At 67.9% G+C, this 224,220-nt stretch carries 219 protein-coding genes, 1 tRNA gene, 1 rRNA gene and 6 pseudogenes (2 of these 227 cut by a window edge); 96 read left to right on the top strand and 131 right to left on the bottom strand.

The window, feature by feature from the left end; translation table 11 throughout:
- Positions 1-878, bottom strand: a 16S ribosomal RNA gene (locus tag CSW60_RS17595) (it extends 606 nt beyond the left edge of the window).
- 912 nt (positions 879-1,790) lie between these two features.
- On the opposite strand from CSW60_RS17595, the gene CSW60_RS17585 reads away from it, so the two are divergent.
- A complete protein-coding gene (locus tag CSW60_RS17585) occupies positions 1,791-2,222 on the top strand; it encodes an Rrf2 family transcriptional regulator (protein WP_099538487.1) in 432 nt (143 codons plus the stop codon).
- Positions 2,223-2,271: 49 nt separating this feature from the next.
- On the opposite strand, the gene CSW60_RS17580 is transcribed toward CSW60_RS17585, so the two are convergent.
- The 3 genes from CSW60_RS17580 to CSW60_RS17570 form a co-directional block, all read right to left on the bottom strand.
- Positions 2,272-2,703 (bottom strand): CBS domain-containing protein, encoded by a 432-nt coding sequence (locus CSW60_RS17580; protein ID WP_013078241.1) that lies wholly within the window; start codon positions 2,701-2,703, stop codon positions 2,272-2,274.
- A 55-nt stretch (positions 2,704-2,758) separates the two neighbouring features.
- Positions 2,759-3,412, bottom strand: coding sequence for a rhomboid family intramembrane serine protease (locus tag CSW60_RS17575; protein ID WP_099538486.1), 654 nt, complete (start codon positions 3,410-3,412; stop codon positions 2,759-2,761).
- Positions 3,413-3,515: 103 nt separating this feature from the next.
- Entirely contained in the window at positions 3,516-5,432 is a 1,917-nt protein-coding gene (locus CSW60_RS17570; RefSeq protein WP_161495658.1) for an ATP-binding protein, read from the bottom strand.
- Positions 5,433-5,631: 199 nt separating this feature from the next.
- Between CSW60_RS17570 and CSW60_RS17565 the strand changes: the two genes are divergently transcribed.
- The 8 genes from CSW60_RS17565 to CSW60_RS17530 all read left to right on the top strand — a co-directional run bounded on the left by CSW60_RS17565 (position 5,632) and on the right by CSW60_RS17530 (position 17,342).
- Positions 5,632-7,446, top strand: a complete 1,815-nt coding sequence (locus CSW60_RS17565) for an ABC-F family ATP-binding cassette domain-containing protein (protein ID WP_099538484.1) — start codon at positions 5,632-5,634, stop codon at positions 7,444-7,446.
- A 341-nt stretch (positions 7,447-7,787) separates the two neighbouring features.
- On the top strand, positions 7,788-9,851 hold the full coding sequence (locus CSW60_RS17560) for an MASE1 domain-containing protein (protein ID WP_099538483.1): 2,064 nt from the start codon (positions 7,788-7,790) through the stop codon (positions 9,849-9,851).
- A 75-nt stretch (positions 9,852-9,926) separates the two neighbouring features.
- The gene (locus tag CSW60_RS17555) at positions 9,927-10,925 is read left to right on the top strand and encodes an ABC transporter substrate-binding protein (RefSeq protein ID WP_099538482.1); all 999 of its coding nucleotides are present in this window, start codon (positions 9,927-9,929) and stop codon (positions 10,923-10,925) included.
- Positions 10,922-11,671, top strand: a complete 750-nt coding sequence (locus CSW60_RS17550; protein ID WP_099538481.1) for an ABC transporter ATP-binding protein — start codon at positions 10,922-10,924, stop codon at positions 11,669-11,671. Before CSW60_RS17555 ends, CSW60_RS17550 begins: the two co-directional genes overlap by 4 nt.
- On the top strand, positions 11,668-12,426 hold the full coding sequence (locus CSW60_RS17545; protein ID WP_099538480.1) for an ABC transporter permease: 759 nt from the start codon (positions 11,668-11,670) through the stop codon (positions 12,424-12,426). Before CSW60_RS17550 ends, CSW60_RS17545 begins: the two co-directional genes overlap by 4 nt.
- 130 nt (positions 12,427-12,556) lie before the next feature.
- Positions 12,557-13,645 (top strand): DUF2336 domain-containing protein, encoded by a 1,089-nt coding sequence (locus tag CSW60_RS17540; protein WP_099539171.1) that lies wholly within the window; start codon positions 12,557-12,559, stop codon positions 13,643-13,645.
- Between the two features lie 94 nt (positions 13,646-13,739).
- Positions 13,740-16,643, top strand: coding sequence for a pitrilysin family protein (locus CSW60_RS17535; RefSeq protein ID WP_099538479.1), 2,904 nt, complete (start codon positions 13,740-13,742; stop codon positions 16,641-16,643).
- Between the two features lie 153 nt (positions 16,644-16,796).
- Positions 16,797-17,342: a PAS domain-containing protein gene (locus CSW60_RS17530; protein WP_099538478.1), complete on the top strand. Its 546-nt coding sequence runs from the start codon at positions 16,797-16,799 to the stop codon at positions 17,340-17,342.
- Positions 17,343-17,402: 60 nt separating this feature from the next.
- On the opposite strand, the pseudogene CSW60_RS24445 reads toward CSW60_RS17530, so the two are convergent.
- The 3 genes and pseudogenes from CSW60_RS24445 to CSW60_RS17515 all read right to left on the bottom strand — a co-directional run.
- A pseudogene (locus CSW60_RS24445) lies at positions 17,403-17,540 on the bottom strand (hypothetical protein); the annotation flags it as partial.
- Between the two features lie 25 nt (positions 17,541-17,565).
- Positions 17,566-19,230 carry a choline dehydrogenase gene (locus CSW60_RS17520; protein ID WP_099538477.1) on the bottom strand — a complete coding sequence of 555 codons (1,665 nt, stop codon included), beginning with the start codon at positions 19,228-19,230 and terminating at the stop codon, positions 17,566-17,568.
- Positions 19,231-19,554: 324 nt separating this feature from the next.
- Positions 19,555-20,088, bottom strand: a complete 534-nt coding sequence (locus CSW60_RS17515; protein ID WP_099538476.1) for a gamma carbonic anhydrase family protein — start codon at positions 20,086-20,088, stop codon at positions 19,555-19,557.
- Positions 20,089-20,406: 318 nt separating this feature from the next.
- On the opposite strand from CSW60_RS17515, the gene CSW60_RS17510 reads away from it, so the two are divergent.
- The 3 genes from CSW60_RS17510 to CSW60_RS17500 all read left to right on the top strand — a co-directional run bounded on the left by CSW60_RS17510 (position 20,407) and on the right by CSW60_RS17500 (position 23,738).
- Positions 20,407-21,198, top strand: a complete 792-nt coding sequence (locus CSW60_RS17510; protein ID WP_099538475.1) for a PhoH family protein — start codon at positions 20,407-20,409, stop codon at positions 21,196-21,198.
- 121 nt (positions 21,199-21,319) lie between these two features.
- Positions 21,320-21,652, top strand: a complete 333-nt coding sequence (locus CSW60_RS17505; protein WP_099538474.1) for a hypothetical protein — start codon at positions 21,320-21,322, stop codon at positions 21,650-21,652.
- Positions 21,653-21,743: 91 nt separating this feature from the next.
- Positions 21,744-23,738, top strand: coding sequence for an OPT family oligopeptide transporter (locus tag CSW60_RS17500; protein WP_099538473.1), 1,995 nt, complete (start codon positions 21,744-21,746; stop codon positions 23,736-23,738).
- Between the two features lie 84 nt (positions 23,739-23,822).
- Here the strand turns inward: CSW60_RS17500 and CSW60_RS23225 are convergent.
- The 8 genes and pseudogenes from CSW60_RS23225 to CSW60_RS17465 form a co-directional block, all read right to left on the bottom strand.
- Positions 23,823-23,940 (bottom strand): annotated as a pseudogene (locus CSW60_RS23225) (hypothetical protein); the annotation flags it as partial.
- Between the two features lie 9 nt (positions 23,941-23,949).
- Positions 23,950-24,636, bottom strand: coding sequence for a GNAT family N-acetyltransferase (locus tag CSW60_RS17495; RefSeq protein WP_099538472.1), 687 nt, complete (start codon positions 24,634-24,636; stop codon positions 23,950-23,952).
- 77 nt (positions 24,637-24,713) lie between these two features.
- Positions 24,714-24,920, bottom strand: a complete 207-nt coding sequence (locus CSW60_RS17490) for a DUF3126 family protein (RefSeq protein ID WP_013078225.1) — start codon at positions 24,918-24,920, stop codon at positions 24,714-24,716.
- Positions 24,921-24,973: 53 nt separating this feature from the next.
- The gene (locus CSW60_RS17485; RefSeq protein ID WP_099538471.1) at positions 24,974-25,903 is read right to left on the bottom strand and encodes a LysR substrate-binding domain-containing protein; all 930 of its coding nucleotides are present in this window, start codon (positions 25,901-25,903) and stop codon (positions 24,974-24,976) included.
- 367 nt (positions 25,904-26,270) lie between these two features.
- The gene (locus CSW60_RS17480) at positions 26,271-27,047 is read right to left on the bottom strand and encodes a glutaminyl-peptide cyclotransferase (protein WP_369801032.1); all 777 of its coding nucleotides are present in this window, start codon (positions 27,045-27,047) and stop codon (positions 26,271-26,273) included.
- Between the two features lie 16 nt (positions 27,048-27,063).
- On the bottom strand, positions 27,064-27,900 hold the full coding sequence (cysE, locus tag CSW60_RS17475; protein WP_099538469.1) for a serine O-acetyltransferase: 837 nt from the start codon (positions 27,898-27,900) through the stop codon (positions 27,064-27,066).
- Positions 27,901-27,997: 97 nt separating this feature from the next.
- A complete protein-coding gene (locus CSW60_RS17470) occupies positions 27,998-28,798 on the bottom strand; it encodes a hypothetical protein (protein WP_099538468.1) in 801 nt (266 codons plus the stop codon).
- Positions 28,799-28,893: 95 nt separating this feature from the next.
- The gene (locus tag CSW60_RS17465; protein ID WP_099538467.1) at positions 28,894-29,499 is read right to left on the bottom strand and encodes an NUDIX hydrolase; all 606 of its coding nucleotides are present in this window, start codon (positions 29,497-29,499) and stop codon (positions 28,894-28,896) included.
- A gap of 97 nt (positions 29,500-29,596) precedes the next feature.
- Between CSW60_RS17465 and CSW60_RS17460 the strand changes: the two genes are divergently transcribed.
- Positions 29,597-30,214 (top strand): nitroreductase, encoded by a 618-nt coding sequence (locus CSW60_RS17460; protein WP_099538466.1) that lies wholly within the window; start codon positions 29,597-29,599, stop codon positions 30,212-30,214.
- Positions 30,215-30,253: 39 nt separating this feature from the next.
- Positions 30,254-30,544, top strand: coding sequence for a hypothetical protein (locus CSW60_RS17455; protein WP_099538465.1), 291 nt, complete (start codon positions 30,254-30,256; stop codon positions 30,542-30,544).
- 106 nt (positions 30,545-30,650) lie between these two features.
- Here the strand turns inward: CSW60_RS17455 and queF are convergent, their stop codons facing one another.
- Positions 30,651-31,106 carry a preQ(1) synthase gene (queF, locus tag CSW60_RS17450; protein ID WP_099538464.1) on the bottom strand — a complete coding sequence of 152 codons (456 nt, stop codon included), beginning with the start codon at positions 31,104-31,106 and terminating at the stop codon, positions 30,651-30,653.
- A gap of 122 nt (positions 31,107-31,228) precedes the next feature.
- On the opposite strand from queF, the gene CSW60_RS17445 reads away from it, so the two are divergent.
- Both CSW60_RS17445 and CSW60_RS17440 read left to right on the top strand, forming a co-directional pair.
- Positions 31,229-32,032 (top strand): SDR family NAD(P)-dependent oxidoreductase, encoded by an 804-nt coding sequence (locus CSW60_RS17445; RefSeq protein ID WP_099538463.1) that lies wholly within the window; start codon positions 31,229-31,231, stop codon positions 32,030-32,032.
- 275 nt (positions 32,033-32,307) lie between these two features.
- Positions 32,308-33,000 carry a TorF family putative porin gene (locus CSW60_RS17440; RefSeq protein ID WP_099538462.1) on the top strand — a complete coding sequence of 231 codons (693 nt, stop codon included), beginning with the start codon at positions 32,308-32,310 and terminating at the stop codon, positions 32,998-33,000.
- 67 nt (positions 33,001-33,067) lie between these two features.
- Here the strand turns inward: CSW60_RS17440 and CSW60_RS17435 are convergent, their stop codons facing one another.
- From CSW60_RS17435 to CSW60_RS17420, 4 genes are all read right to left on the bottom strand, one after another.
- Entirely contained in the window at positions 33,068-34,345 is a 1,278-nt protein-coding gene (locus CSW60_RS17435; protein WP_099538461.1) for a CynX/NimT family MFS transporter, read from the bottom strand.
- A 1-nt stretch (position 34,346) separates the two neighbouring features.
- Positions 34,347-36,731, bottom strand: a complete 2,385-nt coding sequence (locus CSW60_RS17430) for a TonB-dependent siderophore receptor (RefSeq protein WP_099538460.1) — start codon at positions 36,729-36,731, stop codon at positions 34,347-34,349.
- Between the two features lie 198 nt (positions 36,732-36,929).
- Positions 36,930-37,646: a GntR family transcriptional regulator gene (locus CSW60_RS17425; RefSeq protein WP_099538459.1), complete on the bottom strand. Its 717-nt coding sequence runs from the start codon at positions 37,644-37,646 to the stop codon at positions 36,930-36,932.
- A gap of 186 nt (positions 37,647-37,832) precedes the next feature.
- Positions 37,833-38,651 (bottom strand): MetQ/NlpA family ABC transporter substrate-binding protein, encoded by an 819-nt coding sequence (locus tag CSW60_RS17420; RefSeq protein WP_201723082.1) that lies wholly within the window; start codon positions 38,649-38,651, stop codon positions 37,833-37,835.
- Between the two features lie 137 nt (positions 38,652-38,788).
- Between CSW60_RS17420 and CSW60_RS17415 the strand changes: the two genes are divergently transcribed.
- Complete coding sequence (locus CSW60_RS17415) at positions 38,789-39,037, top strand: hypothetical protein (RefSeq protein WP_099538458.1); 249 nt, start codon at positions 38,789-38,791, stop codon at positions 39,035-39,037.
- On the opposite strand, the gene CSW60_RS17410 is transcribed toward CSW60_RS17415, so the two are convergent.
- The 7 genes from CSW60_RS17410 to CSW60_RS17380 all read right to left on the bottom strand — a co-directional run bounded on the left by CSW60_RS17410 (position 39,028) and on the right by CSW60_RS17380 (position 47,791).
- Complete coding sequence (locus CSW60_RS17410) at positions 39,028-39,378, bottom strand: hypothetical protein (RefSeq protein ID WP_099538457.1); 351 nt, start codon at positions 39,376-39,378, stop codon at positions 39,028-39,030. The two genes, CSW60_RS17415 and CSW60_RS17410, sit on opposite strands and share 10 nt — an antisense overlap.
- Positions 39,379-39,531: 153 nt before the next feature.
- Positions 39,532-40,206: a methionine ABC transporter permease gene (locus tag CSW60_RS17405; RefSeq protein WP_099538456.1), complete on the bottom strand. Its 675-nt coding sequence runs from the start codon at positions 40,204-40,206 to the stop codon at positions 39,532-39,534.
- Entirely contained in the window at positions 40,203-41,201 is a 999-nt protein-coding gene (locus CSW60_RS17400; RefSeq protein ID WP_099538455.1) for a methionine ABC transporter ATP-binding protein, read from the bottom strand. The genes CSW60_RS17405 and CSW60_RS17400 overlap by 4 nt, the downstream gene beginning before the upstream one ends.
- Positions 41,202-41,295: 94 nt before the next feature.
- On the bottom strand, positions 41,296-43,386 hold the full coding sequence (locus CSW60_RS17395) for an ATP-binding protein (RefSeq protein WP_099538454.1): 2,091 nt from the start codon (positions 43,384-43,386) through the stop codon (positions 41,296-41,298).
- Positions 43,387-43,521: 135 nt separating this feature from the next.
- A complete protein-coding gene (locus CSW60_RS17390; RefSeq protein ID WP_099538453.1) occupies positions 43,522-45,981 on the bottom strand; it encodes a prolyl oligopeptidase family serine peptidase in 2,460 nt (819 codons plus the stop codon).
- A gap of 197 nt (positions 45,982-46,178) precedes the next feature.
- Positions 46,179-47,462 (bottom strand): amidohydrolase family protein, encoded by a 1,284-nt coding sequence (locus tag CSW60_RS17385; protein ID WP_099538452.1) that lies wholly within the window; start codon positions 47,460-47,462, stop codon positions 46,179-46,181.
- A 62-nt stretch (positions 47,463-47,524) separates the two neighbouring features.
- Positions 47,525-47,791 carry a hypothetical protein gene (locus tag CSW60_RS17380; protein ID WP_099538451.1) on the bottom strand — a complete coding sequence of 89 codons (267 nt, stop codon included), beginning with the start codon at positions 47,789-47,791 and terminating at the stop codon, positions 47,525-47,527.
- Between the two features lie 245 nt (positions 47,792-48,036).
- Here CSW60_RS17380 and CSW60_RS17375 point away from each other — a divergent pair.
- Together CSW60_RS17375 and CSW60_RS17370 are read left to right on the top strand one after the other, a co-directional pair.
- A tRNA-Leu gene (locus tag CSW60_RS17375) sits at positions 48,037-48,121 on the top strand.
- 360 nt (positions 48,122-48,481) lie between these two features.
- Complete coding sequence (locus tag CSW60_RS17370) at positions 48,482-48,880, top strand: helix-turn-helix domain-containing protein (protein ID WP_099538450.1); 399 nt, start codon at positions 48,482-48,484, stop codon at positions 48,878-48,880.
- Between the two features lie 11 nt (positions 48,881-48,891).
- Here CSW60_RS17370 and CSW60_RS17365 read toward each other — a convergent pair whose 3' ends face one another.
- A complete protein-coding gene (locus CSW60_RS17365; protein ID WP_099538449.1) occupies positions 48,892-49,662 on the bottom strand; it encodes a competence/damage-inducible protein A in 771 nt (256 codons plus the stop codon).
- A gap of 53 nt (positions 49,663-49,715) precedes the next feature.
- Between CSW60_RS17365 and sfsA the strand changes: the two genes are divergently transcribed.
- From sfsA to CSW60_RS17320, 8 genes are all read left to right on the top strand, one after another.
- Entirely contained in the window at positions 49,716-50,468 is a 753-nt protein-coding gene (sfsA, locus tag CSW60_RS17360) for a DNA/RNA nuclease SfsA (RefSeq protein ID WP_099538448.1), read from the top strand.
- 82 nt (positions 50,469-50,550) lie between these two features.
- The gene (locus CSW60_RS17355; RefSeq protein ID WP_099538447.1) at positions 50,551-50,997 is read left to right on the top strand and encodes a DUF6641 family protein; all 447 of its coding nucleotides are present in this window, start codon (positions 50,551-50,553) and stop codon (positions 50,995-50,997) included.
- A gap of 53 nt (positions 50,998-51,050) precedes the next feature.
- Positions 51,051-51,455 carry a hypothetical protein gene (locus CSW60_RS23220; protein WP_143324203.1) on the top strand — a complete coding sequence of 135 codons (405 nt, stop codon included), beginning with the start codon at positions 51,051-51,053 and terminating at the stop codon, positions 51,453-51,455.
- Between the two features lie 25 nt (positions 51,456-51,480).
- On the top strand, positions 51,481-52,995 hold the full coding sequence (locus CSW60_RS17345; protein ID WP_099538445.1) for a DUF2779 domain-containing protein: 1,515 nt from the start codon (positions 51,481-51,483) through the stop codon (positions 52,993-52,995).
- 94 nt (positions 52,996-53,089) lie between these two features.
- Positions 53,090-53,527 (top strand): helix-turn-helix domain-containing protein, encoded by a 438-nt coding sequence (locus CSW60_RS17340; protein ID WP_099538444.1) that lies wholly within the window; start codon positions 53,090-53,092, stop codon positions 53,525-53,527.
- A gap of 144 nt (positions 53,528-53,671) precedes the next feature.
- Entirely contained in the window at positions 53,672-56,137 is a 2,466-nt protein-coding gene (locus CSW60_RS17330; RefSeq protein WP_236634308.1) for an AAA family ATPase, read from the top strand.
- Positions 56,134-57,432: an McrC family protein gene (locus tag CSW60_RS17325; RefSeq protein WP_099538441.1), complete on the top strand. Its 1,299-nt coding sequence runs from the start codon at positions 56,134-56,136 to the stop codon at positions 57,430-57,432. Before CSW60_RS17330 ends, CSW60_RS17325 begins: the two co-directional genes overlap by 4 nt.
- 269 nt (positions 57,433-57,701) lie before the next feature.
- On the top strand, positions 57,702-58,268 hold the full coding sequence (locus tag CSW60_RS17320; RefSeq protein ID WP_099539169.1) for a recombinase family protein: 567 nt from the start codon (positions 57,702-57,704) through the stop codon (positions 58,266-58,268).
- Here the strand turns inward: CSW60_RS17320 and CSW60_RS24440 are convergent.
- Complete coding sequence (locus CSW60_RS24440) at positions 58,258-59,523, bottom strand: flagellin (RefSeq protein ID WP_099538440.1); 1,266 nt, start codon at positions 59,521-59,523, stop codon at positions 58,258-58,260. The genes CSW60_RS17320 and CSW60_RS24440 overlap by 11 nt on opposite strands.
- Positions 59,524-59,691: 168 nt before the next feature.
- Between CSW60_RS24440 and CSW60_RS17310 the strand changes: the two genes are divergently transcribed.
- Positions 59,692-61,269, top strand: a complete 1,578-nt coding sequence (locus CSW60_RS17310; protein ID WP_099538439.1) for a HAMP domain-containing sensor histidine kinase — start codon at positions 59,692-59,694, stop codon at positions 61,267-61,269.
- A gap of 13 nt (positions 61,270-61,282) precedes the next feature.
- Positions 61,283-61,888 carry a response regulator transcription factor gene (locus CSW60_RS17305; RefSeq protein ID WP_255409020.1) on the top strand — a complete coding sequence of 202 codons (606 nt, stop codon included), beginning with the start codon at positions 61,283-61,285 and terminating at the stop codon, positions 61,886-61,888.
- A gap of 1,194 nt (positions 61,889-63,082) precedes the next feature.
- Here CSW60_RS17305 and CSW60_RS17300 read toward each other — a convergent pair.
- From CSW60_RS17300 to CSW60_RS17280, 5 genes are all read right to left on the bottom strand, one after another.
- Positions 63,083-64,366, bottom strand: a complete 1,284-nt coding sequence (locus CSW60_RS17300; RefSeq protein WP_099538438.1) for a hypothetical protein — start codon at positions 64,364-64,366, stop codon at positions 63,083-63,085.
- A 60-nt stretch (positions 64,367-64,426) separates the two neighbouring features.
- A complete protein-coding gene (locus CSW60_RS17295) occupies positions 64,427-66,124 on the bottom strand; it encodes a hypothetical protein (RefSeq protein ID WP_143324202.1) in 1,698 nt (565 codons plus the stop codon).
- 307 nt (positions 66,125-66,431) lie between these two features.
- Complete coding sequence (locus CSW60_RS17290) at positions 66,432-66,647, bottom strand: hypothetical protein (protein ID WP_143324201.1); 216 nt, start codon at positions 66,645-66,647, stop codon at positions 66,432-66,434.
- A gap of 329 nt (positions 66,648-66,976) precedes the next feature.
- Positions 66,977-68,530, bottom strand: a complete 1,554-nt coding sequence (locus CSW60_RS17285; protein WP_099538435.1) for a globin-coupled sensor protein — start codon at positions 68,528-68,530, stop codon at positions 66,977-66,979.
- A gap of 166 nt (positions 68,531-68,696) precedes the next feature.
- Positions 68,697-70,409 (bottom strand): recombinase family protein, encoded by a 1,713-nt coding sequence (locus tag CSW60_RS17280; protein ID WP_161495657.1) that lies wholly within the window; start codon positions 70,407-70,409, stop codon positions 68,697-68,699.
- Positions 70,410-70,452: 43 nt separating this feature from the next.
- On the opposite strand from CSW60_RS17280, the pseudogene CSW60_RS17275 reads away from it, so the two are divergent.
- The 5 genes and pseudogenes from CSW60_RS17275 to CSW60_RS17250 form a co-directional block, all read left to right on the top strand.
- Positions 70,453-70,785: pseudogene (locus CSW60_RS17275) on the top strand (DNA/RNA nuclease SfsA); the annotation flags it as partial.
- A gap of 71 nt (positions 70,786-70,856) precedes the next feature.
- The gene (locus CSW60_RS17270) at positions 70,857-71,243 is read left to right on the top strand and encodes a hypothetical protein (protein ID WP_099538433.1); all 387 of its coding nucleotides are present in this window, start codon (positions 70,857-70,859) and stop codon (positions 71,241-71,243) included.
- A gap of 203 nt (positions 71,244-71,446) precedes the next feature.
- Positions 71,447-72,277: a type I methionyl aminopeptidase gene (gene map, locus CSW60_RS17265; protein WP_099538432.1), complete on the top strand. Its 831-nt coding sequence runs from the start codon at positions 71,447-71,449 to the stop codon at positions 72,275-72,277.
- 192 nt (positions 72,278-72,469) lie between these two features.
- On the top strand, positions 72,470-73,129 hold the full coding sequence (locus CSW60_RS17255; RefSeq protein WP_099538431.1) for a RadC family protein: 660 nt from the start codon (positions 72,470-72,472) through the stop codon (positions 73,127-73,129).
- A 146-nt stretch (positions 73,130-73,275) separates the two neighbouring features.
- Positions 73,276-74,517, top strand: a complete 1,242-nt coding sequence (locus CSW60_RS17250) for a site-specific integrase (protein ID WP_062093984.1) — start codon at positions 73,276-73,278, stop codon at positions 74,515-74,517.
- Here CSW60_RS17250 and CSW60_RS17245 read toward each other — a convergent pair.
- From CSW60_RS17245 to CSW60_RS17185, 13 genes are read right to left on the bottom strand one after another with little or no spacing between them, the layout of a single operon-like run.
- Positions 74,500-74,880, bottom strand: coding sequence for a DUF736 family protein (locus tag CSW60_RS17245; RefSeq protein ID WP_062093985.1), 381 nt, complete (start codon positions 74,878-74,880; stop codon positions 74,500-74,502). The genes CSW60_RS17250 and CSW60_RS17245 overlap by 18 nt on opposite strands.
- The gene (locus CSW60_RS17240) at positions 74,877-75,155 is read right to left on the bottom strand and encodes a DUF2274 domain-containing protein (RefSeq protein WP_062093986.1); all 279 of its coding nucleotides are present in this window, start codon (positions 75,153-75,155) and stop codon (positions 74,877-74,879) included. The genes CSW60_RS17245 and CSW60_RS17240 overlap by 4 nt, the downstream gene beginning before the upstream one ends.
- A gap of 11 nt (positions 75,156-75,166) precedes the next feature.
- The gene (locus CSW60_RS17235) at positions 75,167-76,423 is read right to left on the bottom strand and encodes a TrbI/VirB10 family protein (protein ID WP_062093987.1); all 1,257 of its coding nucleotides are present in this window, start codon (positions 76,421-76,423) and stop codon (positions 75,167-75,169) included.
- A complete protein-coding gene (gene trbG / locus CSW60_RS17230) occupies positions 76,420-77,403 on the bottom strand; it encodes a P-type conjugative transfer protein TrbG (protein WP_062093988.1) in 984 nt (327 codons plus the stop codon). The genes CSW60_RS17235 and trbG overlap by 4 nt, the downstream gene beginning before the upstream one ends.
- On the bottom strand, positions 77,400-78,173 hold the full coding sequence (gene trbF / locus CSW60_RS17225; protein ID WP_062093989.1) for a conjugal transfer protein TrbF: 774 nt from the start codon (positions 78,171-78,173) through the stop codon (positions 77,400-77,402). The genes trbG and trbF overlap by 4 nt, the downstream gene beginning before the upstream one ends.
- 3 nt (positions 78,174-78,176) lie before the next feature.
- Positions 78,177-79,514, bottom strand: a complete 1,338-nt coding sequence (gene trbL / locus CSW60_RS17220) for a P-type conjugative transfer protein TrbL (RefSeq protein ID WP_255357738.1) — start codon at positions 79,512-79,514, stop codon at positions 78,177-78,179.
- Between the two features lie 58 nt (positions 79,515-79,572).
- The gene (trbJ, locus tag CSW60_RS17215; RefSeq protein ID WP_062093990.1) at positions 79,573-80,343 is read right to left on the bottom strand and encodes a P-type conjugative transfer protein TrbJ; all 771 of its coding nucleotides are present in this window, start codon (positions 80,341-80,343) and stop codon (positions 79,573-79,575) included.
- On the bottom strand, positions 80,340-82,781 hold the full coding sequence (trbE, locus tag CSW60_RS17210) for a conjugal transfer protein TrbE (protein WP_099538430.1): 2,442 nt from the start codon (positions 82,779-82,781) through the stop codon (positions 80,340-80,342). Before trbE ends, trbJ begins: the two co-directional genes overlap by 4 nt.
- Entirely contained in the window at positions 82,775-83,059 is a 285-nt protein-coding gene (locus tag CSW60_RS17205) for a VirB3 family type IV secretion system protein (RefSeq protein ID WP_062093390.1), read from the bottom strand. Before CSW60_RS17205 ends, trbE begins: the two co-directional genes overlap by 7 nt.
- A complete protein-coding gene (locus CSW60_RS17200; protein ID WP_062093391.1) occupies positions 83,056-83,403 on the bottom strand; it encodes a TrbC/VirB2 family protein in 348 nt (115 codons plus the stop codon). The genes CSW60_RS17205 and CSW60_RS17200 overlap by 4 nt, the downstream gene beginning before the upstream one ends.
- Positions 83,403-84,407, bottom strand: a complete 1,005-nt coding sequence (trbB, locus tag CSW60_RS17195; protein WP_171012843.1) for a P-type conjugative transfer ATPase TrbB — start codon at positions 84,405-84,407, stop codon at positions 83,403-83,405. Before trbB ends, CSW60_RS17200 begins: the two co-directional genes overlap by 1 nt.
- Positions 84,404-84,802 carry a CopG family transcriptional regulator gene (locus CSW60_RS17190; RefSeq protein ID WP_082749283.1) on the bottom strand — a complete coding sequence of 133 codons (399 nt, stop codon included), beginning with the start codon at positions 84,800-84,802 and terminating at the stop codon, positions 84,404-84,406. The genes trbB and CSW60_RS17190 overlap by 4 nt, the downstream gene beginning before the upstream one ends.
- Before the next feature lie 10 nt (positions 84,803-84,812).
- The gene (locus CSW60_RS17185; RefSeq protein WP_062093392.1) at positions 84,813-86,852 is read right to left on the bottom strand and encodes a conjugal transfer protein TraG; all 2,040 of its coding nucleotides are present in this window, start codon (positions 86,850-86,852) and stop codon (positions 84,813-84,815) included.
- A gap of 212 nt (positions 86,853-87,064) precedes the next feature.
- Here CSW60_RS17185 and CSW60_RS17180 point away from each other — a divergent pair, with 212 nt between their 5' ends.
- Both CSW60_RS17180 and CSW60_RS17175 read left to right on the top strand, forming a co-directional pair.
- Entirely contained in the window at positions 87,065-87,658 is a 594-nt protein-coding gene (locus CSW60_RS17180) for a DUF6088 family protein (protein ID WP_062093393.1), read from the top strand.
- Entirely contained in the window at positions 87,651-88,682 is a 1,032-nt protein-coding gene (locus CSW60_RS17175) for a nucleotidyl transferase AbiEii/AbiGii toxin family protein (RefSeq protein WP_062093394.1), read from the top strand. The genes CSW60_RS17180 and CSW60_RS17175 overlap by 8 nt, the downstream gene beginning before the upstream one ends.
- A 44-nt stretch (positions 88,683-88,726) precedes the next feature.
- Here the strand turns inward: CSW60_RS17175 and CSW60_RS17170 are convergent, their stop codons facing one another.
- The 3 genes from CSW60_RS17170 to rlxS form a co-directional block, all read right to left on the bottom strand.
- Positions 88,727-89,908, bottom strand: coding sequence for a reverse transcriptase family protein (locus tag CSW60_RS17170; RefSeq protein ID WP_062093395.1), 1,182 nt, complete (start codon positions 89,906-89,908; stop codon positions 88,727-88,729).
- Between the two features lie 179 nt (positions 89,909-90,087).
- Entirely contained in the window at positions 90,088-91,311 is a 1,224-nt protein-coding gene (locus CSW60_RS17165) for a hypothetical protein (protein WP_062093396.1), read from the bottom strand.
- 97 nt (positions 91,312-91,408) lie between these two features.
- Positions 91,409-93,400 carry a relaxase/mobilization nuclease RlxS gene (gene rlxS / locus CSW60_RS17160; protein WP_062093397.1) on the bottom strand — a complete coding sequence of 664 codons (1,992 nt, stop codon included), beginning with the start codon at positions 93,398-93,400 and terminating at the stop codon, positions 91,409-91,411.
- A gap of 302 nt (positions 93,401-93,702) precedes the next feature.
- Here rlxS and CSW60_RS17155 point away from each other — a divergent pair, with 302 nt between their 5' ends.
- The 3 genes from CSW60_RS17155 to CSW60_RS17145 all read left to right on the top strand — a co-directional run bounded on the left by CSW60_RS17155 (position 93,703) and on the right by CSW60_RS17145 (position 96,518).
- The gene (locus tag CSW60_RS17155) at positions 93,703-94,569 is read left to right on the top strand and encodes a transposase (RefSeq protein ID WP_062095314.1); all 867 of its coding nucleotides are present in this window, start codon (positions 93,703-93,705) and stop codon (positions 94,567-94,569) included.
- On the top strand, positions 94,566-94,919 hold the full coding sequence (tnpB, locus tag CSW60_RS17150; protein ID WP_062095312.1) for an IS66 family insertion sequence element accessory protein TnpB: 354 nt from the start codon (positions 94,566-94,568) through the stop codon (positions 94,917-94,919). The genes CSW60_RS17155 and tnpB overlap by 4 nt, the downstream gene beginning before the upstream one ends.
- A 72-nt stretch (positions 94,920-94,991) precedes the next feature.
- A complete protein-coding gene (locus tag CSW60_RS17145; protein ID WP_062095310.1) occupies positions 94,992-96,518 on the top strand; it encodes an IS66 family transposase in 1,527 nt (508 codons plus the stop codon).
- Positions 96,519-96,581: 63 nt separating this feature from the next.
- On the opposite strand, the gene CSW60_RS17140 is transcribed toward CSW60_RS17145, so the two are convergent.
- The 4 genes from CSW60_RS17140 to CSW60_RS17125 all read right to left on the bottom strand — a co-directional run bounded on the left by CSW60_RS17140 (position 96,582) and on the right by CSW60_RS17125 (position 98,442).
- Positions 96,582-97,181: a lytic transglycosylase domain-containing protein gene (locus CSW60_RS17140; protein ID WP_099538429.1), complete on the bottom strand. Its 600-nt coding sequence runs from the start codon at positions 97,179-97,181 to the stop codon at positions 96,582-96,584.
- Positions 97,169-97,690 (bottom strand): S26 family signal peptidase, encoded by a 522-nt coding sequence (locus CSW60_RS17135; protein WP_099538428.1) that lies wholly within the window; start codon positions 97,688-97,690, stop codon positions 97,169-97,171. Before CSW60_RS17135 ends, CSW60_RS17140 begins: the two co-directional genes overlap by 13 nt.
- Positions 97,683-97,934, bottom strand: coding sequence for a helix-turn-helix domain-containing protein (locus tag CSW60_RS17130; RefSeq protein WP_201723080.1), 252 nt, complete (start codon positions 97,932-97,934; stop codon positions 97,683-97,685). Before CSW60_RS17130 ends, CSW60_RS17135 begins: the two co-directional genes overlap by 8 nt.
- Positions 97,935-98,115: 181 nt before the next feature.
- The gene (locus CSW60_RS17125; RefSeq protein ID WP_099538427.1) at positions 98,116-98,442 is read right to left on the bottom strand and encodes a DUF736 family protein; all 327 of its coding nucleotides are present in this window, start codon (positions 98,440-98,442) and stop codon (positions 98,116-98,118) included.
- A gap of 298 nt (positions 98,443-98,740) precedes the next feature.
- Here CSW60_RS17125 and CSW60_RS17120 point away from each other — a divergent pair, with 298 nt between their 5' ends.
- The gene (locus CSW60_RS17120) at positions 98,741-98,980 is read left to right on the top strand and encodes a hypothetical protein (RefSeq protein WP_099538426.1); all 240 of its coding nucleotides are present in this window, start codon (positions 98,741-98,743) and stop codon (positions 98,978-98,980) included.
- 217 nt (positions 98,981-99,197) lie between these two features.
- Here CSW60_RS17120 and CSW60_RS17115 read toward each other — a convergent pair whose 3' ends face one another.
- The 3 genes from CSW60_RS17115 to CSW60_RS17105 all read right to left on the bottom strand — a co-directional run bounded on the left by CSW60_RS17115 (position 99,198) and on the right by CSW60_RS17105 (position 102,638).
- Positions 99,198-101,024, bottom strand: a complete 1,827-nt coding sequence (locus tag CSW60_RS17115; RefSeq protein ID WP_099538425.1) for a ParB N-terminal domain-containing protein — start codon at positions 101,022-101,024, stop codon at positions 99,198-99,200.
- A 137-nt stretch (positions 101,025-101,161) separates the two neighbouring features.
- Positions 101,162-102,148, bottom strand: coding sequence for an ArdC family protein (locus tag CSW60_RS17110; RefSeq protein ID WP_099538424.1), 987 nt, complete (start codon positions 102,146-102,148; stop codon positions 101,162-101,164).
- A gap of 253 nt (positions 102,149-102,401) precedes the next feature.
- Positions 102,402-102,638 carry a hypothetical protein gene (locus tag CSW60_RS17105; RefSeq protein WP_137803669.1) on the bottom strand — a complete coding sequence of 79 codons (237 nt, stop codon included), beginning with the start codon at positions 102,636-102,638 and terminating at the stop codon, positions 102,402-102,404.
- A gap of 98 nt (positions 102,639-102,736) precedes the next feature.
- Here CSW60_RS17105 and CSW60_RS17100 point away from each other — a divergent pair, with 98 nt between their 5' ends.
- From CSW60_RS17100 to CSW60_RS17060, 9 genes are all read left to right on the top strand, one after another.
- Complete coding sequence (locus CSW60_RS17100; protein ID WP_099538422.1) at positions 102,737-103,546, top strand: hypothetical protein; 810 nt, start codon at positions 102,737-102,739, stop codon at positions 103,544-103,546.
- Between the two features lie 74 nt (positions 103,547-103,620).
- Positions 103,621-103,995 carry a hypothetical protein gene (locus tag CSW60_RS23715; RefSeq protein ID WP_201723079.1) on the top strand — a complete coding sequence of 125 codons (375 nt, stop codon included), beginning with the start codon at positions 103,621-103,623 and terminating at the stop codon, positions 103,993-103,995.
- 125 nt (positions 103,996-104,120) lie between these two features.
- Positions 104,121-104,498 (top strand): hypothetical protein, encoded by a 378-nt coding sequence (locus tag CSW60_RS17090; protein WP_099538421.1) that lies wholly within the window; start codon positions 104,121-104,123, stop codon positions 104,496-104,498.
- A gap of 55 nt (positions 104,499-104,553) precedes the next feature.
- Positions 104,554-105,408, top strand: coding sequence for an HNH endonuclease (locus CSW60_RS17085; protein ID WP_099538420.1), 855 nt, complete (start codon positions 104,554-104,556; stop codon positions 105,406-105,408).
- Between the two features lie 8 nt (positions 105,409-105,416).
- The gene (locus CSW60_RS17080; protein ID WP_099538419.1) at positions 105,417-105,812 is read left to right on the top strand and encodes a thermonuclease family protein; all 396 of its coding nucleotides are present in this window, start codon (positions 105,417-105,419) and stop codon (positions 105,810-105,812) included.
- 99 nt (positions 105,813-105,911) lie between these two features.
- The gene (locus tag CSW60_RS17075; protein WP_099538418.1) at positions 105,912-106,232 is read left to right on the top strand and encodes a hypothetical protein; all 321 of its coding nucleotides are present in this window, start codon (positions 105,912-105,914) and stop codon (positions 106,230-106,232) included.
- 3 nt (positions 106,233-106,235) lie between these two features.
- Positions 106,236-106,529 carry a hypothetical protein gene (locus CSW60_RS17070; protein ID WP_099538417.1) on the top strand — a complete coding sequence of 98 codons (294 nt, stop codon included), beginning with the start codon at positions 106,236-106,238 and terminating at the stop codon, positions 106,527-106,529.
- Positions 106,522-106,908 carry a hypothetical protein gene (locus CSW60_RS17065; protein ID WP_099538416.1) on the top strand — a complete coding sequence of 129 codons (387 nt, stop codon included), beginning with the start codon at positions 106,522-106,524 and terminating at the stop codon, positions 106,906-106,908. The genes CSW60_RS17070 and CSW60_RS17065 overlap by 8 nt, the downstream gene beginning before the upstream one ends.
- Before the next feature lie 5 nt (positions 106,909-106,913).
- Complete coding sequence (locus tag CSW60_RS17060; RefSeq protein ID WP_171012841.1) at positions 106,914-107,495, top strand: alpha-ketoglutarate-dependent dioxygenase AlkB; 582 nt, start codon at positions 106,914-106,916, stop codon at positions 107,493-107,495.
- A 46-nt stretch (positions 107,496-107,541) separates the two neighbouring features.
- On the opposite strand, the gene CSW60_RS17055 is transcribed toward CSW60_RS17060, so the two are convergent.
- From CSW60_RS17055 to CSW60_RS17030, 6 genes are all read right to left on the bottom strand, one after another.
- Positions 107,542-108,135, bottom strand: a complete 594-nt coding sequence (locus CSW60_RS17055; protein WP_099538415.1) for a hypothetical protein — start codon at positions 108,133-108,135, stop codon at positions 107,542-107,544.
- 7 nt (positions 108,136-108,142) lie between these two features.
- Entirely contained in the window at positions 108,143-109,312 is a 1,170-nt protein-coding gene (locus tag CSW60_RS17050; RefSeq protein ID WP_066686011.1) for an XRE family transcriptional regulator, read from the bottom strand.
- Positions 109,309-110,685, bottom strand: a complete 1,377-nt coding sequence (locus tag CSW60_RS17045; protein WP_066686007.1) for a 7-cyano-7-deazaguanine synthase — start codon at positions 110,683-110,685, stop codon at positions 109,309-109,311. Before CSW60_RS17045 ends, CSW60_RS17050 begins: the two co-directional genes overlap by 4 nt.
- A complete protein-coding gene (locus CSW60_RS17040) occupies positions 110,682-111,248 on the bottom strand; it encodes a hypothetical protein (protein ID WP_066686005.1) in 567 nt (188 codons plus the stop codon). Before CSW60_RS17040 ends, CSW60_RS17045 begins: the two co-directional genes overlap by 4 nt.
- Before the next feature lie 298 nt (positions 111,249-111,546).
- On the bottom strand, positions 111,547-111,777 hold the full coding sequence (locus tag CSW60_RS17035; RefSeq protein WP_066686015.1) for a helix-turn-helix domain-containing protein: 231 nt from the start codon (positions 111,775-111,777) through the stop codon (positions 111,547-111,549).
- 77 nt (positions 111,778-111,854) lie between these two features.
- Positions 111,855-112,064, bottom strand: a complete 210-nt coding sequence (locus tag CSW60_RS17030) for a helix-turn-helix domain-containing protein (RefSeq protein WP_082769634.1) — start codon at positions 112,062-112,064, stop codon at positions 111,855-111,857.
- A 131-nt stretch (positions 112,065-112,195) separates the two neighbouring features.
- On the opposite strand from CSW60_RS17030, the gene CSW60_RS17025 reads away from it, so the two are divergent.
- The 4 genes from CSW60_RS17025 (at position 112,196) to CSW60_RS17010 (ending at position 119,547) form a co-directional block, all read left to right on the top strand.
- Positions 112,196-112,723 carry an RNA polymerase sigma factor gene (locus tag CSW60_RS17025; RefSeq protein WP_082769633.1) on the top strand — a complete coding sequence of 176 codons (528 nt, stop codon included), beginning with the start codon at positions 112,196-112,198 and terminating at the stop codon, positions 112,721-112,723.
- Positions 112,724-112,735: 12 nt separating this feature from the next.
- Positions 112,736-113,797: a FecR family protein gene (locus tag CSW60_RS17020; protein ID WP_066686001.1), complete on the top strand. Its 1,062-nt coding sequence runs from the start codon at positions 112,736-112,738 to the stop codon at positions 113,795-113,797.
- Positions 113,798-113,919: 122 nt separating this feature from the next.
- On the top strand, positions 113,920-117,009 hold the full coding sequence (locus CSW60_RS17015) for a TonB-dependent receptor (RefSeq protein WP_099538414.1): 3,090 nt from the start codon (positions 113,920-113,922) through the stop codon (positions 117,007-117,009).
- A gap of 48 nt (positions 117,010-117,057) precedes the next feature.
- On the top strand, positions 117,058-119,547 hold the full coding sequence (locus CSW60_RS17010; protein ID WP_099538413.1) for a prolyl oligopeptidase family serine peptidase: 2,490 nt from the start codon (positions 117,058-117,060) through the stop codon (positions 119,545-119,547).
- On the opposite strand, the gene CSW60_RS17005 is transcribed toward CSW60_RS17010, so the two are convergent.
- From CSW60_RS17005 to CSW60_RS16990, 5 genes are all read right to left on the bottom strand, one after another.
- The gene (locus CSW60_RS17005; RefSeq protein ID WP_066685995.1) at positions 119,534-121,291 is read right to left on the bottom strand and encodes a lasso peptide isopeptide bond-forming cyclase; all 1,758 of its coding nucleotides are present in this window, start codon (positions 121,289-121,291) and stop codon (positions 119,534-119,536) included. The two genes, CSW60_RS17010 and CSW60_RS17005, sit on opposite strands and share 14 nt — an antisense overlap.
- Positions 121,288-121,941, bottom strand: coding sequence for a lasso peptide biosynthesis B2 protein (locus CSW60_RS17000; RefSeq protein WP_201723078.1), 654 nt, complete (start codon positions 121,939-121,941; stop codon positions 121,288-121,290). The genes CSW60_RS17005 and CSW60_RS17000 overlap by 4 nt, the downstream gene beginning before the upstream one ends.
- Before the next feature lie 62 nt (positions 121,942-122,003).
- Positions 122,004-122,123: a hypothetical protein gene (locus CSW60_RS23215; RefSeq protein ID WP_137803582.1), complete on the bottom strand. Its 120-nt coding sequence runs from the start codon at positions 122,121-122,123 to the stop codon at positions 122,004-122,006.
- Between the two features lie 115 nt (positions 122,124-122,238).
- Positions 122,239-122,358, bottom strand: a complete 120-nt coding sequence (locus tag CSW60_RS16995) for a hypothetical protein (RefSeq protein ID WP_082769428.1) — start codon at positions 122,356-122,358, stop codon at positions 122,239-122,241.
- Positions 122,359-122,425: 67 nt separating this feature from the next.
- Positions 122,426-123,085, bottom strand: coding sequence for a GntR family transcriptional regulator (locus CSW60_RS16990; RefSeq protein ID WP_236634306.1), 660 nt, complete (start codon positions 123,083-123,085; stop codon positions 122,426-122,428).
- A gap of 348 nt (positions 123,086-123,433) precedes the next feature.
- Between CSW60_RS16990 and CSW60_RS16985 the strand changes: the two genes are divergently transcribed.
- The gene (locus CSW60_RS16985) at positions 123,434-123,913 is read left to right on the top strand and encodes a helix-turn-helix transcriptional regulator (protein WP_066685886.1); all 480 of its coding nucleotides are present in this window, start codon (positions 123,434-123,436) and stop codon (positions 123,911-123,913) included.
- On the opposite strand, the gene CSW60_RS24435 is transcribed toward CSW60_RS16985, so the two are convergent.
- Together CSW60_RS24435 and CSW60_RS16980 are read right to left on the bottom strand one after the other, a co-directional pair.
- Entirely contained in the window at positions 123,807-124,196 is a 390-nt protein-coding gene (locus CSW60_RS24435) for a transcriptional regulator domain-containing protein (protein WP_365874468.1), read from the bottom strand. The two genes, CSW60_RS16985 and CSW60_RS24435, sit on opposite strands and share 107 nt — an antisense overlap.
- Positions 124,197-124,333: 137 nt before the next feature.
- Positions 124,334-125,340 (bottom strand): annotated as a pseudogene (locus tag CSW60_RS16980) (DUF2285 domain-containing protein).
- 74 nt (positions 125,341-125,414) lie between these two features.
- On the opposite strand from CSW60_RS16980, the gene CSW60_RS16975 reads away from it, so the two are divergent.
- Positions 125,415-125,693: a DNA -binding domain-containing protein gene (locus CSW60_RS16975; protein ID WP_066685885.1), complete on the top strand. Its 279-nt coding sequence runs from the start codon at positions 125,415-125,417 to the stop codon at positions 125,691-125,693.
- A gap of 8 nt (positions 125,694-125,701) precedes the next feature.
- Here the strand turns inward: CSW60_RS16975 and CSW60_RS16970 are convergent, their stop codons facing one another.
- On the bottom strand, positions 125,702-126,013 hold the full coding sequence (locus CSW60_RS16970; protein ID WP_231732078.1) for an AlpA family transcriptional regulator: 312 nt from the start codon (positions 126,011-126,013) through the stop codon (positions 125,702-125,704).
- A gap of 234 nt (positions 126,014-126,247) precedes the next feature.
- On the opposite strand from CSW60_RS16970, the gene CSW60_RS16965 reads away from it, so the two are divergent.
- From CSW60_RS16965 to CSW60_RS16955, 3 genes are all read left to right on the top strand, one after another.
- Positions 126,248-126,499 carry an AlpA family transcriptional regulator gene (locus tag CSW60_RS16965; protein ID WP_066685884.1) on the top strand — a complete coding sequence of 84 codons (252 nt, stop codon included), beginning with the start codon at positions 126,248-126,250 and terminating at the stop codon, positions 126,497-126,499.
- 394 nt (positions 126,500-126,893) lie between these two features.
- A complete protein-coding gene (locus tag CSW60_RS16960) occupies positions 126,894-127,181 on the top strand; it encodes a hypothetical protein (protein WP_137803584.1) in 288 nt (95 codons plus the stop codon).
- Entirely contained in the window at positions 127,171-128,457 is a 1,287-nt protein-coding gene (locus CSW60_RS16955; RefSeq protein WP_066685881.1) for a hypothetical protein, read from the top strand. Before CSW60_RS16960 ends, CSW60_RS16955 begins: the two co-directional genes overlap by 11 nt.
- Here the strand turns inward: CSW60_RS16955 and CSW60_RS16950 are convergent.
- The 3 genes from CSW60_RS16950 to CSW60_RS16940 all read right to left on the bottom strand — a co-directional run bounded on the left by CSW60_RS16950 (position 128,454) and on the right by CSW60_RS16940 (position 129,758).
- The gene (locus CSW60_RS16950) at positions 128,454-128,675 is read right to left on the bottom strand and encodes a hypothetical protein (RefSeq protein WP_062098090.1); all 222 of its coding nucleotides are present in this window, start codon (positions 128,673-128,675) and stop codon (positions 128,454-128,456) included. The genes CSW60_RS16955 and CSW60_RS16950 overlap by 4 nt on opposite strands.
- A 285-nt stretch (positions 128,676-128,960) precedes the next feature.
- On the bottom strand, positions 128,961-129,431 hold the full coding sequence (locus CSW60_RS16945; protein ID WP_231732076.1) for an SRPBCC family protein: 471 nt from the start codon (positions 129,429-129,431) through the stop codon (positions 128,961-128,963).
- 45 nt (positions 129,432-129,476) lie between these two features.
- Positions 129,477-129,758, bottom strand: coding sequence for a hypothetical protein (locus tag CSW60_RS16940; RefSeq protein ID WP_062098094.1), 282 nt, complete (start codon positions 129,756-129,758; stop codon positions 129,477-129,479).
- Positions 129,759-129,880: 122 nt separating this feature from the next.
- On the opposite strand from CSW60_RS16940, the gene CSW60_RS16935 reads away from it, so the two are divergent.
- The 3 genes from CSW60_RS16935 to copD all read left to right on the top strand — a co-directional run bounded on the left by CSW60_RS16935 (position 129,881) and on the right by copD (position 131,506).
- Positions 129,881-130,150 (top strand): DUF2933 domain-containing protein, encoded by a 270-nt coding sequence (locus tag CSW60_RS16935; RefSeq protein ID WP_062098096.1) that lies wholly within the window; start codon positions 129,881-129,883, stop codon positions 130,148-130,150.
- A 63-nt stretch (positions 130,151-130,213) separates the two neighbouring features.
- The gene (gene copC, locus CSW60_RS16930) at positions 130,214-130,576 is read left to right on the top strand and encodes a copper homeostasis periplasmic binding protein CopC (RefSeq protein WP_062098099.1); all 363 of its coding nucleotides are present in this window, start codon (positions 130,214-130,216) and stop codon (positions 130,574-130,576) included.
- Positions 130,577-130,579: 3 nt separating this feature from the next.
- Positions 130,580-131,506 carry a copper homeostasis membrane protein CopD gene (copD, locus tag CSW60_RS16925; protein ID WP_062098101.1) on the top strand — a complete coding sequence of 309 codons (927 nt, stop codon included), beginning with the start codon at positions 130,580-130,582 and terminating at the stop codon, positions 131,504-131,506.
- 9 nt (positions 131,507-131,515) lie between these two features.
- Here the strand turns inward: copD and CSW60_RS16920 are convergent, their stop codons facing one another.
- From CSW60_RS16920 to CSW60_RS16890, 8 genes are all read right to left on the bottom strand, one after another.
- Positions 131,516-132,511, bottom strand: a complete 996-nt coding sequence (locus CSW60_RS16920; RefSeq protein WP_161495656.1) for an acyltransferase — start codon at positions 132,509-132,511, stop codon at positions 131,516-131,518.
- Between the two features lie 159 nt (positions 132,512-132,670).
- Positions 132,671-132,991 (bottom strand): copper-binding protein, encoded by a 321-nt coding sequence (locus CSW60_RS16915; protein ID WP_099538410.1) that lies wholly within the window; start codon positions 132,989-132,991, stop codon positions 132,671-132,673.
- A 23-nt stretch (positions 132,992-133,014) separates the two neighbouring features.
- Positions 133,015-134,055 (bottom strand): copper resistance protein B, encoded by a 1,041-nt coding sequence (locus tag CSW60_RS16910; protein WP_062098110.1) that lies wholly within the window; start codon positions 134,053-134,055, stop codon positions 133,015-133,017.
- Complete coding sequence (locus CSW60_RS16905; RefSeq protein WP_062098112.1) at positions 134,052-135,893, bottom strand: copper resistance system multicopper oxidase; 1,842 nt, start codon at positions 135,891-135,893, stop codon at positions 134,052-134,054. Before CSW60_RS16905 ends, CSW60_RS16910 begins: the two co-directional genes overlap by 4 nt.
- Positions 135,894-136,006: 113 nt before the next feature.
- On the bottom strand, positions 136,007-136,324 hold the full coding sequence (locus CSW60_RS24430) for a sigma-70 family RNA polymerase sigma factor (protein WP_349290483.1): 318 nt from the start codon (positions 136,322-136,324) through the stop codon (positions 136,007-136,009).
- Entirely contained in the window at positions 136,285-136,578 is a 294-nt protein-coding gene (locus CSW60_RS24425) for an RNA polymerase sigma factor (protein ID WP_349290484.1), read from the bottom strand. The genes CSW60_RS24430 and CSW60_RS24425 overlap by 40 nt, the downstream gene beginning before the upstream one ends.
- Positions 136,575-137,015 carry a periplasmic heavy metal sensor gene (locus tag CSW60_RS16895; RefSeq protein ID WP_062098114.1) on the bottom strand — a complete coding sequence of 147 codons (441 nt, stop codon included), beginning with the start codon at positions 137,013-137,015 and terminating at the stop codon, positions 136,575-136,577. The genes CSW60_RS24425 and CSW60_RS16895 overlap by 4 nt, the downstream gene beginning before the upstream one ends.
- Position 137,016: 1 nt before the next feature.
- Positions 137,017-137,304, bottom strand: coding sequence for a hypothetical protein (locus CSW60_RS16890; RefSeq protein ID WP_062098116.1), 288 nt, complete (start codon positions 137,302-137,304; stop codon positions 137,017-137,019).
- A gap of 454 nt (positions 137,305-137,758) precedes the next feature.
- Here CSW60_RS16890 and CSW60_RS16885 point away from each other — a divergent pair, with 454 nt between their 5' ends.
- From CSW60_RS16885 to CSW60_RS16815, 15 genes are all read left to right on the top strand, one after another.
- Complete coding sequence (locus tag CSW60_RS16885) at positions 137,759-138,112, top strand: hypothetical protein (protein WP_062098118.1); 354 nt, start codon at positions 137,759-137,761, stop codon at positions 138,110-138,112.
- Between the two features lie 116 nt (positions 138,113-138,228).
- Positions 138,229-138,678 (top strand): heavy metal-responsive transcriptional regulator, encoded by a 450-nt coding sequence (locus CSW60_RS16880; protein WP_062098120.1) that lies wholly within the window; start codon positions 138,229-138,231, stop codon positions 138,676-138,678.
- Between the two features lie 132 nt (positions 138,679-138,810).
- The gene (locus tag CSW60_RS16875) at positions 138,811-139,191 is read left to right on the top strand and encodes a hypothetical protein (protein WP_066730188.1); all 381 of its coding nucleotides are present in this window, start codon (positions 138,811-138,813) and stop codon (positions 139,189-139,191) included.
- Between the two features lie 17 nt (positions 139,192-139,208).
- Complete coding sequence (locus CSW60_RS16870) at positions 139,209-141,107, top strand: 2Fe-2S iron-sulfur cluster-binding protein (RefSeq protein ID WP_062100027.1); 1,899 nt, start codon at positions 139,209-139,211, stop codon at positions 141,105-141,107.
- Positions 141,108-141,142: 35 nt separating this feature from the next.
- Entirely contained in the window at positions 141,143-141,829 is a 687-nt protein-coding gene (locus tag CSW60_RS16865) for a hypothetical protein (protein ID WP_236634305.1), read from the top strand.
- The gene (locus tag CSW60_RS16860) at positions 141,829-142,542 is read left to right on the top strand and encodes a cytochrome C (RefSeq protein WP_231732075.1); all 714 of its coding nucleotides are present in this window, start codon (positions 141,829-141,831) and stop codon (positions 142,540-142,542) included. Before CSW60_RS16865 ends, CSW60_RS16860 begins: the two co-directional genes overlap by 1 nt.
- Positions 142,529-142,930 (top strand): DUF1622 domain-containing protein, encoded by a 402-nt coding sequence (locus CSW60_RS16855; RefSeq protein ID WP_062100024.1) that lies wholly within the window; start codon positions 142,529-142,531, stop codon positions 142,928-142,930. Before CSW60_RS16860 ends, CSW60_RS16855 begins: the two co-directional genes overlap by 14 nt.
- A 30-nt stretch (positions 142,931-142,960) precedes the next feature.
- A complete protein-coding gene (locus tag CSW60_RS16850; protein ID WP_062100023.1) occupies positions 142,961-143,407 on the top strand; it encodes a four-helix bundle copper-binding protein in 447 nt (148 codons plus the stop codon).
- A 118-nt stretch (positions 143,408-143,525) separates the two neighbouring features.
- On the top strand, positions 143,526-143,885 hold the full coding sequence (locus CSW60_RS23710; protein ID WP_062100022.1) for a hypothetical protein: 360 nt from the start codon (positions 143,526-143,528) through the stop codon (positions 143,883-143,885).
- A 154-nt stretch (positions 143,886-144,039) separates the two neighbouring features.
- On the top strand, positions 144,040-145,560 hold the full coding sequence (locus CSW60_RS16840; RefSeq protein ID WP_062100021.1) for an aldehyde dehydrogenase family protein: 1,521 nt from the start codon (positions 144,040-144,042) through the stop codon (positions 145,558-145,560).
- Between the two features lie 22 nt (positions 145,561-145,582).
- Positions 145,583-146,608: an alcohol dehydrogenase AdhP gene (gene adhP / locus CSW60_RS16835; RefSeq protein WP_062100020.1), complete on the top strand. Its 1,026-nt coding sequence runs from the start codon at positions 145,583-145,585 to the stop codon at positions 146,606-146,608.
- A gap of 28 nt (positions 146,609-146,636) precedes the next feature.
- The gene (locus tag CSW60_RS16830) at positions 146,637-148,325 is read left to right on the top strand and encodes a copper resistance system multicopper oxidase (protein WP_099538409.1); all 1,689 of its coding nucleotides are present in this window, start codon (positions 146,637-146,639) and stop codon (positions 148,323-148,325) included.
- Between the two features lie 179 nt (positions 148,326-148,504).
- Entirely contained in the window at positions 148,505-149,290 is a 786-nt protein-coding gene (locus CSW60_RS16825; RefSeq protein WP_156449520.1) for a copper resistance protein B, read from the top strand.
- On the top strand, positions 149,281-150,543 hold the full coding sequence (locus CSW60_RS16820; RefSeq protein WP_062099701.1) for an MFS transporter: 1,263 nt from the start codon (positions 149,281-149,283) through the stop codon (positions 150,541-150,543). Before CSW60_RS16825 ends, CSW60_RS16820 begins: the two co-directional genes overlap by 10 nt.
- Positions 150,544-150,607: 64 nt before the next feature.
- The gene (locus tag CSW60_RS16815; RefSeq protein WP_062099702.1) at positions 150,608-151,045 is read left to right on the top strand and encodes a DUF411 domain-containing protein; all 438 of its coding nucleotides are present in this window, start codon (positions 150,608-150,610) and stop codon (positions 151,043-151,045) included.
- Here CSW60_RS16815 and CSW60_RS16810 read toward each other — a convergent pair.
- The 3 genes from CSW60_RS16810 to CSW60_RS16800 form a co-directional block, all read right to left on the bottom strand.
- On the bottom strand, positions 151,039-151,488 hold the full coding sequence (locus CSW60_RS16810; RefSeq protein ID WP_062099703.1) for a response regulator: 450 nt from the start codon (positions 151,486-151,488) through the stop codon (positions 151,039-151,041). The two genes, CSW60_RS16815 and CSW60_RS16810, sit on opposite strands and share 7 nt — an antisense overlap.
- An 80-nt stretch (positions 151,489-151,568) precedes the next feature.
- Positions 151,569-152,192, bottom strand: coding sequence for a response regulator transcription factor (locus tag CSW60_RS16805; RefSeq protein ID WP_066681842.1), 624 nt, complete (start codon positions 152,190-152,192; stop codon positions 151,569-151,571).
- A complete protein-coding gene (locus CSW60_RS16800; protein ID WP_099538408.1) occupies positions 152,182-153,717 on the bottom strand; it encodes a PAS domain S-box protein in 1,536 nt (511 codons plus the stop codon). Before CSW60_RS16800 ends, CSW60_RS16805 begins: the two co-directional genes overlap by 11 nt.
- A 387-nt stretch (positions 153,718-154,104) precedes the next feature.
- Here CSW60_RS16800 and CSW60_RS16795 point away from each other — a divergent pair, with 387 nt between their 5' ends.
- Both CSW60_RS16795 and CSW60_RS16790 read left to right on the top strand, forming a co-directional pair.
- Positions 154,105-156,441, top strand: a complete 2,337-nt coding sequence (locus tag CSW60_RS16795; protein ID WP_062099706.1) for a heavy metal translocating P-type ATPase — start codon at positions 154,105-154,107, stop codon at positions 156,439-156,441.
- A 60-nt stretch (positions 156,442-156,501) separates the two neighbouring features.
- Positions 156,502-158,268: an oleate hydratase gene (locus CSW60_RS16790; protein ID WP_062099707.1), complete on the top strand. Its 1,767-nt coding sequence runs from the start codon at positions 156,502-156,504 to the stop codon at positions 158,266-158,268.
- A gap of 31 nt (positions 158,269-158,299) precedes the next feature.
- On the opposite strand, the gene CSW60_RS16785 is transcribed toward CSW60_RS16790, so the two are convergent.
- The 4 genes from CSW60_RS16785 to CSW60_RS16770 all read right to left on the bottom strand — a co-directional run bounded on the left by CSW60_RS16785 (position 158,300) and on the right by CSW60_RS16770 (position 162,955).
- Positions 158,300-158,926, bottom strand: coding sequence for a response regulator transcription factor (locus CSW60_RS16785; protein ID WP_062099708.1), 627 nt, complete (start codon positions 158,924-158,926; stop codon positions 158,300-158,302).
- Between the two features lie 152 nt (positions 158,927-159,078).
- Positions 159,079-159,963 carry a ribose-phosphate pyrophosphokinase gene (locus CSW60_RS16780; protein ID WP_062099709.1) on the bottom strand — a complete coding sequence of 295 codons (885 nt, stop codon included), beginning with the start codon at positions 159,961-159,963 and terminating at the stop codon, positions 159,079-159,081.
- Positions 159,960-161,498 (bottom strand): thymidine phosphorylase family protein, encoded by a 1,539-nt coding sequence (locus CSW60_RS16775; RefSeq protein WP_062099727.1) that lies wholly within the window; start codon positions 161,496-161,498, stop codon positions 159,960-159,962. The genes CSW60_RS16780 and CSW60_RS16775 overlap by 4 nt, the downstream gene beginning before the upstream one ends.
- A complete protein-coding gene (locus CSW60_RS16770) occupies positions 161,495-162,955 on the bottom strand; it encodes an MBL fold metallo-hydrolase RNA specificity domain-containing protein (protein ID WP_062099710.1) in 1,461 nt (486 codons plus the stop codon). The genes CSW60_RS16775 and CSW60_RS16770 overlap by 4 nt, the downstream gene beginning before the upstream one ends.
- A 205-nt stretch (positions 162,956-163,160) precedes the next feature.
- Between CSW60_RS16770 and CSW60_RS16765 the strand changes: the two genes are divergently transcribed.
- A complete protein-coding gene (locus CSW60_RS16765) occupies positions 163,161-163,430 on the top strand; it encodes a DUF2933 domain-containing protein (protein WP_062099711.1) in 270 nt (89 codons plus the stop codon).
- Positions 163,427-164,065, top strand: coding sequence for an isoprenylcysteine carboxylmethyltransferase family protein (locus tag CSW60_RS16760; RefSeq protein WP_062099712.1), 639 nt, complete (start codon positions 163,427-163,429; stop codon positions 164,063-164,065). The genes CSW60_RS16765 and CSW60_RS16760 overlap by 4 nt, the downstream gene beginning before the upstream one ends.
- A 35-nt stretch (positions 164,066-164,100) precedes the next feature.
- Here CSW60_RS16760 and CSW60_RS16755 read toward each other — a convergent pair whose 3' ends face one another.
- On the bottom strand, positions 164,101-164,580 hold the full coding sequence (locus CSW60_RS16755; protein ID WP_062099713.1) for a DUF305 domain-containing protein: 480 nt from the start codon (positions 164,578-164,580) through the stop codon (positions 164,101-164,103).
- A gap of 288 nt (positions 164,581-164,868) precedes the next feature.
- Here CSW60_RS16755 and CSW60_RS16750 point away from each other — a divergent pair, with 288 nt between their 5' ends.
- From CSW60_RS16750 to CSW60_RS16730, 6 genes are all read left to right on the top strand, one after another.
- The gene (locus CSW60_RS16750) at positions 164,869-165,231 is read left to right on the top strand and encodes a hypothetical protein (RefSeq protein WP_062099714.1); all 363 of its coding nucleotides are present in this window, start codon (positions 164,869-164,871) and stop codon (positions 165,229-165,231) included.
- Positions 165,232-165,346: 115 nt separating this feature from the next.
- Complete coding sequence (locus CSW60_RS24260; RefSeq protein ID WP_255357039.1) at positions 165,347-165,472, top strand: hypothetical protein; 126 nt, start codon at positions 165,347-165,349, stop codon at positions 165,470-165,472.
- A gap of 124 nt (positions 165,473-165,596) precedes the next feature.
- The gene (locus CSW60_RS16745) at positions 165,597-166,820 is read left to right on the top strand and encodes a TolC family protein (RefSeq protein ID WP_062099715.1); all 1,224 of its coding nucleotides are present in this window, start codon (positions 165,597-165,599) and stop codon (positions 166,818-166,820) included.
- A complete protein-coding gene (locus CSW60_RS16740; protein WP_062099716.1) occupies positions 166,817-168,331 on the top strand; it encodes an efflux RND transporter periplasmic adaptor subunit in 1,515 nt (504 codons plus the stop codon). The genes CSW60_RS16745 and CSW60_RS16740 overlap by 4 nt, the downstream gene beginning before the upstream one ends.
- Entirely contained in the window at positions 168,328-171,474 is a 3,147-nt protein-coding gene (locus CSW60_RS16735) for an efflux RND transporter permease subunit (RefSeq protein ID WP_062099717.1), read from the top strand. Before CSW60_RS16740 ends, CSW60_RS16735 begins: the two co-directional genes overlap by 4 nt.
- 12 nt (positions 171,475-171,486) lie before the next feature.
- On the top strand, positions 171,487-171,873 hold the full coding sequence (locus CSW60_RS16730; protein ID WP_062099718.1) for a copper-binding protein: 387 nt from the start codon (positions 171,487-171,489) through the stop codon (positions 171,871-171,873).
- Between the two features lie 60 nt (positions 171,874-171,933).
- On the opposite strand, the gene CSW60_RS16725 is transcribed toward CSW60_RS16730, so the two are convergent.
- Positions 171,934-172,386 (bottom strand): helix-turn-helix domain-containing protein, encoded by a 453-nt coding sequence (locus tag CSW60_RS16725; protein WP_062099719.1) that lies wholly within the window; start codon positions 172,384-172,386, stop codon positions 171,934-171,936.
- Between the two features lie 148 nt (positions 172,387-172,534).
- Between CSW60_RS16725 and CSW60_RS16720 the strand changes: the two genes are divergently transcribed.
- From CSW60_RS16720 to CSW60_RS16705, 4 genes are all read left to right on the top strand, one after another.
- On the top strand, positions 172,535-172,882 hold the full coding sequence (locus tag CSW60_RS16720; protein ID WP_231737590.1) for an MFS transporter permease: 348 nt from the start codon (positions 172,535-172,537) through the stop codon (positions 172,880-172,882).
- On the top strand, positions 172,879-173,100 hold the full coding sequence (locus tag CSW60_RS24325; RefSeq protein ID WP_082749784.1) for a GDCCVxC domain-containing (seleno)protein: 222 nt from the start codon (positions 172,879-172,881) through the stop codon (positions 173,098-173,100). The genes CSW60_RS16720 and CSW60_RS24325 overlap by 4 nt, the downstream gene beginning before the upstream one ends.
- Before the next feature lie 413 nt (positions 173,101-173,513).
- Entirely contained in the window at positions 173,514-173,918 is a 405-nt protein-coding gene (locus CSW60_RS16710; RefSeq protein ID WP_137803452.1) for a hypothetical protein, read from the top strand.
- Between the two features lie 203 nt (positions 173,919-174,121).
- The gene (locus tag CSW60_RS16705) at positions 174,122-174,559 is read left to right on the top strand and encodes a FimV family protein (protein WP_062099722.1); all 438 of its coding nucleotides are present in this window, start codon (positions 174,122-174,124) and stop codon (positions 174,557-174,559) included.
- A gap of 8 nt (positions 174,560-174,567) precedes the next feature.
- On the opposite strand, the gene CSW60_RS16700 is transcribed toward CSW60_RS16705, so the two are convergent.
- From CSW60_RS16700 to CSW60_RS16615, 20 genes are all read right to left on the bottom strand, one after another.
- Complete coding sequence (locus CSW60_RS16700; RefSeq protein ID WP_062099723.1) at positions 174,568-175,617, bottom strand: acyltransferase; 1,050 nt, start codon at positions 175,615-175,617, stop codon at positions 174,568-174,570.
- Between the two features lie 73 nt (positions 175,618-175,690).
- Complete coding sequence (locus tag CSW60_RS23505) at positions 175,691-175,867, bottom strand: hypothetical protein (protein ID WP_156447825.1); 177 nt, start codon at positions 175,865-175,867, stop codon at positions 175,691-175,693.
- Positions 175,868-175,920: 53 nt separating this feature from the next.
- Positions 175,921-176,271, bottom strand: coding sequence for a DUF190 domain-containing protein (locus tag CSW60_RS16695; RefSeq protein WP_062099724.1), 351 nt, complete (start codon positions 176,269-176,271; stop codon positions 175,921-175,923).
- Between the two features lie 73 nt (positions 176,272-176,344).
- On the bottom strand, positions 176,345-177,235 hold the full coding sequence (locus CSW60_RS16690) for a cation diffusion facilitator family transporter (protein ID WP_062099725.1): 891 nt from the start codon (positions 177,233-177,235) through the stop codon (positions 176,345-176,347).
- 102 nt (positions 177,236-177,337) lie between these two features.
- The gene (flgC, locus tag CSW60_RS16685; RefSeq protein ID WP_062099726.1) at positions 177,338-177,757 is read right to left on the bottom strand and encodes a flagellar basal body rod protein FlgC; all 420 of its coding nucleotides are present in this window, start codon (positions 177,755-177,757) and stop codon (positions 177,338-177,340) included.
- 71 nt (positions 177,758-177,828) lie between these two features.
- Positions 177,829-181,047 (bottom strand): efflux RND transporter permease subunit, encoded by a 3,219-nt coding sequence (locus tag CSW60_RS16680; protein ID WP_099538407.1) that lies wholly within the window; start codon positions 181,045-181,047, stop codon positions 177,829-177,831.
- Positions 181,044-181,463 carry a hypothetical protein gene (locus CSW60_RS16675; protein WP_062099738.1) on the bottom strand — a complete coding sequence of 140 codons (420 nt, stop codon included), beginning with the start codon at positions 181,461-181,463 and terminating at the stop codon, positions 181,044-181,046. Before CSW60_RS16675 ends, CSW60_RS16680 begins: the two co-directional genes overlap by 4 nt.
- Positions 181,453-182,631 carry an efflux RND transporter periplasmic adaptor subunit gene (locus CSW60_RS16670; RefSeq protein ID WP_062099737.1) on the bottom strand — a complete coding sequence of 393 codons (1,179 nt, stop codon included), beginning with the start codon at positions 182,629-182,631 and terminating at the stop codon, positions 181,453-181,455. The genes CSW60_RS16675 and CSW60_RS16670 overlap by 11 nt, the downstream gene beginning before the upstream one ends.
- A gap of 11 nt (positions 182,632-182,642) precedes the next feature.
- Positions 182,643-183,875 carry a TolC family protein gene (locus tag CSW60_RS16665; protein WP_066683571.1) on the bottom strand — a complete coding sequence of 411 codons (1,233 nt, stop codon included), beginning with the start codon at positions 183,873-183,875 and terminating at the stop codon, positions 182,643-182,645.
- Between the two features lie 59 nt (positions 183,876-183,934).
- The gene (locus tag CSW60_RS16660) at positions 183,935-184,300 is read right to left on the bottom strand and encodes a hypothetical protein (protein WP_062095847.1); all 366 of its coding nucleotides are present in this window, start codon (positions 184,298-184,300) and stop codon (positions 183,935-183,937) included.
- A gap of 84 nt (positions 184,301-184,384) precedes the next feature.
- Positions 184,385-184,849 (bottom strand): SRPBCC family protein, encoded by a 465-nt coding sequence (locus CSW60_RS16655; protein WP_062095849.1) that lies wholly within the window; start codon positions 184,847-184,849, stop codon positions 184,385-184,387.
- Positions 184,846-185,298, bottom strand: coding sequence for a hypothetical protein (locus CSW60_RS23210; protein ID WP_137803453.1), 453 nt, complete (start codon positions 185,296-185,298; stop codon positions 184,846-184,848). The genes CSW60_RS16655 and CSW60_RS23210 overlap by 4 nt, the downstream gene beginning before the upstream one ends.
- A 136-nt stretch (positions 185,299-185,434) precedes the next feature.
- On the bottom strand, positions 185,435-187,459 hold the full coding sequence (locus CSW60_RS16650) for a heavy metal translocating P-type ATPase (protein ID WP_062095850.1): 2,025 nt from the start codon (positions 187,457-187,459) through the stop codon (positions 185,435-185,437).
- An 11-nt stretch (positions 187,460-187,470) separates the two neighbouring features.
- Positions 187,471-187,821 carry a DUF190 domain-containing protein gene (locus CSW60_RS16645; protein ID WP_004616671.1) on the bottom strand — a complete coding sequence of 117 codons (351 nt, stop codon included), beginning with the start codon at positions 187,819-187,821 and terminating at the stop codon, positions 187,471-187,473.
- 111 nt (positions 187,822-187,932) lie between these two features.
- A complete protein-coding gene (locus tag CSW60_RS16640) occupies positions 187,933-191,178 on the bottom strand; it encodes an efflux RND transporter permease subunit (protein WP_062095852.1) in 3,246 nt (1,081 codons plus the stop codon).
- 32 nt (positions 191,179-191,210) lie between these two features.
- The gene (locus CSW60_RS16635) at positions 191,211-192,377 is read right to left on the bottom strand and encodes an efflux RND transporter periplasmic adaptor subunit (protein ID WP_099538406.1); all 1,167 of its coding nucleotides are present in this window, start codon (positions 192,375-192,377) and stop codon (positions 191,211-191,213) included.
- Positions 192,377-193,639: a TolC family protein gene (locus CSW60_RS16630; protein WP_062097155.1), complete on the bottom strand. Its 1,263-nt coding sequence runs from the start codon at positions 193,637-193,639 to the stop codon at positions 192,377-192,379. Before CSW60_RS16630 ends, CSW60_RS16635 begins: the two co-directional genes overlap by 1 nt.
- Before the next feature lie 61 nt (positions 193,640-193,700).
- A complete protein-coding gene (locus CSW60_RS16625; RefSeq protein ID WP_062093429.1) occupies positions 193,701-194,150 on the bottom strand; it encodes a hypothetical protein in 450 nt (149 codons plus the stop codon).
- Between the two features lie 214 nt (positions 194,151-194,364).
- Positions 194,365-196,320: an FTR1 family protein gene (locus CSW60_RS16620; protein WP_099538405.1), complete on the bottom strand. Its 1,956-nt coding sequence runs from the start codon at positions 196,318-196,320 to the stop codon at positions 194,365-194,367.
- A gap of 51 nt (positions 196,321-196,371) precedes the next feature.
- On the bottom strand, positions 196,372-197,028 hold the full coding sequence (locus CSW60_RS16615; RefSeq protein WP_062093427.1) for a cation transporter: 657 nt from the start codon (positions 197,026-197,028) through the stop codon (positions 196,372-196,374).
- A gap of 67 nt (positions 197,029-197,095) precedes the next feature.
- Here CSW60_RS16615 and CSW60_RS16610 point away from each other — a divergent pair, with 67 nt between their 5' ends.
- The 4 genes and pseudogenes from CSW60_RS16610 (at position 197,096) to CSW60_RS16595 (ending at position 199,588) form a co-directional block, all read left to right on the top strand.
- On the top strand, positions 197,096-197,488 hold the full coding sequence (locus CSW60_RS16610; RefSeq protein ID WP_062093426.1) for a helix-turn-helix domain-containing protein: 393 nt from the start codon (positions 197,096-197,098) through the stop codon (positions 197,486-197,488).
- A 190-nt stretch (positions 197,489-197,678) separates the two neighbouring features.
- Positions 197,679-197,843: pseudogene (locus CSW60_RS24420) on the top strand (JAB domain-containing protein); the annotation flags it as partial.
- 65 nt (positions 197,844-197,908) lie between these two features.
- Positions 197,909-198,292, top strand: coding sequence for a hypothetical protein (locus tag CSW60_RS16600; RefSeq protein WP_099538404.1), 384 nt, complete (start codon positions 197,909-197,911; stop codon positions 198,290-198,292).
- Between the two features lie 54 nt (positions 198,293-198,346).
- Positions 198,347-199,588, top strand: a complete 1,242-nt coding sequence (locus CSW60_RS16595) for a dipeptidase (protein WP_099538403.1) — start codon at positions 198,347-198,349, stop codon at positions 199,586-199,588.
- A 112-nt stretch (positions 199,589-199,700) separates the two neighbouring features.
- Here CSW60_RS16595 and msrQ read toward each other — a convergent pair whose 3' ends face one another.
- From msrQ to CSW60_RS16560, 6 genes are all read right to left on the bottom strand, one after another.
- Positions 199,701-200,327 (bottom strand): protein-methionine-sulfoxide reductase heme-binding subunit MsrQ, encoded by a 627-nt coding sequence (gene msrQ, locus CSW60_RS16585; RefSeq protein WP_099538402.1) that lies wholly within the window; start codon positions 200,325-200,327, stop codon positions 199,701-199,703.
- A complete protein-coding gene (gene msrP, locus CSW60_RS16580; RefSeq protein WP_099538401.1) occupies positions 200,327-201,247 on the bottom strand; it encodes a protein-methionine-sulfoxide reductase catalytic subunit MsrP in 921 nt (306 codons plus the stop codon). The genes msrQ and msrP overlap by 1 nt, the downstream gene beginning before the upstream one ends.
- 72 nt (positions 201,248-201,319) lie before the next feature.
- Positions 201,320-202,006: a periplasmic heavy metal sensor gene (locus CSW60_RS16575; RefSeq protein WP_099538400.1), complete on the bottom strand. Its 687-nt coding sequence runs from the start codon at positions 202,004-202,006 to the stop codon at positions 201,320-201,322.
- On the bottom strand, positions 202,003-202,449 hold the full coding sequence (locus tag CSW60_RS16570) for a hypothetical protein (RefSeq protein ID WP_099538399.1): 447 nt from the start codon (positions 202,447-202,449) through the stop codon (positions 202,003-202,005). The genes CSW60_RS16575 and CSW60_RS16570 overlap by 4 nt, the downstream gene beginning before the upstream one ends.
- A gap of 13 nt (positions 202,450-202,462) precedes the next feature.
- A complete protein-coding gene (locus CSW60_RS16565; RefSeq protein ID WP_099538398.1) occupies positions 202,463-203,023 on the bottom strand; it encodes an RNA polymerase sigma factor in 561 nt (186 codons plus the stop codon).
- A 26-nt stretch (positions 203,024-203,049) separates the two neighbouring features.
- A complete protein-coding gene (locus CSW60_RS16560; protein WP_099538397.1) occupies positions 203,050-203,472 on the bottom strand; it encodes an EF-hand domain-containing protein in 423 nt (140 codons plus the stop codon).
- 87 nt (positions 203,473-203,559) lie between these two features.
- Here CSW60_RS16560 and CSW60_RS24415 point away from each other — a divergent pair.
- A pseudogene (locus CSW60_RS24415) lies at positions 203,560-203,676 on the top strand (hypothetical protein).
- Between the two features lie 27 nt (positions 203,677-203,703).
- Here CSW60_RS24415 and CSW60_RS16555 read toward each other — a convergent pair.
- The gene (locus CSW60_RS16555; protein WP_099538396.1) at positions 203,704-206,580 is read right to left on the bottom strand and encodes a bifunctional [glutamine synthetase] adenylyltransferase/[glutamine synthetase]-adenylyl-L-tyrosine phosphorylase; all 2,877 of its coding nucleotides are present in this window, start codon (positions 206,578-206,580) and stop codon (positions 203,704-203,706) included.
- 106 nt (positions 206,581-206,686) lie between these two features.
- On the opposite strand from CSW60_RS16555, the gene CSW60_RS16550 reads away from it, so the two are divergent.
- Positions 206,687-207,577: a M56 family metallopeptidase gene (locus CSW60_RS16550; protein WP_099538395.1), complete on the top strand. Its 891-nt coding sequence runs from the start codon at positions 206,687-206,689 to the stop codon at positions 207,575-207,577.
- Between the two features lie 162 nt (positions 207,578-207,739).
- On the opposite strand, the gene uczS is transcribed toward CSW60_RS16550, so the two are convergent.
- From uczS to CSW60_RS16480, 13 genes are all read right to left on the bottom strand, one after another.
- Positions 207,740-209,146 (bottom strand): two-component system sensor histidine kinase UczS, encoded by a 1,407-nt coding sequence (gene uczS, locus CSW60_RS16545; protein WP_099538394.1) that lies wholly within the window; start codon positions 209,144-209,146, stop codon positions 207,740-207,742.
- A 33-nt stretch (positions 209,147-209,179) separates the two neighbouring features.
- Entirely contained in the window at positions 209,180-209,851 is a 672-nt protein-coding gene (gene uczR / locus CSW60_RS16540) for a two-component system response regulator UczR (protein ID WP_099539165.1), read from the bottom strand.
- A gap of 191 nt (positions 209,852-210,042) precedes the next feature.
- On the bottom strand, positions 210,043-211,620 hold the full coding sequence (locus CSW60_RS16535) for a Do family serine endopeptidase (RefSeq protein WP_099538393.1): 1,578 nt from the start codon (positions 211,618-211,620) through the stop codon (positions 210,043-210,045).
- Between the two features lie 172 nt (positions 211,621-211,792).
- Positions 211,793-212,239 (bottom strand): cytochrome c-type biogenesis protein, encoded by a 447-nt coding sequence (locus tag CSW60_RS16530; protein WP_099539164.1) that lies wholly within the window; start codon positions 212,237-212,239, stop codon positions 211,793-211,795.
- A gap of 134 nt (positions 212,240-212,373) precedes the next feature.
- A complete protein-coding gene (locus CSW60_RS16520; RefSeq protein ID WP_099538392.1) occupies positions 212,374-214,356 on the bottom strand; it encodes a heme lyase CcmF/NrfE family subunit in 1,983 nt (660 codons plus the stop codon).
- Complete coding sequence (ccmE, locus tag CSW60_RS16515) at positions 214,353-214,856, bottom strand: cytochrome c maturation protein CcmE (RefSeq protein ID WP_099538391.1); 504 nt, start codon at positions 214,854-214,856, stop codon at positions 214,353-214,355. The genes CSW60_RS16520 and ccmE overlap by 4 nt, the downstream gene beginning before the upstream one ends.
- Entirely contained in the window at positions 214,853-215,968 is a 1,116-nt protein-coding gene (ccmI, locus tag CSW60_RS16510; RefSeq protein ID WP_099538390.1) for a c-type cytochrome biogenesis protein CcmI, read from the bottom strand. The genes ccmE and ccmI overlap by 4 nt, the downstream gene beginning before the upstream one ends.
- A 76-nt stretch (positions 215,969-216,044) precedes the next feature.
- A complete protein-coding gene (locus CSW60_RS16505) occupies positions 216,045-217,376 on the bottom strand; it encodes a hypothetical protein (protein WP_201723077.1) in 1,332 nt (443 codons plus the stop codon).
- Positions 217,377-217,566: 190 nt separating this feature from the next.
- The gene (locus CSW60_RS16500) at positions 217,567-218,958 is read right to left on the bottom strand and encodes an ATP-binding protein (RefSeq protein WP_099538389.1); all 1,392 of its coding nucleotides are present in this window, start codon (positions 218,956-218,958) and stop codon (positions 217,567-217,569) included.
- 4 nt (positions 218,959-218,962) lie between these two features.
- Positions 218,963-219,640 carry a response regulator transcription factor gene (locus tag CSW60_RS16495; RefSeq protein WP_099538388.1) on the bottom strand — a complete coding sequence of 226 codons (678 nt, stop codon included), beginning with the start codon at positions 219,638-219,640 and terminating at the stop codon, positions 218,963-218,965.
- Between the two features lie 17 nt (positions 219,641-219,657).
- Entirely contained in the window at positions 219,658-219,978 is a 321-nt protein-coding gene (locus CSW60_RS16490; RefSeq protein WP_066680169.1) for a PepSY domain-containing protein, read from the bottom strand.
- A 108-nt stretch (positions 219,979-220,086) separates the two neighbouring features.
- Entirely contained in the window at positions 220,087-221,013 is a 927-nt protein-coding gene (locus CSW60_RS16485) for a DnaJ C-terminal domain-containing protein (protein ID WP_099538387.1), read from the bottom strand.
- Positions 221,014-221,102: 89 nt separating this feature from the next.
- Positions 221,103-224,220: the 3' portion of a glycoside hydrolase/phage tail family protein gene (locus tag CSW60_RS16480; protein WP_201723076.1), read on the bottom strand. Its footprint extends 593 nt past the window's final position; only the last 3,118 of its 3,711 coding nucleotides appear in the window; its start codon lies beyond the right edge, outside the window; its stop codon occupies positions 221,103-221,105.

Genomic DNA, 224,220 nt, shown 5'->3' with positions numbered 1-224,220 from the left:
GTGCGGGCCCCCGTCAATTCCTTTGAGTTTTAATCTTGCGACCGTACTCCCCAGGCGGAGTGCTTAATGCGTTAGCTGCGTCACCGACATGCATGCATGCCGACAACTAGCACTCATCGTTTACGGCGTGGACTACCAGGGTATCTAATCCTGTTTGCTCCCCACGCTTTCGAGCCTCAGCGTCAGTAACGGACCAGTATGTCGCCTTCGCCACTGGTGTTCTTCCGAATATCTACGAATTTCACCTCTACACTCGGAGTTCCACATACCTCTTCCGTACTCAAGACTGCCAGTATCAAAGGCAATTCCAAGGTTGAGCCCTGGGCTTTCACCTCTGACTAAACAGTCCGCCTACGCTCCCTTTACGCCCAGTAATTCCGAGCAACGCTAGCCCCCTTCGTATTACCGCGGCTGCTGGCACGAAGTTAGCCGGGGCTTCTTCTCCGGGTACCGTCATTATCGTCCCCGGTGAAAGAATTTTACAATCCTAAGACCTTCATCATTCACGCGGCATGGCTGCGTCAGGCTTTCGCCCATTGCGCAAGATTCCCCACTGCTGCCTCCCGTAGGAGTTTGGGCCGTGTCTCAGTCCCAATGTGGCTGATCATCCTCTCAGACCAGCTACTGATCGTCGCCTTGGTGGGCCTTTACCCCACCAACTAGCTAATCAGACGCGGGCCGCTCCAATGGCGATAAATCTTTCCCCCGAAGGGCACATCCGGTATTAGCTCAAGTTTCCCTGAGTTGTTCCGAACCAAAGGGCACGTTCCCACGTGTTACTCACCCGTCCGCCACTAATCCCGAAGGATCCGTTCGACTTGCATGTGTTAGGCCTGCCGCCAGCGTTCGCTCTGAGCCAGGATCAAACTCTCAGGTTGAGTTGACATTGACTCCAGTATTTAGACCGAGGGGAAAACCTCAGTCCGCGTTCTGGTTTGCATAGTATCTTGACGAGTTCCCATCACACTCCGACCAGCTCCGAAGAACCGACCGGCGTATAAATGGTGTCTTCAAGAGACCGCATTACGTCAGCGCCAAATGATCCACTCCGTAGAGTGAACCGCCAGAGCGCCGCCGCCTGCGTTTCTCTTTCCAAATCAACAATGTCAAAGACCCGAACCGCCTCAGCGGCCCCACCGTTTAGCGCCCGGTGTCGGCGGAGGCGGCTATCTATCCAACCTCGTTTTCCGTGTCAAATCGTTTCTGGAAGAAACTCTCCGACTTTTTCCGCCAGCCAGTCCGGAGGACTTTCGGCGGAGCCGGCAGCTTCTAAAGAAGTCACCGGAGCCAGTCAAGCATCTTTTTCAAAAGAAAGAGAAGCTCTTCTGGAGCGAAATACTTCAGCAACCTTGCGGAAGCCTTGGTATTTCAGGGAGTGCGGCTTCTAGCGAAACCGAATTCCCGGGTCAACCGCCTCTTTTTCTTTTTCTCTACTTGCGGCCGAAGCCACTTTAGAAAGCAAAAGCCACCCGAAGCGCGCCGTGAGGAGCGCCAAGACGTGGGAGAGATTCGATTGAGGCTGCGGAACTTAGCGATCTGCCTTCCGAAACGCAAGCCCCCGAAGGGCCAAGGTTTCGTCCGACGACCGCGGCCCCGAAGCGAGGGGCGGCTTCTAGAGGCGCCTCCCCGGCCCGGCAAGCCTGAAATCGCCATCTTATCCCCAGATCGGCCATTCCTCTGTGCATGAACGACGTCACGCGAGGCTTGCGTCGCGACGATGCGTCGCTCAGAAGGCTGAGCGCTCTCTAAGAGACGCGTGTCAGCGCGCTTGAACAAGGTCACCGGCGTCCATGTTGTCCCAGAAGGCGCGCTACGCCCTGCGCGCGATGATCGAACTGGCCCGCGAGAACGGGCAGGTCACGGCCGGCGAACTGGCCGAGCGCGCCGACGCGCCGCGCAAGTTCCTGGAAGCGATCCTGCTGTCGCTATCGCGCGAAGGCCTGGTGATCAGCCGACGCGGCAAGTTTGGCGGCTACATCCTGGGACGCGCGCCGGATCAGATCAGCTTCGCCGAGGTCATCCGCCTGGTCGACGGCCCCCTGGCCCTGACCCCCTGCGTCAGCCGCACGGCCTTCCGGCGCTGCGAAGACTGTCGCGACGTCGCCACCTGCGCCCTGCGCGAGGCTCTGCTGAAGGCGCGCGACGCCACGGCCGCCGTCCTCGAGGGCTATAGCCTGGCCGACGCCGCCCAGGGCGTCGGCGCGGAGATGATCGAGGGCTGAGGCTACAGCCCTCTCTCTTACTATAAGAACGCCTATAGAGCGCTCGGCGTCAGCCGGCGGCGATATAGGCCTTCAGACCGTCGGCCTCGGCCAGGGCCTCGTTGATCTTGTGCTTCACGAGGTCGCCGATCGAGATGATCCCCGCCAGGCGCCCGCCCTTGACCACCGGCAGGTGGCGGATCCGGCGGTCGGTCATCCGCTCCAGCAGGGCGTCGACCGTCTCGTGAGGTTCGGCGAAGATCACCTTGGCGCTCATGCAGCTGGAGATCGGCTTGGTCAGGGCAGCGGCCCCTTCCTTGGCGATCACCCGGACGATGTCGCGCTCCGACAGGATGCCGACCACCGCCTCGGTCTCGTCGACCACCACCATGGCGCCGACGCGCCGGGTATGCAGAAGGGCGGCCGCGGCGCCGACGGTCTCCTGCGGGGAGGCCGTGAACACCAAATCACCCTTGTCCTTGAGGATTTGAGAAATCAGCACTGAGCTACCTCCCTTGTTCTTTATGGAACGAGGGTCTCGCAAACAGGCTTCGGGATCAATGGGGATCGCGCGGCGCGGGATCGGCGGGCTCACCCCAGGCCGTGAAGGGACCGATCAGCACCACGCCGGCGGCGAAGCCGATCAGGTGGGCCTCCCAGGCGACGCCCGCCCCTCCCCCGGTCAGCAGGCCGCCCGCGACGGCCATGACGAGATTGACCACCAGCCAGCCCAGGCCCATCGACAGCACCTGCGGGCCGAACATCGGGCCAAGGCCCCCTCGGCCGTCCATCGTGCGGGCCGCGGCGCCCATCAGGCCCGACACCGCGCCCGAGGCGCCGACCACCGGCCCCGCGCCCTCCGGGTGCAACATCGCATAGCCCAGGCCCGAGACGATCCCGCAGGCCAGATAGAAGAGCCAGAAGACCGCCCCGCCCCGCGCGCCCGTTCCCAACAGGCGGGCCACCGGCGCGCCGAAGGCGATGGCGAAGGCCGAATTCATGAAGGCGTGAAGCCAGCCGCCATGCACGAACATCATGGTGACGACGCCCGTCCAATGGCCCGCCCAGAAGTCCTTGGGAACCAGGGCCAGCGACAGGATCGTCGGCTCGTCCGCCTTCATCAGGAACGCGGTCGGGACCAGGATCGAGGCGGCGGCCAGCAAGGCTGGCCAGGGCGCGTTGAAGATCGGTTCTGGACGTTCACGCGCCATCGCTACTCAAATCCTGGACCGGGCGACGGAATCGCGGCCCGCGTCCTCAAGACTTATCTAGTGAGCTCCGGCGCCGGCACAAAGCAAGGACGGCGCGGCTTGATCAGGTCTGACCACCGCCTAACCGTGATCGAACCTCGCCGGAGCGCCGCGCGCCCCAGCTCGCGACCTTCGCCAGCAGCGCGCGGGCGTCGATCGGCTTGCCGACATGATCGTCCATGCCGTTGGCCCGATAGAGGGCGATCTGATCGGGCAGGACGTTGGCGGTCAGGGCGATGATCGGCGTCGAGGCCGCCTCGCCCTCAAGACCGCGGATCGCGCGCGCGGCGGCCAGGCCGTCCATGCGGGGCATGTGCGCGTCCATCAGCACGAGATCGTAGACGCCGGCGCGCACCGCCTCGACCGCAGCGACGCCGTCGGCGACGGTCTCGACCTGATGGCCCATCGCGCGGACCAGTGTCCCGATCAGCTCGCGATTGGCCTCGTTGTCGTCGGCGACCAGCAGCAGAAGAGGACGCTCCGACGCCGACGTCGCCGCCTCCGGGACTATCGCGGGCGCCGCCGCCACGGGAAGGTCCACCACGCACCAGAAGCGCGCGCCCTCTCCCGCGACGCTATCGACGCCGATGCGGCCGCCCATCAGCGCGATGATCTCCTTGCTGATCGCCAGGCCCAGCCCCGTGCCGCCGAACCGGCGAGACACGTCGGGGCCAGCCTGGGCGAAGCGGTCGAAGACCTGGTCCAGCATCGCCGCCGGAATGCCGACGCCGGTGTCCGAAACCGAGAGCTCAAGCCGCTCGACGCCCGGCGCGGCCGTGGGCCGGCGCTCCACCGCCAGGGTGATCCCGCCGACCTGGGTGAACTTCACCGCGTTGCCGAGGAAGTTGACCAGCACATGGCGCAGCCGCTCGGGATCGCCCTCGAGCCACTGAGGGCAGTCGGGATCGATGCGGACCGTCAGGGCGAGCCCTTTGGCCAGGGCGGCAGCTTCGAACATGCCCGCCGCGCGCCTGGCCAGGTCCGGCAGATCGAACGGCTTGCGCTCCAGATCGACGCCGCCCGCCTCCAGCTTCGAGAAGTCGAGGATGGCGTTCAGCGTCTCGAGCAGCATGGCGCCGGCGTCGCGGATCCGGGACAGGTGGCGCTTCTGATCGTCATCCAGGCGCGTGTCCGCCATCAGATCGGCGAAGCCGAGAATACTGGTCAGCGGCGTCCGCAGCTCATGGCTCATATTGGCCAGGAAGGCTTGCCGCGCCGCGGCCGCCGCCTCGGCCCGCTCGCGCGCGTCGGCGAGGGCGGCTTGGGCCTCCACCTCCTCGGTAATGTCGGTCTCGTTGACCAGGACGCAGGGCTCGCCGGTCATCGGATCGGGCGTTCGGCGGATCGTGAGGCTGTGCCAGCGCGGGCCGCCGGCCGTGGTCACCTGGTAGCCGCCCTCGATCACGTCGGTGTCCAGGAGGGCCTTCCAGAGAATGTCGCCCGCCTCGGCGTCGGCGAAGATATCGGCGAAGCGCGCGTCGCGCGCCGGATAGGCGGCCAGGGCCGCGGGATTGCCAAACAGGCGGCGCCCTCCGGCGTCATAAAGCGTCACCAGCGCGCTGGTGTGGCGCAGGGCCTCGATCGCCCGCTGCTCCTCGGCCTCGGGCCGCAGCCGCACGCCTTCGCAAAGAATGGCCGCTCCGCCATCCGGCAGAACGATCCGCGAGATCATCGTATTGACGGTGACCGCGGCGCCATTGGGATAGAAGGTCCAGCGCTCTTCGACCGCGCCGCCGCTCTCAAGCCGCGCGGCCAGATCACTCATCCGAGCGCGAACAGCGGGGGATGAGGCGGAGAAATCGCGGGAGCGTAGGGCCTCGAGGGACGGCGCGCGCCACAGCTCCAGCGCCGCGCGGTTCGCATACAGGGTGCGCTTGCGGACGTCGTCGAAAACCCAGACGGGTCGATGCAAGGCGTCGAAGTCCAGGGCGAGTGACGCCTGAACTTCCGAAGCCACGATGCTTTCGACGCTAGACTTCAAGATAAGTCGTTCCGCTTCACCTACGTCAACTCTTAGCAAAACCCCGTTCCGCGTCCCATTAACGGGGGAATTTGTCGCACCTCGCGAGGAGGCCGCCGGTCCCGCCTGGCCGACGGGCCGCGATTTGTCGTTCCCTCCGGAGCGCGGCTGGGATAGGGCCTCGCGTTCGCGATCCTCCCGCTCCATATCCGTGACGACCATGGCTTCTCCGACCCGCGCGCCCGTACTCGCCCTCAAGGACGTCCGTCTCGCCGACGGCGCCAAGCCGCTGTTCGACGGCGTCGACCTGGCGCTGGAGCCGCGCGTGCGCGCCTGTCTCGTCGGCCGCAATGGCGCGGGCAAGTCGACCCTGCTGAAGATCCTGGCCGCCGAGGGCGTCGAGGCCGACAGCGGCGAGCGCTCGGTCCAGCCCGGCGCCAAGGTCGTCTATGTCGGCCAGGAGCCGGAGATCACCGGCGAGACCCTGCTGGACTACGCCACCGCCGGCGGCGCGCAGGATTACGAGGCCCAGGCCGCTCTGACGGACTTTGGTCTTGATCCGGACAAGTCGGCCAAGGGCCTGTCCGGCGGCGAGACCCGCCGCGCGGCGCTCGCCCGCGCCTTCGCCGAGCAGCCGGACGTGCTGCTGTTGGACGAGCCGACCAACCACCTCGACATCTTCGCGATCCAGACGCTGGAAGAGGAACTGGCCGCCTCGAAGTGCGCCGTGCTGATCGTCAGCCACGACCGCGCCTTCCTGAACCGCGTGACCGAGCGGTGCTTCTGGCTGGAGCACCGCAAGATCCGCCGCTTGGACAAGGGCTTCGCCGAGTTCGAAGCCTGGGCGGACAGCGTTATGGCGGCCGAGGCGGAAGAGGCCCGGCGGCTGGACAAGGTTCTGGAGCGCGAGAACGCCTGGCTGGCGCGCGGCGTCCAGGGCCGCCGGGCCCGCAACGAAGGCCGACGCCGCGCGCTGCTGGCTTTGCGCAATGAGAAGAAGGACCGCCAGAGCGACCAGCGCGGGACCATGACCATGGCCGTCGAGTCCGCCGGGATTTCGGGCAAGCGGGTGGTCGAGGCCAAGGGCGTCACCAAGCGCTTTGGCGAGCGGACCATCGTCGAGAACTTCTCGACCCGCATCCTTCGCGGCGACCGCGTGGCTCTGGTCGGGCCGAACGGCGCGGGCAAGACCACCCTGGTCAAGCTGCTGCTGGGCGAACTGCCCTTGGATGCGGGCTCGGTGCAGCTGGGCGCCAATCTGGAGGTCTCGTACATCGACCAGGCGCGCATGGCGTTGTCGGACAAGATCACTGTCTGGGACTTCCTGACGCCGGGCGGCGGCGACTCCATCGTGGTGCGCGGCCAGTCCAAGCACGTCGCGGGCTACGCCAAGGAGTTCCTGTTCACAGACGCCCAGCTTCGCCAGCCCGTGACCAGCCTGTCGGGCGGCGAGCGCAACCGCCTGCTGCTGGCCCGGGCCCTGGCCAATCCGACCAACCTGATGGTGCTCGATGAGCCCACCAACGACCTCGACATGGACACGCTGGACCTGCTGGAGGACCTGCTGGCCGATTTCGAGGGAACCCTCATCCTCGTCAGTCACGACCGCGACTTCATCGATCGTCTGGCGACCTCAACCATCGCGCTGGACGGCCGGGGCAAGATCGTCGAGACGCCCGGCGGCTGGACCGACCTGATGGACCAGAACCCCGGCTTCTTCAGCGCCGTCCGCAAACCGATTTCCACCCCCGCGCCCAAGGCCGCGCCCGCCGCGCCGCCCCCTCCGAAAAAGAGCGTGAAGCTTTCATACAAGGACCAGAGGCGTCTGGAGGAATGCGAAGCCCTGATCGCCAAGAGTCCGGCGATCATCGCCAAGCTTGAGGAGACGCTGGCGGACCCCAATCTCTACAGCCGTGATCCGGCGACATTCGATAAAACCATGAAGGCTCTCGACAAGGCGCGCGCCGATCTTGAACAAGCCGAGATGGACTGGCTGGAACTCGAAGAGAAAAAAGAGAGCCTGGCGGCAGGCTGATCCCGTATATTGCTGCGCGACGTCTTAACCACTCTCCCCCACGACCTGATACGACTATAGCCCTCTTGAATTGCGCCCTGCGGCATGCATTGTCGCCGGGACCCATTACACGGGCGGGACGGGGACGATATCGTCAGGAAGTGGCGGCCGCGGAGGCGTCCTGCGGCCAAACGACACATCCCTCGATAAGCAAGCAACCCCTCGTCCAGCAGGCGTATTGAATGGTCGCGTCGCCATCCCCTCGAACGGGGAGGACGGCGAACGTCGGGCTCGCGCGACGCGGGTTGGACGTGGTCGGACATTGCCGCCAAGTCGCGGCGGTTTTGGGGGACGAAACGCGTATGCCGCAAAGGCTGGCGCAGCATGAGCGGAGACGGCAGGCGGCTTTGCTGCAAGGCCTTTCCGTCGCCCTAGTCGGCGGTCTGTTCTTCAGCGAGTTCCTGACGCGGACGCTGTTGGGCGTCGCCGCCTTCTGGCCGGCCAACGCCCTGCTGGCGGCGGGGCTGGTGGTCCTGACACCCCGGCGCCGACTGACCTTGGGCGGCGTCTTCGTCACCTTCCACATGGCGGCCGACCTTCTCGTCGGCGACAGCCTGGCCCGGGCGCTGCTCTACACCACGATCGATACGCTGGAGGCGCTCGCGGTCTGGTGGGTCTGCGTTCGCTTCTGGGGACGCATGCCCAGGGTTCGGACCATGCGCGCCCTGGCCGCGCTGCCCGCCGTGACGACGCCGATCGCGGCGATCTCGGCCACGATCTGCGCGCCGATCCTGTCGCTGTTCTTCGCCGAGCCCCTGCTGAAGACCTGGATCGACTGGTTCCTGCGCGGGGCGCTGGGCCTGGCGGTCGTATTGCCGACGGCGTTGGTGCTGATCGACGCCCAACATCGACGGGCCTACCGCATCTCGCTGCGCGAGCAAGGCGTGCTGCTGTTCGCGGTCGCCGCCGTCACCCTGCTCTGCGCGCATCCGCTGTCCGGCGCGCCGCCCTTCCTGATCTTCCCCGTCGCCCTGGTGGCCGCCTATCGCCTCGGCGCGCGGGGCGCGGCCATGGCCTCGCTGATCGTGGCCCTGATCACCCTGCCGATCGCCATGTCGGGCGCTTCGCCGCGCTTCAACGCGATTCTGGGCCCGACGGCGCAGGCGCGGACGATCCAGATCTTCATCGCGGTGCTCTTCTACACTTGCATGGCCGCCAGCCTGGTCCTGGCGCAACAGGATCGCCTGAAGCGCATGCTGCAGCGACGCGAACAGCTGACCCGCGTCGCCCGCGCCCGCGCCCTGGCCGCCACCGAGGCCAAGACCGAGTTCCTGGCCACCATGAGCCACGAGATCCGCACGCCCTTGAACAGCGTGCTGGGCTTCGCCCAGCTACTGGCCAAGCGCGACGATCTCTCGCCCGACGCCCGCCGCCAGGTGAACCTGATCGACAGCGCCGGCGCCGCCCTGGTCACTGTGCTGGACGACATCCTGGATCTCTCCCGCGTCGAGACCGGCCATATCGAGCTACAGCTTCAGCCGACCTCGGCGGCCGATCTGGTGCGCGAAACCGCGGCGATGATGGCGCCCGAAATCCGCGCCAAGGGCCTGGAGCTTGATGTCGACATCATCGATCCGGACCACAAACGCCACGCTCTGGACGCCGACCGCCTGCGCCAGGTGCTGATCAACCTGCTCAACAACGCCGTCAGGTTCACCGATCATGGACGCATTTCGGTGCGGTTGATGATCGAACCCGTCGCCGCCGGCGACAGGCTTCGCTTCGAGATCATGGACACCGGTGTCGGCATCGCCCTGGAGAAGCAGGCCCTGCTGTTCCAGCGCGCTTCCGCGGACGTCGCCCTGGGCCGGATGCCCGCCGGCGCCGGTCTGGGCTTGGCGATCTGCCGCGCGCTGGTCGACGCCATGGGCGGCAAGATCGGCGTCGACAGCGTGCCGGGACGCGGCTCTTGCTTCTGGTTCGAACTGACGGCCAAGGCGATGGAGCGCGCTCCCTCGCCCGCCCCGACGCCAGCGGCGGAAGCCGCGGCGGGTCGAATCCTGGTCGTCGACGACCATCCGATCAATCTGGAGATCGCCGCCACCCTGATGAGCATGGCCGGCTACGACGTCGACCAGGCCGAGAGCGGCAGCCAGGCGGTCGAGCGCGCGCGCAAGACGCCCTATGACCTGATCCTGATGGACATGCACATGCCCGAGATGGACGGCCTGCAGGCGACGCGCGCGATCCGCGCCCTTCCCGGCCCCTTCGGCGCCGCGCCGATCATCGCCATGAGCGCCGACGCCCTGCCGACCCAGGTGGAGCGCTGCTACGCCGCCGGCATGGTCGACCATATCCCCAAGCCGGTCCAGCGCGAGGCGCTGTACGCCAAGGTCGAACGCTGGCGGCGCAAGCCCGCGGCCTGATCGCTTTCGCCTTCCCGCTTGGAAGTCGGCCGGCTCGCCCCTAACTTCACCGCGAACCGTTGGGAGAGCCGTTCGATGCGCCGTCGCGCCTTTGTCGTCCTGGGGGCCGCCTTGAGCCTCGCCGCCCTGACCGCCTGCTCTCCCGCGACCAACAAGGACGCCGCGCCGGCCGGCGTCACGAAGCTGAAGCTGGCGACCGACTGGCGCGCCGAGGCCGAGCTCGGCGGCTACTACCAGGCGCTGGCGACCGGCGAGTACAAGAAGCGCGGCCTGGACGTGACCCTGATCCAGGGCGGCCCCGCCGTGAACGTGCCCCAGCTCTTGGCCACCGGCGCGGTCGATGTCGGCGTCGGCTCCAACAGCTTCATCGTCATGAACCTGGCCAAGGAGGGCGCGCCGGTGAAGGCCGTCGCCGCCTTCATGCAGAAGGACCCGCAGGTCCTGATCGCCCACCCGGACCAGGGGATCCATTCGATCGCCGACATGAAGGGCCGCCCGATCCTGCTGGCCGACGCTTCGATCACCGCCTTCTGGGTGTGGTTGAAGGCCAAGTACGGCTTCGGCGACGACCAAGTGCGCAAGTACAACTATTCCAGCGCCCCGTTCCTGGCGGACAAGCGCGTGATCCAGCAGGGCTACGCGACCAGCGAGCCCTACCTGATCGAGAAGGAAGGCAAGATCAAACCGGCGGTCTTCCTGCTCGCCGACAGCGGCTATCCGGCGTACGCCTCGATGGCTCTGGTCCCCGACAGCCTGATCGCCAAGAACCCCGCGGCCGTCCAGGCCTTCGTCGAAGCAACCGCCGCGGGCTGGAGGTCGTATCTGTACGGCGATCCCAAGCCCGGCGACGCGGCGATCCTGAAGGACAATCCGGAGATGACCCAGGACGTGCTCGACCAAGCCCGCGAGAAGATGCGGTCGTACGGCATCGTGGGCAAGGACGGCGAGATCGGCCAGATGAGCGACGCGCGTTGGGCCGAGTTCTTCAAGGTCGCCTCGCAGCAGGGCGTCTATCCGGCGACCATGGACTACAAGAAGGCCTACACCCTGCAGTTCCTGCCCAAGGGCCAATGAGCGAGCCCATCGCCAGCCTGTCCGGCGTCGAGGTCGACTACGCCCGCGGCCGCGCCCTGGGTCCCGTCGACCTGACCCTCGCGCCCGGCGAGATCGTCGCCCTGGTCGGCCCATCCGGCTGCGGCAAGTCCACGGCCTTGCGCCTGCTGGCGGGCCTTGAAGCGCCGACGCGCGGCGACGTGACCCGCGCCGCCGGCAAGGGCGAGACCTCGGTCGTCTTCCAGTCGCCCACCCTGGCGCCGTGGCTGTCGGCGCGAGACAACGTCGCCCTGCCGCTGGAACTGGCCGGCGTCGCCAAGAAGGATGCTCTGGCGGCCGCCGACGAAGCCCTGCGCAAGGTCGGTCTGGACCAGGCGCTGTCCGCCCGCCCGGCCCAGCTTTCGGGCGGCATGGCGATGCGCGCCTCCCTGGCCCGCGCGCTGGTGACCCGCCCCCGCCTGCTGCTGCTCGACGAGCCCTTCGCCGCCCTGGACGAGATCACCCGCCGCGCCCTGGCCGACGACGTCCTGGCCCTGGCGGCCGAGCTCTCGCCGGCCGTCGTGTTCGTGACCCACAATGTCGAGGAAGCGGTCTACATGGCCCGCCGCGTCGTGGTGATGACGCCCGGTCCTGGCCGCATCGCCGGCGAGATCGCCATCGACGGACCGACCGTGCGTCCGCCCGGGTTCCGCACCACCGAGGCCTTCCGCGCCGCGGCGGAGGCCGTCTCGACCCTGTTGGCGCGCGCCACGGAGGCGGCGGCGTGAAGCGAATCCTCGCCCCCCTGATCCTGGTCGCCGTCCTGCTGGGCGGCTGGGAGATCGCCTGTCGCGCCCTGGCGGTCCCGCCCTATCTGCTGCCCGCGCCCAGCGCGATCGGCGCGGCGTTCCTGGAGTCCTGGCCGCTGCTGTTGAGCTCGGCCTGGGCGACGCTGTCCACGGCCCTGATCGCCCTGGTCATCGCCAGCCTCGTCGCCTGCGCCCTGGCCTTGGCCGTCAGCCTGAACAGCCTGCTCGAAGACGCCGTTCGGCCGATCGCCGTCACCTTGCAGGTCACGCCCCTGGTGGCGATCGCGCCGCTGGTGACCATCTGGGCCGGCATCGAGCATCCCGGGCGCGCGGTGACAGGCCTGGCCGCCGTCGTCGCCTTCTTCCCGATCTTCTCCGGCGCACTGACCGGGCTGAAGGCCGTCGATCCGGATCTGGCCCGCCTGTTCGATCTCTATGGCGCCACGCCGCTGCAGCGCCTGGTCCGCCTGCGCCTGCCCTCGGCCGTCCCCGCCCTGCTGGAAGGACACAAGGTGGCGGCGGGCCTGGCGGTGATCGGGGCCGTGGTGGCCGAGTTCGTGGCGGGGTCCGGCGGGGCCCAGGGCCTGGCCTGGCGCATCCTCGAAGCCTACAACCGCCTGCAGACCGCCAAGGTTTTCGCGGCCCTCGTGGCGCTGGCTGTTCTGGGCGTCTGCTTGAACGCCGCGATGGAGGTTGTCGAGCGTCGACTTCTCAACATTTGGCGCGGTCGTTAGGCCAAGATTAAGCGGCGCGCCCCTACCAAAGGACCCACGTTCTTTCGGTCCGGATGTTCATGCGCGTCGCCGCTTTCACCGCCGCTCTCGCCGATCGGAAAGCCTCTTTCGCGCGCGGCGAGGCGCGATGATGGAATCCCGCCTCCACGACCTGATCACCCTGGCCAACGAGCCTTCCAGCGAGAAGCGGCGCGAGTTGCTGCGCGGCGTCACCGACATGTTTTTCGCCGGCGACGGCCACAGCGCGCTGGAGATGGAGCTGTTCGACGACGTCCTGAGCCAACTGGCCGGGGACATGGAGGAAGCGGTCAAGGCCGAGCTGGCCCAGCGGCTGGGCGAGGCGCAGACCGCGCCGCGCGGCCTGTCCCGCGCCCTGGCCTCCGAGAGCATCGCCGTCGCCGCGCCGATCCTTCGGGGCTCCGGCGCGCTGACCGACGAGGACTTGCTGCACGTCGCCCGCACCCAGGGCCAGGATCACCTGCGGGCGATCTCTCAACGTCCCAGCGTCTCCAGCGTCGTGTCGGACGCCATCGTCGCGCGCGGCGATGACGACACTCTGGGCGTGCTGCTGCGTAACGAGGGCGCGGTGCTGTCGCGCGAGGCGCACGAGACCGTCGTCGACCGGGCGACGGCCAACCCCGCCCTGCACGAGGCGGTGATCGACCGCCAGAGCCTGCCCGTCGACCTGCTGAACGAGATGTATTTCGTCGCCGAGGCGCGGCTGCGCGATCGCATCCTGGAGCGCAACGCCGACGTTGATCCTGCCACCCTGGAGGCCGCGCTCGCGGCGGGCCGCAAGCGGATCGCGGCCAAGGACGGCGCCCTGCCGCCCGACCACGCCGAGGCCGAGAAGGAGTTCCGCGCCCTGCGCGCCAAGGGACCGATCTCGCCGCAGATCCTGGCCAACATGCTGCGGGCCAAGCGCACCACCCTGTTCCTGGTGGCCCTGGCCGATCTGGCCGACGTCGACTTCCACACCGCCCGCAAGATCCTGGAGCGGCGCGAGATGGACGCCCTGTCGGTGATCTGCAAGGCGGCCGACTTCGACCGCTCGCTGTTCCTGACCTTCGCCCTTTTGATCCTCGAACCGTCCGACGAGGTGATGGGCCGGGCCAAGGCCTATGGCGAACTCTACGCCGCCCTGCCCCGCGAGGCGGCGCTGCGCACCATCCGCTTCTGGCGCCTGCGCCGGCAGACCGGCGACGTCGCCGCCGCCTGACCGTGCACGGGCCAAAACCCGCCTTTGTCGCGCCTTGCGCGCGCCATTCGGGACGGCCAAGGTGCGGCTTCCTTTGCCCTGCCTTGGATTTTCGATGATCAGCGCTTCGCGCTTGGCGCTCGTCGCCGCCGCCGGCCTCTCGCTCGCCGCCTGCTCCCACGTTCCGAAGCCTTCGCTGCCGTCGCTGAAACGCGAGGCCATCGCCGAGGCCCCCGCGATGGCCGGGCCGCGCGCGAGCGACCTGAAGCCGGGCCAGTGGGCGCAATCCCTGTCGGACATCGCGCCCGACCCGGCCTGGCGCTTTGGCGTGCTGCCCAACGGCATGCGTTACGCGATCCGCAAGAACGCCACGCCGCCCGCCCAGGCCAGCTTGCGCCTTTGGTTCGACGCGGGCTCGCTGATGGAGGCCGACGACCAGCAGGGCCTGGCCCACTTCCTCGAGCACATGGCCTTCAACGGCTCCAAGAACGTGCCCGAAGGCGAGATGATCAAGATCCTGGAGCGCCACGGCCTGGCGTTCGGGGCCGACACCAACGCCCAGACCAGCTTTGACGAGACCACCTATCAGCTGGACCTGCCCAAGACCGACGACAGCACGGTCGATGACTCGCTGATGCTGCTGCGCGAGGCGGCGGGCGAGCTGACCATCGCCCAGGACGCGGTCGATCGCGAACGCGGCGTGGTGCTGTCCGAGGAGCGCGCGCGCGACACGCCTGGCTATCGCGTCGCCATCAAGACCCTCTCGGCCCAGATGGACGGCCAGCTGCCGCCCAAGCGCATCCCGATCGGCAAGACGGAAATCCTCAAGAACGCCTCGGCCCAGCGCATCCGCGACTTCTACGAGGCCTATTATCGTCCCGAACGGGCGGTGCTGGTGGCGGTTGGCGACTTCGACGTCGACGCCATGGAGGCCAAGATCAAGGCCAGGTTCGGCGACTGGACCGGCAAGGGTCAGCCCGGCAAGGATCCCGACGTCGGGCCGGTGGCCAAGCGCGGCCCGACAGCCAAGCTGATCGTCGAGTCCGGCGCGCCGTGGAGCGTCCAGATGACCTGGACCCGCAAGCCGGACGGTCTGGTCGAGACCAAGGCGCTGGACGAGCGCGACATGCTCGAAAACCTGGCCTTCGCCGTGCTGAACCGTCGCCTGCAGGCGCTGGGCCGCCTGGCCGAGCCGCCGTTCATCGCCGGCGGCGCCTTCAAGGGCGACCAGTACGGCGCGGTGCGGGTGACGACCCTGGGCGCGACGGCCCAGCCCGGGCAATGGCGGGAGGCGATGCGGGCCCTGGACGCCGAGCAGCGCCGGGCCATGCAATACGGCGTACGCCAGGACGAGCTTGATCGCGAGATCGCCAGCCTGCGCGCGGGGCTCGCCGCCGCGGTCGCGGGCGAAGCCACGCAGCGCACCCCGGTCCTGGCCAACCAACTGGTCGACACCCTCGGCGACGCCGAGGTCGTCACCTCGCCCAGCCAGAACCTCGCCGCCTTCGACGCCATGACCAAGGGTCTGACGGCCGAGCGGGTCAACGCGGTGCTGAAGTCGTCGTTCGCGGGCTCCGGACCGCTGCTCGTGATCGCCGCGCCGACCAATATCGAGGGCGGGGAGCCGGCGATCCTCAAGGCCTATGAGGAGCTCAAGGCCCAGCCCGTGACGCCGCCGGCCGCGCCGGGCGTGACCGTGTGGCCCTATTCCAGCTTCGGTCCCAGCGGCAAGGTGGTCGAGCAGAAGGAGGTCAGCGACCTCGACGCCGTCTTCGTGCGGTTCGAGAACGGCGTGCGCCTGACCGTGAAGCCGACCAAGTTCCGCGAGGGCCAGGTCGTGGTGAAGGTCCGCGCCGGTCACGGCCTGCTGGACCTGCCGTCCGACAAGCAGAGCCCGCTATGGTCTGGCTCGGCCTTCGTCGAAGGCGGCCTCAAGCAGATCTCCGCCCAGGACATGGAGCGGGTGCTGACCGGCAAGATCTGGAACGCCCAGCTGGGCGTCGAGGACGACGCCTTCACCCTGAGCGGCCGCACGCGTCCCGAGGACCTGTCGACCGAACTGCAGGTTCTGGCGGCCTTCGCCACCGAACCGGGCTGGCGTCCGGAGGCCTTCAACCGCGTCAAGACCAGCTACGGCACGCTGCACGACCAGCTGCAGAGCACCACCGGCGGCGTGCTGGGCCGCGACCTGGGCGGGCTGATGCACGGCGGCGACCAGCGCTGGACCTTCCCCTCCCGCGAGCAGATCGCCACGGCTTCGCTGGACGAGCTGAAGACCGCGGTCGCCAATCCGCTGACCAAGGACGACATCGAGGTGGTGATCGTCGGCGATACGACCGTCGACAAGGCCATCGCCGCCGTGGCCGACACGTTCGGCGCCCTGCCCGCGCGGACCGAACTGCCGGCCTCGGACGCCGCCCGCCAGGCGCCGTTCCCGGCGCCGTCGCCGACGCCCGTGATCCGCACGCACAAGGGCCGCGCCGACCAGGCCGCCCTGTTCATGGCCTGGCGCACGGACGACCTGTTCTCGAACCTGCAGCGCTCGCGCGATGTCTCGGTCCTGGGCCAGGTCATGCAGCTGCGCCTGATCGACGAACTGCGCGAGAAGCAGGGCGCGACCTACTCGCCCAACGCCTCCTCGACCGCCAGCGTGGTGTTCAAGAACTGGGGCTACCTCGCCGTCAGCCTGGAGGTCCCGCCCGAGAAGCTGGACGGCGTCGTCGCCTCGATCCGCAAGATCGCCGCCGACCTGCGCGACAAGCCGGTGACCGAGGACGAACTGGAACGCGCCAAGAAGCCTCGCATCGACCAGATCGAGAAGGCGCGCGTGACCAACGAGTACTGGGTCGGCGCCCTGTCCGGCGCCCAGACCGATCCGCGCCTGCTGGACGCCACGCGCTCGGTGCTGGCGGGCCTGGCCCGCGTGACTCCGGCCGATGTGCAGAAGGCGGCCAAGACCTATCTGGCCGACGACAAGTCCTGGCTGCTTCTGGTCAAGCCGGAGGCGGCGGCGAAGTAGACTTCACGGCAAAGGGCCTCGCCTCGGGCGGGGCCCTTTTCTTCTGAGGGCGCGTTTCTGTTCCAGATTGGCACAGTCCAGCGCCTGGCATGGATCCTCCAGCAAGCTCCATGCGGCCGACCAAGGCCGCGAAGGAGCCGCCGGGGGACAAGCATGTTCCATCCCAGCACGGAACGACTGATCGACTACTGGCGTGATCGCCGGGGCGACGCCGCCTTGCCGCGCCGCACCGACATCAATCCGGGCGACTTCCTGGAGCTGCTGCCGCAGGTCTTCGTCCTGGGCCGAGACGGCGGTCGTCTGCCCTTCCGCCTGGCCGGCGGCTTCGTCAGTGATTTGCACGCGCGCGACCTGCGCGGCCAGGACGCGCTGTCGCTTTGGGCTCTGGCGCATCGGCTTGAACTGAAAAGCGCGCTGGACGTCGCCCGGAAGCGTCGCACGCCGGTGGTCGCCCTCGCCGATATCCGCGCCCTGGGCGTCGCTTCCGTCGGCATGGAGGTGCTTTTCGCCCCCCTGCGCGGCGCCAGCGGCGAGACCGACCGGTTCCTGGGCCTCTATCAGCCGATCGGCGCGACGGCCCGCCTGATGGGCCGCCCCGCCTACGAGCTGGGTCTGCGCGAGGTCCGGCCGTTGGGCGACGACAATCGCGACATGCCCCGCCTGCGCCTGGCGACCCTGGACGGCCGCCGGATCGCCTAGGGCTTAGGCGGGCTGAAACCAGGCGCGCCGCGTTTGCTCCTCAAAGCTCACTCAAACAACCGTCATTCCCGCCCTTGTGGCGGGAACCCCTGGTTCAGCTGATACGTGAGACGCAAGCGGACCGCTGGCGGTCCGCCCCTTCTGCACGTGCGGCCGATAGAGAGGTTCCCGCCACAAGGGCGGGAATGACGGTGAGATTGAGTTGGTCGGCTGAGGGTTGCCGCTAGGCCGCCGCCGCCGTCTCGTCGCCGTAGACCGGGACGTCCAGCGGGGCCAGCGTCTGCTTACCTCGGATCAGATCCGACGCCCGCTCGGCGATCATGATTGTCGGCGCATTGGTGTTGCCGCCGATCAGGTTGGGCATCACCGAGGCGTCGATCACGCGCAGACCCGAAAGCCCCTGCACGCGCAGCTGGTCGTCGACAACCGCCAGAGGGTCGCCGGCCACGCCCATGCGGCAGGTGCCGACCGGGTGGTAGATCGTCTCGGCCTTGGCGCGGATCCAGGCGTCGAGGTCGGCGTCGCTGCGCACGTCGGCGCCCGGCGCGTATTCGGCGTCGCGATAGGGATCGAAGGCGGCCTGGGCCACGGTCTCGCGGGCGATGCGGACGCCTTCGCGGATGGCGCGGCGGTCCTCGTCGGTCGACAGGTAGTTGGCCAGGATGGTCGGGTCATCGAACGGATCGGCCGAGCGCAGGCCGACCTTGCCCCGGCTCTCGGGACGCAGCTGGCAGACGTGCAGGGTGAAGCCGTCCTTCTCGACCACGACCTTGCCATGGTCCTGCATGATGGCCAGCACGCCGTGGATCTGCAGGTCGGGGCGATCCAGGTCCGGCCGCGACTTCAGGAACGCGCCGCTCTCCAGGAACTGCTGGCGGCCGATGCCCTTGCCAAACAGCATGTAGTTGAGGCCAACGCCCAGCTTGTTGAGGCCCTTGTTGGCCGAATAGGCGGTCTTCAGGTTCTTGGCGGTCCACGAGACGCAGACGTCCAGGTGGTCCTGCAGGTTGGCGCCGACGCCCCTGGACTCATGGGCGACCGCGATGCCTTGGGCCTTGAGGTCGTCCGGCGCGCCGACGCCCGAGAGTTGCAGGATGTGCGGCGACTGCACCGCGCCGGCGCTCAGCAGCACCTCGGCGTCGGCATAGGCGATCTTGCGCTCCGCGCCCTTGCCCACGACGTACTCGACGCCGACGGCGCGACGCTTCTCGATCAGGATTCGGGTCGTGCGGGCCTCGGTGACGCAGGTCAGGTTCGGGCGCGACAAGGCTTGGCTGAGATAGGCCATGGCCGCGCTCCAGCGCTTGCCGTCGCGGATCGTCAGGTCGTAGGGGCCGAAGCCCTCCTGCTGGAAGCCGTTGAAGTCCTTCGTCGTCTTGTGACCGGCCTGGCGGCCCGCCTCGACCAGGGCGGTATAGAACGGGCTGTCGGACTCGCCCTTCGACACGTGCAGCGGCCCCTTGTCGCCGTGATAGGCGTCGCCGCCGGCGTGGTGGGTTTCCGAGCGCTTGAAGTACGGCAGGACCTCGGCATACGACCAGCCGGTCAGGCCCATCTGCCGCCACTGGTCGTAATCGCGGGCATGGCCGCGGATATAGATCATGCCATTGATCGCCGACGAGCCGCCCAGCCCCTTGCCGCGCGGCCACCAGAGCTTGCGATTGTCGAGATGGGGCTCGGCCTCGGTCCAGAAGCCCCAGTTCTGCTCGCCCTTGGCCTTGATCAGCTCGCCGACCCCAGCCGGCATCTTGACCAGCACCGAGGTGTTCTTGCCGCCGGCCTCCAGCAGCAGGACCTTGATGTTGGGATCCTCGGTCAGGCGCGCGGCCAGCACGCAGCCGGCCGAACCGGCGCCGATGACGACGTAATCATAGCGTTCACTGGCCATGGCCCGGACGCCCTCCCTCGAAGGTTATCGTTGTTAAGGCGAGAGTGATCCGGCTTTCAGCCCGGCGCAAGATGTGCCGCAACGGAACGCTTAGACCCGGAAAACGCGAGTCTCGCATTTTAACTCTACCCGGAACCTGCTATATACAATCCATGGATGAACGGAGCGCAGTACGGCGCACCGTCCTGCCTTGCGGAAGACGCCTCCAGCAGGGTGGGTCCCTTCCCGCGTTCGGCCCTTCCCACGCGGGAAGCGGGAGCGCCGCCTTGCGATCCCCCAAGCGGCAGGCGGCGCTCCCACGGCGTTCGTTCCTGGCTTTGATTGTTAAGCGTCGACCGGCTTCAGATCGCGGGCGTAGCGCTTCCAGTTCTCGACATAGTGCAGGGCCGAGGCCTGCAGGATCAGCGCGTGCTGTTCGCTGATCTCCCGCACCACCTTGCCCGGCGCGCCGACCACCATCGAGTTGTCGGGAATCTCCTTGCCCTCGGTGATCAGGGCGCCGGCGCCGATCAAGCAGTTCTTTCCGATTTTGGCGCCGTTCAGCACGATCGCCCCGATACCGATCAACGAGCCGTCACCGATCGAGCAGCCGTGCAACATCACCATGTGACCAATGGTCACGTTCGCGCCGATGGTCAGCGGCGAGCCAAGATCAGTGTGAAGAACCGAACCGTCTTGGATATTGCTGTTCTCGCCAATGGTGATCGGATCGTTGTCGCCGCGCGCCACTGCGCCCCACCATATACTGGCGTTTTTCTTAAGAATAATGTTCCCCATCACGCTCGCCGTCGGCGCAATCCAATATTCGTCTTTCTCGGGCAGCGTAGGCTTTAGCTCGCCCAGGGAATATACATTCATCCGTATGCCTCATTTCTTGCCGGCGATTTCGTTATTAACGATCCATAAACCCTATGACCGCCATTGTAGTCTGGCGATTCAGGAGGGAACATTCCCCCAGCGGGAATCATTTCCTGATCGTGACGAGCCTGGGCGGCGACGCCCTTGCTCGCCCGCTGACGAAGACGAGGTGTCGCACTTGGCGTTTCGGCGTACAGCACCGTCCCCCGCCCACGGGGAGAGCTCCTCCGAGCCGCCCGGCCGCGTTCGCGGCTTCGTTCAAATCCAGCTCACCGCCAAGGACGACGCCTTACGGCCTCGTCCTTTTTTCATGCCCGAATGGAGGCTTTGATGACCAAGCGAGCCCTGAAGCGGATGGCGCGCGAAGGCGCGTACGAGACCGGCCAATACGACGACGCCAAGGTGCGCCGCCTGCCTGTCGATCACCGCGGCGGCTGGTCGCCTCTGCCCGATGAGGGAGGCGCGAGGGGAGATAGTCGGGACCAGAGCTATCTTAAAACGATAAAACCCAAATCGCCCGGCCAGGCGCAGCTGATGGAAGCGATCGACGAGAAGAACCTCGTCATGGCCCTGGGCCCGGCCGGCACCGGCAAGACCTACATCGCCATCTCCAAGGCCGTGGAGGCCCTGGAAGCCGGCCGCGTCAGCCGCATCGTGCTCTCGCGCCCCGCGGTCGAGGCCGGCGAGTCGATCGGCTACCTGCCGGGCGACATGGAGGACAAACTGGCCCCGTACCTGCGTCCGCTCTATGACGCCCTGACCGACCGCCTGTCGGTCAAGCGCATGCGGGCCCTGATGGCCGAAGGCGCCATCGAGATCGCCCCGGTCGGCTTCATGCGCGGCCGCACGCTGAACAACGCCTTCGTGGTGATCGACGAGGCCCAGAACTGCACCTACATGCAGCTGAAGATGCTGCTGACCCGCCTGGGCTGGCACTCGACCATGGTCGTCACCGGCGACCCGAACCAGTCGGACCTGCTGCCCGGCATCTCGGGCCTGGCCGATGTCGCCGCGCGGTTCGAGGAAGTCTCCAACATCGCCGTCGTCCGCCTGGCCGACCGCGACATCGTCCGCCACCCGCTGGTCGCGGAGATGCTGGGCGTTCTCTAGACTCAACCCTGGGGGCCGCTTCGTCCGAGGACGGAGCGGCTCTTCGAGAGTGATTGCGCTTTACAGCAGTCTAGGGTTGAGAGACGGTGACCTTTCTTCTCGAGCTCAGAAAGGAACGGTCATGTGGAAGCGTTCGTTTTTCGCCGCCCTCGTTCTCGCCGGCTTCGCGAGCATGGCCGGCCGAGCGTCCGCGCAGGAGAACTTTGGGGCCAAGCCCGCGGCGACGATGGGCGCCATCTACAATCAAGACAATCAGCGGATGCTCTTGCGTCAGAGCATGGACGATGAGGCCAAGTCTAACGTCACGCCGGAGCAGCGGCGCCGAGCCCAGAAAGCGGCCGGGATGATCAAGGCCAACCAGTGCGAAGACGCCTACAAGATGGCCTTGGCGGAAGAGGATTACCGCCTGGCCGGCAATATCGCGGTCGCTTGCAAGGCGAACGTGCGCCAGTAGGCGGCTAGCCAATTAAGGCTCACTGAAATCGACGCTTGAGTTTTAGGCGGTCGGACGTGCAAGGTCCGGCCGCCTTTCTACTTTTTTGGACATGTTCATGGCCGACTCGACCGCGCCGCGCACGGAATTGACCCTCCGAGGGGTGCTCCTCGGCATCGCCATCACCCTCGTCTTCACCGCCGCGCAAGTCTATCTGGGCCTGAAGGTCGGCCTGACCTTCGCCACCTCGATCCCCGCCGCCGTCATCTCGATGGCCCTGCTGCGGGCGTTCAAGACCTCGACCATCCAGGAAAACAACATCGTCCAGACGATCGCGTCGGCCGCTGGCACGCTGTCGTCGGTGATCTTCGTCCTGCCGGGCCTGTTGATGATCGGCTGGTGGGCGAACGTGCCGTTCCTGCCCACCTTCGGCGCGTGCGCCGTCGGCGGCATCCTGGGCGTGATGTACACGATCCCGCTGCGCCGGGCGCTGGTGACCAACTCCAACCTCCCCTACCCCGAGGGCGTCGCCGCCGCCGAGGTGCTGAAGGTCGGCACCGGCTCGCGCGAAGGCGCCGCCGAGGGCAAGGCCGGCCTGGTCGCCGTCAGCCTGGGCGCGATCGCCTCGGCCCTGTTCGGCGCCCTGGGCGCGGCCAAGCTGTTCGCCGCCGAGGTCGCGGGCTACTTCAAGTTCAAGGCTGGCGCGGGCGCGAGCGGCCTGGGCGCCTCCAGCTCGCTGGCCCTGATGGGCGCGGGCCACCTGATGGGCATCACGGTCGGCATCGCCATGTTCGCCGGCCTGTTCATCGCCTGGGCGATCCTGGTGCCGATCCTGACTCTCGCCACGCCGATGCCGGACGCCGACGCGGCCACCCACGCCCTGTCGGTCTGGAAGACCCAGGTGCGCTTCCTGGGCGCGGGCGTCATCGGCGCCGCCGCCATCTGGACCCTGGCCAAGCTGATCGGCCCGATCATCGCCGGCCTGAAGTCGGCCCTGGAGGCCGCCAAGGCCCGCAAGAGCGGCGCCGGCGACCTGCCCCGCGTGGAGCAGGACATCCCGATCGGCATCGTCGGCCTCGTCTCGCTGCTGCTGCTGGCCCCGGCTGGTTGGTTCCTGGCCCACTTCCTGGCAGGCGGCCCGATCACCAGCCTGGCCGCGCCGCTGGTCGCCATCGGCATCGGCTACCTGATCTTCGCCGGCCTGCTGGCCGCCGCGGTTTGCGGCTATATGGCCGGCCTGATTGGCTCGTCGAACAGCCCGGTCTCGGGCATCGCGATCCTGACCGTGCTGGGCGCCTCGCTATTGGTCGGCGTCGTCGGCCGCGGCCTGGTCGGTCCCGACACCACCAAGGCCCTGGTCGCCTTCGCCCTCTATGTCACCACTTGCGTCCTGGCGGTGGCCGTGGTCGCCAACGACAACCTGCAGGACCTGAAGACCGGCCAGTTGGTCGACGCCACGCCGTGGAAGCAACAGGTCGGCCTGGTGATCGGCGTGCTGTCGGGCGCCGTGGTCATCCCGTTCGTGCTGGAGCTGCTGAACCGCTCGAACGGCTTCGCCGGCGCGCCGAACCTGCAAGCCATCTCGGACCAGCCGCTGGCCGCGCCGCAGGCCACCCTGATCTCGACCCTGGCCAAGGGCGTGCTGGGCGGCGATCTGGACTGGGGTCTCCTGGGCTACGGCGCCCTGATCGGCCTGGCGCTGGTGGCCGTCGACACCATCCTGCGCAAGACCAGCAAGGACCGCCTCAGCCTGCCGCCCCTGGGCGTGGGCCTGGCCATCTATCTGCCCAGCACCGTCACCGCGCCGGTCGTGGTCGGCGCGGTGGCCGGCTGGCTGTTCGAGAAGATCGTCGCCAAGGACCGCGCGGCCGAGCCGGCCAAGCGCCTGGGCGTGCTGATCGCCTCGGGCTTCATCGTCGGCGAGAGCCTGTTCAACGTCGCCCTGGCGCTGATGATCGTCTCGACCGGCAAGGGCGAGCCCCTGGCCGTCTCCTTCGCCCCGCCCGAGCACGTCGGCATGATCCTGTCGCTGATCGCCGCCGCGGTCGTGGTGGTCGGCCTCTACCGCTGGGCCCGCAAGGCCGGCGCGAAGGCGCTGGAGGCGTAGGGGCTTCCGCGATCGACTAGAGAGAACCCCGGAAGGTCCGCCTTCCGGGGTTTTTCCTTGGGCGGCGCGCCCCCTCCGTCTCGTCGCTTCGCGCCGATCCACCTCCCCCGCGAGCGGGGCAGGAGGGGAGCCACGTCCTCCTCACCCGTGCAACGGGGGAGGTGTCGCGATGCGGATACGCGTCGTGACGGAGGGGGCGCTGCTTAACGCCCTAGCCCGCCGCCTTCACCACCGTGAACACCACCTCCCGCCGCCCCCGATAGCCCAGCGACTCGTAGAGCCCGATCGCCGTCTTGTTGTCGGCGTAGCTGTGCAGGAAGGCCTTGTCGCCGCGCGCCAGGATCCCGGCGGTCACCTCGCGCAGCAGACGGGCGGCGTAGCCCTGGCCGCGATGGTCGGGATGGACGCAGACGCCGCTAGCCTCGGTATAGCCGTCGGGCCGCATCCGCTCGCCCGCCATGGCGACCAGCTGGCCATCGACGCGGACGCCGATGAAGGCGCCCAACTGGTGGGTGCGCGTGAAGAAAGGCCCCGGCTTGGTCAGGGTCGCCAGGGCCAGCATCTCGTCCGCGTCGGCGTCGCCCAGCGGCGGCATGTCGAAGGAGACTTTCCAGGCCGGGGCCACGGTCTCGGCGACCATCTGCAGGCAGACGGCGCTGGAGACGACTTCGGTCCCGGGAATCGGCGGCGGGGCGGCTGGCTCGACAAGTCCGACGGGGCCCATCTCGCGCACCAGGTCACCCAAGGCGGCGAGGCTTGCGGGATCATTGTCTGGCATGGCGGCGAAGAGCCCGTAGTCGGGCTGCATCCGGATCGCGGGGCCGTGTCGGACGGCGAGGTGGGCCTGGCGGCCGTTTAGCGTGGCCCAGACCGGACGATCGAGGATGTGAGCGCTCATGTCCCCATTGAACAGGGACGACGGACGGGGATCAACGCAAGAGCGCGCCCCGTCCGGTCAGGATCAGACCGAAAAGATCAGTCCAGGTCTTCGGCCAGGATCGCCATTTCGAACATGAACGAGCCGTCCTCGTCCTCGTCCTGGAAGATGACGCCGATGAACTCGCCGGCGACTTCCACCTCGGCCGAGTCCTTCTGCTTGGGGCGCGGCTTCAGCTGGATGTGCGGGTTCCCGAAGGTCCGCTTCAGGTGCTTTTCGATCTTGGCGATGGTGTTGGCGTCCACGGGGGATCCTTATTCTTGGCTAGAAGCGCCCGGGGCGCGTCCTCGCCGCGAAACTAGCGTCCGGGGCGCGGGTGGCAAGCGGCTTCCGGTGGAACAGGTGTGGACGCTCCCTCAGCCCGCAGCCAATCGCGAAACAGAAGCGCCCGCTCAGACGCGCCCCGGCGCGGCGTCAGCGCCACGATCCAGGTCTGACCGGGCGCGAATCCCAGCGGCGCCACCAAGCGTCCGCTGGCGAGGTCTCGCTGCACGAAGGCCCATGGACCGATCGCCACGCCCAGGCCAGCCGCCGCGGCCTCCAACATATAGAAATAGTGGTCGAACTCCTGCTCGCTGGCGGCGACCGGCAGCGCCTCGGCGCCAATGTCGCGGATCCAATCGCTCCAGCTCTGAGCGTAGGTGCGGGTCAGCAGGCGCGGCGCCGCGCAAACGCGGTCAAAGTCCGCCAGGCCCGCCGCCAGTTCGGGCGCGACCACCGGCCCGTGATAGTGGCGCATGAAGGGATCGGCCGCGGAATCCGGATAATCTGGCTCTCCGGTCCGGCGGATCCGGATCGCGAGGTCGATTTGATCTTCCCGAAAATCGAACGGCCCGTTCGACTCCGCCACCCGCACTGGAATATCGGGATGCGCCGCCTGGAAGCGCGGCAGGCGCGGGATCAGCCACTTCATGGCGAAGGTCGGCAGGCAGGACACCACCAGCGGCCTGGGTCCGGCCTCCGCCGAGCGCGGCGTCGCCGCCTCGATCTGGTCGAAGGCCGGCGACAGGGCCTGGGCCAGCTTCAGCCCCGCCTCGGTCATGCGCAGGCGCGTGCGCGGCCCCTCGGTCAGGGCGACGCCCAGATGCTCTTCCAGCTGGCGAATCTGCCGGCTGACCGCGCCGTGGGTCACGCAGAGTTCGTCGGCGGCCAGCGTCATGCGGCCGTGACGTCCGAACGCCTCGAAGGCGCGCAGGGCGTTCAGCGGCGGCAGAGTGCGGCGGGCCATGTGAAAAAACCTCACAGAAGCCTGACGGATAAGTCGTTATCCGAGCGCGCGCAATCGCGGGATAAGGCGGACATGCCTCCCGTCGCTCCCTCCCGCATCACCCTGCCTCAGGTCCTGACGCTGCTGGTCATCTGGACGGCGGTCATCGTGAGTTTGGTGAAGCCTGCGAGCCATGAGGCGCGGACTATGGCCGCGAAAACGCCGCCGACGGTGTCGTGCGCCAAGGCGTTGAGAGAAGGCTAGACCCCAGACAGGGTTGAGCCCCGGCGGCGTAACGCGCGGCCGGGGCTCAGGTCCGCCCACTAGGTCGGGGGGGCGTAGGGGGGCGGACGATAGGTAAACGCCGTCCCCCGAACGCGGTTCCGTCTCAACGCGATGGCGCGGTCAGTTTGATCTCGAAAAGTTTCGGCCACAGCTTGCCGGTGACAAACAGCCGGTCGCCCGTAGCGTCATAGGCGATGCCGTTCAGAACATCGTCGCGCTGGCCGGTGACGCCGGCTTCCTTCAAGAGGCCGGCCAGCTCGATCCAGCCCAGCACCTTGCCCGTCTTGACGTCGATGCGGGCGATGCGGGTCGTCTGCCAGACATTGGCCAAGAGCTCGCCCTTCACCCATTCCAGCTCATTGAGGTTCCGGACCGGCACGCCGTCGTCGGTGACCTCGATCCGGCCGGTCTCCTTCAGGGTCTCCGGATCCAGGAAGCGGATGAACGAGGTGCCGTCGCTCATCATCAGCCGCTTGTCGTCGCGGGTCAGGGCCCAGCCCTCGCCCGGATAGCGGAACTCGCCGACCGCCTCGAAGCTGTCGATGTCGTAGATGAAGCCCAGCTCGTTGGTCCAGGTCAGCTCGTAGAGCTTGTTCTTCCAGTCGACGATGCCCTCGCCGAAGTAGCGGCTGTCGATCAGGCGCTCCTGCTCGACCGCGCCGGTCTCGAGGCTCCATTTGCGGATGAAGGAGCGGCCGGCCAGGCCCGTGCTCTCGAAGATGAAGCCGTCGTGGTAGAACAGGCCCTCGGTGAAGGCGGCCGTATCGTGGGCGAAGGCGCGCACGACCTGATAGCCGCCGACCGGCGCCGGCGCGGCCGCCGCCGGCGCGACAAGGCCAAGACACAGCGCCGCGCTCAGCAGCAGACCGGCGAGACGCATACGCGGAACCTTCAGCTTAGATGTCGTAGTCGCCGGAATAGACCATCTCGGCCAGGGTGTGGTCCATGGTCTTGGCCGGCTCTTCGCAGGTCGGGCAGTTGACCAGGCGCGCGGGCACGCCCGCGGCGGTGCAGTGCGGCGGCACGGGGCGCAGCACCACCGAGCCCGAGGCGATCTTGGCGTAGTCGCCGACCGTGATGTTACCGAGCACCTTGGCGCCGGCGCCCAAGAGGACGCCCTTGCCGATCTTGGGGTGACGGTCGCCGCGCTCGGCGCCGGTGCCGCCCAGGGTCACGCCGTGCAGCATCGAGACGTCATCGCCGACCACCGCCGTCTCGCCGATGACGATGCCGGTGCCGTGGTCGATGAACACGCCCTTGCCGATCCTGGCGGCCGGATTGACGTCGACCTGGAAGACCTCGCTGGAGCGGCTCTGCAGGTAGAAGGCCAGGGTCTCGCGGCCCTCGTTCCACAGCCAGTGCGAGACGCGATGGGTCTGCAGCGCCAGGAAGCCCTTGAAGAAAAGGAAGGGCTGGACATAGCCCTTGCAGGCCGGGTCGCGCTCGAACACCGCCTTCAGGTCGGCCTCGGCCGCCTCGACGATCGAGGGATCGCTGCGGAAGGCGTCGGCGGCGAACTCGCGCGCCGTCATCGCCCGCATCTCCTGGTCGCCCAGCTTGCGCGCCAACTGGAAGGTCAGGGCGTCGGCCAAATTATCGTGGCTCAGGATCACCGCGTTGAGCAGCGAAGCCAGGGCCGGCTCGGCCTTGGCGGCGTGTTCGGCCTGGTTGCGCAGGGCGACCCAGACGGGGGTTTCCGTCTCGGGGGTCACCACTTCCAAGTGCTTGGCCATCGGGCTCTCCCTCCCCAGCAGGCTGGGCGCGTGCGGCATCTATAGCCTAAATGCCCCACAAAACCCGAACGGAACGTTCGAGCGCGCCCCGCTCAGATCAGGGCAAAAGCGCTGGCGTCAAGGTCTCGATGAAGAAAGACACGATGTCGCCGGTCCGTTCCAAGGGGTTTAGACCCTCGTTTCCGCCCGCCAGCATGGCCGAAAGCGTGCTGCTGGACTCGGCCTCGGGGCCCGTCGGGACGACGTCGGAGATCACCCCGCACTGGATCGCCCGCATCCGGCGGCGGGACGAATTGATCTGCGACGCCGCGTAGAGATGGGCGCAGTCCAGATTGACGATGTCGCAGCCCTCCAGCCGATAGGCGTCCAGCATCGGGTCGAACTCGCGATAGATCGCATCGCCCGTGGCCACGCGGACCGGCTTCAGCGGCGCCGGACCGGACCAGAGCTCCAAGGCGGCGTCTATCAGGGCTTGGTCGGCGCGCAGGATGCGGGCGCCGGTGTAGTGAGGGGTCGTGCCGTCGGCGGCCAGGGTGTCCTCGGCGAGATAGAAATCCCCCATGCCCAGGTCGCCGGTTCCGAGACCGCCCGCCAGGCCATAGGCCAAAACCAGCTCGATCCCGTAATAGGCCAGCTCCTCGGCCGTCGAGCTGGACACCGGTCCGCCATAGACGTGGGCCAGCGACAGGAACTTTCGGCCGCCGTGCTGAAGCACCCGCACGCTGTCGGGCGACACATGGATGAAGTGCTGCCCCTCCACGCGCTCGGGCTGGTAGCGCTCAAGCGCCGACGGCGGGGGGCAATAGCCGACCAGAGCGACCTTGATGTCGCCGAAGATGTCGGGCGGAAACCGGCGACCGACCAGGCTTTGCGGGGTGAGATGGGGCGATAGCGTCATGACGATCCTGGCGACTCCGCGGGTGGGCGGGCAGGTTCTGGACCGGAACGCGATCGCGCGACACGATCAGGATCAATTCGGCGGTCGCGGGCCCGCTAGAGGATCAACGCCGCCAATTTCGCGGGCAGTTCTCCCCGCACCGCCATCAGATGCGTCCGCAGCAACAGCGCCACGGTGATGGCGTCCGGCATATGGCCGGCGATCGCCGCGTCCAGGGCCTCGCGGAACGGCACGCGGACCACGGCCAGGTCCTCGGTCTCGTCCGGCGCCGTCGCGGTCGGCGAGAGGTCCATGGCCAGAAAGCCGTAGGCGATCTCGTCGGTGACCGAGTTCGACAGCTCCATCCGCAGGATCGGCCGCCAGTCACGGGCCTCCAGCCCCACCTCCTCGGCCAGTTCGCGCTTGGCGCCGTCCAGCGGGTCCTCGCCGTGCGGCGCGCCGCCCTCGGGCAGCTCCCAGCTATAGTTGGCCAGCGAGAAGCGGTTCTGGCCGACCAGGGTCACGGTGCCGTCCTCGTGCAGCGGCACGATGCCCGTCGCCTGGCTCTTGAAGCCGATCTTGCCATACAGCGCCGGCCGGCCGGTCGGAGCGATCGCCTGGTATTCGGTGACCCTGATCCACGGGTTGTCGTAGACCACCTTGCTGGAGGCCACGCTCCACGGCTTTCCGTGCGGCTTCAGCCAGGCGGGCTTGTCGGACATGGACGCTCCAGATTTTTCAGGCCGCGCGGTTCCATCGCGACCGGGCAAGGCCTAACTGAACGGCCTACAACGCCGCAACGCCCATGAGGAGGCCGTCTTGGCCGGTTCCGTCCCCCCTGCTCCCGAATTCGGCGAAACCCTGCCGGTCGAAGCCTCGCCGGCGACCATCGCCTTTCTGGCGCGCCGTCGCTCGGCCAGCGCCATGACCCTGACGGCGCCGGGACCGGACAAGGCTCAACTGGCGGACCTGCTGCGCCTGGCCGTTCGCGTGCCCGACCACGGCAAGCTGGCCCCCTGGCGGTTCATCGTGCTGGAGGGCGAGGCCAAGGCCGTCTTCGCCGAGCGCATCACCGCCCTCGCCCCCAGCCAGGCCAACCCGACCAAGGCGACGGCGGCCCTGCGCAAGCTGACCCGTCCGCCCGTATGCGTCGCCGTGATCTCGCGCCACCTGCCCGGCGAGATCCCCGAGTGGGAGCAGCGCCAGAGCGCCGCCGCCGTCTGCCACCAGATCCTGCTGGCCGCCTCGGCCCTGGGCTGGGGCGCCAACTGGATCACCGACTGGTACAGCTACGACCCGCGCGCTTTGGAGATCCTGGGCCTCGGTCCAGACGAGAAGGTCGCGGGCTACCTCTATCTCGGCACGACGACGGAACAGCCGCAGGAGCGGCAGCGCCCCGACGCCACGGCGCTGACCAGCTACTGGAGCCCGAACTAGCCCCCAGGCGTTGAAGCGACGGCACGGAAGGACGCTCTCATGGCCCGACGCAAAGACCCCTGGACGACCCTGGCCTTCGACAGCTGGGCGCTGGGCATGGAGGCTTCGGCCGTCATCGGCTTGCGCATGATGAAACTGGCCGCCGGCGGCGCGGCGGCCCAGGCCGAGGCCCAGCTAATGGTCAGCGAGAAGGTCGCCGCCGGCTTGACGCTGCCAATGCTGGCCGCGACCGGGAAACTGGGCGCGACGGGGCCGGCCATCGCGTCCGGCTCCCTGGCCCACCTGCGCCGCAAGGTGCGGGCCAACCGGCGCAGGCTATCGAAGGGCTAGGCGGATCGGCTTCAGAGCAGAAATCAGTTCCTGCCTTCCTGGGCCTTGCGCCCAGGAAGGCGAACTCTTGGTTTGCGGATCGAGTTGAAGACCTATCCGTCCTAGATCAGCCGCGGCCGCGATAGGGCGCGACGCCCTGGTCGGGGACCCACAGGCCTTCCGGCGCCGGACCGGTCTGCCAGAACACGTCGATCGGAATGCCGCCGCGCGGATACCAGTAACCGCCGATGCGCAGCCAGCGCGGCTGGGCGATCTCGACGATCTTGCGCGCCACCTTGACCGTGCAGTCCTCGTGGAACGAGCCGTGGTTGCGGAAGCTGGTCAGGTAGAGCTTCAGCGACTTGCTCTCGATCAGCCACTCGCCCGGGGCGTAGTCGATCACGAGATGGGCGAAGTCCGGCTGGCCCGTGACCGGGCACAGCGAGGTGAACTCCGGCGCGACGAAGCGGGCCAGATACAGCACGTCGCTCTGCGGATTGGGCACGCGCTCGAGGACGGCGGCTTCGGGGCTGTCAGGCGCGTCGACGACGCGGCCCAGCTGGGTGACGTTGAGATCGGTCATCGGCGCGATTTAGGCCTCCCCCCCTCTCAAGACAAGACTTGGGCGAGGAGACCGCGGCCGCGAGACAAGCCGCGCGCCTCTCGCTACAAATCCACCAAACAAGCGTTTGGGGAGAACAAGCGATGCTGGGACGGGACTTCGACGGCTTCACCGTGGTGATCACGGGCGCCTCCACGGGCTTGGGACGGGCGATCGCGGTCGAGACCGCGCGGCGCGGCGCCGGCCTCGTGGTCGTCAACTACGCCCGCAGCGCCGAGGAAGCCGAAGAAACCGCTCGCCTGGTGGAGGCCGAAGGCGCCAAGGCCGCGCTGGTCCAGGGCGACGTCGCCCAGGACGAGGACTGTCGCAAGATCGCCGAGGCGGCCGCCGCGACGGGCCGCATCGACGCCCTGTTCAACAACGCCGGCGTGACCAAGTTCGCGCCGAACCACGCCGACCTCGACGCGGTGAACGCCGAGGACTTCCTGCGGCTCTATTCGGTCAATGTGGTCGGCGCCTTCCAGATGGTGCGCGCCGCCCGTTCCCTGCTGGAAGCCGCGCCCGCGCCAGGCGCCGTGGTCAACACCGCCTCGATCGCCGGCGTCGTCGGCAATGGCTCCTCGGTGCCCTACGCCGCCTCGAAGGGCGCGATGACGACCATGACCCTGTCCCTGGCCCGCGCCCTCGCGCCGCGCATCCGCGTCAACGCCATCTGCCCCGGCTTCATCGACACGCCCTGGTTCGGCAAGGCCATGGACGCCGAACGGGTCGATCGCCTGCGCGCCGGCGCGGCGGCGGCCACGCCGCTGAAGGTGGCCTCGACCGCCGAGGACATCGCCGGCGCGGCGGTCTTCCTGGCCTCGCCCGCTTCCCGCCACGTCACCGGGGAGACCCTGCTGGTGGACGCCGGCCTGCACCTGGGCGGCGCCAGCCTGTCGATGCGGTAAGCGACTCGCGTTCTCCGGACGGCGCCTGCGCCACACGACAAGCCCGATTCACCTTTCCGTCGCCTGTTGCGGATCGGCGTACGTTCTGAAGCAAAATCGTCACACTGCGCCCAAACTTTAGGCGCGAGGCGCCCTTCTCTCTGGCGCTTCGCTCGCCTCGATTGCAACTAAAGGCGCCTGCACCGCTAATCGGCGGGGGACGCACATGCGCTCGCAGGCGCGTCGGGGTCTCGGGATCCAACCCGGGAAACGACACACAAGAAGGGGATAACATAATGAAAGCCATGAAGATCGCGCTGGCCGCCGCCGCCGCCACGGTCGCCCTGAGCGGCGCCGCGATGGCCGATGAGCTGAAGCTCTCGTACAACGTCGGCGTGTTCAGCGACTACGTGTTCCGCGGTGTCAGCCAGACCCAGGAAGATCCGGCGGTTCAAGGCGGCGTCGACGCGACCTACGGCATCGGCTACGCGGGCGTCTGGGCCTCGAACGTCGACTTCGGCGCGGATGACCCGTCGGCCGAGATCGACTTCTACGCAGGCCTGCGTCCGACCGTCGGCGACACCTCGCTCGACTTCGGCGTCCTGTACTACAGCTACACCAAGGACAAAGGCCTGACGCCGGGCGCCTACAGCTATGTCGAACTCAAGGCCGCCGCCTCGCGCACCTTCGGTCCGGCCACCCTGGGCGCGGCCGTCTACTACTCGCCGGAATATCCGGGCAAGGGTGGCGGCGCGACCTACTTCGAAGCCAACGCCGCCGTGCCGGTCGCCGAGAAGCTCACCCTGAGCGGCGCCGTCGGCCAGCAGACGATCAAGAACTACAAGGACTACAGCACCTGGAACGTCGGTCTCGCCTACGCCCTGACCAGCAACCTGTCGGCGGACCTGCGCTATCACGACACGTCCGAACATGACCTGGGCAAGATCTACGACAGCCGCGTCGTGGTCAGCCTGAAGGCCGCCTTCTAAGGCTGGTCTTCCAAGGGTAGACAGGGAAGCCGCCCCGGTTCGCCGGGGCGGCTTTTCTTTTGGAAGATCAGGTCGCCGGCGCCTTGGGCGGACGCATCGCCAGCACGGCCACGAACACCACCGCCGTCACGGCCGCGAACAGCTCGAAGGTCGGGGCGAAGCCGCCCAGACGATCGCGCATCGCGCCGGCGATAAACGGCCCCGCCGCCGAAACCGCGCCGACCAGGCAGGTCAGCGAGAAGAGCTCCAGATTGCTCTGCCGGCCGTAGTAGTTCAGCAGCAGCACGGTGACGGCCAGGACGGTCAGACCGAAGCCGACGCCCGTGCCGATCGCGTAGACCAGCATCAGGGCCGGGGTGGCGGCCTTGGCCAGGGCCAGCAGGCCGACGACCAGCATCCCTTGCGCGAAGACCAGCAGCCAGCGTGGGTCGACCCGGTCGCCCAGCGCCCCGCCGCCCAGCCGGGCCAGCGTCTGCATCAGCGACTCCAGGCTCAGCATCTTGGCCGCCAAGGCGCCTGCCGCGACCGCGCCGACGCCGGCGGCGACGCCAAGCTCCGTCAGGTGGGTGACCGAGACGCTTGCCACCGTCACCCCGACCAGCAGGTGACTGAAATAGGCCGCCACCAGCACGTAGAACTGCGGCGTGCGCAGGGCCTGGGGCACGGTCCACTCATGGGACGTGCGATAGACGCTCGCGGTGGCGGGGGCCTCGCGGGCCTCCTGCTCGACCTCGAGATCGACCTCATGCGCCGCCGCCGTCAGCCACTTGGAGCCGCCGACCATCAGAGCGCAGACCAGCCCCACCGCCGCCGCCAGCGCCGCCTGGACGACCCAATAGAGCCGCCAGTCGCCGCCGCTGTCGGCCATCAGGGTCAAGGCCATCCATGGCCCGGCCGCGCCGCCCAGCGAGCCAAAGGTGAAATAGATCCCGAACGGCAGGGCGCGCTTCGTGAACAGCGACGACAGCACGTGCGTCCCTGGGATCAGCGCCGCCATCTGGAAGCCCACGCCGCACGCGGCGGCTCCGGCGTAGTAGCTGAGCAGGCTCCCGGCGTTGGCGATGCCGATGAAGCCCCCGGCCAGCACGACGGCGCCGGCGAGCAGCGTTCCGCGCACGCCGAACCGCCGGATCAGGATGGCCGGCAGCCAGGACGAGGCGCCCGTGAACACGCCAAGCACCGTGAAACCCGCGAAGGCTTCGGTAAAATTCCACTTCAGCTCGCCAATCATCGCCGGCAGGACCACGCCCAGCGAGCCGTAGGTCGAGGCGGTGATCAGGAACAGCAGCAGGCTGAACGCCGCCAGCAGAAGCCACGGGCGGAAGCGGTCATCGGTTTGGGTCAAATCAGAACGTCCGCTTCAGGGTGGCCCGCCACTCGCGCCCCTTGCCGGGCAAGGCGCCGAGATTGGCGTAGGTGTCGGCGTCAGGTGTCACATAGAACTTGTCGAACAGGTTATCGACATTGACCGACAAGGTATAAGGCCCGCGCGCGATGAACGCCGACGCATTGACCAGGTCATAGCTCGGATAATGCACCGCGTTCTGGACCGTGCCGGCGGTGCGGCCCACATGGCTGACGCCGAGCGTCGCGCCCGCCTGACCCCAGTCATAGCCCTTGCTGGTATAGGTCCCGTACAGGCTGAGCACCGATTTCGGCGTCAGGGTGTAGGCGTAGTCGCCGCTCCGGCCCGGCAGGCTGGCGAAACTCCAGACCACGTACGAGCCGCCATAGGCTTGCGCGCCCGCAACGCCCGCCGTGTAGGCCGGGATGTACTGGAACGAGGTGTCTGGTCCCCTCACCGTCGTGCGCTGGTTATTGCCGGCGAAGGTGAAGGACAGGCGTTCCGAGGCCAGCCAGCGGACCTCCAGCTCGACACCCTTGGACCGCAGCCCCTGCACGGTCGGCGGCGAGATCGCGCCGGCGATCTGGGTGCGGGTCTGGCGATAGGCGGCCAGCGAGCCGATCAGCGTCCCGCGCAGCAGCTGGAACTTCACGCCCGCCTCGGAGAGCGCCGAGCTCGACAGCCATGAGCCGTCGGCGACCAGGCCCGGCGCGATGTCGCCCGCCTGGCTCATCTCCAGGGCCGAGGCCTTGGCGTAGCTGGCGTAGGGCATCAGCCCGACCGGCAGCTTGTAGGTCAAGCTGGCGTTCCAGGTCGCCTTGTTCCGGTCGGCCGACTGGCGTCCGGCGACCGTGTAGCTGAGGTAGCCCGTGTCCTGGCTCTCCACCGAATAGTGGTCCCAGCGCCCGCCCAGCACGAGGTTCCAGCGGCCCGCGACGATGTCGGAGGTGACGAAGGCGCCGGTTTCCTTCCAGGTCGAGCGGTTGTCGTTCTCCCAGCGCACGCCGCCGGGCTCGTCGTCGAACGGGCTGTCGATCGTGTCGGTCGCCGTGGCGCCGAAGCTGATGTCGCGGCGGTCCAGGGCGATCAGGCCGCTGTTGTAGCTCTCGCGCCGCCGCCCCTCGAACCACCGGTGCGAGACGCCGGTCAGGGTCCTGGCGCGCACGGGGCCAAGCTCGGTCGGGAAAGCGTAGGTCAACCGAACCTCGCTGACCTTGGCGTCGATCGCCGAAGGGTAGCCGTACGAGACGAAGCGCTTGTTGTCCTGGCGGTCGTGGAACAGCTGCAAGGTCAGCGACCGCTCGCCGCCCAGGTCCTTGGCCAGGTCGAAATAGAGGGTCTGGGTGTTGGTCTTCGAGAAGTCGGCGGGGCTGATATAGACCGTGCGGCGATCGAGCTTGGTCGTCCCGACGCCGACGTCCAGCGTGTGAACCGCGTCCGTGGCGGGAAAGCCGTAGTACGGCAGGTAGAGCGCGCTGGCGTATGGGTAGGCGCCGATCTCATTTGGCGTGAGCTTGCCGTTTCCATCCACGTCGCGCAGCGTCGTATCGCGGCCGGTGATGTAGGTCCGGTGGTCGATCAGGTCCTGGGTCAGGCGGTTCCAGCCGGGCGTCTGCACGTCGCCGTCGCTGTGGAAGACCATGCCGCCGAAGGCCGTGCTCCAGCCGTTTCCGAAATCAAAGTCGGCGGAGGCCTCCAGCGTCTGGTGACGCGGATAGATCCCACGGTAATAGCTGTGGCTGTCCTCGGCCTCGCCATAGACCCACACCCCGCCCTCGGCCGGACCCAGCGTCACGGGCGCGCCGAACTGGCCTGTGACCAGCTTCCTGTTATAGCTGCCGAAGGTGGCGGTGATCTCGCCCTCCGGCTCGGCCAGGAAGCGGCCCTCGTCGCGCGCCGACTTGGGGATGAAGTTGACCAGCCCACCGACCTTGCCGGCGCCATAGACCGGCGTTGGCGGCCCGCGCAGGATCTCCAGACGCGCCGCGCCGCCGATCGGCGTCGAATAGGTTCCTCGGTTCTCCACCCGCTTGAAGCCGCGGAAATAGTTCTCGGCCAGGGCCCCGCGAATGTTCAGCGATCCCGGCACGCCGTAGAAGCTGGCCGTATGGGTCCCGGGCGCGACCTTGGTCGCCCCGTCCAGCGACTGGACGCCGTAGCGCTCAAGGGTGAGATCGCTGACCAGGCTAGCCGAGCGCGGCGTTTCGATCAGCGGCTTGTCGATGCCGAACACCGTGTGGCTGGGCGCTTTCTCCAGCAGGCCGGCCTTGTCGCGGGCCACGATGACCACCGTATCGACCTGGTCGGCGACCTGGGTCTCGGCGCGCGCGGTTCCGGCGGCCAGGGCCAGCAGGCTTACGGATAGCAGCAGGGTTCGAAACGGCATCGCATCAGGTCCTCACGCCGAAGCTCGGCGGTCGCGGACCCGATATCTGGTGATCGCTTGATCTTCGTCAAAATGCCTTCTGACATTTCAGATGAGATTGCGAAGAGGGTGTGGCGGCGAAGTCGCAGGTCACGTTGGGGAAGTCGCGACGCAAGCGCGCACCCTTGAGCCGCCCGAGCTCCAGACGCGTATCGGGCCTCAGGCCCTGCCCTGCGCCTCGGGCTGGACGTTCAGAATCTTCAGCATCGCCGCGCGCGAGGCCTCGGCGTCGCCGCCGGCGATCACGCGGGCCACTTCGCGATGCTCCTCGATCTCGTCGATCAGCTCCTGCTCGGTCGCGCCATTGAACGAGAACACCCAGAACCGCGCGGCCTTGTGCTGCAGGGGGATCAGGATGCGGGCCAGGGCCAGGTTGCCAGAGCCCCGCGCGACCAGGGCGTGGAAGCGCAGGTCCATGGCCACCAGGGCGGGCAGGTCGCAAACGCGGGCGGCCTCTTCTCCTTCCGCGAAAACGTCGAACATCGCCTGGGCGTCGGCCTTGGAGGCGTTGCGGGCGGCCAGGGCGGCGCAATGCGGTTCGATCAGCACCCGGGCCTCGTAGCCCTGGCGCAGTTCGACCAGGTCCAGCGGCGCGACGGTGGTGCCTGATCGCGCGCGGCGGACGACCAGGCCCTCCAGAGCCAAGCGACCCAGGGCCTCGCGCACGCCGGCCAAGCCGGTGTCGTAATGCGCGGCCAGGAACTGCTCATCCAGCCGCGAGCCGGCCGCCAGTTCGCCCAGGATCAGGTCCAGCAGGATGCGCTCATAGACCTTGGTCTTCTGCAGGTCGGGCGACCAGTCCTCCAGGCCCGAGGAATTGGCGACATCCAGCACCAGCCGACGGCCGGCGAGCGGTTTCAGCGTTGGCGAGGCCATGGAGACTCCGAGGCGTGCGGACGCTGATAGGTAGGGTGAAATGTTAGAGAGCGCTACAAAATCCTCCCCCTCGTGGGGGAGGTGCCGGCTCGACGAGACGACGGAGGGGGAAGAGGCAAGGTCAGTAGAACTTCCCCCTCCGGTCCTTCGGACCACCTCCCCCGCTGGGGGGAGGATTTCGCTTCCTCAGAACGCCGGCACGACCGCGCCGGAGTACTTCTTCTCGATGAACGCCTTCACCTCCGGCGAGGTGAGCGCGGCCGCCAGCTTTTTGACGCGCGGGTCGTCCTTGTTGTCCGGGCGGCCGACCAGGTAGTTCACGTACGGGCTGGTCTTGTCCTCGATGATCAGGGCGTCCTTGCTAGGGTTCAGCTTGGCGTCGAGCGCGTAGTTGGTGTTGATCACCGCCAGGTCGACCTGGTTCAGGACGCGCGGCAGCGACGGCGCCTCAAGCTCCTTGAACTTCAGGTCCTTGGGATTGCTGGTGATGTCCTTCAGGCTCGACAGGGCGTTGGTCGGGTCCTTGAGGCCGATGACGCCGTTCTTGGCCAGCAGGATCAGGGCCCGGCCCTCGGTGCTGGCGTCGTTGGGGATGGCGATCGTGGCGCCGGTCGGGACCTCGGCGAGCGACTTCCACTTGGCCGAATAGGTCCCGATCGGCTCGACGTGCACGCCCTGGATCGGGATCAGGTTCGTGCCCTTGTCGCGGTTGAAAGTCTCCAGATACGGCAGGGTCTCGAAGTAGCTGACGTCGATCCGCTTCTCGGCCACCTGGACGTTGGGCTGGACGTAGTCGTTGAAGACCTTGATCTCGAGATTCAGCCCCTCGGCCGCCAGCTTCGGCTTGATGAACTCCAGCACCTCGGCGTGCGGGATGGCGGTGGCGGCGATGGTCAGGGTGTTGGGGTCGCCGGCCTTGGGCGTCTTCGGCCCGCAGGCGGCAAGACTCATGGCGGCGAGACCGAGAACAAGAACAGCGCGGCGGGCGACCATGAACGGCTCCATAAGGCGATCTTAGTGGTAGGCTTTTGCCCTGATACGGCGGGGCGAGGAAATCAGATTTCCTGAGCGCCCGTCGAGTTCCGTGAAGCCTTGGCGAACCATCGCTTGACCGCGCCGCCGAACAAGCCGCTTGGATATGGATGGCCAAGGAAACCGTCCACATCGTGCAAGCCTATGTCGCCGGGCGCAGCAAGGGCCTGAAGGCCGAGCAGCAGATCGGCTGCAAGACGGCGGAAGAGGCCCGCCGCAAGGCCGAACGACTGGCGCCGCTGCGCGAGGGGGTCGTCGCCTTTTCGGCCAGCGCGGACGTCGAACTCGGCGACTACGACGAGAACCCCGACATCCTGTTCAAGGCCGGCCGGCTGCCGTTCCCGTTCGATCAGGCCTGATCGATCTCGTCGTCGAGGTCGTTGGCGACCTCCGGCGGCCCGTGGATGATCCAGCTGGCCACGAAGTCGGGCTTGTCGCCCGCCAGGCTGATGACGCCCGCCTCGGCCGCCTTGATCGCCGAGGTCTGCGGCGGCAGCGTGTAGGTGTCGCCGTCGTGCTCGCCCAGGAGGTCGAGGACGATCCCCTCCCCCTCGTCGGCGTCGATCACCACGCCGAAGAACTGCTGGCGCTCCAGAACCTCGCCGTCGTCGTCGAGGAAGGTCAGGTTCATCAGCAGGGTCTTGCCGATCAGGGTCGCGGCGAAGTCGGCGTCCCAGTGGAGGTCGGTGGTCTCAGTCATGTCGCGTTCTTGGCCCCAAACCTCCTCACCCGCAAGGCGGGGGAGGTGGCGCGCCGCGAATACGCGGCGTGACGGAGGGGGCGCTTATCAGCGATTTGCGCCCCCTCCGTCGGCTACGCCGACACCTCCCCCGTTTCACGGGGGAGGAAGACATCATCTATGCGAAACGCGGCGCACCACCGCGTCGCCGACCATCTGCAGCACTTGAACCAGCACCAGCATCAGCACCACGGTCACGACCATCACGTCGGTCTGGAAACGCTGATAGCCGAACCGCACAGCGAGGTCCCCCAGCCCCCCGGCGCCCACGACGCCGGCCATGGCCGTGTAGCCGACCAGGGCGATGGCGGTGACGGTCGCCGCGGCGATCAGGCCCGGCAGGGCCTCGGGCAGCAGCGCGCCCAGCACCACCTGCCGGCGCTTGGCGCCCATGGCGAAGCTGGCCTCGACCACGCCCTTGTCGACCTCGCGCAGAGCCGTCTCGACCAGGCGGGCGAAGAAGGGCGCGGCGCCCGCGACCAGCGGCGGGATCGCGCCGGCCACGCCCAGCGAGGTGCCGACCAGGGCCACGGTCAGCGGGATCATCACGATCAGCAGGATCACGAACGGCACCGAGCGCAGGATGTTGACCAGCAGCGACAGCGCGCCGTTGGCCAGCCGGTTCTCCAGCATCTGGCCCTTGCCGGTCAGGAACAGGATCACGCCCAACGGAAGGCCGAGCGCGATGGTCAGCGCCATCGAGCCGCCCAGCATGGCCAGGGTGTCCAGCGTCGCCTGACCGATCTCGCTCCAGTCGACATTGGCGAACTCGAAGGTTCCGGCGCTCATCGGGCGGCCTCCCCGGTCAGGTCATCGACGCGGACGCCGGACGCCTCGAAGGTCTTGATCGCCGCGGCGACGTCGCCGCCGGTCAGGGCCAGGGTCAGCTGGCCGTACGGCGTCTCGCGCAGGCGATGGATGCGGCCGCCCAGGATCGAATAGTCGACGCCGGTGGCGCGGGCGACCTCGCCCAGCACCGGCTTGTAGGTCGCCTCGCCCTTGAAGGTCAGGCGCACCAGCCGGCCGCCGACGCCCGGAGCGGTCGTGACCTCGCCGTCGGCCTCGCGCACGAAGCGGCGGGCGGTGTCGCTGGCCGGGTGCAGGAAGACGTCCTCGACCGCGCCCTCTTCCACCACGCGGCCGGCCTCCAGCACGGCGACGCGGTCGCAGACGCGGCGGACCACGTCCATCTCGTGGGTGATCAGCACGATGGTCAGGCCAAGCTCGCGGTTGAGGCCCGAGATCAGGTCCAGGATCTGCTCGGTGGTCTCAGGATCCAGCGCGCTGGTGGCCTCGTCGCACAGCAGCACCTTGGGCCCGGTCGCCAGCGCCCGGGCGATGCCGACCCGCTGCTTCTGGCCGCCCGACAGCTGGGCCGGATATTTGTCGGCGTGGGCGGTGAGGCCGACGCGCTCCAGGAGCTCGGCCGTGCGCGCCTTGACCTCGGCGGCGGGACGGCCGGCCAGCTTCAGCGGGAAGGCGACGTTCTGGGCGACCGTCTTGCCCGACAGCAGGTTGAAGTGCTGGAAGATCATCCCGACCCGACGGCGCAGGGCCCGGAGGCCCTCGACGCCCAGGGCCGCGACATCGTCGCCGTCGACGATCACCCGGCCGCCGGTCGGCGTCTCCAGGCCGTTGATCAGGCGGATCAGGGTCGACTTGCCCGCGCCCGAGGCGCCGATCACGCCGAACACCTCGCCGGCGGCGACGGACAGGGACACGGCGCTGAGCGCGGCGTGCCCGCCCTGGGCATAGGTTTTCGAGACGTCCTGGAAGGTGATCACGCGGCCAAGTCCAAACGAGTTTTTCGAGCGGCCAGGGCCGCAGGCCGCCCGATTTAGGCGTTTGGCCGGCAAAGGTGAAGGGAAACCGCCGTCGTCAGCTGGCGCAGCGCGTATCGGTCGCGAGAACCTGCCCGATTCCGTCCAGCAGGGCCGCGATCGTGACGGGCTTGGCGACATGCAGGTCCGCGCCGGCGGCCAGGGCGTCCTGCCGGTGGCCGGCCATGGCGTTGGCGCTGAGCATGATGATCGGCGTGCGCCGCCCGCCCGCCTCCTGAGCCCGGATCGCGCGGGTCGCCGCCAAGCCGTCCATGACCGGCATCTGCATGTCCATCAGCACCACGTCGTAGCGCCGGGCGGCCACGGCCTCGACCGCCTGGGCGCCGTTTTCCACCACCGTGACAGTGGCTCCGCAGGGCTCGAGCATCAACTGCACGACGCGCTGATTGATCGGATGGTCCTCGGCCAGCAGGATCTTCAGCCCATCGGCCTGGACGCACGACAGGAGCGGGTCGGCTTCGGCGCCAGGCCCGGACTCCGTCCGAGGCGCCGGCAGGGCCACCCGGAACAGGCTGCCCGCGCCCGGGCTGGACCGCGCGGTGATCTCGCCGCCCATCATCTCGACCAGGGTCTTGCTGATCGACAGGCCCAGGCCCGACCCGCCGAACCGGCGCGTGATCGTGCTGTCGGCCTGACTGAAGCGCTGGAAGATCATATCGACCTTCGTCGCATCGAAGCCCACGCCGGTGTCCTCGACCTCGACGCACAGACGCGAGGCCTGGCCCTCGCTCGGATCCTCGACATCGACGCGCACCGTGACCTCGCCGCGATCGGTGAATTTGACGGCGTTGGACAGCAGGTTGCTCAACACCTGGCCGATCCGCACGCTGTCGCCCAGGAATCCGCCGCGCGCCCCGGCGCCGCGCTCGACGCGGAACCCGATCCCCTTCTCCTTGGCTCGAAGGCGGGTGACGTCCAGCAGGCCGTCCAGCACCGCGCCCAAATCGAAGGCCTGCGTCTGGATCGTCATCTGGCCGGCCTCGATCTTCGAGACGTCCAGGATGTCCGAGACCAGCCGCTCCAGGGTCTCGCCGGACCGCCGGATCAGCTCGACCATCTCGGCCTGCTTTGGCGTGAGATCCGTCTCGCCCAGCGCCGCGGCGACGCCCAGGACGCCGTTCAGAGGCGTGCGGATTTCATGGCTCATATTGGCCAGGAAGTCGTTCTTGGCCTTGTTGGCCGCCTCGGCGGCGTGGCGGGCTTCGGCCATCTCGGCCTCGATCCGCAGACGCTCGGTGACGTCGCGCGCCACGCCGAACACCAGCTCTCCTCGCCGCCGCGCGCGCCATTCCAGCTGGCAATAGGACCCGTCGGCGCGGCGATAGCGATTGACGAAGCCGTTGACGTCGCCGTCTTTCTCGGCGCGGTTCATGTTGGCGCGGGTGGCCGGCAAGTCGTCTGGATGCAACAGCGACAGCAGGGACGCGCCCTCCAGCGTCTCGACCGGATAGCCGAGCACCGCCTGCCAGGCGCGATTGACCTTCACGAAGCGCCCCTCCATGTCGCGGATGCACATCAGGTCGGCCGAGACGTCGAAGAAACTCGACAGGTTCTGCGCGGTCTCCAGGGCCTGCTGGGCCGCCAGTCGCGCCCGGATCTCGCTGGCCGCCAACACCTCCTCGGCGCGGCGCCGGTCGATCGCGATCGCCGCCAGCTCGGCGGCGGCCTCGATGAACGCGATATCCTCCTCGTCCGGCGCGCTGACCTGACGCTGGTAGATCGCGAAGGTGCCGACCACCGAGCCGTCCGGCGCCTTGATCGGCTGCGACCAGCACGCGGCCAGTCCCGCCTGCGCCGCCAGATCCTTGAAGTCCGCCCACAGCGGATCGGACTGGATGTCCTCGACCACCACGCGACGGCCAAGATAGGCCGCCGTGCCGCAAGATCCGACGGCGGGGCCGATCTCAACGCCTTCGATGGCCTTGTTGTAGAAATCCGGCAAGCTGGGCGCCGCGCCCAACGTCAGGCGCCGGCGCTCGGCGTCGAGCAGCAGAATGCTGCAAAGAATGGAGGAATCCTCGGCCTCGACCTCGTGGACGATAGCCGCCAGCGCCATCGCCAGGGATTTGCCCCCCGCGATCAGGTTCATCGTCCGCCGGAATGCGCGGTGGGCGCTTGTACGACTCATCTTGATGTCTCCGGCGGGCGAGCTTGCCACCGGAGGCTGTCGACTTTGACACACTAAGTGGCTGAATAGGCGCGGCATATTGGCGCGGAGCCGTCCCCGGGGATCACCATCCCCGGGGACGGCCAGCGATCCGCCCTACTTGGCGTCGCGTTTAGGAGCGTTCTTCACGTACTTGTTCATCCACTCGACCATTTCCCAAAGGGTGTGCTTGGTCGACTCCATCGCCCGGTAGCCGTGCGGCTCGTTGGGCAAGGTCACGTAGCGCACGGTCGCGCCCGCGCCCTTAAGCGCCGCGTAGAAGCGCTCGCTCTGGATTGGGAAGGTGCCCTGGTTGTCGTCCGCCTCGCCGTGGATCAGCAGGATCGGGTCCTTGATGTTCGGCGCGTAGGTGAACGGGCTCATCTTCGTATAGGTGTCGGTCGCCTCCCAGTAGGTGCGCTGCTCGGCCTGGAAGCCGAACGGCGTCAGGGTGCGGTTGTAGGCGCCCGAGCGGGCGATGCCGGCCCGGAAGAGGCGCGTGTGGGCCAGCAGGTTGGCGGTCATGAACGCGCCGTAGCTGTGGCCGCCCACGGCGATCCGGTCCCGATCGGCCACGCCCATGGCGACCACGGCGTCGACCGCGGCCTGGGCGTCGGCGACCAGCTGCTCGACATAGGTGTCGTTCGGCTCGGCGCCGTTGCGGCCGATGATCGGGAAGGCCGGATTGTCGAGGATCGCGTAGCCCTGGGTCAGCAGGAACAGGTGGCTGATACCGCCCGGTCGGGTGAAGCGGTTGCCCTCGTCCACCGTCTGGCTGGCGACGGCCGCGTCGGTGAACTCGGCCGGATAGGCCCACATCAAGAGCGGCAGCGGACCGTCCTTGGCCTTGTCGTAGCCGGCCGGCAGGTACAGCACGCCCGACAGGGTCACGCCGTCGGCGCGCTTGTAGGTGATGGTCTGCTTGCTGACGCCCGCGAACTGGGGCGCGCGGTCGGGGAAGCTGGTCAGGGCCTTGGCCTTGGCGCCCTTGGCGACCGCGTGGATGAAGTAGTTCGGCGCGTCCTTGGCGCTTTCGCGGCGGGTGATCACCGTCTTGCCAGCCTCGTCGGCCAGGGCGACAGGGGCTTCGTAGTACGGCGCCTGGGCTTCCCACAGCTTGGTGGCCTTGCCGTCGGCGAGCGCCATGCGGCCGACGAACGGGAACTCGCCCTTGGCCGAGGCGCCGTCGCCGAACAGGAACACCGCCTTGCCGTCCGGCGTGAAGTGCAGCAGATCCTCGCCGCGCGCGTCACGGCGGGTCACCGGACGACCTGGATCGTTGTAGCGGTCCTGATAGTTGCGCTCGACCAGCACGCGGCCGGCGCCCGGCTTGCTGGGATCGATGGCGATGCGCTTTTCCTTGCGGGTCTGCCACCAGCGGCTGTTCAGCAGGGCAAAGTCGCTCTTGCCCCAGGTGATCCCGCGATAGCGCTGGTCGAGGTCGATCAGCTTGGTCGGCGCGGCCGAGAATGGCGCGGCCAGCATGAAGACGCTGTCGTGCACCGCGACCTTCTTGCGCGGATCGCCGCCGTCCTGGGCCTCGGCCCAGACGAGGGTCGCCGGGGCGTCGGCGCGCCACTCGACCGAGCGCGGACCAGGCGAGGTCGCGTCGAACGCCGGCGGCAGGGTGTCGGCCAGCGGACGGTCGGCCAGGGTCTTCACCGGCTGGCCGTCGATCGTGGAGACCGCGATCTCGGTCGGGAACAGGTTGGCCGGGACCAGGTAGCTGTAGGGACGCTTCAGGCGCGTGGTCAGCAGGTACTGGCCGTCGGGCGAGATCGACGCGCCGGCGATGATCCCGGGCTGGCCCACCGGCGTGGTCTTGCCGTCGGCCAGGCTGACGCGGGTCAGTTGCGAGGTGAAGTAGTAGTCGAACAGCGCCTCGTCATGGGCGTTCGACAGCAAGTCCTGATAGGTGCGGATCGCCGAGGAGCGGCCCTTGGACTCCTGGATGGTCGGGCCGGTGGGCGTCTCGTCGGCGACGGGCGGCGCGCCGCGGCCGGCGATGATCGTCTGGACCATCAGGCCCGAGCCGTCCGGCAACCAGTCGTAGCCCCCGCCGAACACGGCGTTGACCACCGGCTCGGTCACCTTGCGGGCGGTGGCGGTCTTCACGTCGGCGACCCACAGCTCAAGGCCCGTCTTGGCGTCCAGCACGAAGGCCACCTTGGAGCCGTCGGGCGACCAGCTGGGCGCGATGAAGCGCGCGCCGGCCGGCAGGCTCACGGGGCGGACCTTGGCCGTCGCGACGTCCTCGAACGCCAGGCTGTTCAGCCAGTTGGCGCGAGCCTCGATCGGACCGTTGGTGCGCGGATTGATGCGATAGCCGCCCAGGCGCAGGATCGGCTCGGACACCGCCGCGATCGAGGGCAGGTTCTCGCGGCCCAGCTGGACCAGGACCTTGCGGTCGGGGCTGACGGAGACGCTGGGCGTCTGGGGCGAGTCGAGGATCTGCGCGATCGGGGCCGGCGGAGTCTGATAGACATCGGCCGCCAGGGCCGCGCCCGCCGACAAGGCCATGAACGCCGCCGAAGCGGCCAACGCGATCGCCCGCCGCCGGAACGAAGTGTGCAACATCGAGAGCCCCTCACCTGGATCGCGCCGCCCAACCCGGCGCTTTTTCAGAAAGGCACGATTATGCACAACTCGGCGGGAGAAGAACCCATTTTCACCGCAATCACCCCCTAATTGAGGGTAAGGGCGCATTTATCTTCGAAAAAATCGCTGAATTTGATTTCCAGCGCGAAACTTAGTTTCGCGCTGGAAATCTTTTCTCAAGGCCGCCGGTAGACCGCGCCGCCCTTCATCACGAAGACCGGCTTTTCCAGCACCGTGACATCCGTGAGCGGATCACCCGACACCGCGATGATGTCGCCATAGCGGCCCGTGGCGACCTGGCCGACATCCTTGCTCTGGCCCAGGGCCTCGGCGGCGGTGATCGTCGCCGACTGGATCGCCTGCAGGGGCGTGGCGCCATAACGGACCATGATCGCGAACTGCTTGGCGTTGCCGCCGTGCGGATAGACGCCCGCGTCGGTGCCGTAGACCATCTTCACCCCGGCCTTCAGGGCCTTCTTGAAGTTCTGCCGCTGGATCTCGCCGATGTCGCGATCCTTGCGCAGGTTGTCCTCCAGCACGCCGTTCTTCTTGCCCTCGGCCTGGGTGTAGTCGGTGTTGTAGATGTCCATCGAGAAGTAGGTCCCGTGCTGGACCGCCAGTTTGATTCCCTCATCGTCGACCAGGCTGGCGTGCTCGATGGTGTCGATGCCGGCCTTGATCGCCTCGCGGATGCCCGCCGCGCCGTGGGCGTGGGCGGCGACCTTCAGGCCCGCCATGTGCGCCTCGTCGGCCACGGCGTGCATCTCGTCATAGGTCAGCTGCTGCTGGCCCGGCTCGTCGCCGCGCGAGAAGACCCCGCCCGTGGCGCAGATCTTGATCACCTGGGCGCCGTACTTCTTCAGCGTCCGGACAGCCTTCCGCGCCTCGTCGGGGCTGTCGATATTGTAGGGGCCCTTCTCGTCCATCGACGGCGGGAAGAAGGTCGAGTCGCAGTGGCCGCCCGTTGCGCCGATCGCCCACGAGGCCGTCACCACGCGCGGCCCCGGCACGTAGCCGGCGTCGATCGCCTCGCGCAGGCCCACGTCGTCGAAGTCGGCCGAGCCGACATTGCGCACGGTGGTGAAGCCGGCCTCCAGCGTCTTCTTGGCGTTGGCCGTCTGGACCACGCTCCAGAAGCGGTCGCTGTACTGCAGGCTGTTGTAACCGCCGACCTCGGCCAAACTATCGAGGTGCACGTGCATGTCGATCAGGCCCGGCAGCAGGGTCGCGTTCGGCAGGTCGACCACCTTGGCGCCCTTGGGAACGGCGTCGCCCTTCTTGCCCACGGCGGTGATCCGGCCGTCGGTGACGACGACCAGCGGGTTGTCGACATATTTGCCCGAGGCCACGTCCAGCAGGCGCGCGGCGCTGACCGCCGTCACCTCGGCCGCGCTGGCCGCGCCGCCGGCCAACAGCCCCATGGCGGCCGCCAGAACCGCGACCTCATTCATTCCACGCATCTTCGAACGTCCCCTCCGATAACTGGAAGGGACGCTAGCACGCCAAACCCTGACGTCGAGACTCAGTTGGGAATGGTCGGCGACGGCGCCTGCATCGTCTCCTGGGCGCGCTGGGCGACGCCGCTCTGCGCCTTGCGTTGCTCAGCCGTCGTACAGACCTTCACCGGGAAATGGCTGCCCGTGGGAGTCTCGTCGCGGCAGACGCGCTTTTCCTTCTTCTTCTCGACCGTCGGCGTGGCGGGCGAAGCCGACGAATCCGGCGCGGTCTGCGCGAAAGCGGCCGTCGCGACGACCAAGGACAACCCGATCATGGAAACGAAAAGACGCATTTACATCCCCTGGCGCGCCGCCAGCCCCACGCGGGCGGCCCTTATCCAACGCAAGCCTGGAAGCTTAGGCGCTAGCGAAACTGGAGATTGAACAAGCCGACCGACGCCACCAAGGCAAGTTACATCCTGGTCATGACCGAAGACCTTGTTCGGGGCGGAACAGAAATCCGCGCCCGCCGGACCGCCCCTTCTCGCCGCCCCCTTCTCGACCCCGAAGCCGCGATGGCTTAAGGGGTCGGGAAGACGGGGACGTGGCGGAATCGGTAGACGCGCCGGACTTAAAATCCGTTGGAGCAATCCGTGTGGGTTCGAGTCCCACCGTCCCTACCAACCGCGGCGAATGCAAGTCTCCGCAAGCAAACGATTTCCCTTCGCAAAAGCAGCTACCCACGGCAGAGTGGGCAACCCGACTTCCCGTGTCGGCTGAATCGACGACCTAGACTGTAATAGTCATTTCTAGATCGCTCGACTCTCGTCAGAATTGCGCCGGTTTCTAGGAGAGCCTGCGGCGCACGCGGCGATCGGTCGGCCGGAGCCCTTTTCGATCTGATGGCGTCCATCGGATCGGACAAAAGTGGCTAGCTCGGTTCGGTCGCGTATGCCCTTAAGCACTCCTGGCGCGACGAGCGGCTTGCCCGATCGTCGGGTGCGACTATCGTCCGTCCTCTGTTGCGTTCGAGTGCTTGACCCATGGCTGATGACAAGACCCCCGATCCCGTCGATGTCCACGTCGGGCGCCGGCTGCGAATGCGGCGCAAGGATCTGGGTTACTCCCAGCAAGCGCTGGCCGACGCCTTGGGACTGACGTTCCAGCAGGTGCAGAAGTACGAGGGCGGCGCCAACCGCATCAGCGCCAGCAAGCTGCACGCCACGGCCATGTTCCTGAAGACGCCGATCGGCTTCTTCTTCGAAGGCCTGGACGACCCGGAAGGCGCCGACACCACCGCCGCCGACCTCGCCAACGAGATGGCCGAGTTCTGGTCGACGCCCGGCGGCCCCGAACTGGCCCGCGCCTATGTCGGCATCCGCTCGACCGGCATGCGCCGCCACCTGGCCGACCTGGCCAAGGCCATCGCCGACGACGAATAGCCTCCTTCGCCCTAGGACGGGTTGGCCACGCGCTCGATATTCTTGGCGCCGGCCTCTTCCAGGGCCGCGATCAGCTCGGCCTCGGCCGCGTCCAGCTCGGTCGCGTCACGGCCACGCAGCACCAGGTTCGCGCCATAGACGTCGGGCGGGCTGAAGAACGGATAGCTGCCCAGCGACATCTCCGGGTGCGCCTTGGCGACCGCCTCCAGCGGCGCGGCGATGACGCCCTCGCCCGTGCCGGTAACCCGCACCGTCTTGCTCAGCACCACCGCCCCGGTCCGCAGGCGCGGGCCGACGTCTTCCAGCATGCCGCGCATGATCGCCGGCACGCCGGCCAGGACGAAGACGTTCTCCTTCTGGAAGCCGGGCGGGCCTTGGACGGGGTTCTTCACCAGGCTGCCGCCTTCCGGCACATGCGCCATGCGACGGCGGGCGGCGTTCGGCTCGCCCCAGCGCTCGCGCAGCATGGCCATGATCTCGGGATGCTCGGGCGCGGTCACGCCGAAGGCCTTGGCGATCGAGTCGGCGGTGATGTCGTCGTGGGTCGGGCCGATGCCGCCCGTGGTGATCACATAGTCGTACTTGGTGCGCAGGGCGTTGACCGCGTCGATGATCTCCTGCTCGACGTCCGGCACCACGCGCGCTTCGCAGAGATCCACGCCATAGGTCGCCAGATACTTGGCGATGGCCGCGAGGTTGGTGTCCTGGGTGCGCCCGGACAGGATCTCGTCGCCGATGATCATCACCGCCGCCGTCACGCGCTCGGATTGGGTGGCCGTCATCGTCGCTATCCCCTACATCGCCGTTTGCTTTTCAGGATCGACTTAGGCTTCGCATGCTGCTCCCGCAACCGCTCGTTCGCGGCCGATTGGTGTCGCGCTACAAGCGCTTCTTCGCCGACCTCGTCCTGGACGACGGGCAAGAGGTCACGGCCCACTGCCCCAACCCCGGCGCCATGCTGGGCGTGCGCGAGCCGGGCCTGGTCGCCTGGGCCTCGTGGTCGCCCGATCCCAAGCGCAAGCTCGCCTACACCCTGCAGATGGTCGAGCAGGGAAACGCCCTGGTCGGGATCAACACCCTCTTGCCCAACAAGCTGGTCGCCGAGGCCCTGGCGGCCGGCGCGATCCCAGAACTGACCGGCTACGACACGGTGCGCCCCGAGGTGAAGTACGGCGAGGCCAGCCGGGTGGACTTCCTGCTGACCGGCGAGGGCCGCGCGCCGTGCTGGCTGGAGGTCAACACATGTGTTGAGCATTCACAACCTAGCGGGAGACTTTGGCTCGAAGTGAAAAATTGCCACTTTTCAATGACTAACGGCCTCGCCGAATTTCCGGATTGCAAGGCTGAACGCTCTACCCGACACCTCGCCGATCTGGCAGCGCAAGTAGCCCAAGGCGATCGAGCGGCGGTCCTATTCGTCGTCCAGCGCGAGGACTGCGACACCTTCAGCGCCTGCGCTGACCATGACCCAGCCTTCGCTCTGGCCTTGACTAGGGCGGCAGATGCTGGCGTCGACTTACTGGTCTATGCCTGCGCGATGGGGACGGAGGCGATAACGCTCAGCCGTCGGATCGAGTGGCTACGGTAGGCGCAACCGCTGAACCTTTTGGTCGCTCTTCTGGAACACGGCATTAGAGCCGCGACACCGCAACCCCGTAAAGGAGTTCCCGATGTCGATGCTCAAGACGCTCAAGCTGGTGGCCGCCAAGCCTACTCCGGCGGATGCCAAGACCCGCAACCGCGAAAAGCTGGTCCGCTACCTGACCGACCAGAAGGCTCTCGTGACCGAGAAGCTGGGTGGTCCAGCATACAACCCGACGCGCATGGTCACGCGCAAGGACGGAGCCGGCAATAGCCACCGCGTTGAGGCCCCGCGCAAAGTCCGTCGCGGCTGGTTCACCGACGCCAGCGGCAACCTGGCCTTCACTGTGCGCTACGGCGCTAAGCCCCTGGAACTGGCCAAGGGCATGACGGCGATTTCGGTCGACAACCTGGAAGCGCTGCCCGCCGTGATCGACACGCTGACCCAAGCTGTCGAGGCCGGTGAACTCGACGCCGTGGCGGCCGCTGCGGCCGTCGAGCGGCAGCGCAACTTCAAGAGCAAGGCCAAGGCCTAGAAACAGAAGGACATAGAGCGACCATGGGCGCTCTATGTCCTCTGCGTTCCCCGATGCGCCCTCGCACCTTTACGCCCGCCACTATCCGCAAGGCGGTGTCGCTGCTGAAGATCAGTGTCCGACCGACAGCGGGCAACCCATTCCACTATCGCCTGTTCGTGCTGTCTCCATCGGAATACGAGCCTTTGGATCAGCACGACTTGTCCTCACCGCATCCGCCTACAGGCATGTCGGTTACCGATTATGACTGGATGAAACCGGTCAGCCGGGTGATGCGGGAAGCTCGGAAACGACACCTGCTGTTCCGCACTCTAGGCATCTCCCCCCGGCTACAGGATCGCCTGCGCGCCCGACTAGGCCGGATGCCGACCGATGTCGAAATCGCCGAGGATTACCGATCTTTTCTGCTGAATGACCTCCTGGCGCTCCAGGGGACCAGCGAACCCATTTCCAGCTAGGCTGTCGCGGTCGCACGGAGATCCCATGCAAGCTCTCTCCAAGTCCAAACTGCTCGCCCTGGGACACTGCCGTCGGCGGCTATGGCTCGACGTTCACAAGCCCGCAGCCCGCAGCCCCTCCGACGGCAGTGCCGCGTTGATCGAAGCAGGACACCGCGTTGGCGAAATCGCGCGCGCGCTCTTCGACCCGGAACGTCGAGGCGTGCTTGTGGATCGCAGCGAAGGGCAAGAGCCTGCCTTCGCCAGAACCGCCGAACTTCTCGCTGCCGACAATCCGATCTTCGAGGCGGGCTTCTCAGCGGGCGGGACGCTGATCTTCGCCGATATCCTCGCCCCGGCTTCTCCTGCCTCCACCGGCGAACGCGCTTGGCGTCTTATCGAGGTCAAATCGTCGGGCGGCGTCAAAGACCATTATCTCGATGACGTCGCGGTTCAGGTGTTCGTCGCCGACGCCGCAGGCGTGAAGATTGATGAAGTGTCGGTCGCCCATATCGACACGTCATGGGTCTATCCCGGTGACGGCGAATATCGGGGCTTGCTCATCGAGCGCGATGTCACGGTCCAAGCTCAAGAGGGCGCAGCGCGCGTATCGGCCTGGATCGAGCAGGCGAACGTGGTGTTGGCTGGCGACATGCCGGATGTCCGTCGAGGACGCCATTGCAAGGCCCCCGTGGAATGCGGCTTCGCGCAATTCTGCGCCCAACTCGACCCCGATCCGCAATTTCCTTCCGCATGGTTGCCGCGTGTCACCTCGGGCGCGCTGAAGGCGCTGATCGAGGAACAGGGCGTGCGGGACCTAACCCAGGTACCCGACAATCTGCTCAATCCCATCCAACTCCGCGTGAAGCAGCACACGCTTTCCAACGCGGTCTATTTCAACGCCGTCGCTGCTGCGGCGGCGCTCAAGCCCTACGGTTTTCCGGCCTATTTCCTTGACTTCGAGACCATCCAGTTCGCCGTTCCCATTTGGGCGGGCACCAAACCCTTTCAGCAAATCCCCTTCCAGTTCAGCCTGCATGTCATGCCCGCCGAAGACACTTTCGAGCACGTGGACTTCTTGGACCTGACGGGTGACAACCCGTCCGAGCGCCTGGCCCATGCGCTGATCCACGCCTGCGGGAGCCAGGGCGTAATCTTCGCCTACAACGCTGCTTTCGAGCGCGGGGTTATCCTGGCGCTCGCAGAGCAGTTCCCTACCCTTGCAGCGGCTCTCAGGGGCATCGCGGGGCGCTTGGTGGACTTGTTGCCCCTGGCACGCGAGCATTTCTACCATCCCAGCCAGAAGGGCAGTTGGAGCATCAAGGCCGTGCTGCCAGCCATCGCCCCCGACCTGCGTTATCAAGATTTGGAAGGCGTCCAGCACGGCGGGATGGCGCAGGAGGCCTATCTCGAAGCGATCCGACCCGAGACCGCGCCGGAGCGGCGGGCCGTGCTGCGGCGGCAGCTAGAGCGCTACTGCGAACTGGACACCTGGGCGATGGTGCGGCTGTGGCAGTTCTTCACCGGCCGGATGTACACAGCCAGTTCTGATCAAAAATAATTCTTCCACCACAACCATAGATTTTGCCCTAGATCGCATCCAAAGGCGATGCGTGTTAGGCGTGCAAAAGCACGAACTGTACTAGGTCAAGAGAATGGGCAAACAGCCTTGCGTAGAGGCTCACGCTGTCGATGCATATGTAGGCCTGAGATTGCGGATGCGCCGTCGATCACTCGGGCTAAGCCAAACTGAACTCGCAGTCGGCCTTGGCCTCACTTTCCAACAAATCCAGAAGTATGAGCTTGGCGCAAACCGGGTCAGCGCGAGCAAGCTCTATGAGGCAGCCGTCTTTCTCCGAGTCCCCATCACCTACTTCTTCGAGGGCATGGACGATGAGCAGGGTCATGTCGATGAGGCGAGGGCGCGGACCTTGAACGCCTTCATGGTGACCAACGAAGGATTGGAACTCGCCCAATCGTTTTGCCGCATCGCCGAACACCGCGTTCGGCGCGAGATATTGACCCTAGCCCGCGCGCTCGCGGATGCCGAGAACGATGGAGCTGTAGGGGCCGGAGGCGTTGCAAGTCCTTAGCCTCGGCCCACGCAACCGGATTTGTCGTAGCCGGTGGACATAACGAGAGTAGACAAATCTTTTCCCATTGCTGAGCCGGGACTTCCCTCGCATCGCAAGGGATGCAATCGGCTACATGCGGGAGAGGATACGGGGGGCAATTGTGTGAGAGATGTCGAGTTCAAGAAGTGGCTCGAAGACCGAGGCGCCAATACCGAGGCAGGGCGAAACACGCGTACGTATGCGGTTCGTTCGATCCAGAACAAGCTCAGTGAGCTAGGCTCTCCTCATGCCGATCTTGAAGCGGCTTGGGCCGATGATCGCTTCGCGCAGCTGCGCGCTCGCTTGAAGAGGATGCGTGAAGACTTCACTGCGGGCGGAGAGGATTTCCGCATTCTCATGCCTCGATCGGAGAGGCCGCATAACCGGTTGTCGAGCTGGGGATCTTGGCTCGCGCAATATGGTCAGTTTCTTGATGGTGAGCCCCACGGCGACACGGACGCCGATCGTATTCGCCACTATGTACTTGAGCACTACATAGAACCTGGTCGGGAGCGTGGCGACGGTAAGGTTGATGTCCTTGTGCGCAACGTCAATGAAGCGCTGAAGCTCAACCAAGCGTGGCCCAACATCTGCCAGACGCTCATCGGCCGCAAATTTCTCGAAATGGCGGATCTAAGCCCACCGGAAAGGATCGGTGCGCACCAAAGTTCGGCGACAGTATTCCGTTTCAACCTCGATCCAGTTGACGAGGTGCAGAAGCCATCACGGCCATTCACGCTCTTCGACAAGTCGGGCCAGGGCTATCAGCCGACCCGCACTTCTCATGGATCGGGCATATCGACCTATGACATTCAGCGGCCCGGAACATCGAACCGAGCAAACGACGCCGAGCGCGTAGAAACCATCGCAGAAGTCGCGCGCGCCATGTTGGTCGAGGGGCGGCTCGCACGGGTCAAGCGGATCGATAATAAGGGGCCGACCAATTATGTGGGCTACGGCAAACAGAAGCTTGTCCGCTACCAGCTCGATCCGGCGATCGCTGCGGAATTGGGTGTGCCGGCGAGCGGCAGTGTTGCCGAACCTGTGTCATGGCTTGCTGAAAGGAAAGTGGTGCCCATGACTGCTGAGCCCACCAATCTCATCCTGTTCGGCCCTCCTGGAACAGGTAAAACCTACGCTACGGCCTCCGAAGCCGTGCGCCTTTGCGGTGAACCCGTCCCGGCCGACCGCGAGGAGTTGATGACGGCTTATCATCGCCTTGCGGATACCGGGCGGATCGAGTTCGTCACTTTCCATCAATCCACCGCCTATGAGGATTTTGTCGAAGGGCTGCGTCCTACCCAGGTCACCGATGGCGGGGCGGCCGGCTTCGAGCTAAAGCCAGAGCTGGGCATCTTCCGTCGCATAGCGCGCCGGGCGGAAACCAGCACCGGAACAGGTAGCGTCAGCTTTTCGGTCGCCGACCGAAAAATCTTTAAGATGTCGATCGGTGAGGTCGCCAATTCGGACGATTCATATCTGTTCGAAGAAGCAATCGACGGCGGCTACGCATTGCTGGGGTTCGAAGACATCGACTGGTCGAACCCTCGCTTCGGGGATCGCGAAGCGATTATCGACGCCCTCCGCACAGCAGGTGCTAACGATGGCGAACCCAACGCCCTGAGCGGGCGCGTGCAGATGCCCTTTATCTTCCGCAACGAGGTGAAGCGCGGCGATATAATCGTCGTCTCGAAGGGTAACCGCCTGTTCCGGGCGATTGGCGAGGTGACGGGTGACTATCAGTTTGAGCCGCGAAAGGGCGGCGGCTACGCTCATCGACGAGCCGTCCGCTGGCTATGGGTCGATCGAACCGGTGCGGCTACTAGCGAGATATACGCCCGCAGCTTCACTCAGAAGTCGATTTATGCGCTTACCAAAGCCGACCTGAACATTCCGGCGCTTGAACGCTATATTTCGAGCCAGCAAGACACAGGTTCGGGTGCCCCAGAACCGTTCGTGCTGGTTATCGATGAGATCAATCGGGCCAACATCTCCAAGGTCTTCGGCGAACTTATTACTCTGCTTGAGGTCGACAAGCGCCTCGGACAGCCGAACGCGCTCAAGGTGCGCTTACCCTATTCTGGCGACGTGTTCGGCGTCCCCGCCAACCTACATATCATCGGCACCATGAATACAGCCGATCGTTCGATCGCGCTGCTCGATACCGCGCTGCGCCGCCGGTTCGAATTTCGCGAGTTGATGCCTGATGCCTCATTGTTGGGAACAGTTGACGGCATCGACGTTGCGGCCCTGCTGGCTATTATCAATGAGCGGGTCGAGTATCTCTTTGACCGGGAGCATCAGATCGGTCACGCTTATTTCATTGGTTGCAAGACGCGCGATGATTTGGATGCGGTCATGCGGCACAAAGTGATCCCTCTGCTCGCTGAATATTTCTATGAGGATTGGGCGAAGGTCGCCGCCGTGTTGGGCGACGGTGATGACGGCGAAGGCGATCGCCAGGGCCGCTTCATCAACCGCCGCAGATTGAAGGCACCCCATGGCTTGGGTGGCAATGAAGATGTGGCCCCGCGCTATCGCTGGAGTGTTCGCGATACATTCTCCTATGATGGATTCGCCTCGGCGTGATCCGCCGAACGCTTCTTGAATGGGAGAGCATCCGCTACGGCGATGCGGCGGACGAGATTCCGGTGCTTGCCGCAGAGCGGATCGCGGCGGTTGCGTCCGCATCGCCGCTCGCCTCTCGTCGCGGCGGCATCCTTGAGCATGGCCGCAAGGCAATTCGCGCTCGCGGCGTCGTCGGCGTCATTGCCGCCAGCGGCTGTACCCTAGAGATCTTGCCCAAGATCGACGTACCCGGCGAGGAAGGCGGCCGGGCTACGGGCAACATCCGTCGCCGTCTCGTCCATATGCTCGCGGTTGCGCTCGACCTGAAGATTGAAGCGGGGCAGATCACCGCGCTCGACTGGCAGCGCGAGACAATGCTGGAGATACTGGTCCGGCTATTCTCAGAAAAGTTGGTCGATGCGGTGCGACAAGGAATACCGCGTCGCTACGTCGAACATGCCGACGATCTGCCGGTGTTACGTGGGCGACTGAATGTCACGCGCCAGTTCACGACACTGGCGGTCGCCCCGTCGCGGCTCGCATGCCGCTACGATGCGCTGACGCCGGACATCGCGCTCAATCGCATCATGAAGGCGGCGATCACGCGGCTTTCCCGCATCGCACGCACCCCTGACAATCAGCACCGCCTGCGCGAACTGGCATTTGCCTATGCAGATATTGCGCCTGTCCCCGTGCCAGCTCTGCGCTGGCGCGATGTGGTGCTGGACCGCACAAATGAGCGCTGGCGCGAACTGCTGAACCTCGCGCGTCTACTGCTAGGTGAACGCTTTCAAACTACCTCGGGCGGCGGTAGCGAAGGCTTCTCGCTGATGTTTGAGATGAATACGCTGTTTGAGGAGTATGTCGCGCGCATGCTCAGGAGTGCGCTGTCCCACACAGACCTTCGCGTAGTCAGCCAAGGCGGTCGGCTTTATTGCCTCGAAGACGAGGACCGACGCCAGATCTTTCAGACCCGCCCGGATATCCTCATTAAGCGCGGCGACGCCGTGCTGCAGGTGATCGACACCAAATGGAAGCGGATCACGGGGCGGATCGACGATCCAAAACGCGGCGTGTCTCAAGCCGACGTCTACCAGATGATGGCCTATGGCCGCCTCTATCAGTGCGGCAAGCTCACCCTTCTCTATCCGCATCATCGCGAAACTGGATGCGAAGAAGGGTTGATCGGAAATTACGCCGTCAACTCCAGCTCTGATCGCTTGGAGCTGTTCTCCATCGACCTGTCGCATAGTGACCGGCTCAAGGCACGCCTGGCCGCCGCCTGCCTGCCGCGCGGCGCTGAGCCGGAGAATTAATGTCGAATGGCTCATTCCCGCTGCTTGTAAGCCTGCGGTGCGGGCCACCTTATCGTTGTGGCGGCCTTCCCGCGCCTCGAACTTGGCGCGATTCGCTCAACATAGTCGATATAGCCGCCATCCTCACCTTGTATGCAGATGCGGGGCGTGTCGCATTAGACTACACCCATACGCGACGCCTGCCGACGCCCTGCTAGGCGTCTTAATTAGGTTGATTTCCGCCCTATAAGACACAATCGCGAATGGCCTTAGACCCAAAGGAGAAGGCCATGCTCGTCGGTTACGCCCGCGTCAGCACCACCGAACAATCTCTTGAAGTTCAGCTGGATCAACTCGCCCAAGCCGGGGTCGAGAAGGTCTTCAGCGAACAGCGCAGCGGCAAGAGGGCGGCCAATCGGCCCGAGCTGCAACGCGCCCTGGATTTTTGCCGCGAGGGCGACACGTTCGTGGTCACGCGCCTCGACCGCTTCGCCCGGAGCGCCGCCGACCTTCACCGCACCGTCGAGCAACTGACCGCCAAGGGTGTTGGCTTCCGATGCCTCCAACAGGGCGGGATCGACACCACGACCACCCACGGCAAACTGATGCTCGGCATCTTGGCTGCCGTCGCTGAGTTCGAGCTGGACATTCGCCAGGAACGGCAACGGGAGGGCATCGAGAACGCCAAAGCAAAGGGTGTCTATCGCGGACGGAAGGCTTCCATTGATAGGAACGCGGTGAAGCGCATGAGCTTGGACGGGATGTCGGCGCGGTCGATCGCGGAGCGCCTTGGCTGTTCGCCGGCCAGCATCTATCGGTTAGCTGGAAAGCCTGCTGGTAACGCGCTCAACCTTTGAAAAGGGACAGTATCCATTGAGGCGCCGCGTTCGCGATCGCGAGCGCTTTCGTCGCGACGCTTTCCTTGATCTGCCCAGCTTGAAGCTTCGCACTTTCTCGGCCCAAATCGGCGTCAACGAGGTTTCCGACACCGGTCTCTAAAGCGTCGGCGAGGCGTCCGTTTTGTTCGATAAGGCGATCGAACGAACTCGCGCGCTCGCCGTAGTAGGTTGCGGCTTCCACGGCCTGTCCGAGGGCAGCGTCGAGACTGCTGAACAGTTGGGCGGGCTCATTCCAGTCGATCGCGTCGAGCTTCAAGGCGTTCAGCGTCATGGGGCGCGCAGCGACGCCTTCGAGGTCGCCGATCGAAGACCTGACGAACTCATAGTTGGTCGCGACCGATGCCAGAACCGATGTGGTGGTGGTCGTCGTGGTCGGCGTGGGGAGTGGATCGGTCGGTGTCAGAACGACGTTATTAATCTGCCACCCGGAACCGCCGAAATTCTCGTTAAAGCGAAATTCTAACGACTGTCCGTTGGCAGGGTCATAATCGAAGCTGAGAACATTTTGATAGGTAACTGGAGCCCCAGGCCCGACCGCCGCCCCGCCAGACACATAGGGCTGGCCTGTCGCGGCTACGCGTTGCGCCCCTTGCCATACCTCGACGACATCCAGGGCGCTGTAAGTATCAATATCAAGGTCGATCCGACCTGCCGCTGCGCCGCCGTTCACTGCGAATGTCCGACTGCCAGAGCCAGACGTGTAACCGACGAGGTTAGACATTGCAGGCGGGGTATAGGGTGAAGTCACCGTCGTGTAGGTGGTGGTCGTTTGCGTCACCGTGGTCGGCGTCAGGGTATCCGCCAACGGCTTCTTGCCATCGAACTCCGTTCGCAGCGCCGTGCGGTCGATCTGGCGTAGCAGAGCCTCGATGTCCGCGCGTATCGCTGCCTTTGCTTGTGTGCTTAGCGATGTGTCGCGATACGCAACCGCTTTCTCTCGCGCCTTCCGCAAGAGATCCGAGACAGCGTCTAAACCCGCCGAAGCCGTCGCGATGAGGGACTGACCCCGCGCCAGGCTGTCGTTGGCGACGGTCCAGCCACTCCGCTCCGCCGTCATCATGGTGGCGATCGAGTGGATCGCGCCATTGTCCTTCGCCGAGCCGATAGCCTTGCCGGTGGCGATCCGGGTGCGGCTCGTCGCCAGTTCCTTTTGCGCGGCAGCGAGCGCCTGTCGTGCTTGGTTCGCGGCGGCGTTGGTATTGATAGACGCCATCTAAAAACTCGACCGCTCGCAGCGGCTAAGCGAGGCGCAGCCCGCCGATGGGCAAGCGCGCGTCGTGAGGGAAAACACATCCCATGGCTAAACAGCGCCGCACAACCTTTGCTATCCGGGCTAAACCCGGATAGCGCCCTAGTTGGCCGCCCTACAGTAAAGCTGGATATGGATTTGGACCGCGCTCAGCCCCCGAAGACCTACGTCCTATCTCCGTTCGGCCTGGGCCTGATCGCGACCTACGCCTTTCTGTTCGCGGTCTTGCATTCCCTGGCGAGGGCCTGGGGCATCACGATCTACAGCCTCTGGTATCCGATCGCTGGCGTTCGCTTCGCGTTTCTCTGGCGGTATGGGGCGAAGTTTGCATGGCCGTTCGCGCTCGCCGAACTGCTGGTTCAGGCCCTCTGGGGGCGACTGGACAAGCCGCCAATCGAAGCACTGGTGTTCGGCTTGAGCGTAGTGTTGCCGCCGCTGGGTTACGGCCTTGGCATCCGTGTGGTTCGGGCGGCCCTCAAGGAAAAGCCCGAGAAGGAAACAGCCTTGTCCATGGCGATCGCCATGGCGGTTGCTCCGGCGGTGGCGGCGAGTTTCAGTCTGCCTTGGGCCTTTCTCGATCAGCGCGCGTCGTTGATATCGCACGTCGTGGATCGGCTGGCGGCCATTCTCACGTTCCTGATCGGCGACGTGCTGGGCGTTCTTCTGCTCGCGCCGCCGTTGCTCTGGGCGTTGGCGCTGCGAAGCGCGAAAAGCCGTCATGCGCCAAAGCGCCTGACGACGCCTCGGGTGTTCGAGGGCGCGGCGGCGGTCGTGCTGGCCTTCCTGGTCTCATGGGTGGCCTACAGCGCCGAGTTGGGTGTGCGCCTGGAGCCCTTTGTTCTGGCGACCGTGTGGATTGGTCTCCGTCTTGGCCCCTGGGCCGCCTGGAGCGTGGCAGCGTCCACAGCGCTTTACGTGCTGTTTGGTCTTCCCACCGCGACGCCGACCGCTGATCGGGTGGAGCTGCACCTATTGGCCGCCTGTATCGCTGTCGCGGGCTACCTGGCGGGCGGCTACTCCGACGCTGAAATCCGTCACGCCGCGGAGATCGCCCAGCGTGATCGGCTGCTTTTTCAGGCCGAACGGCTGAAGACCCTGCGTGCCATGTCCGTGGCGATCATCCACGAGATCAGCCAGCCGCTATCTACGCTGGCTGTCGAGGCCAAGCATCTGCGGGAAGCGAGCCAAGCCGGGTCCATCGAGGAAGAGGATTTCAAGTTCACGGCGCAGCTCATCGAGCGCAAGAGCAGCAGCCTTGCCGAACTGGTGCGGACGCTACGGCGCTTTGGTGCGCGGACGACCGAACCCGCGACGTTGATCGCGCTTTCGGACGTGGTCAACGAAGCGGTGTTGGTTGTTCAATCGGAAGCCAAGGCTCTGAAGGTCAGACTGGAGATCGACGGCGCATCTCGCGAGCAGATTGTCGGCAACGCATTGGAGCTACAGCAGGCCCTGGTCAACTTGCTGCGCAACGCGATGTCCGCCTCGCCCGGAACGAGCGTGATGGTCCGTTTGGGCTCTACGCCCGCGAGAGCTTTTTTCGCCGTAGAGAACACTCCGACCGTCACCCCGGCTGATGGCATGGGCGTGGGGCTCATCATCGCGCGAACCATTGTCGAGGCGTCAGGCGGCGAGCTGAGACGAAGCGAAATCGGCTCACGCGTAATCTACCGCGCCGATTTTCCGATTAAGGCGTTCGAGCATGGGTGACGCCATCTAGGTTATCGACGATGACCTTGACCTGGCGCAGAGCCTCGCGCGCCTGTTTGGGCGTCACGGATTAGAAGCGCACGCTTTCGCGGATCGGGCAGGCCTCCCTAGTGTGCATAGGGGCGGTGATGGCGGGCTCTGCATCGTCACGGACATCATGCTCTGCGACGACAACGGCTTTGATGTCGCCCAAAGCATACGCGCCTGGGCTCCGGGCGCGGCGGTCCTATTCATGACTGCCTGGCCCCACACCGCCGACGCGGTGGACGCGATCCGCCGGCATGGGGGCATCGACTATCTTGAGAAGCCGATCGACGAGGAGAGGCTTTTGCGGTCGGTTTCCGAAGGTCTGACTTGGAGCCGGGAGCGCATCCGTGCGGCTCAGGTTGTCGAGAAGCTTTCGCCCCGAGAGCGTGAGGTGCTGAGGCTGGTCGCCGACGGCAAGAGCAGCAAGGCCATCGCCAATGACCTTGGCCTCTCACTGAAGACGGTGGAGGATCACCGCGCGGCGATCAGATCCAAGACTGGCGTTCACCTCCTTGAGGATTACGTTCGGCTCGGCAAGGCCCTGCAGGGCCGGCCTGGGCACGTTTCGCTGCCTCTCTCGCGAGAGCTTTGACCCTGATCTTTGCCTTGGTCTCCTTGGACATGTCCCCGCGCTTTATTCCGCGTTGCTTTTCCGCACGACGTTCGACGTGTTGCCGGGTCTGCTCCTTGCCACGCTTGGCCGCCCCGATCCGCGCCCGCGCGCCGTCGGAATGCGTGTCACCCTTTCGTTTGCGGAACATTTGCCGGCTGTTCCTGTAGTTGAGGATTTTGGCGGTCGAGCTGTCCATAACACCGGCAGCGTGGGCTTCCGGCGACACCCAGCTAAGCACGTAGCCGACGCGCTGTGGGGTAGCTGCGGTGCCCTCCATTTGTTCGAGACGGCTGGTAATCACCGCCCGCTGATAATTCGAAACCAGGCCACAGAACTCGTCGAAATTCAGGTTGAAGGCTCGCCCGCACCTCAGCTGATAGCGGCGGCTGCGGTTATACCAGACCACGAGATATTCATCGTATGTCATCACGTTGATACTCCTAAGAAGAAAGGCCCCACCACGCGGGGGCGACGCGCAGCAAGGCCTGGCATTTCTTCTTCAAGGAAAGCGATCAGGAACTTTCTGCCGAAGCGGCAGACTTCGCCCCTGCTGCTTCGCCTATATTTATGACCTGACATTTTTCGGGGACCGCTTGAGCGGAATTTCCGCCGACCAGTAACTTAAGACCATCATAATAAGTGGAAATCCTGTGCGGACTTCCTGGCGGCGAAGCAGTAACTTAAGACCATCTATCGAAGATAAATGATGCCTTCAGGCACTCCCTCACCACCACGAACTCCACACAAGAAAGCCAGACCGGCGTGGATTACGCCTTCGCTCCGCGCGTTTCACGCGCTTGCTCGGCAATCCACTTGGTCAACGGCTTTCGCCTCCACTCGTTGGATGCCTTCGGCCGTCGCTGTCGCTCCACTCGGTCGCCTTCGGCTCCGTCCTGCGGACAGCCACCTGTCTGCGACGCCAGTCGAGGAAATAATGGCGCGGCGGCGAGCCCGGCGTTGGCCTATCTCCCGGGAACACCCACGCCTCCGCCCTGCAAGGGCTCAAGCAGGGGCGAAAGGGTGGTAGACAACACGCGGTAGCGACCAAGCCGCCGTGACCCTGCAAGAGCCCCTCAGGAGAAGGTTCACGATGAGAATGACCAACCGGGGCCCGGCACCCCAATAGCCCCCTGGCAGAACCAGGGGGCTCGGTCGATGCGGAGGGTCATAAAGTCAGCGGTCGGGGTCGTCGAACTCGACCTCGTCCACACCGACCGTCCAGCCGGTCAGGTGGGTTCCCCGCCTGGCGAACTCGGCGACGGGATCGGAGGCTGAGAGGATTTGCGTTACGGTCGTCAGATCGGCCGACAGGCTTGCAGGCATGTAGTCCGCCCTGATCCCGCCCTTGCCGATCAGGGAATAGCTGCCGGGAGCAAGTTCGGCGAGCCGGTTGGCCTGTTCAAAGGCAGTCAACATCCGGTCGATGGAGTGGTTGACCATCATCGCGCCGGATAGGGTGTCCCAGGCCGTTCCGGCCGAATAGCTCCCCTCGACGCAGAGATCGCCAAGGGTGATGCGTTTGCCTATCGCGCTCTCGGCGAATGGGAAGGGCTTCGTAGAGCCGATATAGACGCCGTTACAGGGTGCGACATGCGACGAGACGACAAGACCCTGTGGTGACGCTCTGAGGGGGCCTGCGACTTTATTATAGGACATCAGGTGCGACGGCGTGGCGGTGTCGAAGGTGATCCGTAGCTCGGACAAGCCCGGTCGCGCCCGCAGCGCATTCTGAACCGCCGTCAGCAGCACCGCGGCCTTGGCGGTGGAGGTGCCGAGGACGTGGATATGTCGCTGTCGGTCGTTCAGCTTGCCGTCACGCAGGAGCCAGCCGATTACCTCGACAAGCCTGGCCAGCTGGCGGGTAGCACCGCCGAATGCCCAGCCTTCAAATGGCTCATTCTTGACCGCGTCATACCAGGCCCTGATCTCCTTGCGGTCGCGACCCTGAAGGGTGGTGAGGTAAGGGACTGCCCCGCCACGGTTGGCGGCAAAGAACCTGTTGTTGTCCAACGAAGTCGCTAGGGCGTCGGCAAAGGTCGGAAACTGGCCCGTCGCGCGGCCCTTTGCGTAAGGCCCGATAGCTCGGGTCGGGATATCGAGGGTGATCCCGATATCGGCGTGGGCTTCCAGCCATTCAAGGCTTTCACGGCAGCTAGCCTCGTAGCTGAACGGCTTGGTGATGAACTGGAAGCCGCCGCTGTCGCCGATGACGGTCGAATAGCCATCGGGGCGGTCCTTGAGCCAGGAGGGCGTGTTGCTGCGGCCAAGATACTGACCGCCGCTGACCAAGACGTAGGGCGCATGGACGAGGGCGCTGGGATCAAGTGGGTTGAGGTCGGACGGCGCAAGGCCGTGCGGCATGGCGCGGGAGGCCGGTTTCCCCACGATGTCGAGGAAGGCATGCTGAAGGGCGGGCGCATATTGGGCGCGGTCCAGCCCGAGGGGTTGGTTGGTCATGATCGAATTTCCAGGAAGGGGCGACCCTTCCCCACTATTTCGGGGAAGGGTCTTTGCCGGTCAGGCGGTGAAGTCGTCGCGCGTCACACGGCGGAACCGTCCGCTGTGGTTGGCGACCCAGACCTTGTCGGTCTGGACGGCCTTGGGCAGGAACACCCGATAGGCGTTGGCCTCGGTCGTGAAGCTGATCTCCAACGCGCCCCCCTGGTCGATGTGGAAGGTCAGGTCCTCGGGTTTCATGTCCAGCACAACCCGAAGCGTATCCACCAGGGATCGCGCCAGCACTGCCAGCTTGGCCGTCGCCGAGCCCTTGCCCTCGATGGTGAAGGCCGTTCCCGCGCCCACGGAAAGCGACAAGCTGTCGGCGGTGACCGATACGTCCGCATGCCTGCCCGCGCCCTTGGCCGCATTCTTGGTCACGAAGGACTTGGCCAGTTCCGGCAACACGGTCACGGGAACGTCGAACGAGGCGGTGGGCTTGAACACCTTTTCGTCCAGCAGCCACATCCACATTTCGCGACGCCCCTGACCGAACTCGGACGCGACCTGAAGGCTCAGGTTCATGTCCTTGACCCGGACGTTCTCGCGCGCACGGAAGACCAGGGAGGTCACGCCGGTCGCCGAGACGTCCTGGCTGACCCGGTCCCACAGTTCGCGCCGGTCCAGCGGCATGATCTGTCCTTCCAGTCGCCCACGCTGGGAGGCGTTCACGAAGAACGAGCCCTTGGGGAGCGGAAGGCCAGGCCCGACCGGCTTGGCCATCATCAGGAGCGTGGGATTGGCGTCACGGGCCAGTGCGGAGGTCCATTCACCGTCGATGAGGAAGTGCTGACGCGTCGTCGGCAGCCGTTTCGTCCCCGGCGCGGCCGGATCATCGCCTTCCTCCTTCGGCAAATCGGACAAGCCGACCGGCAGCAGCAGCGCCGACGACGCAAAAAGCTCCATGGCCTGTTTGATCGGCAGCGCGGCCTTGGACCCGTCAGGCTTGCTCAATCCAGCGCTGACGGCGGCGAGATCCTGACGGGGTGAAAGCCGGAAGCGAACCATTCCATCATCGCCGATGATGGCCAGGACTTCCGAGACCCGGTTGAGGGCCAGGCCGGGCGGAAGGTCGTTGACGTCCATGGTCGCGAGCGTTTCGGTGCTGGCTACTGTGTGGATGATGCCCGTGGCAATCTCATCGCTCGTGACAACGGCTTCGGGTTCGTCACCGGCGCAGCGACGCTTCCAGGCGTCGGTCAGGCCGATGAGGTTTTTCCGCCCGCTCACGGGGTCTTCGTAGTCCTCGATGAACTTGGCGACGTCGGCAATGGTCTCGCCGTCATCAAGCCGCGCGACGACTTCAGAGCACGGATCGGCCAGTTTTTCGCCGGAGCGGTTCTTGATCCATTGCTTGACCAGCTTGCCGCCGCCACGGGCGCTCTCGACCATTTTCTCGCCTGGATAGCCCGTCGCGAGGGTGCAGAAGGAAGCGATGGGGCGGTCGCCCGTTCGCGGGCCTAGGAGGCCGCGCGTCTCGAACACTGGGTCGATGTGGGGGAAGTTCGCCGGATCACCGAACTCGCGGACGAGATGGACAATGCCGGAGGCCATGTCCCAAGTGGCTTTCCACTTCTTCCCTTCGTAGGCCTCCTTGGTCGCTTTGAACGCCGCCGCTGCGGCGACGTAGTCGACGCTCTGCTTGCGAATGTCGCTGGCCTTCTTGTCGAAGTCAGCGGCCATCGCAGCCTGCTCAATAGGGGTAAGGATGGAAGTCATGCAGTTGATCTCCCAACCCTGAACTTGGGGAGATCCACCGACACTAGCCCACTGCGAGGTCTAGTTCGGGACGGCGAGAATAGCCCCGCCGAAGTAGTTCAAGGTCGGTGACCTGAAAGGGGATCGAACCCTTTACGCAGAGCGGCTAACCAGCCCAGATCAAGTCGCCGGGAAGCCCCTCGGCGATCGGCCATGCATATAGAAGAGCTGAAACTCCAAGGCAAGGACCATTTTCAGCTTAACCATGTATATTTGCGCGTCTTGCGAAATGAGGCGCGGCTCTGATCTAAATCAATATTTCGCAAGGTTAATGGATCGTCGGCTCATCCAACCCCTGAAGGAAACGCAGAATGTCGGCGGCAGCATTGTTCCAATGCTGCGCCGCTTCCTGTTCGGTCTCCGCCCCCTCCATATTGAGCGTCGCGATCTCGACCCTCGCCGACAGTTCCGCGTAGTCCCGACGCGCCCGCTCATCAATGCGACCATGGTCATAGTCGTCAAAGAACTGAAGGAGACGGGCCAAGATCGGCCCAGCCCTTATCATCAGTACGTTCCCCAGAACGTAACGACGATCGCAAGAAGGAGCAGGCATACAGCCACGACGATGGCGCTCCACCCCAAGCCTGTCAGACTGCGAAAAAGTCTTGCCCCAAGACGCCTCATGCCCCACCCCACAAGCAGCGCTAGGTCAATATCAAATTTTGACGTGCGCATCGAGACTTACTCTCGGTAAAGCCGAGCAGTCACAACCACATTTGCGACTCGCCTCGCCGCGATCAACTTACCGAGTTTGAGCAATCTCATTCTCCATCGCTCCCTGCGCACCTGTTGACTGGCAAGGAGTGTGGATAGCTAGAATCCCTCACGCGCCTTCACGGCAAGCGCGGTGGCACCGCGAATGCGGTTGGCATGAACAGCTCCGGCAGACGCAGCGGCGACCGCGATTTGATCGCCACTGGAACTGCGGAAGGTATCGACTTGCCTGACCAGTTCAGCGGTCTGCTTCTTAAGGGCCTGCGTGGCGGCATTGGTTTGCTCCACCATGGCGGCATTTTGCTGCGTGACCTGGTCCATCTGATTAACGGCTGCGTTCACTTCATGAAGAGCCCGCGCCTGCTCTTGAGCCGAGGCAGAAATCTCACCAATCAAGGCATCAATGTCGGCGACCTTACCGACGATACCCCGCAACGCATCACCAGTCTGCCCGACCAGCCCAACCCCAACCTCGACGTGGCGCGTCGAAGCATTGATCAAGGCCTTGATCTCCTTGGCTGCGTCAGCTGAACGCTGCGCTAATGCCCGAACTTCCTGCGCGACAACAGCAAAGCCCCTCCCCGCTTCCCCTGCGCGCGCAGCTTCCACGCCAGCATTTAACGCCAGTAGATTGGTCTGGAAGGCAATCTCATCAATCACCCCGATAATGTTGCCGATCTGGCGAGAGCTGACCTCGATCTCGCCCATAGCCGTAACAGCTTGGTCAACTACGCTACCCGAACGTTCAGCATCGGCCCTTGCACAAGCCACTACATCCTGGGCCTGTCGGGCTCCCGCCGCTGAACGGCGAACTGTTGCGGTGATCTCGTCAAGCGCAGCTGCCGTCTCCTCAAGACTGGCAGCCTGCTGCTCTGTGCGAGTGGATAGATCGTCAGCGGCGACCCCGATCTCGTCCGTGCCAATGCGGATCCCTTCGGCTGCGCCAGAAACCCGGCCTATCGCCTGCTCAAGAACCGCCACGGCGCTGTTAAAATCGTCCTTCAACTTCCGGAATTCGGGCGCTACTTCGGCGTCAAGACGACCAACCAGATCACCCTCGGCTAGCCGTTCAAGCGCTTCGCCTAGCGCTTGAACAACCGCCTTCTGGCGAACTTCGCCAGCCAAGCGCTCAGCCTCAAGTCGCTGACGCTCGGCCTCGATAGTCTCCAGGTAGATAGATATGGCGAAATCCAAATCCAGCATCGCGGCCTTTACAAGCGTCGAAACCGCATCGCCGGCCCTTTCAGGATCCCCCTTCACCATAAAGCCCGTAGGCCACAACTCTTTGATCGTCGCCCGGATCAGATGCTCGCTAACCAACGCGTAGCCGCCGATATACCAGCGCGGCTCCAAACCAATACGCGCGTGAGTTTGGCCAATCGCCCGAACGGCTTGGACGTAGGCCTGATCAAATGCCCCCTCAGCGATGAGACCCCAATGCGATTGCTGCCGACGAGAGGCAGATTGCACATGCTTCTCATCGTTGAAAAATTTGCTCGTCTCAGGTGTAGATCGAACCTTGGCATAGAAAGTATCAAGTGCCGGACCGATGTTTTTTTGAATGATCGGCCGCAAGTCGCGCAAGGCAGAGCGAGCCTTCTCATCCATACCAATGAACGCGGTTCGCTCATAAACGTCGTGATCTTGGCCCATTGCCGCCTCTGATTTGGGAACGGAACATCATGGGCAACAAAACCTTAATGTATTGTGATCTCAAAAAGGAGATCACGCCCTACACCATGCGACATTGAGGCGCACAGCTGTCTTGCGGCGCTTTGCGACGAAAGCAGACTCTTGGCGGGATCGCGAGCAGCAGCGTTTAGTCGGCGGCAATGACACGCCGCAGACGCTCTTCTGCTCTCGCCTCTCCACCTGTTAGCCCAGCACGTAAAACCATGGCCAATTCGTTTTGCTCAGTCGAGAGTTGACGGGACATGTCGACCGCCCGCACGAACTCACCGTCTCGAAAACGATACGCCCTCACCCCACCGGCAAGAATAACATCCACGTCGCCGCCGGGATGGAACCTCATCTGGTCAACTACCGCTTGTAGGTTTTCACAGATCGAGGCCCGAACCTCGTAAAGTTCACGCCCCTGCAGACTGTCTAATTCTGAAAGTAGTTTCGCCAAATTCCGATGATAGTTAACTGCCGGAACCAGAACCTCGCCCTGGTCCAATTGATCGCGAAGCGCTCTGATCTCCGCCTCCTTGACCTCCAACTCGGCGATCCGCTGACTGTAGCGAGCCCTCATCCGCGCATCGCCGTTTTCCAACATGTCGAGCAAGGCTTCGACCTTTTGATTTAGGTCGTCGCGTTCCGCGAGGGCTAAAGCGAGCGCCGCTGTTGGCCGAGCGACCATCGGCTGGTCGGTTGGAAGGTCAAACTCCTTGACGTGCTGAAGCACGGCCCTTTCCAATTTCGGATAGTTATAGCGCCTGGTGTTCAGACATGGCCGGTCAGGCGTGATCGGCCCCGGCGCACTTCTTCCAGCATTCCCGCATCGCAATGCGGATGAGCGATTATGCCCTTTTGTAGCGGTATGATAGCCGACCGTTCCGCCACAAACTCCGCACTTGGCGATCCCGAAGAAGAGGTTATTGAACGCCTTAGCGTTCACTCGCCGCCCTTTGTTGTTGTTCGTTCGATCTCTGATAATTCGTTGTACGCGGTGGAATTGTGCGGTGTCGATGACTTGCGGGTAGTAGCCGGGAATTGGATCGCCATCGTTTGGGCGAAGCGAACCCCGCATTCCAGCAGGCGCGAATTTCGGTTGATACTCGCCCAAAACGGTCCGACTTTTTGCGATCCCAAGCACAGCAGAATGTTGCCAGGACACGCCGTGCCTGAAGGTTGGCACCTTGTCGACATTTAGGGATTGGGCGATAGCCGTTGTACCCATTCCACGCTCAACGCTATCGTAGATGCGCTGAACGACCGCCACCCGGTTATGGATCGGGACGAACTGAATCACACGATCTGGACCCGCGCCGGTCACAATGGCCTCCAACCATGCTGGGCCGGTCTTATGCCAACGGTGCCCCTCTTCCCTCGCACGCGCCTTATTGCGCTCGCGCGCCTCTCTTACCTTGCGCCCCTTTTCCTTGCTCTCGGCGTTTGATCGAGCCGCGTGGATCAGCACGCGCATGTAGTCGTAAACTTCAGCGTTCTCGTCGAGAACGTGGTTCTCGGAGAGGTTCACAACCTTGATCCCTGCGCGGGTTAAACCGGTTAGGAGGTGGAGGACTTCAGTTTCGCTCTCGCGGCTGAGCCGGTCCATACTGTCGACAAGTAGGTAGCTACCGCGCTCGATCTGACCGTTTTGGACCCGTTTAATGAACGAGCCCAAGGCCCCCTTAACTCTGTTTGCGCCAGTGTAGGCACTTACAGCAGGGTCTCGGACGCTGAGATCCAATTCAAGGCCCTCGCGTTCCGCAAACGCAGTCGCCGACCTGAGCTGTCGCAGCAGGCTATCGCCGGTAGCCTGCGCGGCAGAGGAGTAACGGGAATATGCGTAAGCCTTGGCGCGCAAGGGATTTTCCTCTTCCGACACACCCTAGCTCTGTAGTTGTGAATGCTCGGTGCATATGAAGAACTGCCACTTCTCGCGCACGCCGGGCCTGGCCGAGTTCCCCGACTGCAAGGCCGAGCGCTCGACCCGGCACCTCGCCGAACTCGCCGCCCGCGTGGCGGTGGGCGAGCGGGCCGTCGTGCTGTTCGTGGTGCAGCGCGAGGACTGCGAGACGTTCCAGGCCTGCGCCGACCTCGATCCAGCGTTCGCCCGCGGGCTGGAGGCGGCGGCGGAGGCGGGCGTGGAGGTGCTGGTCTATGCGTGCGCGATGGGGACGGAGACCATTGGGATCACGCGGCCGATGCTGTGGACCAACGCTCACCTAACAGCGATTTAAGCTGCATTCCCCGCAGGTTGCATTACCCCTTCACACGCTCGCGCGAGAGGGGCGCGGCTGTGGGGGAGCGTATGAAGAGGACCGTCCTGGCTCTGGCCGTCCTGGCCGTGGCGCTGTCGGGCTGCGAACGCCCCGATCCGAACAGGCCCGAGGGCAAGATGATGACGGGCCTGCGGATCCTCTTCGCGTTCAAGGCCTGCACCGGCGAGCTCCGCGAACGCTTCGATCTGAAAGAGATCGAGGGCGTCAATTCCGACGACATGGACCCGCGCCCGACAGGCCGACCGGGCGAGTGGGACGTCAAGTTCACCGCCGACGTGACCGAAAGGGGCTCGCGCCGCGTGACGCGCTACGAGGGCGTCTGCCACGTGCGACGGGACCGGCCGACCTGGCTGGACGCGCGCTTCGTCAAGGAGATCCACGCGGGGGACGGCGTGGTGCGTCGCGTGGCGCCGTAGAGCCCTGGCGCTGCGGTCCATACGGATGAGATCGGGGCGGAAGCTTAAAGCAGGCCTCAACTTCTTGCCTTCCTGGGCCATTCTGCCGACACGCCCCCGTGACACTCTTGTCCGCCAAAGGCTTGAAATCCGTGCTAGGATGTCGAGATACGCCTTTCCCAGACAGGATCGCCGCCATGCGCGGCGGTGACGCCGAGTAGAGCATGACCTTGGACAACACCCTCGAGATCGAAGCCGAAACCCGCACCGGCCAGATCAAGATCCACAAGCCGGAAGACTTCGAGGGCATGCGCCGCGCCGGCAAGCTGGCGGCCGAGTGCCTGGACATGCTGATCCCGCACGTCCAGCCGGGCGTCTCGTCCGATCACCTCGACACCCTGGCCCGCGAGTTCATCCTGGACCACAAGGCCCTGCCCGCCTGCCTCTACTATCGCGGCTATCCCAAGACGGTCTGCATCTCGCGCAACCACGTGGTCTGCCACGGCATTCCGGGCGACTGGAACCTGAAGGAAGGCGACATCGTCAATATCGACGTGACCGTGATCGTCGACGGCTGGCACGGGGACACCTCGCGCATGTACGGCGTCGGCGAGGTCGGCCCGCGCGCGCGCCGCCTGGTCGAGATCACCTATGAAGGCATGAAGCGCGGCCTGGAGGCCGTGAAGCCGGGCGCCACGCTGGGCGACATCGGCCACGCCATCCAGTCGTATGTCGAGGCCCAGCGCTGCAGCGTCGTGCGCGACTTCTGTGGCCACGGCCTGGGCAAGGTGTTCCACGACGCCCCGAACATCCTGCACTTCGGCCGCCCCGGCCAGGGCGCGGTGCTGAAGCCCGGCATGTTCTTCACCGTCGAGCCGATGGTGAACCTGGGCAAGCCGGCCGTGAAGGTGCTGCAGGACGGCTGGACGGCCGTCACCCGCGACAAGTCGCTTTCGGCCCAGTGCGAGCACTCCATCGGCGTGACCGAAGACGGCTACGAGATCTTCACCGCCTCTCCGGCCGGGCTGTTCCAGCCGGCGATCCTGGGCGGGTAGGCCCTCGCAAGTTCCTCCCCCGCAGCGCGGGGGAGGTGGCCCAGCGGGCCGGAGGGGGCTAACGCGGCGTTCGCCCAGCTCGCCCCCTCAGTCACTCCGTGACAGCTCCCCCCGCAACGCGGGGGAGCATCTAAAACAGCTAGACAACCCTAGATCGATCACGCCTACTACTCGCCCAGAGTCGAGGACGGCATGGTCAGCGTTTCATCCCTGACGATCTCCGACGGCGCGCCGGACGAAGCGCCGCCGCCCGTCTCGGCCAAGCCCGCCCGCAAGTCCGCCCCCACCCACCACCTCGGCCACCGCGACCGCCTGCGCCAGCGCGCCAAGGCCGGCGGCTTCGTCGCCCTGCCCGACTACGAGTTGCTGGAGCTCTATCTCTTCCGCACCTATCCGCGCGGCGACGTGAAGCCTCTGGCGAAGGCGCTGCTGACCCGGTTCGGCTCGTTCGGCGGCGTGCTGGGCGCGACGGTCGAGGAGCTCGCCACCGTGCCCGGCGTCGGCGAGACGGCGGCGATGGACATCAAGCTGCTGCACGAAGCGACCTTGCGCGCCGGCCGCGACAAGATCGTCAAGCGGCCGGTCATCTCGTCGTGGAGCGCCCTGCTCGGCTATGTCCGCGTCGCCCTGGCTAACGAGTCGCGCGAGCAGTTCCGGGTGCTGTTCCTCGACAAGAAGAACCAACTGATCGCCGACGAGGTGATGAACCGCGGCACGGTCGACCACGCCCCAGTCTATCCGCGCGAGGTCATGCGCCGGGCGCTGGAGCTTTCGAGCAGCAACATCATCATCGTGCACAACCATCCCACTCGCGATTTTTCGGTCACGCGCACCCCCATACAACCACGTTGATTTTGCTACATATTTTGCTTTTCAGAGCCGTCAGAATTCGGCATGCTGAGGCCGTTAAGAAGGGTTGATCCAGTCGCTTACGCCACCAATTACCGACCCCAGTAAGTGGCGACGACACCCGACTTACCAGCCATCGGGAGAGTCTCATGCCGAGCCTCACAGACGGCGCGCTCCGTCGCGCGCTCAAGGAAGTTGAACAGTCCCAGAAGGCGGTCGCGCTGGCTGATGGAGAGGGGCGTGGCACCGGCCGGTTGATCATCATGATTAGGCCGATGCCAACTCGCGTCACCGCCGATTGGATGGCGCAACAGTGGCGCGATGGCAGGCGTACTCGGCGAAAGATCGGCACTTATCCGTCGATGTCTCTGCGCGAAGCCAGGGAGGTCTACGAGCGTGACTTTGCCGACAGCATCCAAAAAGGACGCAGCATCAAAGTGGTGGGCGACACGCGCGCCGGCACCGTCGCTGACCTCTTCGAGGCCTATACGGGCCACCTTAAGTCATCGGGGAAGGCATCTTGGAAGGAGACGGAAAAGGGATTGAACAAGATTGCTGACACGCTGGGCCGCCATCGCCCCGCGCGCGACATCACGCCGGTCGAGATCGTCGATGTCATCCGTCCGATATATGATCGTGGGGCCCGTTCGATGGCCGACCACGTCAGAGGATATATCCGGTCGGCGTTCAGTTGGGGCCTCAAGTCAGAACACGACTACCGAAGCACAACGCCGCGGCGCTTCGGTCTAGTGCATAATCCTGCCGCCAGCATTCCAACTGAGCCTTATGTTCCCAGCAACCGATGGCTCGACGAAGAGGAGTTCCGTCGCCTCTATCGTTGGCTGGAATGCCCGGACACGCCGGTGCACCCGCCGTACACGCGTGCAGTTCGCCTGATCATGTTGACAGGTCAGCGCGTCGACGAGATCGCGCGCCTACACGTCGACCAATGGGACGCCAAGGAAAGGATCCTCGATTGGTCGAAGACCAAGAATGGCAAGCCACACGCTATTCCCGTACCCAATGTTGCGGCTGAACTCTTGGACGCGATTAAGCCGAACAGTTACGGCTGGCTCTTTCCCTCGGCGATGGACCCTAGCCGACCTGTCAGCCACCAGACGCTCTACAGCTTCATCTGGCGCCAGCGGGAGCGCGAGGTCATCCCCATAGTGACCAATCGGGACCTACGGCGGACCTGGAAGACGCTTGCCGGGAAAGCGGGTTTATCAAAGGAAATCCGCGATCGCATTCAGAACCACACGCTCCAGGATGTGAGTTCGAAAGCGTACGATCGGTGGAGCTACATGCCTGAGAAACGTGCCGCGATGAAGCAATGGGACAACTTCGTCCGCGGTATTATCAACCCTAAGCGTTCAAAACTGGTCGTGTGACGGGGGCTCGGTCGTGCGCGGGGCCTGGTCCTTGTCTTCGCCCTTCGGCGGCCTCGTCCATACCAACTGTGCGCTGACGCCGTCCTCATCCGGGAACAGCGCGGCCGACACGGGCGCGGGCAAGAACGGGTCGTCCAGACTCACCCTGAAGAAGCTGCGCGCGCGATCGGTGCCCCAGCGGGCTTCCCAGGCGTCGCCGACTCGGGAGCTTCCCACCATGACGCGAAACGCGGGGGCGTTGGGGCTGGCTCGATCGTCATTCGGAACGAACCGCACCTTGGCGTTGGCGACTAGCGTCCGGACTTCTCCTTCCCAGCCACCGCCGCGCGATGGTTTGAAGTTGCCGATGACCAGCTTGATCATGACTTCGCCTCCGGCGCCTTTGCACCGGCCGGTCTTGGGTCGAGCCCTTGGCGCTCGGCTAGCAAGGTCTTTCGGGCGGCGACGAACTCTCGATCGTTCAGCAGGAAGTGCTCGATCATCGAAGCGCCGAGATCCGCCGGGCTGGCCTCGACGCCGTTGCGGGTATTGTAGATGGTCGCGTAGTCCCCCAGAGCGTCTTCGACGTCCGGCATGATGCTGAGCGTGAGCTTGACCGGAGTGCGGTTGGGCAACTTGCCTAGCTTCAGATCGGCCATGATGAACTCCTCTACAAAGCCCGCCAGGGGCGCAGGATCAGGTCCTTGTGGACGATGACGCGTAACGGCCAGCCGGGCCGGATGCGCAGGGTGGGTTGAACGTCGAGCTGTTTGCCGACGATCTGTTGGCCGGCTTGAGAGGCGCTTTGCTGGGTCGACTGCCGGATGGCGCGAACCAGATCGCTCTCGCCGTCACCAAGGTTCAGTTCCGTGCCGACGCCGAGCAAGGTCGAGAGCGCGACGCCCTTGAGAAGCTGCCAGGTGTGGAAATCCACTTGGTCGGCGAGCCCGGCATAACCCGCGGCATCCGTGGCCGGCAGGTTGTCCAGCTGGATCGAGGCGCCGTCGGGCAGAATGATCCTTTGCCAGACGAGCAAGGCGCGCCTCTGGCCGAAAGCGACCACGCTGTCGTAGCTGCCGATCAACCGCGCGCCCTGGGGGATCAGCAAGAAACGGCCCGTGGCGCTGTCGAACACGTTCTCTGTGACCTGCGCGATCACCAAGCCTGGTAGGTCGGAATTGAGACCCGTGATCAGGCTGGCGGCTATGACGCCGCCGGCCATCAGCTGATAGGGCGAGCGCGACGTCTCCAGTTGGTGTGGATTGTAGACGTCGCCGGCGCGCGGAGTGGCCTCCATGAACGCCGCCTTCTGGTCTTGGCCGTTGGGATCTCGGATCGCGGCCGCCGACGGGACCGGCACCGTCGGCACGGCGGAGGGGCCGACGAGATCGCCGGGCGCGATCGCCGCGTCGGTGCGACTGGCGACCTGCACCATGACGCCCGCCTCGCGAGCTTGACGGGCTTGACCAGCCCGTCGCTGACGCTCGGCTTCGACGGCTTGCTGAGCGGCGGTTGGCCGAGCCGATGAAGCGTTCGCGCGATCGCTGCTAACTACAAAACTGTCACGGCGCTGCTGGTCGATCACGGCCCGCCCCAGATCGCCGGGCAATGGCGGCCCCAGGCGAGGCGCCGCGCCAGATTGGGCATAGTCGCTCGGAAGCTGGCGGACGACCTCTGCCGGCGTCCCCCGATCCGCGGCCTGCGGCTCGTCGGCCGCTTTGGTCATCTGAAAGGTGCGCGGGCTAAGAGCGAACCACGCCAGACCCGACAGACCGATCGCGCCGATGGCCGCAGCTCCGATCATCAGCCCGCGCCGAAAGCGAACCACGCGTGGCGGCCGCGCGCGCAAACTCAGGGTGTCGGTCGCCACCTTAGACGGCGACATCGCTTCCGGCGACCCGCCGGGCGAGTCAGGATCCTGGGTCATCGCGCGCCTCCCCGGGACTGGCCGTCTGTCCGGGTAACCCGGACGACTTGCTGAGGCGCCTCGCCCATCCGCAGTTCGGCGGCGGCGAAAAGCCGATCGACGATGTAGCGGTTACCTCGGACGCGATAGTTGACCAGTTGGCTGTCGCCGAGCGGGCCCACGACGAAAAGCGGCGGGGCCTCGCCCTGGTCGAGACGATCGGGGAACTCGATGTAGACCTTCGAGCCATCGTCCCAGGCGCGCAGGGGTCGCCATGCTGGGCTGTCGCCGCTGATCGCATACCGGAAGTGCAGCGAGTCGATCGCGACGTGGTCCGCGACAGGTTCCGCTGCTGAGGCTTCCGCGTTTAGGCGTCGCAAGGCTAGGAGTCGGTCCTGGGGGTAGATCCAGGAAATCGCCGCCATGGCCGTGGCGTCGGTGCTTTCCAGCGCCAGGTGATAGGCGCGACGGTCGGTCGTGACGACCATGTTCGTGGAAAGCCCCGAGGCGAAGGGCTTGATCAGCACGTGCACCCGCTTGGACTGCCCGTCCCCGCTGGTCGTGTCTCCGATCACCCAGCGCACCGTGTCGCCGGCCGACACGGCGGTCAGTTGCTCGCCAGGTTCCAAGACGACATCGCTGACGCGTTCTGGAGCGGTGTAGAGGCGATAGAGCGCGCCCTCGGTCCAGGGATAGACCTGAACGGCGTTGATATAGCCGGCTGCGCTGGGCTCGCGCGTCGCGGCGCGATTGGCGGCCTCGACCCGCGCGCGCGGCGGCTGGGCCTCCGGCCGCGTGCTGGGCGCCGGCAGCAGCTGACCCGGAAGGGGCAGCGGCTTGGGGATCTCAACGATCTCGACAGGCTTCGGCGGTTCGGCCGCGACCTGGGCCGGTTTGAAGTCGGCGGCGTCGAAGGCGATGGTCGGCGGCGGGGTCTTGCCATTGGCGCAGCCGGCGAGCGTGGCGGCGCAGGCCAGCAGGATGGGGGTCCGGACATTCATGGCTGAAGGTCTCCTTGAACGGGTCCAACGATGGGCGGGGAAGGCATCGAAGGCGCAGCGGTCGGCGCCGGCGCCGCGGCCGGACGGGTCTCGGCCTCCTGCGCCCAATCGACGGCGTCGACGAACAGGCCGAGGGGGTTGCGCTCGAGTTCGGCGCGGGTCTTGGGCTTTTGCCGAACCAGGGTCAGGATCGCTGTCCAGCGCTCCGACTTGGCCAAGCTCCCGCGCTCGAATGTCCTCTCTTCCCATTTCACCTGGAACGACGTGGGCGAGGCGCGGACCACGCTGATCACCTGAACCGACACGCTGCGCGATCCGATCTGGGTGAAGGGGTCATTGGCGCGCGCGTGGGCGTCCAAGAAGGCGTCGCCGCGCCCAGACGCCAGGTCGTAGGCCTCAAGCCAGCGCTGGCGCACAATGACCGGATCCGTCGATAAGGACCGGACATCGGTGATGAACCGGCGCAGCTGGCCGGCCAAGACGGTGTCGTCCGGCCGATAGTCTTGCTCAGCCGGACCGACGGCCCTTGCTTGGCCGAGGCGATCGACTTCGACCACATAGGGTTCGATACGGCTTTGAGCCGACTGCCAGATCGCGCCGCCGGCCAGGATCGACGCCAGAGCGAGACTGCCGAAGAACGCCAGGCGCCAGCTGTGCGCCTGGGCGCGGGCCGAGCCGATGCGCTCGTCCCAGAGCTGGCCGGCCTTCTGGTAGGGCGTCACGGGATCCGGCGTCTGGCCGTAGCGCTGAGGCGTGCGAGTAAAGCGCATGGCTTAATCCTCCTTACTGCTGAGATCGGGGTTGGCCGAGCCGCCGGGCCGATCGCCGTCCTTGATGGTCTGCAACACGGCGTGGCGGCGGACATGAGCGGACTGGGCCGATTGCAGCTGGCGCGCCCACGCCGGCGGCGCGGTGCCCTGCCCGCCGGTGGCCTCGGCGCCCGAGGCGGCCGGCGACGGCGCACCCGCCACGGGACTCGAGCCGCCCGTGGCCCGCCAGGCGCCGGCGCGGCCGCGCTGCGCGCTGTCGGAAAGCGAGCTGGCGGCGCGGCCAGCCATGTCTCGGAACGGCTGACTCGCGGCGCCGGCGGCCGCGCGCGCCACGCCGCTCAGGCCTGACGCGACGCCCGCCGCGCTGCTGGCGCCCGATGTGGCCTGACGCAGCTGGTAGGCGGCGCTGGCCGCCGAACCCATCGCGGTCCCGGCGCGAACCGCCGCGAGACCGCCGGCTCCCGCCGCGCCCAGAGCCCGAGCGCCCAACATCGCGCCGCCGCCCACGAGCATGGCCGCGCCGGCCGCCGTTCCCACCGCCGCGCCGGCGCCCAGTTGTGGAGCGCCGGACACCAGGCCTGAAGCGATGCCGGGACCGAAGATCGAAAGGCCGGCCAGCGTCAGGGCGCCGAGCACTAGGGTCATGGCGTCGCCGAGATCCGGATCCGGACCGAGCGTGGCGACGAAGGCGTCGAAGAAGCCCGCGCCGATGCCGACGATCACCGCCAACACCATCACCTTCACGCCGCTGGAAATGACATTGCCCAGCACGCGCTCGGCCAGGAAGCTGGTCTTGTTCCAGAAGGCGAACGGGACAAGCACGAAGCCCGCCAGGCTGGTCAGCTTGAACTCCAGCACCGTGACGAAAAGCTGAATGGCCATCACGAAGAACGCCAGGACCACCAGCACCCAGGACAGGGCGAGCAGCGCGATGGTCACCGCGTTGGCGACGACTTCGGGCCAGCCGGTCAGTTCGCTGGCCTTGGCGATCAAGGGGTGGGCGGCGGTGAAGCCGATGCTGGCCAGCTTGCCCGGCCGCAGTAAATCCTCGGCGCTGACCCCGCCTCCTCCGGCGGTCAGGCCAAGGCCCGCGAACGACCGGAAGATGATCTCGCTGAGCGTCTTGAAGTTGCCGAGGATGAACGCGAAGGCGCCGACATAGAGCACCTTCTTGATCAGCCGGCCCAGGACGTTGTCGTCGCCTTCCAGCGCCCACCATAGCCCCGCCAGCGTGACGTCGATGGCGATCAGGGTCGTGGTCAGGAACCCGACATCGGGACCCAGCAGGCCAAAGCCGCTGTCGATGTAGGCGCTGAAGGCCGCCATGAAGCGGTCGATGATGTTGAGGTCCGGTGCGGGGTCCACGGGCGTGGCCTTTCGCTGCCTGGTCGCTGGGCGATCAGGGCCGAGGGGTATAGGCGGAGGCCTCGCCGATGAACCGGCGGGCGGCGAGCTTACCGGCCTCCAGGACCTGGGCCTGACGCGCGCTTTCCAGCGCCTGCGCCCGATACTGAGCGGCCATCAGGCTCTGGATTTGCTGGTCCTGCTTGATGGCCAGGGCCTGGAGCTGGTTGGCGGCTTGCTGGGCCTCCAGGGCGCCGGCCGCGCCCTGGCTGCGCTGGACGAGCTGGTCGATCAGGCTGGCGTCGGCCTGGACGTTCTCGACGACCTTGGCCTGCACCTTCAGGGTCTGGCGGTAGCCGTCCATCGCCGCCCTGGCTTGAGCGCGGGCGCGGTCGAGCAGTTGGCTGGTCGTGGCGTTGGGATCCAGGGTCGTCGGATAGGAGTCGGCAAGCACCGCCTCGGTCGAGGCCAGGGTGAAGGCCATGCCCTTGGCCTGCGCCATTAGGGCGTCGAGCTGTTGCAGCGCGTCCCTGATCGGCGCCAGGGCCGTGTAGTCGAGCGACTTCAGGTTCCGGGCCATGTTCTGCAACATGGTCAGCTCGTTCTGCAGCGAGCTGATTTGGTTGTTGACCTGCTGCAGCGACCGGGCGGCCGTCAGCAGGTTCTGAGCGTAGTTCGTCGGGTCGAACACGGTGAACTGCGCGGCGGCGGGCGTGACGAGGCCCGGCAACGGCGCCAGCACTAGCGAGGCGGCGGCGAGGCTGGCGATAACCAGACGCGCGTGGTGGGAGGTGCGTAGGCGCAGGGATTTGAGACGCGGGGTCATGGCGTGGCGTCCTTCTCGATGGGGGTGGATGCGAAATTCGCGGCCAGGGGAGCGGCCCAATCGAGACCGCGGGCGGTGAGGAAGGCGGCCGCGAAACCGGCCTCGCCGTGTTCCGCCAAGACCTTGTCGATCAGGGCCTGGGTCACCGGATCGGAGGCCCCGCACAGCGCCATGGCGACGGGCCCCAGACCAAGCTCGAACAGTCGGTTGCCCAGCCGAGATTGCAGGTAATAGTGGCGCTTGGGCGTGGCCCGGGCGATCAGCTCGATCTGGCGGTCGTTAAGGCCGAACCCTTGGTAGACCTTGCGCGATAGCGGCTCGGCGGCGCGGTCGTTGGCCAGGAAGATGCGCTGGGCGCAGCCGTCGATGATTGCCGGGGCGATCGTGCTGTCGGCGATGTCCGATAGCGACTGGGTGGCGAACACCACGCTGACGTTGCGCTTGCGCAGTTCCTTCAGCCATTCGCGGATGCGCGCCGCGAAGAGCGGGTTGTCGAGAAACTTCCAGGCCTCGTCGAGCACGAGTAGGGTCGGCCGCCCGTCGAACCGCGCTTCCAGCCGGTGGAAGAGATAGGTCAGGACCGGCGCGACGACAGACGGCGTCGAGGCCAGCGCTTCGGTCTCGAAACACAGCACATCGCCGACCGACAACCCGTCCTCGGCCGCGTCCAGCAGACGGCCGAACGGCCCATCCAGCGTGTAGGGCGCCAACGCCGCCTTCAGCGGGTTGGACTGGAGCAGCATCGAAAGCCCGGTCAGCGTCCGTTCGGCTGGCGGCGCGCCCGAAAGGCTGACCAGCGCCGACCACAGCGCGTCCTTGATTTCTGGGGTGACCGGGACGCGCTCGTTGGCCAACAGGTCCGCCAGCCATTCGCTGGCCCAGGCCCGCGCGCCGGGACGGTCGATGTCACGCAAGGGCTGGAACGCCAGGCCGCTGTCGCTGGCCAGACCGTAGTGCCTGCCGCCCATCGCCAGGGTGACAGCTCGCGCCGAGAACCGCTTGTCGAAAACATAGACCTGGGTGCCGGGATAGCGGCGAAACTGCAGGGCCAGGAAGGCCAAGGCCACCGACTTGCCCGCGCCGGTGGGGCCGACCAGGAGCATATGGCCGACATCGTCGACATGGGTCGAGAAGCGGAAAGGCGTCGCGCCACTGGTCAGGGCGTGGAAGGTCGGCGGTCCGGCGAGATGCCGGTTGGCTTCCTGGCCCGCCCAGACCGAGGATAGCGGCATCAGGTGCGCCAAGTTGAGGCTATGGACCAGCGGCTGGCGAACGTTGGCGTAGACCTGACCCGGCAATGAGCCAAGCCAGGCCTCGACGGCGTTGACCTGCTCACGGATGCAGGTGAACCCCAGGCCGTTGACGATGCGCTCGACCAGCCGGACCTTCTCGTCGGCCGCCAAGGCATCGCTGTCCGAGACGGTGATGGTGGTGGTCAGATAGCCGAAGCTGACGTGATCGCCGCCCAAGGTCTGGAGCGCCAGATCGGCGTCCGCGAGCTTGTTGTCGGCGTCGCTGTCGGTCAGGGGGACCGGCTCGTTGCTGATCACCTCGCGCAGGATCTGCACGACCGACTTGCGCTTGTTGAACCACTGCCTGCGGATGCGGGCCAGCGCCTTGGTGGCGTCGGCCTTGTCCAGGCAGATGAACCGGGTCGTCCAGCGATAGCTGAACGCCTGGTGATTGAGGGCGTCGAGGATCCCAGGGCGCGTCGCATTGGGAAAACCCAGCACAGTGAGGGTGCGCAGATGCTGGTCGCCCAGGCGCGGCTCGATGCCGCCGGTGAGCGGCGTGTCGACCAGCAGGCCATCGAGATACATCGGGATCTCGGGGACGGCGACGGGGTGGCGGCGCGCCGAGATCGTCGCGTGCAGGTAGGTCAGGGTCTGGCCGTCATCGAGCGCGCGGACCTGCGGCATGAAGCCAGCCAGCAGGTCGAGGATGCGGTCTGTGGTGGCGACGAAGGCCGCCAGTTCCTGGCGCCAGTCGCGGCCGTGGGCGGGCCCATCACGAGCGATCAAGGCCCGCTCGGCGCGGCTCACTTGATCGACCGGCGGCAGGAAGTAGAGCGTCAGGTGGCAGAGGCTCTCGAAGTGCTCGCCCTTCTGACCATCGAAGTCGGCCCTCCGTTCTTCGTCGACCAGCCAGGAGGCCGCGTCGGGGAAGGCCCCGTCCGGATAGCCCAGGGCCGGGACGCGCTCGGCGTCGAAGAACAGCGCCCAGCCCGATCCGAGCCGGCGCAGGACGTTGTTGGCGCGGGCGCAGACCGAGACCAGGCCCGCGTCCGTGGTGCTTTCCAGATCCGGACCGCGGAAGCTCAAAGTCCGCTGGAAGCCGCCGTCCTTGTTCAGGACCACGCCCGGCGCGACCAAAGCCGCCCAGGGCAGATGGTCGGCCAGCCGGTCGGCGCGGCTCCTGTACTCGCGCAGGTTCAGCATGCCAGCCACCCCTTCTGACGCAGATGGCGTGTGACGACGGCGGCGAAGGCGGGGTCGCGCTTGGCGGCGAACACCGCAAGGCTGTGGCCGACGAGCCAGATCACCAGACCCGCGATCCACTGCTGCAAGCCCAAGCCCAGCGCCGCGGCGAGCGTGCCGTTGAGGATGGCGATGGACCGGGGCGCGCCGCCCAGGAGGATCGGCGCGGTCAGCGAGCGGTGGAGCGGGACTTCGAAACCCTCGACATCACCGCTGGAAGGGATGGCTGGCCCGCTCATGCGATCAACGCGCCTCCGCCGAACGAAAAGAAGGTCAGGAAGAAGCTGGAGGCGGCGAAGGCGATCGACAGGCCGAAGACGATCTGGATCAGCTTGCGAAAGCCACCGCTGGTCTCGCCGAAGGCCAAGGCCAGGCCGGTGGTGATGATCACAAGGACCGCGACGATCTTGGCGACGGGCCCTTCGACCGACTCCAGCACCTGCTGCAGCGGCTCTTCCCAGGGCATGCCCGAACCGGCGGCCTGGGCCTGGGCGGACCAGAGCAGGATCAGGATCGAAGTCAGGGCTGTGAGGTGGAGCGGGCGCGGGTCGGCGACCGCGCGCGCCTTGGCGACGTACGACATCAGGGTTCTCCCTGTCTGAGGGCTTTCAGCTGTGGAGGGTCGAGATCGACGACGACGTAGTCGCCGGAAGAATCGAGACCGGTGACCCGGGCGAGGGTTTCGACGCGGCGGCCGGTTCCCCGGCCCCGGATGAAGACGACCAGATCGACCGCCTCGGCGATCAGTCGTCGCGGCACGGTGACCACGCTCTCCTGGACCAGCTGCTCGAGCCGGTAGAGGGCCGAACGGGCGGAGTTGGCGTGGACGGTGGAAAGGCCGCCGGGATGGCCGGTGTTCCAGGCCTTCAGCAGGTCCAGGGCCTCGCCGCCGCGCACCTCACCAACGACGATGCGGTCGGGCCGCAAGCGCAGCGTCGAGCGCACCAGGTCGGTTAGACTGACGACGCCGGGTCGGGTGCGCAGGGCCACGCAATCGGGCGCGGCGCATTGCAGCTCCGGGGTGTCCTGCAGCAGGATGACCCGCTCGTCTGACCTGGCCACCTCGGCCAGGAGCGCGTTAGCCAGGGTGGTCTTGCCCGCCGACGTCGCGCCGGCGATCAGGATGTTGAGATGCTCGTCGATCGCCTGGCGCAGGATCTCTGCTTGCACCGGCGCCATGACCCCGGCCTCGACGTAGTCGTCCAGTGTGTGGATGCGGCTGGCCGGCTTGCGGATCGAAAAGCAGGGGCTCGCCGAGATCGGCGGCAGCACGCCTTCGAACCGCTCGCCCGACAGCGCCTCGCCGCGTGGCGGCAGGTCGGCGCTGACGATCGGCGCGCCGGCGTGGACCTCGGTGCGGACATGGCTGGCAACCAGCCTGATGATCCGCTCGACTTCGGCCGCCGCCAGGCTGACGCCCGTATCGACACGCCCTTCGCCGAGGCGGTCGAGGCGCAGAACCCCGTCGGGATTGACCATCACCTCGACCACCGCCGGATCGGCAAGTGCGACGGCGATGTCGGGTCCCATCGCCGTGCGCAACATCGCCGCGCGCCGGTCCAAGGTTTCCATGCCAGCCACGCTCATGACGCCGCTTCCCCGGTCTGATCCAGGGTCGCGCGGCCACTGGCGACCTGACGGCCAACCTGGTCGACGAAGCGGGCGAAACGCTCGCGGCCGACGGCCTGGGCGGCCTTGTCGGATTCCGGCAGCGGTGCGGTGACGGTCAGCTGGTAGCGGACAAACAGCGCCAGGCTTTCGAGCAGGATCTTCTGGTCGCGCTCGATCCGGCCGAGCTGGCGGCTCATCCGGTCGAGCCGGACCTTGAAGAGGTCGTCGATCTCGCCGGCCGCACGGCGGCCCAGATAAGCCCGCAGGGCGTCGGCGACGATGGCCGACTTGGAGGTCCCCGGCTTGTTTCCCAGCCGATCGAGTTCGGCGGTCAGCGCGTCGTCGAGATAGAGGTGATGGCGGGGCTTCACGATCGCCCCCTCAGAAAGACGGGAGCAGGTCGTCGTCGCCACGACCGGCCCCTTCGTTCATGGCGTGGGCGCGGGCGAGCGGCGCGGTGGCTTGGGCGCGGGCCATGGCCGCGCGGTCGGCGGCGACGTCGCCGTCGTCCTCGCCCAAACCCAGACCAAGCTCGACATCCTCGCCGCTCGGCCGGACCGTGGCGTCCTCTGAGAGGCCAGGATGGCGTTGCTGCTGGAGACCGCCCTCCTCATCCAGCAGGGCCTCGGCGTCGACCACGCCGGCCAGTTCGGCGTGAGGGCCACGCACCTGTCCGCCCCAATCGTCGCCACGCGGCGGCGGACGATCGACATAGCCGCCATCACCCAGCGTCGGAGGCCCGGCGACACGGCGCGCGAAATTGTCGTCCTCGTAGTAGCGGAGCTTCTTGGCGCGGATCGGCGCCAGACCCGAGACCAGGACCAGCGCGTCGTCCGGCGGCAGCTGCATGACCTCGCCGGGCGTCAGCAACGGCCGAGCGGTCTCCTGACGGCTGACCATGACATGGCTGAGCCAGGGCGAGAGCCGGTGGCCGGCATAGTTGCGCTGGGCGCGCAGCTCTGTCGCCGTACCCAGAGCGTCCGAGATGCGCTTGGCGGTGCGCTCGTCGTTCGAGGAGAACGCAATCCGGACGTGGCAGTTGTCCAGAATGGCGTTGTTCTCGCCATAGGCCTTGGAGATCTGGTTCAGGCTCTGGGCGATCAGGTAGGCGCGGATGCCGTAGCCGGCCATGAACGCCAAGGCGGTCTCGAAGAAGTCCAGGCGCCCCAGAGCGGGGAACTCGTCGAGCATCATCAGGAGCTGGTGCTTGCGGCTCTTGGCCGGGTCGCCTTCGAGGCGCTCGGTCAGGCGACGGCCGATCTGGTTGAGCACCAGCCGCACCAGCGGTTTGGTCCGGGAGATGTCAGATGGCGGGATGACCAGGTAGAGGGTCACCGGGACTGGGGCGTCGACGAGGTCGGCGATCCGCCAGTCGCAGGCGCTGGTGGTCAGGGCGACGGTCGGATCGCGATAGAGGCCCAGGAACGACATCGCCGTGGAGAGGACCCCGCTGCGCTCGTTCTCGGACTTATTGAGGACCTCGCGCGCCGCGCTGGCGACGACGGGGTGAACCTTGGGCGCGTCCGGCGTGCCCAGATGGTTGGTGGCCATCATCCGCCGCAGGGTGTGGGCGAACGAGCGCTGAGGATCGGAGAGGAAGGTGGCGACCCGAGCGAGGGTCTTTTCCTCTTCGGCGTAGAGGACGTGAAGGATGGCCCCGACCAGCAGGCTGTGGCTGGTTTTTTCCCAATGCGACCGGCGCTCCAAAGCGCCTTCCGGGTCGACGAGCACGTCGGCGATATTCTGAACGTCGCGGACTTCGTCGGGTCCTTTGCGGACCTCCAGCAGCGGATTGTAGCGAGCCGACCGCGCGTCGGTCGGGTTGAACAGCAGGCAGTGCGAGAACGTCGAGCGCCAGCCGGCGGTCAGGGTCCAGTTCTCACCCTTGATGTCGTGGACGACGGCGCTGCCGGTCCACGACAGCAGGGTCGGGACGACCAGGCCCACGCCCTTGCCCGATCGGGTCGGGGCGAAGGCCATCACATGCTCGGGGCCGGCATGGCGCAGGTAGCGGCCAGCCAACTGGCCGAGGAACACACCTTTCGACCGGAACAATCCGGCGGCCGTCACTTCACGGCGGCTGGCCCAGCGCGAAGATCCGTAGGTGGTGACCTGGCCGGTCTGACGCGCCCGCCACAGCGAGCCGGCGATCGCGCAGGCGCAGCCGAGAAATCCGCTGGCGCCGGCCAGCAGGCCGGCCTTGTTGAAGACCGACGGCGCATAGGCCTCGTAGTGGAACCACCAGTCGAAGAGCTGCCAGGGGCGATAGAGCGGCTGGCCGAACGGCGTCGCCCAGGGCGCGCCCAATTGGACCTGGTAGTCGAGCATCGCCGCTGCCCACTGGGTCGCGGTCCAGACGCCCAGCATCATGATCGCGAAGACCGCGAGAATCTGGCCGATGAGGAGCTTGGTGGGCGTCATGCGCCGGGTCCCGAGCCCTGCGCCGCGGCATGCGGATCAGGGCCAGGAGAGGCTCAGGCGGCGCCCCGGAATCGCTTATGGCGGTTAGGCCCGCGCTAGGACGCGCTAGGCGCCGTCTTGTCCGGCGGGTTCAGTCTGGGCGGATCTTCGCGGGGCGCGCCAGTCTTGCGCTTGTCAGAAAATATGTGATACTTTCTGACAAGGAGACTGTCATGTCCGCGCTCGCAGATCATATCCTCGCCCACGCCGAAGCCGCGCCCGAAGGGACGACGCTTCGCGCCAAGGAGTTGCTGCATCTGGGATCGCGCGCCGCCGTCGATCAGGCGCTCGTGCGTCTGTCGCGTTCGGGCGCGCTGAGCCGCATCGGTCGGGGCCTCTACCTTCGTCCTCGGCAGGGTAAATACGGCCCCCGCACGCCCTCCGCCGCCACGGTGGTGCAGGCGATTTCCAGCACCACCGGCGAGGTCATCGCAAGCCATGGCGCGGCGGCCGCCAACGCCCTGGGCCTGACCACCCAGACACCGATGAAGGCGATCTATCTCACTTCGGGCAAAAGCCGGGGACTGAAGATCGGGGGCCAACAGCTCGAACTTCGCCACGCCCGGGACTGGGAGTTGCTGTTGCCCGGCCAGCCGGCCGGCGACGCCGTCCGTGCACTCGCCTGGGCTGGCCCTGAACGCGCCGCCGAAACGCTCAAGGCTCTCAAGCGCCGACTACCGGCCGAGACCGTGCAGACCCTCCTGAACCTGCGAGGTCGTCTGCCCACATGGCTGGCTCAGGAAGTTTCGAGCCTGGCGCGTGGCTGACCGGTTCCTGAACCTCTCCCGGGATGATCGTCGCGAGGTGCTCGAGGCCGCGCCCGGGCGTGGCCTCGAACGTGCGTCCTATCTGCTCGAAAAGGATGTCTGGGTCGTCTGGACACTCGAGGCGCTCTTCGCCGCGCCGTTCGCCGACGGCCTGGTGTTCAAGGGCGGCACGTCGCTATCCAAGGCCTACGATATCATCGACCGGTTTTCCGAAGACGTCGACCTGACCTACGACATCGGCAAGCTGACGGGCGACCCACGCTTTGGCGACCCGGCCCAATTGACGCCTGAAGAGGCCAAGAGCGTTTCGCGACGCGTGCGCGAACGTCTCTTGCCACGCTTCATCCGCGATACGGTCGCACCATACCTTGCCGAACGCCTGGCGGCTGACGGCCTTCCCGCTCACGTCGAACAGGACGGTCAGGACCTGCTCGTGGTTTACGAGACCGCGGCCGACTACCCCGGCTATGTGCGCCCCCGAGTGAAGCTGGAATTTGGCGCCCGCGCCACCGGGCAGCCCGCCTCACCGCGTCCGGTCGACTGCTATCTGGCTAAGGCCTTCGAAGAGCTGGAGTTTCCTGCGGCCACGCCCTGCGTGATGACCGCCGAACGAACCTTCTGGGAGAAGGCCACGGCGGTTCACGTCTTCTGCGTTCAAGGCCGCTTCAAGGGCGGGGCGGGCTTTGCCCGACACTGCTACGACCTAGCGCGGCTGGATCTGGCCGGCGTCGCCGATGTCGCCATCGCGGATCCGGAGTTGGCCAAGGCCGTGGCTGACCACAAGTCCAAGTTCTTCATCGAAGCCGATCCTGCCGGGGAAGTCATCGACTACGGGGCGGCCGTTGCAGGCGGCCTGCGGTTGGTCCCGGAGGGCGAGGCTCGCGCCGTGCTCGAAGCCGACTACCAAGCCATGATCGAGGCCGGCTATCTGGACGGCGTCGCCGAGCCCTTCGACGCGCTGATGGCGCGATGCCAGAGCCTGCAGGACAAGGCCAACGCGGCCAGATCCAGCGCCACGCCGTAGGCTGCCAATCGACAGAAAGCTCTCGTGGATCACGACCGCCTGGCCTAAGCCAACTCGTCCCAGTCGATGGCGTTGATCGGCGATCGAATGTCGATCGGCGGCCAAGCCACGGCCTCGAACTGCGCCAGACACTTGGCCCCAAACTTCGGCTCCACCCGCATCGCCCAGCCGATCAGGCCGCGGACCCTATGATAGAGGGTCGACACGGAGAGCTTTTGCCGTTCCGCATGTCGCGATGGACCAAAATCCTCGCTGGCCAGGTAGTGCAGATGCTGGCGCAGATCATCCTTGAATTCGCGCGACAGCCGGGGCTCGGGTCCGTCGACCAGCATGCCAAGGACGATCCGGCGCGCGCCTGGTCCGCGGATGGCCGTCTTGCGCAGGTTCGGCCTATAGCCGGCCTCCGACAGTTCGCGCAGAACCTTGCGCTTGAAGGCCGCCACCGTGGCGCGCGTGTGCGGCTTTCGGGCCGAGAACGCCAGGTCGTCGGCATAGCGCGTGTATTTCATGTTCGCCGCAGCGGCCATCGCCGCGAACCGATCGTCCAGATGGCGCATGACCAGATTGGAGAGCATCGGACTGGTCGGTGCGCCTTGAGGTAGGAAACCTTCCGCAGCGTGCTGATAGGCCTTGATAGTTGGCCAGCGCACGGCCGGGTCAACGCTGGGGCTCTTGCCGCCGGACGCCACGACAGTTGTCAGTCTGGCCAACTCGAAGGCGATCAGGTCCGGATAGCCAAGACCTTCAAAGACCTCGCAGATCTTACCTTCTGTCACCCGGGTGAAGAAGTCTTCGATATCGACCTTAAGGAGGAAATCACAGCCGCAATGCATCCTCGCGGCGAACTCAGGTCGCGAACCGGGGTGGTAGGCGTAGCTCGCAGGATGGGCGCGGGTGTGTTGGAGGATGTTGCGGACGATCCAGTCCTGCGTCGTCTTAAGCTCCCGATTGGGCGTGCAGATCAGGCGAACGCGTGTGCGTCCGGGGATCGCCTTCTTCAAGGTGAAGACCTTGTAGGGGTGCGTCCGACGCGCGACGACGCTGCGCAACAGGCCGTAGCGCGTGCCCGTCATTTCGCTGAGGTGGCGCAGGGTGAAGACGGGCGTCATCCGCGGATCGACGCGCCGGATCCGCTCCATGATCGCGAGCGCGGAGTCGATCACCGCGCCGGGCACGCCCTGGCGCTCGCCATCGAAACGATAGTGCTGAGGGTTCCAGGACGACACTTACTTCGACCCACTCCGGTGGGTAATACTGCAAGGCGCACCCAAGACACCGCCAGGAAAGGCTTGCAGTATTGCGCAGCATGAAAAGAGAGCTACGCGAGACGAGCGCCGAGAATCCGACGCCCTAGGCTTCCGCGAAGAAGCCCATCGCCGCTTTCGCGGCGCATTCCTAATTGCCCTCAAGGAACCCTCAGCTGACTGGGATAGTAGAAGGGACTGTCCTTGCTGGGAAGCACCGGTCGCCGCCGACCTCGCCGACGCAGGCGCGCAAGCTCCTTTCGCCCCAGCGGCGTCATGGTGAGCTTGTCGGTCAGCCATCGCGCGACCTGCGCGAAGCGCAGTATCGACTCCGTCTCGGCAACGCCCAGACTCGAGCGCCCCGAAACCGCCTTGGCATCTCTGGCGCCGTCCTCGCAGGCGGCTAGCACCATCATCGTCGAGACCCACAATTTCGTGGTCGGCGCCGAGAGGGCTTCCTGGGCGCTGCGCACCCCGAGCAGACGTTGGGCCCGCTCGTCCAACGCCTGGGTCTCGCTAACAGGAAAGGCTTCCACCGTCGCGGCCGTGCTGCGGCCATGAAACAGTGGTCTCCAGCCGTCGGCCCGGCTCCAGAGCATGGCGGGCGCGTTGTTCGGACAGCCGTGGGCGAAGGCGATCAGGGCCCCGCCGCCTCGGAAGCCGAACGGGTTGTTTCGCCTGGGCGGATAGCGGCGGCACAGATCGACCATCTTGACCGAAGCCGATCGGCCGAACCCGCCAAACAAGGTCGGACATCCGACGGCCAGGCGGACCTGAGGCTTCAACTTCTGGTTCTCGAGGATGTAGAGGCCTTCGGTCAAAGCCGAATAGGCCACGACCGTGAACTTCAGGCGCCCGCCCGACCGCCAGCTGCGCAAGGTCGCCACGTACCGGAACGCCTCCAACATGTCGTGGACGCGTTTGCCCGATCCGATGAAGTCGGTGACAATCACGATATGGCCGACGCGATCGGCCCTCAGTTTATCCGGGCCGGGATGGGACAGCGCCACCTCGGGGTTCTGTCGGCAGTAGTCGGTAATCAGCTGGGCGACCACGCCCTCGCTGCCGATCTCCTGATCGCGAGGATCGGCTCGAACGGGCTGCACGCCGGGGCCCGTCGCCTTGCCGTGACGCGAGTCAGGAAAGAACGCGGGAATCTTGCCGAACACCTTTTTGACCGGTCGCTCGGCATAGAGGGCGATCTTTCCATCCGCCGATGGCCTAGACGCGACGACCTCGTCCAGCAGCCGCCGCATTCCGCGCTGAAACGCCTCTCCACTGACCAGCAGGATCTCGTCGATGAGAGAGGCTGCGGCTTCCCGGTCGGACTCGTCGAATTGCAGGAGCCATTCGGCCGATCGGGATATGCCTGACAGGAAGGTCATGGCGCTAAACTTTGGATGGAGCACACGCATCGCCTCGACGCGCGAGATCGAGCTTTGCTGAAAGTGCCCGGTTGAGTTGCGGGACGCAACCCACCGCCTAGTCGATTGCGGGGCCGCCCCGCCCGCGTCCAATGGTCCAGCTGACGCCGGCCTCGCGCAGCACGCCGGACACGGCGCGGCCCTCCTGGCCGTCCAGCGCTGGACGCCACGGCACGAGCGTGAAGTCGCGGCTGCGCTCGATCATCGCAAAGCGTCCGCTGGCCAGGTCGACCGCGCGCCGATAGACGCCCTCGACCCGCTGCCCCGGCCGCGCCTCGGAGAAGGCCAGCCCGGTCTCGCGGGCCAGGCCTTCGGCCGCCGCGATCAGGTCGCGCCGTTGCAGACGCGTCAGGAGGCCGGCGCGATAGATCACCCGGTCCTGCTCCTGCTGGGCCAGGCCCTGCTCGATCAACCATTGGCGACGCTGGGCCAACGCCTGGCGCACGTCGCGCCCGAACCCGGCGTCGCGCAGCGGTTCGGGCGCCTCGGCGATCAGTTCGCGATCAAGCCAGGTGGCGCCGACCGCGCCGACCTGCTGGTCGAGCCGCTGGGCCGACAGGGTGCGGACCACGACGGGCGCGTCCTGGGCCTGCTTCTTCTCGTAGGCGCCGGCCCGCTCGACGTGGTCGGCGGCGATGATCCAGGTCCCGTCGTCCTGGCGCTCGACCCCGGCGCGTCCCCGACGTAGGGCCTCGAGCCTTCGGACATGGGTCTGCGCGAAGGCGGCCGAGGCGGTCGGATCGGTGGCCAGGTGCAGGTCGAGGCTGTAGCGCCCGTCGTTGACGGCGGCGATCCTGGCCACGGTATGATCGACGGCCCGGGGCTCGACCGGACGCGGCGCGATCGCCACCACCGCGCCCTCCGGGATCGGCTCGACCGCCAGGCCCCGGCCGATCTCGACATAGTGGGCGCGACCATCGACGCCGTCGACGACCAGATAATGGCGATCCTTCAACTCGTCCGACAGGCCGCGCGCGACCAGGCGGCCGACCAATGGTCGGGCACCCGGCCCCCCTGGCTGGTAGATGACCTGATCGGCCGGGGCGCGCGCGACGCCGCCCGCCTCCAGCGAACGGTACAGCGTCTTCTGGATGTCGCCGCGCTCACCCATGCGGCGCAGGGTGTCTTCCAGACCGTCGGCCAGGCGCCAGCGGGTCGGCGCGCGCTCCTGCGCCAAGCCCAGGCGCGCGAGGGTCTGCAGCCGCCCGGCCCGGACGGAATAGAGCAGCGGATCGACATGGCGCGGCGAGAACAGGCCCGCTTCGTCGACGTCGCGCAGCAGGCCGCGGTCCAGGCTCGTCAGTCGCTCCTGATCGACCTCGCGCCGCAACCGCCCTTCGATCTCGTGGTCGGCGCGCGGTCCCAGGTCCAGCGACACCAGCTCGGCGGCGCGCTCGCGCAAGCCCTGGGTCAGGTAGTCCTTGGCGATGACCAGCTCGCGGCCCTGGTCATCGCGACCGCGCACGATGATGTGGGTGTGGGGGTGGCCGGTGTTGTGGTGATCGACGGCCACCCAATCGAGCTTGGTGTCGAGGTCGGCTTCCATCCGCGCCATCAGGCGGCGGGTCAGGGGCTTGAGGTCCTCGTACTCGGCACCGTCCTCGGGCGAGACGATGAACCGAAATTGCCGGGCGTCGCCGCCGGCCTCGGCCCGGTCGATGAAGGCGCGGCCGTCGGCCTTGTCGGAGGCGGCGTCATAGAGCTGGCCGGGCGCGCCCTCGCGGGTGACGCCGTCGCGCTGGACATAGCGCATGTGGGCGCGGGCCGCGTCCAGGCCCTTGCCGGCAAGCTTCGGAATCGAGAACTTCACGATCACCCGGCGGGCGCGGTAGGCGGCGAACCGGTCGCGTGAGGACAGCACCCGGGCGACGCCCGCGCCCTTGCCGATCCGCGCGCCGGTGAACTTGAGCTTGCGCGGCGCCTTGCCGAAGACCCCGCCGCTGGCCAGCATGGCCGAGCGCAGCACCCGCGACAGGTAGCTCTTGCCCTGCCTGGAGCCCAGCGCCCGAGGCTTGCCCAGGCGTGGCTCGAAATCGTCGTTCTGGACCATGGCAACTCTCCCGCCAGTCCTATGACCGATCGCGCCGATCACCGAAATTGGCGCTATGAATTGTCGTTTCACGTCAGGCGCTTAGGTCTTGCATGGCGCCAACTCCGTCTGCATGGCGCCATGCCGCAATCTAAGAAAACGATGTGCAGACAAGGCCTTGAGGCGACAGGACCGCAGGGATGGCACCGGTGCTTTATCTTGCCTTACCCGCGCTTCCTTCGTTTGCGTTCGGTTGTTGCACTCTTGTTCTCCTTCCATGAGACGAACCATGTCGGGCTCCTGATGATCGAGGGAGGTCGGCCGTGGCGTCGAAGCGCTACCAAAACCGAGGACTGCGGACCTACTGGGCGGTCCACATCGAGGCCTGGCGGCTGAGCGGTCTGTCGCGCGCGGCGTACTGCGGCGAGCACCAGCTCAAACCCGGCGTCTTCAGCAGTTGGCTGAAGAAGATCGGTGACGCCGACGCCTTGCAGCACAAGCCTTCGAGCAAGCGAAAGCCTCCGCCGCGACGCTCCGCCAGCGAGGTCCGCAACAGGGCCGTGCAGGCGTTCTGGGCCATGCACGTCGAGGCCCAACTGTGGAGCGGACTGAGCGCCGCAGAGTACGCCAGCGCCCATCGACTGACACCGTCGTCGCTGCGTCAGTGGCGTCAACGCCTGGACGAAGACCCCCTTGGGATCGATTGGCGAGAGCTCGTTCATCCCAGCGCCCGCCCGTATGTGGGCCCCAGACGAAGCACTAGTGCTAAGGCCCGGACGCCGGAATCCGGCTTGACGGGCGCGACCAGGACCGTCCGCGACGGTGATGGTCGGAGTAGCCGCCGGACGTTCAACGACGAGCAAAGGCGCGCCATCGTCGCCGAGACACAGGCGCCCGGCGCCACGGTCAGCGCGGTGGCCAGGAAGCACGGCGTGGTCACCAGCATGGTGTTCCGGTGGCGCGCCCAGATGGGCCTTGGCCAGGACCAGCGCGCCCGGCTGGCTCGCGTTCGCCTGGTTGGCGAAGGCCTCAAGGCAGCGGGCCAGGCGCCCACGGCGGGCATCCCCTTGCCCATTCCCGAAGGCGCGGTGGCGGTCGATCTTGGCGACGGACGCCGGGTCTTCGCGCCGCCCGGGAGCGATCCGGACGAGGTCCGACGGTACGTGGCCCAGCGGGAGGCGGCGCGATGATGATCATCCCCTCCGGCGTGAAGGTGCATCTGGCGCTGGGTCAAACCGATATGCGCAAGGGCTTCGACGGCCTGTCGATGCTGGTGCAAGACCTGCTGAAGGAAGACCCGTTCTCGGGCCACTTGTTCGCCTTCCGGGGACGAAAGGCCGACACCATCAAGCTGCTCTACTGGGACGGAACGGGGCTGTGCCTGTTCACCAAGCGACTGCAACGCGGGCGCTTCATCTGGCCCCATATCACCACGCCAGGCGGCTGCGTCGTGCTCACGCCCGCACAACTGGCCATGCTGATCGAAGGCATCGACTGGCGGTTCCCAGAGCGCACCTGGAGGCCCGCCATCGCCGGCTGAAACCACGCCAAAACCCCTGTCAAATAAGGGGAAAGTGCTTGGTCGCGGACTCCGAAAATAGTAGAATCGGGCATGCGGCTGGATCTCGAAAACCTGCCTACCGACACGGCCTTGCTGCATCAGTTGGTGCGCGAAATGGCTGGCTTCGTCGGTGAGCGGGACGGCGAGATCGAGCGGCTCAAAGCCATCATCAAGCAGCTCCAGCGCGCCCAGTTTGGCCGCCGGTCCGAGCGCCTGGACGCCGATCAACTGGCGCTGGCCCTGGAGGATGTCGAGACCGATCTGGCCGCCGCCGAAGCGCGCCGGCCCGACATCCTGCCGGCGCCCGCGAGGGCTCAGCCCAAGCGCAAATCGCTCCCCGACCACCTGCCGCGCGAAGACCGGTTGATCGATATCGCCAGCCCGGTCTGCGCCTGCGGTGGCGCGCTGCACAGCATCGGCGAGAGCGTCAGCGAGATGCTGGACTGGGTCCCCGCGCAGATGCGGGTGATCCGGATCGTGCGCCCCAAGTATGCCTGCCGGGCCTGCGCCACGGTGGTCCAGGCGCCGGCGCCGGAGCGACCGATCGACGGCGGCCTGGCCACGCCAGCGTTGCTGGCCCAGGTGCTGGTCAGCAAATACTGCGACCACACCCCGCTCTATCGGCAGTCCAAGATCTTTGCTCGGCATGGCGTGGATCTGGAACGCTCGACACTGGCCGGCTGGGTCGGCGGAGCCTGTTGGTGGCTGCAAGCCCTGCACGACAGGCTGGCCGAAAACCTGTTCGCCAGCGGCCATCTGTTCGCCGACGATACGCCGATCCCGGTGCTGGATCCTGGCCGGGGCCGGACCAAAACCGGGCGCCTCTGGGCCTACACCCGTGATGATCGACCCTGGGGCGGACCCGAGCCGCCGGGCACGGTCTATGTCTATGCGCCGGACCGAAAGGGCGAGCGCCCGGCCGCCCATCTGGGCCGGTTCAAGGGCGTTCTCCAGGTCGATGGCTATGCCGGCTTCGAACCGCTGACGGCGTCCGGGGACGTCAAGCTGGCGGCCTGTTGGGCGCACACTCGGCGCAAGTTCTATGAGATCGCCGAGTCCACCAAGGCGCCCGTGGCCGTCGAGGCGTTGCGCCGGATCGGCGAGCTCTACGCCATCGAAGCCCAGGTGCGCGGCCAGTCGGCGGCGCTGCGACGGGCGGCGCGTCAGGAGTCTTCCCGTCCGTTGGTCGATGCCCTGCACGCCTGGTTCGAACGTCAGCTCACCCGCGTGCCGCCGCGCGGCGCCCTGGCCGAGGCCATTCGCTACGCCCTGGGCCGCTGGGACGCCCTCAGCCTGTTCCTCACCGATGGCCGCATCGACCTCGACAACAACCCCGTCGAGCGCGCGATCCGGCCTATCGCCCTGGGCCGCAAGAACCACCTGTTCGCCGGCTCGGACGGCGGCGGCGACCGCTGGGCCGTGGTCGGATCGCTGATCGAGACCGCCAAGATGAACGGCGTCGAGCCCTTCGCCTACCTGCGCGATGTGCTCGAGCGCATGGTCGACGGCCACCCCGTCAACCGCCTCGACGAGCTGCTGCCCTGGGCCTGGAAGAGCGGAAATCACGTCAACACCTGACCGACGTGCAGCGGCCGGACGCTTACCTTCCTTCCCCCTCCCGTCCCTGCAACCCGACCGCCATCACGGCGTCTCCCGGCCCCGCGCCGACCGGGGGACAAACAGCCCGGCCGACGGCGCGGGCGTGGCGTCCGGTCCAGCCGCTTGCAGCAGGAAGAACAATCGCGTCCCCGACAGCACGGCGGGCGGCAAGGCCGTCTCGCCGGGGATCTGGGCGAGGGTTTCGATGTAGCGGCGGGTCTCGGCCGGAAGCGGCGCGCCGGTCTCCAGGTGGGCGGCGTAGCGGGCCGGTCCGGCGTTGTAGGCGGCCAGCAGACCGGGGTAGCCGAACCGCGCGCGCATGGCCGAAAGATAGGCCGCGCCCGCCAGGATGTTGTCGCGCGGATCGTAAGGATCAGGCCCCAGACCGTGGACCCTGGCCAGCTCCCGATAGGTCCCGGGCATCAGCTGCATGAGCCCCATCGCCCCGGCCCGCGAGGTGATCGGCACGCCGTCGAGGTGGGTTCGCCCGCCGCTTTCGGCGCGTATCACCGCCACGATCCAGGCCTGTGGAATGTCGAAACGCTGGGCCGCTTCGGCGATCCAGGGACGCCATTGTTCGATACGTTCGGGCGTCGCCGGGCTTGCCGCGACGACCGCCGCCAGGACGATCAGGGCAGCCATAGCGGGGTCGCCCGGCCGATGACCGCGCCCTTGCCCACCGGCCCGAAATAGCGCCCGTCGAACGAGTCCGGCGCGGGATTGAGCAGCAAGACCGCACCGCCCGACAGCCGCTGGCACCCCGACCACCACGGCAGCTTACGCCCCCGGCGGTCGGCCGCGCGGCGCATGGCGAAGGGCCGGCCGTTGACCGTGATCGAGGTCCCGACCGCGCAGACCTCGTCGCCCGAGACGGCGGCCACGGCCTTGATCATCGGCACATTGGCGGGGAGATAGCGGCGCTGGGCGGCCAGGCGCCGCGCGGCGGGCGGCGGCTCGGCCAGCACGTGATCGCCGACGCGGACCGGCGCGCCCGGCCTGATCCGCCAGAGACCGACGGGCGCGCTGGCGCTGGCGTTCCAGACCAGGCGCGGGGCGGGATCGAAGACCAGCGGCGCGGCCAGGGCGACCAGCGCGCCGGCGGAAAGACCGGCCAGGACCTGGCCGCGCGGGGTGAGCCAGCGGCTAAACATGGCGGTCCTCGCGCTCGGCGTCGCGGCGCGAACCGTTGCGCCGCGACCAGGCGTCCAGGTCGTCGATGTGGTAGCGGATGAACCGCCCGTGGCGCCGGAAGGCCGGGCCTTGGCCCTGGCCGCGCATGGTCTCCAGCGTGCGTTCGGCCAGCCCGATATAGTGCGCGGCCTGGGCGGTGTTGAGGAACGGGCTGCCCTTGCGCGCGCGGGCGGCCCGGTTGATCGCGTCGTCTTCGTCCATCATCGCCGCGCTCCCTTTTCCTGTTGGGGCGCGGCGGTGGCGGGATGGGGTTGGGCCGCGCTGGGGCGAGCAGACCGCGCCCAGCGCGCGGGCGGGACGTACGCAAACGCGCCTTTGAAATTCGTTCCCCCTCTCCTGGGGCGGGCGGTGGCCCCCGCGCCTGGCGGCGCGAGGGCGGGGCCGGTCAGTCCTCGGGGTTCCAGATCAGGGCGAAGACGTCGTCGTCGTCCTGGCCGGCCGCGCGACCGAGTTTGACCTTGTAGGTGCGCGGGCCGATGTCGGGATGGGCCAGGGTCAGGCCGACATATTCCTGGCCCTTGACCTGACCGACGTTGTTCCAGCCGGCGCCGATCTCGATCCCGGACGCCACGACCCGGTAGTCGGGATAGGCGGGCGAGGGCTTGTCGCGGACGGGCACGATCTCGATGTCGGCGCGGATGTTGAGCGTGCGGAGCTGGCCCTTGAAAGCGCCGGTTTCCGAGCGGGTGACGTGGCCGAGGGTGGCGGTCATGGCGGGGGTCCTTTCAGCGATCCGCCGGGGCCGATCCCCGGCGACAGGCGCCCGTCATGGGCGGCCCGGCCCGCCTTGACCCGCAGGACCCTTGAGGTCCGGAGGGCCGCAGCGCAGCGCAGGACCCGAGCGACGGGCTTTTTTGCAGCGAAGCGGGCGCGAGGAGCCGCGCCCTCTTGTCTTGGGCGCGGCGGGGAAAAAAGTTCGGCGCGACGGTTCGAGGCGGGACGGGACGCCCATAGGGTCCAAGCCATCGTCGTGGGTTCGTGTCCGGCGGTTTGCTGCAAGGCCCCCCGCCATGATCGCCCGCTCGGCCACGCCGCCCGCGCGGGAAGCCGGCGCCTTCAAGGGCCGGCGCTGTCACCCTCACGGCCTGGCCGCCATCGAGATCGCCCGGCCGCGACAAGTCCTCGCCCGTCTATCGCCGCGCACGGGACGGGCTTGCGGGATCGAGATCGGCGCCGGCTGGCGCGGCGGCGGCCGGGTCAAGGGCCAGGGTTATGTCGGTCTGACCCTGGCCCATCCCGACATCGGCTAGCCCGCCTCCAAGGTCGGGCTTCGGCCACGCCGCCGGCCAGGACGGCGACGACGTCTTCGCCCTGATCTGGAACCTTCGAGGCCTGACCGGCCCCGCCTTCGCGCCGCCAAGCGCGGGGGCCATCGCCCGCCCAACGTCATAGGAAAAACCCCGCGTCGCCGGACGCGGGGCTCAAGGTCTGGAGGGATCGGGGCGAGCCGCCGCCCGCCCCGCCGGCTCATTCGGCCGCGAGGATGGCCGGGTTGGGATCGCTGACCAGGACCACGGCCGGGGCCGGGACCTCGCCCGCGCCGGGGACCTTGACCCGACGCAGCAGGGGCGCGACCGCCTTGCTCCGCTCGGCGGTGGCGAAGCGCCGCTTGGTGTAGGCGCCAGCCGGGAAGGTCAGCCAGCGCGGCGTCCAGCGCGCGACCTTGGGACGGTCGTTCGTCCCGTCGAGGAAGTCGCGCAGGATGGCCTTCTGGGTCTTGACCTTCTCGGCCAGATTGCCGTCGGCGACCTTCTTGCCGCCGACCTCCTTGAGCATGGCGTTGACCGCCTCGCGGTCGCGGATCAGCTCGAAGAAGGCCGCGTCCGGGCTCCAGAACGCGGCCATGTCGACCTTCATGTGCAGGCCCGCCGCCTCGACCTCGGCGCTCCCGGCGGCCAGCGCTTCGCCCATGACCACGGCGGCGACCGCCAGGACGTCGGCGTCGGGCAAGGACAGGAGCTTGGCGAAGACGCCCGCCGCGCCGCCGTCGCCTTTCCGTCCGACCAGATCGCCATCGGCTTCGACGCCGAGTAGGGCGGCGGCGCCCGCCTGCTTGGCTCGAAACCGCGCCTCGGCCGGGCTGGCCTCAACGCTGGCCGACACCGCCTCATGGCCCGCCCGCCGAGGATCGGCCTCGACGCGCCACAGCGCCGACCCGGCCACGGCGTGGGCCACCAGCAGCCGCAAGGCCACGCCCGCATGGTCGGCCAGGACCGCGCGCACGGCGGCATGGCGGTGCAGGTCGATATAGGTCTGCTGGGCGCTGGTGACTTCGGCGCGGTCGGTCTTCGGACCGTCGCCATCGCCCTCGCCGCGCGCGGCCTTCGCGGCGGCGGCTTCGGCGCGCCGGGCCTCCTTGGCGCTCAGCCAGCCTTCATGCGTCGTCACCTCGCCGCGCGAACTGATGGCCAGGAAGACCTTGCCGCCCTTGGCCTTGGAGACCCGTTCGTGCTTCCAGGACTCGAACGAACGACCGGTCTCCAGCACCTCCACCGCGTTCCAGCCGTCGGCCAACAGGGCCTCGCGCTTGGCCGCCAGGGCCTGGTTCTGGCAGGTCCAGAAGAGGTTGGGATCGGTGAAATAGCTGTCGTCGCCGAACAGGTCGGCGATGATCTGGCCGGGGTAGTCGTCGAGGCGGAACAGGGCGTTCTTGGCCGGGATCGAGGCGCCGCCGAACAGCCAGGTCTTGAGCTGGGCGCCGGTCGGGGCGCGGCGCTCGGGATCGTCCAGCATGGCCAGCCACTCCTTCTGCTGGCTCTTGGTGGCCAGGGTCAGGGAGCGGACGGTGGCCACGTCGATGGCCTCGCGGCGATAGAGGCCCCGGATGCGCGGCAAGAGGTTGCCCAGCGCCAGGGTGCGCCGGACCACCGCGTCGGTCATGTGGAAGGTGGCGGCGATCTGTTCGGGCGCGCGGCCCTTGCGGATCAGCTTGGCGAAGGTCTCCCAGCAGGTGACCTCGTCGGCCGGGAGGCGCGCGAGGTTTTCGATCAGCGAGGCCTCGATGGCGGCGGCGTCGTCGCCGGGCGCCAGGATGCCGATGGGCACCGGATCGATCTCGACGCCCTGGGCGATGGCGGCCATGGCCGCGAACCACCGCCGCCGCCCGGCGACGATCTCGAAGTGACCGGGGACGACGGCCCCGTCCTGGGTCTTTTCCTGCACCAGCATGGTCAGGAGAACCCCGCGCTGACGGATCGACGGGGCGATGTCGGCGATGTCCGGATCAGGCCGCCCGTAGTTCATGTTGAGCGGCGAGACGGTCATGTTGCGGGGGTCGGCGAAAGCGAGTTTCATGACGGTTGCTCCTGTTTCTCAGGGGTGGAACCGGCCCCGTCCGTGTTGCTGTCCAGGCTGCGGGCGGGGCCGGGGATGCGCCGGGATTGGCGCGGTCGACCGGCGCCGGGCTTGATCCCGGCGCGCGGAAGGCGGGATCAGGCGGCCATGGCGCATTGCGCCGCCGCGCTAGGCTCGGGCGACGGCGCGGTCTGGAAGGCCAGCAGGAAGTCGGCGGCCTTGGAGGCCTGGGAGGCGGCGCGGAAGATGGCGCGGTTGTCCTCGCGCAGGACTTCAAGCCACGCGCCGATGTAGTCGGCATGGCGGACGGTGGGGACGATGCCGAGGGTGGCGCAGACGAAGGCCGCGCCCATTTCGGCGACCAGCTCCTCGCGCGCATAGGCCTTGCCGCCCCGGTGTCCCGACTGGTCGCGGTCCAGCCGCGAGCCGTGGCCGGTCCAGTGCGACAGCTCGTGGAAGGCGGTGCGGTAGTAGTTGATCTGGTCGGTGAAGGCCGGTTGCGGCGGGACCTGCACGTAGTCGAACAGAGGATCATAGAAGGCGCGCGGCCCGCCGACGCGGAAGTCCGCGCCGGTGGCGGCGATCAGCGCCTCGGCGTGGGGGACGGCTTGGCGCTCGGGCAGCGGCGCGGGTTCGGGATCGACGCCCGACAAGCCTTCGCATTGGGCGAGATTGAAGACGGTGAACCGCTTGAGGAAAGCGACCTTGCCGGGCTCGTCGCCGTCACGCGCGGCGCGTTCCTGCTCGGCCTTGGGCGTGAAGCGGTCGGCATAGACCACGCTCGTGCCGCGTTCACCGCGCCGCACACAGCCCCCGGCGGCCAGGGCCTGCTTGAAGGTCAGCCAGCCCTGGGACGGATAGCCGTGCTCGATGACCGCGCCCCACAGCAGGAGGATGTTGACGCCCGAATAGCGCCGCCCGGTGATCCCGTTGCGCGGCAGGGACAGGGCCGCGCGCCCGGCCGTTCCCCACGGCTGGACCCAGGGCAGGCGCCCGGCCTCCAGCTGGTCGATGATCCGGTGGGTGACCTCGTCATAGAGGCTGGCTTCAGCTTGTCGGGACGGCTCCCGCCGGGAGGGCGAGGCCTTGGCGGCGGACTTGCGGCCTTGACCGGTCGGGCGCATGAGCGGGCTCCTTCCCCGCCCAAAACCCCGCATCCTTTCGCCGGAAAGGGGGGTGGGCGGCGAAGAGCGGCCGAAGAGGCCCGTCGCCGGACGGCGGCACCCGAAGGGCCGAAACGCAGTGGAGGAGCCGGCCCTGGCCGGCTTGCCGCCGACCAAGGCGGGCCTAGAAGGGCGCGCCGCCCACCCCCGTTTCAGGGGAAAGGAAAACCAGGAAAGTCATCGCGCGCAGCGCGATGGCCGTATCGGACACTGTTCAGGCTTCTGGCGCGTGCTCGTCCGACGAGATCGTGCTCGAGAGCATGCGAGCCCCGTCGCGTTCGATCACCGCCAGCACCGCGTCGTCCCGCCAGACTTCCACCGATACGGCGCTGGCATGCTCGCGAAGCAAACCCCACGCGTGAGCGACATAGGCATCGGGTGAGAGCGCCTGAACGTCGACCGCCGTGGCGACCTGGTTATCGGCCAAGCAAACGAAGGTGTAGGTGTCCATCGCATGACCCAGAATATTCGCTGCCTGTATGGTCATCAACTGCCGAACAATAGGCCCTCGCCCTCTTGATCACCTGCCGCCGAGGAGAAGAAGCCCTCATGACTGAGCCCTCCGACGATCCGCTCGCCCAACATCTGGCCGAGATCGTGCAAACGCGGCAGGCCGCGATGGACGCCCACGCGGCGCTGCGCCAGTCGCAGCCGTTCCTGAACGCCTGCCGCAGGACCGAAACCCTGGTCGGCGACTATGGGCTGGCGCTCAACGCCATCAGCCTGATGTCGACCCGATCACCGACCTTCGAAGCGGCCAGGCTCAGCATCCGAATCGCCGATCTGCTGATTGAATCGGCCGTGGCCACCATGGCCCACATTCGCGAAGGCCTGCTGAACCCGGCCCACCGCGAAATGCGCTTCCTGCTGGAAGCCAGCATCAAGGCCTGGTGGTGCGACAGCGTCGAGCCCGAAGGCGAGGTCGAACGAAAGCTCGACTTCCTCGACGACCTCGGCGCCGCGCGCTTCCGTGACATCGTGGACGGCCTGCGGCCTCGGCTGATCGCCGCCGAAGAGGCGGCCGGCCTGGTCCACAAGGTCACCAATCTCTACAAGAAACTGTCGACGCGGGTCCACGCCTCGACCGGCGGCGTCGGGGTCGACCTTCGACGGTTCGAGCGCGGCCAGTATGTCGGCTTCGAGGGCGTGGGCGATCTCAACAAGGCCAACGCGCAGTTCGCCGAGGTGCTCGACATCAGCCTGGCCTGCGCGTTCGAGGCGTTCGACGGCGGCCTGCTGGGCGACATCTTCGTCCAGGTGCTCGACGATCATCCCAAATGGGCGTTCCACAAGACCCCGCTGGTGCGCAGCATCTCCAGCCACTTCGATTACAAAGCCGAGCGCCAACCGCCACGATAGCCTGAAGGCGCCCCACGGCCGCGCATCTCGACTTGCGCGCTAGTCGTGGTTAACCTCCCGGAAAAGGGCGCTCCATGACTAAGAAGACCGGCAAGAAAGCCGCCAGCGACGCGGCCAAGGTGCTTTCGGATCCGAAGTCGACGTCCGCGGAAAAAAGCGCGGCCGGCGCGGCCCTGACCCAGCGCGCCGGCCCCAAATCGTCGGCCGCCAACGAAACCACGAGCCCCGCCGCCGCCAAGAAGGCCAGCAAGGTCCTGTCGAATCCGAAGTCGACGGCCGCCGAGAAGACGGCGGCGGCCTCGGCGCTGGCCCAGGCCGCCCCAAAAGCCAAGCCCGCCAAACCGCCGGCCCCGGCCAAGCCCGCGCCGAAGCCGGCGGCAAAGCCGGCCGCGGCCAAGCCGGCGCCGAAACCGCCAGCAGCCAAGCCGAGCGCGCCGAAACGCAAATAAGCAGGCGTCCGGCCTTGGCCATGAAAGCCATCACCCGGGCGTCAGGGTTTCGTCGGCGAGATGGCTCCGGCCGGCTGCCCCGCGTGGCGTTGATGATCGTGACGACGCGATAGGAGTCCTGGACGATGGCCATCGTGGTGATGATCCTGGCCGTCATAGCCTGGCTCTTCGTGCAGGCTGCGCTGGCCGACGCCGGCCAGGGCCCACGTTCGCGCGGCTCCCTGCGCTACCAGCGTCGCAAGGCCGCCAAGCTGGGACTGGACCCCGCCGACGTCGAGGTCCGTCCGCGCGGCGCAGGTCCTGACTCGATCGAACCGGTCGGCCGCTCGGTCGTGGGCGACTTAGCGTTCGGCCTGGGCTTTGGCCTCCTGGCCATCGTGCTGATGTTCGGCGGCGCCTTCGTGCTGATGGCGATGAAATTCCCGCCCGACGCCGTATGGGTCTGGTTCGGCGTCGTGATCCTAGCCACCTTCGTCCTGAACAAGATCCGCCGGAGCGGCTGAGCCGCCGCCTCGGTGGGACACCCGCCGCTAAGATGGGATCGGAGATCAAGTGTCCATGCGCTGCCTGTTCTGCAAGGCCGACTCCTCGCGATCGCGCAGCGTCGAGCACGCCATTCCCGAGGCCTTGGGCAATCGCAGCTTCGTGCTGCCGGCCGGCGTCGTCTGCGACGGCTGCAACAACTACTTCGCCGTGAAGGTCGAAGGCCCCTTGCTCAAGACCGGCTCGCTGCGGCAGCTGCGCGCCAGGCAGGGCGTGCCCACCAAGCGGGGGCGCCTCATGCCGGTGCTTGGCCGCTTCGAGGACATCGACGCGGACCTGGCCGCCTTTCGCATCAACGCCGGCGAGGTGGTGCTGGCCGTCACCGAGATGAGCGCTGCGCCCATGGTCTCGGCCGCCCTGAGCAATGGCCTCGGTGGGCTCTTTATCCATGAAGAGCCCCCACGCCTGGATCAGCGGTTGTTTTCCAGGTTGATCGCCAAGATCGCCCTGGAGCTGATCGCCCTGCGGGTCTGCCATGTTCCAGGCTGGGAGGAATTCGGCATCGACCACCCGCAGTTCGACCCGATCCGCGCCTATGCGCGTTTCGGCCAGGGCCCGACCTGGCCCGTCCTGAGTCGACGCATCTATGACGAGGAGGCCACGACCCTGCCAGCCTCGGGCGACCCGCAGCAGACGATCTACGAGACCGACTTCTTGCTGACGCCCAGCGGCGAGGGCTACGCGGTGATCTGCCTGTTCGGCGTCGAACACACGATCAATCTGGTGACGCCCTCGGTCGAGGGTTACCGGACCTGGATGAAGGACAACGCCGGACGCAGCCCGCTCTATCCCGACGGGAAATACCCCCAGCGGCGGGGATGGACGAACGACGACGAGGCCGACTTCCGTGACGGCGCCGAACGCGACTAGAAGCGGGCATGATCATCGCCGCCGCGCTCACCGCCATCATCGCCTGCAACGCCCCCGACGTTCACGACGGCGACACCCTGCGCTGTGGTTCCGAGCGCGTGCGCCTGTTCGGCGTCGACGCGCCGGAAGTTAGGCGCGGCAAAACTCCGGCCGAGCCGCTGGCCTATGAAGCGCGGGATGAGCTGATCCGCCTGACGCGCGGTCGCGTCGGCTGTCGCTTTGTCGAGCGCGATCGCTATGGCCGGTTCGTCGGCCGGTGTTGGTCGGACGCCACCCCTGACATTAACGCGGCCCTGATCCGGTCGGGACTGGCGACCGAATACCGGCGCTACAGCAAGGGCGCCTATGCGGCGGCGGAAGATGAGGCGCGGCGCGCCAACCGCGGCGCCTGGCACCGCCCGTAGTCATCCACACGCGACCCACAGGTGCGACGCCAGCGCGCGATGAGTCCGATTGACTCTCTCGGCCTCAAGGGGAACATATAAGGAACATCGGAGCTCCCTATGCCATCCCAACCCGCGATTTCGCGTGCGACGCCGCACGCCTGCGCCTCAGTTCACGTTCCCTTCGAGGCCGACATCGAGACCCTGGCCGAGTGCGTCGCGCCCGACCGTCATCTGCGGACGATCTGCGGCTGCGGCGAGATGGCCGAGTTTGACGCGACAGCCTGGCTCGAGCGCCGGCTGGGCGACTTCTCAATCGTCAATTTCACCGATCGGCTGCGCTGTCCCTGCGGTCGACGCCAGGGCCGCTTCGAGGTCTGGCCTGGACCGGCCGGCTGCTCGGGCCTGAAGACCCGTTTCGCCGCCTCGCTCTACGACTGAGCCATGTCGATCCGGCCCCCTTCTCAGTACGTCGCGCCGGCGGTGTCGCGCAGCGACCGCCGCGTGATGAAGCTGACCCGCGTGCGGGTCGACACCACGGACAAGACCTCCAGGACCCTGCACTTCCTGCATCCCGACGGTACGGGCCGCGGCAATTCGCGGGTCGGCTTCGTCTCGCCTGAGCACGTGCCGGAATTCGAAGGCGAGGAAGGCTGGTTCGAGATGGAGCGCGTCAGGGCCAAGCCCTGGTCGTACTGGCGCGCCATCCGGCGTCTTGACCCGCCGCCCCATGCCTGAGCCGAGCGATGCCGATCGCCGCAAGGCCGCGCGGCTCGATCCGGCCTTCGCCGGCGCGCGGTTGATCGACGCGCTGGAGCGTGGCTGGGAGATCGGCTTTCGCTGTCAGTACTGTGGCGCGGGCAAGACCTGGCGCCGGGACACGATGCTGGGTCGGGCGCGGCGTTATCTCAACTGCACCATGGCCGAGATCCAGGCCCGTCTGCCCTGTCCGCGATGCCCCGGCCGCATGCCGATCATGACGATGTCCGGGGTGATCGATCCGGGCGACGCGGAGGCTCGCCGGTGGGCGACCGTGTCCCTCCTGCTCGACGTCGGCCTGAACCCCACCGACTACGGTTACGGCTGGGCTCCGCCTGGCCGGCAAGCTGGTGGATGAACGCCATGGACCTGCAACCCAGTCTCTTCGACCTGCCGCTGGCCCCGCGCCGACCGATGCCCGACGGCTTCCGCTACCAGCCAGACCTGATCACTCCCGAGGAGGAGCGCGCCCTGGTCCGCCAGTTCGCGGGCCTCGACTTCAAGCCCTATGAGCATCTGGGCTACCTGGGCAACCGGCGCATCGCCGCGTTCGGTTGGCGACGCGGCGACGACGGCGCCATGGTCGAGACCGGCGAAGGCGTTCCGGATTTCCTCACGCCGCTGCTCACCAAGGTCGCGGCGTTCACCGGCCTGTCCGTCGAAAGCTTCCGCCACGCCCTGGTCACCGAATACGCGCCCGGAGCCGGCATCGGCTGGCATCGCGACCGGCCGCCGGCCGTGGCCATCGCCGGGGTCTCGCTACTGTCGCCCTGCACGTTCCGCCTGCGCCGCAAGGTCGCCGACATATGGGACCGCGCCTCGATCATCGCCGCGCCGCGCTCGGCCTACCTGATGAGCGGCCCGGCGCGCAGCGACTGGCAGCACAGCATCCCGGAGGTCGACGTCCTGCGCTACTCGGTGACCTTCCGCACAGTTCGAACTTAGAACGCCATCCGCCACCCACCGACCGCATGCTCGTAGGTCAGCTACATCAGGTGGCAGCCGCTTTGAGCGCCCGCCTCACACTTGCCGGGAGGCTAGAGCAGGATTCCGCGCGCTCACGACCCACACATGCAACCACTTCCGGCGCATGATGCGCCGCGACCCGCATCTTAGCGTCTATCAAAGCGCCATACAGGGCATCGCCAAGAACCGCTTCGCCGAGCCCGCCGCGCACGGCGGGCTCAAAAAGGAGATCTACCGTCGAAGCGACTAAAAGACCCGGAAAGCGAACAGCCGCTAGCGAGGTCGCTTTGCGCTCATCGATGAAGGCTGTGGTGCTAACCCGGTGGGCATGGACGAGTGTCGCCGCCTCGCCGTCGTCGAGGGTTTGGGCAGCATCGCCGGCCACCAGGCTCAGGAACAGATCTGCATCCTGAGGATCGAGGTCGACGACATGCATCAGTCCAAGGTGCAGAAGGGTCGCAACTTCGTCTGCGGCTTGCCTCCCCTTGGCCCGCCCCCGCTCCAACTCAGCAAGCGCTGTTTGGGTGATCTCCAGGGGCCCGCCATAGAGTTTAAGAATCTTGTCCGCGCAGCCGGTGGCAGCGAGATTGATCCACACGCTTGCATCCGCGACGGCCATGCGGGCCTCAGATCAGCGGACGAGAGGGCGCGTCATCGACCTCCTCGTCCTCGAAGGCGTCGATCAGCTCGCGGATCTCGACGCGATCGAGCTGCAGCAAACCGGCTAGCTGACCTTCGCTGAGGAGGTTCTGTCTCCAGGCCTCACGCGCCAACATGCCCAGACGCAACGACACCGGCCGGGCAGCATCGGCCTGGCGCGCGTCGGCACCCCAGGCTTCGCCGAGAACCTGGCGCGCCTGATCGTTGGTGATCCCGCCGTTGTGCTCGAACCAGTCCCAAGTCCCGACTTTGGTTAAGCTTAGTTCTTCCAAGCGACGGACCATGGCTTCGCGAGCTACGCCGAACGCGTGGGCCAAGACAATCACGTGGCGTCGGGTCAACTGAGAACTTCCGGCGGTAACGTCCCGGAACATCGCCATGACTGCGCGGGCGGGAGTCAGGAAGGCTCGGGCGAATGCGTTCGCGTATCGCTCCTCGCGACTCGTTTCGGGCGATCCGTCATAGAGAGCATCGGGTGCTCGTCGAGTAGAGACGAGGTGACCCAGTTCGTGAGCCCCGGTCTGCGCTCGGCGTTCGCGTGGATGGGCCCCGTTTAGGAGAACGCAAGGCCCGGCCGCCTCGTCATAGGCATAGAGGCCCGACACTTTGGCGGGAAGGCGTCGGACGAAAACCCTGACGCCAAGCTGAAGTTCCAGCAAGGAGACGATGTCGTAGACCGGCGCTTGGCCGATCCCCAGCCACTGACGCAGCTCTGCTGCGTCATGCTCGGCTTGCAGGACCACATCACCCGGCATCAACGGTCGCTCCGGCGGATCGTTTCGCGGCCGGCGCACGCCCAAAAGATCTTCAAGTTCCAGTTCAGCCTGCACCAAGGTGGTTAGGAGTGCGACCGCACCCTCTACGCCGTCATCCTGCTCCCCCATTCGGCGAAAGCGCGGTTTGAGGTCGACTTGGACAGCCTCCCGCCTCAGCAGGGCGTTCACTGAAATCCCATAGAGCGAGGCCAGGCGTTGTAGCTCATCCAGCTTGGCGCGACGTTGGCCCTGCTCGATCGCGACCACGGTGGTGCGCGCCACTTCCAGCGCGGCCGCAGCGGCAGCCTGGGTGACCTTCGCCGCCTCCCGAGCGATCCGTAAGCGTTCGCCGACCTCTATTGGGGAAAGTGCTTCGGTCATGCCGGGACGACCGACAGGTCCCGCACGAAGGACTCCGGCGCCAGAGAGTCCAAGAACCGGCGCCATTCGGCGGCGTGACGGGTAAGGAGTGAGCGCAAGCGCCCTTCGATCTCGACTGGATCCTGGTTCAGGACCTCGGCTGTCTCGCGAGCAACGCGACGTACGGCGCGCACCGCGCTCGGCGCGATAGCGAGGTCCGCCATGTGATCCATGTGTAGGATGCCTGCAATAGCGTGCTCCCGCATGGAGTCGGTGATCCCGATGAAGCCCTCCACAGCACCCGCCTCAAAGGTCGAGGCCGACAGGTTTTCCCAGATGTAGGCACCGGCCGGCTCTGCCAATCCGGCGGCGAACATGCTCATGCGCCGAAGCATACACGCCGCGCAGATGCCGCACTGACGACGACGTCCATCGATGGACGCGTGGCGCGACTGTTGCCAGCAGGAGCGAGTATCTGACCAGGACGGTGGGTGGGGCAGCGCCGCCGCTTCCGCCAGGGTCTCGCCCTTAGTGGACCATAGCCGCGGATATTCATAGTGGGCGGTCGAGCCAACCAGTGCTTCGAACAGGCGCTCGACCCTGGTGGTGAATAGCGGGTGGACACGGTAGTCGGGATAGATCTGGCCGCTAACGGCCATCATCGGACCGAAGGAGCCCTGCCCACTCTCGGTAACGATGATCCGGTCCACACCGGCGATCTGCGCCGCCACACCGGTCACCACGGCGAACTTGAAGCCACGAGACCGAGCTGACGATTCCTTACGCTGCGGAACCTGGACCTTGTAGGGCACGAGGGTAAACGCCGCACGGCGGCGCTCACGCTGGGGGTCGTCGACCCCCACCGAGCCCAGACGTACACGAACCAGATCGGCGCGGCCGACAGCCTGAGCGGTGATCGCGTGGACAGCCCGAGAATCTAGACCGTCGCTGTATGGCATGATGGCCTTAGCCTCAGCCGGCAGTTCGAGGCTCGCCTGGCGGATGCCCTGAGCGCTCTGCCGGCGCGCCACGAAACTAAAGGTCCAGGTATCGCCAGTGAGGAAGGTCAGCGCGCCTTCCAATGCCGATTTGACTGCTGTTGACGACCACAGCTGTACATCGTGCACAGCAACGCGGACATCGAAGGTCCGGGACCATGATACAGTCGAGCGCGCCTTGGCGGCGTCACAGTATTCCGCCGCCGCTGCGACGACGAGAAGATCAAAGAGCTCGGGACGCCACTTGGAAAAAAAGTAGGTTTCCAGCCCCTCAGTCGACAGGCGGATAGCGTCGCCTAGCGCGGCGAGTTCGGCCTCGTCACGCACCCGGACTCCCTCGTCGACGACGTCGACGAACATGGTCTCGTCGACCAGGCGGATGGCGAGGGCGGTCAAAAGCTTACTCCTTCATCAAGACCGGACCTGTCAGTTGGGACGGTCAAGTCACGGGCGGAAACTCCCGCGGCCAGGGCAGTCGCGAGGCCCTTCAGGTCCGTCGCCTGAACCGACTCGGTTAGGCGCCCGCGGATGTCCGCCGCCTTACCCTGGGAGGCTTCGCGACGGTAGTGTTCCTCGACTTGCCGCAAGCCGCGATCAGCGCGCTCCGCGATAGTCGCGGCAGCCGCCTCCTCGAACGCAGCTGCACCCCGGTAGCCGTCGCGCAAGACGTCCATCGCATTGTCCGCGAGTAGGGCTTCCATCGGATTTGTCGCCTGGACCCGCAAGCGGGCCACCTCGTGCTTTGCGATCTCGGAAATAAGTACGCCGCGATCGTCGTCCCCGAGAGCGGCGCGCATTTGACGTAGGAATGGTTGCCCGATCTCCCGCCAATCGGCCGCCAACGCGGCCGGCATGGCCTCAGCCACCTCTGCTGCACTATGTGCGGCGTTGCCGGCAACCTTCGCTAGCGCTCGCCATTTCGCGCTCATTTTCAAAGTCTTGTAAGGGCCGTCGCTCATGCAGGCATCCTCCAATGTCAGGATGAATGCTCGATTCTTCCGACAATGTCAAATGAACCGCGTTCGACGCCTGACATTGTCAGACCCATCAACCGGCTGATGGCCTGCTGCGCCTAACGATCGAAGACGAGCCAGACCGGCTGTAATTACCTCCAACAGCTCGGACCTCCGCGTCAGCGATCGTCACCCGAACGGGCCGAGACCGCGAAGCGGGCTCGGCGGCGGCCAGCGCGGCATGCCGCGTCTGGTGCCGTAGAGCGCGATCGCGCGCATTGCGCGCGAGACGCCCTACTTCTCGCTACCGGTCCTTCCGGCGAACAAGCTCTGCTTCGGTCACAGCCAAGGCGGCCGCCAACCGCTCAAGGACACGCAGGCTGATGTTGCGCTTCCCGTTCTCTATGCCGGACAAATAGGTCTGATGGATCTCGGCGACATGGGCGAGTTCGTCCTGCGGGACGCCACGCGCCTCCCGCAAGGCGCGAATATTCGCCCCTACGACCACTCGGAGATCCATGCTCCGACGGCGCATCATCCCGCCGCGATGCGGAATAGACTATAAGTAAAGTGACCACAAAAGCGTCTCGGCCCTTCGCGACCGGGCGTCCGTCAGCGCCGAATTACAAGATCGGTTTCAGGAACCCGAAGGGCTGACGCCAAGCGCTCAAGCACCTTCATGCTAAGATTTCTTTTTCCCGTCTCGACGCCTGAGAGATAGGTGGGGTGGATACCGGCCAAGTGTGCGAGTTCGTCCTGCGGAAGGCCTCTCGCCTCCCGCAGGGTGCGAACGTTCGCTCCCACCACGGCCAGAAAATCCATGGTCGGAAGGCGCACGCTCGGCGCTGGACTGTGAATAGACTATGAGTAAAGTGGAGGAATATCGTCGTGCGTTCGCGACGCTCACGCGGGCACGGCTCGATCCGGATTCCGCCCGCATCATTCGGCTTGGAATGCGGTTTATGTCTCCGCTCGATGGTCAAATCACCGCCCCTGACACCCAGCCCTCGGAAGGCGGGACGCCGCCGCTCGCCGACGCCTATCTGCGCCATCGCGACTGGCTGACGGCGCTCCTGGCGCGCCGCTATCCGCAAGACGCCGACGACATCGCCCAGGACACCTGGCTGCGGGTCCACGACTACCGGCCGCCCCGGCCCGTCCGCAGTCCCAAGTCGCTGCTGGCCCGCATCGCCCTGAACCTGGCGGCCAGCCGCTTCCGCCGGAGCGCGCGCGAGGTCCCCACCGATCCCGACCACAAGACCCTGGCCGACCAGACGATCGACGCCAGCCAGGAGCAGGCGATCCTTTTCGAACAGATGTTGCTCGCCTTACCGCCCAAGTTGCGCGATGTTTTCGCCCTGAACCATGTCAGGGGCCTCACCTATCGGGAAATCGCGCAGCTGCGCGGCATCTCGGTCAAGGCGGTGGAAAAGCGAATGACCCAGGCTATCGCCCGATGCGCCGACATGATCCGGAGCTAGGCGGATCACGTCATGATCGATGACAAGACCCAGGCCAGAAGCGCCCAGCCGGGCGGCGGGGAGCCCCGCAGCGCCGACGACAAGCGCGCGCGCGACGAGGCGGCCGCCTGGTACGCCAAGCTCAGCGCCCAACGGGTCAGCAACGCCGACCTGACGACCTTCTTCGCCTGGCGCGAAGACAGCCTCAATGACGCCGCCTACACCCGCATCGAAGCCCTGACGACGGGCGTGCGGGCCCTGGCCGACGATCCGAGACTCCAGGCCATCGCCGAGACGGCCGCGCGCCGGCCGCGCGGGATCGGCGCGCGGCTGCGAGGCCTCGGCCAAGGCCGCGGCGTCCGGACCCTCGGCGTCGGCGCGGCCCTGGCCGCGGCCGCGGTGATCGGAGCGGTGCTGCTTGGCCAGGCCGGCCAGCAGACCTATCGGACCGAGATCGGCGAGCGGCGGGCCATCAGCCTGGCCGATGGCTCGACGGTCGAACTCAACACCAACAGCCAGGTGCGCGTGCGGCTGTCCAAGGCCCAGCGCAGCCTGATCCTCGACAAGGGCCAGGCGATGTTCGTCGTCGCCCATGACGCGGGGCGTCCCTTCGTCGTCACGGCCGGCGACACGGCGGTGCGGGCCATCGGCACGCGGTTCGAGGTCTATCGGGCCGACGGTGCGGTGCGGGTGACCCTGGCCGAGGGCCGCGTCCAGGTCAGCCAGGCCGGCGCGCAAAACACGGCGCGGCCCGCGCCGGTGATCCTGTCGGCGGGACAGCGGGTCGATGTCGTCCGCGCCGCGCCGGTCAAACCGGTCGCCGTCGACGTGGCGGCGGCCACCGGCTGGACCAGCGGCCGCCTGACCTTCAAGGACGTGCCCCTGGCCGAGGCGGTGGCGGAGGTCAATCGCTACAGCCGTCGCCAGGTGGTGCTGGGTCCCGGGGCGCCGGCGGACCAGCGGGTCAATGGCGAGTTCGACGCCGGCGACACCGAGACCTTCGCCCGGGGGATGGCCGCCTTGCTGGACCTCAAGAGCGTCCCGCGCCCGGACGGCGGCGTCGAACTGACCGCCGAACGCTCCGGCCCCGCTTGACGTCATAAATCTTTCGCATCCCGGTAGGGTGTGACGCCCTCCCAGGAGTCTTACCCCCGCCGCGCCCCGGCGAGAGACCGCCATCGTGGCGGCCCCGTGCGCGCGGCGGGGGGATGTGAACGATGCGCGCTTATCGTCAAAGCCTGTTGGGGCTCAGTTGCCTGACGCTGGCCACCGGGTGGGTCGGACAAGCCCTGGCGGCCCCAAACGCCTCGGGAATGGAGGATGTCCAGGCCAACGCGCCCGCCCGGTCGAGCAAGGCCAGTCAGGCCGCCGATCCCGTGGTCGAGGTGCGCCTGGCCAAGGGACCGCTGGGCGCGGCGCTGTTCGCGCTGGGCCGCCAGACGGGAACCCAGATCCTGTTCACCAGCGAGATGGTGGCCGGCCGCAGCGGGCCGGCGGTCAGCGGACGGATGACGGCCGCGCAGGCCCTGGACCGGCTGCTGGTCGGGGTCGATCTCGAGGTCCAGCGGATGACCGGCAAGGTGTTCGTGTTGCGGGCCCGCGCCCAGCTGATCTCGACGGCCGGACCGGCGCGCGCGCAGGACACCGACGCCGACGCGCCGCCCGTCCCGCCGCTGGTCCAGGCCGCGCCGGAGGACCCGACCCTGCTGTCGGAGATCGTGGTCGGGAGCCATATCCGGGGCGCCAAGGACAGCGCCTCGCCGGTGATCATCCTGGATCGCGAGAGCCTGGACCGGGCCGGCCGCACCAGCGTGGCCGACGCGCTTTCGGCCTTGCCCCAGGCGTTCGGGGGCCTGGGCAACGAGGACGCCAGCTCGACCGGCGCCGACCCGACCGGGACCAATTCCAACAAGGCCACCGGGGTGAACCTGCGGGGCCTGGGCACCGACGCCACCCTGGTGCTGGTCAATGGCCGCCGCCTGGCCGGAACAGGCCTGCGCGGCGACTTCGCCGACGTCTCGTCGATCCCGATGGCGGCGGTCGAGCGCATCGAAGTGCTGCTCGACGGGGCCTCGGCTCTCTACGGCTCGGACGCGGTCGGCGGCGTCGTCAACATCGTGCTGCGCAAGCGCTTCGAAGGCGCCGAGACCCGGGCCCTGGTCGGCGGAACGACCCAGGGCGGAGCCAGCCAGTGGTCGTTTGGCCAGACGGTCGGCCACGACTGGGACAGCGGCAATCTGGTGGTCAGCTACGAGCACAGCGCCCGTGACCGGCTCAAGGGGCGCGACCGGGACTATACCGGCCAGGCCGACCTGCGCGCCCTCGGCGGCACGGACCATCGCCGCTATTACGGCATGCCGGGCACCATCCTGCGCGCCAACGCCGCCGGGGTGCTGGTCCCGGCCTATGCGATCCCCGCCGGTCAGAACGGCACGGGGCTGACGCCGGCCAGCTTCCAGGCCGGCACGGTCAATCTGGAAAACCAGCTGGGCGCCTATGACGTGCTGCCGCGCCAACGCCTCGACAGCCTCTATGTCGCCTTGGCTCAGGATTTGACGGCCGGCGTGTCGCTGTCGGCCGACGCGCGGGCCACGCGCCGCCGGTTCACCAACCGCAGCGTCGCCTCCAGCCCCACCCTGACGGTCAACCGCAACAACCCCTATTTCGTGTCGCCGACCGGCCAGACCTCCGAGCGCATCGCCTATTCGTTCCTCAATGAACTGGGCGGCCAGCGGGTCAACGGCGTGGCCGACACCCTGGGCCTCAGCTTCGGCGGCCAGGAACGTCTGCCGGGGACCTGGCGGCTGGACGCCTACGGCGCCTATGGCCTGGAGCAGGGCCGCTCGCGCACCGACAATCTCGTCAACACCAGCTACCTGTCCGAGGCCCTGGGGACCACCGCCAACAACGCCGCCACCCCGTTCAGCACGGCGGCCAACGGCTTCTTCAACCCGTTCATCGGCCAGGGCTCCAACCCCAGGACGGTCCTCGACTTCATCAGCGGCGGCTATCTGACGCGCAAGACGCGCGGCGAGACGGCGTCAGTCAATCTCAAGCTCGACGGCGAACTCTTCACCCTGCCGGCCGGGGCGGTCGGCCTGGCGGTCGGCGGCCAGATCCGTCGCGAGGCCCTGAAGACCGGCGGCGTCAGCCTGACCTCGGGCTTTGTCCCGACCGAGGTGGCGCGGCGCGACGTCCACCGCACGATCGATGCTGCGTTCGCCGAAGTGCGTGTGCCGATCTTCGGCGGCGGCTTCGTGCGGCCCGGGCTGCAACGGCTGGAGCTGTCGGCGGCCGTGCGGCGCGAGGACTATGGCGAGATCGCCAGCACCGACCCGAAGGTCGGGGTGATCTGGTCGCCGGCCGCGGGCCTGACGGTCAAGGCCAGCTACGGAACCTCCTTCCGGGCCCCGGCCCTGATCGAGCTGAACGAGCCGCAGATCTATGCGCCGACCACCCTGACCCGGAACGGCCAGGACACCATCGTGATGATCCTCTACGGCGGCAATCTGGACCTGCGCCCCGAGACCGCGACGTCCAAGACCCTGACCCTTGAACTGGCGCCGGCGCGCTGGCCCCGGTTCAAGGCGTCGGTCACGGGCTTCGACACCCGCTTCACCGACCGCATCGGCCAGCCCGGCTTGGACAATCTCTCCACGGTGCTGACCGCGCCGGAATTCGCCCCGTTCGTCAGCCTGGTCTCGCCGGGCAGCAACCCCGCCGATCTCGCCCGCATCCAGGCCCTGATCGACGATCCGCGCTCCCTGGCGCAAGGCATCTTCCCGGCCCAGTCCTACGCGGCGATCATCGATGGGCGCTGGGTCAACACCGGCCAGCTGCGGGTGCGCGGCTTCGACATCTCGGCGCGCTACGCCGCCCAGCTCGGCAAGGATCCGCTGGCGCTCACCGCCGACGTCACCTGGCTCGTCGACTACCAGCGCAAGATCACGCCGCAGGCCCGCGCCGTGCAGCAAGCGGGGGTCGCCGGCCAGCCCGCGGACCTGCGCCTGCGGGCCGCCGCCAGCTGGACCCACGGCGCCCTGACCACCACGGCGGCGCTCAGCCATGTCGGTGATCTGCGCACCGAGACCGGCGGCCGGATCAAGCCGTGGACCACCGCCGATCTCAACCTGACCTACGGCTTCAAGACCGGGCCGATGCGAGGCCTCTCGCTGGCCTTGAACGTCCAGAACCTGCTGGACGACGATCCGCCGTTCTACGACTCCAACCTTGGCGTCGGCTACGACCCGGCCAACGCCGATCCCCTCGGCCGCACGGTGACCCTGCAGCTGACCAAGACCTGGTAGCGGCGCGCCCGCGCCCCTGATCCCAACCCCGTCATCCGGAGTTTTCCCATGCGCCGCCTCGCGCCGCGCCTGCTCGCCTGCGCCCTTTTCGGGACCGGCGCGGCGCAGGCCACGCCGTTCACCGTCGACCAGTTGCTGAACCAGCAGCGGCTGGGAACGGTGAGCATCGACCCCTCCCAGCGCTGGCTGGTCGTCCCGACCACCGCCCCGTACCGGTCGGCGACCTCGTGGGCGCTGGAGTTCGACACGCCGATGACCATCACGCGGTTGTCGGTGGTCGACCTGCGGACCGATGGTCCGCCCCGCCCGTTGCTGGGCGAGGCCGACGGAGGCGCGGGCGATCGCCTCGGCGCCTATGGTTATACGCCGGGGCCCTTCGCGCCGTCGGGGGCGCGGATGGCGGTGATCCGGGCGCGCGGCGCCAGCCTCGAAGTCGGGATCGTCACCCTGGCGACGGGGGCGGTCATGTGGACGGGGCTTTTCCCGACTTCCGACGTCTGGGGTCGCTCCATGCAGTGGGCGGGCGAGGACCGGCTCGTCGTCCTGGCCAAGGACCCGGACGCCCCGGCGATGGGCGCGCTCACCGGCGCCCAGACGCAAGACCGCCTGATCGACAAATGGCGGGAAACGCAAAACGGCCGCCCCGGCGTGACCCTGCTCGGGGCCGGCCGCTATCTTGAGCGCACGCCCTCGGCCGCGCCGGGACGGTTGGTGGCGGTCGACGCGACCACCGGCCAGGGCCGCGTTCTGGCGCAAGGGGCGTTCATCGACCTGGAGGTAGCGCCGGGCGGGCGACGGGCGGCCATGCTCGTCGAGGCCGAGACCCTGCATCCGGATCCCTCGCGCCCGGCCTACACCACCGATCCTTACCGGCGCCGGCGGGTCGTGGTGGTCGATCTGACCAGCGGCGCGACCTGGTCGCCGTGCCCGACCTGCGAGGTCGCCACCGATCTCCTGGCCTGGTCGCCGAGCGGCCTGCAACTGCTCGTCTTCGCCAAGCCCGACGCGAGCGACTGGACGGCGGCGCGCTACTGGCGCCTGAACGCCGCGGCCCAGCGCGCGCAGCCCCTGGAGAATCCGGCCGCCCAGACCAGCGCCGCGACCACGCGCTACGGCTCTCGCGTGCCGCGCGCCGACTGGATGGGCGAGGATCCGCTGATCCTGGCGCGGGCGCCGGGCGCGTCGGCGGGACAGACCGACTGGCTGCGCTGGACGGCGGAGGGCCCCCGTCCCCTGACCCTGGGCCTGCCGCCGGGTCCGCGCACGCTGGAAGCGACGTCCTCGAACGCCATCATCGTCTCCCAGGCCGGCAAGCTCTGGCGGATCGACGGTCAGGGCCGGGCCAAGCTGCTGGGAAGCGGCGCCAGCATTCCTGGTCCCGGCGCGACGGGGGGCGAGCGCCTGGCGTTCAACAACCGCCCCGCCGTCGAGGCCCTGGCCTTGGCTTTGCCGGCCCCGGACGGCCAGGACCTCGGCCAAGTGCGCGACCATCGCCTGCGGCGCCTGGGTCTGACCACCGCGCCAGGCGAGAGCGTGCTGGCCGCGGCCGGACAGGCCGGCGCGGTGGCGAGCCTCGGCCGTGACGCGCATGGCGTCGAACGCGTGGTCCTGCGCCGCCGCGATCGTTCGCCCCAGACCGTGGCCACCTTGAACGTCCAGTTGGCGCAGGTGGATTTCGCGCGGCCGCTGGCGATCAGGCACCAGGGTCCGCGCGGCCAGGCCCTGACCAGCTGGCTCTATCTGCCGCCCGATCTGCCGACCGGCCGCAAGGCGCCGCTGGTGACGATCCCGTATCTGGGCCGCGACTATCCCGGCCCGCCGGCCAGCCAGAGCGCCCCGGCCCGGCAGGTGTTCCTCAACGCCCAGATCCTGGCGGGCGCCGGTTACGCGGTTCTGCTGCCCAGCCTGCCGATCGATCCGGATCGTGAGCCGGCCCAGGGCCTGGCCGACCAAATCCTGAACGTCGTCGATGCGGCGGCGGCCCAGGAACCGGCGATCGACGCCGGCCGCCTGGCCCTGATGGGCCACAGCTACGGGGGCTACACCGTGCTGACCGCCGCGACCCAGAGCCCGCGCTTCAAGGCCGTGGTCGCCAGCGCCTTCTCCGCCGACCTGATCGGCCACTACACCCGCAAGAGCTTGTCGGCGACGGTGCTGCCCGAGGCCGGGGTGAGCCTGATGGGCGACGCCGGCTGGGCCGAGCTGGGCCAGGGACGGATGGGCGCGCCGCCCTGGCGCGATCCGCAACGCTACCTGCGCAATAGCCCCGTCCTCTTCGCCGACAAGATCACCGCGCCGGTCATGTTGATCATGGGCGACCTCGACGGCGATCCGGCCCAGGCCCTGACCATGTTCGGGGCGCTCTTCCGGCAGGACAAGGATGCGATGCTGCTGACCTATCATGGCGAAGGCCACGTCGTGCTGACGCCCGGCAACATCGCCGACGAGTATCGCCGCGTGCTCGACTTCCTGAACGAACGGATCGGCGACGGCGCGACCAGTCCGAACGCCGGCGGCGCACCGGCTAGACCGTCGTGATCTTCCGTTCCCACGCCCGGACCCAGGCTTCGACCGTCGCGGCCAGCATCACCTCGCCCACGCAATCGCGCCAGATCATCGGCTCGCGATGCAGCAGGGGTTCGAGCCGGTCGCTGTCGATCAGGCCCTTGGCCGCCAGCCGCCCGTCGAGCAGGAACGGCCGCAGGGCAGGCAGGCTGGCGGCCAGGCTCTTGGAGAAGAACACCGTGACGTCGCCCTTGGAGCGGCGCTTCAGGCTCTCGGGCGGCAGGCGATCGGCGAAGGCCGCTCGGGCGAACGGCCGGTCGACCGCGCCGAGCGCCAGGATCGGCGCGGGGATGGAAAGGCACGCCTCGATGATCGGCTGGGCCATCAGGGGATGGATCAGGTCGGCGGCCCGGCCTCGCAGACTGTCGCCGTAGGCGGTTTGGATGTTGGTCAGGCCGCGGATCTGGATGCGCTTGGCCGGACTGACGCCGCGATGGTCAGCCACCCAGGGATGCGGCGGCGGCAAGGCCACGCCGTCGGCCAGGAAGCTCGGCGGCGGGATCCCCGGGGACAAGCGCGCCAAGGGCTGCATCGCGCGCGCCATCAATGACCACACCGTGGTGCGGGTGCGCCGGGCCAGCATGGCCAGGGACGCCGCGCGACCAGCCGGCGTGGGGCGTCCCTGGAGGATGTCGGCCGCCAGGGCCGGATGTCCCATCTGGTAGAAGACGCCGTCCCCGCCCTGTCCCGTGAACAACGCCTGCGCCCCGACCTTGCGCAACTGCTCGGCCAGGTCACGATCGAGGTCGGGGTCCTGGGCGTTGAGGCCCGGCCGACCGGCGCCGGCGGTCTGATCCAGCACGGCCCCGTCCACCGCCATCAGGCCCCGCAAACTGGTCACCAACGGAAAGCCGAAGCGATCGGCGATGCGCTGGGCCCAGGCCCGCTCGTCGCCTTCGCGCTGCGGCCAGTAGGCGTTGATCGCCGCGACCACCGGCGCGCCGCAGCGGGTGAGGCTGGCGGCGACGATCGCCGAATCCAGGCCGCCGGAGATTTCCAGCAGGATGGAGGAACGATCCTTGGCCAGGGCCGCCACGCAGGCGTCGACCAGATCGGCCAGGCCCTTGGGATCGAGCCAGGTTCGAGATGGCCGCGCGTGATCGGCCGGTCGCCACAGCCGGGTCGCCTGGCTCGCGTCCCAGCCCGCCCGCATCGTGCCGGGGCCGATGGCGACCACGCCCGCCAAGGGGCAGATCTCGCTCCAGAGATTGCCGCGGGCCAGGAGGTCGCCGACCTTGGTCCAGTCGACCGCCAGCCCCTCGGGCGCGCACGGGCCCTGAGCGGGCGGGATCGAGGCGATGAACGTCACCTCGTCGCGAACCCAGGTCAGGCAGTCCAGCGCCCCGGTCGGATCGCGCAACAGCGTGGGCGGCGCATCGCCCGCCTTGAGGATCGCCACGTAGCGCCCCCAGGCATGGCGGATCAGGAGCCGCGCGGCGTCGGCAGGCGCCACGCCGACCATCAGGTGAAGCGGGAAATCCTGCGCGCGGCCCTCGCGGGTCGCGGCGGTGTCGAAGAGGTCGCCGATCACGGCCCCGCCCTGGTTTGGCACGGCCCGGACGACCGGCGGGCGGGCGCCGCGGACGTAGACGGCGATCTCGTGGGCGCGATGGGCCAGGGTCCAGTCCCCCTCGGCCTCGATCGCGGCGCGCTTGGCCTCGGCCGCCTGGCTCGGCACGCCTCGGGGCCAGACCATGGCGAGATACTCGCCCATCAGACCGCCAGGATCGGGGTGTAGGCGATGAGGCGTTCGACATCGTCGTCCAGCGCCACCGGCCCGGACTGCAGCCAGCAGTGAGCCATGAACGGCCAGGTCCGCACGCCAATCACCCAGTCGGCGTCGAGCCCGAGGCGCCGCAGATAGCCCAGGAGCTGATAACTGCGCTTGAGGCAGGCGCCGCCGACCGGCGACCAGGGCCGCAGGACCGCGAAGACGGCGGCGGCGTCCAGCACGGCTTCATGGTGGGCGGCGTCGTGCGACGTCGCGCCGGGCTGGCGGCCGCGCCGCGCGCGCTCCAGGATCCGCGCGAAGTCGAGGCGACGGAAATCGCGCGCCGCCGCGCCGCTGGCGAGCAGGCCGGCGGCGATTTCGCGCGGGCGTGGACGGCGGGCGGCGCCGCGCAGATCGAGGGTGGGTTTGAGCGGGATCGCCCGGACCGCCAGCCTGGGCGTGTGCGTCACCAGGCCCGCCTCGATCAAGGTCTGGGCGGACGTCTCGTCGCGCGGGCTCACCGCGCCGCCGTCGTCCAACGCCACCAGCAAGCTGGCCTGGACGAGGCAGAGGTAGGCGTCGGCGGCGACATCGAGAAAGACGATGTCCTCGTCGATCGCCGCAGCATGAACATCGCGGGCCAACCACAGCGCCATCGCGGCCTCCCAGCCGATTGCCCTGTCGCGCGGCGCGGCGGCCGCGCGGCAGGACCGATCGCTCAGAACCAAGCGAGCTGGGGTTGCATCGGCTCGCGCAGGCCCTCGTCGTCGACCGAGCGGGTCAGATCGAGCGCGCCGCCGAGGCGGATCACCCGAAGGGTCGTGGTGGAGTTGGACATGGTTTTGACTTTCGCTGTGGGGCCGCATCAAAGACGCGGCGGCGTTACGGATCTCGCCGGCAGGAACGCCGACGAGGCGATGGGCGGCGCGACCGGGCGCGTCGCCGCGGCCGGGTCAGACGAAGTAGTACTGGCTGCTGCCGGCTTCCTTGATCGTGCCCTCCTCGATGGACAGGGTCAGGGCCTTGGCGGCGCCCAGGCGCAGCAGGATGAGACGGGGGGTAATGGAGGTCATGGCAGGCTCCTTTTTCGAAACGCCGCCGATCGCGGCCTCTCAAGCCAGCGCCCCGCCTGTTTGATATTCAAACGATATCCGGTCGATATTTTCCGCCCCCAGCCAGGCGGGCGATGGCGTGGGCGGCGCCCATCCGCCGACGGTGGTGTGAGCGCACCGCACTCCTCAGCGCCGCCCCGTTACCGGTCTCGAAAGCCGACACGACGCCCAGGGCCTCGGCCGACAGATCGGCGAACAGTTGGGCCTCGATCGGCTGGAATGGCGCCAGCCGTTCGGCGGTGCGCTGATAGGCCTGGGCGAGCATCAGGTCGTCTGCCCCCAGCACAATTTCGAGGAACAGCGCCTCGAGGATCGCGGCGGGGTCATGGGCGGGCTCGGCGAGATCGGCGGCGAAGCGAAAGGGCGCGCGGGGCGGCCATTGACGATGCTTGGCGCGCCGCTCGGCGTCCGGCGCCAGGGCCGCGGCCAGATAGAGCAGGCGCAGGTGGTAGAGTTCGGCCAAGGCCGGGCCGTCGAGGTGGGGCCGGGTGTAGGCCGGTCCCCGTTTCTCGACGAGATCTTCGCCCGCCAATCGCGATAGCGCCTCGCGCACCGGTGTCGAGGACAGGCGCAGCTCCGCCGCGATCAGGTTGATGGGCAGGGCCGCGCCGGGCGCGTCCACGCCCAGGCGAAGACGACGTCGCAAAGCGGCCAGCGCCAGGCCGAAGGAGTCGCGCGATGGAGGCAAGGTCTTGGTCCGCGATGCCGCCTCGCCAGTTTCAACTCTGACGGCGACGGGTCGACCCTTCGACGCGGGCGAACACGTCGGCGAGCGCATTTCTCGGCGACTTCCAGCGTTTGACGCCGTTTTTCGACGTCGGGCCGCCCTCTGGTTCGCCGCCGAACCGCCAGTCTGCATGAACCGTGCAGGAATCCGGTACGGCCTTCCGGAAAATTCGCACGGACACGGATGAACACGCTTGGTGGTCGGCCAGGCGACATTAAATGTGGCCCAACAGCCCGGAATACGTAGGGTTGTGCTTTGACCATGGGTTCGCGTGAGGACTCATGTCTGTAGCCAGTGTCGAGTACAGCTTTGGTCAAACGCGCATCCGAGGACCTGGAGCGTCAGCGCCAGCTCCTGTCAAAGACCCTGAAACTGATCCGCGGCTTGCGCCACATGAGCGCCCGCGCGGTCGCCGACGCCATGGGCATGCCGCTGCGCAGCTATTACAGCTTCGAAGCTGGCCAGGGTCCGCTGGACATCGCCAAGATCTGGCGGTTCGGCGAGGCCACCGACAGCGATCCGGCCGGCATCATGGACACGCTGATGCTCGGCTCGCCTGACCACGCCCTGCGCAGCATGGACAATAAGATCGTCTCCATTCAATTGGCCTCGTTCCGTCGGTTCAGCGACAAGGTCGGAGACCGGATGACCCACATCGGCCCGGCCATCCTGATCGAGGCGTTCAAGCGCCCGTTCGACAGTCTCGAGGATCATCTGGACAAGCGGGACGAGAACACCGAGCGCTGGTTGGCGGAGAATCTGCCAAGGATGCTGCCACCGGACGAATAGTCCTGGCCCGCCGCTGGCGGGGAACGTCGAGGATTGGTGGGCCGCGCCAGATCGCATCGACGGCGATGTCGACCGCGTCCGGATCGACCGGCGCCCGCAAGCCCCAGTGCCCGGGCAGGGTCTCCATCGCGCCAGCTCGCAGGCGCGCATAGTCCGCGCGGTAGCGAGGATTTCGTCGCAGGAACTCCCAGGCCAGACGCGCCAGGCACAGGGCGACGCCGGCTGGTTCCACGGATTCCGGGACGAGCGGGGGCGGGACGGCGGCGACGAGGGGCTTGGCCATGGCTTTATTGAAGCGCCTGATCCGCTCGCCCCGGAATCACCGGCGCCGCGAGGCTCGGCGGTCGCGCCGGAAAATTGGCGCCGTCGTGCGGTCCGCGCCGAATTCCCGTCCACGCCTACCGGTTTCCTGCACGACGTCTACCAAAGCCGGCACAGGCCGTGCAGATCTCCCGTCAGCGCACACGATGTCCCCAGGAAAGATCCGGACAGCAGCAGCATGACCGCGCTCCCGCCTCTCCAGCCGGCGGAGCGCCAGACCTCGACGGTCTTGGGCGGATCGGTGCGGGCCGGCCGCAGGCCGCAGAGCGCGCGGTAGCCGCCCGCGACGAGATCCTCGGCGGCGCGCAGCAAGCGCTGGACGCGCATGCGCATATAGTCGGATCGGCCGCCCCAATCCTCGTGAACCCGGGCCTCCCCGAACAGCAGCATGGCGATGTCGCGCTGGCTGGCCCCCGCGCGCCGGGCGTCGTGCGCCCGAAGCATTTGAACCCAGCGCGTGGCCTTCGAGCGCGAACCTCGTCCAACCGATGACAGTCGTCCGGTGTCGCGCAACGCGATCAGCGAACGCAGGCCGTCCATCGACGCCACGCCGACGCTATAGGCGGGCAGATGGAACCGGCAACGCACGGGTCCGGCCAGGACGTCGCCGTCGGCCACGGCGAAGCGAAGACGCCGCGCGCCGTCGCTGACCATCACGTGTTGATGGCCATCCTGCGTGCGCACCACGATGACGGCCAAGTCGAGCCCGCGCAGATCGAGGGCGTCTGGATCCTCGACCATCGCCGGTGTCAGGCTCAGCACCGGCACCGAACTGTCGGCTTGCCAGCGCCAAAGCACCGTAGGAACCGGGTCGGCGCCTGGGCCTTCGCCCACGAAACAGAGACCCGGGACGACGCCGGCCAGATCCTGCGCCTCGGCCACGGCCTGTCGTCGCCCAAATTCCCAGGCCCACACCGACGGGTCGGCCGCGAGCAGGGGGCGATAGGCCTCTTGGGACCTCCAGGGCGGCAATGGCGTCCGATCCGCCGACATGGCGACCCGCTCATCATGGCGCAGGACTAAAAGTCTGGCCAAAGGTCCAAGGGCTGTCGAGGGGCGGCCGGCGTCGGCGCCGGTTGCGCCTGGGCGGAAGCCGGGTCATTCATCGCCGGGTTGGACGGCCCCGACACGCTGTGGCGGGACCGTCCAGACGAAGACGAAGACCAGACGGAGGACGCGCATGGCGCCCGTGCTCGATCCTGAGATCGCCGACCTGGCGCCCTGGTCCGAGAGCCTGACGGACTACGACCTACAGCATCTGGTCGTCTACCTGCGCCTGCTCGACGCCCGCCGGGACGAGGCTGACTGGCGCGAAGTCGCGCTCTTGGTGCTGCACCGCGACGCCGCCCAGGATGAGGCCTCGGCCCGCGCCTGCTGGGAGACGCACTTGAAGCGGGCCGAGTGGATGACGACGACCGGCTACAAGGACCTCCTCACGGCCAAGACGGGCCAAGCCTAGTGGAGGCGCTAGGCGCCGCCCTCTGTTCGGAAGCGCGCCTTGGCCGGATAAACGACCCCCACGCCGACGTCGCTGGTTGAGGTCCGGGCGCCGAGCGCGACCCATGTCTGCAGATCCGCGATGCGGTAAACGACCCTGCCGCCGAGCTTCGAATAGGCTGGCCCCGTTCGGTAGGAGCGATGCTTTTCCATGGTCCTTGGCGAGAGGCTGACGAAGCGCGCCGCCTCCTTCGTGTAGAGCAGCCGGGGTGGCGGGAGCAGTTCATAGTGCGTGTGGGACTCGTGACTGGCGAACCGGAAGCGGCTCGTCTTGCAAGACATCTGGCGACGGCCGTTACCCTACCGGCCGCCCGCCACGATCTGACTCCGCCCGCCCTCGTATCGCCAACTCCGCTTTTCGTACGCGCTGGGCGCTATCGACATCGCCTGGTCCCGGTCTTGCCCCGGGCCGGGTTGCTTGAACGCCCCGCCGCGCCAAGGTGAAGGCCCATGAGCCCACGTGAATGGACGGCCCCGATCCGGTGGGCGCCGGCGCGGGCGCCGGGAGCCGACCTCATGGCCGACGAGAAGTTCCTGACCACCGAGGAGGTCGCCGAGCGCTATCGCGGCGAGGTCTCGATCGGCACCCTCGAAAATTGGCGCGCCCAACGCATCGGCCCTCCCTTTGTCAAAATCGGCAAGGCCGTGCTCTATCCGATCGAGGAATTGGACGCCTGGGACCGGCGGAATCTCGTCAGCTGCGACGACGCCAAGGTCGTGGGACGCCGCCGCCTGCGATCCGATGGCGAACCCCTCCCATTTCGCTAGCATCGGGACCACCGGCCTTGAGGCGGGCCGTTCGACGAGGCTGACGGGCGGCGGCGGACGTGGTCAACGACGGCGCGTCCGCGCGCGCGGTTGATGTGGATCATTGTCTTTGCGGCGGACGGCGCTGAAGATGGTGTTTCAGATGCAGCGCTCTGGGCTTCCTGGAGCTGACACCGATCGGTCCAGAGATGCAGAACCGCGGGACGTCACTTGATCATCCGACTTCGCGCCGCGGTCTGCGAGGCTGCGCGGTCGCCTTGATCGGCCTGTGTGGGGCCTATCAGGTCTGGCTCGGGACCTATTTCAAAGGCCGCCGGTCCTTGCGGAGGACCTGCGCTTCTTCGGCGTCGGACACGACGCGCTCAGGGCCGCCCAGCCCCGCCTCGAACCATGGTTGCACCTGGTGTTCACGGTGCTCGGCGGACAGATGGCGGCCGTCGGCGTGCTCGTGATCGGCGCGAGCGTTCGGCTCGGCCACCGGAAAGCCAGCCGCAGCGAGCTTGCCCTGTTGGCCGTGGCCGGCACCCTGTCGGTCGGAACGATGGCCGCGGTGAATTTCGCCTTGGGATCGGACTTTCGCTGGCTGCTGATCATGCCGGCCGGACTGTGGCTTCTTAGTCTTGTGCTGGCGCTGGGCGGCCCGCCAGGGCCTGCATGGGCGGAGGACCGTCATGCCCGATGACAGCGGCGCCAGAGGCGATCTTGACGCGGTGCTGAACAGGGATTGCTTTTGCATCACATTGGATGGCGCCGGCCTGCGGGCGGCGATCGAGGCGCAAACGCGCGACGCGGACCTTCTCGCCGCGCTGCTGTCGGCCAGGCCCCACCTTTTCTCCCAAGGCCCGGTGTTCCTCTCCAGCCGCGACCTGTCGGCCATGGCCGATGTTGTCGCCGCCATCGAGGCGGCCGCGCAGAGCCCGGCCTATCAGGCGACGGTTCTGGAGTGGGCTCCCGACATCGCCCGTGCGGATTTGGGTCCGCGCGGCGTCTTCATGGGCTACGACTTTCACCTGGGCCCAGATGGCCCCAGGCTCATCGAGGTCAACACCAACGCCGGCGGCGCCTTCCTCAACGCCTTCCTCGCGCGGGCGCAGACCGCCTGCTGCCGTGAAGCCGAGGCGGCGTTGGGCGCGCCCCTGCTCGCCCAATTCGAGCCCGCGGTCTGGCGCATGTTCCTCACCGAATGGCGCCTGCAAGGGCGGCTAAGCCCGCCGCGGACCATCGCCCTGGTCGATGATGGCCCCCAGGACCAGTACCTCTACCCCGAGTTTCTCATCGCCCAGCGTTTCTTTGAACGGCAAGGCTTGAAGGCCTGGATCCTCGACCCGGCCCAACTGCGCTTCGCCGAGGGCGGGTTGCGGCACGAAGGGGAGACGATCGACATCGTTTATAATCGCCTGGTCGATTTCTCGCTCGAGGCCGCCGAGCATAGGGCCCTGCGGGAGGCTTATCTGGCCGGGGCGGTCGTGGTCACGCCCAATCCGCGCAACCACGCCCTGTTCGCCGACAAGCGCAACCTGGCCCTGTTGTCCGATCCGTCAGCCGCCGCGCGTTGGGGACTATCGCCGGATCAACAGAACAGCCTTACGGCCGTTCCGCCGACCACCCTGGTCACCGCCCAGAACGCCGAAGGGCTGTGGACCAGGCGCAAGGGGCTGTTCTTCAAGCCCGCCGGCGGTCATGGCGGCAAGGCGGTCTATCGCGGCGACAAGCTGACCCAGCGCGTCTGGTCGCAGATCCAGCAGGGCGGCTACATCGCCCAGGGGCTGGCCCCGCCCAGCGAGCGCCGGATCCGGATTGACGGCGAGATTCAGAGCCTGAAGCTCGACGTGCGCCTCTACACCTATCGCGGCGCGCCGCTGCTGCTCGCCGCCCGCGTCTATCAGGGCCAGACGACCAATTTTCGGACCCCCGGCGGGGGCTTCGCGCCGGTCTTCGTCCTCGATGCCTTGGACTAGCGCATCTTGGGACGCGCCGCCGCGACACTCGCCGGGCGGTCGGCTGGCGCCGAAAAGTGCTCGGCGGCGTCGCGCGCCATCCGGCCCACGCACCAGCGCGCATAGGCGGGGGCCGTCAGGAGCCCAAGCAGGCGGCCGGCTTGGCCCTTGGGAAGCGCGTAGCGGATCCAGACTCGCAGCTTCGAACCGTTGGGCGTGGGCGAGCGATCAAGGCCCATCTTGTCGGCTTAAAGGATGAGCAGGCGGGTGGCGCCGGTGGTTCGCCAGGCCTTGGGACGGTGCGGATCGCGTTTGGTCACGACCTCGTCGACCGCCAGAGAAAGGCCGATCTTAGCAATTCATGAAATCGCAAAATCCAACTATTATTCTCTATACGGGATACCAATAGCTAATTCTCAGAAAAATATCGCAACATCAATAATGCTCAGTATTGAATAACAATCTGACGGACTTTATAAGATATTTGTTGGCTTTCATGCAAAATACGAACCTGGCTAGCGCAATCACTTTCCGCCACGCTTGCCTTTAAAGTATTTCACAGCGTCAGCCGTCGTGCCGCCAAGGCACCAACGCCCGTAGAACCTCCCCAATAGCAAGCCGAGCCATCGGCGCGGCCCGGTTGGAAGATCGTAGTCGATCCAAACCGTGAGGCGAGAGCCCAAGGCTGTGGGCGTTATGTCGAACCCCATGCGATAGCCCGATAGAATGACGAGCTGTGAAGCGCCCGCCGTTTCCCACTGTTTTGAATGGGGTCGGTCCCGGGCCGTGACCACCTCGTCGACAAACAAGCGCAATCCCAAAGCCGAGCCGTCCATTCGAATATGGGAGCCCACGACCTGGCCGCGCCCTTCGTCGAAGTCGTACGACATCCGGCCGCCGGCCATCATCATGGACGACTTGGTCATATGGGCGGCCAGACGGGTCTGATCGTCGAGGTGGTCAAACACCTCGTCGGGCGTGGCGGTCAGGTCCACCGTCTGGCTTAATTGGCTGCCCATACGACCCAAGCCTTCTGCGTCCTACTTCTTCTCGCCCGCCATCTTCGCGGCGCAGGTCTTATGCATCTGCTCCATTTCGGCCTTGGTCAGGGCCTTGCCGTTTGGCCAGGTCGGAGCGCCGGTCTTGTCGCGCCCATGATCATGCGGCGCCGTGCGGTCCATGGCCTTGCCCATGACCGACTTGCACATTTCGTGCGTCGGCGCGTCGGCGGCAGCTGGACGGGTCGCGGTCTGTTGCTGCTGGGCAAAAGCCGTTCCCGAGACGGTCAGGACGAGTATCGAGGCGATAGCGAGCGCGCGCATGGCGTTCCTCCGTTGCAAGTGTGTTCCATGATGCGCGCCGCCCCGACCATCGCCTTGATCCGGATCAATGCCCAAATCCCCGCCTTGCCTAGTCTGGACGGAAAATCGGTGGAGCACGGCCGATGCCGTTGAACCTTACAAACCGCGCCCTCGCCTTGGCCGCGCTGTCGTCCGGCCTTGTTCTGTCCTTCTTCGTCCTGCGCGAACACTGGGCTCACGCCCTGGGCCTGGCGCCCTATCTGCTCCTGCTGGCCTGTCCCCTGATGCACCTGTTCCATCACGGTCATGGCGGTCATCGCCACGGCCGCGACGGACCTGCCCAGGCGCCGCCCCCAAAGCCGACGCCTGAGGGCCGCGTGGCATTGGGCGATGAACGGCTTGAGGCGTTTTGAGGGATCGGGCCGCGTCCCGCGTAGACACGTAGGACAAAGTCGCCCTTCAACAGGACCCGCCCCATGACCTATCGCGCTTTCCTCGCCACCGCCGTTCTGTCGGCCTCGATCCTGGCCGGCGGCCAGGCCAGCGCCCACGCCAAGCTGGTGGCCTCCGATCCGGCGGCAAACGCCACGGTCGCCGCGCCCAAGACCATCCGCCTGACCTTCAATGAAAAGCTCGCCCCGGCCTTCTCGAGCTTCGAGCTGGCCATGGCCGACGGCATGAAGGCGCCGGTCAAGACCAGCGTCTCGGCCGATCGCAAGACCATCACCGGCGCGCCCAAGGGCCGGCTGATGGCGGGCGCCTACAAGCTCACCTGGCACGCGGCTGCGGCCGACGACGGCCACCGCATGGACGGGACCTTGACCTTCACGGTGAAATAGACGGTGGAGACCGCGGTCGTCCTTGTTCGCTGGGTGCAATATGTGACGAGCTTCGCCCTGGCGGGCGGCGCGCTCTTCGCGCTCTACGCTCTGCCGGCCGCCGGCCCGTCCAGCGCCGCGGCGCTAGGTTGGCCGCGCCGGCTCCTGGCGGGCTGCGCCGCCCTGCTGGTCCTGGCCAGCCTTCTGGGTCTCGTGCTGCAAACCGCCGTGGTCGCCGGGTCGCTTACCGCGGCGCTGGATCCCTCGACCTTGGCCTCGGTGGTCAGCGAGATGGCGATGGGCGCGGCCTCGCTCGCGCGGGCCATGGCCGCGGTCGTGGCGCTGGCTGTGCTTATGCTCGCGCGGCCCGGCCGGGCCGCCTGGATCGCCGCGTCAGCGCTCGGCGCCGTCGCAGCGGCGAGCATGGCCTGGATGGGCCATGGCGCGGCCACCGAGGGTCCGGGCGGGGGCCTGCACCTGGCGGCCGACATCGCCCACCTGGCGGCGGCCGCCGTGTGGGTCGGCGCCCTGGTGTTCTTTCTGGGGCTGGCCGGGGTCAGTCGGCGTGACGCGCGACAGGCGCCGACCTTCCATGCCGCCCTGGCGGGTTTCTCGGGCATCGGCTCGGGCGTCGTCGCCGTGCTGGTCGCCAGCGGCCTGATCAACAGCTGGTTCCTCGTCGGGCCCATGGGCGTTGCGGCCCTGGTCCGCACGCCCTACGGGCTTCTTCTGCTTCTCAAGCTCGTTCTCTTCGGCGCCATGGTCGTGCTGGCCGCCGCCAACCGGTTTCGCCTGACCCCGGCCCTGCGCGAAGCCCTGGTCGAGCCGGCGCCGCCCAGCACGGCGGTCAAGGCGCTGCGCCGCAGTCTCGTGCTGGAACTGAGCGCGGCGATGGCGCTCGTCGCCGTGGTCGCCTGGCTAGGGCGTCTCGCGCCGATCAGCGCGCAATAGCCGCAACGTTCAGAGCACCGGTTCGTGCGCCGGCTCGGGCGTGGGGCGCCGCGCGAAGGGATCGCGCGCCCGCAACCAGTTACGCGCAGGCCGTTCGACAAGATGGTAGGCGACCATCGCGGCCAGCTGACAGGCCACGAACGCTCCTGCCCAGGCCAAGGCGATCCCGGCGCCGGACAGGTCTGGCGCCAGCCTTTCCAGAGCGTGGAAATAGACGATGTCGGCCGGAAGGTGGACCATGTAGAGGCTGTAGGAGACCTCGCCGAGATAGACGAGCGCCGGCGCCGACATCGCGCCTGGCTTCGCGGCCTTGGACGTCTCGGCCAGGCAGAAGATCAGCATAGCCAGACCCGGCCAGATATAGAGATCGCTCAGTCGCAGGTTGGCGGCGATCGCCACCCAGACCGTCGCGGCGAGCGCGCCGAATCCGGCCATGCCGGCCGGCAGGCTCAGGCTCGATCCCAAGCGATGCAGGGCCGCGCCCATCAGGAAGGCCGGGATGATCCGCAAGGCGCCGATCTGGGCGCTCATGTCGGTGAACAGCACCCCGCGCCCCTGGGCCGTCAGGAACATGGCGACGAACAGGGCGAGCACGGCGAGGACGAAGAGGCGTGGCCAACGCCTCAGCGACACCGAGGCGATGGCCGCGACCGGAAAGCCGAGGTAGGCGAACCACTCAGCCGAGATCGACCAGGAGGGGAAGTTCCATTGCACGGTGGGCGTCGTGCCCCAGGCATGCACTAGCAACAGGTGCTGGGGGAGCATGCGCGGGTCGAACGCCTGGGGATCGAAGCGGACGCCCAGCTTCAAGGCCGCGAGCCAGATGGCGATCGTCGCGGCCAGGGTGACCAGATGGACGGGATAGACGCGCCAGGCGCGCCCAAAGGAAGGAGCCGTAGTTGAACCGTCGCTCGGCCCAGGCCCGCGTATAGACGTGGCTGAGGATGAAACCCGACAGGATGAAGAAGAGGTCGACGCCGAGGTAGCCCTTGGCGGCCAGGCCAAAGCGCTCGAGACCAAGGTCCAGGTGGTTGCGGAAATGATAGACGAGCACCCACAGCGCCGCGCAGATGCGCAACGACGTGAGCGGACGGATGTCCGACGGATACATGGCCCCTCCCCCGAGGCAATGGTTGGAGCCGGCGAGCGCCGGCCCGATGGGCGCTAGAGCGCGGTCAGGCCGACGATGGTCTGGCCCCGCAGCTTGAAGCGCACCTTGGTCCCGACGCTCAGGCCCTTCAGGAGGGTCGGATCAGCGACCTTGAAGGCCATGGTCATCGGCGGCCACTTCAGCGCCGGGATCGCTTCATGGGCCAGAGTGATCTTGGCGGCCTTGGCGTCGATGGCGCGCACGACGCCGACCGCCTCGACCGGCGCGCTCGCCTCAACCGCATGCGCCGCAGGGTCCATAGCGCTCATCTGGGCGGCCGCCGGCTGGGCCAGCAGGGTCAGGGCGTTCGCAAGAGCGATGGACAGCATCTTCATGGAAGCCTCGCTAGGATCGATGGTCAAAACCAGGCCCTCAGGCCGAGCACGAAACTGGTCTCGGTGACCTCGTCGCCGCGCAGCCGGGCGAAGTCCGCGGCGCGCCCGAACCGCTTGGATAGGGCGACGCCGACATATGGCGCGAATTGGCGCCGAACCTCATAGCGAAGGCGCAATCCGAGCTCGCCGCTCGAGAGCCCCGAACCGATCGCCGCTTCGGGGATGTCTTGGGCGGCGAAGTTGAGTTCGGTGCGCGGCTGCAGGATCAGGCGCTGGGTGAGGCGCCAGTCGATCGCCCCTTCGGCGCGCGCGAGGACATCGCCCTTGCTGGAAACGAACACCGCTCCGCCCGCCTCGATCCAGTAGGGCAACAGGGTTTCGAACCCGACGGCGGCATAGGTGCGCGACTTGGGCTCGACATCCTGGCGCAAGCCCACCTGCAAGTCGGTATAGAGCGCCACGGGCCTGGAATAGAGCGCCTGCACCTCGCTGGCCTGAACGCCGTGACGGCCGCCCTCGCCCTCGGATTTGATCACCAGGCGATTGAGGTCGCCGCCGAACCAAGCCTCGCCGTCCCAGTGATAGCCGTTGCCCCCGGCCTGGGCGCGGTATTCCAGGAGGTTGGCCATCACCTGCGAGACCTGGGCGCCGCCATGCTCCTGCCGGAGCACGGCGCGAGCCCGGTCCATGGCGGCCGGATCGAAGACCCTGTCGGCCAGATGGTCGGTGGGCGGCGCCGGCGGAGCTGTTTCGTGATCGGGCAAGGGCGGCGGTCCCATCGCTTCGGCCGGGCGTTCCGATTGACCGGAGACAGCCAGGCCGGGCATGGCGCCCATGTCGTGGCCGGCGTGGGGGTCGGTCGCCGGCGCGACCTGCGTCTGAGGCATGGCCATGGCCGGCATGGCGCCCATGTCGTGTCCGGCATGGGGGTCGGCGGCTGGAGGCGGGGCCGCCGGCGCAGGCTTGGAACTGGGCGCGGCTGGCGCGCCGGCGTGGCCGGCGTGCTGGGCCAGGGCCGGCGCGGCCCACAGGACCGGCAAGAGGGCGATCAGCGAGGCCTTCATCGCGCGCCCTCCGCGGGGGTGTCGCGCACGCTGAAGACCTGAAACATCCCCGCGTGCATGTGATAGAGCATGTGGCAGTGGAAGGCCCAGTCGCCGGTCTCGGCGGTGAAGTCGAAGCTGACGCGGCCGCCGGGCAGGACGATGACGGTGTGCTTGCGCGGCATGTGGCCCGCCGGTCCGAAGGCCAGTTCGAAGAAGTGGCCGTGCAGGTGGATGGGGTGGGCCATCATGGTGTCGTTGACCAGGGTGACCCGGACCCGCTCGCCGTGGCGGAAGGCGTAGGGCGGCGGCCTATCGCTGAACTTGCGCCCGTCAAACCCCCACATGAACCGCTCCATGTTGCCGGTCAGGTGAATCTCGAGGGATCGCTCCGGGGCGCGCGGGTCGGGATTCGGCTCGAGGGCCACCAGGTCGCGATAGACCAAGACCCGGTGGCCGACGCTTTCGAGGCCCTGGCCAGGCTCGCCGGTGCGATCCATCGGCATCGGCGCGATCGACTGCACGCCCGGACCGAGCCTGACCTGAGGCGCGTTGTCCGGATTGCGCATGGACATGTCCATGCCGCCCTTGTCCATCTTGCCCATAACGTCGCTTCCGCGCTGGCGCGGCGGCGCCATGCCGGGCGCGGGGGTCGCGGCCTTGGCGCCCATGGCCGCGTGATCCATGCCGGACATGTCCGTGGAGCCATGGTCCATGCCCCCCATGTCCATTCCCTCCATATCCATGCCCATGTCGCGCATGGTGGTCAGCGGCCGCTCGCGCGGCGGCGGGACCTCGGCGCTCATGCCCAGCCGCGGCGCCAGGGTGGCGCGGCCCAACCCAGAGCGGTCGACCGACTCCGACACGATCGTGAAGGCCTTGTCTTCGGCGGGCTGGACGATCACGTCATAGGTCTCGGCGTTGCCGATCTGGAACTCGTCGACCTCGACGGGCCGCACGTGCTGGCCGTCGGCGGCGACCACGGTCATGCGCAGCCCCGGGATGCGGACGTTGAAGACCGACTGGGCCGCGGCGTTGATGAACCGCAGGCGCACGCGCTCGCCGGGCGCGAACAGCGCCGTCCAGTTGTCCGCGGGGCCATGGCCATTGACCAGGAAGGTGTAGGCCGCGCCGGTGACGTCGGAGATGTCGGTCGGGTCCATCAGCATCTTGGCCCAGTCCAGGCGCTCGGCCAGGGTCTGGTCCTTGCCGGCCAGAAGCCCAGCGAGGGTCTGGCGCTGGTAGTTGAATGCGCCGCTCTGCTGCTTGAGCTTCTTGAAGATCTGGTGCGGGTGCAGGCGGCTGAAGTCCGACAGCACCACGACGTGCTCGCGGTCGAAGGCCACCGGATCAGGACCGACCGGATCGATGATAATGGGCCCATAGTGGCCCATCTGCTCCTGCAGGCCCGAATGGCTGTGGTACCAATAGGTGCCCGCCTGGCGGACCTGGAATTCGTAGGTGAAGGTCTCGCCGGGCTTGACGCCCGGGAAGCTGACGCCGGGCACGCCGTCCATCTGGAAGGGCACGAGCAGGCCGTGCCAGTGGATCGAGGTGTCCTCGTCGAGCGTGTTGGTCACCGACAGGCGGACATGCTGGCCTTCCTTCAGCCGGATCAGCGGGCCAGGAACCGTGCCGTTGATCGTCACGGCGTGGCCGGCCTTGCCGTCGACCGTGATCGGCGTGTGGCCGATGGTCAGCTTGATGTCCTCGCCCGAAAGGGCGGCCGGCGCGCGGCCGGGATCGCCCGCCGCGCGCGCCCAGGACGGCAGCAGGCTCGCCAGGGTGGCGCCGCCGCCGAGGACGGCGAGCGATTGGAGAAAACGACGGCGATCGAAAGCCGCGCTGGATCGAAGTATGACAGCCCTTTGACGATGACGCGCCGGCGGCAGGCCGTGAGGGACGGCCGCGACGCGATCTATAGGTGGCTACGCGCCAAACCGTCGCCCCCCTCGCCGGCGGGCGAAAAAAGTCAGGGATCGACCAGCCAGTCGGCCAGCCGCTTGCGGGCGCGATAGGCGCGCATCTCGATGGTCTTGACGCTGACGCCCAGGACCGCCGCGGCGTCCTGTTGTGAATAGCCTTCCAGATAGGTGAGGATCAGCGGCTCCTTGAGCTGGTCGGGCAGGCGCGCGATCGCCGCCTCCAGGCGCGACAGTTGTTCGGCGCGCAGACTCGCCGCCTCGGGGCCCGGCGCGGGGTCGGCGGGATCGGGCGCGCCTGGCGCGTCGATCGACCGCTCGCCCAGGATCAGCCGCCGAACCAGCAGGCGACGCCCCGGTCGCGGCACTTGTTCAGGACGATGGCCCGCATCCAGGCGCCGAACGGCCGGGTCGGATCATAGCGATCCAGCGCCTTCCAGGCGGCCACGAAGCTTTCCTGCACCACCTCGTGGGCGGCTTCGGAGTCGCCGACATGGCGCCGGGCGAAGGCGTGCAAGGCGCCCTTGTGACGCCGCATCAGCGTGCTGAAGGCGCGCTCGTCGCCGCGCGCCGCGCGCCTGGCCAGCGCGCCGTCCTCGTCCTCGCCAAGGCCGGCGGTCACGGCGTCTCGTTCGTGAGCGCCTCGCTGACGCGGCGGTCGAATTTGGCCGCCTGCTCGGGGGTCAGCACCTTACGCATCGCCAGGACGTGCTGGACCGTCTCCAGCTGCAGCGCCCCCATGGCGACATGGAAACGCTCGACCGCGGCCTCGACCTCGGGCCCGTATTCGTGGCGCGCCTGGATGGCGGCGGCCAGTTGGGCGTTGGCCGCGCGCAGCTCGGCCTCCCGGGCGCGGCGACGCACGGCGAAATCCTGTTCGAGCGCCTCGAGCCGGCGATCCTGATCCGGGCTGAGCTTCAGCTCGTGGTGAACCATCTCGTGCAGCGACTGGGCGTGATGCATCGGCAAGAACCGGCCCGAGCCGAGCCAGCCGCCGGCGATCCCGGCCAGCAGCGCCAGGACGACGGTCAGGGCCGCCCCGCGCGAGATCCGGCGCATGTCAGCGCCCGCCGAGCAGGGTCGACGGCGCCAGGTGCGCGTCGACCGAAAACGCCGAGATCTCGGAGGGGGCGCGCGCGGCGGCGTTGGCCGCGAGACTGCCGCCGACCATGCCCAGGCCCAGGGCCGCCACCACCGAGGCCGCGCGCAGCGGCACGAGCGCGTTCGCCGCGCGCCGGCCGTCGCGCCAGCTGTCGATCCTGGCCCACACCTGGCCTTCCAGGCCGGGCAGCTGGGCGTGCGGCTGGCCCCGCAACGCCTCGAAAAGTTCGTCGAGCTGGTCGCTCATCGTCGATCCCCTGACTCTGCACGCCTACATACGCGGCCCGCGGTCCAACCCCTCACCTCAGGCGCGACGCGCCCCCGGGCCGGCCGTGCGTCCGGCGCACGACGCGGAGAAAAACCATATGCTGAAAACGTCCGCACGGATCCACAGGTGTTGGGCCGCTGGCGACGCTCGGGTGCGGGTGAAAGCCACGCACGCCCCGGCCCCGCATGGCGATCGCCCCCCGGGGGGACGCGCCCGCGCCCAGGACGGCCGAGGTTCGGAGCGGCGCGATCGCCGCCGCGGCCTGGCGCCCCGTCGCGCGAGACGAGGGCCAAAACCTGCGCTTCGGAATCTACGTATTCCGACCCGGGACGTAGGACCCTAGTCCTGGACTCGAAGAACAACTTCTTCCCGTCGAAGATCAAACGGCGGCGCATCTACTCATCTTCAAACCTATTCATCTAAGGAGTCAAAGATGATCAAGACGTCCGTCATCGCCGGCTTGGCCGGCATCGCGATGCTCGTTGCAACGCCGGTTCTGGCGCAAGGGAGCGGCCACACCTTCTTCATGAAGGGCTCGATCGTCGCGAACGACAGCAACGGCACCGTGATCTGCATCGGCAAGGCGGACGGCGCCGAGGTCGGCCAGACCCTGGAAGTCTACCGCGTCAAGCAGCTGCCGGGGCCCAACAAGGCCCCGCCGTCCTATCGGCGCGACCTCGTCGGGCACGTGAAGATCGACCACGTCTTCGACGACCACTTCGCCCATGTCACGGTCGCCGACGGTACGCCGGCCAAGCACGACATCGTCGAGCTGCGCAAGAACTGAGCGGGCGATCGGTTCGCCAGCGGCGGGATGGCCCACGCCGTCTCGCCGGAGCGACCGGCGCGCGCGCCCCTCCGCTGACCTTGGGCTTTCGTCCAACGAGCGAGGCGACGAGTATCATGACGACCTTCAAGATCGGCGCGTTCGCCGCAGCCGCCGGCGTGCGGCGCGATACGATCCGGTACTACGAGCGCACCGGCCTGCTGCGCGATCCGGGCAGGACCGGCGCCGGCTACCGTGTCTATGAGGACGCCGACCTCCTGCGGCTCCATTTCATCCGGGCCGCGCAGGAGCTCGGCTTCACGCTCGCCGAAACCGCCGACCTGCTCGCGCTTCAAGCCTCCGACACCGCCAAGGCGTCGGCGGTGCTGGAGATCACCCGCGAGAAGATCCGCGACGCCGAACGCCGCATTCAGCGGCTGTCGGATATCCGTGACGTGCTCAGCGCGCTGGCCGACGATTGCCCGATGGACGTGGCGGCCTCGGACTGTCCGATCCTGGCCTTCCTCGCCGAAAGACGGGTCCGGCGGTCGGACGCCCGCGGCGACGCACCGCGGGAGGCGCTCTGACCCGCCCGGGCGCGCGGCGACACGTCAATCCTTGGCCGGCGACCTCGCCGGCTCCACCGCTCGCCCCTGGCGCGCCCGTCCGCGGCGAAGGCCATCGGTGTCGAGCCCATGATCTCCAGGGAGGAACTTGCCATGATCGACATCCGCCACACACTTCGCGCGCCCATCCAGGCGCTTGTGATCGGCGCCGCGGCGCTCGCCCTCACCGCCTGCGGCGACAAGGGCGCTGAGCCCCCGCCGCCCGCGGCCTCGGTCCAGGCCCCGGCCCCGTCGCCCGCCGCGGCCCCGGTCCCCAGCGCCGCCGATCCGGATCCCGGCGTCGGCGGCTCGACGGCGCCTTCGAACAACGCCGCCGGGCAACATGACGCCGATCACGACGCGGCGACGATGGAACGCCATCATCGTCAGGAGATGGATCACCACGCCATGCGCCAGGGCGGCGCGGCCACGGGGACGACGCCCCAACCCGACGCCGCGCCGATGAGCCCATCGGCTCCGATGAAGGACATGTGAAGACGAGGGCAAGCCCGATGCGCGGGACGACCAGCCGACAGGGATGGAGCTTGGGTCTGGCCGCCGCCTGCCTTCTGCTTTCGACGGCGGCCATCGCCCAGGAAGGCGACGAGCACGCGGCCCACCATCCGGGCGCGCAAGGCGGCGCGATGGCGGACGCCGGCGTCATGGGCGCCGCGCCGAGCCCCGCGGCAGCCGGCATGAGCGGAATGATGGACGAGATGATGGAGGGCGAAGGCGAGCATGGCGCCCGGCGCACGCCCTTCGTCTCACAACTGCTCGCCGCCCCGTCGCTCAGCGCCGAGGGGCGCAACCGGTTGATGGGCGAGGCCCAAGCGCGCGTGGAGCGCGGACTGGCCATGGCCGCCGAGGCCTCCGCCGCCGCGCGGTCCGAAGATCCGGCCGCCCGGGCGAGCGCGGCGCGGCGCCTGCGTGAAGCAAGCGACCTCTTCGCGAGCGGATCGGCCGCGCTCGCCGCCCTCGACCGCGGCGCGTCCCCGCAGCCGGCGGCAATCAGCTGGTTTCGGGATCAGATGAGCCTGGGCGCGCCGCCGCACGCGGCGCCGATCCGGTGGCTCGGCGTCTCGCCGCCCCATTTCATGCTGATGTTCGTCCTGGCGACGGTCAGCGCGATGCTGCTGGGCCTGCAGGTCGCGCGCCTGCGGCGGGTCCGCAAGATCGTCGACGCCGGCGGGTCGACGGCCCCCGCGCCCGCCCCGGCGACCGCGACGGCCTCGCCACGCCAGGCGGCGGCCGTTGAGCCGGGCGCTGAAACGCTCACGCCGAGCAACGCCGCGCCGCCCGCCGGGGCGTCGCTGCGCAAGCCCAGGAGCTGGTCTGGCCCGTTGCGGGTGGTCCAGATCGTGCGGGAGACGCCGACGATTCAGACCTTCCGGCTGGCCGACCCGGCCGCCGATCGGCTGCCCTTCGATTTTCTGCCCGGCCAGTTTCTCCAGGTCGAGGTGGAGCCGGTGGATGGCAAGCCCTCGCGGCGATCCTACACCATCGCCTCCTCGCCGACGCAGCGCGCCTATGTCGAGCTAACGGTCAAGCGCGAGGAGCAGGGCGTCGTGTCGTGCTTTCTGCACGACAAGGTCGCCGTCGGCGACCTGCTGAAGACGACGGGCCCCTTCGGCGCGTTCACCTTCACCGGAACCGACGCCGACAGCATCGTGCTGATCGCCGGCGGGGTCGGCATCACCCCCATGATGTCGGTCCTGCGCTACCTGACCGACACGGCTTGGTCGGGCGAGATCTTCTTCCTGTACGGCGCCCGTTCGACCGACGAATTCGTCTTCCGCGAGGAGCTCGAGCGGCTCGAGCGGCGGTTCTCCAATCTGCACGTGATGGCGGCCATGCGACGCTCGGCCGGCACGGTCTGGCTGGGGCCGCAAGGCCCGCTCACCCGCCAGATGCTGCTCGACGCGGTCCCAGACATCGCCCGCCGCCGCATTCACATGTGCGGGCCGCCGGGCATGATGGCCGCGATGCGCCGGGAGCTGGCCGCTCTGGGCGTCCCGGACGCTCAACTTCACACCGAAGCCTTCGGGCCCGCGTCGCTGCCCGCCGACGCGGCCGAGCTCGAGGTCAAGGCGCCGCCCCCCGCGCCGTCATCCCCGAGCGTCGTCGCGCCCCCCACGCCGGCGGTCGCCGCGGCCACCATCACCTTTTCCGTGGCGGGCGTGTCGGCCCCGCTCCCCGCCGGCCAGACCGTCCTGGAAGCCGCGGAGGGCGCGGGGGTGGAAATCCCCTATGCCTGCCGCTCGGGTGAATGCGGCGTCTGCGTCACCCGGCTGATTTCGGGCGAGGTCACCATGGCGGTGGAGACCGGCCTGGATCCCGCCGACAAGGCCAAGGGCTACATCCTGGCCTGCCAGGCCAAGAGCACGGGCCAGCCGCTCGTGGTGGAGGCCTGATGCGCGAGCGCGGCGACATGGCCGTCGGCCTGCTTGTGGCCTTCCTGCTGCTCTTTCCGCTGGGCTACGTCCTGCACGTCGCGCCGCGCTTTCCCGGCAGCCTGGTCGGCGGCGTCATCGGCGTCGTCGCCGCCGTCCTCATGCTGCTGACCCTGCCCTATGTGGTGGTCAAGCACGTCAAGGCGGCGGAACGGTGGACAGGCCGGTTCGTCAGCAAGCCGACGCTGCTGGCCCTGCATGTGTATGCGGGCGTGCTGGCTCCGATCCTGGGGTTGGTTCATGCCGCCCACAAGTTCGGCAGCCCCGTCGGCCTAACGCTGACCGGCCTTGTGCTGCTGACGGTCCTCAGCGGCTTCGTCGGCCGCTACCTGCTGGCGCAGACGGCGCGGGCCCTGCGCGGCCGCCGCTCCGAGCTGGCGTCCCTGCAAGCGGCGTATCTCCACCTGCCGGCGCCCCCGGCGCCGACGGCGGCGGCCGTTGCGCTTTCCCGCTGGAAGCGGCTGTTCTTCGTCGCCGGCGAACCGCCGGCGCCGCCGCCCGATGGGGCCGAGGCCCTGGCCGCGGCCTTGGCCGACACCGAGTTCGCCATCCGCGCGGAGGGTGCGACCAACCGGCTGTTGTCGCGTTGGCGGTGGCTGCACGCTGTCCTGGGGGCGCTGGTCTACCTGGTGCTGCTTTTGCACATCGCCGCGGCCATCTATTTCGGGCTGCGCTGGCTATGATGCGGGACCGCCTCCTCTACTGGATCTTTGTCGCCGCCGGCCTGGCGCTGCTGGGCGTCGCGGCGATGATGCAGACAAGCGCGCCGCCCGGCGCCGGACCGGTGGCTCAGCTTGTCGCGCCAGGCCCCCTGTCGCCGGCCCACCAAGCCTTCGGCGCGCAGTGCGCCAGTTGCCACACGCCTCTCAAGGGCGTGGAGAGCAAGACCTGCGTCGCCTGCCACGCGAGCACCGATTTCGGAAACAAACAGTCGACCCAGTTCCATGCCCAGGCCAAGGAGTGCACGGCTTGCCACGTCGAGCACGAAGGCGCGCGCGCCATCGTGAAGATGGACCATCAGGCGTTGCTCGATCCGGCGGTGTGGCGAGGGCCGGCTGTTTCGCCACCCAATCCGCACGCCTTGCCGCCCGAAGCCGCGCTCAATTGCGCAAGCTGCCATTCCGTCCGCGATCCGCATCTGGGACTCTTCGGCCAGGACTGCGCCAGCTGCCACGCGACCAGCAGTTGGAAGGTTCCCAACTTCCGGCATCCGTCGGTCAGCTCGACGCAATGCTCGGAGTGCCACACCGCGCCGCCCAGTCATTTCATGGAGCACTTCAGCATGGTCTCCCAGCGCGCCGCCGGCTCCAAGGCGCGCGTCGAACAATGCTACGCCTGTCACACCACCGACAGCTTCAACAACATCCGCCGCCGAGGCTGGTATGATCACCATTGAGTCCGGCTGGCTCAGCGCCTTCTTCAGGCTCGCGGTGATCATCCTCGAGCTGGCGGGCACGCTGACCATCCTCAGCGGCGCGGCGCTGGCGACGATCCTGTTCGCCCTGCGGGCCCGATCGGGCGACCGGGCCAAGGCCTATGGCGCGTTCCGGTCCGCCCTCGGCCGAAGCATCCTTCTTGGCCTCGAATTCCTGGTCGCCGGCGACATCGTCAAGTCGCTCGTCATCAACCCGACCTTGGACGATCTCATCGTCCTGGCCGGTCTGGTCTTCGTGCGCACCTTCCTTAGCATCTCGCTCGGCGTCGAGATCAACGGCCACTGGCCCTGGGAGGACACGCGCATGGCCAGGGCCACGGGCCGCGAACCTTCCTCACCGCGGGTCTGACCAGACCCGCCCACCCGCCGGGAGATTGACATGCTGCAACGACGAGACCTGCTCACGGGAGCCGCCCTGTTGGCGGCCGGCGCCGCCCAGCCCGCCGCGGCGGCCGCCCAGGCCCACGACATGAAGGGCATGGACGCCATGCCCGGCATGGCGATGTCGATGAGCGACTGCATCGATCACTGCCTGGCTTCCCATCGCCGGTGCCTTGAGACCGCCGCATACGCCCTCGGTCAAGGCGGCGCGCTCGCCGCCCCCGACCTGATCGCCATGCTCACCGACTGCGCCGAGCTGTGCCAGGCGACCGCCAACTCCATGCTCCGCGGCTCGGCCCTGCACCCGGTGCTCTGCCGCGCCTGCGCCGAAGCCTGCGACCTGTGCGCGGCGGCCTGTTCGAAACCCCGCGCCGACGCCCCGATGGCCCAGTGCGCCGAGACGTGCAGGGTGTGCGCCGCGGGCTGCCGACAGATGTCGCGCTGACCGCGCCTTCGGACCTTACGTATACACGCGGCCGCCAATTGCGGGCATTGCAAGCGTCGCGCCGTTAGAGATGCAGACGACGCCATCGGACGCGAACGTCATAAGTTGGAGATCAGAAATGATGCGCAAGATCGCAGTCGTGGCCGGCGCTGTCGGCCTTCTGGCCATGGGGACCGCCGCATTCGCCGACGGCCCCGCGCCCAAGGCCCAGACCCAGCCCGCGCCGGCCGCCTCCGCCCAGACCCCGCCGGACCACGCCCACATGCAGGGCATGGACCATGGCGGCCAGCAGATGCACGACCAGATGATGAAGGACCATCAACAGGGGATGGCGAACATGCCGGCCACGCCGCCCAAGGATCCCGCCGCCAAGAAGCCCATGAAGGGCTGCTGCATGGACAAGCCGATGGCCCCGAAAGGCAAACCCATGGCTCCCAAGGACGCCAAGGATCCCGCCATGCCCATGAAGGACATGTAACGCCCGCTCAAGCCGCGACGCGCCGAAGAACCTGCCGGGCGAGCACGCCCGGCAGGTTCTTTCACGTCCGGGCGCCGCCAGGCGATGTGACATCTACGGATATCCTCGGCCGCGCCCGCCACTAGGCTCGTCGTCACCAGCAGGGAGCCAAGCGATGTTCCACAAGGCCATCGAGACGATGCGCGCCGCGCCCTTGTTCAAGGCGCGCTACGACAACTTCATCGGCGGCGCCTGGTCGGCCCCGACCACGGGCGAGTACTTCGCCGACCACAGCCCGATCAATGGCGACCGGATCGCCGAGTTCGCCCTGTCGGGTCCGGCCGACGTGGAACTGGCGCTCGACGCCGCCCATCGCGCCAAGGCCGGCTGGGCGCGGTTGTCGCCGGCCGAGCGGTCCCGGCTGCTGAGCCGGGTCGCCGATCGCCTGGAGCAGAACCTCGACCTGCTGGCGCTCGCCGAGACGCTCGACAACGGCAAGCCGATCCGCGAGACGCGCGGCGCCGACGTGCCGCTCGCGGTCGATCACTTCCGCTATTTCGCTGGATGCATCCGGGCCGAGGAAGGCGCGATCTCGACGATCGACGCCGACACCATCGCCTACCATTTCCGCGAGCCGCTTGGCGTGGTCGGCCAGATCATTCCCTGGAACTTCCCCCTGCTGATGGCGGCCTGGAAGATCGCGCCCGCGCTGGCCGCCGGCAACTGCACGGTCATCAAGCCAGCGTCCCAGACGCCCCTGACGCTGATGATGCTCGCCGAACTCACCGCCGACATCCTGCCGCCGGGCGTGCTCAACGTCGTGACCGGGCCCGGCCGAACCGTCGGCCAGGCGATCGCCGCCAACCCGCGGATCGCCAAGGTCTCGTTCACCGGCGAGACGGTCACGGGCAAGGCGATCATGCACGCCGCGGCCGATCACCTGATCCCGCAGACGATGGAGCTCGGGGGCAAGTCGCCCAACATCTTCATGGCCGACGTCCTTGATGAGGAGGACGCCTTCTTCGACAAGGCGCTGGAAGGGTTCACGCTCTTCGCCTTCAACAAGGGCGAGGTCTGCACCTGTCCCTCGCGCGCCCTGATCCATGAATCGATCTTCGACCGGTTCATGGAGCGGGCCGTGGCCCGCGTGGCGGCGATCCGTCAGGGCGATCCGCTCGACCCCGCGACCCAGCTGGGCGCCCAGGCGTCCGAAGACCAGCTGCGCAAGATCCTCGGCTATATCGAGATCGGCAAGAACGAGGGCGCGCAATGCCTGATCGGCGGCGCGCGGGCGCTGCCCGGAGGCGAACTCGACGGGGGCTATTTCGTGCAGCCGACCGTCTTCGTCGGCGACAACAGCATGCGAATCTTCCAGGAGGAGATCTTCGGCCCAGTGTTGTCGGTGACGACCTTCAAGACCCTCGACGAGGCGATCGCGATCGCCAACGACACCCCCTATGGTCTGGGCGCCGGCGTCTGGAGCCGCAGCGGCAACACCGCCTATCGCCTCGGCCGCGCCATCGAGGCCGGACGGGTCTGGACCAACTGCTATCACCAGTATCCGGCCCACGCCGCCTTCGGCGGCTACAAGGCCTCGGGGTTCGGACGCGAGACCCACAAGGCGATGCTCGATCACTACCAGCAGACCAAGAACCTGCTCGTCTCCTACGACGAGCACGGCCTTGGTCTCTTCTGATCCCTCGCAAAGGAGCACAGCCATGGCCAAGACCATGAAGGCGGCTGTCGTCCGCCAATTCGGCGCGCCGCTGGTGATCGAGGAAGCGCCGATCCCCACGGTCGGTCCCGGACAGATCCTGGTGAAGATCGCCGCCACCGGCGTCTGTCACACCGACCTGCACGCCGCCGAGGGCGATTGGCCGGTGAAGCCGAACCCGCCCTTCATTCCTGGCCATGAAGGCGTCGGTCACGTCGCCGCTGTCGGGTCGGGCGTCACCCACGTCAAGGAGGGCGACCGGGTCGGCGTGCCGTGGCTCTACACCGCCTGCGGCCATTGCGTGCATTGCCTGGGGGGATGGGAGACCCTGTGCGAGAGCCAGCAGAACACCGGCTATTCGGTCAACGGCAGCTTCGCCGAATACGTCCTCGCCGACCCCAACTATGTCGGCCACCTGCCGGACAATGTCGGCTTTATCGACATCGCGCCGATCCTGTGCGCGGGCGTTACCGTCTACAAGGGACTGAAGGCGACCGAGGCCAAGCCGGGCGAGTGGGTCGTGGTCTCCGGCATCGGCGGCCTGGGTCACATGGCCGTGCAGTACGCCAAGGCGATGGGGCTCAACGTGGCGGCGGTCGACATCGACGACCGCAAGCTCGATCTGGCGACACGCCTTGGCGCGGCCGTGACCGTCAACGCCCGAGAGCAGGATCCCGCCGCCGCGATCAAGGCGGCGATCGGCGGCGCGCAGGGCGTCCTCGTCACCGCCGTCTCGCCCAAGGCCTTCCAGCAGGCGCTCGGCATGGTCCGGCGCGGCGGCACGGTGGCCCTCAATGGCCTGCCGCCCGGCGATTTTCCGCTGTCGATCTTCGACACCGTGCTCAACGGCGTCACCGTCCGCGGCTCGATCGTCGGCACCCGGCTCGACCTGATGGAGGCGCTGGCCTTCGCCGGCGAGGGCAAGGTTCACGCGACTGTCCACACCGAACCGCTCGAGAAGATCAACGACGTCTTCGCGCGCATGCACCACGGCGACATCGAGGGCCGCATCGTCCTCGACCTCGCCTAATCCCCCCGCGACGAACCGCGAGCAAACCATGTTCGACAGTCCTACCTTGCCGGCCACACGGCGCCGCTTCGTCCAGGGCCTGGCGGTCAGCGGGGCGGTGGCCGGAGTTTCGCCGGCGCTGCTGGCGGGCCCCGCCGCCGCCGCGACCGCCGAATTGCGCGGGACCGAATTCGATCTCGAGATCGCCGAACTGCCGGTCAACTTCACCGGCAAGCGTCGGATCGCCACGGCGGTGAACGGCGCCGTGCCCGCCCCCGTGCTGCGATTGCGCGAGGGCGACACCGTCACCCTGCGCGTCCGCAACCGCCTCAAGGAGATGTCCAGCATCCACTGGCACGGGGTCATCCTGCCCGCCGAGATGGACGGCGTACCAGGCATCAGCTTTCCCGGGATCGCGCCCGGCGAGACCTTCACCTATCGCTTCGAGCTGCGTCAGGCGGGCACCTACTGGTATCACGCGCACACCTTGGCCGAGCAAACCGGGCTTTATGGCGCGATCATCGTCGAGCCGCGCGCGCCGACCGGACCTGGGCCCGATCGGGACTACGCCATCCTGCTGAGCGACTGGTCGGACGAACCGCCGCTGCAGATCTTCACGAACCTCAAGAAGCTGAGCAGCTACTACAATTTCGCGCAGCCGACCGCCGGAGACTTCCTCAAGGATGTGGGCAAGCTGGGGTTCGGCGAGGCCCTCGCGCGGCGGCGGATGTGGAACCGGTCGCGGATGAACCCGACCGACTACAGCGACGTTTCCGCCGCCACCTACACCTACCTGATGAACGGAACGCCGCCGGCCGGGAATTGGACGGCGATCGCCGCCCCCGGCGAGCGAGTTCGCCTCCGGTTCGTGGGGGCGGGGACGGCGACCTTCTTCGACGTGCGCCTTCCTGGGGTCCCGCTGACCGTCGTCTCGACCGATGGCCAGCCGGTGGAGCCGGTGACGGTCGAGGAGTTCCGGATCGGACCGGGCGAAACCTACGATGTCGAGTTCGTCATGCCCGAGGGCGCCCGAACGATCTTCGCCCAATCGATCGACCGGACGGGTTTCGCCCGCGGCGTCATCGCCCCAGCGCCCGGCATGACGGCGCCGACGCCGGCGCTCGATGCGCGGACCTGGCTCGATCCGGTCGACATGATGGGCGCCATGGCCGCCATGGGCGGCGAACACGCCGGCCACGGCATGGCGGACACGCCCCCGAAGGCGCGTCACGCGCGCACCGAGTACGGCGCCAACACCGACATGCGCGTCGACTATCCGCGCACCAATCTCGACGATCCCGGCGCGGGCCTGCGCGAGCGGTCCTGGCGGGTGCTGACCCTGGCCGACCTTCGCACGCCCGGCGGCGATCCGGATCCTCGCGAGCCGGAGCGTGAGATCGAGTTGCACCTCACCGGCAACATGGAGCGCTTCATCTGGACGCTGGACGGGATCAAGCTGAACGATTCCCGTCCGCTCCACTTCAAGCCGAACGCGCGGCTGCGCATCGTTCTCGTCAACGACACGATGATGGCCCACCCGATGCACCTCCACGGCATGTGGAGCGATGTCGAAGGCCCGGACGGCGCGTTCCAGGTCCGCAAGCATACCGTGGTGGTCCAGCCCGCCCAGCGGATCAGCTTTCGCGTCACCGCCGACGCCATGGGGCGATGGGCCTTCCACTGTCATCTGCTCTACCACATGGCGGCCGGCATGTTCCGGGAGGTGGTCGTCGCATGACCCGTCTGGCCCTCTCGCGAGCGTCTCTGCTCGCCTTGGCTCTGAGCGTTTCGGCCGTGGCCGCGCCCGCAATCGCCCAGGACGCCCCCCATCAGCACGCCGCGCCACCGCCGCCGAGCCCGGCCCCAACGGCCTCCCCCGCGGCGCCTGCGGATCACGCGGGCATGGATATGTCCGGCATGGATATGTCCGGCGCGGGGACGCCCGCCGGCGGCATGACCATGGACATGGGACGGATGCAGGGCGGCAAGGCTCCGCCGGACGCCCGCAACTCCGACGACTATGCGGACGGCTATCGCAATTCGACGCTGCCGGGCTACGAGATGGCCGACAAGCTGTCGATCCCCAAGGTTCTCGTTGACGAACTGGAGTTCGCCAGCGGCAACGAGGGGCAGGGCGTCGGCTGGACCGTCCTCGTCACCCAGGGCCAGGACGACAGCAAGCTCTGGCTGCGCAGCCAGGGCCTCAAGAACTCCAAGGATCGCCTCGATCCGGAGAGCAGCGTCGAGGCGCTGTGGTGGCGCAGCAAGAGCCCGTTCTGGGGCACGTTGCTGGGCGTTCGTCAGGATCTCGGCAAGGGGGCGACCACTTGGCTCGCCGCCGGCGTCGAGGGCCTGGCGCCCTACTGGTTCGATGTCCAGCTGACCGGCTACGTCGGCGACGACGGCCGCCTCGGCGCTCGCGCCAAGGGCGCCTACGAGGTCCGCTTCACCAATCGCCTCATCCTGACCCCGCAGGTCGAAACCAACCTCTATTCCAAGCGCTCGACCGACCGTGAGCTCGGCGGCGGCTTCAGCAACGTCGAGCTGAGCGCTCGGCTGCGCTACGAGGTCTCGCGGAAATTCGCGCCCTATGTCGGCTTCGTCTGGGAGCGGGCGCTGGACGACACCGCCGACTTCCGACGTGCCGATCGCCAGCGCCCGGCCGAGCATCGGGTGGTTGTCGGCTTGCGATCATGGTGGTGAGGCGCTGCGCGGCGCCTTGGCGACCGGAAGACGGCCTGACGTGTTCTGCGGCGGACGATAGCCCTGGCCGGAGCCAGACGGCTGCGTCGATCCTGTTGCTTCTCGCGGTCGCGGCGGCGTCTGCGGGCCAGACCGCCGTCCTCGCCTTTCTCCCGACCCTCGTCGACGGAGGCCAGGCCGACTTGGCGCTGCGCATCCACGATGTCCATGTCGCGAGTTTGACGGCGGCCCACCCGCTGGCGGCGCTCGTCTTCGCGCCGCTCTGGGGATGGCTCGCCGACCGCATCGACTACCGGATCATTCTGCGCACGGCCCTGGTCGTCCTCGCGCTGGCGACCGCGCCGGTCGGGGCGGTCCCGCTCCCCATGCTGTATGGACTTCGCTTGCTGGCTGGGCTGTCCGCGGCCGCCATCATCCCGCTGGCGCTGCTGTCAACGAACTTCGCACCCGGTGGCCGGGACGAGCAGGCGAGGCGTTTCACCTGGCTGACGGCCTTCATGTTTCTTGGCGACCTGTTCGGCCCCCTGCTCGCCGAAGCGTCCGCGTCGCTCTTTCCCCGCACGCCGCTGTTGGTGCTCGCGCTCGTCATCGCCGTGCTGGCGCTGGCGCTGACGACCGGCATTGTGCGCTTGCCGGCCCGCTGTGCCGCCCGTCCCGAGGGACGTCGCCTGCAAGCCCCGCCGCGCGTCGTCACGCTTGTCCTCCTGCTTGTCACCATCGTCGGCGGCGGCGGACTCGCCGCCATGCATGTCAGTCTGCTCGTGACCCGCTCCGAGGGCGCGCTGAGCCGCGAGGCGATCGCCGGGATGCTCAGTCTCTGCGGGCTGGCGATGTTGGCGGCTCAGCTTTTCCACACCCGCGTCACCTGGCTGGTGACCGCGCCTCGACGCCTGGCCTGCCTCACGCTCGCGCTTCTAGCCCTGTCGCTGTTTCTCTTTCGGTTTGGAACGACCGTGGTCGAAATGGCCGGTCTCATCGCCGTCGCCGGCTGGAGCTCAGCCAGTCTTCGGCTGGTCACGAGCTTCTGGATCAGCGGCCCCATGCGGCCCTCTGGAGTCATGCTTGGGCTGCAGCATACAGCCGCGAGCCTCGGCCAGGCGCTGGCGCCCATGTCGCTCGCCGTCGTGTCACCCCATCGGCAAGCGGCCGTCGTCGAAGCGATCGGCTGGCTGTCGCTCGGTCTGCTCGCGCTTCTGCCGGCGATATGGCGCCGGACGGCGACACCGGTCCATCCAGCCGGGGAAAGGGCGTGACAGCGCCGCCACGTCCGAGAGCCGCGTCCGCCACGCGCCCAGCTTCACGCCAAGGAGTCCGCCCATGAAAATCCGCCTCGCCGCCGTTCTGCTGTTGCTCGCCTTGCCCAGCGCCGCGCTGGCGGCTGGCGACATCCTGCTCTATCGCGACCCTGGATGTGGTTGCTGCGAGGCCTGGGCCCAGGCCGTCCGTGCGAAACTGGACAGAAAGGTCATCGTCAGGGATCAGGTCGCCCGCGTGCGCCTGCAGCGCCAATCCGGCCTGCCGCCGGCGCTTTCCTCCTGCCACACCGCGATCATCGACGGTTTCGTTATCGAAGGTCATGTGCCGGTCGCCGAGGTGAAGCGTCTCCTGGCCGCCCGGCCGGCTGGCGTGAAGGGGCTCGCCGTCGGCGGCATGCCGATCGGCTCGGAGGGCATGGCGGCGCCGAGCGGGGCGCGGCAACACTACGATGTCGTGGCCTTCGGGCCGGCCGGCGCGCGGGTTTTCGCCCGCTACTGACCTCCAACGGTCAGGGCCATGGGCTGGCGTCGGGTCAATGCGCGTCGCGCGACATCCCCGACTGCCTGACGCAAGGCTTCGAGCACCGCCCGGCCGATCACCGGCTTGGGGATCACCTGATCGAAGCCGGCCGCGCGCGCGCGTTGCTCGAGATCCTCGTCGTAGAAGCCGGAGATCAGGATGGCGCCGCCGCGCCAGCCCTGGCGCCGGAGATGATCCAGGAGCGTCAGGCCGTCGATGTCGGGCATCCGGTAGTCGAGGATCACGCAATCGGCTTCCCTAGCGCGCGGATCAGCCAGAAGGGCGCTCCCCGTGGTGTAGCCGCTCACCGTGTAGCCGCGGGCTCGAAGCATGAGGAGGAGGCCGCGTCGCACGCCAGGATCATCGTCGGAGACGAGGACCGTATAGCGGCGATCGCGCGGCGAGGAACTGACCGATAACATCGCGCGATGAAGGCATCCGGTTGAAAGCCTGGTGACCGTCGCATGTCCGCCGCCTCCGGGTCGCTACGTAAACGTCGCAGTCACTTGGGTTTGCGGCCCATCCCGGCGGCGAAGGCGATCCTAAGCGCCTCGGACAGGTTGCGCACGTCCAGCTTGGTCATCAGGCTGGCGCGATGCACCTCCACGGTGCGTGACGAGCATCCAAGGTCATAGGCGATGGTCTTGTTGGGATGGCCTTGGGCCAAGCCCTCCAGCACCTCGCGCTCACGAGGGGTGAGGCTGGCGATGCGAACCTGCGCGTCCGACGCCTCGATCGCGCGGACGTCGGCGTCGTCGATACGCGCGAATGCTCGCTCGACCGCATGGAGAAGAGCGGCCTTCTCGAAGGGCTTTTCGAGGAAATCCACGGCGCCGGCCTTCATCGCCTGCACCGCGACCGACACATCGCCATGACCCGTCAGCACGATGACCGGCATCTGGATGCCGCGCTCGGCCATGGCGGTCTGCACCTCCAGGCCGTCCATCGCCGGCATGCGCACGTCGAGAATGACGCAGCCCTGGGTCGTGGGCCGGGCCCGGGCCAGAAATTCGACACCCGAGGCGTAGGTCTCAACGCCAAGGCCGACCGCCTTCAACGCAAACCCGGCCGCGCGCCGGATCGCCTCTTCGTCGTCGACGAGGTGTATGATCCGCCTATCCCCCATAATCCTCCTCCGCCCCCGCGTGGATCAAGGTGAAATGGAACCGGGCGCCGCCACGCTCAGGCGCTTCGACCCAGATCCGCCCGCCGTGCGCTTCGATGATGGTCCGGCAGATCGAGAGCCCCAGACCCATGCCGTCGGCCTTGGTCGAGACGAACGCCGTGAAGAGCTGCTCGCCGATGTCCTCGGCGATGCCCGGCCCGCTATCCTCGACGGTGACCTCGATCAGGCCGTCGCCGCGCAGGCGCGTGGCGATTCTCAGGTCGCGGATCGGGGTGTCCGCCATCGCCTCGATGGCGTTGCGCATAAGGTTGACCAGGACCTGTTGAATCTGCACCCGATCGACGAGGACGGGCGTGGCCGCCGGATCGAAATCGAAGAAGCTGCGCACCCCCCGCTCGCGCGCGCCCACGAGCGCCAGCTGGCCGGCGTCGCCGATCACCTGCGCCAGGTCGTGCAGGCTCTTCTCGACCTCGCCGCGCGCCACGAAGTCGCGCAGGCGGCGCACGATATGGCCAGCGCGCAGGGTCTCCTGCGCGGCCTCGTCCATGACCCGGCGAAAGGTGGCGAAGGGTTCCCCCTGCTCGGCTTCCAGCATGTCGCGGATCGTCTCCAGATAGAGCGAGACGGCCGCCAGAGGCTGGTTGAGTTCATGCGCCAGGGTCGAGGCCATGGTGCCCATGGCGCTCAGCCGGGAGACATGAACCAGCTCGGCCTGAAGCGCCTTCAGCTTCAGTTCGTCCTGCTCCTTGGCGGTCAGATCGCGAATGAAGCCGGTGAACAGCCGCTGGCCGTTCTCGCCCGCCTCGCCGACCGAAAGCTCCATCGGGAAGGTCGCCCCGTCACGTCGCAGCCCCACCACGACGCGGCCGACGCCGATGATCCTGCGCTCGCCGGTCTGCAGGTAGTGGTTGATGTACGCGTCGTGCCGGCCATGGTCCGGCTCGGGCATCAGACACGCGACATTGCGGCCGATCAGCTCGGCCTCGCGATAGCCGAACAGGCGCTCGGCCGCCGCGCTGAACGAGGTGATGGCGCCGGCCTCGTCGATGATGATCATCGCGTCCGGCACCGTCGCCAGGATCGATTGCAAATGCTGCTCGCGCGTTTCGATGGAGGCGCGCACCGCGGCCTCGTCGGTGATGTCGCGGGCGATGCAGGCGAAGCCGCGATGCGCGCCCGCGTCGAACAGCGGCGTGACGGTCAGGCGGGCGAGGTATTCAGCGCCGTTTTCGCAGACCCGCCAGGCCTCGCGCTCCAGCACGCCGTCGCGCAAGGCCGCGGCGAGATCCGCCCGGGGACGCCCGGCGTGGATCTCATCGGGCGGATAGAAGACATCGTGCTGCTGGCCGACGACGTGATCGGCTGACCAGCATTCGATCCGTTCGCCGCCGATATTGTAGCTCAGGACCCGTCCCGAGGCGGCAAGCAGCGTCAGTACATAGCCGCCGGCCTGGCGCAGAAACAGCCGCGCAAGCTGCTCGACGGCGGCCACGCCCGCCTCGGGGCCTTGATCCTGGTCGCGCATGCCGCCGGCTCAGGCCAGATCCGCGGCGCGCAGGCGCGGCGATGCGGCGCGAGCGCGAGCTTGGCGACACCCCGCGGGGCCGGACCGGCAGGCCGCCCGACAACGCCGCGCGCCAGCCTTCAGCCCCCACGCGCGCGGGTCCGATAGTGCATCCATGGGTCACGGTCTCGCTTGTATCCGCGGGGTCCTATCGCGTTTACGCGCGGGCCGGCCGGTCCCCTCAGAATTTCAGCGCAAAGTGCGGCCGCGCCGTTGCTTGGCGCCCGCGCGGCTTGTCGAACGCCTCGCGGCCTGTTGCCCTCTCCAGCCGCGGGTCTGAGGAGAGTACGTATTGACCCCGGCACGATCTCAGACCCTACAAGGACTGCTGGCGAAAGGAACGCGCGGATGAACGAGACCAAGCCCACGGCGCATGGCGCCCCGGCGGCCGACCAAGTGAAGGACCCGGTCTGCGGCATGAGCGTGGACCCGGCCAAGACCGCGCACCATGCCGAGCACGCCGGCAAGCCGCACCACTTCTGCAGCGCGGGCTGCCGGGCCAAATTCATCGCCGATCCCGACCGCTATCTCGGCGCGCCGGCCGCGTCGGCCGCGTCGGCCGCGCCCGAAGGCGTCATCTGGACCTGCCCCATGCATCCGGAGATCCGCCAGGACCATCCCGGAGCCTGTCCCATCTGCGGCATGGCGCTCGAACCGGCGACGGTGACCGCCGACGCCGGTCCCAGCCATGAGCTGATCGACATGACCCGCCGCTTCTGGGTCGGTCTGGCTCTCAGCATCCCGGTGCTGATCCTCGAGATGGGCGGCCATCTATTCCCCGCGTTGCATCACATCATCCCGATGCCGGTTTCGATATGGGTCCAGTTCGCCCTGGCTACCCCGGTGGTCCTATGGGCCGGTTGGCCGTTCTTCGAGCGTGGCTGGGCCTCGCTGAAGACCCGCAACCTCAACATGTTCACGCTGATCGCCATGGGGACGGGCGTGGCCTGGATCTATAGCGTCGTCGCCACGCTCGCGCCCCAGGTCTTCCCACCCGCGTTCCAGAACACCGACGGCGTGGTGGCGGTCTATTTCGAGGCCGCGGCGGTGATCACCGTGCTGGTGCTGCTGGGCCAGGTGCTCGAACTGCGGGCGCGCGAGCGCACATCGGGCGCGATCAAGGCGCTGCTCAATCTGGCGCCCAAGACCGCGCGCCGCATCGCGGCGGACGGGTCGGAGGCGGAGGTCAGCCTCGATCTGGTGACGGTCGGCGATCGTCTGCGCGTGCGGCCCGGCGAAAAGGTCCCGGTCGACGGGGTGGTCGAGGACGGCCGTTCCTCGCTGGACGAGTCGATGGTCACCGGCGAGTCCATGCCGGTCACGAAGGCCAAGGACGACAAGGTGATCGGCGGCACGCTCAACCAGACCGGCGCGCTGGTCATCGTCGCCGACAAGGTCGGTCGCGACACCATGCTCGCCCGCATCGTCCAGATGGTCGCCGAGGCCCAGCGTTCGCGCGCGCCGATCCAGCGCATGGCCGACCAGGTCTCCGGCTGGTTCGTCCCGGTCGTCATCGGCGTGGCGGTCCTGGCCTTCATCGCCTGGAGCGTCTGGGGGCCCGAGCCGCGCTTCGCCTACGGACTCGTGGCCGCCGTCGCCGTCCTGATCATCGCCTGTCCCTGCGCGCTGGGGCTCGCCACGCCGATGTCGATCATGGTCGGCGTCGGCCGGGGCGCGGGCGTCGGCGTCCTGATCAAGAACGCCGAAGCGCTCGAGCATATGGAGAAGGTCGACACGCTGGTCGTCGACAAGACCGGCACGCTGACGGAGGGCCGCCCGGCGGTCACGCAGGTCGTGCCCGCGGCGGGGTTTGACGAGGTCGAACTGCTGCGGCTGGCCGCGTCCGTCGAACGGGCGTCCGAACATCCGCTGGCGCTGGCCATCGTCGAAGCGGCCAAGGCGCGCGGCGTCGCGGTCGCCGAGGTCAGCGATTTCGATTCCCCGACCGGGCGCGGCGCGCTGGGAACCGTCGAGGGCCGCCGCATCGTGCTCGGCAACGCCCGGTTCCTGGCCGACGAGGGCGTCGCGACCGAGGCCCTGGCGGAGCAGGCCGACGCTCTTCGCCGCGACGGGGCCACGGCGATCTTCATCGGCGTCGACGGCCGGGTCGGCGGCGCCTTCGCCATCGCCGACCCCGTCAAGGCGACCACGCCCGAAGCCTTGGCCGCCCTCAAGGCCGAAGGCATCCGGGTGGTGATGCTGACGGGCGACAACCGCACCACGGCCGAGGCGGTCGCGCGGCGTCTGGGCATCGAGGAAGTGGAAGCCGAGGTCCTGCCCGACCAGAAGAGCGCCGTCGTCGCGCGTCTCAAGCGCGAGGGGCGCGTGGTCGCCATGGCCGGAGACGGCGTCAACGACGCGCCGGCCCTCGCCGCGGCCGATGTCGGCATCGCCATGGGCTCGGGGACCGATGTGGCGATCGAGAGCGCGGGCGTCACCCTCCTCAAGGGCGACCTCAACGGCATCGTCAAGGCGCGGCGGCTGAGCCAGGCGACCATGTCCAACATCCGCCAGAACCTGGTCTTCGCCTTCATCTACAACGTCGCGGGCGTGCCCGTGGCGGCCGGCGTGCTCTATCCGCTGTTTGGCATCCTGCTCTCGCCGATCATCGCGGCCGCGGCGATGGCGCTGTCCTCGGTCAGCGTGGTCACCAACGCGCTGCGGCTCAATCGGCAGAAGATATGAGCATGCGCGCTCGTCCCGAAGCCGCCGCCCAAACCGCTCGCCGCCCCTAGGAGCCCGCCAATGCATTACAGCCGCGGAAATTATGAAGCGTTCGTCCGTCCCCGCAAGCCGGAGCGGGCCGACAGGGCGACGGCCTGGTTCGTCGGCGCGGGCCTCGCCGGCCTGGCGGGCGCGGCCTTCCTCATCAGGGACGGCGGCGTCGCGGGCGAGCGCATCACGCTTCTCGAGGAGTTGGAGCTTCCCGGCGGCGCCCTTGATGGCCTGGACGTGGCGGAAAAGGGGTTCGTCATCCGCGGCGGGCGCGAGATGGAGGCGCATTTCGAGTGCCTCTGGGATCTCTACCGCTCGATCCCCTCGCTCGAGATCGAAGACGCCAGCGTCCTCGACGAATTCTACCGGCTCAACAAGGACGATCCGAACGTCTCGCTGCAGCGGGTCACGCAGAGCCGCGGGCAGGATGTGCCCGACAAGGCGCTGCTGACGCTGAACGACAAGGCCCAACGAGAGCTCCTCTCCGTCTTCCTGGCGACCCGCGAAGAGATGGAGAACAAGCGGATCAACGAGGTGTTCGGCCCCGATTTCCTGAAGAGCAATTTCTGGCTGTTCTGGCGTACGATGTTCGCGTTCGAGGAGTGGCATTCGGCCCTGGAGATGAAACTCTATCTCCACCGCTTCATCCACCACATCGGCCAGCTCGCCGACTTCTCGTCGCTCAAGTTCAACCGGTACAATCAGTACGAGTCGATGGTCCTGCCGCTGGTCAAGTGGCTGCAGGATCAGGGCGTCCGGTTCCGCTACGGCGTTCAGGTCACCGACATCGATTTCGCGATCGACGCCGAACGCAAGCAGGCGACGCGGATCGGCTGGATCGAGAAGGGCGCCGAGGGCGGCGTCGATCTTGGCCCCGACGATCTGGTGTTCATCACCATCGGGTCGCTGACCGAAAATTCCGACAGCGGCGACCATCAGACCCCGGCCAAGCTGAATCAAGGCCCGGCGCCCGCCTGGGACCTGTGGCGGCGCATCGCGGCCAAGGACCCGGCCTTCGGACGTCCCGACGTGTTCGGGGCCCATATTGCGCAGACCAAATGGGCGTCGGCGACCATCACCACGCTCGACGCGCGTATTCCGCAGTACATCCGCAAGATCGCCAAGCGCGATCCGTTCAGCGGCAAGGTGGTCACCGCCGGCATCGTCACGGCCAAGGATTCGAGCTGGCTGCTGAGTTGGACGGTCAGCCGCCAGCCCCATTTCAAGAAGCAGCCGAAGGACCAGCTCGTGGCCTGGTTCTACGCCCTGTTCGTCGATCGGCCCGGCGACTATGTGAAAAAGCCGATGCAGGCCTGCACTGGCGAGGAGATCACCCAGGAATGGCTCTATCACCTCGGCGTCCCGGTCGAGGATATCGCCGATCTCGCGGCGAGCGGCGCCAGGACCGTGCCGGTGATGATGCCCTATATCACCGCCTTCTTCATGCCCCGCCAGGCCGGAGACCGGCCGGACGTGGTCCCGGCGGGGGCCGTCAATTTCGCCTTCATCGGCCAGTTCGCCGAGTCCAAGCAGCGCGACTGCATCTTCACCACGGAGTATTCGGTCCGCACGCCGATGGAGGCGGTCTACACGCTGCTCGATGTCGAGCGCGGCGTGCCCGAAGTGTTCAACTCGACCTATGACATTCGCACTCTGCTCGCCGCCGTCGCGCCGCTGCGGGATGGCGAGGGCATCGAGATCCCCGGCCCCGCCATCCTGCGCAAGCTGCTGCTGAAGACGCTGGAAGGCACCGAGATCGCCAAGCTGGTCGAGCGGTTTCATCTGATCGCGGACTAGCGATCGCCGGGGCGGCCGCCGCGGCGAGCGTCTAGGCTCGCGGCGGCCGTCCCATCCCCGCCGCGAAGGCGATCCGCAGGGTCTGGGCCAAGGTCTGGACGCCGAGCTTGCGTGCCAGGCTCGCGCGACAGACCTCGACCGTGCGCGAGGAGATCCCGAGATCATAGGCGATGGCCTTGTTCGCGCGCCCCTGGGCGAGACCTTCGAGGACATCCCGCTCGCGCGGCGACAGAGCCTCGACGCGGCCCTGCGCCTCGGCTTCCTCGGCCGCCCGGCCATCGGCCCGGTCGATGCGCGCGAAGCCGCGATGGAGCGCTTCGAGCAGCATGGCCTTTTCAACAGGCTTGGCCAGGAAGTCGACGGCCCCGGCCCGCATCGCCCGGACCGCCAGGGCGACATCGCCATTGCCGGTCAGCACGACGACCGGCATGTCGACGCCGATATCGGCCAGGGCGACCTGAACCTCAAGCCCGCCCAGGCCCGGCATCTGCATGTCCAGGATGACGCAGCCGATCTTGGCCTGCGTCGCGACGGCCACAAACGCCGTCCCCGACGGATAGGTCTCGACGCTGAAGCCCGTGGCGCGGAGCATGAAGCCGACCGACCGCTGGATCGTCTCCTCGTCGTCGACGATATGAACGACACGCTTGTCCCCCATGGGCCTCCTCAGGCGAACTGAGCGGGCGCCAGGCTGCAGTGGCGAATGCGGCGCCGCTTCGCGGACGCCTTGTGCGGGTTGGACCGGGGTCCAGGGTCAAGAGGCTTCGCCGTTCGCCTCCCGGCGGCTGGCCGAGGATTGGCGAACGCCGTTCACAGCAGGGCGCGCACGGCCTGGGCGATCGCCGGCGTCATGTCGATGGCGTTCGACGCATGGGCGACCGTGTTGGTGCTGACGATGCGCGCGACGTGTTCGCCCAGGACCTGGGCGGCGTCGCCGGCGAACAGCGCATGCACCACGACGCAGTCCGGCGGCGCAAAACCCAGGGCCTTGAGCTGGCGGGCCGCGACGGCGAGCGTGCGGCCCGACGAGGCGATGTCGTCGACGAGCACGGCTTGGCGGCCCAGGAAGGCGCCGGCGTTGGGGATCGAGATGTCGACCTCACGATCCCCGGACCGCTGCTTTTGGCAGACCAGGAACGGCGCGTCGGCGCCGGCCGCCACCTGCGCCACCCACTGCTCGCTCTCCAGATCGGGCCCGACGATCACCGGTCGGGCGACGTTCCGCCTGATCCACGACGCCATGAGCGGCGCGGCGTGAACGAGCTGGCTGGGGATTCGGTAGATCTCCGCCAGGGCGTGATGGCGGTGCAGGTGGGGATCGACGGTCACCAGCCAGTCGAGGTGGCGCGAGAGCACCGCCGCGAAAATACGCGACGTGACCGCCTCGCCCGGATGGAAACGGGTGTCCTGGCGCATGTAGGCCAGATAGGGCGCGATCAGGCCCACCCCGCGCGCGCCAAGCTCGCGCAGCGTGTCCGCCGCGAAGAGCAGCGGCGGCAATTTCGCGTCCGGACGCTCGAGGCCGCAGACCAGGATGACATCGCGCTCGGTGACGTCGCTGTCGATCCGAAGGTAGGTCTCGCCATCTGGAAACTGGCGCTGCAGCAGGACCCCTGCCTCCGCGCCGAGCGCTGGGCCAAGGGCTTGGGCCAGGCGCTCGCCGCCGTCCAAGGCGAAGACGATCGGCGGCGTCATGGCGCCGCGATCGCGAAGATCGCCCCGTCGCTCAAGGCGAAGGCGGCCGCATAGTCCAGTTCGCCGGGGCTCTCGGCGTGAAGGGTGCACAAGGGCGACCCCGCGACGATCGACTGGCCGAGCCGGGCGTGGACCGCCACCCCGGCCGCCTTGGCCATCGGCGCGCCCGCGAGCTTGGCGACGGTCGCGAGTTTGCGGTTGTCGATGCTGGCGATCCGGCCGCTGGAGGGCGCGGTCAGGTCTCGCTGGAAGCGGGCGACCGGCGGCGAGCGCATGCCGCCTTGGGCCTGGCAGATGCGCTTGAACTTGGCCCAGGCGCGGCCGCTCTCGAGGCTTTGCCGCGCGCGCGCGAGGCCAGCGCCAGGGGCCGCCACGCCCGCCAGCTCGAACAATCCCCCGGCCAGTTCACAGGCCCTATGGGCGAGATCCTCGACGCCGGGCTCGCCTTGAAGCACGGCCAGTATGTCCAGCGCCTCCAGCGCCGGCCCGATGCCGCGTCCGATCGGCTCAGCCCCAGGGCCATACATCACCCGCGTGCGCAGGCCGAAGGCGGCGGCCACCGAGGTGAGCGCCGCCTCGAGATCCCGCGCGGCCTCCAGGCTCCGCACCTTGGCGGTCGGTCCCACAGGAACGTCGATCACCAGGTGGGTCGCGCCGGCGGCGATCTTCTTGGACAGCACCGAGGCCACCAGCTGGCCGACCGCGTCGATGTCGAGCGCCCGCTCGACGCCAATGATCACGTCGTCGGCCGGGCTCAACCGAACCGCCCCGCCCCAGGCGATGCAGCCCCCCTCGCGCGCCACCACCCGGCGGATCGCGGCGATGTCGAGGTCGACGGGCGCCAGAACCTCCATGGTGTCGGCGGTGCCGGCCGGTGAGGTGATCGCGCGCGAGGAGGTCTTGGGCATGACCAGGCCTTCGGCCGCCATGATCGAGACGATGATCGGCGTGGTGCGGTTGCCCGGCAAGCCGCCGACGCTGTGCTTGTCGACGACGATCGGCCCAGGCCAGCTCAACTGCTCGCCGACCTCGACCATGGCCTTGGTCAGTCCGATCGTCTCGGCCTGATCGAGCGGCGCCGCCGAACAGGCGGTGACGAACGCCGAGAGGTGGACGTCGCTATAGCGATGCTCGGCGATATCCGCGACGATCGCCGAAAAGGCCGCCTGGCTCAGGCGCTCTCCATAGATCCGGCGGCGCACCGCCCGCAGCGAGGCCAACGGCGGAGCGTGGGCGACCTCCACGCGGTCGCCCGCCTTGACCCCGAGCCGGGCCCATGCGGTCTCGGAAAGGCCGATCTCGCCGGGGTCTGGCGTGTCGCCCGAGCTGTGCAACAAGGACACCACCGCCTCGCGGCCGCCGGCGCGCAGGACGACCTGGGCGCGCGACCCCAGGCCCTCGGACCGGCAGACCGGGCAGTCGTGCCGCATCACCGCGATCATGTCGCCGCCAGCCGCGGTGAGCCCCATGCGACGCGCGCGCAGCGTGGCCGACGCCGGCCTCGCGTCGGCCTGCTCGTGCCTTGGGACGCTCACGCCAGCCGCCCCCAGCTGCCGAGGGTCGGGACGGTGCAAGGCCAGCCGTGTTCCTCGCCGATGCGCTTGGCCAGGACCTGCGCGCCGGCCGGCTCGCCATGGGTGACATAGACATGCCGCGGCGCCGCCTGCATGGCGCCCAGCCACCGCATGAGCTCGTCGCTGTCGGCGTGGGCCGACAGCATGGTCAGGTTCGCCACCTCGGCGTGGACGGGGACGTGTTCGCCGTGGATCTTGATCGTCCGGGCCCCCGAGACGAGCGCAGCGCCGCGCGTGCCGGCCGCCTGGAAGCCGGAGAACAGGATGAGGTTGCGCTCATCCGGGGCGAACCGCTTGAGATGGTGCACGACGCGGCCACCGGTCGCCATGCCGCTGGCCGAGATGATCACCTTGGGGGTGGCGTCCGCGGTCAGCGCCTTGGATTCCTCGACTTCGCGCACATAGTGCGCGACGCCGCACGCGGCTTCGCATGCCGCGCGGCTCAGCCTGTGTTCGTCCATGAAATCACACATCAGCCCGCTGGCGTCGATCGCCATCGGGCTGTCCAGATAGATCGGCGCATCACGCAGCCGGCCGTCCGCGCGCAGACGGGACAGATGATAGAGCAGCGATTGGACGCGACCGACCGCGAAGGCGGGGATCACCACGGTTCCCCCGCGTCGGATGCACCGTTCGATATGGTCTCCCAGCGCCCGCGACGGATCCACGCGGTCATGGCGGCGGTCGCCATAGGTGGATTCGACGATGACGTAGTCGGCCCGCGCCGGCGGTTCGGGGTCCTTGATCACCGCGTCGTCATAGCGCCCGATATCGCCCGAGAAGAGAACCGACCGGCCCTTCCAGTCGATCTCGATCGACGCCGCGCCGAGGATGTGGCCGGCGCGATGGTAGCGCGTCCTGATCCCGTCGGCGAGCGAGCGCCATTCGCCAAACCCGATGGTCTCGAACAGCCGCAGGGCCAGGCGCGCGTCGGCCTCCGTGTAGAGCGGCAGCGCCGGATCGTGGCGCGAGAAGCCGTGGCGGTTGGCGAACTCCGCGTCCTTCTCCTGGATGCGCCCGCTGTCGGCGAGCAGCAGTTGGCAAAGGGCCGCCGTGGCCGGCGTGCTGAGGACGGTCCCATCCCATCCCAGGCGGGCCATGCGTGGCAGGGCGCCCGAATGGTCGAGATGGGCGTGGGTGAGCAGCACCTGCTCGACGTCGGCCACCTCGGGCGCAAGCGGCGCCCAGTTGAGGCGGCGCAGGTCCTTGGCCCCCTGGAACAGACCGGAATCGACCACGATCCGGGTCTGGCCGTCGTCCAGCAGGTAGCGCGAGCCCGTCACCGTGCCCGACGCGCCGAGGAAGGCCACGGCAAGGCCGCCGGCCGGCCGCTCGGCAAGGTCGATGCGCGCTTCGCGTTCAAGGGCGGCCGTTCCGAAATTGCCGTGGAGCCGTTGCTTCTTCCTGTTCCTGTGCATGGGCGGCTTGCCTCTGGTGATGATGCTCGCCGCGCAGCCTTTCAGGCTCGGTCGCCGCGGGCCAATACGCAAAGGCCGCAGACATCGCCGCCTGCCTCCGGGGACCCGCGGGCGCCGCCCCCACCCGCCGCTGCGGCCTCTACCTATACTTGGCGCCCGGGTCGCGGGCCTATGATAGGGCGTCAAGGCCTGAAGTGAGCGATCCATGGATGTTCAACACCAAAAGCTGCGTCGGCGCGGAACGATCGTCCTGGTCGGGTTCCTGCTGATCGCCGGCTTCTTCCTGACCACCGAGCACGCCGCGCATGTGCTCGGCGTCTTGCCCTATCTGCTCCTACTGGCCTGTCCGCTGATGCACCTGTTCATGCACCATGGCCATGGCGCCCATCAGCACGGGCGAGAGGACGCGCCCGGCCGCATCCCGGCGGACGCGCCGGCCAATCCCAACGAACCGGTCGAGAGGCAGCGGCGATGACCCATCCCGGTTACGGCTACGGCCTCTGGGGACTGGCTTTGGTCAACGCCGCCGTCTTCATCCTGTTCGCGTTCAGCTTCTTCAAGCCCGCGACCGGCCGCGACTGGCGCAGCTTCGGCGCGTTCAGCGCCTTTATCGTCGCCCTGTTCGCCGAGATGTACGGCTTCCCCCTGACCATCTTCCTGCTCTCGGGATGGCTGCAGTCGCGTTTTCCCAGTGTCGACTGGTGGAGCCACGACGCCGGCCACCTGCTGGAGATGATGTTCGGCTGGCGGGTCAATCCCCACTTCGGACCGTTCCATATCGCCAGCTTCGTGCTGATCGGGACCGGGTTCTGGCTGATCTCGGTCGGCTGGGTGGCGCTGCACGCCCGTCAGCGCCACCGGGAGCTGGCCACCACGGGGGTCTACGCCAGGGTGCGCCATCCCCAGTACGCCGGCTTCATCCTGGTGATGCTAGGCTTCCTGCTGCAGTGGCCCACGCTGTTGACGCTGGCGATGTTCCCCGTGCTGGTGGTGATGTACGTCCGCCTGGCCCGTCACGAGGAGCAGGCGGCGCTGGCGCAGTTCGGCGACGCCTATCGCGACTACAGGGCGCGGGTTCCCGCCTTCATCCCCCGCTGGCCGTTGCGTTGACCCCCGCCATCGCCGCGGGGGCGACCGGGCGATGCTCAGCGAAGGGGCGCGAGCATGGCGCTCATCTGGTCGATCTCCTGCTGCTGGCCCTTGATGATCGTGGCGCAAAGGCTGCGGATCTCAGGATCCTTCACCGGCGCGCGTCCGCACATCAGGATCGCGCCAGCGTGATGCGGGATCATCGAGCGCAGGAACTCGCGGTCGCCGACCAGCCACTGCTGGCGAATGGCCGCAAAGCACAAGACCCCGATGACGAGGCTGGACGCGACCAAGCCGCGGTTGAGGCCCTTGCGCGGATACATCATGCCCATGAGCACGAGTTCGAGCATGACCATCGGCGCGGTCATCAGGCCGGCCATGTAGGCCTGGTTGAAGCTTGGATGGATGTTCGCGGCCCTGTCGACCATGGCGTACATCAGGACATACATGGCCAGGAACGACAGCACGGTCATGGCGGCCAGGCGCAGGTAGGGCCTGTGGTGTTGATGGTCTTTGGGCGCGTGGTGCTCGGCCATGACTGTTTTCCGCTCCTGGAGCCCGGCGCAACCACGCGCCGGGGCGAGGTTTTCCAGCGGGTTGCGATGCTCCCACAACCGGCGAACGGCGCCCCCGTTCCGCCTCTGAAAATATTCACCGCGACCGCGCCAAAGGTCGAGGGATGGTCCAGGCCGCTGCGTATTGGACCAGATGGCGGCTTTCAGGCCCCGCCTCCAAGCCGTCGCCAGTCCGCGCGCGTCGCGGCAAATCGCATTCGGGGATTGTCCGGACATGACGAGGCCGTGTGACCGCGCTAAGCTCGCCCGATGCTAAGGCATGCGCTCGCTTTCCTGGCCGCCGTGGCCCTCGCGTTCAGTCCGCTGGCGGTCAACGCCGCGCGGGCTGATTGCGACATGGCCGGCATGGACGCGATGAGCATGATCGCCATGGCCCCCGCCGGCGACGACGTGGCCCAGGCCGAGCCCTGCTGCGATCACGGCAAGACCATGTCGGCCAAGGATTGCGCCAAGGCCTGCGCGATCAGTTGCGCCCTGTCCGTTGCGGCCCCCTGCCCGGGCTCGGAGACCCCGATCGCCGTCGGCTATCGCGTCGAGACCCGCTGGTCCAACACCAGCGGCCGCACCCACCGCCTCATCCCCGAAGATCCGCCCCCCCGAACGATCGCCTAGGACCGGCCCGAGGGCCGATCCCCGCCATCGCTGGTTTCACGCCCCGGTCCTGCCGGGCGCGCGTGATCGCCCGCGCTTTCGCCGGCTGGCTTTTCGATCTTCAAGGATGACCTTCATGTCTCCCCGCCTTCCCGCGCTGGCGCTCGTCTCCGGCCTAGCTTCCGCGACGACCGTCTCGGCCGCCACGCCACGCGCCTGCGGCTATTTGCGGGCCGCCCAACCGGCCTGCCTGGCTCGCTAGCTCGGCCGGGACGGGTGGGGCCGATCCCCTGTCTTCGCCCGTCCCGTCCGGCCCCGGCGAAGCGGCTGCAAACGCTTCGCCGGGGCGCTGGCCCCTCACGGCTTCCTCCAGGATTTTCGTCTCCATGCGTATTCTCCCCCTTCTGGCCGGGCTGAGCTTGGCGAGCGTCGCCCACGCCGCGCCCCTGACCTACGCCCAGAGCCTCGACGCGGCCGCGGCCAATGCGCCGGCGCTGCGCGCCGCGGCCCTGCAGGTCGAGGCCGCCAAGGCCTCGGCCAAGGCGGCCGGCGCCCTGCCCGATCCCAAGCTCGCCGTCGGCCTCGACAACTTCCCAGTCTCGGGTCCGCCGGCCGGTCGGTTCGGCACCGACGAGATGACCATGGGCCGGGTCGGCTTCAGCCAGGACATGCCCAGCGCCGCAAAGCGCCACGCGCGGATCGGCCGCGCCGAGGCCGACATCGTCGCGGCGGGCGCCGAGGGCGCGGTCGAGGCCCGCCAGGTCCGTGTCGCCACGGCGCTCGCCTGGATCCAACTGCTCTATGCCCAGCGCAAACTCGCTGCGCTCGATGGGGTGGTCGCCCAGCTGGCCCCGCTGTGGGACGCCGCGCCGTCCGGCGTCGCCTCGGGACGATCAAGGCCGGCCCAGGCGCTGGAGGCGGCCCAGATGCGCGCCGCCCTGGAAGACCGCCGCAGCGAAGCTGTCTCCGAACTGGGGCGCGCCCGCGCCATGCTGGCCCGCTGGACGGGCGACGCCGATCCACAGGCCGTTGGCCAGGGGCCCGATCTCGACCTTGCCCCTGCCAGTCTCAGGGCGGCGATCGATCGCAATCCCGCCGTGCTGGCGAAAGACGCCGCCGCCCTTCAGGCCCAGGCCGATGTCGCCCTGGCCAAGGCCGACAAGCGCCCCGACTGGAGTTGGGAGGTGGCCTATCAGCGCCGCGACCCGATGTTCGGCGACATGGTCTCGGCCGGGGTCAGCATCAGCCTGCCGCTGTGGGGCAAGAGCCGCCAGGACCCGATGATCGCGGCGCGCGCCGCCAGCGCCGGCCGCGCAGACGCCGAGCGTGAGGACACGCACCGGGCGCTGGCCGCTCAGCTCGAAGCCGATCTCGCCGACCACGTCATGCACCACGAGCAATGGCTGCGGGCCCGCGACACGCTGCTGCCGCTGGCCAAGCAAAAGGCTCAGCTGGAGACCGCCGCCTATGGCGCCGGCACGGCCGGTCTGCCCGATGTGCTGACCGCGTTCTCTGGCCTGGCCGACGCCCAGCTCACCACCCTCGATCGCGAGGCCGCCGTTGCCCTCGACGCCGCCCGCCTGACCCTGACCTACGGAAACGACCAATGACCCCGTCCCCCTCGATGAAGGCGCTGCTCGCGGGCGCCGCCGCCCTGGTCGTCCTGGCTGGAGCCGGTGGCTACGGCCTGGCCCGCCTGACCGCCAAGCCGGCGATGTCGCAACCCTCGGCCGACGACCGCAAGGTCCTTTACTGGTACGACCCGATGGTCCCGGCCCAGCACTTCGACAAGCCGGGCAAGTCGCCGTTCATGGACATGCAGCTGGTGCCCAAATACGCCGGCGAAGCCGAGGCAGGCGGTTCGGCGGCGGGCGTGCGCATCGATCCGTCGGCCGCACAGAACCTGGGCTTCCGGCTGGCGACCGTGGAGGAAGGCGCGCTTTCCAGCGGCTTGACCGCCACCGGGATCGTCGACTTTAACCAACGCGACGTCGCCGTGGTCCAGGCCCGCAGCGGCGGGTTCGTGCAGCGGGTCTACGGCCGCGCGCCCGGCGACGTGATCGCCGCCGGTGCGCCGCTGGCCGACCTGCTGGTTCCCGAATGGGGCGGCGCCCAGGCCGAATACCTCGCCGTCCGGCGCACCGGCGACGCGGCCCTGACCGCCGCCGCCCGCCAGCGCCTGCGCCTCTTGGGTATGCCCGACGGCGTCGTCGCCGGTCTCGACCGCGACGGTCGGCCACGCACGACGATCACCGTCACCGCGCCCTTGGGCGGGGTGATCTCCAAGCTCGACGTGCGGGCGGGCATGACCGTGGCCTTGGGCCAGACCCTGGCCGAGATCAACGGCCTCTCGAAGGTCTGGGTCACGGCCGCCGTGCCTGAGGCGCAGGCCGGCCAGCTGCGTCCTGGCCAGGGCGTCGGCGTCACCCTGGCGGCCTATCCGGGCGAGACCTTGCGCGGGACGGTCCAGGCCGTGCTCCCGCAGGCTCAAGGCGACAGCCGCACCTTGCAGGCGCGGATCGAACTGCCCAACCGCGACGGCCGCCTCAAGCCCGGCATGTTCGCCACCGTCGCCTTCGACGCGACGACCCGCACCACCTTGCTGGTCCCATCCGAGGCGGTGATCCGCACCGGCGCGCGCAACGTCGTGATGCGGGCCTCGGACGGCGGCCGCTACCAGGCCGTCGAGGTTCGGACCGGGCGCGAGGCTGGAGGCCGGACGGAGGTCCTGGCGGGACTGTCTTCGGGGCAGCGGATCATCGCCTCGGGTCAGTTCCTAATCGACTCCGAAGCCAGCCTGGCCGGCTTGCAGGTCCAGCCACTTCCGGCGTCAGGACCTCCAGCGTCGCCGAGCGACATGAGCATGGCCAAGCCTATGACGCCGGCCAAGCCCGCGCTGGCCGAAGCTGTCGGCCGCGTCGAGCAGGTGACGAAGGACGGCGTCACCCTGTCCCACGGTCCCGTGCCAGCGATCGGCTGGCCGGCCATGACCATGACTTTCCGCGCCGACCCGATGCTGCTGAAGGGCTTGAAGGTCGGCGACCAGGTCAGCTTCGCCTTCGATCCGCCGCCGGCCGATCCCACCGTCCGGCGCATCGCCAAGATCGGCGGTGGTGCATGATCGCCGCCCTGATCCGCTGGTCGGTCGCCAACCGCTTCTTCGTGCTGCTGGGCGCCCTGGCGCTGATCGTGGCCGGCGGCCTGGCCGTGCGCTCGACCTCGATCGACGCCTTGCCCGACCTCTCCGACACCCAGGTGATCATCCGCACCAGCTATCCGGGCCAAGCCCCGCAACTGGTCGAAAACCAAGTCACCTATCCCTTGGCCACCACCATGCTGTCGGTGCCCGGAGCCAAGACCGTGCGCGGCTATTCGTTCTTCGGCGACAGCTTCGTCTACGTGATCTTCGACGACAAGACCGACCTCTACTGGGCCCGATCGCGGGTCTTGGAATATCTCAACCAGGTTCAGTCGCGCCTGCCCGAAAGCGCCCGCCCAGCCCTAGGTCCCGACGCCACAGGGGTCGGCTGGGTCTATGAGTACGCCTTGGTCGACAAGACCGGCGGCCACGACCTCAGCCAGCTGCGCTCGTTGCAGGACTGGTTCCTGCGCTATGAGCTGAAGGCCCTGCCGGGCGTAGCCGAGGTCTCGGCGATCGGCGGCATGGTGCGCGAGTATCAGGTCGTGCTCGATCCGCAGAAGCTGGCCAGCTTCGGGGTCACGCACCAACAGGTCGTCGCCGCGCTGAAGGGCGCCAACGCCGAGACCGGCGGTTCGGTGCTGGAGCTGGGCGAGGCCGAGTACATGGTCCGCGCCACCGGCTATCTGAAGACGATTGAGGACTTCCAGGCCGTGCCGTTCAGGACGGCGGCCGGCGGGATCCCCGTGCGTCTCGGGGACGTGGCCACGATCCAGGTCGGCCCGGAGATGCGACGCGGCATCGCCGAACTCAACGGTCAAGGCGAGGTGGCCGGTGGGGTGGTGATCTTGCGCTCCGGCGAAAACGCCCGCACCACGATCGCGGCGGTGAAGGCCAAGCTGACCGAGCTGAAGAAGAGCCTGCCGCCCGGCGTCGAGGTGGTCACCACCTACGACCGCTCGGGCCTGATCGACCGCGCCGTCCATAACCTGACCGGCAAGCTCCTGGAGGAATTCCTGGTCGTCGCCCTGGTCTGCGCCCTGTTCCTGGGCCACCTGCGTTCGGCCCTGGTGGCGATCATCTCGCTGCCGCTGGGCGTCCTGGCCGCCTTTCTGGTCATGAAGAGCCAGGGCGTCGACGCCAACATCATGTCGCTGGGTGGCATCGCCATCGCCATAGGAGCCATGGTCGACGCGGCCGTGGTGATGATCGAGAACGCCCACAAGAAGCTGGAGCGATGGGCCCACGAGCATCCGGGTGAGACCCTGGCTGGCGAGACCCGCTGGAAGGTGATCACCGAGGCCGCCGCCGAGGTCGGTCCGGCGCTGTTCTTCAGCCTGTTGATCATCACCCTGTCGTTCATCCCGGTCTTCACACTACAAGCGCAGGAAGGCCGGCTCTTCCGCCCCCTGGCCTTCACCAAGACCTACGCCATGGCGGCGGCGGCCGTCCTGTCGGTGACCTTGATCCCGGTGCTGATGGGCTATTTGATCCGGGGCCGTATCCCCGACGAGGCGTCCAATCCGATCAACCGCGTGCTGACGGCGGCTTATCGCCCGCTGCTGGACCGGGTGATGCATCGCCCCAGGACGACGCTTGTGGTCGCGCTTCTGGCCTTTGCCACCACCGCTTGGCCGCTGGCCCATCTGGGCGGGGAGTTCATGCCCAACATGGACGAAGGCGACCTGCTCTATATGCCCTCGGCCCTGCCGGGCCTGTCGGCCGCCAAGGCCGGACAGCTCCTCCAGCAGACCGACCGGATGATTAAGACCGTACCGGAGGTCGACAGCGTGTTCGGCAAGGCCGGCCGCGCCGAGAGCGCCACCGATCCGGCCCCGCTGGAGATGTTCGAGACCACCATCCGCTTCAAGCCGCGCGACCAGTGGCGGCTGGGCATGACGCCCGACAAGTTGGTCGCCGAGCTCGACCAGCGCGTACGCGTCCCGGGCCTCACCAATGTCTGGGTGCCGCCGATCCGCAACCGTATCGACATGCTGGCCACCGGCATCAAGAGCCCGATCGGGGTCAAGGTGTCGGGGGCCAACCTGGCGGAACTCGACCGCATCGCGCGCGAAGTCGAGGGCGTGGCCAAGAGCGTTCCCGGGGTCAGTTCGGCCTTGGCCGAGCGGCTGACCGGCGGGCGTTATGTCGACGTCCGCATCGACCGGGCCGCCGCCGCGCGGTTCGGGCTCAACATCGATGACGTCCAATCGATCGTCTCCGGCGCGATCGGCGGCGAGACCATCGGCCAGACGGTCGAGGGCCTGGCGCGCTATCCGATCAGTGTCCGCTATCCGCGTGAACTGAGGGATAGCCTGGAAGGCCTGCGGGCCCTGCCGGTGCTGACGCCCGGCGGCGCCCAGATCACCCTGGGCACGGTGGCGCAGGTCCAGATCGCCGACGGGCCGCCGATGCTCAAGAGCGAGAACGGCCGACCCACGACCTGGGTCTATGTCGACGTTCGAGGCCGTGACCTGGCTTCGGTCGTCGGCGACCTGCGCCAAGCAGTGACCCAGAAGGTGCGGCTCTCGCCCGGCGTCAGCGTCTCCTACTCGGGGCAGTTCGAATATCTGCAGCGGGCCGCCGACCGGCTGAAGATCGTCGTGCCGGCCACCCTGCTGATCATCTTCGTGCTGCTCTACGTGATCTTCCGTCGCTTCGACGAAGCGGGGCTGATTATGGCTACCTTGCCGTTCGCCCTGACCGGCGGGATTTGGACGCTGTACCTGGCAGGCTTCCATCAGTCGGTGGCCACCGGCGTCGGGTTCATCGCCCTGGCCGGGGTCTCGGCCGAGTTCGGGGTGGTGATGCTGATCTATCTCAAGCACGCCATGGACGCCCTGGGTCCCAACCCCACGCCCGACCAGGTCGAGGCCGCCGTACGAGAAGGCGCCCTGCTGCGGGTGCGGCCCAAGGCCATGACCGTGGCCGTGATCCTGGCGGGTCTGGCGCCGATCCTCTGGGGTCATGGCGCGGGTTCCGAAGTGATGAGCCGCATCGCCGCCCCGATGATCGGCGGCATGCTCACCGCGCCGCTGCTGTCGATGTTCGTGATCCCGGCCGGCTACCTGCTGCTGCGCCGCCGCCAGGCCCGCCCCCCCGCTTCTGCTTCCACTTCAGCCTAGGAGATTAACCCGATGAAGACCCTGTCCCTGACCCTGGCCGCCCTGCTAGCGACGACCAGCCTGGCCGCCTGCGGCCGCAAGGCCGAAGCGCCCGCGACGCCCGCCGCTCCAGCTCCCGCCGCCACTCCTGCTCCAGCGAGCAACGCGATGGCCGGCATGGACATGGCTCCGGCCGACAAGATGGCCAAGGGCGTCGGCGTCGTGAAGGCGATCGACAAGGCCGCCGGCACGATCACCCTCGACCACGAAGCCATCCCCCAGGCCGGCTGGCCGGCCATGACCATGGGCTTCAAGATTGCGCCGGCCCTGCTGGACGGCGTCGCGATCGGCGATCATGTCGCCTTCGACCTGAAGCTCCATGACGGCGCGGGCGAGGTGACCGCGATCAGCAAGCGATAGCGGCTTGGCCGGCGGGCGCGGATCGATGTTCGCGTCCGCCGATCCTGTCACCCGCCAAGGTCAGGGTCTCGCCCATGGCGCGGCGGAGATCGTGTCTTGCCCCGCGCCGCCGGCCTTCGCGCCAAGCGTCTGGATCAGCGGGCATCCTGGATCTTGCCCGGCCTCGCACGCTTTCACAGCGTCCGCCAAGACCCGTTCCATCCGCCGAAGGTCGGCGATCCGGGCACGCACGTCATGAAGGTGGGCCGCCGCCAGATCGCGAACTTCGGCGCAGGCGGCGGCTTCATCGGTCGCCAAGGTCAGCAAGGCGCGGACTTCATCCAACTTGAACCCCAGCTCCCGCGCTCTACGCACGAAGCTCAGCTGCTCGACGTCCCGGGTCTCATAGGTCCGGTAGCGTCCTCGGCGCAGGGGCGCGGAAATCAAGCCGATCCGCTCGTAGTAGCGGATCGTCTCGATGTTGCAGCCAGTACGACGAGCAAGTTCGCCGATCTGAATTGCCTGGCCAGCCATGGTTCGCGGTCTTCGATTAGGGCTTGAGTCTGTAGTCGCTACAGATGGCATCTTGGCGCGGATCGCAACAGCAGGTGATGGCGTGATGACAAGACGCGGGCTTGGGACACCGGGCGACGGAACGCCCCGGCGCATGACGGAGGCGGCCTTGAGCTGGACCGCGCTGACAGCGGCGGCCAGTGCGGTGCTGGCCTGGGCGGCTTGCTGCATTTTGCCGATGTCCCTGGCGCTGGCGGGCCTGGGCTTGGGCGGTCTTGGCTGGATCGCGGGTCAGCGCGCTTGGCTCACCCTTCTGGCGCTGGGCGCCATCGGCGCGGGCTGGGCCCTGACCTGGCGACGGGCGCGGAGGTGTCGGATCGACAACGCCTGCGCTGCCCCCTCGCGGCTGGAGGTGGGTCTGTTGGGCGCGGCCACCCTTCTCGTCGTCCTTGCCATGCTCTGGCAGCCGATCATCGAACCTTGGGCCCTGGGCCTGATCCGGAATGCGCGCCGATGAGCGATGTCCAGATCAAACCTCAGTCGACCCTGACCTGTCCGCAATGCGGCCACAAGGCCACCGAGACCATGCCTACCGACGCCTGTCAGTATTTCTACGACTGCCGAGGCTGTGGCGCGGTGCTGAAGCCCAAGCCGGGCGACTGCTGCGTCTACTGCTCCTACGGCGACGTTCCGTGCCCACCGATTCAGAAAAATTGCAGCGCGTGTTGCGGGTGAGTACTACAGCCCGCCTCACCTCGATCTAGCCGGCTTTAGATGAAATTGACCTCCAGTGGGCCGCCGCCTAGAGTACTTAGCCCTCGACACCTTCAAGGGTCATCGGGCCGGGGCGGTGCGGCAGCCTCAGGCGGCGGGATGGAGCCTAAATCGCTCGTTCCTGAACGTGCCGGACGTCTCGCGTATCCCGCCCTGGCCGAAAGCTGGGATCGACATCAGGTCCGACCAATGCCCATATCGGGAGCCACTATGTGAAGCAGTGGGTCAAAGACGGCCTCAGCCCGCGGGCAGCCCGGACCGCTGTCCGAAACGGATAGCTGAACACACTCGCAACCGGCCTGCAGCGTTGAAGATATCGGCCGAAAGCGCAAGAGTGTCGGCATTGCAGCTAGCGGGGGACCGTGGGGGTTGGCGTGTTAGGGCAGCTTCGTCAGGTGGTGGTGGCCATGGCCGCCCTGCTAATGGCGGTGCTCGCCCTGCTGATGCCGGTCGACCGGACCCATCTTGACGCCGACCTCTTCGGGGCCGCGCCCTCCACGATCGCTGAGGACCCGGAGCGCCCCGTCGGTAGGACAGACGATCGCGTCTCGGCGCCGTCGACGCCGACCGATCTCCAGACCTCAGAATCGCCCGCCTCGGGCGCCCATCAGCACCATGCCGATGGCCCCTCCCTCTTTGGGTCGACCGCCCATGCGATCGAACCCACGGTCTCGCTCGCCATGGTCGTCCGGTTCCACCTGACGAACGACCGCAGCACGGGCCTGACCAGCAACCCGCAAGACCGTCCGCCCAAACCCGATCTCGAATCCATCGCCTAGACCGCGCGGCCACGGCCGCGCCCTCCGTGTTCGAGGAATTCCATGTCTCAGAAATCTATCGGCCGCATGCCGCGGCTCTGCGCGTCGGTGCGCGCCGGCCCCCTCCTGTCCTACCCGTCACTAGCCGGAAGCAACGCCTCGTGACCCCGATCCACGATCTGACGCTCTATGCCGCCGCCCACCCCTGAGCCCTGACCGCCGCCGTGCTGTTGGTTTTCATCGCCCTAGTCGCGGTACTGATCTTGGTCTGGATGCACCGGTTCGAGGGGGTGCTGGCGCTCTACCACGACGGCGATGGCGGAGACCCCCATTGCATCTATCTCGACAATGGGGCCATTCGGCTGGAGATCATTCGCCGCCGGGCGGCCTGGAACTTCCGCGTAACCCCGCTCCTGGGAAGCCTCCAAGCCGACCAAGTCGTCGTCGCCACGCTGCGCGCCGACGGCCTTGGACTGAGGTTCGTTTTCGACCGACGGAACGGTCGGCTGGAGTCGACCGCCAAGGTCCGCGAGCCCCTAACGTTCGTGGCGCACGTGTCGATCACCCGCGGCTCCACGGTCAGCGAGTTCGTCGTCCTGTTTGACGGGACCGAGAAGGACGGCGCGCTCGTCAGGCCGGCTGATGGGGCTCGGGCCGCCTGACGAACGGATCATGGCGGCGTAGCCAGCCGCGCGCGGGACGCTCCACGCCATGATAGACCGCAACGGAGACGAACATGCAGAAGACCAGGACACCGCCCCAGGCCACCCACGCCCAGCCGCCGACCGGCCGCACGAAGCGATCGAGCAGCTCGAAATAGGCGATGTCGACCGGTAGGTGGGTCATGTAGACGGCGTAGGAGACCTCGCCCAGATAGACCATCAGCGGCGCCGGCCAGGACGCCGCCCCGCCCGGCCTTCGCCGTCTCGGCGGTGCAGTAGATGAGCGCCGCCAGACCCAGCCAGGTCCAGCGATCGGCCAGGCCCAGCGTCGCGGCCACGACGATCCAGACCACGGCGACGCCCATGCCCGTGTGCGCCACCAGCGTGGGCGGCGCGCGGGTCGAACCGAGCCTATGGAGCGCCACGCCCATGGCGAAGGACGGGATGATCCGCAGCACGCCGCCGTGCGCGGTCAGCCTGGTCAGCGATCCGCCGTAGGCCTGAACGATGGCGTCGAGCGAAAAGAACAGGGTTGCCGCCAGGACGACCGCCACGATCGGACGTCGGCGCAGGGTCAACGACGCCAGGGCGAAGGCGGGGAAAGTCAGGTAGGCGAACCACTCGGCCGAGATCGACCAGGAGGGAAAATTCCACTGCACGGTCGGCGTCGCCCACCAGGCGTGGACCAGTAGTAGATGTTGGGGGATGGCGGCCGGATCGAAGGCCGCGGCCTCGAACCGGGCGCCGGCCCAGCGCCCCAGCCCCCACAGCATGATGGTCGCGCCGAGAGTCAGAAGGTGGACCGGATAGAGCCGCGCCAGGCGCGCCCAGAGAAACGAGCTGTAGGGGAAGCGACCTTCCGCCCAGGCGCGCACATAGACGTGGGACAGGATGAAGCCCGACAGGATGAAGAACAGGTCCACCCCAAGGTAGCCCTTGTCGATCATGCCGACCTGCTCGAGGTCGAGGCCGAGCCGGTTTCGGAAGTGATAAACGAGCACCCATCCGGCCGCGACGATGCGCAAGCCCGTCAAGGATTTGAGGTCAGCTGGATACATGTCGTCCCCCGACGGCGACGGGATGGCACCCGAGCGTCCCCGAACGCGGGTGGCGCTCCTGGTGCCGCGCGCCCTAGCCTTCGCCGATCATCCCGCCGTCGCGGCGGGTCTCGGTTTCACTTTCGACGCCTTCGACATTGCCGCGATAGACGCCGCCCTCGTCGATCATGCCGCCCTCTTCGGGGGGCGAACGATCGGATGGCGGCGCGGGCTGGGGATCTGGCTTGAGCGGGGATTTTGGATCGGTCATCTTCGGCTCCTCGACATAGACCCTTGCGGGTCGGGGCTAGCTTGATCGCGGCCTCAGGCGGGCGGCGCGCTGTGATGACGGTGGCCGCTATAGGCGACGACCTGGACCTTGCCCAGGGTCGCCAGACCGACATCGGCCGCCACTTCGAGCGTCGCGGCCAAAGCGTCGAGCTTGGACCGGGTATCGACCATCTCGACGATCAGGTGCTGTTCAGGCGCCAGGTCGCGGGCCTTGGCGCCATGCAGCACCGCCTCGCCGAAGGCCTCCTCGATGCGCAGCACCGCCGCGCCAGCGATGTCCATGGCGCGGGCGCGCTCGATCAGCACCGCGTCATAGGCCACGCCGTTCAAGGTCGCCTCGGCGTCGAGATAGATCCTCAGGATGTGCAGGTCGTCTTGGGCCACGGGTCACCTCACTCTCTAAAATCCTGGCGCGCCCCGGAACGCGGACGCGCCTTACGCTCATTCAGCCGGCCGCCTAGGCGTGCCGATCTTCCTCCGCGCACTCCACGACCTCGGTCTGGATCGTGACGTGATGCAGGTCGAAGTCGGTCTCCAGCCGCGCAGCGATGGCCTTGCGGACATCCTCACCCACTGCCCCGTCGGCCAGCACGACATGGACGGTGCAGACGGCCTGGTCGGCGCCGGTGGTCCACAGGTGCAGCTCATGGACGCTGGCGACGCCGAGCATCTCGGTGATGGCCTTGCGCACGCCGGCCAAGGCCATGCCCGGAGGGGCGCCTTCCAGCAGGATGCGGGAGGTGTCCTTCAGCAGGATCCAGGTGCGCGGCAGCACCCAGAGGCCGATGCCGATGGCGACGATCGGGTCGACGAAGCGCCATCCCGTGAACTTGATGACGACGGCGCCGACGATCACGCCCAGCGAGCCGAGCATGTCGGCCCAGACCTCCAGATAGGCGCCCTTGACGTTGAGACTCTTGTCTTTGTGGCTGCTGAGCAGGCGCATGGAGACCAGGTTGATGACCAGGCCCAGCACCGCGACGATGAACATCCCCACCGACCCGACCGGCTCGGGATTGACGATGCGCTTGACGCCCTCGACCAGCACGTAGATGGCCACGCCGAACAGCAGGATGGCGTTGAAGGCCGCGGCGAGGATTTCAAAGCGCCGATAGCCGAACGTGAATTCCTCGGTCGCCTTTTTCTGACCGACGCGGATGGCGGCCAGAGCGATGGCGAGGGCGGCGGCGTCGGTGAACATGTGCGCCGCGTCCGACAGCAGCGCCAAGCTGTTGAAGGCGATGCCGGCGACGACCTCGGCGATCAGAAACGTCGAGGTCAGCGCCAAGGCGATCGCGAGCCTGCGGCCATTGGCCTGGCTCGCGCCGTGATCGTGTCCCGCTCCCATCGAAAACGTCTCCCTTTCCCGTGCGCCGAGACGCGCCTGCCAAGTTTGAGGGATCAACGCACGAAACCGATCAATTGTGGGCGTCGCGCGTGATCCGATGGTCTATTTCTTATCGAGAATGGAAAGGGTGGCCTTCTCCATCGCGTCCTGGGTGTCCAGGACGTTGAGATTGGCCTCGTAGGCTTTCATGGCCTGCTTGAGGTCGAGGCTCTCGGCCAGGCTGTTGACGTTGGGCAACAGCACGTAACCGGCGGCGTTGGCCGCCGGGTGGCCAGGGTCATAGGCTTGCGGGAATGGCTTGGGATCGGCCTTCACCCCGCTCAGCACCACGCCCTCGTCGCCGCCCATGGGCTCGACCTTGAAGACGGGAATCTGGCGTCGATAGGGCTCGCCGCCGGGAGTTCTGGCGGTCGAGTTGGCGTTGGCGATGTTCTCGGCCAGGATCTGGATACGCTTCTTCTGGGCCTGCAGCCCCGACACGGCGATGGCCGTGCTTCCCCCTTCGATCGACGACTTGGTCATGGACTGTCTCCGGACTTGGGTTTGAAGAAAAAGACGGCGCGCCGAGACCTGCTCGGCGCGCCGCCCTTGGCTCAGCTGTGTTCAGGACTCCGGATTTCGGCCTTGCGCAGGACGAACCGGCAGATGGCCGGCAGCACGAACAGGGTCAGGGCCGTGGCCGTGATCAGGCCGCCGATGACGACGGTGGCCAGCGGGCGCTGGACCTCCGCGCCGGTGCCCGTCGCCAGCGCCATGGGCACGAAGCCCAGGGACGCGACGAGGCCGGTCATCATCACCGGCCGCAGGCGTTCCATGGCCCCGTCGATGATCGCCTTCTCCAGCGCCATGCCGGTGGCCAGGCGCTGTCGGATGGCCGTCATCATCACCAGGCCGTTCAGCACCGCCACGCCCGAGAGCGCGATGAAGCCGACGGCGGCCGAGACCGAGAACGGGATGCCCCGCAGCGCCAGGCCAAACACCCCACCGGCCAAGGCCAGCGGAATGGCCGAGAACACGGCCGCGGCCGGCGCGATGCCACCCAAGGCCATATAGAGCAGGCCGAAGATCAGCAGGAAGCAGAGCGGGACCACGAGCGCCAGGCGGCCTTGGGCAGCCTTAAGGTTCTCGTACTGACCACCCCAGACCAGCCAGGAGCCGGCCGGCAGCTTGACCTGCGCATCGACCTTCTGCTGGGCCTGCGTGACGAACGAGCCCAGGTCCGCGCCGCGAACATTGGACTGGACGACGACGCGACGCTTGCCGTTCTCGCGGCTGACCTGGTTGAGGCCTTCCGAATAGGAGAACTTGGCCACGTCGCGCAGCGGCACAGATGCGCGGGCCCCGCCACCGGCCCGTTCCGGCAGCATCACCGGCAGGGCGCCGACGGCGTCCAGGTCGTTGCGGCTGGCGTCCGGCAGGCGGACCACCACGTCGAAGCGGCGGTCGCCCTGGAAGACCAGGCCGGCCTCGCGACCGCCCATGGCCACGGCCAGGGTGTCGGCGACCTCTTCGACCGTCAGGCCCAGGCGGCCGATGGCGTCGCGGTCGAGCTGAACGTCGAGGGTCGGGAAGCCAGAGGTCTGCTCGACCTTGACGTCCGCCGCGCCCTTCACCGTCCGCAGGACCGTGGCGATCTCCTCGGCCGTTCGGCTCATGGCATCGAGATCGTCGCCATAGACCTTGATGGCCACATCGCCGCGCACACCGGCGATCAGCTCGTTGAAGCGCATCTGGATCGGCTGGCTGAACTCGTAGGCGTTGCCCGTCAGGCCTTCCAGCTTGCTCTCGATACGGCCGATCAGCTCGGCCTTGGTCTCACCCTTGTTGGGCCATTCCTTCTGGGGTTTGAGGATAATGAAGGCGTCCGAGGCGTTGGGCGGCATGGGGTCGCTGGCGACCTCGGCCGTGCCGGTCTTGGAGTAGACGAAGGCCACTTCGGGGAAGCCTGCCACGACGCGCTCGATCCGCCGCTGCATGCGCAGAGACTGTTCCAGCGAGGTCGACGGGATGCGCAGGGCCTGGACGGCCATGTCCTTCTCGTCGAGCTGAGGCGTGAACTCCCGGCCCAGGAACCCGAAGGTCACTGCGGCGACGACGAAGATGCCGGCCGCCGCGCCAATCACAGGCCAGGGCTTGGCCACGACCTTGCGCAGGGCCGGTTCGTAGCGGGACTTGGTCCAACGGACCGGCGCGACTTCCTTCTCGGCCACCTTGCCGTTGATCAAGATGGCGATCATGGCCGGGATGAAGGTCAGCGACAGCACGAAGGCGCCGGCCAGGGCCAGCATCACGGTGATGGCCATCGGCGAGAAGGTCTTGCCCTCGACACCGGTGAAGGTCAGCAGCGGGGCGTAGACCAACAGGATGATCGCCTGGCCATAGACGGTGGGCGAGATCATCTCGCGGGCGGCTTCACGGGTTTCGCCAAGACGCTCCGACAGGGTCAGGAGACGGCCCTCGTGGTGCTGGCGCTCGGCCAGGCGCCGCAGGGCGTTCTCGACGATGATGACGGCGCCGTCGACGATCAGGCCAAAGTCCAGCGCGCCCAGGCTCATCAGATTGCCCGAGACGCCAAGCTTGTTCATGCCGATCGCGGTGATCAGCATCGACAGCGGGATGACCAGGGCCGTGATCAGGGCGGCGCGGAAGTTACCCAGCAGCAGGAACAGCACCACGATGACCAGCAGCGCGCCTTCGGTCAGGTTCTTCTCGACCGTCTTGATGGTCGCGCCGACCAGCTTGGAGCGGTCGTAGACCACCTGGACCTTGATGCCGGGCGGCAGGCTCTTGGTGACCTCGGCCAGCTTCTCGGCCGAGGCGCCGGCCACGGTGCGGCTGTTTTCGCCGGTCAGCATCAGGACGGTGCCGACCACGACCTCCTCGCCATTCTCCGAGGCCGCGCCGGTGCGCAAGGCGCCGCCGAGCTTGACCACGGCGACGTCGCGGACGCGGATCGAAACGCCTTCGCGCGCGGCGACCGTGGCGTTGGCGATCTCGTCGACCGTGCGCACGCGGGCGTCGGCGCGGACGAGGAAGGCTTCCCCGCCCTTCTCGACGAAGTTGGCGCCGACCGCGAGGTTAGCCGCCTCCAGGGCCTTGGCCAGGTCGTTGAACGACACGCCCAGCGAGGCCATGCGCACAGCGTCCGGCTGGACGATGAACTGCTTTTCGAAGCCGCCGATGGAGTCGACGCCGGCCACGCCCGCGACCGAACGCATCTGGGGCCGCACGATCCAGTCTTGCACTTCGCGCAGGAAGGCCGCCTGGGCTGTGGAATCCGACAGTCGCTCGCCCGTAGAGGTCAGGTAGGTTCCATCGCTTTGCCAACCGGGGGCGCCGTCGGTGACCTTGGCGCCCTTCCCGCCCGGATGCTCGTAGGCCACGGTCCACATCAGGACCTCGCCGAGACCCGACGAGATTGGGCCCATGGCCGGTTCGGCGCCGGCGGGCAGACTTTGGCGCACCTGGGTCAGGCGCTCGGCCACCTGCTGGCGGGCGAAGTAGATGTCGGTCTTTTCCTTGAAGACGATGGTGACCTGGGAAAAGCCGTTGCGTGAGATCGAGCGGGTCGACTCCAGACCGGGGATGCCGGCCATGGCCGTCTCCACCGGGAAGGTGACGAGCTTTTCCACCTCGGCCGGGGCCAGGGTCCCCGAGACGGTGTTGATCTGCACCTGCTTGTTGGTGATGTCGGGCACTGCGTCGATCGGCAGGCGCACGAGGTTGTAGACGCCCAGGGCCGCGACCAGCGTGACCAGAGCGATGACCGCCCAGCGGAAGCGAACGGAAAGGTCGAGGATGCGGCCGATCATCGGGCCACCTCGCCGGTTTCCATGGCGTGTGGTTTGGCGGCGTAGCGGACCTGCAGCCTGGTCACCGACGCCCGCTGCACCAGCGGCAAGGTCGCCTCGTAGCGAGCCGGTTCGCGATCCATGCGCTGGGGACTGAGCGCGGCCAGGCGTGTGGGCACGGTGATGGCCCAGTGACCGTCAGGATCGTAGGCGCTGATGTCGAGGTGAGCGGTGACAGGTGGCAGGCTTGCACCAGACGCGCGCCGGATCAGGCCAAAGACACGCAGACCGCTTGCGGTGTCGCGCGCCGAGGCAGTGATGATCTCGACCTCCCGACCGCCGAGGCGGTCGATGGTCACGCTATCCTTGGCCACGGCGGCCGAGGCGGTGAAGCTCGCGGCCAGGGCGGCCACGGCGAGGATGACCTTAGTCCTCATGGCTCGCCTCCCCCTTGCCGAGTTCGGCCTTGAGCAGGAAGGCGCCTTTGCCGGCGATCTGCTCGCCGGCGCGCACGCCCGAGAGGATCTCGACGTGACCGCCGCCGCGGCGGCCCACCCGGACCGGGCGCGGCTCGAAGCCCTCCTTGGTGCGGACGAAGACGACCTCCGCGCCATTGACCGTCTGGACGGCTTCATCGGGTGCGGAGATGCGACCCTCTGGGCCGGCGGCCGGACCGCGCGGGGTGATCCGCGCGCGCAGGGCCTGGCCGGGTGTCAACATCGGAGCGCGGCCGCTGACGGCCAGCACGGCGGTAGCCGAGCGGTTCTCGGCGTCCAAGGCTGGCGTGATGCTGCGCACCGTGGCGTTCACCGAGCCGCTGGCGGTCTCCAGGATGGCCGTGTCGCCTGGCTTGACGCGCTGGGCGTCGGCGACCGGCAGGGCCGCCTGGATCTCGATGCGGCCCGGGTCGGCGACGCGGAAGAGTTCGGAACCGGCCGTGACATAGGCGCCGAGCGTGGCGCTAGCGGCGGTGATCCGGCCGGAGATCGGGCTGGTGACCGCCAACGTACGACCGTTGCCGCTGACGCCGGCGGCGGCGCTGGCGCCGCTGGCGCGGCGCAACTCCGACTCGGCGATGGCCGCCTCGCGCTGGGCGGCTTCGAGGTCCTGGCGAGCGGTGATCTTGGCGTCGAACAGGCGCTGCTCGCGGACCAGGGCCTGGCGGGCGGCAGCGGCCTTGGCGGCCGCGGTGCTACGGTCGGCGCTGATGGCCGCGGCGTCGCGGCTTTCTATGGCGGCGATCACTTCACCGGCGGCGACGGGGTCCCCCAGGCGCTTGTTGATGCGGACGATAGCCCCGTCGGCGCGGGCCGCCAGGATCGCCGCGCCGTTGGGCGTGGCCACCACGGTGGCCTGGGCCGAAACGGCGGCGTCGAGGCCGCCGCCGGTGAGGGTCAACAGTTGGATGCCATCGGAGACGATGCGATCGGCGGTCATGCCCACGTGGGGCTTTTCGCCGGCGTGGTCTTCCTTGGCCTCGGCCGCGGGGGCGTCCTTGGCCGGCGAAGACAGCAGGGACTTGCCGACCAGCGCGCCGACGCCAGCGGCCAGCAGGCTACTGACCGCCACGGCCGTCAGCAGGGTCTTTCGATCGTTGGATTTCATGGTGAGCTTTCCTATTGGGCGGCGGCGCGTTCGAGCGCGGCCAGCGCCTTGGCGCGGTCGAGACGCGCGGCGATGAGTTCGGTGCGGGCGGTCGTCAGGGCGGCTTGCGCGTCTAGGACTTCGAGCAGCGAGAATTTCCCCGCCTCGAAGCCGCCTCGCGCCAGGTCGACGGCGGTCTGGGCCTGGGGCACGACCTTGCTGTCGAGCACTTCCAGCCTGGCGGTGGCGGCGCGCAATGCCGCCTCCCCGTCCCGAACGGCCCGAACCGAGCGCGCCAGGGCCAGGCGTTCGCGCGCCTCGGCCGCGGTGGCGTCCGCGCGGGCGGCCGCGACGGTACCCTGGTTGCGGTTGGAGATTGGGATCGGGGCGGTAAAGCCGACGATCATCGCCGAGTCCCCGGTCTGCTCGAACCGCCGAACCCCGGCCTGGACGGTGAGGTCCGGACGACCAGCGGCGCGTTCGCGATCGATCACCGCCCGGGCGGTCTCCAGCTGGGCGCGCGCTTGGCGCACATCCAGGGTTTCGCCGGGATCGATCGTGGCCATCACCGGCGTCGCCGGCTGCGGGGACCGCACCAGCTCGATGGTCTCGGCCGCATCGCCCCAGAGGGTTACTAGAGCGCGGCGCGCGGCTGCGGCCTCGGCCTCGGCGGCAATGACGGCGGCGGCGGCCTCACGGCTGGCCGCCTCAGCCCGCAACGCCCGCAGGGGCGGCTCGCGACCGGCTTCGACCAACGTGCCGGCGACCTTGGAAAGGCCTTCGGCGCGGGTGGCCGTCTCTCGGGCCAGGGCCAGACGATCCTGCGCCGCGAGGGCTTCGGCATAACGGACGCTGACTTCTTGGGTGAGGTCGGCCTTGGCGATGACGAAGCCGATCCGGGCGGCGTCGACCTCGGCGTTGGCGGCGGCGGCGCGGGTGCGACGCTTGCCGCCCAGCTCCAGGCGCTGGCTGATGGTGGCCGTGGTTTCGGCTGCGCCGAAGCGGCCATAGGGGCCCGAACCGGCGAAGTTCTCCGATTGGAGGCCGGCTTCAGGGTTTGGCATCAGGTCGGCTTGGCGAGCGCGGCCCTCAGCCGCTTTCACCGAGGCTTCGGCTGCCGTGACAAGCGGTGACTGGGTCTGGGCGCGCATGATAGCGGCGTCCAGGGTGAGCGGCTCAGCGAGCGCGCGCGAAAGCGCGCCGCTGCCGGCAAGCGCCAGGACCGCGCCGAAAATGGCGGCGGACCGAGCATAGCGGGAATGCATGAGAGGTCCCTATGTGAGAACTGACGAAGGCGATTACGCGCGCGAGGGCGCGGCCAGGGTCAGGCTCGAGGGGGCTCGTTGGGGCCGTCCGGCATGCGCGAGAGCGGCATGTGGGGCGGCGCTGGAGTCAGACGGATGCGCGTGACGGAGACGTAGGTCTGCCCGGCCGTGGCGAGCCCGATCAGCGACGGAGAATGATGGCAATGGCCAATCCCGCAGACCTCGCCGTCGGCCAGGTCTGCGGGATCCTGGTCATTGGCCTGGGCAAAGGTCGTGGCCTCGGCGACGGCGCTCGTCTTCTTGCTCGACAGGGAGTCGGCCGAGCATAAGCCTGAACGCAATGATGGCGCAGCTACGGCGAGCACCAGCAGGCACGCTAGAAGCGCTCCCGTCCAGGTTTTCAGCCATGTCGCCACATCGAACATGTAAGGGCCTATAGCGTCCGTGATGCGTCGAGGAAATACGTTACAAGATACACTTGGCGTGGCGCATCAGCGCGGCAGTGAGAGTTAGATCCGAGTTCGCGGACGGGCCCGTGTCACCGCTCGCAGCGGCGTGCTGGTGGTCACGTATTTCGAAAGAGCGTCCAGGCGGAAGCTATAGATTCTGATCAACTTTTCGCGCTCGGCCTTAAACTTGAACTGCAGCGCCGCTAGGCCGGTTATCTTGTTGGTGTGGCGAAGCAGCGTGCCGCGCGCGCTGCGCTCCAGGTGGAAGTATTCATACGATCGCGCGAAGAATGGACCGGACTGGAAGGCGATCTCCTCGCCTGGCGCCATGCCAATGACCCGAGCCCTGACCCTCAGACGCTTTTCCGGATTGGAGCCGATACGGATGTAGACGCTGGCGCCCCGAATGGGGACGCCGTCGATTTCCCAATGAGGATGCCAACGCGGGTAGCCACCGAACTCCGACAAGGTTCGCCAGACCTTAGTGGGGGGGGCGGCGATATCGATCTCAGATTCAATGATCATGGGCGGCCTTTCGTCGCCATCTCGCTTGAGCTCGATGCAGCCGAGACAGGCTGCGGGCACGGACGGTTGGTGGAAAGCGTACAGACCCGAAACTGCTCGCCTGACATGACCGGGCCGGGGGTCGGCAGGTCGAAGAAAATGCAATGGCGCTCGCGCCCACGCAGGCCCCACAGGACACGCGTCGCCGTGCTGATGACGTTTCCACCCGCGTCAAGACGATCCGCTCGGATGATCCGCGGCGAGGATCCTATGGACCGTCGACAGATCGCGCCATGGAAACGGACCCCCTCACCTTCGGCGATGGCGCGGACCGACTCAAGTGCGAAGCCCCGCTGAGTGTTGAGCACGATGGGCTTTTCGATCGTGTCTGCAGTAGCCCCGCCCGAAAAGGCCAGGATCAGAAGCCCAATTCCTTTTCCGCCTAGGTGGCGCAAGTGTTGTCGGTTCATGTTCGATGCTCCAGGTCGATCGCCAAAACCCCAATCGACATGACGAGCAGAAGCATCGCCGCAGCCAGGGCCATTATCGCACGGCGGGCCGATCGGCGGGCCCAGTCCGACGCTTCGGTGCGAGGTTCTTCGCCATTCATGCCTGGCGGTCCTTGTAGGCGAGCAACCGCAGCGCGTTGGCCACCACCAGAAGGGTCGAGCCCTCGTGGAAGATCACCGCCTCGCCGATCTTCAGGCCAAACAGGGTCGCTGGGATCAGCACCGCGACCATGCCCAGGCTGACCCACAGGTTCTGGCGGATGATGGCGCTGGTCTTGCGGCTAAGGCCCACGGCGAACGGCAGATGGGTCAGGTCATCGGCCATCAGCGCGACGTCGGCGGTTTCCAGCGCCACGTCCGAGCCGGCCGCGCCCATGGCGATGCCGACGGTGGCGTTGGCCATGGCCGGGGCGTCATTGACCCCGTCGCCGACCATCGCGGCCTTGCCGTAGTGCTGGCGCAGGGCCTTGATGGTCTCGACCTTGTCCTCCGGCATCAGGCCGCCGCGGGCTTCGTCGAGACCCAGATCACGGGCGATCGCATCGGCGACCGACTGGTTGTCGCCCGACAGCATGATCATGCGGGTGATCCCCAGCGAGCGAAGGCGAACGATAACGTCGCGGGCCGCGGGGCGGGCGGTGTCCATCAGGCCCAGCACGCCGAGAAAACGATCACCGTAGCGGACGACGACCACTGTCCGGCCGCGCGCTTCAAGGCGCTTGGCATCGCTCCAGACCGATACGGGCAGGTCTTTCTGGTCGCCTTCGAATAGGCCCGGCTTGCCGATCACGACGTCCTTGCCATCGACCTGGGCCTGGATGCCCTGCCCTGTCAGGCTCTTGACGTTGGTGGCTTCACGATGGGCCTGGCCGATCAGCTTGGCCTCCCCGTCGCGCACCACGGCGGCCGCCAGCGGGTGGTCGCTGAGCGCCTCGACGGCCACGGCGATGGCGAGCAGCTCGGCCTCATCGACGCCTTCGGCAGGGACGATATCGGTCAGCTTGGGCTTGCCCTCGGTTAGGGTGCCGGTCTTGTCGAAGGCCAGAGCGGTCAGCGTTCCGAGATTTTCCAGGGGACCGCCGCCCTTGACCAGGACGCCGCCGCGCCCTGCCCGGGCCACGCCACTGAGCACGGCGCTGGGCACCGAAATGGCCAGGGCGCAGGGGCTAGCGGCTACCAGGACCGCCATGGCGCGGTAGAAGCTGCGGCTGAACGGCTCGTCGAGCACCAGGAAGGCCAGCATCAGGGTCGCGACCAGCACCAGCACGGCCGGCACGAAGACCTTCTCGAACCGGTCGGTAAAGCGCTGGGTGGGCGAACGCTGGGCCTCGGCCTCGGCGACCATGCGCACGACGCGGGCCAGGGTGCTCTCGCCGGCCTTGCGGGCCACGCGGATGTCGAGCGCGCCCGCGCCATTGATGGTGCCGGCGAAGACCCGGTACTCGGCGCTGGCCTTGGCGAAGTCGAGGTCGCGATCGGCGCTGGCGCGCTTGTCGACCGGCACGCTTTCGCCGGTGACCGGGGCCTGGTTGACGCTGCTGTCGCCGGCTACGACGACGCCGTCGGCGGCGATGCGCTCGTTGGGCCGCACCAGGATGATGTCGCCGATCTCCAGGGCCTCGACGGCGACGTCCTCTGTCTTGCCGTCGCGGCGAACCGTGGCCCGCTCGGGGGCCAGCTTGGCCAGGGCTTCGATCGCCCGGCGGGCCCGGCCCATGGCGTAATGCTCCAGGGAATGACCCATGCTGAATAGGAAGAGGAGAAGCGCGCCTTCCGCCCATTGCCCCAGGGCCGCGGCCCCGGCGGCGGCCACCAGCATCAAGGTATCGATCTCGAACTTGCGCTTGCGCAGGTTTTCGATCGCCTCGGTCAGGGTGAACCAACCGCCGAACACGTAGGCGGCCATATAGAAGGCCAGCGGGATCCAGCCATCGGCCTTGAGGCTGATGAGCCAGCCGACCAGCAGGGTCGCGCCGCACAGCAGGGCGAAGATCAGTTCGGTTCGCTCGCCGAAAAGCCCACCATGGGCGTGGCCGTGGCCGCCCTCCCCTTCACCGTGCTTGTGGTCGTCATTCGGGCCATGATCGTGGCCCTTATGATCGTGAGCAGACTTGCTGGTCATAATGCTCGCTCCTACCGGTGCGGCTCGACGTGATGGCCGCCGTAGCGAAGGACCTCGACCTTCTCGAAGGTGACCAGGCCGATGTCCTTGAGGTCGTCGAGCTTGGTCAGGAACTCGCGCAGGCGGGCTTCCTCATCGACGAACTCGATGACCACGGGCAGGTTGTCGTTGAAGTCGAGCGGGCGCGGCTCGTGCATGCGTGCGGATTCACCGAACCCCTTGCGGCCGCGCAGGACCGTGGCGCCGGCCAGACGCGCGGTCTGGGCGCGCTGGACGATGACGTCCATCAGGGAGCGATCGCCGACCAGGGCGTTTTCGTCGGTGTAGATGCGGAGCAGGACGGCTTGTCCGGGGGTTTGCATAGGCGTCTCCTCTTGATGATTACGGCCCGTGAGAGCTGTTCGCTCGGGACGGTTGAAGGTGATGCGCCGGCGCGACGCTGTGGGGGCTGAGGGGCCGCGCCGGCGCCCCGGCTAGTGCGTCGTGCTCAAATCCGACGCGGCCGGTCCCTCGTCTGGGGTCTTCCGACCAGACCCCAGTTGGAGGATGAGTTTGGCGATGGCGGGCAGGACCAGCAGGGTCACGGCGGTGGCCGTGATCAGGCCGCCGATGACCACCATGGCCAGGGGCTTTTGGACCTCGGCGCCGGTGCCGCTGGCCAGGGCCATCGGGATGAAGCCGATGGCCGGCACCAGGCCCGTCATCAGGACCGGGCGGAAGCGTTCGACCGAGCCCTCATAGATCGCCTGGGCGACGGGCACGCCGGCGTCGAGCCGCTCTCGGACGCTGGTCATAACGACCAGGCCGTTGAGGACGGCCACGCCGGCCAGCACGATGAAGCCGACCGCGGCTGAGATCGAGAACGTGATCCCGGTCAGGGCCAGGGCGAACACGCCGCCGGATAGTCCCAGCGGAATGGCCGCGAACACCGAGGCTGCCGGCCCGAAACCGCCCAGCGCCATGTAGAGCACCAGGAAGATCAGCGCGAAGCACAGCGGCACGACGATCGACAGGCGCTGGGTGGCGGCCTTCAGGTTCTCGAACTGGCCGCCCCAGGTCAGCCAGTAGCCGGTCGGCAGCTGGACGGCGTCGACCTTGCTGCGGGCTTCGGTGACGAACGAGCCGATGTCGCGGCCACGAACGTTGACCTGGATAACCACCCGGCGCTTGCCGTCTTCGCGGCTGATCTGGTTCAGACCATCCGAGAAGCGGAACTGCACCAGCTCCCGCAGCGGCACCGACCGTTGCAGGCCGTTCTCGCCGGCCGGCAGCATGACCGGTAGAGCGCCCAGGGCATCGAGGTCGTTGCGCTGGGTCATCGGCACGCGGACGGTGATGTCGAAGCGGCGATCACCCTCGAAGACGTCGCCGGCCTGGCGACCGCCCATGGCCGTGGCCACGGTGTCGGCCACCTGGTCGATGCTGAGCCCAAAGCGGGCGATGGCGGCGCGGTCGAACTTGACGTCCAGGGTCGGGGCCCCGCCGACCTGTTCGACACGGACACCCTCGGCGCCTTGGATCGACTGCAGGACCGCGCCGATCTTGGCGGCCGTGGCGCTCATCTTGTCCAGATCGTCGCCGTAGAGCTTGATGGCGACGTCGCCACGCACGCCGGCGATCAGCTCGTTGAAGCGCATCTGGATCGGCTGGGTGACTTCGAAGCTGTTGCCCAGCAACGGCGAGACCTTGCCCTCGATGCGCTCGACGACCTTGGCCTTGTTGGCGACGTCCTTGGGCCACTCCTTCTGGGGCTTCAGGATAATGAAGCCGTCCGAGGCGTTGGGCGGCATCGGGTCGGTGGCGACCTCGGCCGTGCCGGTCTTGGAGAACATCATCTCCACTTCGGGCAGGGACGAGACGCTCTTTTCGACCTGGCGCTGCATGGTCAGCGACTGTTCCAGGGCCGTCGACGGGATCTTCAGCGAGCCCATGGCGACGTTCTTTTCGTCGAGCTGCGGGATGAACTCCTGGCCCAGCGTCGTGTAGACCACGCCAGCGACCAGGAAGAGCGCCACCGCGCCGCCGATGAACGGCCAGGGGCGATCGACCACGCGCTTGAGGACGGGTTCATAGCGCTGCCGGGAGACAGCGATCAGCTTGACCTCTTTTTCCGAGACCTTGCCGCGCATCAGGATGGCGACAAGGGCCGGGACGAAGGTCAGCGACAGGATGAAGGCTGCGCCCAGGGCCAGCATGATGGTGATGGCCATCGGCGAGAAGGTCTTGCCTTCCACGCCGGTGAAGGTCAGCAGCGGAGCGAAGACCAGGAAGATGATCGCCTGGCCGAAGACGGTCGGACGGATCATTTCCTGGGCCGCGCGAAGCACGGTCTCCAGGCGTTCGGGCAGACGCAGCAGCCGGCCTTCGTGGTGCTGGCGCTCGGCCAGCCGTAGCAGACAGTTTTCGATAATGATGACGGTGCCGTCGACGATCAGGCCGAAGTCCAGCGCCCCCAGGCTCATCAGGTTGCCCGGCACCTTCAGCTCGTTCATGCCGATGGCCATCATCACGAAGGACAGCGGGATGATCAGCACGGCGATGAAGGCGGCGCGGACGTTGCCGAGCAGCAGGAAGAGGGTCGCGGCGACCAGGATGGCGCCTTCGGTCAGGTTGCGTTCGACGGTCTTGATGGTGGCGTTGACCAGCACCGATCGGTCGAGCGCGGTGGTGATGACCACGCCGTTCGGCAAGGCCTTGCGAACATCGACCAGCTTGTCGCCGACCGACTTGGCCACCGAGCGGCTGTTCTCGCCGATCAGCATCAGGGCGGTGCCGACGACCACTTCTTCGCCGTTCTTGCTGGCCGCGCCGGTGCGCAGGTCGCCGCCGACCCGCACGGTGGCGACGTCCTTGACGGCGACGGGTACGGTGCGACGGGTGGCGATGATGGCGTTCTGGATCTCGTCGAGCGTGCGAACCCGCGCGTCGGCCCGGACCAGATAGGCCTCGCCGGCGCGCTGGATGAAGTTGGCCCCGACCGAGAGGTTGGCCCCTTCCAGGGCCTTGGCCAGGTCGGTGTAGGAGACGCCGTAGGCCACGAGCTTGGCCGGGTCGGGTTCGACCACGTACTGCTTCTGGAAGCCGCCGATGGAGTCCACGCCGGCCACCCCCTTGACGGTGCGCAGTTGCGGACGAACGACCCAGTCCTGGATGGTGCGCAAGTACGCGCCCTGCGAGGTGGCGTCGGTGAGGCGCTCGCCTTCCGGCGTCAGATAGGCGCCGTCACTCTGCCAGCCGGTCTGGCCGTCACGCACCTTGGCGCCCTTGCCGCCCGGATTGGCGTACTCCACCGAGTACATGTAAACCTCGCCCAGACCCGTCGTGACGGGCCCGATCTGCGGCTGGATCCCAGCGGGCAGGCTGTCGCCGGCCTGGGTCAGACGCTCGGCCACCTGCTGGCGGGCGAAGTAGAGGTTGGTCTTCTCCGAGAAGATCGCGGTGACCTGCGAGAAGCCATTGCGCGAGATCGAGCGGGTGGTCTCCAGGCCCGGGATGCCGGCCAGGGCCGTTTCCACTGGGAAGGTCACCCGCTTTTCGATTTCGACCGGCGAAAGCGCGCCGGCCACGGTGTTGATCTGCACCTGTTTGTTGGTGATGTCGGGAACGGCGTCGATGGGCAACTTGGTCAGCTGCCATGTGCCGAGGGCGGCGATGATGACGGTGAGAAGCAGGACGTACCAACGCCCCTTCACCGACATCGAGAGTAAGCGACCGATCATTTCGGCGTGTCTCCGGACTAGCGGTTAGGGGTTCAGTCTTCTTCCGAGCTCTTGCCGAGCTCTGCCTTCAGCAAGAAGGCGTTCTTGACCGCTACGGTCTCGCCCCCCTTCAAGCCGTCGACGATGACCACCCGGCCGCCGCTGCGCTGGCCGACCAGAACGTGCTGCACGCGGAAGCCCTCCTTGGTCCGGACGAAGACGACGTCGTTCCCGTTCAGGTTCTGAACAGCCTCCTCGGAGACGACGATCCCGCTGGAGGTCGACTGGCGCGAGGTGATGCGGGCGCGGACCAACTGGCCCGGCTGCAGCGCGCCGGTTCCCCCGGTCAGGGTCAGGACCACCGTGGCGCTGCGGGTCTCCTCGTTGACGCCGGGGGTCACCGATCGCACGACGGCGGTGCGGGTCTCGCCGCTGGTCGTCTCGACGATCGCCTGGTCGCCGGGCTGGACCCTGCGGGCGTCCGCGGCGGTAACCGACGCGTCGACCTGGATCTTGGCCGGATCGGAGATACGGAAGAGTTCGGTCTCGGGGGCCACGAAGGCGCCCAGGCTGGCGGTCATGGCGGTGACGCGGCCGTTGATCGGGCTGATGACGGCGACATAGCCGCCCGACACCGCCGAGGCGCCGGCGGCCGTGGCCGCGCGACGGGCCTCGGCCTCGGCCACCGCGACTTCGGCCTGAGCCGTCTCGTAGTCCTGACGCGGGCTGACCTTCTGTTCGAAGAGGCGCTTTTCGCGGGCCAGGTTCTTGCGGGCCAGGTCGGCCCTGGCCGAAGCCACGCTGCGGTCGGCTGAGATCTGGGCGGCCTCGCGACTGGAGACCAGGGCCAGGGTCTCGCCGGCCCGCACGGGGTCGCCGAGGCGCTTGGTGATCCGGGTGATCGAACCGGCGGCGCGGGCGGTCAGAGCCGCCTCCCCACCGGGTTCGGCTTCGACCGTGGCCTGCGCGACGACCTCGGAAGCCAGGCCCCCGGTGTTGACCGTCTGCAGTTGGACGCCCGAGGCGGTGATGCGCTCGGGGCCCATCGACAGGCTCTGGGGTCCGGCCGCGGGAGCTGCCGCCGCCGGCTTTTCAGCGGTCGCGGTCTCGGCGGGTTTGCCGCCCGACATCTTGCCGACCGAGAAGGCGGCGATCGCCACGACCACCACGGCCGCGCCGGCCAGCAGCAACTGCCGGTTCGAGGAGTTGGACTTGCGCATCAGCGATCTCCGAAGAGGCGGCCTTGCAGGCGCGCCAGGTCGGCCTCGGCGCGAACGCGCGCCAATTGGGCCTGAATGGTTTGGTCACGCGCTTCGGCCAGGGACCGGCGCGCATTGATTAGTTCGACAAGGGGGGCCTTGCCGGACTCGTAGGCGATCCGCGTGAGGCGGAAGGCTTCGGCGGCGCTGGTTTCGCCCTGGCCGGCCGCGTCGGCGCGCGACTGGGCCGCGCCCAGCTGGAAGCGGGCCGTGCGGATGTCGGCCTCGGCGTCGAACCGCGCGGCATTGAGCCGAGCCTCGGCGGCCTGCAGCTCGCCTTGGGCGGCGGTGATGTTGCCGCGGTTCTGGTCGAAGACCGGGATCGGAAGCGACACGCCCGCGACCAAGGCCGTGGAGTCGTCGCCGCTGAACCGGCGAACGCCGGCCGAGACCGTGACGTCCGGCACAGCGCGGGTCCGCTCGATGCGCACGCGACGGGCGGCGGCTTCGCGATCGGCCTCGGCCGCCAGAACGGCGGGCGTCGACAGCGCGTCGATGTCGCCCGGCTGGCTCGTGACCTTGGGGTTGGTCAGCAGGCTGTCGCTGAGCGAGGTGTAGGGCGTGGTCGATCCGACGAGAGCGGTGAGCCGCGAGAAGGCGCCCGTCCGCTCGGCCCGCGCTTCTTCCAACGACGCGCGCGCGCCGGTGAGCGCGGCTTGCGCCTGGAGGGTTCGCAGTTCGGCCTCTTTGCCCGCGTCGACCAGAGCTCGGGAGGCGCGCAGGGTCTCGTCGGACAGCGTCACGGCCTCTTCGGCCAGGGCGACCCGGCGTTCGGCGGCTTCGGCCTGGGCGTAGGCGTCGGCCAGAGCGAAGGCGAAATCGGCCTTCGACTGGACCAGCCGCGCCCGTGCAGCATCGAGAGCCGCCCGACCGGCGGCGACCCGCGCGCCGCGCTTGCCCCCGACTTCGAGCGGCTGGCTCAGCGAAAAGGTCGTCTCGGCATTGTTCGCGCCGCTATAGACGCCGCTGCCGCTGAAGTTCTCGATCTCCATCCCGACGGTGGGATTGGGTCGAGCGCCAGCCTGACGAGCCAGGCCCTCGGCCTGGCGCACGCCGGCGGCGGCTTCGGCGAGCCTTGGGGCATTGGCTTGCGCCTGGGCGAGAAGGTCCTTGAAAGGCGGCGCCGGATCGGCCGCCGCGCCGCGAGCGGACGCCAACGCGCCGACAATCGCGACCACGCTCACGGCCGCGAAACGCAGCTGTCCACGCATGATGAGAGTCATGAAGATGTGTTCCTAGAGATTGAGACGCAAACGGTCCGCCTCCTCGGGCGGAAGGGTCGCGTCAGGCTCTAGGCGGACGTTCGAGCAGGACGGAACGATCGATGAGCAGGCCCACATCCGGCTCGGCCAGCCAAACGGCACGATGCTCAAACGCTATCATCTCGGGCGCGAAGGACACGGGCAAGCTTATGCCATGCGCCGAACAATGACCGGTGCAGGCCGTGAGCGTTCTCTTGATGGGGGTCTTCTGGTCGCCAGCGGTCTTGATCAATGCTGGCGCCTGGACGCTCGACATGACGATCTGGCTGGCGACCTGAGTTTCGGTCTCCAGCGCAGCGTGCTCAGCAGGTCCGCAGATGACGATGCCGAGGATGAACGTGCAGGTTACGAACAGCGCCCATGCCTTGCCGAAGCTGAATCGCGAGGACGGCGCGCGGCGCGAGCGCCACGTGTCGGCATATCTGCCGACTTGCCGACGAAGGGGCGCGATTCCAGCCATCGAAATCTGCAATACCTCCGCTCAGTCCAGATTGAAATGCGTTATATGATTACATGTTATAGTGTCACATTGCCGAGCGCTCCAATTACGGCAACAAACACCTGGCGAAGACTTCGCGATAACTGGGGCAAAGCGGAAAGCTACAGAAGCCCGTACCGCGTTGTCGCGCCATGATCGAATCTCTCTCGATGCCCTGCCCATCCCGTTTGAAGTGGTCAGATGGCCCTTAGGCGGACCTCTTTGCCCCCATTTCGCCGGCTCTGTGCCGAGACCACCAGAATCCGCCGACCAGGATGGCCAGGGTGAGCGCCTGGGCGGCGACGCCTTCGATGGTCGGGAAGAAGCCCAGCAGTTCGATGCGCGGCAGAGCCAGCGGGTGCAGGTCCAAGAGGCCAGCCTCCTGCAGCGCGGCCACGCCCTTGCCGGCCAGGACGACCGCCAGGATCGCCATCAGGATGGCGCTGTATTCGAAAAACTTGCCGATCGGCAGGCGCTTGGAGAACCGCAGCATGGCCCAGGCGATGGCGGCCAGGACGACGACGGCGCAGCCGACGCCGGCCAGCACCGCCCCTGCCCCGCCCTGGGTCCACAGCGCCGTCAGGAACAGGATGGTCTCGAACACCTCGCGATAGACGACGATGAAGGCCAGCAGGAACAGGAACCACGCCGACGACTTGGAGAGCGCGTGGGATAGTTTCTCGCGGATATAGACCTGCCAAGCGTCGGCCTGGGCCTTGCCGTGCATCCAGAGTCCGACCGAGATCAGCACGGCGGCGGCGATCACCGAACCGAAGCCCTCGGTCAGCTCGCGGCTGGCCCCGCTGATCGAAATGAAGAAGGTCGCTGCGGCCCAGGTCAGACCACCAGCCGCCAGGGCTGCGATCCAGCCGCCGTGGACGTAGGGCAGCACGTCGGTTCGCTCGGCCTTGCGCAGGAAGGCGATCATGGCGACCACGATCAGCAGGGCTTCCAGGCCCTCGCGCAACAGGATGGTGAAGGCGCCGGCGAAGCTCGACAGGCTGTTGGCCTTTTCCGGGGCCAAGGCTCTGCCTGCGGCCGCGAACAGGGCGTCGAGCCGCTCGATCTGGCTCTTGACCTCGCTGGCCGGCGCGGCCTTACCGATCGCGCCGCGCACGTCGCCCATCGCCCCTTCGATCCGTCGCATCAGGGCCGGATCGCGCGCGCCCAGCGACGGCTCGACCGGCTCGAAGCCATCGAGATAGGCCGCGAGCGCGAGGTCGGCGGCGGCCTTGCGGTCGCCGGCCTCGTAGGCCTTGAGGCTTGCGGCGAGCTTCTGGCGGGCGACATCGAGCGAGCCGCCGCCGGTGCGGGTGACGACTTCGGGATGGCGTCGCAGATAGGCGGTCAGCGCTCGGGCCTTGGTCTCGCCGAGGGTGGTGGCCAGGGCGGCCGGCGTGGTCTGGGTCAAGGTCTGCAGGTCGGGGAAGCGGGCGCGGACGGCGGCGTCCTCGTTCCAGAGCTTTTCGCCGACGGCGGCCTCGGCGTCGCTGAAAGCGAAGCGCCCGACATAGAAGGCCAGGTCCCAGCGGTCGTCGGACGGCAGGTGGGCGTAGCTGGCCATGGCGGTGCCGTCGAGACCCTGCTGGATCACCTGGTAGAGGCCAAAGACGCTGCGCTGGCGCGCGCGGCCGGCGTCGGCGAAGGCGATCGGCGGCGGATCCAGGCCCGCGGCGTTGGGGCCGTCAGCCTTGCCGGTCTCGCCGTGGCAGGCCGCGCAGTTTTCCGCATAGAGCGCCGCGCCGCGCGCCAGGTCCGGCGCGCGCTTGGGGGCCAGGGGCGTGGGATAGGCGGCCAGGAGGTCGTTGGCCAGGGCATGGGCCTTGGCCGAGACCACGGCCGGCTCCTGCTTGGCGGCGATCGTGGCTTGCAGGCTTTGCGCCTTAGCCAGCAGGTCCGGCTGAGCCTTGGTGGCCGGCAGGCCGGCGATGCGCTCAGGCACCTGGCCGGCGAACTCGTTCATCTCGGCATATTCGGACGGGCTGATGACCTTGCCGTCTTTCACCGCGCCCGCGTAGTCGACCGACAGATAGTCGAGCAGCCGCCAGGCGGTTTGCGAGGAACTGGCCTCCTGGGCATGGGCCATCGGCGCCGCCGTGAAGATCAGGACCGCCAGCAGCCCGCCAAGGATCGAGGCCAGACGCCCCTTGAGACCAGTAATCATTATCAATCCATGGGCGCAAAAAGGCGCGTGTGGCAAGAGCTTGAGCATATGTCAGGAAGTCGCGAGGTCGGCGCGGTGTTCGTCGCGAGCCTGGCGGATGATCTGGTAGGCCGAACTCAGGAAGACGCCGGCCAGGAGCACGCCGACGATCAGGTCAGGCCAGCGCGAACCGGTCAGCCAGACCAACCCGCCGGTAGCCGCCACGCCCAGGCATTGGATCAGATCGTTGCGCGTGCAGAGCCACACCGAACGGACATTGGCGTCGCCATCCCGATAGCGGACGAGCAAGGCGGCGGCGACGAGATTGGCCAGGGCGCCAAACAGCCCCAGGGCCGAGATCGCCTCGCCCGAGGGCGCCGCGCCGCTCCAGGCGCGCCAGGCGGCGAAGCCCGCGACCGACAGGGCGACCAGGCCCAGGCTGACGCCCTTGAACAGGGCCGCGCCGGTGCGGATGCCCACCGACTTGCCGATGGCCCATAGACTGATGGCGTAGGTGGCGCTGTCGGCCAGGAAGTCGAGCGCATTGGCCGACAACGACGCCGAGCCTTCGACCATGCCGCCGATCAGCACCACGACAAAGCCGACCAGGTTGATGGCGATCACCCAGGCCAGGGCGCGGCTATAGGCGGGCGTGGCGCCGTCGAACTTGACGTCGCTTCCGCAACCGCAGCCCGACGCGGCCGGTTTGCTGGAACAGGATTCGCTCATGAGGCCACCATGCATCCTCTAGCCACTAGAGGATCAAGGGCCTATCTGCAAAACTAAGGAGCACCTCATGACCCTTTCCATCGGCCTCTTGGCCAAGGCCGCCGACGTCAAGGTCCCGACCATCCGCTTCTATGAGGAGATCGGGCTGCTGCCGGAGCCCCGGCGAGCAGCCAATGATCGCCGGGTCTATGACGCGGACGCCGTCCGCCGCCTGGCCTTCATCCGCCACGCGCGCCAATTGGGCTTCTCGGTCGAGGCGATCCGCAATCTGCTGGATCTTTCCGACAATCCCGAGCGCCCCTGCGGCGAGGCCAACGCCCTGGCGGCGCGACAGCTCGACGATGTCGAGGCCAAGATCGCCCAGCTGGAGACCCTGCGCGGTGAACTGCAACGGATGGTGGCGGCGACCTGCGACGGACGGGCCGCCGACTGCCGGGTGATCGAGGCGCTGGCGGGCTAGGCGTCTCAGCGGGCGGTCATTCGTCGTCTTGCGCCGGGGATGATTGAATATGGACGCTCGTGTAAGATCATGTGCGCCCAACTACCGAGGCATAGGTCGGCATGGCAACATCCCCGATTGCCGCCCCCATCGGCGGCCGGATGGTGGAATTATCTTCAAAATATCCAATAACTTACCTAATTTACATCGGGTCCTCCACAACCACCCGTCGGGCGATCCGACGCCCTCGCGCCCCGACATCGACATGACCAAGCAGATCGTCGAGGCCGGAAAAGCCCTGAAGATCGCCGTCCATGATCACCTGGTGGTCGGTCGCGAGGGGGTGGCGAGCTTCAAGGCGCTGGGGTTGATGTGAGGCGACCTCTCACGCCCAGGGATCTGCTGCGCCGTCGCCTGAGCCTTGGGTGGCTGGCGCTTTGGATGATTTCCCTGGCCCTGCCGGTCGCGCGCTTTGAAAACTCCGGCTACGATTGGATGCGCGGCTGGACGCTGCTGGCCTTCGGCGGGCTCGGAGGCATGGTCGCCCAGTTTGGCTGGTTCGCGAACCTCACCTTCGTCGCGCTGACTGGCGGCGCCTTCACCTTCCGGGCCACGCCGCGCACGGACATCCCCCTGTCGCTGGTCTCGGTGATCTGCGCGGCGGACGCCTTTTTCTGGCGCGCGATGTACGACGACAGCGGCCAGACGGCGGTCCGCAGCTTCGCCGTCGGCTTCTATGCCTGGCAAATCGCCATCCTGGGGTCGGCGGCGACCACGATCTGGTATTGGGTGGACCGCAAGCGAGAACGCCGCGCGCTCCCTTGACGCCCGCCCTCCAAACCTTGAGCGTCGGGCCCTCAGTTCGTCCGGAGTGCTCCCATGCGTCGCCTGCTCACCGTCCTCCTCGGCTCGGCCACCCTGCTTTCCACCGCCGCTCACGCCGCAGACAAGAAGGCCGTTGAAAAGCCAGGCGATGTTCCGAAAGCCATCAAGACCCTGCATGACGGCTTCCTGATCCTGGACACCCACCTCGACACGCCCGAGCACTTCTCGCGCCCCGGCTGGTCGATGCTGGACAAGCACGCGGTGACCGAGGACGGCACCCAGGTCGACCTGCCCCGCATGAAGGCCGGGGGCCTGGATGGCGGCTTCTTCGTGATCTACACCGGCCAGGGCGACCTGACCGCCGAGGGCTATCGCAAGGCCCGCGACTTCGCCCTCAATCGCGCGACCGAAATCCGCGAGATGGTGGCCGCCCATCCGGACCAGTTCGAGCTGGCCTACACGGCCGAGGACGCCGCGCGGATCAACAAGGCCGGCAAGGTCTTCGTCTTCCAGAGCATCGAGAACTCCTGGCCGATGGGCGAGGATCTCACCTTGATGGAGACCTTCTACAAGACCGGCGTGCGCATGGCCGGGCCGGTCCACTTCCGCAACAACCAGTTCGCCGACAGCTCGACCGACCCGAAGGGCAAGATCTGGAACGGCTTCTCGCCGCTGGGTCTGCGCTGGCTGGCCGAAGCCAACCGCCTGGGCATCCTGGTGGACGTCAGCCACGCCAGCGACGACGTGGTCGACCAGGCCGTGGCGCTCTCCAAGGCGCCGATCATCGCCTCGCACTCGGGCGCCAAGGCGGTGTTCGACCACCCCCGCAATCTGGATGACGCCCGCATCAAGAAGATCGCCGAGAGCGGCGGGGCGATCTGCATCAACTCGGTCTATCTGATCGCGAGCGTCGACAGCCCCGAGCGCAAGGCGGCCCTGGCGGCGATCCCGCGCCCGCCGCGCGATGACGCCACCGAGGCGGATGTGAAAGCCTGGATGGCCAAGCGCGTGGCGGTCGACAAGCAGTTCCCGCCGGTCCGCGCCAACTTCGACATCTTCATGGACAGCATGCTGCACACCCTGAAGATCGCGGGCCCCAAGGGCGTCTGCGTCGGCGCCGACTGGGACGGGGGCGGCGGAATCGAGGGCCTGGAGGACGTCGCCGACCTCCCCAAGATCACCGCCCGCCTGAAGGCCGCCGGCTATAGCGACGCCGACATCCAGGCCATCTGGAGCGGCAATGTGCTGCGCCTGGTGGCCGGGGCGCAGGCCTATGCGAAGAGCGTGGCGAAGTAGAACTACAAATCCTCCCTCTCGCGGGGGAGGTGTCGACGCAAAGCGGCGACGGAGGGGGAAGAGGCAAGGTCAGCAGGACTTCCCCCTCCGGCGCTTCGCGCCACCTCCCCCGCTAGGGGGAGGATTTGAGCAGCGCCCGCCGCCCCTCCCAAACCCGCCACAGCATCAGCGCCGCGAACACCACGCCGTAGATGATCGGCGGCCGGTGGTCGGCTTTGACCAACAGGTAGTAGTGGAGGACGCCCAGCGGGACGATCAGGTAGATAAGCTTGTGCAGCCGGCTCCAGGCCGCGCGACCCATGCGGATCACCCAGCCGTTGGTCGAAGTCACCGCCAGCGGGATCAGCAAGACAAAGCCCAGCATCCCCAGGGTGATGAAGGGGCGCTTGAGGATGTCCTTCCACAGCTGGTTCCAGTCGAAGAACAGGTCGACGCCGATATAGCTGAACAGGTGCAGCACGATGTAGCTGAAGGCGAACAGGCCGATGGTCCGTCGGAAGCGGATCAGGCGCGGCTGCTTCAGGATCCGCGCGGCGGGCGTGATGGCGAGGCCCGCCAGCAGCAGCCGCAGGCCCCAGACGCCGAGTTCGCGGATCAGCTTCTCGATCGGATTGGCCCCGAGCTCGCCCATGAAGCCGCGCCACGCCAGCCAGACCAGCGGCGCGAAACACGCCAGCCAGACGAGGCCGTAGACGAGGTTGTCCTGGGTTTTGGAGGGGCGCTTCTTGGCGGACGCCATCAATAGAACCGCTTCAGGTCCATGCCCCGATAGAGGTCGGCCACCCACTCGCCGTAGCCGTTGAACGGCAGGGTGTCGCGGCGGCGGAACTCGCCGATGCGGCGCTCGGTGGCTTGCGACCAGCGCGGATGATCAACGGCCGGATTGACGTTGGAATAGAAGCCGTACTCGCGCGGCGCCAGCCGGTTCCACGAGGTCGCGGGCTGGTTCTCGACCAGGCTGATCCGGACGATCGACTTGATGCCCTTGAAGCCGTACTTCCAAGGCACGACGAGCCGCAGCGGCGCGCCGTTCTGGTTGGGCAGGACGTCGCCATAGAGGCCCACCGCCATCAGGGTCAGCGGGTGCATGGCCTCGTCGATCCGCAAGCCTTCGCGGTAGGGCCAGTCGAGCGTGTTCCAGGCCTGTCCTGGCATTTCGGAGGGCCGCATCACCGTCTCGAACGCCACATACTTGGCCTTCGAGGTCGGCTTGACCGAGGCCAAGAGGTCCTTCAGCGGAAAGCCGACCCAGGGGATCACCATCGACCAGCCCTCGACGCAGCGCATGCGATAGATGCGCTCCTCCAGCTTGTTCTTGCCGATCAGGTCCTCGATGCCGACGGTGCGCGGCGCTTCGCAGGCGCCGTCGATGCGGACCGTCCATGGGCGCGGCTTGAAGCGGCCGGCGTTCTCGGCCGGATCGCTCTTGTCGACGCCGAACTCATAGAAGTTGTTGTAGGTGGTGATGTCCTCTTTCGAGGTCGGCTTCTCCGGCGTCGAAAAGCCCTTGGTGAAGGTCAGGGCCGCCTGCGCTTCGCCCGCCGCCGCGCCGGCCAGCCCCACGCCCGCCAACCCCGCCATCAGCGTTCGACGCTTGAGATAGAGGCCGTGGTCGGTGACGTCGTTGTCGGTCAGGTCGGGGGCGTGGCGGATCAGCATGGAAACGCTCCGTAAGCGGCTGTCCCTACAGATACGGACCAAACCCGCCTTTGGTTACCTGTCCCGCGAAATTCAGTTGGGTCCCGGCATCGGTCGGCGCGCGCCCAACGGCGCGTAGACCTTCGCCAGGCCCTCGGCGAAGATCACCCGCTCTTGCGGCGACAGCGTGGCGGTGAAGTTCGCCAGCGCCACCTCGACATTGCCGCGCGCCTGCTGCTCCAGGTCGCGCGCCAACGCCAGGCGCCGGGCCACCTCGCCGCTGTCATAGCCTTGCGCGCCGAGAGCGCTCAGCGCCGCCAGACGCTCGGCCCGCGCCTGCTGGGTCAGCGGGCGGTTGCGCTTGTTGGCTTCGTTCAGCGCGCGGCGGAAGGCCTGGCGCGTCTCGGGCGACAGCCCGTCGGCGGCCGAGACCAGCGGCGGACGGGCCGGCGCGGCGGCCGCCTCGACCGCGGGGGCGGGCGCCGGCGGCGCAGGGGTGGGCCGGGCTTCGACGGCGGACGCGCGCGGGGCGACGTGATGGGCTGGCTTGGGGGTCGCCTCGGACGCTTCGGGCGCGGCGGACGGCGCCAGGGCCGCCGACGGACCGGGCGCCGGGAGACGCGGAGCCGGCGGCGCGCTGACGACAGCGGGGACTGGGGCGGGCGTCGGCGCGGGCCCGGTGAGGCGCACAAAGGCCATGCCGGCGAAGCCGCCGATCAGGAAGACGTTGACCGCCGCCGACGCGGCCAGGGCGATCACGAGCGGACGCGATGCGCTCATAGGTCAGCCGCCGGCTCGGCGATGGCGTCCTGCAGGGAGGCGCTGGTGTCCACCGCCGTCACGACCGGCTCGGGCGCGGCGACGGCGACCCGGGGCGCGACGTCCAGAGGCGAGCGTTCGACCATGACACCGGTGACCACGCCCGCGGCGGCGGCGACCGAAAGGCCCAGGGCGGCGGAGAGGCCCGCGAACCAGCGCCAACCGGCGGCGGCGGGCCGGGGCGCGGCCGAGATCAGGCGGCCGATCAGGGCGGCGTCGGGGCTCTGGGCGGGCGCGAGGTCCAGCAGGCGGTCCAGCTGGGCGGCGGCGGCCAGCACCGGCGCCAAGCGCTCGGCCTTTTCCGCCAGCAAGGCGCGCGCGGCCTCGCGCTCGCCTTCCGGCCAGCGGGCGATGTCGCCGCCATAGATCTCGGCCAGGTCCTCGAACCTCTCGAGAGACATCATGACCACGCCTCCTTCATCCGCTCGCCCCCCGCAGATCCGCCAGCGACGTCTTCAACGCCCGGCGCCCCCGCGCGAGCAAGCTTTCCAGGGCCTCGACGCTGATCTCCATCAGCGCCGCGGCCTCGATATTCCCTAGGCCTTGGTGGTGGCACAGCACGATCGCCTCGCGTTGGCGCGCCGGCAGCGCCGCCAGCGCCGCCTCGACCCGCCGCGAGAGCTCCGCCCCCATCAAGCCCGCGTCCGGCGCGGGTCCCGTATCGACCTGCTCCGGCGGCGTATCGGTCGCGATCTCGCGCCGACGCCGCAGGCGATCGTAGCACAGGTTCAGCGCCACCCGGTGCAGCCAGGTGTCGAACCGCGCCGGGCCGGGTTTCCAGGCCCGAGCCTGTTTCCAAGCCCGCAGGAAGGTCTCCTGCGCGACGTCCTCGGCCTCGCCGGGGTCGTTCAGCATGCGGCGGGCCAGGGCGAGAATGCGCGGCAGACGTCGGTCCAGCAGCTGACGCACGGCGGTCGGCTCGCCTCGGCTCACCCCCGCCAGCAGGACCTCGTCGGGATCGTTCCCGTCGGACGCCAAGCTTCAATCCGCCGCGCACGTCGTCATCAGACCCCGACCTTGGCCCTGCCGGACTTGGCCTGCAACTCTTCCAAGGTCAGGACGCCGTCGTTATTCGTGTCCATCCGCTTGAACCGCATGGCCAGCACATCGTTGGCCTCGGCCCGCGACAGCGAACCGTCCTTGTCCTTGTCGAAGCGCGCGAACATCCGCTGGCCGCGCTTGCCGGCCCTGCTCGCCTTGGCGTCGGCCTGGGCGTTGCTTTCGCGGAAAGCGGCGAACTCCTCGGGCGAGATCTTGCCGTCCTTGTTGGTGTCGAGGCGCTCGAACATCTTGTCGGTGTTCTTGGCCTGGAATTGTTCGAGGGTCATGCCCGTGGGATTTTGGCCTGCGGGGGCGCTGGTCTGGGCCAGCGCGGGCGCCGCCACGGCCAGCACGGCGCCGGCGGCGATCAAGGTGCGTTTGATCATTGTCTCGAAGGTCTCCGAAGCTGGAAGGCCCGTCCCTGAGAGTGAAACGCGTTGAGGCGGGGATTCCGTCGGAGGTGTGGTCAAGAATTGCGCCCCCTCCGTCGTGATGCGTATCGCATCACGCCACCTCCCCCGTTTCACGGGTGAGGAGGAAACAGCTTCCCTCCTGCCCCGCTTGCGGGGGAGGTGGCGCGGCGCCGATAGGCGACGTGACGGAGGGGGCGTCTCACCCTACCCCTTCACCACCGCCTCATAAGCCGCCCGCGCCTCGGCCTTGGCCTTGGCCAGCTTCGGCTTCAGCGACTTGAACTGGGCGACGCCGCCGGCCTTGGCGAGCAGCGCCTTGAAGGCTTTGGGCTCGGTCTCCGGATCGCCGCCGTCTTCCAGCGCCACCTTGATCAGTTGCGAAAGGTCCTGCTCCAGCCGCCAGGCCGCCTCGAGCCGCGAGAGCGCGCCATCGTCCGCCAGCCCCGCTTCACGCAAGGCCGCCAGGGCCTCGCCGGTGTTCTGGCGCAGGGGACCGCCCGCCGCCGCGTGGGCCAGTTGCAGGAACTGGGCGGCGAACTCGATGTCCACCAGGCCGCCGGGATCGAGCTTCAGGTCCCAGTCGCCCTTGCCGGGCCGCTCGCGCTCCATCAGCTGGCGCATCTCGACGACGTCGGCGGCGGTCTTCTTCGGATCGCGCGCCCGGCGCAACGCCGCCGCGATCGCGCCCTCGGCCCGCTGCCGGAACGCCTCGGAGCTGGCCCAGACGACCCGCGCGCGGGTCAGGGCCAGCAGCTCCCAGGTCTCGGCCTCGCGCTCGTAATAGTCCTCGAAGGCCGCGAAGCTGACCGCCACCGGGCCCTTCGTCCCGGAAGGCCGGAGCTTCAAGTCGACCTCGTACAGCGTTCCCTCCCCCGTCGGCGCCGACAAGGCCGAGGTCAGGCGCTGGGTGAAGCGGGCGTAGAAGACGTCGGCGCTCCACTCCTTGATGGCGGACATGCCCTGGGGGCCGTCGGCGGCGTAGAGGGTCATCAGGTCGAGATCCGACTTGGCGGTCATCTCGCGCGAGCCGGCCTTGCCCAGGGCCACCACGGCGACCTGGCCGGGGAAGGCCCCGCCCAGCCGTTCGACCTCGGCGAGGGCGGCGGGGGCGAGGCCGCCGATGATCAGGTCGGCGAGCTCGGCGAAGGCCCGGCCGATGTCGCGGGCGTCGGCGGTGCCGCTCATCACCCGCACCCCGATCCGGAAGCTCTGGTCGCGGAACAGCCGCCGGGCGGCGTCCATCGCGCCCTCGAAGTCCTCCGGATCCCACGGCGCGACGGCCGGCGTCTCGATCGGGCCGAAGAAGCTGGGGTCCAAGAGGGCGTCCAGCGCCGTCGGCCGCTTGGCCATGGTGCTCGCCAGACGGGGTGCGAAGGCCATGACCTCGACGATCAGCTCGAACAGGCGCGGCTGGGCCAGGAACAGCGACTGGATCTGCACGCCCGACGACAGGCGGCTGAAGAAGTCGGCGAAACGATTGAACGCCTGGTCCGGCGCGCCGGTGGCGTTGGCGGCGTCCAACAGGCGCGGCGCCAGGCGGGTGAAAAGCTCTCGCCCCCGCTCGGTGCGGGTGGCGGCGATGTGGCCATGGTGCCAGCCGCGAATGGTGGCGGCGACGCGCTCGGGATTGGAGAAGCCCATGCGCTTCAGGGTCGCCAGGGTCTCGGGGTCGTCCTCGACGCCGGTGAACACCAGGCTGCCGAAACGCGAGGACAGTTCCTCCTCACCGGCGAACAGGCGGCCGTAGCGCAGGTTCACGCCCTTCAGGATCTTGCCGACGGCGGCGTCGAAGCTGCGCAGGTTTCCCTCGCCCCACAGGGCCGCCACGCGCTTGCGGTCGGCGTCGGAGTCCGGAAGCTTGTGGGTCTGATCGTCGGCGATCATCTGGGCGCGGTGCTCCAGCGCCCGCAGGTCCTTGTAGGCTTGCGTCAGCCAAGCGGCGTCCTCCGGCGTCACGTGGCCCGCCTCCGATAGCGCCTTCAGGGCGTCCAGCGTGCGCGGGCTGCGCAGATCGGGCTGGCGGCCGCCCAGGATCAGTTGCTGGGTCTGGACGAAGAACTCGATCTCGCGGATGCCGCCGCGCCCCAGCTTCAAGTCCGCGCCCTTGGCGGTCAGGCGGTCGTCGACCTTGTAGGTGTGGATCTGGCGCTTGATCGAGTGGATGTCGGCGATGGCCGCGAAGTCGAGGTTCCGCCGCCAGATGAACGGCTGCAGCCCCTCCAGGAAGGCGCGGCCTTCGGCGAGATCGCCAGCGGCGATGCGGGCCTTGATGTGCGCCGCCCGCTCCCAGTTCTGGCCGACGCTCTCGTAGTAGTCCATGGCCGCGTCGACCGGCATGGCCGGCGGGGTCGAGGACGGGTCGGGGCGCAGGCGCAGGTCGATGCGGAACACATAGCCGTCGCCGGTCCGCTCCTGCAGGATCCGGCCCAGATGGTTGGCGATCCGCACGGCCACGGCCTGGGGCTCGTGCCCCTCAGCGACCGGCAGCTTCTCGGGCGCGTAGAAGATCGAAAAATCGATGTCGCTGGAATAGTTCAGCTCGAACGCGCCGTGCTTGCCCATGGCGACGCAGAACAGGCCCGGCGCGGGACCGTCCTCGCCCTCGCCCACCTGCGTCAGCGCCCCGCGATCGACCTCCTGGCGCACGGCCTGGGCCAGGGCGGCGTGCAAGGTCGCGTCGGCGAAGCGGGTCAGGGCGCCGGTCACCTGGTCGAGGTCCCAGACGCCCGACAGGTCGCACAGCGCGGTCAGCAGATGCAGGTCGGCCTTCAGCTCGCGCAGCACCCGGCGGGCGGTCTCGAAGTCCGGCTCGGCGGCGACGGCCTCGGCGGCGTCGAGGATTTCGGCCAGGCGCGCCTGTGGTTCGGCTCGCAGGATCGACGGCAACCGGACGCCATCCCGCCGCGCCAGGCTGGTCAGGTAGGGCGAGCCCGCGAACACCGGCGCCAGGGCCGGCCAGGCGGCGTCCACGACGGCGAAGGCCTCGCCGGTACGCTTGGCGATCGCCTCGTGGGCGCGCTCGGCGGCCTTGGGATCGACGATAGGGCCACAGGGCGTCAGCTGGTCGGCGAGGCGAGTCATGGCGGCACCGTCGCGCGCCTGAGCCTTCCGAACAAGACTCCGGCTTGACGCCGCATATTACAGTTGTAACCATTGCGTCCGAGGAAACGGCAGGAACCGCCCGAGAATGATCGAGCTCTTCGCCCTAGCCCTGATCCGAGCCCAGGTGGCGGCCGCCGCGGCGGTGCTGCTGATCATCGCCCTGCGACCGTTCGCGCGCCGCCTGTTCGGGCCGCGCCGAGCCTATGGCCTGTGGATCATCGCGCCGGCCGCCGCCGCCGCGGCCTTCTTCCCCAGTCTCGCCGAGACCATGGACCTGGGCGCGCCCGCCCGGCCGCTCGGCGTCTGGGCGCCGAAGCTGGTGATGCTGTGGCTGGGCGGCTGCGTGATCGCCACCGCCATTCTGGTTCTGCGCGAGCATCTGTTCCGCCGCCGCGTCCGCCAGGGCCGAGCCGGTCCCGCCGTCATGGGCGCCCTGTGGCCGCGCATCGTCCTGCCCGCCGACTTCGCCCAGCGTTTCGACGCCCGCGAGCGCGAGATGATCCAGTTGCACGAACGCACCCACATCAATCGCGGCGACCCGATCACGAACCTCGTCATCGCCGCGTTCGGGGTCCTGGGCTGGTGCAATCCGATGGTCGCCCTGGCCCAGCGCCTGGTCCGCATCGATCAGGAGCTGGCCTGCGACGCGACGGTCGTGGCCCTGCGCTCGGACATCCGCGCCGACTACGCCAAGGCGCTGATGAAGGCGCAGCTCAGCGTCTCGACCTCGCCGCTGGCCTGCGGCTGGGCCACCCATCCGCTGATCCTGCGGGTCTCGCTGCTGAACCGCCGCGAGCCGAGCCTGACCCGCGACGTGGCCGGTTTCCTGACGATGACCTTCCTGGCGATCGCGGCCATGGCCATCGTCTGGAGCGTCGCCCCACGCGGGCCGGACTACAGCGACATGCCCCCCGCCTACGCGCCGCAGATGGATCCCTATACGGGCGCGATCACCTGGGTGGCGGTGTCGCGGTAGAGCGGCGGGGCTCAACGCCCCCTCCGTCACGCCGCTTCGCGTCGCGACACCTCCCCCGCTTCGCGGGTGAGGAGGACGTCATCCTCCCCTGTGCAACGGGGGAGGTGGATCGGCGCCGATAGGCGACGAGACGGAGGGGGCGCTTTAAGCCTCTAGCCTTCCCTACTCCACCCGCGGCAGCACCAGCGCCACGCGCAGCCCAGGACCGGTGCCGTTGTACTCGCCCGGCCCTTCCGCCAACTCCAGCCGGCCACCGTGCGAGGCCGCCACGGCCTGGACCAGCGACAGGCCAAGGCCGGCGCCGGGCTCGCTGCGGCTGTTCTCCAGGCGGACGAAGCGCTGGACGACGCGGGCGCGGTCGGCCTCGGGCACGCCGGGGCCGGTGTCGGTGACCGAGAACTCCAGCTCGCCGGACGAGGTGCGCCGCGCGCGCAGCATGATCGCCCCGCCCTCGGGCGTGTACTTGATGGCGTTGTCGAGGATGTTGGCCAGGGCCTGGGCCAGGAACTCGCGATTGCCCTTGATCGACAGGGCCGGCGTGATCTCGGCCTTGAAGTCCAGGCCCTTGTCCTCGCACGACAGCTCGTAGAGCTCGGCCATGTCGCCAGCCAGCTCCGAGGCGTCGAACACCCGCTGGTCGGGCGCGGCGCCGGCGGCCTGCAGGCGGGCGATGGCCAGCACCGCGTTGAAGGTCTTCAGCACGCCGTCGGCGTCGGCCAGGGCCGTCTCCAGCGCCGCCACCGGATCACCCTTGCCGTTCTCGGCGTCGATCAGGGCGACCTCCATCCGGGCGCGCAGGCGGGTCAGGGGCGAACGCAGGTCGTGGGCGATGGCGTCGCCGGCGTGTCGCAGCCCGCCCATCAGGCGCTCGATCCGGTCGAGCATGTCGTTCAGCCCTTCGGCCAGCTCGTCGTACTCGTCGCGCGTGCCGCGAACCTTGGCGCGGGCGTGCAGGTCGCCGGCGCGGACGGCGTTGACCACGTCCACGAGACCCTGCATCGAGCGGCTGACATTGCGGCTGATCACCACCCCGCCGGCCAGGCCCAGCAGGATGACGAGCGCCCCGGCGCCCCACAGCGCCCGGACGATCTTGCGGACATAGGCTTCGGAGGCGTCGACATCGGCGCCGACGAAGAGGATCTCGCCGTGGTCGAGGCGCTGCTGCACGCCGCGCGCGGCGGCCTTGACCTCGGCTCCGTCCGGATCGGTTTCGGTGACCTTGAAGCTGGCCCATTCGGGCCCGTCGCCGGAGAAGTTGGCGATCGGCGACTCCTCGATCGAGCCCGAGATCCGCTTGCCGGTCTTGTCGGCCAGGAAATAGAGGAACGGCCGCTCGCCGGTCGCCCGCTCGACGATGGTCTGGTTAAGGGCGTTGACGCCGCCCTGGCGGTAGGCGGCCTCCAGGCTCTCGAACTCGCGGCTGATCTCGGCCTGGGCGCGCCGGTTCACCTCGCCCGCCGTGGCGACGTAGATGTAGCCCAGGAAGGCGCTGGCCGCCGCGGCGAACAGCGCCAGGAACAGCAGGGTCAGCCGGAACGGCGTGGTGCGGAGAAGGCGCGGCAGACGCATGGCGGGTCTCGGCGGCGAACCGCCGCCAATCTCCTACGGATCCAGCCGGTAGCCGGCGCCGCGCACGGTCTGCAGCATCGCCCGGTCGAAGCCCTTGTCGATCTTCGAACGGAGACGCGAGATGTGCACGTCGATGACGTTGGTCTGCGGGTCGAAGTGATATTCCCAGACCTTCTCCAGCAGCATGGTGCGGGTGACCGACTGGCCGGCGTGACGCATCATGAACTCCAGCAGCTGGAATTCGCGCGGCTGCAGGTCGATCTCCTTGCCCTGGCGATGGACCGTGCGGTTGATCAGGTTCATCTCGAGCTCGCCGACCTTCAGGGTCGTGGCGACCGCGCCCGTCTCGCGACGACGCGACAGGGCCTCGACCCGGGCCATCAGCTCGGGGAAGGCGTAGGGCTTGACCAGATAGTCGTCGGCGCCGGCGCGCAGGCCGGTGACGCGGTCGTTGATCTCGCCCAGGGCCGACAGGAACAGCACCGGCGTCTGGTCGCCCTCGCGACGCAGGGTCTCTACGACGGTGACCCCGTCCATCTTGGGCATCATCCGATCGACGATCAGCACGTCGAAGCCGCCCTTCTGGGCCACGCCCAGGCCGGCTTCGCCGTCAGGCGCGTGCTCGACCTCATAGCCGGCCTCCTTGAGGCCATGCGCCATGGCGCCGGCGGCTTCCAGGTCGTCTTCGATAATCAGAATACGCATCAGCGAGCCCCTCATGCGCGCGGACAGAACAGCGGAACGATCGACGTTCTCCCGATTCTGGGCCGACGCGCGATAGTTGCTCCGGAAATACCGCTTTCGGCGGCCGGCGTAACTTAAACCTTGGTCAGAAACGAAGAAGCCCCGCTCCGGCGGACCGGAACGGGGCTCTGTCTTCAGACGGTGTTTTCCGCTTACGGCGCGATCTTCAGCGGCACGAAGACCGGACGGTTCTGGCGGATGATCTTGGCCAGGACGGCGCTCCGGCCGGCCTTCTTGGCGGACGCGACCGCCGCGTTGACCTCGGCCGCGCTGGTGACCGCCACGCCGTTGATGTTGGCCAGCACGTCGCCCTTGGCCAGGCCCTTCTCGCCCGCGTCGCTGTCGCCCTTCACGCCGGCGATCAGCAGACCCTTGATCTCGCTGTCGATCTTGTAGGTGTCGCGAGCGGCCTGGTCGATTGGCGCCAGGGTCAGGCCCAGGGCGTCGACCCGCTGGTTGGCGGACTTGCCCGGGCTGGGCGCGCCGCCGCCGTCCTGATCCTGCTCGTCGTCGTTGACCGCCAGCGAGTTCTCCGACGGACGCGTGCCCGAGCGGACGTCGATGACGCGCGGCTTGCCGTCGCGGATGATCGACATCTTGATGATCTCGCCCGGACGCGCCTTGGACACCTCGCGGGTCAGTTCCGAGCGGTCGGCGACCTTGACGCCGTTGACGCCCACCAGGATGTCGTCGGGCAGCAGGCCGGCCTTCGCGGCCGGGCCGCCAGCGACGACCTCGGCGACGATCGCGCCCTTTACGTCCTTGAGGCCCATTGCCTCGGCCGCCTCGGCGCTGAAGTCCTGGATGCTGACGCCAATGTAGCCGCGCACCACCTTGCCGGTGGCGATCAGCTGCTTGGCGGTCGCTTCGGCGACGTCGGCCGGAATGGCGAAGCCGATGCCGACCGAGCCGCCCGACGGCGAATAGATGGCGCTGTTGACGCCGATCACCCGGCCGTAGATGTCGAAGCTGGGACCGCCCGAGTTGCCGCGGTTAATCGGCGCGTCGATCTGGATGTAGTTCACGAACTGCGAGGTGGTGTCCTGCAGGTTTCGGCCATAGGCCGAGATGATGCCGGCCGTGGCGGTGCCGCCCAGGCCGAACGGATTGCCGATCGTGATGACCCAGTCGCCGACGCGCGGCTTGGCCTGGTTCTCGAAGTTCACATAGGGGAAATCGGCGTTCTTGGCCTTGGGATCGACGACCTTGATCACCGCCAGGTCCGTGCCCTCGTCGCGGCCGACCAGGGTGGCCTTCAGTTCGCGGCCGTCCTTCATCACCACCTGGATGTCGTCGGCGTCGGCCACGACGTGGTTGTTGGTGACGATGTAGCCGTCGGCCGAGATGAAGAAGCCCGAACCGGCCGACTGCTGCTTCGGCGTGGCGGGCGTGTCGCCGTCATCGCCGTCCTGGCCCTGACCCGGCGCCTTCTTGCCGCGCGGCACGATGTCGAAGCCTTCGAAGCCGGGGATGCGCAGCGGCTGCGGCGAGGCCTTGGACGTCACGTTGATCTGGACGACCGCGGGCGAAACCTTCTCGAAGATGTCGGCGAACGACATCGGCGCGCCGGGCGGCGGCGCGAAGGCCGGGGCGCTGGCGACGTTGGTGCGGACGGCCGGGGCTTCCGCGGCGGCGGTCCCCATGCGCATCCCGACGCCGGCCAAGGCCGCGCAGGCGACGCCCGCGCCGGCCACGGCGCCCACAATGAAACCCGACTTCCTAGCGGTCATTCTCGTCTTTCCTCACCCGCGCGTCGCCACGCGGTCCCTTATGCCTCAACCCGCGCCAGCGCGGTCCCTTTGACCTCAGAACCTAGTCCCGCGCGTAAAAGGTGCAATGGCTTCGACCCAATCTTTACGCCCAGGCTAGAGCTTCTTGAGGCTCCTTTTCGGCGCAATCGTGTCAATCGTCTTGGAGCAGACGCTTCAGCCGCTCTTCCTCGTCCTGCGAAAGCTCGCCGTCCGCTGGCGCGCGTCGACGCAGGAGCCCGACCATCAGGACGCCGCCGATCAGCAGAACGCCCACCGGCGCCAGCCACAGCACGGCGTTGCCGGCCGAGAACGGCGGCTTCAGCAGCACGAACTCGCCGTAGCGCTCGACCAGGAACGCGCGGATTTCGGCGTCGCTGCGGCCGGCCTTGACCTGCTCGCGGACAATTCGCCGCAGGTCGCCGGCCAGCTGGGCCTCGGAGTCGTCGATCGACTCGTTCTGGCAGACCAGGCAGCGGACCTCGCGGAACAGGGCCCGGGCGTGGGCCTCCTGCGCCGGATCGGCCAGGCGCTCGGACGGCTCGGACGCGCCGGCCGTCAGGGCGATGGCGCAGAGGGCGACGGCGAGGTTTCTCAAGATGCTCCCCCGCGTTGCGGGGGAGCTGTCGCGGAGCGACTGAGGGGGCGATCGCTGAAAAAGCCGAGCTAGCCCCCTCCGGCCCTCTGGGCCACCTCCCCCGCAACGCGGGGGAGGATCTTGGAAATCCACGGTCCTCACGACACCGTCTCCTGCGCCCGTCGGCCGACGCCCAGCCGCACGCGGCGGTCGGACAGCGAGACGACGCCGCCGATCGCCATCAGCAGCGGCCCCAGGAAGATCAGCCGGACCCACGGGTTCACATAGGCGCGGATCAGCCAGGCGGGCTTGCCGCCCTCGCCCGCCCGGCGCTCGCCCATCACGACATAGATGTCGTTGAGAACGCTGGGGCAGATCGAGACTTCCGAGGTGGTCTGGCCGCCAGTGGGATAGAACCGGCGCTCGGGCGCGGCCAGGCAGACCAGGCGGCCCTTCTTGTCGACCACTTCCACGACGCCGCGCTCGGCCAGGTAGTTGGGCCCCTCGACCGTGCCGACCTTGGTCAGGGTCAGGGTGTAGGCGCCCAGCGGCTGGCTGCCGTTCAGGCTGAGGGCCTGAGCCGCCTCGACGCGCCAGGCGGTCTCGAACGAGGCCCCCAGCACGAAGATCCCGAGACCCGCGTGGGCCAGGGTGGTGCCCCAGGCGCCGCGCGGCAGGCCGCGGGCGCGGCGCAGGCTTTCGGCGAAGGCGGCGCGGAACAGCTTCAGGCGCTCGGCAAGCTCCAGCAGCGCGCCGCCGATCAGCCAGAAGCCGACGACGAGACCGCCGCTGGCGAGGACCTTGCGCGGCTGGACGAGCGCGTAGGCGATCAGGCCCAGAACGACGGCGGCGGCCAGCACGACCCACAGCTTGCGGGCCACGCCGCCGGCGTCGCCGCGCTTCCAGGCCAGCAGCGGGCCGGCCGGCAGCACGGCGAAGGCCAGGATCATCAGCGGGACGAAGGTCAGGTTGAAGAACGGCGCGCCGACCGAGACGGCCTCGCCGTCCATGGCCTCGCGGATCAGCGGGAACAGCGTGCCCAGCAGCACCACCGCCGTCGCCGTCGACAGCAGGATGTTGTTGAGCACGATCGCGCTCTCGCGGCTGATCGTGCGGAACTGGCCGCCGGGATTGAGGCTGGGCGCGCGGAGGGCGAACAGCAGGAAGCCCGCGCCAGCCGCGACGCCCATCATGATCAGCAGCAGCACGCCGCGAGTCGGGTCGACCGCGAAGGCGTGGACGCTGGTCAGCACGCCCGAGCGCACCAGGAAGGCGCCCAGCATCGAGAAGGTGAAAGCCGCCAGGGCCAGGAACGCGGTCCAGCCCGGCAGGGCGCCGCGCTTCTCGGTGACGATAGCCGAGTGCAGCAGGGCAGCGCCGATCAGCCAGGGCATGAAGCTGGCGTTCTCGACCGGGTCCCAGAACCACCAGCCGCCCCAGCCGAGCTCATAGTAGGCCCAGAAGGCGCCCAGGGTGATGCCGACGGTCAGCAGGCTCCAGGCGGCCAGGGTCCAGGGCCGCACCCAGCGGGCCCAGGCCGCGTCGATCCGGCCCTCGATCAGCGCGGCCAGAGACAGCGAATAGACCACCGAGAAGCCGACATAGCCGGCGTAGAGGAACGGCGGGTGGAAGGCCAGCGCCGGGTCCTGCAGCAGCGGATTGAGCGAGCGCCCCTCGACCGGAACGTCCAGCAGGCGCTCCATCGGGTTCGAGGCGAAAACGGTGTAGGCCAGGAACAGCACGCCCAGCGCGCCCTGGATGGCGATGGCGTAGGAGCGCAGGCGCGGCGGCAGGCTGTCGCCGAAGAAGGCCATGGCCGCGCCGTAGCCGGTCAGCACCAGGCACCACAGCAGCATCGAGCCCTCGTGGCTGCCCCAGGCGCCGGCCACCTTGTAGAGCATCGGCTTGGCGGTGTGCGAGTTGGCCGCGACATTGGCGACCGAGAAGTCGGAAACGACGAAGGCGTGGATCAGGCAGGCGAAGGCCACCGCCACGGCCACGAACACCGCGACGGCCGCGCCACGGCCGGCGCCGGCCAGCACCACCGACCGCCGCGCGCCGCCGACCGCCGACAGGCCGGTCTGGGCCAGCGACAGCATCAGCGCCAGGACGAGGGCGAACGCGCCAAGCTCGGTGATCATTGAGCGGGCTTCCCATAGGCCGAGGCGTCATAGGCCGGGGCCCCCGCGCCCTCGCCGCGCCACTCGCCCTGCTTCTTCAGAGCCTTGGACACTTCACGCGGCATGTAGCGCTCGTCGTGCTTGGCCAGCACCTGCTTGGCGACGAAGACGCCCTGGTCGTTGAACGTCCCCTCGGCGACGATCCCCTGCCCTTCGCGGAACAGGTCGGGCAGGTCGCCGTGATAGACGACCTTCGCCGCGGCCTTCTGGTCGGCGACCACGAACTCGACGTCGCCGCCCGGATGCTTGACCACGCTGCCATGCTGGACGAGGCCGCCCAGCTGGACCTTGCGGCCCGGCTTGACGTGGGCCTCCTGGGCCTGGGCGGGCGTGTAGAATAGCGAGATGCTGTCGCGCATGCCGTACAGCGCCAGGCCGACGGCCAGGGCCAGCACCGGCGCGACGGCCAGCAGGACGGTCAGGCGCCGACGCGCCTTTCGAGATTTCGGCCAGAAGCTCATGGGGCGGTCTTGGGCGCGGTCTTTTGCGAAGGCGTGTCGGCGGCCTGGCGCAGGGCGGCCAGCACCTTGGGCTGATCCTTGAAGCGGGCGGTCGCCGTCGCCAGCGCCGCGTCGCGCTTGGCGGTCTCGCCCAGCACGGCGTAGGCGCGGACCAGGCGAACCCAGCCGTCGGGATCGTCGGGCGACTGGGCCAGGCGCGCGGCCAGACCCTCGACCATGCCGGCGATCATGCCCTGCACCTGCGGGTTCTGAGCGGCGGAGGGTTGGGGCGTCGGCAGGCCGCCGGCGGCCTCGACCGTGGCGATCTCGCGGCCCAGGGCGGTGCGCGCCGGATCGTTGGGGGCCAGGCTGCTCAACAGCGCGCGCCAGTCGCCGAGGCCGCCGATCACGTCGCCTTCGGCGATGCGGGCGCGGCCCAGATAGTAGCGGGCCCGCAGGTCGTTGGGGTCGGCCTTCAGCGCGCGGTTGAAGGCCAGCTTGGCGTCGGCGCCGATGTCGCCCTTGCCCTCGATGACGAAGGTCTCGCCCAGCAGGCTCCAGATGTCGGCGCGGTTCGGGGCGCGGTCCACGGCGCGGCGCAGGGCCTGCTCGGCCCCGGCCATGTCGCCGGCGGCGGCCCGGGCCTTGGCCAGGAACACCAGCGGCTCGGCGTCGTTGGGACGCTCGGCCGCGACGCCTTCCAGCACGGCGGCGATCTGGGCGGGCTGCAGCAACGACGGATCGGCGGCCTTCCATTCGGCGACGCGCCGGGCGTAGGGCTGGTCGGGAAGCTCGGGATGGCCCAGCCAGACATAGAGGCCAACGCCCGCGACGCAGGCCGCCCCGGCGATGGCGACCACCGCCTTGCGGGCGGCCACGCCGCCGCGCTCCCAGGTCTCGGCCTGGTCGGCGGCGGCCAGCAGGCCTCGCCCCGCTTCGGCGCGAGCGGCCTTCAGCTCGTCCTGCGCCAAGAGGCCGTCCATGGCCAGGCGCTCGACCTCGGCCAGGCGGCGGCGATGCGGCTCCAGACGGGCCTGAGCGTCGTCCACGGGCTGGGCTCGCGCGGCGCCGCGCAGCACCAGCCCCGCGGTCACGGCCGACAGCCCCGTCGCGGCGATCCAGAATGCGATCATGATGCGGGTGTTAGCTTGTTCTGACGTCGGCCGTTAGTGGGAAAAGCGCTTAAGGGCGTCAAGCGCCGCCGACGCTCTAGGCCGCGATCGCGGCGGCCGCGCGGCGGCGGACGATCTCGGCGGTCTTGTCGTCGCGAGTGTAGGCGATGAAGCCGGCGGCGACGTTCAGGTACTGCATGGCGAGGCCCGGATCCCCGCCGTCGCCGGTGCGAGCCACGTGCAGCACGTCCTCGATATAGGGGTCGAGATAGGCGTTCAACTTTTCGAGGATCTTCAGGCGGCTGCTGCCATAGCCGGCCTTGTCGGCGCAGGGCCGCAGCTCGGCGATGAAGGCCAGGCCGCCGCGGGCGCGGTTCAGCATGGCCTCGTCCGGCTCGGCGACCAGCTTGGCGACGCCGCGCGAGCCCTTCTTGGCCAGCATCGAGATCGGGCGGGTCGGCAGCGCCTTGCCCAGCTCGCGTTCGATCTGATCCATCCGGGCTTCGCAGGCCTTGGCCATGGTCTGCTTGAAGCGCGCGACCCGTCTTCCCCACGGCCCGTCCTTGTTCAGATCGACCGACTGTTCGAACTCGACGATCTGCAACTGCACCTTCTGGGCGCGCAGGGCGGCCTCGCGGCCAGCCGCCTCGCCGCCGCCGAAGTCGAAGATCTCGATATGGGCGATCGAGGCCTCGATGTCGGCCAGGAAGCGTTCGCCCAAGCCCTTGACCTCGGACGAGGCCAGATAACGATCGCTGGGCCGATCCATCACGGCGGAGATCACCCGCAAGATGCGCCACTCGTCGGGCAGGTGGGCCGAGAGAATGTCCAGCAGCAGCGGCCCGGCGTCCTCGCGGATGCGGCAGGCGTCGTTATAAGCCAGCCGCGCGGCGGCGGCCCGCTCGTCCGACATCCGGCTGACCCATTCCGACAGCCGGGGCAGGCAGGTGCGGACGATCGGCGCCAGTTGCAGGCACATGGCCAGCTCTTCGGGATCGCAGAGCGAGCGGACGCTGTCGAAGGCGGCGTTCTCGGGATCGCGCAGCGCCGCCGCGCCGATCTTGCACAGCTCGTCGAAGACCAGCGGCGGGCCCTGCTCAAGATCCCAGGGATTGCACTTGGCCGCGGCCTCCTGCGCCTCGCGCGGGGCGATGCCGCGCAGAGCGCGCCAGGTCCGCGCCAGCACGGGCGGCGGAAAGGCGATGGCCCCCTCCTCGCGCTTGGCGCAAAGGGGAACGATGGGGGCCAGCACGTTGTTGCGGACGAAGCGGTTGGCGGTCTCTTCCTCGACCAGCTCGCGCACGGGCGCGAAAATGCTCTGGGCGCCGGTCCCCGCCAGGGCCAGCTCCAGGCTGCGCAGCGCCGCATCCGGCGCGGTCTCCACCAGCGTCCGGATCAGCTGCAGTTTATGGGCGGCTATGGCGGCCATGAATCCCCATGTCGGTTCATGCAACCGACAGTTCCGTCAACCATGTTCGGATCGAGGTTAAGGATTTCCGAAACGCGATAAAAATCGCGTGCGCGCCGCATGCGTGTCTTCGCACGAAACCTGAGGCTACAAGGCAGCTTAGCCGTTCGGAACGCGCGCTCTCGCCCCCGCGACGAGGCGTCGCAATCGATCAGGCTTCCGCGCGCGGCAGGTCCAGCGCGACCCGCAATCCGCCCATCGGCGATTCACCAAGCTGGACCGAGCCGCCATAGGCGCGCGCCAGCTCATCGACGATCGACAGGCCAAGGCCCGAGCCCGGCGCGTTTTCGTCCAGCCGCTGGCCGCGCTTCAGCGCCTGGGCCCGTTCTTCGGGCGGCAGGCCGGGACCGTCGTCGTCGACGGTCACGATCATCCGCGTCTCGCCCGACGGCGTCGCGTCGACGCGGATCCTTCCCCGGCACCACTTGCCGGCGTTCTCCATGACGTTGCCGACCAGTTCGAGGAGGTCCTGCTTCTCGCCCTGGAAGGCCAGGTCCTCGGGGCAGCGCCAGTCGATCTCGATCCCGCGTCCGTCCGCCTTGTCCTGGAAGATGCGCTCCAGGGTGACGGCTAGCTCGTCCAGGATCGGCTCGACCGGCGTGCGTTCGCCGCTGGTCTGGGAGCGGGCGGCGGCGCGGGCGCGGCGAAGATGGTGATCGACCTGCTCGCGCATGGTCTGGGCTTGGCGCTCGACCACCTCGGCCAGCTGGCCCGGCTGCTGGTTGGCCTCGGTCAGCATGACCGAGATCGGCGTCTTCAGCGCGTGCGCCAGGTTGCCGACGTGGGTGCGCTGCCGCTCGACGACCTCCTGGTTGTGGGCCAGCAGGGCGTTCAGCTCGGTCGCCAGCGGCGCCAGCTCTTCGGGATAGACGCCCTCGACCCGCTCGGCCTTGCCCCGCCGGACTGACGCCACCTCGCGGCGCAGGCGAAACAGCGGCTGCAGGCCAAAGCGCACCTGCACGACCATGCCCAGGATCAGGCCGCCGCCCAGGATCAGGAGGGCGAAGGCGGTGATGCGGGCGAAGCGGTCGGCGTCGTCGTCGATCGGCGAGCGGTCCTCGGCCGCCAGGAACACCACCGGATCGGGATAGCCCGGCAGGCGGGTCAGGATGGCGGCGGCGCGCAGCGGCTTGTCCTGCGGCCCGCGCATGTCGAAGTACTGGGTCTTGCCCGGCGCGGCGTCCAGCTTGTCGATCTGGGCCGAGGACAGCATCAGGTCGCTGTCGAACAGCGAGCGCGAGCGCTCGATCGGCTTCATCGACCCGTCCGGCGACTTGTCCAGGATCACCCAGTAGCGGCCGGAATAGGCGCGCGTGGCCCGGATGTCGGTCAGGAACGGCGCCTTCAGCACGCCGGCCTCGACCGTCGAGCCCGCATAGAGGTCGTCGGTCAGCACGGCCAGCGACTGGTCGAAGCGCCGGATGGCCGCGCCGCGGAATTGGGCGGTCAGGAAGACGCCCGCGATCACCACGACCAACAGGGTCCAGATCCCGGCGATCAGGATCAGGCGGCGGACCAGCGAACGGCGGCGCAGGTCCAACAAAAGATTAGGCCGCGTCTTCGCCCGGCAGCGGCGCCAGGCGATAGCCCAGGCCCCGGACGGTCTCGATCCGCTCGGCGCCCAGCTTTTTCCGCAAGCGGCCGATGAACACCTCGATGGTGTTGCTGTCGCGGTCGAAGTCCTGGTCGTACAGGTGCTCGACCAGCTCGGTGCGGCCGATCACCCGGCCCTGGTGCATCATCATGTAGTGCAGCAGGCGGTATTCCAGCGAGGTCAGGCGCAGCGGCTCGCCATTGACGCTGGCGCGGGCCGCGCGCGGGTCCAGGCGCAGCGCTCCGCACGACAGCGACGGGGCCGCGTGGCCGGCCGAGCGGCGCAGCAGGGCCCTAAGGCGCGCCAAGAGCTCCTCGGTGTGGAAGGGCTTGGCCAGATAGTCGTCGGCGCCCGCGTCGAAGCCGGCGACCTTGTCGCTCCAAGCGCCGCGCGCGGTCAGGATCAGGACCGGGGTCGTGACATTGCCGCGCCGCCAGCGCTCCAGCACCGACACGCCGTCCACCTTGGGCAGGCCAAGATCGAGGATCACCGCGTCATAGGGCTCGGTCTCGCCCAGGAACTGGGCTTCCTCGCCATCGGGGGCGTGGTCGACGGCGTAGCCGGCGTCGGCCAGGGCCAGCTTCAGCTGGCGCGTCAGATCGGGATCGTCCTCGACGAGCAGGATGCGCATGGGTCCTCGAAAACTCCTCAGCCCCCGCTGATGATCTGTCCGGTCTCGGCGTCGACGATGAAGTCGATGCGGCGCCCGTCGGCCGTGGCCCAGCGGACGCGGTAATTGCGGCCTTCGAGACCGGCGTCGAGCACGCGGCCCGGCACGCGGCGCGAGATCATCTCGATCACCCGCGACAGCGGCACCAGGCGCCCCGACTGCACGCCGCCCCGCGCCTCGTCCTGCTGCGCGCGCCAGTCGGCGCCCAGCGAGTCGGGCCCACGACGCTGCGCCGACGCCGCGCCCGGAAGGGCGGCGGCCAGCGCGGCGGCGACGAGGATGACGCGGATCGTTTTCATGCTCTCCGGTCTAACGGAACGCGGCTGAATGGAGACTGAACGCTCAGCTTATGAACGGGCTGCGTCGTTCTGTCACGGTCGGACACGCTTTCGACCGCGCACGCCGCCCTACTTCCGCTTCGGCGTATACGGCTTCTGCTCGCGCCAGGCCTGGGCGAATTTCTCGAGGTCCTGGTCGATCGTCTCGGGCAGGGTGACGACCAGACGCGCCAGCAGGTCGCCGCGCTTGCCCTTGGCGTCGGCGAAGCCGCGGCCCTTCAGGCGCAGGGTCTGGCCGCTGTTGCTGCCCTTGGGGACGTTCAGCATCACATTGCCGTCGGGCGTGGGGGCCTCGACCTTGCCGCCCAGCACCGCGTCGGGGACCGAGACGGCCAAGTCCATGACCAGCGCGTCGCCCTCGCGGCGATAGATCGGGTGCGGCTTGATCGCCAGTTCGATCATGGCGTCGCCGGCCCCGCCGCGCCCTGGGCTGCCCTGCCCCTTCAGGCGCAGGGTCTGGCCTTCCTGGGCGCCGGCCGGGATGGTGACGTCGATCGTGCGGCCGTCCGAGAAGCTGACCCGCTTCTTCCCGCCCTTGATCGCCTCCTCCAGGTCGATCTCGAGGCGCGCCTTCACATCGGCGCCGCGCGGGGCGAAGCCGCCGGTCTGGCCGCCGCCGCCGAACGGTCCGCGACCGCCGCCGAACATCCCGCCGAACAGGTCCGAGAGGTCGATCTCCGGACCCTCGTCGACGCGGAAGCCGCCTCGGCCAAAGCCGCCGGCGTTGAACGGACCGTTGCCGGGCTGGCCGCCGAAGCCGCGCATGGTCTCGCGCCCATCGGCGTCGATCTGGCCCAGGTCGAACTTCTTGCGCTTCTCCGGATCGCCGACGATGTCGAAGGCGGCGCTGACCTGCTTGAACTTCTCCTCGGCCTTCTTGTCGCCGGGGTTGGTGTCCGGATGATGCTGCTTGGCGAGCTTGCGGAACGCCTTGCGGATCTCGTCCGCGCTCGCGGTGCGGGAAACGCCGAGTTCCTGGTAGGGGTCACGCGCCAAGGAAGGTCCTCATCAAGCTGGGGGCAGGTTGGGGTAACGCCCTCCATCTAGAACGTCCAGCGCGCCGCGCAAGCCCTCATGTGGCATTTTTACCACAATACTGTCGTCACCACGGCGCCCCAGCCGTAAAGGGCGTCGGCCTGGGCGACCTCCAAGCGCGCGGCGGAGGACGGCGCGTCGGCCGCTCGCATGACGGCGGCGTAGACAAAGACCGGCTCCGACACCTCGACCTCGCGCAGGACCGCGGCGCCGTCCAGCACGCGGACACGATACCGCTCGACGCCCTCGACCAGCGGGACCTCGCCGGCCCAGACGTCGCCGCCGGCCCGGGCGCGGCGGATCCACGAGACCCGCAAGTCGCCGCCGACCATTCGCGTCCGCAAGTGCGCCGGGGCCAGCGGCCGCAGGGCCCGGCCAGTCCAGACCACCGTCGCCTCGGCCGTCCCCGCCCCTGCCGGAGGACCGCCGGCTGGGGCCGCGCGGACCTTCAGCGGACCCCCGCGCTCGAAGGCGGCGACCTCCATCGGGACCACCGCCTCGTCCAGCAGCACGACCGGCGCGCCAGCCAGGATCACCGCCTCGCTGGCCGCGCCGTCGCGCTGGCCGCGCAGCAGGCCCGACAGGCGCCAGACGTCCGGCGAGATCAGCTGGGCGTCGCGATAGCCGATCACCTCCCAGACCCCGTCGCCCGCCTGGATCGCCAGGGCGTTGCGGCCGGCCAGCACCGCGCCGAGCGACGCCGAGGACAGGCTGCTCCCCTCCATCCGCACCGTCAGGCTCCCCGCGCGGTCGACACGGTGTGGCGAGGCGGGCGAGAGCTCGGTCAGGGTCACGCCCAGCGTCGCGGGCCGGCTGACGCGCGCTCTCACGCTCAGGGTGTCGAGGTCGGGGCCGGCGTGGATGTCCAAGGGCCGCCACGGCTCGGCGGCCGCCGCGACCAGGGGCCGGGCGTCATCCGCCAGGGCGCCGTCCGACGGCAGGTCCAGCACCCGCAGCACCGGCGGCGGCGAAGGCTCTTTCGGCGGGGCCGGCGTCCAGTCGAGACCGCCGCTCACCCCCTGCCCGGCCACGACGGGGACCAGGGTCGCGCGCGGCCGCTCGTCGAGATCCAGGCGCGACACCCGCCAGGCGCCGCCGTCGTGGGCCAGGCGGTCGCCGGGCTCCAGCCGCAGGGCGGCCGAAGGCGACAGATGGAGGATCCGCGAGCGCCGCGCGGCCTCGTCGGCGGCCAGCATGCGGCGGGCGCAGGCCTCGGCGTCGGGGGCGGCCAGCACCATCGGCGCGTCGGTGTCGCGAGTCCCCTCGCCCTGCTCGCGCCGCACGACCACCGCGCCCACCTGATAGTCGCGCCCGGCGTCCAGGAAGCGCAGGCGCAGGGCCTCGGCGGCGGGCTCCAGCACGCGGGTCTCGCGCTCGACGACGCCGTCGTCGGGGCGGACGAGATCGCTCTCCGCCAGCGCGCCCGCCACGCGACCCGAGCGGGCCAGCATCTTCATGTGATCGCCGCGCTCGACGGGATCCAGGGCGAAGGCCTCGGTGAGGGGTGCGAGCGCGTCGCGCAGGCGCATCGGCCGGTCGACGACATAGCCGCCCACCGAACCGCCCGCCTCGCCCGGATCGATCGCCACGCCGGCCCGCGCGCCCAGGGCCCGGATCAGCTCGGGCAACGGCGCGATCCCGGCGCGGCCGGTCAGCCAGTGGCCCAAGGTCCACGAGCTCCCGTCCGCCCAGACCTCCGACCGCGCCGGGAAGTCCGGGAACGGTCGCGCGTCCCAGCACCAGGCGCTGGCGGCCTCGATCATCGGCCCGCCATAGACGGGCGAGACCGGATTGGCGGCCGGGTCGTCCAGCCAGGCCAGCACCGCCTCCAGGCAGCGCCGCTGGCCGAAGTCGTCGCGCTCGCCGGTCGAATATGGCGGCAGGAAGCTCTCGGAGCTCTTGGGATCGATGAAGAGGTTCGGCGAATTGCTCCCCTTGTCGACGGCCGGGCAGCCGAACTCGGTCAGGCGGATCGGCTTGGACCGCGGAACCCAGGCCGTGGGCGAGGCCGCGCGGACGCCGCCGGGGCGGTCGTGGTGTGGGTTGCTCCACCAGGCCCTCAGGTCCTTCGGCCGGAACATCCAAGGCTCGCCATGAGCGCCGTCGGTGATCGGCGCGCGGGCCTGGGCGTCGCGGGCGGCCTGGCTCGGGTAATACCAGTCGAAGCCCTCGCCGCCCGTCAGGCCGGCGCGCAAATAGGCCGGATCGTGCGGACCCAGGAAGCCGGCGGCGGCGTCCAGATGGGTCTCGCCCTCGCGCCAATCGGTGATCGGCGGGTACCAGTCGACGCCGACGAAATCGATGTTCGGATCGGCCCACAGCGGGTCGAGGTGGAACACCGCATGGCCGCTCCCGTCGGCGGGCTGATGGCCGAAGTATTCCGACCAGTCCGCCGCGTAGCCGAGCTTGGTCGAGGCGCCCAGCACGGCGCGGACGTCGGCCGCCAGGGTCTTCAGCTTGGCGACGGCTGGATAGGTCCCGCCCGGCCCACGCGTGGTGGTCACGCCGCGCAGCTCCGAGCCGATCAGGAAGCCGTCCACCCCGCCGGCCTGGGCCGCGAGGCTGGCCTGATGCAGCACCATTCGCCGCAGGCCCCATTCGCCGTCGAAGAAGGCGTTCACCTGGGCGGTCGCCGCCGCCGTCCCGTCCGCGCCGGCCTCGCACGCGATCCGGCCGCGCCACGGATAGGCGGGCTGGCCCGGCGGGGTGTCCATCAGGATGAACGGATAGAGCGTGACCTTCAGGCCCCGCCGCTTCAGCTCGGCGATCGCCTGCAGCACCACCGCGTCGGCCGGCGTGCCGCCATAGGCGGGCTTGCCGTCCTTCAGCGAGACCAGATGCGCGCCCGAACGCTCCACACCGGCCACGCTCCAGGCGATCGGCAGGGTGTCCTTGGCCGCTTGCTCGACGCCCGGCCGGATCTGGCACTGGCCGCAGCGCAGGTCCGTCCCGAACCAGGCGACGACCAGGGTGACATGATCGACGTTCGGCAGCTGCGCCTGCAGCTGGTCCAGCGCCACGACGAGGTCGGCGCGGCCGTCGGCGTTGTGGACGCTCTCGCTGGCCGCGCGGGTCAGACCCTCGCGACGCAGGACAGCTTCGGTCGCATAGACGAATTCGCCCGCGCCCGGGATCAGGCAGACGCCCTTCAGCCGCTCCTCCAGGCCC

This window comes from Caulobacter sp. X, from assembly GCF_002742635.1.
In the GTDB taxonomy this organism is placed as follows: domain Bacteria; phylum Pseudomonadota; class Alphaproteobacteria; order Caulobacterales; family Caulobacteraceae; genus Caulobacter.
Note: the sequence above shows the minus strand (reverse complement) of the source record. Positions and strands in the feature narration are given on the sequence as shown.

Bases quoted from the DNA above. Each gene is read 5' to 3' on its own strand.
- CSW60_RS16595 (WP_099538403.1), top strand. From the start codon at position 198,347: ATGCGTCGCCTGCTCACCGTCCTCCTCGGCTCGGCCACCCTGCTTTCC.
- CSW60_RS17420 (WP_201723082.1), bottom strand. From the start codon at position 38,651: ATGGAGCCGTTCATGGTCGCCCGCCGCGCTGTTCTTGTTCTCGGTCTC.
- CSW60_RS16550 (WP_099538395.1), top strand. From the start codon at position 206,687: ATGATCGAGCTCTTCGCCCTAGCCCTGATCCGAGCCCAGGTGGCGGCC.
- CSW60_RS16820 (WP_062099701.1), top strand. From the start codon at position 149,281: ATGGTGGTGAGGCGCTGCGCGGCGCCTTGGCGACCGGAAGACGGCCTG.
- trbE (WP_099538430.1), bottom strand. From the start codon at position 82,781: ATGCTGAACCTGCGCGAGTACAGGAGCCGCGCCGACCGGCTGGCCGAC.
- CSW60_RS17020 (WP_066686001.1), top strand. From the start codon at position 112,736: ATGATCGATGACAAGACCCAGGCCAGAAGCGCCCAGCCGGGCGGCGGG.
- CSW60_RS17505 (WP_099538474.1), top strand. From the start codon at position 21,320: ATGTGGAAGCGTTCGTTTTTCGCCGCCCTCGTTCTCGCCGGCTTCGCG.
- CSW60_RS16620 (WP_099538405.1), bottom strand. From the start codon at position 196,320: ATGATTACTGGTCTCAAGGGGCGTCTGGCCTCGATCCTTGGCGGGCTG.
- CSW60_RS17415 (WP_099538458.1), top strand. From the start codon at position 38,789: ATGGCCAAGGAAACCGTCCACATCGTGCAAGCCTATGTCGCCGGGCGC.
- CSW60_RS17440 (WP_099538462.1), top strand. From the start codon at position 32,308: ATGAAAGCCATGAAGATCGCGCTGGCCGCCGCCGCCGCCACGGTCGCC.
- CSW60_RS17060 (WP_171012841.1), top strand. From the start codon at position 106,914: ATGGACCTGCAACCCAGTCTCTTCGACCTGCCGCTGGCCCCGCGCCGA.
- CSW60_RS17365 (WP_099538449.1), bottom strand. From the start codon at position 49,662: ATGACGGCCACCCAATCCGAGCGCGTGACGGCGGCGGTGATGATCATC.
- CSW60_RS16815 (WP_062099702.1), top strand. From the start codon at position 150,608: ATGAAAATCCGCCTCGCCGCCGTTCTGCTGTTGCTCGCCTTGCCCAGC.
- CSW60_RS17370 (WP_099538450.1), top strand. From the start codon at position 48,482: ATGGCTGATGACAAGACCCCCGATCCCGTCGATGTCCACGTCGGGCGC.
- CSW60_RS16950 (WP_062098090.1), bottom strand. From the start codon at position 128,675: ATGGGCCTTGATCGCTCGCCCACGCCCAACGGTTCGAAGCTGCGAGTC.
- CSW60_RS17560 (WP_099538483.1), top strand. From the start codon at position 7,788: ATGCCGCAAAGGCTGGCGCAGCATGAGCGGAGACGGCAGGCGGCTTTG.
- CSW60_RS16520 (WP_099538392.1), bottom strand. From the start codon at position 214,356: ATGATCACCGAGCTTGGCGCGTTCGCCCTCGTCCTGGCGCTGATGCTG.
- CSW60_RS16745 (WP_062099715.1), top strand. From the start codon at position 165,597: ATGCGTATTCTCCCCCTTCTGGCCGGGCTGAGCTTGGCGAGCGTCGCC.
- CSW60_RS16560 (WP_099538397.1), bottom strand. From the start codon at position 203,472: ATGATCAAACGCACCTTGATCGCCGCCGGCGCCGTGCTGGCCGTGGCG.
- CSW60_RS17050 (WP_066686011.1), bottom strand. From the start codon at position 109,312: ATGACCGAAGCACTTTCCCCAATAGAGGTCGGCGAACGCTTACGGATC.
- CSW60_RS16965 (WP_066685884.1), top strand. From the start codon at position 126,248: ATGGCCGACGAGAAGTTCCTGACCACCGAGGAGGTCGCCGAGCGCTAT.
- CSW60_RS16670 (WP_062099737.1), bottom strand. From the start codon at position 182,631: ATGAAATCCAACGATCGAAAGACCCTGCTGACGGCCGTGGCGGTCAGT.
- CSW60_RS17380 (WP_099538451.1), bottom strand. From the start codon at position 47,791: ATGCGTCTTTTCGTTTCCATGATCGGGTTGTCCTTGGTCGTCGCGACG.
- cysE (WP_099538469.1), bottom strand. From the start codon at position 27,900: ATGGCCAAGCACTTGGAAGTGGTGACCCCCGAGACGGAAACCCCCGTC.
- CSW60_RS16870 (WP_062100027.1), top strand. From the start codon at position 139,209: ATGCGCGGGACGACCAGCCGACAGGGATGGAGCTTGGGTCTGGCCGCC.
- CSW60_RS16810 (WP_062099703.1), bottom strand. From the start codon at position 151,488: ATGTTATCGGTCAGTTCCTCGCCGCGCGATCGCCGCTATACGGTCCTC.
- sfsA (WP_099538448.1), top strand. From the start codon at position 49,716: ATGCTGCTCCCGCAACCGCTCGTTCGCGGCCGATTGGTGTCGCGCTAC.
- CSW60_RS17145 (WP_062095310.1), top strand. From the start codon at position 94,992: ATGCGGCTGGATCTCGAAAACCTGCCTACCGACACGGCCTTGCTGCAT.
- CSW60_RS16975 (WP_066685885.1), top strand. From the start codon at position 125,415: ATGGCGCCCGTGCTCGATCCTGAGATCGCCGACCTGGCGCCCTGGTCC.
- CSW60_RS17455 (WP_099538465.1), top strand. From the start codon at position 30,254: ATGGCCCGACGCAAAGACCCCTGGACGACCCTGGCCTTCGACAGCTGG.
- CSW60_RS17520 (WP_099538477.1), bottom strand. From the start codon at position 19,230: ATGGCCAGTGAACGCTATGATTACGTCGTCATCGGCGCCGGTTCGGCC.
- ccmE (WP_099538391.1), bottom strand. From the start codon at position 214,856: ATGAGCTTCTGGCCGAAATCTCGAAAGGCGCGTCGGCGCCTGACCGTC.
- CSW60_RS16740 (WP_062099716.1), top strand. From the start codon at position 166,817: ATGACCCCGTCCCCCTCGATGAAGGCGCTGCTCGCGGGCGCCGCCGCC.
- CSW60_RS17300 (WP_099538438.1), bottom strand. From the start codon at position 64,366: ATGACCAACCAACCCCTCGGGCTGGACCGCGCCCAATATGCGCCCGCC.
- CSW60_RS16780 (WP_062099709.1), bottom strand. From the start codon at position 159,963: ATGACGCCGCCGATCGTCTTCGCCTTGGACGGCGGCGAGCGCCTGGCC.
- CSW60_RS17085 (WP_099538420.1), top strand. From the start codon at position 104,554: ATGCGCTGCCTGTTCTGCAAGGCCGACTCCTCGCGATCGCGCAGCGTC.
- uczR (WP_099539165.1), bottom strand. From the start codon at position 209,851: ATGCGTATTCTGATTATCGAAGACGACCTGGAAGCCGCCGGCGCCATG.
- CSW60_RS17000 (WP_201723078.1), bottom strand. From the start codon at position 121,941: ATGGCGCTGTGGTTGGCCCGCGATGTTCATGCTGCGGCGATCGACGAG.
- CSW60_RS17205 (WP_062093390.1), bottom strand. From the start codon at position 83,059: ATGAGCGGGCCAGCCATCCCTTCCAGCGGTGATGTCGAGGGTTTCGAA.
- CSW60_RS17135 (WP_099538428.1), bottom strand. From the start codon at position 97,690: ATGTTTAGCCGCTGGCTCACCCCGCGCGGCCAGGTCCTGGCCGGTCTT.
- CSW60_RS17125 (WP_099538427.1), bottom strand. From the start codon at position 98,442: ATGACCGCCACCCTCGGCCACGTCACCCGCTCGGAAACCGGCGCTTTC.
- CSW60_RS17025 (WP_082769633.1), top strand. From the start codon at position 112,196: ATGCGGTTTATGTCTCCGCTCGATGGTCAAATCACCGCCCCTGACACC.
- CSW60_RS16910 (WP_062098110.1), bottom strand. From the start codon at position 134,055: ATGAAGGCCTCGCTGATCGCCCTCTTGCCGGTCCTGTGGGCCGCGCCG.
- CSW60_RS16555 (WP_099538396.1), bottom strand. From the start codon at position 206,580: ATGACTCGCCTCGCCGACCAGCTGACGCCCTGTGGCCCTATCGTCGAT.
- CSW60_RS16575 (WP_099538400.1), bottom strand. From the start codon at position 202,006: ATGAGCGCATCGCGTCCGCTCGTGATCGCCCTGGCCGCGTCGGCGGCG.
- CSW60_RS17550 (WP_099538481.1), top strand. From the start codon at position 10,922: ATGAGCGAGCCCATCGCCAGCCTGTCCGGCGTCGAGGTCGACTACGCC.
- CSW60_RS17535 (WP_099538479.1), top strand. From the start codon at position 13,740: ATGATCAGCGCTTCGCGCTTGGCGCTCGTCGCCGCCGCCGGCCTCTCG.
- CSW60_RS17540 (WP_099539171.1), top strand. From the start codon at position 12,557: ATGGAATCCCGCCTCCACGACCTGATCACCCTGGCCAACGAGCCTTCC.
- CSW60_RS23505 (WP_156447825.1), bottom strand. From the start codon at position 175,867: ATGACCGATCCAAAATCCCCGCTCAAGCCAGATCCCCAGCCCGCGCCG.
- CSW60_RS17310 (WP_099538439.1), top strand. From the start codon at position 59,692: ATGGATTTGGACCGCGCTCAGCCCCCGAAGACCTACGTCCTATCTCCG.
- CSW60_RS16760 (WP_062099712.1), top strand. From the start codon at position 163,427: ATGACCCATCCCGGTTACGGCTACGGCCTCTGGGGACTGGCTTTGGTC.
- queF (WP_099538464.1), bottom strand. From the start codon at position 31,106: ATGACCGATCTCAACGTCACCCAGCTGGGCCGCGTCGTCGACGCGCCT.
- CSW60_RS17200 (WP_062093391.1), bottom strand. From the start codon at position 83,403: ATGTCGTACGTCGCCAAGGCGCGCGCGGTCGCCGACCCGCGCCCGCTC.
- msrQ (WP_099538402.1), bottom strand. From the start codon at position 200,327: ATGGCGTCCGCCAAGAAGCGCCCCTCCAAAACCCAGGACAACCTCGTC.
- CSW60_RS17395 (WP_099538454.1), bottom strand. From the start codon at position 43,386: ATGAGTCGTACAAGCGCCCACCGCGCATTCCGGCGGACGATGAACCTG.
- msrP (WP_099538401.1), bottom strand. From the start codon at position 201,247: ATGCTGATCCGCCACGCCCCCGACCTGACCGACAACGACGTCACCGAC.
- CSW60_RS17245 (WP_062093985.1), bottom strand. From the start codon at position 74,880: ATGATCAAGCTGGTCATCGGCAACTTCAAACCATCGCGCGGCGGTGGC.
- CSW60_RS17250 (WP_062093984.1), top strand. From the start codon at position 73,276: ATGCCGAGCCTCACAGACGGCGCGCTCCGTCGCGCGCTCAAGGAAGTT.
- CSW60_RS16795 (WP_062099706.1), top strand. From the start codon at position 154,105: ATGAACGAGACCAAGCCCACGGCGCATGGCGCCCCGGCGGCCGACCAA.
- CSW60_RS16640 (WP_062095852.1), bottom strand. From the start codon at position 191,178: ATGATCGGTCGCTTACTCTCGATGTCGGTGAAGGGGCGTTGGTACGTC.
- CSW60_RS17140 (WP_099538429.1), bottom strand. From the start codon at position 97,181: ATGGCTGCCCTGATCGTCCTGGCGGCGGTCGTCGCGGCAAGCCCGGCG.
- CSW60_RS17010 (WP_099538413.1), top strand. From the start codon at position 117,058: ATGCGCCGCCTCGCGCCGCGCCTGCTCGCCTGCGCCCTTTTCGGGACC.
- CSW60_RS17285 (WP_099538435.1), bottom strand. From the start codon at position 68,530: ATGGGCCAAGATCACGACGTTTATGAGCGAACCGCGTTCATTGGTATG.
- CSW60_RS16665 (WP_066683571.1), bottom strand. From the start codon at position 183,875: ATGCATTCCCGCTATGCTCGGTCCGCCGCCATTTTCGGCGCGGTCCTG.
- CSW60_RS23210 (WP_137803453.1), bottom strand. From the start codon at position 185,298: ATGAACCGACAACACTTGCGCCACCTAGGCGGAAAAGGAATTGGGCTT.
- CSW60_RS17510 (WP_099538475.1), top strand. From the start codon at position 20,407: ATGGAGGCTTTGATGACCAAGCGAGCCCTGAAGCGGATGGCGCGCGAA.
- CSW60_RS17320 (WP_099539169.1), top strand. From the start codon at position 57,702: ATGCTCGTCGGTTACGCCCGCGTCAGCACCACCGAACAATCTCTTGAA.
- CSW60_RS16490 (WP_066680169.1), bottom strand. From the start codon at position 219,978: ATGAAAACGATCCGCGTCATCCTCGTCGCCGCCGCGCTGGCCGCCGCC.
- CSW60_RS17470 (WP_099538468.1), bottom strand. From the start codon at position 28,798: ATGACGCTATCGCCCCATCTCACCCCGCAAAGCCTGGTCGGTCGCCGG.
- CSW60_RS16915 (WP_099538410.1), bottom strand. From the start codon at position 132,991: ATGAAGATGCTGTCCATCGCTCTTGCGAACGCCCTGACCCTGCTGGCC.
- CSW60_RS17425 (WP_099538459.1), bottom strand. From the start codon at position 37,646: ATGGCCTCGCCAACGCTGAAACCGCTCGCCGGCCGTCGGCTGGTGCTG.
- CSW60_RS17295 (WP_143324202.1), bottom strand. From the start codon at position 66,124: ATGACTTCCATCCTTACCCCTATTGAGCAGGCTGCGATGGCCGCTGAC.
- CSW60_RS16600 (WP_099538404.1), top strand. From the start codon at position 197,909: ATGATTTCCCTGGCCCTGCCGGTCGCGCGCTTTGAAAACTCCGGCTAC.
- CSW60_RS16860 (WP_231732075.1), top strand. From the start codon at position 141,829: ATGCGGGACCGCCTCCTCTACTGGATCTTTGTCGCCGCCGGCCTGGCG.
- CSW60_RS17040 (WP_066686005.1), bottom strand. From the start codon at position 111,248: ATGAGCGACGGCCCTTACAAGACTTTGAAAATGAGCGCGAAATGGCGA.
- ccmI (WP_099538390.1), bottom strand. From the start codon at position 215,968: ATGATCGCATTCTGGATCGCCGCGACGGGGCTGTCGGCCGTGACCGCG.
- CSW60_RS17555 (WP_099538482.1), top strand. From the start codon at position 9,927: ATGCGCCGTCGCGCCTTTGTCGTCCTGGGGGCCGCCTTGAGCCTCGCC.
- CSW60_RS17390 (WP_099538453.1), bottom strand. From the start codon at position 45,981: ATGTTGCACACTTCGTTCCGGCGGCGGGCGATCGCGTTGGCCGCTTCG.
- CSW60_RS16610 (WP_062093426.1), top strand. From the start codon at position 197,096: ATGACCCTTTCCATCGGCCTCTTGGCCAAGGCCGCCGACGTCAAGGTC.
- CSW60_RS16785 (WP_062099708.1), bottom strand. From the start codon at position 158,926: ATGGGGGACAAGCGTGTCGTTCATATCGTCGACGACGAGGAGACGATC.
- CSW60_RS16880 (WP_062098120.1), top strand. From the start codon at position 138,229: ATGACGACCTTCAAGATCGGCGCGTTCGCCGCAGCCGCCGGCGTGCGG.
- CSW60_RS17495 (WP_099538472.1), bottom strand. From the start codon at position 24,636: ATGAGCGCTCACATCCTCGATCGTCCGGTCTGGGCCACGCTAAACGGC.
- CSW60_RS17585 (WP_099538487.1), top strand. From the start codon at position 1,791: ATGTTGTCCCAGAAGGCGCGCTACGCCCTGCGCGCGATGATCGAACTG.
- CSW60_RS17240 (WP_062093986.1), bottom strand. From the start codon at position 75,155: ATGGCCGATCTGAAGCTAGGCAAGTTGCCCAACCGCACTCCGGTCAAG.
- CSW60_RS16630 (WP_062097155.1), bottom strand. From the start codon at position 193,639: ATGACTCTCATCATGCGTGGACAGCTGCGTTTCGCGGCCGTGAGCGTG.
- CSW60_RS16660 (WP_062095847.1), bottom strand. From the start codon at position 184,300: ATGTTCGATGTGGCGACATGGCTGAAAACCTGGACGGGAGCGCTTCTA.
- CSW60_RS16855 (WP_062100024.1), top strand. From the start codon at position 142,529: ATGATCACCATTGAGTCCGGCTGGCTCAGCGCCTTCTTCAGGCTCGCG.
- CSW60_RS16840 (WP_062100021.1), top strand. From the start codon at position 144,040: ATGTTCCACAAGGCCATCGAGACGATGCGCGCCGCGCCCTTGTTCAAG.
- CSW60_RS16690 (WP_062099725.1), bottom strand. From the start codon at position 177,235: ATGGGAGCGGGACACGATCACGGCGCGAGCCAGGCCAATGGCCGCAGG.
- CSW60_RS17015 (WP_099538414.1), top strand. From the start codon at position 113,920: ATGCGCGCTTATCGTCAAAGCCTGTTGGGGCTCAGTTGCCTGACGCTG.
- CSW60_RS17055 (WP_099538415.1), bottom strand. From the start codon at position 108,135: ATGGCCGTCGCGGATGCAAGCGTGTGGATCAATCTCGCTGCCACCGGC.
- adhP (WP_062100020.1), top strand. From the start codon at position 145,583: ATGGCCAAGACCATGAAGGCGGCTGTCGTCCGCCAATTCGGCGCGCCG.
- CSW60_RS16940 (WP_062098094.1), bottom strand. From the start codon at position 129,758: ATGCGCGCGCTCGCTATCGCCTCGATACTCGTCCTGACCGTCTCGGGA.
- CSW60_RS16890 (WP_062098116.1), bottom strand. From the start codon at position 137,304: ATGAGCGACCAGCTCGACGAACTTTTCGAGGCGTTGCGGGGCCAGCCG.
- CSW60_RS17270 (WP_099538433.1), top strand. From the start codon at position 70,857: ATGAAGAGGACCGTCCTGGCTCTGGCCGTCCTGGCCGTGGCGCTGTCG.
- CSW60_RS16765 (WP_062099711.1), top strand. From the start codon at position 163,161: ATGGATGTTCAACACCAAAAGCTGCGTCGGCGCGGAACGATCGTCCTG.
- CSW60_RS16955 (WP_066685881.1), top strand. From the start codon at position 127,171: ATGCCCGATGACAGCGGCGCCAGAGGCGATCTTGACGCGGTGCTGAAC.
- CSW60_RS17485 (WP_099538471.1), bottom strand. From the start codon at position 25,903: ATGGCCCGCCGCACTCTGCCGCCGCTGAACGCCCTGCGCGCCTTCGAG.
- CSW60_RS16770 (WP_062099710.1), bottom strand. From the start codon at position 162,955: ATGCACAGGAACAGGAAGAAGCAACGGCTCCACGGCAATTTCGGAACG.
- CSW60_RS17090 (WP_099538421.1), top strand. From the start codon at position 104,121: ATGGCCATCGTGGTGATGATCCTGGCCGTCATAGCCTGGCTCTTCGTG.
- CSW60_RS16800 (WP_099538408.1), bottom strand. From the start codon at position 153,717: ATGCGCGACCAGGATCAAGGCCCCGAGGCGGGCGTGGCCGCCGTCGAG.
- trbJ (WP_062093990.1), bottom strand. From the start codon at position 80,343: ATGACCCCGCGTCTCAAATCCCTGCGCCTACGCACCTCCCACCACGCG.
- CSW60_RS16790 (WP_062099707.1), top strand. From the start codon at position 156,502: ATGCATTACAGCCGCGGAAATTATGAAGCGTTCGTCCGTCCCCGCAAG.
- CSW60_RS23710 (WP_062100022.1), top strand. From the start codon at position 143,526: ATGATGCGCAAGATCGCAGTCGTGGCCGGCGCTGTCGGCCTTCTGGCC.
- CSW60_RS17120 (WP_099538426.1), top strand. From the start codon at position 98,741: ATGATCGCCCGCTCGGCCACGCCGCCCGCGCGGGAAGCCGGCGCCTTC.
- CSW60_RS24440 (WP_099538440.1), bottom strand. From the start codon at position 59,523: ATGGCGTCTATCAATACCAACGCCGCCGCGAACCAAGCACGACAGGCG.
- CSW60_RS16650 (WP_062095850.1), bottom strand. From the start codon at position 187,459: ATGACCAGCAAGTCTGCTCACGATCATAAGGGCCACGATCATGGCCCG.
- CSW60_RS16850 (WP_062100023.1), top strand. From the start codon at position 142,961: ATGCTGCAACGACGAGACCTGCTCACGGGAGCCGCCCTGTTGGCGGCC.
- CSW60_RS16875 (WP_066730188.1), top strand. From the start codon at position 138,811: ATGATCGACATCCGCCACACACTTCGCGCGCCCATCCAGGCGCTTGTG.
- CSW60_RS16675 (WP_062099738.1), bottom strand. From the start codon at position 181,463: ATGAGGACTAAGGTCATCCTCGCCGTGGCCGCCCTGGCCGCGAGCTTC.
- CSW60_RS23715 (WP_201723079.1), top strand. From the start codon at position 103,621: ATGACTAAGAAGACCGGCAAGAAAGCCGCCAGCGACGCGGCCAAGGTG.
- CSW60_RS16570 (WP_099538399.1), bottom strand. From the start codon at position 202,449: ATGATGTCTCTCGAGAGGTTCGAGGACCTGGCCGAGATCTATGGCGGC.
- CSW60_RS17030 (WP_082769634.1), bottom strand. From the start codon at position 112,064: ATGGATTTTCTGGCCGTGGTGGGAGCGAACGTTCGCACCCTGCGGGAG.
- CSW60_RS17180 (WP_062093393.1), top strand. From the start codon at position 87,065: ATGTCCGCGCTCGCAGATCATATCCTCGCCCACGCCGAAGCCGCGCCC.
- CSW60_RS17185 (WP_062093392.1), bottom strand. From the start codon at position 86,852: ATGACGCCCACCAAGCTCCTCATCGGCCAGATTCTCGCGGTCTTCGCG.
- CSW60_RS16730 (WP_062099718.1), top strand. From the start codon at position 171,487: ATGAAGACCCTGTCCCTGACCCTGGCCGCCCTGCTAGCGACGACCAGC.
- CSW60_RS16680 (WP_099538407.1), bottom strand. From the start codon at position 181,047: ATGATCGGCCGCATCCTCGACCTTTCCGTTCGCTTCCGCTGGGCGGTC.
- CSW60_RS17065 (WP_099538416.1), top strand. From the start codon at position 106,522: ATGCCTGAGCCGAGCGATGCCGATCGCCGCAAGGCCGCGCGGCTCGAT.
- copC (WP_062098099.1), top strand. From the start codon at position 130,214: ATGACCTATCGCGCTTTCCTCGCCACCGCCGTTCTGTCGGCCTCGATC.
- CSW60_RS17445 (WP_099538463.1), top strand. From the start codon at position 31,229: ATGCTGGGACGGGACTTCGACGGCTTCACCGTGGTGATCACGGGCGCC.
- trbG (WP_062093988.1), bottom strand. From the start codon at position 77,403: ATGAATGTCCGGACCCCCATCCTGCTGGCCTGCGCCGCCACGCTCGCC.
- CSW60_RS17405 (WP_099538456.1), bottom strand. From the start codon at position 40,206: ATGAGCGCCGGAACCTTCGAGTTCGCCAATGTCGACTGGAGCGAGATC.
- CSW60_RS16635 (WP_099538406.1), bottom strand. From the start codon at position 192,377: ATGCGCAAGTCCAACTCCTCGAACCGGCAGTTGCTGCTGGCCGGCGCG.
- rlxS (WP_062093397.1), bottom strand. From the start codon at position 93,400: ATGGTCCAGAACGACGATTTCGAGCCACGCCTGGGCAAGCCTCGGGCG.
- CSW60_RS16830 (WP_099538409.1), top strand. From the start codon at position 146,637: ATGTTCGACAGTCCTACCTTGCCGGCCACACGGCGCCGCTTCGTCCAG.
- CSW60_RS17035 (WP_066686015.1), bottom strand. From the start codon at position 111,777: ATGCGCCGTCGGAGCATGGATCTCCGAGTGGTCGTAGGGGCGAATATT.
- CSW60_RS16750 (WP_062099714.1), top strand. From the start codon at position 164,869: ATGCTAAGGCATGCGCTCGCTTTCCTGGCCGCCGTGGCCCTCGCGTTC.
- CSW60_RS16995 (WP_082769428.1), bottom strand. From the start codon at position 122,358: ATGACCTCCATTACCCCCCGTCTCATCCTGCTGCGCCTGGGCGCCGCC.
- CSW60_RS24435 (WP_365874468.1), bottom strand. From the start codon at position 124,196: ATGGCCAAGCCCCTCGTCGCCGCCGTCCCGCCCCCGCTCGTCCCGGAA.
- CSW60_RS16885 (WP_062098118.1), top strand. From the start codon at position 137,759: ATGATCAAGACGTCCGTCATCGCCGGCTTGGCCGGCATCGCGATGCTC.
- CSW60_RS17480 (WP_369801032.1), bottom strand. From the start codon at position 27,047: ATGCGTCTCGCCGGTCTGCTGCTGAGCGCGGCGCTGTGTCTTGGCCTT.
- CSW60_RS23220 (WP_143324203.1), top strand. From the start codon at position 51,051: ATGCGCCCTCGCACCTTTACGCCCGCCACTATCCGCAAGGCGGTGTCG.
- CSW60_RS17345 (WP_099538445.1), top strand. From the start codon at position 51,481: ATGCAAGCTCTCTCCAAGTCCAAACTGCTCGCCCTGGGACACTGCCGT.
- map (WP_099538432.1), top strand. From the start codon at position 71,447: ATGACCTTGGACAACACCCTCGAGATCGAAGCCGAAACCCGCACCGGC.
- CSW60_RS17340 (WP_099538444.1), top strand. From the start codon at position 53,090: ATGGGCAAACAGCCTTGCGTAGAGGCTCACGCTGTCGATGCATATGTA.
- CSW60_RS17530 (WP_099538478.1), top strand. From the start codon at position 16,797: ATGTTCCATCCCAGCACGGAACGACTGATCGACTACTGGCGTGATCGC.
- tnpB (WP_062095312.1), top strand. From the start codon at position 94,566: ATGATGATCATCCCCTCCGGCGTGAAGGTGCATCTGGCGCTGGGTCAA.
- CSW60_RS24260 (WP_255357039.1), top strand. From the start codon at position 165,347: ATGTCTCCCCGCCTTCCCGCGCTGGCGCTCGTCTCCGGCCTAGCTTCC.
- CSW60_RS17385 (WP_099538452.1), bottom strand. From the start codon at position 47,462: ATGCGTGGAATGAATGAGGTCGCGGTTCTGGCGGCCGCCATGGGGCTG.
- CSW60_RS16655 (WP_062095849.1), bottom strand. From the start codon at position 184,849: ATGATCATTGAATCTGAGATCGATATCGCCGCCCCCCCCACTAAGGTC.
- CSW60_RS17110 (WP_099538424.1), bottom strand. From the start codon at position 102,148: ATGCGCCCGACCGGTCAAGGCCGCAAGTCCGCCGCCAAGGCCTCGCCC.
- CSW60_RS16700 (WP_062099723.1), bottom strand. From the start codon at position 175,617: ATGTATCCAGCTGACCTCAAATCCTTGACGGGCTTGCGCATCGTCGCG.
- CSW60_RS17465 (WP_099538467.1), bottom strand. From the start codon at position 29,499: ATGTCCGACAAGCCCGCCTGGCTGAAGCCGCACGGAAAGCCGTGGAGC.
- CSW60_RS17070 (WP_099538417.1), top strand. From the start codon at position 106,236: ATGTCGATCCGGCCCCCTTCTCAGTACGTCGCGCCGGCGGTGTCGCGC.
- CSW60_RS17105 (WP_137803669.1), bottom strand. From the start codon at position 102,638: ATGGACACCTACACCTTCGTTTGCTTGGCCGATAACCAGGTCGCCACG.
- CSW60_RS17500 (WP_099538473.1), top strand. From the start codon at position 21,744: ATGTTCATGGCCGACTCGACCGCGCCGCGCACGGAATTGACCCTCCGA.
- CSW60_RS17115 (WP_099538425.1), bottom strand. From the start codon at position 101,024: ATGAAACTCGCTTTCGCCGACCCCCGCAACATGACCGTCTCGCCGCTC.
- CSW60_RS17100 (WP_099538422.1), top strand. From the start codon at position 102,737: ATGACTGAGCCCTCCGACGATCCGCTCGCCCAACATCTGGCCGAGATC.
- CSW60_RS17355 (WP_099538447.1), top strand. From the start codon at position 50,551: ATGTCGATGCTCAAGACGCTCAAGCTGGTGGCCGCCAAGCCTACTCCG.
- trbF (WP_062093989.1), bottom strand. From the start codon at position 78,173: ATGCGCTTTACTCGCACGCCTCAGCGCTACGGCCAGACGCCGGATCCC.
- CSW60_RS17075 (WP_099538418.1), top strand. From the start codon at position 105,912: ATGCCATCCCAACCCGCGATTTCGCGTGCGACGCCGCACGCCTGCGCC.
- CSW60_RS17575 (WP_099538486.1), bottom strand. From the start codon at position 3,412: ATGGCGCGTGAACGTCCAGAACCGATCTTCAACGCGCCCTGGCCAGCC.
- CSW60_RS17430 (WP_099538460.1), bottom strand. From the start codon at position 36,731: ATGCCGTTTCGAACCCTGCTGCTATCCGTAAGCCTGCTGGCCCTGGCC.
- trbB (WP_171012843.1), bottom strand. From the start codon at position 84,407: ATGAGCGTGGCTGGCATGGAAACCTTGGACCGGCGCGCGGCGATGTTG.
- uczS (WP_099538394.1), bottom strand. From the start codon at position 209,146: ATGCGTCTGCCGCGCCTTCTCCGCACCACGCCGTTCCGGCTGACCCTG.
- CSW60_RS16495 (WP_099538388.1), bottom strand. From the start codon at position 219,640: ATGCGCATCCTGCTCGTCGAGGACGATCCCGATCTGACGCGCCAGCTG.
- CSW60_RS16970 (WP_231732078.1), bottom strand. From the start codon at position 126,013: ATGTCTTGCAAGACGAGCCGCTTCCGGTTCGCCAGTCACGAGTCCCAC.
- CSW60_RS16895 (WP_062098114.1), bottom strand. From the start codon at position 137,015: ATGCGCCGGATCTCGCGCGGGGCGGCCCTGACCGTCGTCCTGGCGCTG.
- CSW60_RS17235 (WP_062093987.1), bottom strand. From the start codon at position 76,423: ATGACCCAGGATCCTGACTCGCCCGGCGGGTCGCCGGAAGCGATGTCG.
- CSW60_RS17255 (WP_099538431.1), top strand. From the start codon at position 72,470: ATGGTCAGCGTTTCATCCCTGACGATCTCCGACGGCGCGCCGGACGAA.
- CSW60_RS16615 (WP_062093427.1), bottom strand. From the start codon at position 197,028: ATGAGCGAATCCTGTTCCAGCAAACCGGCCGCGTCGGGCTGCGGTTGC.
- CSW60_RS17515 (WP_099538476.1), bottom strand. From the start codon at position 20,088: ATGAATGTATATTCCCTGGGCGAGCTAAAGCCTACGCTGCCCGAGAAA.
- CSW60_RS17165 (WP_062093396.1), bottom strand. From the start codon at position 91,311: ATGACCTTCCTGTCAGGCATATCCCGATCGGCCGAATGGCTCCTGCAA.
- CSW60_RS16505 (WP_201723077.1), bottom strand. From the start codon at position 217,376: ATGGCCGCCATAGCCGCCCATAAACTGCAGCTGATCCGGACGCTGGTG.
- CSW60_RS23215 (WP_137803582.1), bottom strand. From the start codon at position 122,123: ATGTCCAACTCCACCACGACCCTTCGGGTGATCCGCCTCGGCGGCGCG.
- CSW60_RS16645 (WP_004616671.1), bottom strand. From the start codon at position 187,821: ATGCAAACCCCCGGACAAGCCGTCCTGCTCCGCATCTACACCGACGAA.
- CSW60_RS16935 (WP_062098096.1), top strand. From the start codon at position 129,881: ATGCCGTTGAACCTTACAAACCGCGCCCTCGCCTTGGCCGCGCTGTCG.
- CSW60_RS16535 (WP_099538393.1), bottom strand. From the start codon at position 211,620: ATGACCGCTAGGAAGTCGGGTTTCATTGTGGGCGCCGTGGCCGGCGCG.
- CSW60_RS17130 (WP_201723080.1), bottom strand. From the start codon at position 97,934: ATGATGGACGAAGACGACGCGATCAACCGGGCCGCCCGCGCGCGCAAG.
- CSW60_RS17080 (WP_099538419.1), top strand. From the start codon at position 105,417: ATGATCATCGCCGCCGCGCTCACCGCCATCATCGCCTGCAACGCCCCC.
- CSW60_RS17410 (WP_099538457.1), bottom strand. From the start codon at position 39,378: ATGACTGAGACCACCGACCTCCACTGGGACGCCGACTTCGCCGCGACC.
- CSW60_RS16825 (WP_156449520.1), top strand. From the start codon at position 148,505: ATGGATATGTCCGGCGCGGGGACGCCCGCCGGCGGCATGACCATGGAC.
- CSW60_RS16805 (WP_066681842.1), bottom strand. From the start codon at position 152,192: ATGGGGGATAGGCGGATCATACACCTCGTCGACGACGAAGAGGCGATC.
- CSW60_RS24325 (WP_082749784.1), top strand. From the start codon at position 172,879: ATGAGCGATGTCCAGATCAAACCTCAGTCGACCCTGACCTGTCCGCAA.
- CSW60_RS17565 (WP_099538484.1), top strand. From the start codon at position 5,632: ATGGCTTCTCCGACCCGCGCGCCCGTACTCGCCCTCAAGGACGTCCGT.
- CSW60_RS16735 (WP_062099717.1), top strand. From the start codon at position 168,328: ATGATCGCCGCCCTGATCCGCTGGTCGGTCGCCAACCGCTTCTTCGTG.
- CSW60_RS16755 (WP_062099713.1), bottom strand. From the start codon at position 164,580: ATGGCCGAGCACCACGCGCCCAAAGACCATCAACACCACAGGCCCTAC.
- CSW60_RS16725 (WP_062099719.1), bottom strand. From the start codon at position 172,386: ATGGCTGGCCAGGCAATTCAGATCGGCGAACTTGCTCGTCGTACTGGC.
- flgC (WP_062099726.1), bottom strand. From the start codon at position 177,757: ATGACCAAGTCGTCGATCGAAGGGGGAAGCACGGCCATCGCCGTGTCG.